Here is a 230686-nt window from a genome sequence, read left to right as displayed (position 1 = left end):
GTATAGAATTTACAAGCACTTTGCCTTCTGGAAAGATCATTAAACAAACCTATAGCCTCCCAAAAGAAGGATTTGAGTTAAACTATGCCATTGATGCTAAATCTTTAGGTACCGATTTAGGAGCTGAGTACCAAATTCATTGGAAAGAGAATATTCATCAAACGGAGAAAGATATTGCCGAGGAAAGAAAAGCAACCATCAACTATCTTTTACATGAAGATGAAGAATTTGATTATTTGTCTGAGAACCCATCGGCCAATGAAGCAGAAAATATCACCGCCAAGCTGGATTGGGTTACCTTTAAAAAGAAATATTTCATAGCTGGTTTAATCCCCCAAGGTTTTCAATTTCAAAAGGCCTATTTAAGTAGTACCCCTAACTTAAATGACTCTTTGAACATAAAAACCTTAGATGCGAATATCATAGGTTCATCACAAGATTTACTCGCAGGTAAATCTAGTTTTAAATTTTACTTTGGACCAAATGATTATTCCATCATTAAACACGTAGCACCATCTTTTGGGAAAAATGTCAAATTGAGTTATGACTTTTTACTTCCTATCACCCGCTATGTGTTTGTCCCTCTATTCGACTTTTTAGAAAGTATTGTTTCTAATTATGGTTTGCTAATCGTTTTATTGGTATTGATTATCAAAACTGCCTTATTGCCCTTAACATACAAGTCTTATGTATCTATGGCCAAAACTAGAATTTTGGCACCAGAAATAGCGGCAATCAAAGAAAAAATTGGGGATGATGCTGCTAGAGTTCAGCAAGAAACCATGAAGTTATATGGTGAAGTAGGTGTGAATCCCCTAAGTGGTTGTATCCCTGTATTAGCTACCATGCCTGTTCTAATGGCCGTGTTTATGTTATTTCCGAATTTAATTAACCTAAGACAGGAATCTTTTTGGTGGGCAAATGACTTATCTACTTTTGATTCTGTATTAGACCTGCCATTTAGTATACCATTTTATGGTTCTCATGTTAGTTTGTTTTGTTTGTTAATGACCTTGTCTCAATTAGCCTATGGTTATTATAACAACCAAATCACACCAGATCAACCAGGTCAACCGATCAATATGAAAATGATGGCTTATGTTACTCCTGTCATTTTTATGTTTGTAATGAACTCATTTCCTGCAGGATTAAGTTTCTATTACTTTGTTTCCAATTTAGTAACGATTGGCCAACAATTAGCCATTCGTAAATTTGTTGATGAGGATAAAATCAAGCGTCTCTTAGATGAAAACCGTAAGAAAATAGCTGCAGGTGGTGGTGCAAAAAAATCACGTTTTTCACAGTACCTTCAGACGCAAATGAAGGCGATTGAGGAACAACAAAAAGAACAAAAGAACACCAATACTAAGAAGAAGAAATAATATGGAGTCATTAAGTGCTTCCTATTTTGAACGGGCACAAGCTGTAATACCTGGTGGAGTTAATTCACCGGTACGAGCATTTAAATCGGTGGGTGGTTCGCCCCTATTCATTCAATCAGCTAAAGGAGCGTATTTGAAAGATGTGGATGGCAAAGAATACCTAGATCTAATTGGATCATGGGGACCCATGCTTTTTGGCCAAGCTCATCCTAGCATCGAAAATGCTGTAAGAGAAGCCTTAGCCAATGGATTTTCATTTGGTGCACCTTCTTATAATGAGGTCTTAATTGCAGAAAAAATTGTTTCCATGATTCCTTCCATCGAAAAAGTTCGATTGGTAAATTCAGGAACCGAAGCCACTATGGCTGCCATTCGATTGGCAAGAGCTTACACCAAAAGAGATAAAATCATCAAATTTGAAGGTTGTTATCATGGTCATGGAGATTCATTTTTAATTGCAGCCGGTTCTGGAGTAGCTACTCTAGGTACCCCTGATAGTCCCGGTGTAACAGTATCTACTGCTAAAGATACCTTGACAGCTATTTACAATGATTTAGACTCATTAAAGCACCTATTTGAAGCTAATCCCAATGCCATATCAGCAGTAATATTAGAACCAGTTGTTGGTAATATGGGACTAGTACTTCCAGAACCAGGGTTTATAGAAGGAATTAAACAACTCTGCGAGGCAAATGGTAGTCTATTAATGTTTGATGAGGTTATGACGGGCTTTAGGCTGTCAGCTTCTGGATACCAAGGACTAATTGATGTTCAACCTGATTTAACCACTTTAGGTAAAATCATTGGTGGTGGCTTGCCGGTAGGTGCATATGGAGGAAAGGCTGAAATTATGAATATGATTGCTCCCGCTGGACCTGTTTATCAAGCTGGTACTTTATCCGGAAATCCACTTGCCACGACGGCAGGATTAGCCATGTTAAATTTAATCACTGAACATCCTGAGGTTTATCAAGAATTAGATAAAAAAGGAAAAGCTTTGGCTGAAGGAATACGTCAACAAATAGCTGATCTTCAAATAGATGGATTTGTCAACCAAATAGGTTCTATGTTTACTTTGTTCTTTACTAAAACAGCAGTGAAGAATTTTAGCGATGCAAAGACCTCAGACACAAGCAAATTTGGTATATACTTTAGAGAAATGTTGAACCAAGGAGTTTATTTACCTCCATCACAATTTGAGTCTTGGTTTTTATCTGCTGCTTTAGACGAATCACATATTGAGCACATACTAAAAGCTAGTAAAATAGCCTTAGAGAAAACGAGGAAAGCATAATTGCCCTACTCAAAAATGCTTCAAATGAAGGAAATATCCACTTTCTTTAGTGTCATTATTCCTGTATACAATCGTCCACACGAGTTGGATGAACTACTGACATGTTTGGTTCAACAAAAATACCAGCCATTCGAAGTCCTCGTAATAGAAGATGGTTCCACCATTTCATCCAATGAAATCGTAAAAAGCTACGCCTCTAAATTAGATATCCAATATTTTTATAAAGAAAATGGCGGACAAGGTTTTGCTCGAAACTATGCTTTTGAAAGGGCAAAAGGTGATTTTTTTATCATCTTGGATTCCGATGCTTTAATTGAACCTACTTATTTAGAGGAAGTAGAAAAAGGAATTCGAGAAAAGAATCTTGATTTATTCGGTGGACCGGATAAAGATCATCCAAGCTTTACTCCTATTCAAAAAGCCATAAGTTTTAGTATGACCAGCCTATTTACCACAGGTGGAATTCGTGGGAAGGAAAAGAACGTAGGTGGAACATTTCATCCTAGAAGTTTTAATATGGGTATTTCCCGAAAAGTTTGGGAAGCTACTCAAGGATTTAAAATCACCCGGATGGGGGAAGATATAGAATTCAGTATCCGTTGTTTATCCTTAGGTTTCAAATCGGCCATTTTACCCAAGGCTTTCATATACCATAAAAGACGCACTGATTTTGCTCAATTTTATAAGCAATTGCATTTTTTTGGTAGAGCTAGAATCAATATCTCCCGCTTCTTTCCGAATGAGTTAAAATGGGTTCATTTTTTTCCAGCTTGCTATCTGATCGGATTACTCTTTGTAGGACTTAACTTATTAGTATTCCCAAGTTTTGGAAAATACTTAAGTGGATTTGTCTTGTTGTATTGGTTGGGGATCTTGATAGATTCACTCGTTCAAACAAAAAGCTTTAAAATAGCAATCCTTGGCCTTATCGCAGCTAACATTCAGTTAATTGCCTATGGCCAAGGATTTCTAGAAGAGGCTTGGAAAAAAATTACCAATAAGCCTTCTTAAGTAAGTAATTCTGCACGTAATCTTTTACACCATCCTCTAGTGTATGAAAAGGCTGCGTGAAACCAATTTGACGTAATTTATCCATATTCGCTTCAGTAAAATATTGGTATTTATCACGTATATCCAATGGCGTATCTATGTAGTTAATCACAGCTTCCTTACCCATGGCTGCAAAAGTAGCTTTCCCTAAATCATTAAATGAACGTGCAATGCCAGTACCTAAATTATAAATTCCCGAATTCTTACGATGTTCCATAAAGAATATACAAACATCGATTAAGTCTTTGACATAAATAAAATCACGCATCTGTTCTCCATCCCCATAATCAGGTCTATGGGATCTAAAAAGATTAAGGCTACCTTTTTCATTAATTTGACGAAACGCATGCCAAATGACAGAAGCCATTCTTCCTTTATGGTATTCATTGGGTCCATACACATTGAAAAACTTCAAACCAGCCCAAAAGAAAGGTTTCTTTTCTTGTTGTAATGCCCAAATGTCAAAATCATTTTTAGAATCTCCGTACGGGTTTAAAGGCTTTAAACCTGGAATTTTACTTTCATCATCATCATACCCCAATTCCCCTAAACCATAGGTAGCGGCTGAAGAAGCATAAACTAGGGGAATTTGATATTCCACACAACGATTCCAAATTTCTTTAGAATAATTCACATTTAAATCATCAAAAATAGATTTATCAAACTCCGTAGTATCAGTACGGGCACCAATGTGAAAAATAAATTCTACTTCTCGGAAATTCGAATCTAACCATGAAAAAAACTGAGTCCTTTCAACTTTTTCTTTGATTTTTTTACCGAATAAATTTTTGTTTTTCTCTTCAAAAGAAAAATCATCCACTGCGATAATGTAATTGAAATTTAACTCATTCAGTTTTTGAATTAAACAACTACCAATGAATCCAGCAGCTCCTGTAACAATGATCATAATTAAATAGATTATATAGATTTAGCCTTCAAATTTACGTAGAATCCCAATAGCATTCCATACCTTTGTAGAATTAATGGTGATTCTGCTAATGTTTTCCCAGTTCACCTTCACTTTAAACAACTGAAAACAATGGTTTACGTCATCCGTAAGGAACATTTTAATGCCGCTCATCGGCTATATAATCCCAACTGGTCTGAAGAAAAGAATGAGGAAGTTTTTGGTCCATGTGCCAATAAAAATTGGCATGGCCATAATTTTGAATTAATCGTGACGGTGAAAGGAAATCCTGATCCTGAAACAGGATTTGTATTTGATCTAAAAGAATTGGGTAAATTAATTAAGAAGGAGATTATAGACAAAGTAGATCACAAAAACTTAAATATGGACGTAGATTTTATGAGGGGTAAATTAGCCAGTTGTGAAAATCTAGTCATGGAATTTTGGAAAATTTTAGCTCCTAAAATCAAATCTGCATCTACCAGTGCTGAATTGCATAAAATCCATTTAGTGGAAACCAATAAAAACTCAGTAGAATACTACGGAGAAAATTAATGAAGTATTTCATATTAGCAGGAGAAAAATCAGGCGATTTACATGGTTCCAAATTAATCAAGGAGCTATTGGCATTAGACCCAACTGCTAGTATACAAGCCTGGGGCGGTGATGATATGCAAGAAGCAGGTGCTGAAGTACTTATTCACCATAAAGAATTGGCTATAATGGGCCTTCTAGGTGTATTACAAAATATTCAACGACTAAAAGGTTTATTTCAAAAATTCAAAAATCAGATTCAATCCTTTCAGCCGGATACAATCATCTTCATAGATTATGGTGGATTCAATCTAAAAGCAGCCAGAATAGCTAAATTACAAGGATTTCACACCCAATTTTATATAGCACCCAAAGTCTGGGCATGGAATAAAGGCCGTGTTGACGTTATTAAAAAATGGATTGACGAATTATATGTCATTTTCCCTTTTGAGAAAAAACTATTTGAAGAACAGGGCATATCGACACATTATGTGGGAAATCCCTTAAAAGATTCGATTGACAGTTTTCATCCTAATCCCTATTTTGAAGCTCAAAATAAGATACAGCATCCTTGTGTAGCTCTATTGGCAGGGAGTAGAAAGCAAGAAATTTTAGTGGCCTTGCCCATCTTTCATGAATTAAAATTGGCTTTCCCTCACGTACATTTTTATGTTGCAGGATTATCTGATTGGAAGTCCATTTATAACTCATATGATTTAGATGTCATTTATGATGACACATATAACTTACTGCAAGTTTCCAAAGCTGCAATTGTCACCTCCGGTACAGCTACTTTAGAAACAGCTTTATTGCAGGTTCCCCAAATTGTAGTTTATAAGACTGACTGGCTATTTTACTCTTTAGCCAAATTAGTGGTTAAAATAAAATTCATTTCTTTAGTAAACATTATCTTGGGAAAGGAGGCTGTACCCGAAATGATTCAATCAAAGTTTACGGCTTCTCATATAGCGCTAAAATTGAAGCAATTACTTGAAAGTGGCTCAAGTACGAGAAAAAAACAATTGGAATTATATCAAGAATTGGTACAAATCATCGGGCCATCTGGAGCTTCAAAAAAATCAGCTAAACTAATGTTTGAATCAGCATTGGCTTTTCAAGCTAAATAATTTTTAATCCAAGATTTTTGGGTACCAGGAATGGATTTATAATATTGAGCTATCACTTTTTTATCTACCTCAAAATCACCACTAGGGTAAAAAGGGTCATTAATTTGTACACATTTATTGACGTAATCAAAACCCACCATTATAATAGGAATATTTGCTTGAACAGCAATATGATAAAAGCCTGTTTTTAATTCCTGAACATCTTTTCGGGTTCCTTCAGGTGCTAATGCAGCATGGAAATATTTATTTGCTTGGTAAATATCCACGATGGCACTTACTAAATTTTGATTTTTTGACCTATCAACCGGATAGCCTCCCAACCAACGAAAAAGCCAACCAAAAGCTCCTTTAAACAATTCTTTCTTTCCCCAAAAATAGATTTTCATATCCAATAAAGACCTCACTCCCAAACCAATAGGAAAATCCACCCATGTGGCATGTGGGCATACAATAACTATACTTTTGGGAATATCTCTGGGTATATTTCCTTTCATCTTCCAACCCATTCCAGTAAAGAACCAATCGAACAAAGCAGATTTTATGAGCATAATTGCAATAAATAGGAGTCAATTTGTTTTAAAGAACACGAAGGATTAATGAGCACTCCATCAATGCCTACTCGTTTTGCTGATTCAATATTATGAAAATTATCATCAAAAAAAACTAGTTGATCTGGTTTTAAGGATAATTCATTCAGAACATGGTGATAAATATTTTCATCTGGCTTAATCATTCCTAAGTCAAAGGAAAAAAAGGTTTTTCTAAATAATGCAAACAGACTTTCACCTTCAGGCCCCAGGGGCACCTGAGTAAATTGCTGAGCATGAATAGAACTAGTATTACTTAATAAGTATATGGGGAATTTTTTACCTACATTTTCTAGCCAAGCATAAACAACTGGGTGAAAATCCAATAATAAAGCAGAAAAAGCTTGGTCAAATTGTTCATCTGAACAATCTAGAAATAAAGCATTTCGAAGTGAATCTCTAAATGCTGCGTCTGATTGCAAACCACTTTCATAATTTGCCCATAAGGCCTCATTATGGGTTATTTCTTTGATTTCTTCGGCCGTGTATCGAGAAGAAAAATTCGCAAAAGATTGATACGTTTTATCTAAATCTATGGGTAATAAAACATTCCCTAAATCAAATAGCAGAGATGGAACAGATGATGGCATATCATTTATTCAACAAAAACACCCATTTTACCGTACTTATCTATACGAGCATCAATACGTGCACGAGAATCCATGGCACAAAGCTTTTTCAACTCCTCCTTGATTACAGCTTTCATCTTCGCTGCTGCTGCATCGGGATCTAAATGAGCACCACCTAGCGGCTCTGGTATAATTCCATCGATTAAACCATTTTGCTCCATATCATTGGCAGTCAATTTTAATGCTTCAGCCGCTTGCTCCTTATAATTCCATGATCTCCATAAAATAGAAGAACAGGATTCAGGTGAAATAACTGAATACCAAGTATTTTCCATCATCAAAACGCGGTCACCAACAGCTATACCTAATGCACCGCCTGATGCTCCTTCACCAATGATGATACAAATAACAGGCACTTTTAACATAAACATATCGCGAATATTGCGCGCAATAGCTTCCCCCTGACCCCTTTCTTCGGCTTCTAGGCCTGGAAATGCCCCTGGAGTATCTATTAAGCAGACAATAGGCTTATTGAATTTCTCAGCCATTTTCATAAGACGCAAAGCCTTACGATATCCTTCTGGATTGGGCATACCAAAATTACGATACTGCCTTTGTTTGGTATTACGACCTTTTTGTTGGCCTATAAACATAACAGAAAATTCTCCATCTATATTTCCAAATCCACCAACCATGGCCTTATCATCGGCTACCGAGCGATCACCATGTATTTCAATGAATTCTTCACAAATTTTTTCAATATAATCGAATGTGTAAGGACGATCAGGATGTCTAGATAACTGAACCCTTTGCCAACGAGTTAAATTAGAAAATGTCTCTTTTTTCAATTCTAGAATTTTTTCTGTCAATGATTGAACCGTAGCAGTAACATCGACATTATTTTCAATTGCTAATTTGCGCATTTCTATCAACTTATCCTCTAATTCAGCAATTGGCTTTTCAAATTCTAATAATGTTCTCATAGTAGATGTTAATTTCAATTGTAAAATTATCAATTAAAGAATGAAAGTTTGATTCTTTTCAGGAAAAATAACTTCCTGATATCCCAAATTTGTTAACTCTTCTTTGAATTCTACCATACTTTCCTCTTCCCCATGTGATAAAAATACTTTTTTAAGCGTACTAGGGCTTTGAACTTTAACAAAATCCAACAAACCTAATTTATCAGCATGGCCTGAAAATACGTCGATTTTACGAATTTGAGCATGAACTTTATATTCGCGGTCACGTACTTGAATATGGTCTGTTCCTGCTAATAATTGCCTTCCTAAAGTCCCTTCTGCCGCATATCCTATTAATAAAATGGTACAATAGGTATTCGAAATATTATCGGCAATATGTGTTTCCACTCTACCACCAGAAATCATTCCAGAAGAAGAAATGATAATGCATGGTTCATAGTAATTTTTAATGGCCCTACTTTCCTTTTCAGTTTGAAGAAATTTCAAATTGTCAAAATCAAATAATTCATCATATTCAGCTTGAAATTCCCTGGCCTCTTGATTTAGATAAGAAGAATATTTGGTATAAATCCGAGTCGAACTTTTCCCCATGGGACTATCCGTAAATACCCGAATGGCAGGAAAATTATCCTCTTCAATCAAACGATTTAGCGTGTATAAAACAGCTTGGGTTCTTCCTACTGAAAATGCTGGAATAATTAACCTTCCAGGTTTGTCGATACAGGTGGCTTTAATGATATCACCTAATGCTTTTTTCGTACTTTCTTTGTCTTCGTGGATACGATTACCATAAGTAGTTTCACAAACCAAATAATCACAAGGAGGCATGGTTTGGGGATCTATGTGCAAAGGATAGTTTTTACGACCTACATCACCACTAAAACCAATGGTTTTTTTCTCTCCATTTTCTGTAATACCCAAATGTACGTGAGCCGCTCCTAAAAGGTGCCCAGCAGGAATAAACGTGATTTCTAGGTTTTCTGTAGCCCTGAATTTCTTACTAAATGGGATGGTAATAAAATGATTTACAGAATGTTCTACATCTTTTTGTAAATACAAATCACCTTTACGTAAAAGGCGATCCATTTGTTTGTGTTTTTTTCGACTTTCTCCCTGGGCCGCTTTCAATTTCCGCAAATGCAAATTTGCCGAGTCCATCAATAGCAATTCAGCCAATTCTGCAGTCGGTGGAGTACAAAGAACTTGCCCTTCATAACCCTCTCGATATAACATGGGAATATTACCAGAATGGTCTATATGAGCATGCGTAAGAATTACTAAATTAATCAGGGAGGCATCAAAAGGAAAAAAAGCTTTATTTTCATAAGGCTCATCAAAATCAATTTCCCTCTCCATATCCGTACCACAATCAATCAATATCTTAAAGCCATCTTCTAACTCTAACAAGAACATACTTCCTGTTACTTGTTTGGCCGCTCCTAAAAATTGTAGCTTCATAAAATTAAATAAATAGGGGCTCAAAGAGCCCCTGATACATGACAAAAATACAGCTTTTTCGTGAATTAGAAATGCCTATTTTACTTGCGTAGCAAATTCAGCCTGCATTTTATCTAAAACATCTTTACTTAATTGTTTATCTGCAATGACAGTTCTGTATCTAAATGTAACAGATTCTCCTTTTTTCAAAGTCAAATTACGCTCATCTTTACCATTACTAAAAACTTTAGCCCCTAAAGGATTCACAGCAAATAATCCGTAACCTCTGGCATGCCAATAGCTAGGATAACTAACATTTGCTGGGTGATCTAAAATGGCAATATTAATGGGATGATTATCTAAAACACCCTTTAAATTCATCCATTTGGCTCTTGTACTCCAAACTTTTTCTCCAGTGATACCCTCACTACTTTCATAATCTCCACTGACACCTGTATTATCAAGAACCGGCACTTTAGTCTCAACACCATGTGCATCCGTAAAAATATCAGGCTTATTGGAAGGGATTTCCAATTGACGAGCAACACGAATAGCAAACATGCCATCTTTCACATCTTTGAATAAGACTGTTTCAGCTAGGGCAGTCAAAGTAGTTATACGGTCAATCACACGGATATCGGAGGTTCCAGAAAATGCATAGGTAGTTTTTTCCGCTAAAACCTTTGCTCCTTTTCCATCGCTATCAATCCATGTAGCCGAAACTCCTAATTCTCCTTTGTCTTTTCCACCTTTCATGTTCAAAATTTGCTCATGAACTATGGTTCCAAATTTATGGCTCTTCATTCCCTCCGAAATGTTATTGGAATTATTCCAATAGTCAAAACCATTTACATCTTCATAGTTTAACCACATACCTACATGGTGAGGATGATCAGTTCGCTCGCCCGGACGAATAGCCACTGGATACCCACGGGTAATGGTACTACCTTTGGCACTTAAAATAGGGAAAAGCACCGCCTTTTTTAAAACAGATTCACCGGGAAAGAAATAAGAAGTGAAATATTTGCCTCCTACTAATACGTCAATCTTCTTTTCCGCATCGTTTTTCTTGAAGCTAACCGATTGATTTTGAGCATTTACCTGAAAAGCTAGGCAAGTAGATAAGATTAAAAATAGTTTTTTCATAAAAATAAGTTTAAAGTAAAATTCCGAGAATGACTCCTCGGAATTTTACAAAATAACAAAATCAATTTGATATTAATAGCCTGGATTTTGAGGAAAACCTGTAGAAGTACCTTCCGCTCTATCAATTTGTAATTGAGGAATAGGTCTTAACACATGGTGGGCTTTAATATACGGTGCTGCTTGTGGGTTATGAAGCTTTACACGCTCAATCAAATTACCCCAGCGTGCTAAATCAAACCAACGAGATTGTTCACCTAACAATTCACGCTCACGCTCATCCATAACGAAATTTACATTTAACTGATCAGCTGTAATTAACATAGCAGATTCCTTTCCTGGCCATGCTGCACGACGGCGTATCACATTATATGTATTAACGGCATCAGAAATAGCACCAGAGAAATATTGAGCTTCAGCGAGCATCAAATACGTATCAGCTAAGCGGAATGCGATGAAATCACGTCCACCTTCAAATTGAGTACGATCTACACGAGCGCCGTCAAAGTGCTTATTAATTGCAAGAAAAATACGCTCATCATAACGAGAAGGAACTAATACCTGATATTTCTTTTTAGCTCTTTCTGCCTCTGGCATTTCATAACCTGGTAAGAAAATAGCCGTATCCCCTAAGGCAAACGTAACCGTCTTCTTAGTTAAGTCAAAACTCGTGTTGTAGGTACCTGGTCTGTTGGACAGATAAGTATCTTTGAAAGTCTTTTTATAACGACTATCATTTTCTCTATCTTTAAAAACTACATCAAGAGTGTACTTTGTAGGTGCATAACGCTTAAATGGACGACCATTTTCAGTATCACGTTGCATGCCTGGCAATACATCGTATTCCATACCAAAAAATACGTGTGCATTATTTCCACCTGCATTGGTTAATGGATCACGGGTATATTGAATAGACCAAATAACCTCATTATTCATCTCATTTCCTTGTCTATGTACATCAGCAAAATTTGGCAATAATGAAATACCATAATTACTGATAACATTCTTCAAACTTGCAATAGCCTTTGCATAATCATCACTTGCTTTAGCAATTGAAGTAGCCTTAGTTAAATACACACGACCTAATAGGTGCTCTGCTCCTGCACGAGTGATACGTCCATAATCAGCAGATCTTGCTTTATTTTCTAAATCAGGTAAAGCTTCTGTTAGGTCTTTAATGATTTGTGCATATTGTTGAGCAACCGTACTACGCTTAACTACTTTAGTTGGAGCCAAAGTTTCAGTTAAACGTAAATCCACACCGCCAAATAGTTGAGTCAAAATAAAATAATGATGAGCTCTAATAAATTTAGCCTCTGCTACACGTTGTTTTTTTACTGCATCCGCTAAACCAGTCACCGCTGGAGCACGTTCTATGATGGCATTACAAGTATTGATACCTTGATAAAAATCAGTCCAAACTTCTGCAACTAAACCATTTCTGGTATCAAAATCAGTTGTATACGTATTCATGAATTTCCAGCTACCATCAGCCCCATTGGTATATGAATCCGTTCCAAAAATAGTAAGGTTCATTCCACGTTCTGTACCATACCAAGAGCGCATGGTAGAGTATGCGGCACTAGTAGCATCATTTAAACCTTTGGCTGTATTGATGTAATCATTACCAATACGTGATACTACATTTTCTGTAAGCAAATCATTACAAGATTGTAAACCTAAACCTAGTGTTCCAATCAATCCTAAATTTGCTAATAAACTTATTTTTTTAAATAATTTAAAGCTTTTCATATCTATTAATAGTTGAAATATTATTAAAATTTAAGATTTACACCAAAAGTAAGTATGCTTGTAGCAGGTGATACGTTGGTATTAACCTCACCACCACCAACACCTTGCTCACCATCTACGAATGTTTCTGGATCAATACCTTTATACTTTTGACGATACTCTGCCAAAATTAAAGGCTGCTGGATACTTGCATATACTCTAACACTTTCCATTTTCCATCTTTTAGCAACCTTATCAGGAATATTATAACCAATGTTAATATTTCTAATCTTAAAAAATGAACCTTCAAAGTAAGTTAAAGCACTTCCGTATTTAGGGAATTCTTGAGTTACTACAGGTTGAGGGAATTCATTGGTTGGATTGTTAGGCGTCCAATAGTTCAATGATAAGTTGTTGTAACGACCCGCTAATTGGTTTACGTTGTCATGAAAACGACTACGAATCATTTGACCAACACGAGCAAATACAAAGAATGATAAATCAAATCCCTTATAAGAGAAACGGTTAGTTAAACCAGCTGTAAAGGATGGAACAGCAGAACCCAAAATCTGACGATCATCTGCATTAATTTTACCGTCGTTGTTGAAGTCCTGAACCTTAATCTGACCCACTTTATCACCATATTTAGCAGCTTCGTCTTTTTCAGATGTTTGCCAAATACCAATCTTCTTGTAATCAAAGAAAACACTTAATGGTTGACCAATAAAACGACCAGCTCCCACATCATCTACTTTACCATTGGCTAACTCAATAATGGCTTCTCTATTTCTGTTGAAGATTAAATCCGAAGTCCATTGAAAATCACCTTTATCTACATTGACAGTTGATAAAGTTAACTCAAGACCTGTATTTTGAGTTTCTCCTACGTTAGTGGTAAAACCACCAAAACCAATGGAAGTAGGTAGTGGCTGTGGTGCCAACAAGTTAGTAGTATTTGTCACATAGTATTCAGCTGTACCAGAGATTCTTCCACGTAAGAAACTAAAATCTAAACCTACGTTTTTAGTAGTAGAAGTTTCCCAACGTAAATCTGGGTTACCAATGGTATTTGGACGATATCCGTAAGCAGCTGCATTATCCCAAGCATAAGCTGTTCTTCCTAATAAAGCTTGCGTTTGGTATGGAGTAATAGCTTGGTTACCAATAGCTCCCCAACTAGCACGAAGTTTCAACTGATCTATAGCAGTAATATCTTTGATAAATGGCTCTTCTGACATATTCCAACCAACAGCCACTGAAGGGAAAAGACCGAATTTTGTATTCGCTCCGAAACGAGATGAACCGTCAGCACGTAAAGTAGCAGTAATCAAATACTTTTCTTTGTAGTCATAGTTCAAACGACCCATGTATGAAAGTAAAGTCCATTCAATTAAGTCTGTATTAGCACCTGTAATCTGGCTTGCATCACCAAGACGGTGGTATGATTCAGATTCAGCTGGAACACCATTTACTGAAATGGATGTACGCTCATCACGATCACGTTGGATAGACTGTAAACCCGTAAAATTCAAGTTATGAACATCTTTGAATTTGCGGTTATACGTAATCACGTTTTCTAATGTCCAGTTAAACAAGAATTGTTCACTTATACTTGCCGTTGCATTACCACCACGGTTATTGTTAGTAAAAGCGCCAATAAAACGACCCGCACGACCGATGGTTAAGTCTGGTCCAAAGTTTACACGGTATTTTAAACCTTTCGCAATGTTCCATTCTCCATAAAGGCTGTTGAAAGTTCTGAAACGCTTATTTTCATCAATATTTGCTCCAGGAACAATCTCAGAAAATGGATTGGTTCTTAAACCGTCATTGGTAGGTAAGAATACTAAATTACCGTTAGCATCATAAGGCTCTCCTAGTGGATTCTCTTGCATCGCTCCACCAAGAATATTTAAGTTCTCTCCGTTACGAAGACTATTTACCACCAAAGTAGATAAACCAATTTTAATTTTATCATTGATTTGGTGATCTAAGTTCACTCGGAATGTATAACGAGTAAAATCTTGCATTTTAACTACACCAATATCATTGAAGTAGTTAGCAGAAATATTAAAGGTAGTTTTTTCTGATCCACCAGAAACAGATACTTGGTGGCTTTGGATAGCTCCAGCACGTAACATACCACCTACATAATCAGTACTTCTACCAGTAGCAATACTTGTTAACTCTCTAGGCTCAAATATTTTTGCATCATCAGCTGCAGTGGCAGCCCCTAAAGGATATTGACCTACGGCACGACGAGATTCACGCTTATATTCTGCAAATTCAGCACCATTCATAACTTGAATAGTTCCTAATTCTTGGTTTACACCATAATAAGAATCTACGGATACTACTGTTTTACCAGCTTTACCACGTTTAGTAGAGATAATAACGACACCATTGGCACCTCTAGAACCATAAATAGCCGTTGCAGAAGCATCCTTTAATACCTCCATAGATGTAATATCTGAAGGGTTAATATCATCAATACCTCCAGATAATGGAATACCATCTACTACGTATAATGGGTCATTGGATGCGTTAAAAGATCTACGTCCACGAATACGAATTTGTGGTCCAGCACCTGGTTTAGATCCAGGTTGCACTACGTCCACACCAGCTGCTCTACCTTGTAAAGCTTGTCTAGCATTCGTCACAGGAAGTTCAGAAATTTCCTTAGCCCCCACAGAAGAAATAGCTCCCGTCATTTGACTCTTTTTCTGAGTACCATAACCTACTACTACTACCTCACTTAAACTAGTGTTATCAGCAGCAAGTTTAACATCAATTTGGGTCTTAGAACCTACAGGAACCTCCTGTGGTAAATAACCCACCGATGAAATAACTAACACAGCCGAAGAAGATGCTGAAATTTTAAAATTTCCATTAGCATCAGAAGAAGTACCTGTTTTGGTTCCTTTAACTAAAACGGTAACTCCAGGAATTCCCATACCATCTTCAGCAGAAGTAATTTTTCCGCTAATAGATCGATCCTGAGCAAACAACTGAATTCCTAAAAAAACAAATACCATGCTTAATAGGAATTTTGAAAGTAATTTTTTTCTCATTTGTTCTAAAATAATAAGTTAATAAGAATGCAAAGTGTTTTGAATCCTACTCCATAATGCCTTGCTCTCATCAGGAGTTAGCTGGTCCTTAGGGTTTTGAGATTTTCTGTGTTGGTTCCAGTTTACAGCAGAAAATCTTAATAAAAATTTGTTAATGCGGGCTCGCATTAATCGCTTAAAGTAGTTTTTCTTTAATTCATTGTGGTGTAACATTTAAAGGTTTTTTTGTACAATTACTACATAAAGTAATTGTCTTAACCTTTTTACTCATTTTAATTTAAAATGCTACATTTTCGTAAACCATGAACTCTTTCATCTGACGAAGAGCTCCAAAGATTAAATTGTACACAGATTGTGGATTAATTTTCATGGATTGACTGATTTGTTCGGTATCCATGTTATGATAGAATTTCAAAGATATGGCTTCTCTTTGGCGCTTACTTAATTTTAGCATGCATTGCGACAATTGTTTATTAGTCGATAATTCATCTTCCATTCGAATCATCTGGTACTCTTGACTAAAATCACGATCGGCTGATTCTAAATAATAATTAGCGTGATGCTGGGCATTTTTTAATTGCCCATCTAAATGACGTACTAATTTACGTTTAATAGAAGCCATCAAATAAAATTTAACACTGGTTGTCGGACCAAGACTGGCATGATTACGCCATAGTTCAACAAATAAATCATGCAAACAATCCTTGATTAATTCTTTGTCGCTAGTAATACCCATGGAATAGGAATACAAGGGTTGTACAAAATGCTGATAAAGACAAGTAAAGGCTTGGTGGTCTCCATTTCTGAATTGATCCCATACTTCCACCTCATTAATGCTTTGTTTCATTGGTAGTCTGATTAATTGAACTATTACAAGTAGTAATTTAATTTTCACCTGAATATCACCATCAAGTGAAACTAATATAGACATAGGATTTATAATAATTCAATGAAAATCTTTAATTTTTTTCCGTAAACGTTTACGTAAACGTTTACAATTTTTGTCCATTAAAAAAAAGGGATAAAGCGGAGCAAAAAATGTACTAATTAATATTTCTCCCAAAAAAAATACCAAAAACTAAAAATTGACTATTTTTAAGTTTTCCAAATAAAATGAATCAACAAATTAAAAAATTAAACACCCTAGATGCCTCCATGCTGGTCATGGGTTCCATGATTGGATCGGGTATATTCTTAGTAAGTTCTGAGGTAGCAAGGCAAATTTCCAGCCCTTATATGTGGATAAGCACCTGGTTATTAACCAGTTTTCTCACCATCACTGGTGCCTATGCCTATGGAAAGTTATCTACCTTGTTTCCTCAAACCGGCGGCCAGTATATCTATTTGAAAGAAGCTTATTCTCCCATGACAGGATTTTTATTTGGATGGACCACATTCCTTGTCATACAGACCGGAACGATAGCAGCTGTAGCAGTGGCCTTTGCCAAATATACCGGGTTTCTGTTCCCAAGTATCATCAATGAAAATGCTCTTTTATTCAATTACATCAACAGTCAACAAATTTTAGCGGCAGCTTTAATTGCTCTTTTGACCTATTTTAATTTAAAAGGGATATCTTTTGCCTCCTTCATTCAAAATCTATTCACATTCACTAAAATTGGTGCCATCATTGTATTAATCCTAATAGGATTCTATGTTGGCATACAAAACGATTGGATTCATTTTACGGATTTTTTCAGAGAGGTCAAAACCTATGATGAACGCTCACAGCAATTTTTGTCGATTGAACCACTAACTCTAGCTAGCTTATTTGGAGTTGCCATGATTGGTCCATTATTTTCCTCTTCTGCCTGGAATAATGTTACTTTCGCCAGCCAAGATTTTGAAGATCCTAAAAAAACCATAGCCAAAGGATTGGTATATGGTTCTGCACTAGTCTGTTTACTGTACATACTGACCAATATTGCTTATTTAGGTATTTTACCTTTGGAAGGTAATCCATCTGGGGCAACAGCCTATGAGCGTGGTATTATGTTTGCAAGCCAGGACAGACTTGGTTCAGCAGCTTTACAAAGTGTTTTTGGTACCATTGGAGCTACCTTGATGGCCATATTTATTATGATATCAACCTTTGGATGCAACAATGGGATCATTTTAGCTGGAGGCAGGCTATTTGAGGCGATGGCTCTAGATAAATTATTCTTTTCAAAAGCCGCTCATTTAAATAAAAATGGTGCTCCATCCTATTCGCTAATCATTCAAGGAATTTGGGCCATTCTCCTGTGCTTTTCAGGTGGTTATGGCACTTTGTTGGACTTTACGGTATTTGCTATTTTGCTGTTCTATTTCCTTACTGTCATGTCGCTATACAAGGAAAAGATATCAAAAGGATTATTAAGCAATACCAACAAAATATTATTTGCGGTTTACCTAATAATCCTAGTAGCCATTGCAGCCAATTTATTATATGTCAAAACACTCTCTTCAACCATTGGATTAGGTCTTGTTGTATCTGGAGTGCCTTTTTATTATTTAATGAAAAGAAATCAAAGTAAGGATTGAGATTTAAACCATTTCATTAAGCTTTCGAACCAATCGTCGGTGGTGGTTTTGTTATTTAAACCAAAACCATGACCTCCTTTGGCATATACATGTAAATCAGCTGTGATATTAAGGTCGCTTAATTTCTCAACGTATATTAAGGAATTCTTAACAGGAACGGCTTTGTCATCCGCAGCATGAACTAAAAAAGCAGGAGGTGTTTGTGGGCTAACTTGTTCTTCGTTAGAAAACAAATGCAAATCTTCAGCTGTCATCTCTGGACCTATCAAATTTTTAGCAGAACCTTGGTGTCCAAAAGATCTAAAACTAATCACAGGGTACAATAAAATTTGAAAGTCTGGACGAAGATTGGCGCCATCGTTGATTCCTGTATAATCCTTGCTAAAATGAGTAGCCGCGCTAGAAGCTAAATGCCCTCCAGCAGAAAAACCCATGATTCCAATCTTTTTAGGATCAATTCCCCAGTCAGAAGCATGTTGCCGCGTTATACGAATAGCTTGTTGCGCATCCTGTAAAGGGGCAATTCTTTTATCAACCTGTCTTTTGGCATCAGGTAAACGATAAAACAATACAAGGGCATGAATCCCTCTTTCATTAAATTTCTTTGCAATGTCGGAACCCTCATGAGACGAAGCCAAAATGCCATAACCTCCACCTGGACAAACAATCACACAGGGTTTGTTCGCACCTGGACCTGCTGAATAAAATTGATAACTTGGAATAGTTACTTTGGCAATTCTTGAAATACCATTCGTAACAGCTACATTTTGCTCGTTTGGACCATCAATGTAATTGGGAATTACTCCCGAATATAATGCTTGGGGACTTTGAGCCATTAGACAAAAAGATAGATTTACGATGGAAAAAAGGCTTAATAAAAGTTTTTTCATGACTTAATAACAGGTTTAGTTTTATCTGTGGTAATTAAAACAACTGCCAATAGTATGAAAAAACTAGCAAATAATAAAATAGGATGTAACTCCTCCCCTAAGACTATATTACCTAAAATTAAGGCCACCACTGGATTTACATAAGTAAAAGTGGCTACCACAGCAGCATCACATTCTTTGGATAAATATCCAAATATGGAAAAACCAGCTAATGAGCCTATTAAGGTTAAATATAAAAAAACTGCCCAAGCCTTAAAGGGAACAACTGCTAGGTGCAACAAAGCTAAATCACCTTTTAGAGTACTGATAATCATCAATAATACACTACCGGTAATCATCTGTATGGCACAAACTTGAGTGAAATGATAACTATTTGCCTTGGTGGATTGAACACGAAAAACGGCTATATTCCAAGCAAATGCAGCGCCAATTAACAAGGCTATTCCTGTAAAAAACTGATCAGATTTGCCTGGTATGGACAAACCTTTTTGTGAACTCATGATGACTATTCCAATCAGTCCTAATAAAGTAGCCATGATTTTTTTTACACTCGGCTTTACCCCCTCCATCCAAAAGAATATCACTAATAGCAATGGACCTAGCGCCATAAATACAGCTGAAAATCCAGAAGGAACGATGGCACTAGCAATGGCTAAAGAAGCATTGTTGATGGTAATAAATAAAATACCAGCCATGATGTGTACTTTTAGGTGCTTTATGGGCATTTTAACCCAATGTTTACCTAAAATTGACCACAAAAACAGCAGAAACCCCGCGGTAAAATTCCTTCCATAGGAAATAAATAATGGAGGAAAATAATCAATCAAAATTCGAACACTAAGAAAGGTAGAGCCCCAAATAAGATAAAGTACACCTAATGCAATAATGCTAGGTAAACCCATGTCATTTTTTTTCTCCATGACTATTGTAATAAATCGGGTCTACGCTCTTGTGTTCGTTTAATCGATTGTTCATGACGCCAAGCTTCTATTTTTTTCTCATGCCCAGAAAGCAATACCTCTGGAACATCCATGCCTTTGAAACTTGCGGGACGTGTATAAACTGGCGGTGCCAATAAACCATCTTGAAATGAATCAGTTAATGCAGAACTTTCATCACCAATAGCCCCTGGAATTAGACGAATAATGGCATCAGCACAAACAGCTGCAGCTATTTCTCCTCCAGACAAAACATAATCTCCAATGGATATTTCACGGGTAACATATTTCTCACGAATCCTTTCATCTATTCCTTTATAATGCCCACAAATGAACAATATATTTTCCGACATGCTTAATTGATTCGCAATTCCTTGTTGAAATTTTTCGCCATCAGGAGTTAAAAAAATAATCTCTTGATAGGTTCTTTCTGCCATTAATTGATCTAAACAATTCGATAATGGTTCAACTGCGATAACCATACCTGCCCCTCCACCAAAAGGATAATCATCTACCTGCCTAAATTTTTTAGAAGAATAGTCGTGCAAATCGTGTAAATGAATGGATACTAATCCTGCTTGACTGGCTCTTTTACATATAGAATGTTCAAAGAAACTTTGCATCAAGGCCGGAACGACAGAAATAATATCAATTCGCATCATCTAAATAAACTTCTAAAAGGCCATCAGGTAAAATACTGTGAATCACCTTATTCTTTTTATCCACTTGGGGGATAATTTCGTCCATTAGCGGAATTAATACTTCTTTAGTCTGGTAATTCATAACCAAAACATCTTGCGCCCCAGTTGAATAAACTTCTTTGACTGTTCCTAAGGCACCATGATTTTTATCCACCACTTGATATCCTACAATTTCATGGTAATAAAATTGATTATCCTTGAGTTTGGGAAGCATGGAAACTGGTAAAAACAATTTGGTTCCTACTAATTCCTTGGCAGCATCTAAACTATCTATGCCCTCAAGTGTCATTAGATTAAGATTAGATCTTACCTGTAAATCAGTAATAAAATATGGTACCATTTCATTTCCTAGCTGTAAAAACACAGCATCTAAATCCTCGTATTCTTCTGGATCATCAACATCTAAATACACATGAAATGCACCTTTAATTCCATGAGGTTTAGATAAAGTTCCTAATTCAAAATATTCTGTTGCTGCCATAGGTACAAAAAAAAATCATACAAATCTGAATATCAAATTTGTATGATTTTAAATGAATTTAAAAATTATTCAGCTGCAGGAGCTTCTGCTTCTGGAGCAGCCTCTTCTGTTGCTGGTGTTTCTTCCGCAGCAGGAGCCTCTTCTGTGGCTGGTGCTTCTTCAGCAGCTACTTCAGCTACAACTGTTTCTTCTACTTCTTCAGAAGCATCATCATCTGTTTCATTGATTGCTTCAACTACACTTGCCACCAATGCCTCTTCTTCTACTTTGTTTTTAGCTGCAATAACTTCAGCACGAGCCGCAGAAACCTTAGCTTCAGCTGCTAAACGAGTAGCTTTTGACTTATCTTTAGAATCTTGGATGTTAGTTGACTTAGTTTGAATCTTAGTCTCTTTCTCAGCTTTCCAAGCTTCAAACTTAGCGTCTGCTTGCTCTTGAGTGATAGCACCTTTGATCACTCCTACCTGTAAGTGTTTTTTGTATAAAATACCACGGTAAGACAAAATCGCTTTCGCTGTATCCGTTGGTTGAGCTCCATTCATCACCCATTTAAGTGCTTTTGCATCGTTCAAGACGATAGTAGCAGGATTTGAATTTGGGTTATACGTACCAATTTTTTCAATAAAACGACCGTCGCGAGGTGCACGTGCATCTGCTACAACTAAGTCAAAAATTGCCAATTTCTTGCGTCCACGACGCGCTAGTCTGATTTTAACAGCCATTATGTGTTGGGTTATGAGGGATCTCGTCCCTCGAGTTTATAAAAATGTTTGCGAAATTAATGATTTTGGAGAGAAATTCCAAGCAAAAGAAAAAGAGAAAATAAATCTATAAGCCGAATTCTGTAAGCTGTAAAGCCTTCTTATCATTTATCTTGGATGAATATCACTATTCACCTCTAGCAATCTACCCGCTGACATCGGACGAGCAACCCTTTTGTCTTTCGACAGCCAGCCTATTTGATCTTGCAACTCGTGAGGTTTACCTATGCCTATTTTGTCACCAAAATAGCGGTGAGCTCTTACCTCGCCTTTTCACCCTTACCTCGAAAGGCGGTTATTTTCTGTGGCACTATCTGTAAGACTATTAAAATCTTCCTTCCTGTTAGGAAGCACGATGCTCTTTGTTGTTCGGACTTTCCTCTTTAAAAAAGCGATAAGACGATTTATTTTCTCTGTGACAAAGGTAGTACTTATTTCCTAATCAACCATTTACCTTGGATTTCCCCCATCACATTCAATACCGCTTGATTCCATTGTAAACTATCCAAACGAATTTGCATGGTAGCATTCTCCATTCCATTTTTCATCCATTGAGAACGATCAATAAATAACATTGGATCAATATTAAATTGATTTAAATTTCTTTCTAAACGCTTAAGAACTTGTTTTTTGAACATATTAGAAGGGAAACTCAAACCTTGTAAATCTTTGGAAACCAATCGAATACTCAATTTATTTCCTTCCACTAAAACAGGTATAAAATCGAAACTAAATGAACTAGCTTTACCTTTATAGCCTAAAATAGTACAATGAATCCATCGTGTATCGTTCGTTTGCAGGGTCAAGGTAAAATCTGTTTGCTTCATGCCTTTTCTCCATTGACTTTCAACCAATGCCCGTAAATATTCCCAGCTTAATTGTACAGAAAAAGGGGCCGCAGATTCTGGTACGCTTGGTACCTGAGAAATCAATTTAATTGAATTCTTTTGAAGTACCCGACTGTCAAATACATTCGTAAAAACCAAAGAAGAATTCACCCATGCTGACCCACGAATACTTTGATTACCCAATACCCATTTATCCAAAGCTATTTGACTAACAGAAGGATGCAAAACAAAATCAGCTACAGGCATACTATGAATGGCTGTATTTAACATTTTCTCTAAATTAGCCGTTTGTAGTGATTGGTTAATTTGTTTAGTTATTTGGTTAGTCAGTTGTTCTTGTTTACTAGCTAATAAACGATCAATGACAGATGCTACATTAACACCAAAACCTGCCACTCGTAAACTGGGTTTTTCCTTCCATTGATAGGAATATTGAATTTGCTGGAGAGCAAGTGAAGTCAAGGGTTTAGTAACTACATCAGCTTGTACTGACAAATCCATTTGACCATTTACTTTACCAGCTGAAAAACCTGCCAAACTTGGCTCAGCGATAAAGCCTATCGGCAACTTAAGGAAAAGGGTTCTATCATTATTTCCTTCAATTTTAGGAGTTCCTAATAAATTAATCTGTAGAGGAAATCCCACCAATGACGCATCAGTGCTTGATTGGAGTAAAGTTTTACCTGCTTGCCATTTCATCCATTTTTGCAATGTATCATAAGAAAATTCAAAATCAACCTGAGTAAATGCAGGTTTAATTGGATCAAATTTATCTTTATAAACAGCAGGCTTGGAGGGTAAAAGCACATCTCTACGACATGAAAAGCCTAAAAACAATAATCCTACAATTAAAAAATACCTCATATTTGATTTAATCTTTTCCGAATAATCCATTCGACACTAATAAGTACCACCATCAATAAACCAAAATAGGGCCATTCCCATAAATTAATTTCTTTTAAGCTAACTTCCCCAGCCAAAACTTTATTACCCAAGGTTAACTTTTTTATTTCAGATGATTCTATCAATTTAATTCCTTCCCTGTGAGATAACATTTGAAAATTGGCATTATTCCGACCAATTACAGACTCTCCATCTACCTTAATCACATTAAATTCACCAGAAAAATCTATTTCTTTACCCTGATACGTTATTTTGACCTGATATTGATACTTTCCTGGCTTATCGGGTGAATATGGAAACACTTGATGAATTTGAGATAAAGTTCGTTGAAACTGAACACTAGATTTCCCATTGGATAGCTTAAATTGAACAGGGTATTTTAAACCTTCATTTTGCTCAGGATTTAATTGGCGTATTTCAAATCCTAATTCTTCGCCTAAGGTAATTTGAGATTTGTCGAGGTCCAAGGAAACTAAATCATCTGCCTTACGCAAAAAACTCATTTTAAATAATTCCAATAAAGTAGAATCTAGTACAGCATAAGAACCCAAATTTTTAACCTCTGCCATCTGCTCTTTCCATAAATCCACAATAGCACTTGAAAAACTCGTTCTTATAGCTGAATGCTTTTGCCAAGAACTTGGAAAATATAAACCCATTTTGGTATAATCTTCCATAGGTGGCAAATTCTTGTTCAGCTCCTTAGGAATATTTAGGTACCAAACTGACTTATCTTGAGGAATTTCTTTGGGTAAAATACCATAAAATACATAATTGTCAGCCTTAGGTAAATTGGATATAGTTGAATTAAAATTCCAATGTAAATTAATTTTAGCCTCATGAGCTATTCGATTTATGACGCCCAAATTTGGATTCGGAGCTAGGGCAAAAGCTTCCACTTTAGCACGATAATCTTGTACAATCCAAGTAAAACTTTGGTCCAGAGAATCATCATTTTCTACTTTTATTCGAATCGTATGTTTACCAATTGTTGAATTAGATAAGACTAAATCAACTTCTTGAAATTCCTCCCAGCTCCCTCCGGTAGCTTTGATATTTTGATACAATTTTGAATCTACAAATACCTGAATGGCTGGTGATCTATCCCCCATTTTTAAATTAGACCAAACGGAGATAGGCACATGAATCTTCTCTCCCACCACGGAATAAAGCGTTTTATTAGGTACACTGAAACCTATTTTTTGTTGGGTAATAATTTGACCAAATGGAATTAGGTACATGGAAACCCCACGATGCAAAGATGTTTCTAAATCCCTCAATTGACCATCCGTGATAAAAAAAACATCTTTTACCTGGTATCCTTTAGATTCTTTTCTAATCAACTCCTGCACCTTAGCCCAAGAGGAGTTTTGACCATTAGGCTCAATTTGACTAGCACTAGATGACTGACTCAAGCTAATCAATTTCAATTCACTATCCTTTGGATTAATTGATTCAATATCCTCTTCAACTTGCTTGATAAAACTAGTAAAATTGGCTTGATCCATGGATTTAGAATCGTCTACAAGCAAAAGTGTTTTCTTGGGAAGCAAAGTAGATTCTTCTATGGTAAGCTTCCAAGGAATAAAACATAATATGATTCCAACCAGAAAAAGACCACGTAAAATGGATTGAAAAACGATTAAACCCGTTTTTTCATTTTTTCTATTTTGAAACCAATAATACCATATACCCAATAAAAAAGCTAAGCTCAATCCCACCCAAAGGGGAACTGAGCTTAGCCATAAATTCAATAGAATTGGATGCATTAGGTTAAAAGACCCCCATCAACTTGCAATACTTGACCCGTCACATAGGAAGATAGCTCCGAACCTAAGAATAAACATACATTGGCAACTTCCTCTGCTTGACCACCTCGTTTTAAAGGGATAAATTTAGTCCATTCTTCTACCGTTGCTTCATTTAATTCACCTGTCATTTCAGTTTCTATAAAACCAGGTGCGATGGCATTACAACGAATATTTCTAGAACCTAATTCCAAAGCTACTGACTTGGTAAAACCAATAATACCAGCTTTAGAGGCTGAATAATTTGCTTGACCGGCATTACCTTTTATACCAACAATAGATGTTAAATTAATAATAGATCCTGACTTAGCCTTCATCATGGGTTTAATGACGGCTTTTGTCAAATTGAAAACAGATTTAAGATTTACCCGAATTACCTCATCCCACTGTTCTTCACTCATGCGCATCAACAAACCATCACGCGTAATACCTGCATTGTTTATTAATACATCAATGGAACCAAAATCTTCTAATACAGAATTTACTAATTCCTCAGATTCAGCATACTGCGAAGCATCAGAACGATACCCTTTGGCACGAATTCCAAATGCGGCTAATTCTTTTTCAAGCGCCTCTCCTTTTTCTACTGAGGATAAATAAGTAAAGGCTACATTAGCACCAGATTTAGCAAATGAGGTAGCAATGGCACGACCAATACCTCTTGATGCTCCAGTAACTAGTACAACCTTGTTTTCAACTAATTTCATATAATAATTTATTCTAAATATTGGTTTTTCTTGTTAATACAATTTCCGTTGCCCCCTCTTCAAAATCAGCCTCTATGATCTCATTTTCTGCCAATGGGCCTTTTAAAATCTCTTCGGCAAGCGGATCCTCCAAGTATTTTTGAATTGCCCGGTTCAAAGGTCTAGCCCCGTATTGAGGATCATATCCTTTATCAGCAATGAAATCTTTGGCTTTGTCGGTCAAAGTTACCGTATATCCCAAATTGCTCAAACGAGTTTTCAATTTAATTAACATCAAATCAATAATTTGATGCAAATCGGCTCTTTCAAGAGAATTGAATACGATAATATCGTCTAGACGATTGATAAACTCAGGTGCAAAAGCTTTCTTTAGGGCATTTTGAATCGTTGATTTCGCATGTTCCTCAATGTTATCCATTCTAGATTTAGTTGAAAAACCAATTCCTGAGCCAAAATCTTTCAAATCGCGAGCACCAATATTGGATGTCATGATGATGATGGTATTTCTGAAATCAACTCTTCTACCCAAACCATCTGTTAAAATACCGTCGTCTAATACCTGCAATAACAAGTTGAAAACATCTGGATGTGCTTTTTCAATTTCATCCAATAGCACAACTGAATAAGGCTTTCTACGTATTTTTTCAGTCAATTGACCACCCTCTTCATATCCCACATAGCCCGGAGGCGCTCCCACTAAACGAGAAACACTAAATTTCTCCATGTATTCACTCATGTCAATACGCACTAAGGCATCTTCTTTGTCAAACAAATAAGAAGCCAAAACCTTCGCCATTTCCGTTTTTCCTACTCCCGTAGGCCCCAAGAAAATGAAGGATCCAATTGGTTTTTTAGGATCTTTTAAACCCACACGCGTACGTTGAATGGATTTCACCAATTTCTTAATGGCATCACTTTGTCCAATCACATGTTTAGACATTTCTTGCTCCATCAACAACAGCTTCTCACCCTCTTTAGCCGCCACACGATTCACAGGAATACCTGTCATCTGAGCAATAACCTCAGCTACATGTTCTTCAGTTACTGTGAACTTTTGTTTCTTAGATTCTTCCTCCCAAATGGTTTTGGCTTGCTCCAATTGATCGATTAATTTCTTTTCACGATCACGCAATTGAGCTGCTTCTTCATACTTTTGAGACTTAACCACCTGATTTTTCTCCTTCTTGACAATCTCAATCTGGGATTCTAAGGCTACAATATCGGCTGGTACATTAATGTTAGAAATATGTACTCGCGCACCTACCTCATCCATCACGTCAATTGCCTTATCTGGCAAGAAACGATCTGATACATATCGATCAGATAATTTAACAGCAGAAACAATGGATTCTGGCGTATAAATCACATGGTGATGTTCTTCATACTTATCCTTAATGTTATGTAAAATTTCAATGGTTTCATCTACTGTAGTAGCATCTACCATCACTGTTTGGAAACGACGAGCTAGTGCACCATCCTTTTCAATGTATTGACGGTATTCATCTAAGGTTGTGGCCCCAATAACTTGAATATCACCCCGAGCCAAAGCTGGCTTAAACATATTGGATGCATCCAATGACCCTGAGGCACCACCTGCACCCACAATCGTATGCAACTCGTCAATGAATAAAATGACGTCCGTAGACTTTTCCAACTCATTCATGACAGCTTTCATACGCTCTTCAAACTGCCCACGGTATTTGGTTCCTGCCACTAAAGAGGCTAAATCAAGCGTTACTACACGCTTACCAAATAATACCCGAGAAACTTTTTTCTGAATAATTCGCAAAGCTAATCCTTCCGCAATGGCAGTTTTACCTACCCCTGGTTCACCAATTAAGATGGGATTATTTTTCTTTCTACGAGATAAAATTTGAGCCACACGCTCAATTTCTTTTTCACGTCCGACAATAGGATCTAACTTTCCATTCTCAGCAATTTTGGTTAAATCCCGACCAAAATTATCTAAAACTGGTGTTTTGCTTTTTTCAGTACTTTTTGTACTTGATGATGCTGAACCAGAACCAGAGGAACCACTTGAACCAGAAGAATACAAACGACTATCATCATCATTGTCATCTGTATCTGAACTTGCTTTAGGTGAATTTTCTTGACCAGCTCCATTTTGAAACTCTACCATTTCTTTGATTAAATCATAGTAAACCTGGTACTTCTCCAAAATTTGTGTGGCTACATTATCTTCGTCGCGCAAAATTGCCATCAACAAATGATCCGTTCCTACTAAATTGGTTTTGAAATACTTCGCTTCTAAATACGTAAGACGTAATACCTTTTCCGCTTGCTTGGTTAAAGGTATATTCAACATATTTTGTTTATCGAAGGAAGAACGACTGGTCGAAGCCGTGGAATGTTCAATACTCTGCCTTAACTGATCTAAGGACACTCCTGACTTCAACAGTAAATCAATCCCTGGACCTTCCCCATCACGAATCATTCCTAGCATTAGGTGCTCTGTCCCAATGTAATCATGTCCTAAACGTAAGGCCTCTTCTCTTGCTAGAGAAATCACTTCTTTCACTTTATTTGAAAACTTAGCCTCCATATAATTTATTTTTATGCCGAGAACAAGAACACCGTTCTATTTGTTCATTTTTTGTTCAATTGATTTAAAATCAAATTAGCATCTCTGCCTTGGTTCATTAACAAATCCAACACGGATAAGTTTGGTTGAAATGTATTTCCAAAACACTGTGGATATGCTATTTCGTTGTAAAGCTTTCTTTCTCGCCAATCTTGTTTGGCTTTTATACAATTCCAAAATACATCTTTATCTTCTATTTCAAACGATTTTGTTAAAGAAAAATTCATTTTTTTCCCCAGAATCTTAGCGAACAATTCGATGTATTCGATATTTAAATCTACTAAAAAATTTAATTTCTTTTCAAAAATAGAACGGATATAGGGCTCAAAATATTCAAAATAAGGGGCTTTCCCATAAGCTGCTTGAATTGCCCCTTGATGAATTCTAACCCAATTTTGTCCATAATCAATCTTAACCTCCTTCATTAACATCTTACCAGCATGAAGGTGTTGTACGGGAACCGTTAATGTCTCAATTCCATTAGCACCTAAAATCAAGGCTCTATTGCGATACGTTTGTTTTTGAAAATGTTCGTGGACTTCGAATTGGACTTGCTCTTGGGAAAGAAGTAATGATAAGTATTCTATGCTGGGTAAATAGTGGATCTCAATACGCATTCCCAAAAATTAATCGGATATTTGCAAAATTAATAGAATATAGCCAATAAGTTCTGAAATCAAATGATGTTTTTCTTTAGGTTACTAGGGCAATTACCCTTATTTATACTTTACGGTTTAGCCGATGCATTAAAATGGGTCTTTTATGCACTAATTTCTTATCGAAAAAAGGTCATTATCGGAAATTTGAGTAAATCTTTTCCTGAAAAATCAGAAAAGGAAATTAAGAAAATTGCTTTCCAATTTTATGGCTATTTAAGCGATAACCTATTAGAATTTTTCAAAGGAGTTTCGCTATCCAAAAAGCAAGTTTTAGAACGTGTTGAATTAAATAATCATGATTTAGTTCAGAGCTATATCGATAAAGGAATACCCGTTATTTTAGTCGCAGGGCATCAAGGAAATTGGGAATGGGCCATTCACCGTTTGGCATTAACCAATGTAGTAAATGATGTTGTATACCAAAAGCTAAATAATCCAACTTTTAATGAATTTAGTAAGGAAGTTCGTCAAAGGTTTGGCAATATTGTTTTGATGGAGAAACGGGAGTCCGTAATTCTAACAAGAGATAGAAAAATGATTCCTCGTACTATTTGTTTAGCTGCTGACCAAGCACCCCAAAAGCCCGAATCAGCATACTGGACTACTTTTTTAAATCAAGACACCGCCTTTTTTACAGGGATGGAGCGCTTTGCAAGGGAATATCAATATCCTGTAGTTTTTGCTGAATTGATCCGTGAAAAAAGAGGTTATTATTCAATGACCTATGAATTATTGGCAGAGCCTGGTTTTGATAATTTGCCCTATGGTGAAATTTTAGAAAGATTTGCTAGAAGATTGGAGAAATCCATTGTAAAATACCCAGACCAATATCTTTGGTCACACCGCCGATGGAAACATCAAAAACCTGAGCATATATCCATCAAATGGAATTAATGGAAATCTGAGCAATCCCCTGCCCCTTCTCGAATCACTTCTATTTCATCTTCGTGGAGGTCTATCACACTTGAGGCAATTAATCCTCCAAAATCTCCATCTAAAACCAAATCGACCTTATTTTTATACGCATCAAAAATCAGACTTGGATCTGTATAATCTTCAATATCCAATCCATCTTGTGGTAGTGTGGTGGTCAATATGGGATGTCCTAAAGCCTTTACAATCTCCAAGATGGGTAAGTAATTAGGAATACGAATACCAACCGTTTTTTTACCCTGAACCAACACAGCAGGTACTTTAGCACTCGCTGGTAAAACAAAGGTATAAGGTCCAGGTAAAAACCTTTTCAATATTTTAAAGGCAAAATCACTTACTTTGGCAAAATTGGCTATGGAACTTAGATCAGCACAAATAAAGGAAAAACGATTTTTGTTGGGTTTAATTTGCTTGATTTCACAAATCCGAGCTATAGCTTGAGCTGATTGAATCGAACAACCTAAAGCATACATGGTATCGGTTGGGTAAATGATTACGCCATTTTTATTCAACACTTGCACGACTTGTTCAATCAATGCTTGTGAATTATTCTTCTCGTAAATTTTAATTAATTGAGCTTCCATTTTTTAGTCGAGAAGGTGGATAAAAGAAATCATTTGGCTCCTGCTCATTATCTTCAATTTTCACTTGATCAATACTGGCATTTATTTCAAATCCCACTAATAAAATCAAAGCGAAAAAATATAGCCATACCATCAAAGCAATCAAAGAACCAATAGACCCATAAACCTTATTATAACTGGCAAAATTGACTAAATAATAAGAGAAAATGTTGGTAATACTGATGGTTAAAATTGAAGCGGTAATAGACCCAGCATTGAAAAATTTCCATCTTTTATGAATGGCTGGAGCATAAAAATAAATGATGGAAATGGTGAGAAAAAAGACTGAAAATATGACAAAATAGGTCAAGATTTTAATGAAATAAAAAGTAAAGTCATAGTTGATTAAACCTTTATTTGCCAGACTATGGACAATTAAGTTACCCACAATAAACACTAAGAAGGCCGTTATTAATACAAAAGTTAACAGGAAGTTAAGTGCCACGGCAATGACTCTTTCCTTAATATAACCTCGATTTTCATTGGTTTTATAGGTTAAATTAAAGGATCTAATTAATGCCATAATTCCGCTTGTAGAGGCATATAATGCTAAAATAAAACCAAAAGACAGGACTCCTCCCCTTTTATTGCTGACTAATTCAACGATTAATTCAGACAAATCCTTTAACATGCTTTTGGGTATTGATCCTTTTAAAAAACCTATCATCTTGACATCTAAATGCTCAATAGGTAAATAGGCCAATAATGAAAAAAGAAAAATGATGGCTGGAAAAAAAGCCAATGTAAAATTATAAGCTACTGCCGCAGCACGCACATCGATATCAAATTGAAATATTTTCTGATAAAGAATACTTAGAATTCTGGCCAAGACATAATGCTCCTCCAATTCTTTCCAAATAATTTTAAGTTCACGGAGTATGCTCTTTTTCATATTAAAAATATGGCTTCAGCACATCTAATAAATAATCAGGTGCTTTTACCATTTTTTGTCGTACCATATCCATGAAAACCAGCGTTGTTTTGCCCTCATGAATTAATTCCTGTTTGGAATTTAAAATGCGATAAGAAAATTGAATCCTAACTTGGGGTAATGATATTAATGTGCATTCAATGGTCAATAACTCATCATAGTATGCTGGAGCTAAAAATTTAGAATAATTTTCATACACTGGTAAGCCAATTTGTTGGTCTTCTAAATCTTTATAACTCACACCTAAACTACGCAATGTCTCTACACGCGCTATTTCAAACAATCGAGCGTAGTTACCATAGTAAACATATCCCATTTGATCTGTATCGGCATAACAAACTCGATAAGTTACGGCGTGGCTATACATATTATTTTATTTTCAAGGCATCTAAGGCATTTTGATACCTTTTCGCATTTTGCATATGCTCTTCGTAAGTTGCTGCAAATGAATGATATCCAGAGAAATCTTCTTTGGCACAAAAATACAAATAGGAATGTTTTTCCAAGCTTAATACCTTATCAATCACTTGAGGTGAAGGAATAGAGATTGGGCCAGGAGGCAATCCTGTCAGGCGGTAAGTGTTATACGGAGAACTTATTGCCGTATACTTTCCCGTAACACGTTTGATGGAAAAATCTTTCCAAGCAAATACAATGGTTGGATCTGCTTGCAAAGGCATACCCGTTTTCAATCGATTCCAATAAACCCCTGCTATTCTGGACTGCTCATCTGATTTTTTGCTTTCACCTTCTACAATGGAAGCTAAAATTCCAGCCTCAATTGGGCTTAAAGCTAATTTTTGAGCTTTTGAAATTCGATCTGCTGTCCAAAACTTTATATATTCTTTATTCATTTTATTCATAAATGACTCAAATGAAGATGTCCAAAGAATTTCATAAGTATTGGGAATAAACATGCAAGGGATGGTTTCTTTATTGAAACCAAACTGACTCACATATTCATTAGAATCCAATTGCTTAAAAATGAAGGTAGAATCAAATGGTAATTGTTTAGCCAATTTACCAGCTAAATCTTCTTTTAGACGAAAAGTATTGATAACCAAACGAATGGCATCTTGTCGACCGTTTCGCAATTTCCTAATTATCTCAAAATTACCCGACTCAGAATAAATCAAATAACGACCTGGCTTTACTCTCTCAGGATATGATAAAACTTTAGCTAAAAAGCGAAAACTTAATTGATCACGCACTAACTGATGTTTATTTAAAGTATCCAAAACCGTTTGAAAATTGGCACCTTGGGGAATTAATAATACAAAAGGTTTTTCCGCTTTAACATCAAAATTAGGTGTTTTAAAAACTTGCCAAACGTAATAGGAAAACATGGCCGCTAACAGCGAAAACACCAAAATAAAAATCTTAAATTTCTTGTTATCTATCATCTTAGGCAATATTAAAAGCTACGTTAAATCGATTGGCAAGGGCTTGTAAATCAGCCACTACTGGTTCCAATAATGGTATACCATTGGCTTTTCTTTCAATTTCTAATTCTCTTTCAGGATCTCCTGGAATAATCACATTTTTCCCTTCTACAGCTTGAGCAGAACGAAAACGTTGAATCCATTTATCCATATCCAGCATAAACTCATTGGCAGGACGGAAGGCATCAATACGCATAGCTCCCAAAAAATGGCCAGTGCCTATTCCTACTGATTCCCCAGCAGACATAAAACCTGCCGTAGCAAAAGGTGGAACCCAAGGGCCAAAATTTGCTCCAGACAAAACACCAGATAAAATATCTACCATGGCACCTAAAGCATAACCTTTATGAGAGCCATGCTCCCTATCTCCACCTAAGGGAAGTAATGCCCCACCATTTTTAATGGCAAATGCGTCATTACTTGGATTGCCATCAGCGTCTTGCACCCAACCATCAGGAGTTTGTAATCCTTTTCTTTGTAATATTTCTAATTTTCCATAAGCCACCGCTGTAGAAGCAAAATCAGCCACAAAAGCTGGTTCAGTTAAGGCAGGAATAGCCATAGCTACGGGATTGGTGCCTAATAATTTTTCCCTAGAGAATGTGGGTGTCACCAAAGGAGCAGCATGGGTCATGGCCCAACCAATCATTTGATGATTTAATGCCTTCATAGCATGGTAACCAGCAATTCCAAAGTGATTTGAATTACGCACAGCTATCCAACCTGTACCTGCTTTTTCTGCTTTTTCACAAGCGATTTCCATGGCATGCGGTGCTACTACCAAACCAAGACCTTTATCTCCATCAATCACCGCGGTAGAAGGAGATTCATGCACAATTTTAATTTTTGGATTGGGGTTTAACCGTCCATGATCAAATAAACGCACATATCCTGCCAACCTAGCAACACCATGAGAATCAATTCCCCTAGCATCCGCAGCAACTAAAACCTCCGCGGCTAATTGGGCCTGAATTTCAGGGGTTCCGATGGATTCAAAAACCGAAGCCACAAAATTTTGTAAACGGTTAAAATCTGCTTGCATAGTCTAAAAACAAAACACAAAGATAAAAATATTATGTGGGAATAAAACTTTTGAGGGCAAGCCAACGTTCTTTGCTATATTCGTTTCACCGAATTATAATCATCAAATATGCAAACTAATTATCTCCTCGAATTGATTTCTTCATTTTGGTTTTGGCTCGTGATAATATTGGTGGCAGTAGTCATACGAGATGTATTTATTCAAAAAAGCCATACCATTACCCACAACTTCCCAGTCATTGGTCACATACGTTATTGGATTGAACAAATTGGACCTGAAATTAGGCAATACATAGTGGCTAACAACCGAGAAGAGCTTCCATTTAATCGTCAGGAACGTTCTTGGATCTATGCCTCTTCTAAGAATGAAAATAATCTACAAGGCTTTGGAAGCGATCAAGACTTCAATTCCCCTGGATATATTTTTATCAAAAATGCCATGATGGGTTTCAATCCTCCCAAAGATCATCCATTTAGAGCAAATCCAGGCGTATTACCTGCAGCCAAAATCATTGGGGCTTACCATGAAAGAAAAAGACCATTTAGACCATATTCGGTGGTTAATATTTCAGGAATGAGCTATGGATCTTTATCTGCCAAAGCGGTGGAATCTCTTAATAAAGGTGCCTATTTAGCTGGATGTTTTCATAATACAGGGGAAGGTTCATTGTCCCCTTACCATCAAATGGGGGCAGATATTGTCTTAAACATTGGTACAGCCTATTTTGGAGTGCGGGATTTAGATGGCAAATTTTCCATGGAGAAATTAATAAAAAAAGTCCAATCAAATCCACGATTAAGGGCAATTGAATTGAAACTTTCTCAAGGAGCAAAACCTGGAAAAGGTGGTATGCTACCTGCTGCCAAAGTAAATAAAGAGATTGCTGAAATCCGACACATACCTATTGGGAAGGATGCCTTCTCTCCTGCCTTTCATTCAGAATTCACGAATGTCCCTGAAATGGTGGATTTTATAGAAAGAATGGCAGAGGCTACCGGCTTACCCGTTGGCATAAAATCTGCCATTGGAAAATTGGAACAATGGGAGGAATTAGCCTTATACATGAAAAAAACGGGCAAAGGACCTGATTTCATCACCATAGATGGTGGTGAAGGAGGAACAGGAGCGGCACCCCACGCCTTTGCCGATCACGTGTCTATGCCCTTTACATTCGCATTTGCAAAGGTTTACCAAATTTTTCAACGACAAGGATTAACTGAACATATCTTTTTCATTGCTTCAGGAAAGCTGGGCTTCCCTGAAAAAGCGCTAATGGCTTTTGCTATGGGTGCAGATTCCATTAACATTGCCCGTGAAGCAATGATGTCCATTGGGTGCATTCAAGCCCAAAAATGCCATACTAATCATTGTCCTACGGGCATTGCCACATCAAACAAATGGCTGCAAGCAGGAATAGACGTAAGCCTAAAAAGTGAGCGCTATTATTTATATCATTATACATTAATCAAAGAAATAGCTGAAATTACCCATGCCTGTGGTTACGAACATCCTTGCCAAATCACCATGGATGACATCGAATTTTCTATGGGTGATAATAACCGTACCATCGCCCTTTCTAAGTCATTAGGGTATCATAAAGACCCCGTTAATTATGTAAGTTTACAAGATTTATTGGCTTGTTCACATTTAGGAGGTGAAGGTGCAAGAAAACGATTGACATTTGCCGCTCAGGTTTAGAAAGGTTTGGTTATCTTTGCACTATGTTATCCATATCCAATTTAAGTTTCTATTTCGGTAGTCGGGCATTATATGAGAATGCCAATTTACATATCAAACCTAAGACCAAGATTGGCCTCATCGGGGCTAATGGTACAGGTAAATCCACCCTTCTTCGCCTTATTTCCGGCGAATATTCACCTGACGGAGGTAATATTTCCAAATCGGGAGAATGTACAATCGGTTTTTTAAACCAAGATTTATTATCCTACCAAACGGATGATAGCATCTTGGAAGTAGCCATGCAGGCTTTTGAAAAGCAATTAGAACTTCAACATAAAATAGATGCTGTCTTGCACAAGATGGAAACTAATTATGAAGATAAGGATGTTGATGTTTTGGCCCATTTGCAAGAAGAATTTGAGCGTTTAGATGGGTACACCATTCAGGCAAAAACAGAGGAGATTCTAGAGGGTCTAGGATTTAGTACAGAGGATTTATCTAGACCTTTGCGATTATTTTCTGGAGGCTGGAGGATGCGTGTGATGTTGGCCAAATTGCTATTACAAAAACCTGCTCTATTATTACTCGATGAGCCAACCAACCACTTGGACTTACCTTCTATTGAATGGGTAGAAAAATACATACATGATTATGAAGGTTCTATTGTAGTCGTTTCTCACGATCGCTATTTTTTAGACCGAACCATTGATCATATAGCTGAGGTTTCAAATGCCAAAATCACACTTTATCCTGGAAATTATTCTTTCTATATGGAAGAAAAAGCCTTAAGGAATGAAGTACAGAAAGGTGCTTATGAAAACCAGCAAGCCCAAATTAGACAAACAGAGAGATTTATTGAACGCTTCAAAGCCAAGGCTTCTAAAGCTAGACAGGTACAGTCGCGAGTAAAAGCATTAGATAAAATTGACATCATTGACGATGTTATTGATGAAAAAGCCAAGGTAAATTTCAAATTTAATTTTGGTACTCAACCTGGTCGATTCATTCTCTTCTTGGAGCAAATCTCCAAAGCATATGGGGAGAAAATCATTTTGAAAAATACCTCTGCTACTATTAATAGAGGAGATAAAATTGCCTTGATTGGGGCCAATGGAAAGGGGAAATCTACCCTATTGAGGATAATCTCAGGAACTGAGAAAATTGAAGGTGAAAGAAGATTAGGACATAATGTCATTGAATCTTTCTTTGCCCAACATCAACTAGAAAGCTTACAGGTTGAGAATACTCTTTTAGAGGAATTAAAGTCAACTGGTACAGCCAAAACTGAAATGGAATTAAGAAGTATTTTAGGATGCTTTTTGTTCTCGGGTGAAGAAGTATTTAAGAAAATCAAGGTCTTGTCTGGAGGAGAGAAATCGCGTGTAGCCTTGGCCAAAGTTCTGATTTCGCAGGCTAATTTCTTGTTGTTGGATGAGCCTACCAACCACTTAGACATGCAGTCTGTGAATATTTTAATTCAAGCCTTGCAGCAATATGAAGGAAGCTATGTGGTAGTTTCACACGACCGTTTCTTTGTATCACAAATAGCCAATAAAATCTGGTATTTAGAGGATTACGAAATCAAAGAATACCCAGGGACTTTTGAAGAATACGAAACTTGGCAAGAAACAAGAAAATCAGAATTACCAAGTGGCAATAAAAAAGTAATTGAAAAACCGAAACCAGAAATTGAAAAAAACAGTATCCCCCTTGCTCCAGTGGTAAACAATGCCAAACAAATTGAAAAACTGGAAGCGAAAATCATGGATTTGGAAAACAAAAAGGGGGAAATAGAAACTAAGATGTCTGATTTAGCCCAAAGTAACCAATTCCAAGAAATGAAGACCTGGGAAGAAAAATTAAAATTAGTTTCAGAAGAATTAAGTCAAGTCATGAATGAATGGGAAACCCTAATCGCTTAATTCTATGAAACATTTAGGTTTGACCTTGTTTTTTTTTCTTATAAACTGGACCATATTTGGACAGATTAAGAATAAGAAATTCAAAAGCGAAATTCAAACCATTATTTTAAGTAGATCAGAGGAAAAAACCATCATTACGGATAATCCGGTGATGGACATTTCCAATCAAGGTAATTTTCAATTATCCTTTGATGATCTGGCTATGAAAAACTTAACTTATCATCTTCGTATAATCCATTGCCAAGCTGATTGGAAGCCTTCTTCCCTATCGGAAATTGAATATTTACAGGACTTCAATGATGTACCAATTCGATCACCAAGAAACTCCTTCGGAACGAAAATACCATATTTGCATTATCAGATACAATTACCCCAAGTAAGAATTAGTGGTAATTTCATCGCTATGGTATATGCGCAAAGAAATAAACGTGATACCGTTTTTACAAAAAGATTTTCGGTTTATGAAAATAATATGACCGTGGCGGCCAAAATATCCTTTGCTAGACCCAATAACTTACGAAATACACACCAAGCCATCGATTTAACATTGATTTACCCTAATCAATTAATGCTGAATTCCGATGAGGGATTAGGGATAATCCTTAGGAAAAATTACCAGTCAGAAAATTGGTTAAGTAAAATACCGAGAGCCCAAATCAATGGGCAAGAAAGAAAAATCACATTTCCATTCTACGATAATGAAAATGTAATTCCAGGAGGTAATGAATTCCGATTAATCAATTTGTCTAGTACCCAACAAAAAATGACTTTTGTGGAGAGTATTCGTCAATCTGATGCCTTTACCGAAATTAGCACCATGGTGGAAGTACCACAAGGAAATTATTCTTATGTTCAGCGGCCAGATTTTGATGGATCTTACGTAATAGACCATTATGAAAATGGCAATGCCAGTGTGGCTTCGGATTATATCTGGTGTCAATTCCAATTAAAAATGGAAGAATTGCCTAATGAAAAAATATATGTAGTAGGCGCATTTAACCAATTTGAAAAAAACTCTGAAAATCTAATGGAATACGATGCAGCCAAGCAAATGTATACCAAAAAAATCCGACTGAAACAGGGCATTTATAATTATCAGTTTGTAAGTAATCTACCAAATAATACGTTGGAAGGAAATTACTCACAAACTGAAAATACCTATGAGGTATTAGTATATTTTAGAAAACCTGGCGACCGCCATGATTCGTTATTGGGATATAATAAATTGATATACCCTTAAATTATACATTAAATCTAAAGTGCATGATATCACCATCTTGCACGATGTATTCTTTTCCTTCAACACTCATCTTACCCGCCTCTTTACAAGCCAACTCGGTCTTTAAAGCCTGATAATCAGCCAATTTAATAACTTCCGCGCGAATAAACCCTTTTTCAAAGTCCGTATGTATAACGCCGGCCGCTTGAGGGGCTTTCCAGCCTTTTTGAATGGTCCAAGCTCTCACTTCTTGAACACCCGCTGTAAAATAGGTAATCAAGTTTAATAAATAATAAGAGCTACGAATTAATTTACTTAAACCAGATTCTGTCAAACCATATTCACTCAAAAACATAGCTCTTTCCTCCATATCTTCAATTTCAGCAATTTGAGCTTCTAATGCCGCACAAACTACTATTACCTCTGCATTTTCAGCTTGAACATTAGCTCTTAATTGATCCACATATTCATTTCCTCCTTGGGCTAAAGCAGACTCATCAACATTGGCAACATAAATTACAGGTTTATCAGTTAATAGATAAAGATCCCCAATGGCTGCAGCTCGTAATTCAGGATCCATTTCCACCGTTCTTGCTGACTTTCCAGCTTCCAAAGTAGCTTTAAACTGCTGCAAAGCAGCTAATTCTTGCCTTGCCTTTGCATCACCGGCCTTAGCGGCCCGTTCTGTTTTTGATATTTTTTTATCGACAGATTCTAAATCTTTCAATTGCAACTCCATATCAATGATTTCTTTATCGCTGACTGGATTAACACGACCTTCTACGTGAACAATGTTTTCATCCATAAAACAACGAACTACGTGAATAATGGCATCTACTTCACGTATATTGGCTAAAAATTTATTTCCAAGTCCAGCACCCTGAGAAGCCCCTTTCACCAAACCTGCGATATCCGTGAATTCAATAACCGTTGGAAGCACGCGCTGTGGATTTACTAAAGATTCTAAAATAGAGAGACGCTCATCCGGTACAGTAACAATTCCCACATTAGGCTCAATAGTACAAAAAGGGTAATTGGCTGCTTCTGCTTTGTTAGAAGAAATAGCACTAAATAAAGTTGACTTACCTACATTAGGCAATCCTACAATTCCACACGTTAATCCCATAGTTTATTTAAAATAAAGCGCAAAAATACGCTTAAAAATTAAAAAAGCCCCTGTTTTCACAGAGGCTTTTTACAAAATATATCGTATTTATTTATTCCCACTTCAAATCAGTTCCACCAAACTCATCCTCATCGCGATTGAACTGAGTAAAATCAACATCAGGCATTAATTCAGTTTTTACATGGTCTACTGCCTCCTTTAATCCATCCATGAATTTATCAAAATCCTCTTTGTAAAGGAACATTTTGTGCTTTTCATACACAAATCCATCTTCTTTTTGGTGACGGCGACTTTCGGTAATTGTTATGTAATAATCTTGTGAACGAGTTGATTTAACATCAAAAAAATAAGTTCTTTTACCTGCACGAATTCTTTTGGAAAACAATTCTTCTCTATCTCTTTCTTCCACTTTAAATAAGTATTTAAGTTTTACAATGCGTAAATCTACTATTTATTCTCAATCACTCAAAAAATATGATAGAAATTTACTATCAAAAAATGCGCAATTATTGCACAAAAAGTAGAAAATCTTAAATTATAAGTATAAAAATTACGCAATAAGCAGGTAATTTGATAAGTTGCGTCATGACTTCGTTAAGGATCATACTATTTACCCTAATCTATCACTTCATTTTCCAAGTCCAGGCACAGAACCTGGGAGATGAGAGTTATGGGATTGCCTCCTATTATTCCAAGAGTTTTTACAACAAAAAAACAGCAAATCAAGAACTTTTAAATAAGAAAGATTTTACTGCAGCACATCGCATTTACCCTTTTAATACCTTAGTTGAAGTAACCAATTTACAGAATAAAAAATCGGTTATTGTAAGGATTAATGATAGAGGTCCTTATAAATCTGGACGAATAATTGATTTAACGGAGATTAGTGCTAAGCAACTTAATATTCGAAAAATAGGACTTACAAAAGTTCGTTTGAAGATTATAGGATTTGAAAATGAACAAATGCTCATCCCCTACCAGCATTTAGAAATGGAAACTAGTCCTAAGTTTAGCAGTAAATTTTATCAAAAAACTAGGTTAAAATACAAAAAGAAATACCGCCTAAAAAGACATATTCGTCATCGTTCATATTTAGCAAAAGGTAAGAAGAAGGGTACGGTGAATAAAAAACGAAAAAAGAAAATAAACCATGCTAAGAAAAGTAGCAGAAGAACAAGCAAGTAATACATTAGCTATCCTTGCGGAGGAGATTAGCCATGAATTATACCATGGGAAGCATAGAAGTGCATTTCATGGATATTCCTCTGAATTCAAAGAGTATAAGGCCTACCAAACAGGTGATAATTTAAAGCAGGTTGACTGGAAATTATATGGAAGAACGGATAAACTTTTTACCAAACACTTCCATGATGAATCCAACATCAGCGCTTATTTTTTTGTTGACCTATCTTCCTCTATGTTTTTCCCCAGGGAAAGTTTGGAGAAAATAAATAAGTCCATCCAAATCATAGCTGTTCTTGCTAAAATATTACAAAAGCAAAGAGACAAATTTGGCATTTTGGGAATATCCAATGAATTACTCTGGGAAAGTCCTCTAGGTAATTCTAAGGCACATTTATTTGAAATTTATCAACAGTTAGAAGAATTACTTAGCAGAGAATCAAGGGAAGAGATAAGTCAACTTCCTTCCATACTGTCCACTAAAGTACCAGCCATTGGCCAAAGAAAATTGGTTTTCATTCTGACGGATCTTTTATTTAATGACCCAGATTATAGCCTATTTTTAAAGAGTCTTTCAGAAATTAAGGCCAACAAAAACACCATCAAAATTCTTCACGTTTGGGATCAAAGTGAGAAAAAACAGGAAAGTAAATCAGGTAGTATTTTACAATATAAAGACATAGAAACTAATCAAGTTTTGTCCTTACCCATAGAAGAATGGAATCAATTGCAAGTGAAGCAAGAAAGTTATTTCATAGATCAACGCATTAATCCATTACTTAGTAAAGGATACCAATATCATTCACTTTGTGTTAATGATAGCCTATTTGAGCTAATTCGTCAAATTATTTAAGGCCTAACTCCTTTTGTCTATTTTCATAAAAAGAGATAAAATCTTGAATTTTATCTGTTGGAATTTTCTTACCAATAATCTTTTTATTTCTATCCAAAATATAAATGATAGGCGTAGAATATATATCAAAAGTGCGTAAAAAATCTGTGTAATACTCTTCTTTACCTGTTTTTGGATTTACATGTATATCTATACCATTGAAAACAGATTCCATTTTATACTCTTTAATAAAACTCGTCCATTGTGGCTTGTTTCTAGCAATGGAAGTAGCCAGAATTGCTATTTTCTTTGATTTAAAATAAGTGGATTGAGCCATTAATTTGGGGGTTTCCTCTTTGCAATGGCTACAGTCTGGATCATAAAAATATACGAGCGTATACTCTCCGGGTATAGCAGAAGTCATTAATCGCTTACCTGATGGATCGCTTAATATTAACTCAGGTAACTTTTTCCCAATTAAAAGAGGCTTTAACACGATAATGCGCTCTTTCATTTGTCGAACGGTTACAGTATCCCATAATGCAGGTTCACCTACATAGTACTTCTCCCCCATGTGAGCAAAAGCAGCATCTGTTCCCACTATATTACTGTTTTCATAGGTACTTGATATCTTATAAATTACATAACGTCTGACATCTCTATTTTTAATTTTAGCTAGCAAGCGATCTGCGTCTTTAATAATAGAATCAGGTTGTTGGACTACTAAATCTTCAAAATACTTTTCCAATTTTCTTTGTAAAAAAGGAGTACGAATAAATCGTTCATCATTTAAATCAAGGTTATCAAAAAAGTGTTTTTTATAGTAACCGAATTGGTATTGGTATAATTCCGTACTGTCCTTGGATGAAATTACTTTCTTTTTAAAGGGAGGTATTTCAGGATCAAAAGTTGCTCTAATTAATTTTGAGACAAATAGTGACTTATTTTTTTCAAACCAAGATTGTTGGTATTGCATGATTTCTTTACGAACATTGGCTATCTGTGCAGGATCTTTCTTTTCCATTTCCATTTTTCTTAATCCTACATAACGACTCCCCATTTCTTTTTGAAAACTAAAAAAAGCTTCATTTTCCGTAGAATTTTGAAATTTAATGTGATTGATTGGATCTAATGTATCCGTCTCAAAGGAAAAATTAGTGTTCCCAATAATCACATCTAGGTATTTATTCTTCAAAAAGCTAATCAAATACAAACCTTTAGGTAAATTTTCTTTGCCCTGAAAAACAAAATTACCTTGTCCATCTGCTTGAGCTGTATCCTTTATTACTTGTTGAGTTGAGCCAAAATAATGTGCCAAATAGACCTCCGTTTGACCAATTCCTTTAATCTTACCTTTAATTAAAAATCCGGAATCTGATGAGGAAGATTTAAGTGTCTTATCTACTTGGGCGATTGATCCTAATCCGCATAGCATGAGGCTAAATGCAAGAAGAAATACTTTCATATATTTAATTAAATTTACAGACTAACGAATTTAAAATTACAATGTTTTTCATACTATCTAAAATATTAGACATCTTACTTTCTCCAACTGTTTGGATAATTACACCCCTAATTTTGGCATTAAGGTTAAAAAAAGTAAAACAGATTAAAATTGCCGCATTTACTTCTTTGATTTTACTTTATATTTTAACGAATGGAGTCATTTGCAACTTTTTTCTACGTACTTGGGAAATCGACCCGCAAGATATCCCGGCTAACAAATCATATACTTGGGGAGTAGTTTTAACTGGAGGAATGATTACTCATAGCGATGCTCATCCAGAACGAATATCAGCGGGAGATGTGTCTGATAGAATGATTCAAACTTTTCAATTATACCAACAAAAGGCCATTAAAAAAATACTTATTACTGGCGGAGAAACCACCATAAGTAATTTGATAGTTGATAAATCCAACGAATCTGTCAATGTCAAAAGATTACTAATTAAAATGGGAGTTCCTTCACGCGATATTTTTATAGAAAACCAGGCCCAAAACACCTATCAAAATGCCTTATATTCAGCTCAAAAACTGAGAAACTATATACAAAAAGATACGGTAGTTTTGATAACCTCAGCTATGCATCTAAGACGCTCTATCCTTTGTTTCGAAAAACAAGGTTTTAAAGTAAGACCCTATGCGGCTGATATACTAAAAAAGGATACTCAATTAAGTATCCTTCCTTACCTTAAGCCCAGTGAAAAAAGCTTACAAATCTATTTTCAATTAACCCGAGAAGTTGTAGGTATAATCATGTACAAACTTCAAGGCTACATCTAGGTAGATAAAATTTCTACCATACGAATCAAATCTTCTGAAACTGGTTTCTTCTTAGTGATCGTATCATGAAATGGCGTATATACTAATTGGTTATTTACAACCCCAGCCATCACGTTCTTTTCTCCGCGCAACAATCCTTCTAGGGCTCCTAATCCTAATCGACTAGCCAAAATACGATCAGCAGCAGTAGGAACACCACCACGTTGAATATGACCTAACGTGGTCACACGAATATCCAATTCGATTTTCATTTGATCCTTAATCTTTTGAGCCACTTTTTGAGCATTTCCTTCCTCATCACCCTCAGCAACGATAACGATAGAAGAAGATTTAGCTTTAGAGAATCCTTTTTGCAAGGTTTCCATGACCTCACTCACAGGAGTAAGATTTTCTGGAATCATTACTGCTTCCGCACCACCAGCAATGGCACATTGAATAGCAATATATCCTGAATCCCGGCCCATTACTTCAATAAAAAATACACGATCATGGGAATCTGCTGTATCACGAATTTTGTCAATGGCATCCAAGGCTGTATTAACAGCGGTATCATAGCCAATGGTGTAATCTGTACCGTACAAATCGTTATCTATAGTTCCTGGTGCGCCTACACAAGGAATTTTAAATTCATTATAAAAAATTTCAGCACCTGTAAATGTTCCATTTCCTCCAATGGCCACTAAACCTTCAATTCCTTTAGCCTGTAACTGATCATAGGCTTTTTTACGGCCTTCCGTGGTTAAAAATTCTTTAGAACGTGCTGATTTTAAGATGGTTCCACCCCTTTGAATGATATTACTAACCGATTGAGAATTTAAAGGAATAATATCCCCATTAATCATCCCATTATAACCTCTTACAATTCCATAAACCTCTACTCCATGATAAGCGGCACCTCGTACGATGGCACGAATACAAGAATTCATTCCTGGGGCGTCTCCTCCTGATGTATAAACTGCTATTTTCTTCATCAAATGTTGTTTTACTAATAAAATGATAAAAACAATCCTTAGCCGGACAAATTTTCACTATTAGCTACAAATTTAAGCTTTAAAATGGCTCTCCAAAACTCTTAAATTTATTTTTTCGATAAAATTCAAATATAAATTAGCCTTAGTAAATTGCAGACTCAAAAAAACATGTCCATTATGTCTCAAAAATCAAACGACTTTCTTTACGAATATTTAAATAATGCTTCCCCAACTGGTTTCGAAATGTCTGGGCAGAAAATTTGGTTAGATTATTTAAAACCTTATTTGGATGAAAAAATTATTGACATTTACGGAACGGCCGTAGCTGTAATTAATCCGGGAAAGCCATATTCAGTTGTGATTGAAGCCCATGCAGATGAAATATCATGGTTTGTCAATTACATAGATGACAATGGTTATTTGTTTTTACGAAGAAATGGTGGTTCTGATGCATTAATTGCTCCCTCCATGAGAGCCAATATTCATACCAAAGAAAAGGTCATTAAAGGGATCTTCGGTTGGCCAGCCATTCACGTTCGCGACACCACAAAAGATAAAGCGCCAACAGTCAGTGATATTTTCATTGATTGCGGGGCTTCCAATAAAAAGGAAGTAGAAGAAATGGGCATTCACGTGGGTACCGTGGTCACTTTTGAAGATGGTCTCATGGAATTAAATGAAAAATACTTGGTTGGTCGTGCCTTAGATAATCGTATTGGAGGGTTCATGATTGCCCAGGTAGCAAGACGTCTAAAAGAAAACAAGGTAGAATTACCTTATACTTTATACATCGTTAATGCGGTCCAAGAAGAAATTGGATTACGTGGAGCTGAAATGATTGTTAAGAGGTTAAAACCTGATTTAGCCATCATTACAGATGTGACACATGATACGCAATCTCCTATGTACAACAAAAAGACTCAAGGAGATATGGCCTGCGGCAAAGGACCAGTCATTTGTTACGGACCAGCCGTTCAGAATAATTTAAGAGATTTCATTATCGATATTGCTCAAGAAAACAAAATCGAATTCCAAAGACAAGCCGTTTCTAGGTCAACTGGAACCGATACCGATTCATTTGCCTATGCAACGGAGGGAGTTGCATCAGCCCTGATTTCATTACCATTAAAGTACATGCATACCACCGTAGAAATGATTGCTAAATCCGACATGGAAGCCGTTATTGACTTAATTTATGCTTGCTTGTTGAAGGTAAAAGGAAATGAGGATTTCCGGTATTTTTCTTAATAAGGAGGAATGAAGAATGAAGAATGAAGAATGAAGAATGAAGAATGTAGAATGTAGAATGAAAAATTAATTACATATTTTATATAATGCCAAATTTTACATTCTACATTCTTCATTCTTAACTTATCTCATATATCGCTCAAAAAACTCATAGGTTCTCAGCATTTGATCTAATCGTTGGCGGTTATTACCCGTACGAGTAATTTCATGTGTCGCACCAGGATGACGTACATATTCCACCTCTCTACCCATTACTTTTAGACTTTTATACAGCATCTCAGATTGAATTACCCCAGTTCTTAAATCATTTTCCCCATGAAAAATAATGAGCGGCGTTTTGATATTCTGAACATAGGTCAATGGTGATTCTCTATCCAAAATAGCTCTTGTTTGTTTTTCCCATGGATACCCACCAAAATAGTTAGGTACTAACCTCCATGCGTTTCCTTCTCCAAAAAAAGTAGACAATTCATAAACTCCCCTTTGAGAACAAGCTACTTTGAAACGATTGGTATGTCCCAACATATAAGAAATTAAATACCCTGCATAGGAACCACCGGTAACAGCTAATTTAGTCGTATCGGTCCAACCTTCAGAAATACCTAAATCCAATGCTTGCATCACGTCCGACATGGGGCCTTGCCCCCAATCTTTTACATTCGCGGCCATAAATTCGGTGCCATAACCACCACTTCCTCTTGGATTGGAATATACTACCCCATAACCCTTGGCTGCAAAATATTGAAACTCATGCCACATACTTGCTTCTCCAGTTCCCCACATGGCAGTTGGACCTCCGTGTATTTCCAATAACAAGGGATATTTTTTTCCTATTTGAAAATTAATAGGTTTCATGACCCAATAATCCAAAACTAAGCCATTTTTATTTTTAAATGTTTTCTTCGTTGGGAAGCTAAGTATTTTGTCTTTTAACCAAACCGAATTCAATTGGGTTAAAGCAAGCTCATTCGAAGTGTTGCTGGAGAAAAAATACAATTCTGAAGGATTTGAAATCTTAGTTTTGGCATAAATAAATTGTCCATCTTGCTGATCAAAACCCAATACACCTTCATCAGTACTACTTAAGGTCTTTAATTTATTACTAGCAATATCGTATTCAAACAAAGGCACAGCACCATGATCTTGGGCACTGATATATAATTTACTTTCATTTTTGGACCAAGTCCATTGGGTAATAATTCGATCTAAAGGAATAACTTTTTGATAATATGCACCTGGGCTTAAGCCTATGATTTTAGCCACTGGACTAGGAATTCCCCCTACTTTAAGCTCAAAGAAAGCAAGGTATTTCCCATTAGGTGAAACAGAAATATTGGAATAGCGATATCCCGGTTTTTCAACTATTGTTTGGAAGCTACGCGATTCCAAATCATAAATAGCTAACATATTATCTAATACCTTATCTGGATGCTTTAGTGTATCTGAAGGAATGGTAACTATAAACGATTTCCCAGCATTTAACTCTTTCATTTCCTCTATTCTACGAAAAGGATTAACCAATAAAATGGGTTTTGCGTTTCCAGTAATGGCTACTTGAAAGAAAGCTGGAACATCTAACTCACTGCTTGTGGTGCTTTCCTCTTGAAAATCCAATTGATTTATAACCTTGGCCTTTTTATCCTTTTCGTTCTGTATTAAATAAGCCCGAATTTCATCAATATTTCCATCTGGATTCGCTTTAATGGCTTTCTTTTGAAAACTAGTCCAATCATAACCTGGTTTTTCATGAGTCCAGGAAGGAGTCCATTTTGATTTATTATATAGCGTATCAGATAAAAATTCTTTGACAGATAACGATGTATTAAAAAATATAATTGAACCATCTTTAGACCATTCTGGTGCCGTTGCGCCATAAGGAATAGAGGTGATAGGATATGCTTCACCACCTTTAAGAGGCAGTAAAAACACCTGAGGTTTATCACCAAATGTTCTGACAAAACTTATAAATTGACCATCAGGGCTCCATGAGGCAGATGAAACGGATAATTTTCCAGATGTTAAGGCCCTTGATTCTTTAGTAGCCAAATCACCTAGGTATAAATGCGTTTGATATACAAATTCTCCTTTTTTATCAGGATCATCCAAAATGGATTTAACTAAGTAAATGTATTTCTTCCCATCAGGAGAAAACTGTGGTTGTAAAACAGTTTTGATTTTTAGTAAATCGGTTAATTCAATTTTCTGCATGCTTTGCGCCGAGGCGTTAAAACATACCCAAAGAATCATTAATAGTGTAAAGAGTTTTTTCATTGTTTGTTGATATTAATAATATAATCCATTCTTTTTAATTTCATGAATGGCACGAGCCTCATGTACTTTTAATTGTTCTAATTCAGGAATAAATGATAAATGCTCTACCCCATCAAATTGTTTTGAATAGCTACTTAAAATTTCATCAAAAATTAATCGAACCCTTTCTACATGGTACTGGGAGGTAATAATCCGTAGTAAATGGACTGAAAATTCTTCCAATACTTTTTTGGATTGCACGGCATCATCCACGGTATTGGATGATATAGCAAGAGGCAAAAAAGAATCTTCGGGTACTCCTAACTTCATTAATTCCTGCTGTAATAAAAAAGCATGGGGCCAAGGACTTGTATTAAAATGCGACCCAAATCCGCCTGTGCAAAGAATAGGACGCTTCTCTTGCTGAAATAATTCATTGACATACTTAACACGATCCAAAGCAATGGGTCCTAGTTTCCCATCAGGTGAATTAGGTGATCCCAACAAAATAAGTACTTCCTGCAAGTTCATAAAAAAGGCCTCCAAAATGGAGGCCTAAATTTATTAAATATTGAGACAATTAAAGCAATTTCAATATTTCTTCACCAATTGCATCAGTGCCTAAAATCATGGATGGATCAGTTATTTTATCCGCAATATCCCTAGTTCGGAAACCTTTCTTTAATACTTGATCAATGGCCGAAATAATAGCTTCTGACTCTTCTTTCAAACCAAAAGAAATATCCAATAATAAAGCAGCAGATAAAACAGAAGCCATGGGATTAGCTAAGCCTTTTCCAGTAATATCATGGGCAGAACCGTGGATTGGCTCATATACCCCTGTACCGTCTCCAATGGACGCAGAAGCCAACATACCCATAGAACCGGCTATCTGCGAAGCTTCATCAGTTAAAATATCACCAAATAAATTCGCCGTAACCACTACGTCAAATCGAGTAGGTTCCTTAATTAAAATCATAGCCGTTGCATCCACAAACTGATATTCCACTTCGATATCAGGATATTCTAAGGCAAGTTTTTGAATTTCTTCTCTCCAAAGACGAGATGACTCCAATACATTGGCCTTGTCAACTGAAACTAATTTTTTACGTCGAGTTCTTGCTGCTTCAAAAGCTTTACGACCAATTCTTTGTACCTCATAACGGCTATACTCTGCCACGTCATAAGCCGTATCTCCATTATTTTTACGTCCTTTTTCACCGAAATAAATATCTCCAGTTAATTCACGGAAAAATAAAATATCAGCCCCTTTTAATATTTCAGGTTTAATGCTTGAAGCACCCAAAAGCTCATCAAACAATTTAATCGGACGTAAGTTGGCATATAAGCCTAATTCCTTACGCATTTTTAATAAACCTTGTTCCGGACGAACCTTAGCCGAAGGATCATTATCGTATTTAGGATGTCCAACAGCACCAAATAATACAGCATCTGAGTTTTTCATTTTTTCCAATGATTCAGCTGGAAGTGGATCTCCAGTAGCTTCAATAGCTACGTGACCAATTAAAGCTTCATCATAAGTAAACTCATGATTAAAACGGGCTGCGATTTTGTCTAAAACCTTTTTACCTACTGCGGTTACTTCTTGTCCAATTCCATCACCTGGAACAATTAAAATATGCTTCTTAGCCATTTGTCTTATTGTATATTACTAAATCAAATTCAACATTTTTTGAGTTGCCTTAATGGCAGAAACCGTCTGATCACAATCCAATCCTCGGGTTATTAATTCTTTTCCTTGATGAGACCAGGTAATAATGGTTTCACAAAGCGCATCAGAATCCCCTCCAGGAGGAATTCTTACTGCATAATCCTTCAATTGGGCTAGTTTTTTCCCATTCTTTTGGAATATAATTTCTAATGCATTAACAAACGCATCGTATTGACCATCTCCTTGTGCATGCTCCTCGTATATTTTACCATCGATGGAAATTTTTAAGGTAACAGATGGACGTAATTCTTTACTATGTGTCAATACATAATTTAATACCTGCACTCGCTCTTCTATCGTTGAGCTATCCAATACATCAGAAATGATATATGGTAAATCATTGGGGGTAACTACTTCCTTTCGATCACCTAATTCAATAATACGCTGGGTTACTTTCTTCAAATCTTCATCTGAAAGTTGAATCCCCATTTGTAATAAATTATTTTCAATATTCGCCTTGCCACTCGTTTTACCTAAGGCATATTTACGTTCACGACCAAAACGCTCAGGCATTAAATCATTGTGGTATAAGTTGTTTTTTTTGTCTCCATCGGCATGTATACCTGCTGTCTGAGTAAACACATTTTCCCCGACTACCGGCTTATTGGCTGGAATTCTAAATCCTGAGAATGTTTCTACTAATTTACTGACAGAGTATAAAGACTTTTCTTCAACCGAAACTTCCACATCTTTTTGATAATCATTGATCACCGCAATTACACTAGCTAAAGGAGCATTTCCTGCCCTTTCACCCATGCCATTTACAGTTAAATGTAAACCATGCACCCCATTACGTACTGCCTCCAATGCATTAGCAGTGCCTAAATCGTAATCATTGTGTGCATGAAAATCAAAATGGGTATTCGGATAGCGATTGACTAATTCCGAAATATAAGTGGCTACCTCCGAAGGTATTAAAATACCCAAAGTGTCAGGCAACAAAATACGGTCAACCGGCAATTGACTTAAAAAATCCAAATAAGACAACACATATTCTTTCGAATTACGCATGCCATTACTCCAATCTTCTAGGTAAACATTCACCTTCAACCCTTTGGAAATGGCTAAGCGAATAGTTGCCTCAACTTCACTAAAATGCTGTTCTGGCGTCTTTTTTAATTGAAAGGTCAAATGATTCAAAGAGCCTTTGGTCAATAAATTCATCACCTTCGCACCTGCATCCAGCATCCAATTCACGGAAGTTCCACCGTCAACAAAAGTCAAAACCTCTACCTGATCTAAATAACCATTTTTATCTGCCCATTCTGTAATTTTTTTCACAGCTTGAAACTCACCTTCAGACACACGTGCAGAGGCAATCTCAATGCGATCAACTTTCAATTCAGTTAACAGCAATTGAGCTATGGTCAATTTTTCACTCGCAGAAAAGGATACCCCGCTGGTTTGTTCACCATCGCGCAGGGTGGTATCCATGATTTCAATATGGCGTTTCAAGGAATTATCGATTGGAAGCAAAAGATACGATTTCGTCTTTCATAGCTTGTAAATAGTCTATGTCGTCGAAACCATTCAATAAATTATGTTTTTTGTACCCGTTAATATCAAAACTTTCAGAAGCCCCTGTTGCAACAATGCTTATACGTTGCTCAGGTAAATTAACCTCTAATTCAGTCTTAGGATCCTTTTCAATGGCTTCAAAAATTTGATGCAAAAATTCTGGACTAACCTGTACGGGTAAAATACCTACGTTGATGGCATTTCCACGGAAAATATCAGCAAAGAAGGAAGATACAACACATCTAAAACCATAATCATAAATAGCCCATGCAGCATGCTCGCGGCTACTACCTGAACCGAAATTTTTCCCTCCTACCAAAATCTTTCCTTGGTAAGTAGGATTATTCAATACGAAATCAGCCTTGGGTTGATCATTTTTATCGTATCTCCAATCTCTGAATAAATTATCACCAAAACCTTTACGCTCTGTTGCTTTTAAGAATCGAGCTGGGATGATTTGATCTGTGTCTACGTTCTCAATCGGTAAAGGAACAGCAGAACTTTTAAGTATACTAAAACTATCGTAAGCCATAATGGTCTAATTTAACAACTTATAAAAACTCTCTTGGATCGGTAACAACACCCGTTACAGCGGCGGCGGCAGCCACTAATGGGCTAGCTAACAAGGTACGAGAACCAGGACCTTGACGACCTTCAAAATTGCGGTTGGAAGTACTAACAGCATATTTTCCTGCCGGAATTTTATCATCATTCATCGCTAAACAAGCCGAACAACCTGGTTGACGTAATTCAAATCCAGCTTCAGTTAAGATATCGTAAATACCTTCATCCTTGATTTGTTTTTCTACGATATGAGAACCAGGTACTACCCATGCTGTCACATGATCTGCTTTTTTACGTCCTTTAACAATGGAAGCAAATGCTCTAAAATCTTCGATACGACCGTTGGTACAAGAACCAATGAATACGTAATCTACTTTTTTACCGATCATAGCCTCATCCTCAGCAAAACCCATATAATCCAAAGATTTTTCATAGGTAGCTACACCGCCCTCTACATCCTTGGCTTTAGGAATATGTTTGGAAATACCCATACCCATTCCAGGATTGGTACCATAGGTAATCATGGGCTCAATATCTGAAGCATTAAAATTGATTACTTGATCAAATGAAGCACCCTCGTCAGTTTTCAATGTCTTCCAATATGCCAATTGCTTATCCCAATCAGCACCCTTAGGAGCTAAATCACGACCTTCGATGTAATTAAAAGTGGTTTGGTCTGGAGCAATCATACCACCACGAGCACCCATTTCAATGGAAAGATTACAAACTGTCATTCTACCCTCCATTGACATATTTCTAAATACATCTCCCGCATACTCCACAAAATATCCTGTGGCACCTGAGGTACTCAATTTTGAAATGATGTACAATGCCACATCTTTTGGAGTAACTCCTTTTCCTAAGGTTCCATTGACATTAATAATCATTTTTTTAGGTTTTGGCTGCATGATGCACTGAGATGATAGCACCATCTCAACTTCAGAAGTTCCAATTCCAAAAGCGATAGCTCCAAATGCACCGTGAGTAGATGTATGTGAATCTCCACAAACAATGGTCATTCCTGGTAGGGTAATACCATTTTCTGGACCTACCACGTGAACAATACCATTCTTTGGATTACCTAAGCCCCAGTGAGAAATACCATATTTGCTCGTATTTTTCTCTAATTGCAATAATTGATTGGCTGATAGAGGATCCTCAACAGGTAAATGTTGGTTAATGGTTGGGGTATTATGATCCGCCGTAGCAAAAGTTCTCTCTGGAAATAATACACCGATACCACGTGTCTCTAAGCCTAAAAATGCAACAGGACTAGTTACTTCGTGAATGAAGTGACGATCTATAAAAAATACGTCTGGACCATCTTCGATTTTACGAACGACATGGGAGTCCCAAACTTTATCAAAAAGGGTACTGGGAGTATTGCTCATTATAATAGAATTAAATAATTACCTAAATCAAGCTACAAAAATGCTACTTTTTTCAGGAAATTCAAAGGTTTAATTGCTCAAAAACAGAGTTTAGCCATATAAAATTTGGCTAATTGGGTTTTATAAGGAAGCTCTCGAAATGAGACAGAATGGATTTTCAATATGAACTTTGGAATTTGTTTTAATCAATTCGGCAGCAGTCCTACCTAATTGAGCAAAATCCGTAGAGATGGTGCTGATACCTTTAAACAAGAGTCTTTTTAAAGGTGTTTCGTTGTATGAAATTAAACCTACATCCTCCCCTAATACCAATTCTTTTTCTAAAATCTTCTCTAATAAAAGGATCAAATCATCTTCCATAACATTGATATAGGCTTCACCTACAGCCGGAGTAATCGATCCAGCTGAGGATACGATTTCCATATCAAAGGCAAAATCCCGACAAAAATTAGTAAACCCCGTCACAATCTCTTGTGGATAATAAGAAGTATTCGGGAAAATCATCTTCAATACATGGTATTTACTTAAATCATCTTTTGCTTGAATCAATGCCGAGTATATGTCCTTTTCGAAATTTTCATACACCGCTCCAAAATTCCCTTGAATACCTGGCAAAAGTTTATCCAATAAAATTAATTTCTCCTTGGGCAATTGATTAATCAATTCCCTTGCACTTTGCTCCCCTTCCATGAAATGAGGAATGATTACGATATGTGAATAATCCCGATCTCTAGACTGAATAATCTTTTTAAATAGATTGAAGTCGTTATTATAAATATAGAAGTCAATGGTGGCGTTTTCACCCATAGCTTCTACAAAAGAATCATACACCAGCTTTTTATGACCACTTAATTTGTTGAATAACAAGAATATACGAAAATCAACTGGTAGCTTATCGATCTTGATGAAAAAACCCTTTCCTCGAACAGAATCTATTACTCCCTTGGATTTCAGGTAATTATATCCTTTCTCAACGGTAATTCGGGAAATATAATACTCAAAACTTACTTCATTAATGGATGGTAAACTTTCCCCTTTTTTAATACGTTTATTGCGAATACCCTCAATAATGGAGTTAGCCAATTGCTGGTACTTAGGTGTCGATGAAAATTCATCGATATGGATAACATCAAGAATATTAGAATGACTCATTTATAAAGAATTACCTATTCCTACTATGATAACAGATACCAAAATTACAACAATTCCAGCCATTACTGTCCTTAAGGTTTGTTTGGATACTCCTTTCCATTCTTTGAAATACAATCCCCAAAAATTAGAAGTTAAAATAATGGTGGCCATATGTAAGATCCAAGAGCTAGCCCCATTACCTAATTTACTTTCTCCCATACCGTAAAAAAAGAATTGCAAAAACCAAGTAGTACCCGCCACCGCAGCAAAAGTGTAATTTCTACGAAGCGGTGATTCCGCATTCGTATAATCACCAAATGATTTATTCGCAAAATTTAAATACATACACCAAATAAAATTGGTGGTAAAGCCACCCCAAAGGACCACTATAAAAATGACGTTATTTTGAAATAATGGGTCACAACCCTTAACAATAGCCTCATTGGCCATCAATTTTCCTGCCTCAATACCAAAATTAAAACAAGCACTTAGCAAACCAGAAATGGTAGCTACGATCAACCCTTTCACTAGATTAAACTCTTTTATACTTTCCTTTTTCTGGGCATCGGAAAGCTCATTCTCCTTCATCATACCTGCTTTTCCGCAGAGATATATACCTACTATACATACCACAATGCCTAATAATACCAATCTCCCCCCGGTACTACCTGCAATTTGAGAAAAAGTAATACCCTCCATACCAGAAAACTCACGGTAAATAGGTGGTACCAAAGCACCGAAAATACTACATAAACTTAGGGCGATGGACATACCCAAAGACATGCCCAAATAACGCATGGCTAAACCAAAGGTCAATCCTCCAATTCCCCATAAAACTCCAAAAGCATAAGTCCAAAATAAGGTACTCGAATTGGCTTCTTGGATAATCTGCATAAAGTCAGGTATGGTCAAATATGCTGCCACAAAAGGCACCAAAATCCAAGAAAAAACACCCCCAACTATCCAAGCGCTTTCCCAAGACCAAACCTCAATTTTTCGATATGGAATATAAAAACTACCCGAAGCAAATCCACCTAAACTATGAAACAACAATCCTAATAATGAACCCATTTGATCTTTATATTTATTTTTTTAAGTATTCCTACCAAAGTAAAAAATGAACTATTTCTAATCTTTTGAAAAAAAAAGCGCTTAGTTGACAACCATTTAATCAATCTTTATTGGATTAATTCATCTAAAATAGCTCGCTAATGTAACAGAAGAATTGATAAAAACAATTCAAGTCAGGCTAATGAAAGTACTATTTATTATTAAATTAAGCCTATGAAAAGTAAAATTCCCTTTCTTGCTGGACTTTCCCTCGTTATCATACTACTTGGTTCTTCCTTTTATTATCCTCAGTCTCAAGAAGACTGGCCATCCTACCTTGGCGGAAACGATAGAAATCATTATTCCACATTGACTCAAATAAATCTTGAAAATGTTAAGCACCTAAAAGTTGCTTGGACCTACGCGAGCGGAGATTCTGGACAAATACAAGCTAATCCCATCATCATCAAAGGAATTTTGTACAGTGTAAATGCATCTGTACAAGCATTTGCGCTAGATGCTGCAACAGGAAAAGAACTTTGGCGATTTGGAGATCCTTTAAAAAACTGGGCCAGTACAAGTCGAGGTGTCTCCTATTGGACTAATGGAAAAGAATCTAGAATTCTATTTACCGCAGGACCCAATTTATGGGCTTTAGATACCAAAACAGGTAAGCCCATTTCATCATTCGGTCAACAAGGTAAAATTGATTTACATTCGGGCTTGCCTGAAATAGCCAAAGATAAATTTTTAGTTTCCAATACACCTGGCACTATTTTTCAGGATTTAATCATCATGCCTCTTCGACTTTCAGAGGGTGAAGATGCTGCACCGGGCGATATTCGCGCATTTGATGTTAAATCAGGAAAATTAGTATGGACCTTTCATACCATACCTTATCCAGGCGAATATGGTTATTCAACTTTTCCAAAAGATGCCTATAAAAATACCTACGTAGGTGCAGCGAATAATTGGGCCGGAATGGCAGTTGATGAGGAAAAAGGAATACTTTTTGTACCCACTGGATCAGCTGGATATGATTTCTGGGGTGGAAATAGACCGGGTAAAAATTTATTTTCAAACTGTTTGATTGCACTAGATGCGAAAACTGGAAAAAGAATTTGGCATTTTCAAACCACACATCATGATTTATGGGATCGCGATTTACCGGCACCACCGAACTTAATTCGAGTAAAGCATCAAGGTAAATATATCGATGCGGTAGCCCAAATCTCAAAACAAGGTTTTGTTTTTCTATTTAACAGGAAAACAGGAAAACCGTTATTTCCCATCCTAGAGAAGAAAGTCGCTACCAAAGGTCTTCCGGGCGAAAAACCATGGCCCACTCAACCTATACCCAGTAAACCTGCACCCTATACTCGACAATCAAATGAAATCACCGAGTTAAACGTAAGTCCCTATGCCGAAAATAAAGATGAACTTATCCAACTTTTAAAACAATACAACAAAGGTTGGTATGCCCCTCCCAGTGAGGTTGGAACACTGATTTTTCCTGGATTTGATGGCGGAGGTGAATGGGGAGGAGCAGCAGCTGATCCCAAAAATGGAATTCTTTATGTCAATAGTAATGAAATGGCCTGGGTTCAAAAAATGGAAAATCAAGCGGAGAAAGCAAAACAAAAAATCAGTTTGGCCAAAAAACTCTACCAAAACTATTGCCAAAATTGTCATGGGGCAGACCTAAAAGGAAATAGTTTAAGTGGATATCCATCGTTAATGGATATTTTTAATCGAAGAGATAAGGGATTTGTGAAGCAAATTATCCAACAAGGGAAAGGCATGATGCCCGGATTTACCCAATTGAAAAATACAGAAATCGAAGCCATTTTATCCTTTCTGGGCAATGAAGATAAACAAGAAGTGGGAAGTCTATCTTCTAGTTTAAAGCCAAATATCCCATTTCGAATGGCAGGATACAATAAATTCTTGGATTCCAAAGGAAGAGCGGGAATAAGCCCACCCTGGGGAACATTGAATGCCATAGATTTAAATACAGGGAAATACCTTTGGAAAATTCCTTTGGGAGAAGATATCGAATTAGCGAAAAAAGGAATAAAAAATACGGGGATAGAAAATTATGGTGGCCCCTTAATTACAGCCAACGGCTTATTATTTATTGCAGCCACCAAAGATGGAAAATTTAGAGTCTTTGAATCCAAAACAGGTAAACTTGTCTGGGAAACAACCTTACCGGCCGCTGGATTTGCTACCCCATCTACCTTCATGGTTGGGAGGAAACAATATGTTGTGATTGCCTGTGGTGGAACTAAACTTGGCACACCGAAAAACAATCAATATGTGGCATTTTCATTGCCCTAAAACATGGGTATTATCCCCACAAATTCCTTCTCAAAAACTCATTAGCCCAATGTCCATTGGGATCCAAGCGTTTAGCTAAAGCTTGAAAATCCTTGAATTTTGAATAGCGGGAATGCAATTTTTGTGGACTCATCGTAAACAATTTTCCCCAATGAGGTTTAACTTCAAAAGGTTCTAAAGCCGCTTCAATTTTAGGCAAAACAGCCATCACATTAGGAGTATCCGGTTTCCAAGTAAAGTGAATGGCGATACTATCTTGCTGATAGGCTGGACTTAACCAAAGTTCATCGGCGGCTATGCTTCTAATTTCTGTGACAAATAAATAAGGAGAAAAAACTGAATGAATGGCTTCTACGGCCATGATAGCTTGGTAGGCATATTTTCTTGGTACAAAATATTCCGCCTGAAGTTCTTCCCCATTACTAGGTGTAAAGCCCATTTTAAAATGAGGAAGTCGCTCATACCAAGGACCTGCTATTCCCATTTGATCGGTACAATTGATAGGAGAATTAATTTTAATTGGATGCAAATGATTCGTAGCTGCTGTAGCACCAAAATAAGTTTTTACAGGATGAATATTTTTGGCATCGGTACGTTTTTTAATCCACAATTGGTTTATGGTTTTGTTTTCCCAATGTGTAAACATACTAACTGAATAACCTTCTTGATATATTTCATCAAAATGGTCTTTCAGTTGATTCATAGATAAGTTTTCAAAGACAAACTGACTAACTTCAAATTTGGGTTGAATGGCCAAAGCCATTTTTGTCACGATTCCTAAAGCACCCAAATTAACCACTACACCATTAAAATCAGGTTGACCAAACTCCCAACGTTGTAAAGTGCCGTCTGCTTTCATGATCTCTACTCCGCGAACAGCAGAAGATAAATTTCCATTACCATCACCCGAACCATGGGTAGCTGTGGCACAGGCTCCTCCAACAGATATATGAGGTAAAGAAGCTAAATTATGTAAGGCATATCCAGCCTTATCCAGTAATAATCCCAATGTGCCATATTTAATTCCTGCTTCTACCCATACCCACATCTTTTGGGAATCAATAGAAATCACCTGATTCATTTTAGAAGTAGAAATCAATGTTTCCGTCGTATTGGCAATGGTATTAAAAGAATGCTTGGAACCTAAAGCCTTTGCCTGTTTAGCAGCCAATATCTCATTCCTTAGTTCTTCTACATTGGAAGGATAAACTATTTTCTTAGCTGCATAGGTCAAATTTCCTGCCCAATTTGTCTCAGAAGTTGATGGAACATAAATTTGACTAGCCATAAATAGTAAACTTGATTTTCTTAAAAAGTCTTGACGGTTCATTGAGAATAATTTTTGTTCAATTATTTCCCATAATTATTACAAATATTCCAATAAACCATTGAAACTAAGAACAAAAAAAAACAATACCCTGCTACCAAGGTATTGTTTTTTATTTGGGGTGGACCAGCATGGGCTCGAACCATGGACCCCCTGATTATGAGTCAGATGCTCTAACCAACTGAGCTACAAGTCCGCATTGAATTGCTTCAACGAGCTGCAAAATTAAATAATCAAGAGCTTTTTAACTAATTTCCTTTATAAATTTATAATTTAAGGTTTAATACAGCTGGGGTTTATCCATCTATTCCCATGAAAACGAAAACATTCATTAGTGACCTTTCCAAGAAAATTTATCCCATTTCCGAAATGGTGAATGCGAATAATATTCAGGAAGGAATTTTACAATTGATTCAAAAAGATTATCCAAATTTTCAATCTGGGAGTAATTTAGCCATCACTGAATTAAATATTTTTAGGCAAATCTATTTATCTGATTTCCTTAAAAAAGAAACTGGCGATTTAACAGCTTTGGAACAAATAGTCCTAAAAAACGAAGCGGATCACCGACTCATTACCCAAGCGGTAGACATGGAGGATTTCGGAGATTTAACTTTAGGCCAACGAGTAGCAGATAAAGTGGCTTCTTTTGGAGGTAGTTGGCGTTTTATCATTTCCTTCTTTGTATTTTTAGCCATTTGGATACTGGTTAACGTCTACATGTTTTTAAATAAAGGTTTTGATCCTTATCCGTTCATTCTTTTGAATCTTATTTTATCTTGCATAGCCTCATTACAAGCCCCTGTCATTATGATGAGTCAAAATAGGCAAGAGGAAAGAGATCGTGAAAGATCCAAAAAAGATTACCTAATCAATTTAAAATCTGAATTAGAAATCAGATTACTAAATGAAAAAATTGATCATTTAATGACCCATCAGCAACAAGAATTATTGGAAATACAGAATATCCAAGTTGAAATGCTGAACGAAATAACCAATTTGGTAAAAGATAAGAAAGTCCGCTAAACTATGTACCCAACTAAAATTATCAATGACCCGATTTATGGATTCATTAAAATCAATAATCCATTCATTTTAAAGCTCATTGACCATCCTTATTTTCAGCGATTAAAACGAATTAAACAGTTGGGTTTAGCCGAATTTGTCTATCCAGGTGCACATCATACCCGTTTTCATCACGCTTTAGGTGCCATGCATTTAATGGATCAGGCACTCAACAATTTACAAGCAAAAGGATATACCATATCCGAAGAAGAAAGAGAAGCCGCTGAAATTGCCATATTGTTACATGACATTGGGCATGGTCCATTTTCACATGTTTTGGAGTATACTTTATTGGAAAATGTTCATCATGAAGATATATCTCAATTGTTGATGGCCACATTAAATAAACATTTTGAAGGTAGATTAGATTTAGCCATCCAGATGTTCGCTGATAAATACCATCGACCCTTTTTTCATCAATTAATTTCAAGTCAACTAGATGTAGATCGTCTGGATTATTTAAGTCGGGATTCATTTTATACCGGCGTGAGAGAAGGTTTCATTGGGTCAGAAAGGCTTTTATCCATGCTGGATTTAGTCAATGAAAAATTAGTATTGGAAGAAAAAGGAATTTATTCCATTGAGAATTTCTTGATGGCCCGAAGGTTGATGTATTGGCAGGTATATTTACACAAAACAGCTATTGCTGCAGAAAGTATGCTAATTCAGATTCTAAGAAGAGCTAAATATTTAATTAATTCTGGCGTACAATTGGAATGCTCTACCCCCCTATTTACCTTTTTAAGTAAAGTATATACCTGGGATGAATTTTCGAGTAGGGAATCGCTTTTGATTGCATTTACTGACTTAGACGATCATGACGTTTGGGCGGCCATAAAAAGCTGGAAATCAGCAGAGGATATAATATTGAAAAATTTATGTCAACAGTTCCTAACCCGAAAATTATTCACTTGTAAATTGGGTAGCCAACCTATACCAAGGACTAAAAAACTTGAAATTGAACAAATGATTCAAAAAAGTTTAGGTATTACGGCAGAAGAGGTAGGCTATTTTGTAGTGGATGGCTCTACGAGCAATGCTGCCTACATACAAGGAGACAATACCATCAAAATGGTCGATAAACAAGGTCAGGTTGTCGAGTTACTTGAAGCATCTGACTTACCGACCATCCAAGCATTAAGTAAGATTGTAAAAAAATACTATTTTTGTTGCCCAAAGAGCGTATATTTGCAAGGCGAATTACGTTGATTACATACCTAGTTCCATTATTACCTGAAAATCAATTCATCCCTGCATGAAATTTACTGTTGATCAAATTGCCGGACTAATTAATGGAACAGTAGATGGGAACGGAGCTGATATTATTTCAGATTTCAGTAAGATAGAAGAAGGTAAAGAAGGGACAATTTCCTTTTTAGCCAATCCCAAATACGAGGCTTTTTTGTATGAATCAAAAGCTACAGCCATCATTATTTCCCAGGATCAAGCATTAAAAAAGAAACCATTAGCCACCTTAATTCGAGTGGCAGACCCCTATTTGGCATTCACTGTATTGTTGCAAAAATATCAGGAAATGATGGCTTCCAATGAAACGGGGATTCAACAACCCTCTTTCATAGATCCAAGTGCCACTTTAGGAGAGAATATCTTCGTAGGAACATTCACAAGTATTAACCGAAATGCAAAGATAGGATCTGGCACTCGAGTAATGAATAATGTTAGCATTGGAGTAAATGTTCAAATCGGAGAAAATTGCATTATTTATCCAGGTGTCATTGTTTATGCAGACAGTAAAATAGGCAATCATTGTACCCTACATGCCAATGCAGTCATTGGATCCGATGGATTTGGCTTTGCTCCTCAACCCGATGGTACCTTTACAACTATTCCACAATTGGGTAATGTTGTAATTGAAGACAACGTGAGTATTGGAGCCAATACAACAATTGATCGAGCCACAATGGGTTCTACCAAAATTGGAAAAGGTTCTAAAATAGATAATTTAGTACAAATAGCTCACAATGTAGAAGTGGGTAAAAACACAGCAATAGCCGCACAAGTAGGCGTTTCTGGTTCCACCAAAATTGGAGATAATTGCTTAATTGGTGGACAAGTGGGTGTTGCAGGTCATATTAGCATTGCACCTAACACCATTGTTACAGCTCAATCAGGTGTAACTAAAACAGTTAAAATACCAGGACAAACACTAGGAGGAACACCAGCCTCCCCTAACGTAGATTATTTAAAAAGAAATGCACTTATTCGTCAATTACCTGACTTGTTTGAGAGAATTAATCAAACCATGAAAGTTGAGTAATTTGACATTAGATTCGTATGAACAATAAGCAACACACCATTAGTAAATCTGTCACTCTGAGTGGCGTGGGCCTCCATACTGGCGTTACAGCCAACATGACATTTTTACCGGCACCAGCTAATCATGGTATCAAGTTTCAACGTACTGATTTACCAGATCAACCTATTGCAGACGCAGATGTAGATTACGTAGTAGATACCTCTAGAGGTACCACCATCGAGCATAATGGAGCGCGAGTAAACACTGTTGAACACGTGCTTGCAGCCATGGTAGGTATGGAAATTGACAATATCCTGATACAATTAGATGGACCCGAACCTCCTATCATGGATGGTAGCTCCATCAAATTTGTGGAAGCCTTGGAGGAAGCTATTCCATTAGAACAAGAAGCTCATCGTAAATTCTTTGAATTACCTGAAGAAATACGTTTTAAAGATTTAGATAAAGGCATTGAATTAGCGGCACTTCCTTTAAATGATTACAGGATTGCTGTAATGGTGGATTATAATTCCAAATTTCTATCGAGTCAACATGCTAATTTAACCCACGTTTCTCAGTTCAAGGAACAATTTGCCATGTGTAGAACATTCTGTTTTGTACATGAATTAGAGGTTCTCTATAAAGCTGGATTAATACAAGGTGGCGATTTAAGTAATGCCATTGTTATTGCAGACCGTGATTATTCTGAAAAAGAACTATCTCATTTGTCTGAAGTTTTGGGTAAACCCAAAGTAAGCATCTCCAAAGAAATAGGTATCTTAAACAATACCAATTTACATTATAATAATGAAATGGCTCGCCATAAATTATTGGATGTCATGGGAGATTTAGCCTTAGTGGGAAGACCCATCAAAGCCCAAATTCTAGCTTCTAGACCAGGACATGCATCCAATGTGGAACTGGCTAAAAAGATCAAGAAATTGATGCTCGAAACGGAGAAAAATAAAGTACCTGTTTACGACCCGAAGCAACCACCTATCTGTTCTCACGAACGGATTTATGAATTATTGCCTCACCGTTATCCATTTCAGATGATTGACAAAATCACCTATTTGGATGAAAATAGTGTGGTGGGAATTAAAAATGTAACCATGAATGAAAGCTATTTCATGGGACACTTCCCTAATAACCCAGTGATGCCAGGCGTCATGCAAGTGGAGGCCATGGCTCAAACAGGCGGTATTTTAGTATTAAGTTCAGTACCAGATCCTGAAAACTATTGGCCGTATTTAGTAGGAATAGAAAATTGTCGATTCAGAAAAAGTGTAATTCCTGGAGATACTGTTATCTTCCGTTGTGAATTAATTTCCCCAATAAGAAGAGGAATTGCAAAAATGACAGGTAAAGCTTATGTAGCTGGACAAGTTGTTTGTGAAGCCGAAATGACCGCTAGTTTAGTAAGAAAATCATAATCAAACCCATGACATATCCGCTTACACATATAGATCCATCCGCTAAAATTGGCCAAAATGTGACTATTGATCCATTTACCATGATACACGGAGATGTAGAAATAGGTGATGGAACGTGGATAGGATCTAATGTCACTATTTTTCCTGGGGCTCGTATTGGCAAAAATGTACGTATTTTCCCTGGCGCAGTCATATCAGCTATTCCTCAAGATTTAAAATTTGGAGGAGAAAAAACAACAGCTGAAATTGGAGATAACACCACCATCAGGGAATGTGTCACTATAAATAGAGGTACCGTTGATAAAGACAGAACCGTAGTAGGTAAAAATTGCTTAATTATGGCCTATGTTCACATAGCACACGATTGCCAAATAGCTGATAATTGTATTTTAGCCAATTCTGTTCAAATGGCAGGACATGTGAACGTGGGTGAATATGCCATAATAGGCGGATCTACTGCCATCCATCAATTTGCCAGCATAGGTAAGCATGTGATGATTTCAGGTGGTTCTTTGGTTCGTAAGGACGTTCCTCCCTATACAAAATCAGGAAGAGAGCCATTAACCTATGCAGGTATAAATTCAGTGGGTTTAAGAAGACGCAACTTTAGTGATGCACAAATAGCTGATATTCAAGAAGTTTACCGATATATCTATCAAAAGGGTTTGAATATTCAAACTGCATTATCTGAAATTGAAGAGCAAATTAGCCCTTCTTTAGAAAGAGATGAAATACTTTCTTTTATCCGTAGTTCTGAACGCGGAATCATGAAAGGATAATCCTTTAATTCATGAAAATTCTTGCCGAACATGTTGAAAAAAAATTCCGTCAAGAATGGGTGGTGCGCTCCTTTACTTATCAATTTGAATCCGGAAAATCCTATGCCCTAACTGGTCCCAATGGATCTGGGAAATCTACCCTATTGCGTATTTTAGCTCAATATTCGCTTCCCACCAAAGGTCAAGTATCTTTTTTACAGGATAATGATTCTATCGTAGAATCAGATCAAATACATAGCCTAGTTTCTTATGCTGCTCCTTACGTTGAATTAATCGAAGAGTTCACCTTATCCGAACTATTAAATTTTCTGATTCAATTAAAAGCAATACCCCAACACATCACCTTAACGAGTTTCCAAGAATACATTGATTTGCGACCAGATGAATCAAAATTTATAAAAAATTATTCATCAGGAATGCGCCAAAAAATCAAATTAGGAATATCTCTTTTGGCTGAGAGACCATTTTTATTTTTAGATGAACCCACTACTAATTTAGACGAGAAGGCTAAAAATTGGTTCTATGAAAAAATGAAGGATCAAAAAAACAGAATAGTAATAATTGCTTCTAATGAAGTGGCTGAAATAGCATTATGTGAACAAAGAATATCTATTCTAGACTTTAAATAAATTACGTTTCAAGCGTAATAATAGCAAGCCTAAGACGACCAGATCAAATCCAATAAAGAAAGCTAAATCCGACATTCCCAATACCCCTTTGGAAATATTTCTATAGTGAAAATTTAAACTGTATAAATCAATATCCACCTGGGCAAAAAGGGGTATTAAAGCTAATTCTTGAGGTCCTTGCCAAAACAAAAAATTAAAAGCAACACCTAAGACAAAAGCTAGTGCCTGTTTATTGGTCAAAGAAGAGGCCAAAGCACTTAAACATATAAAAGCTAATCCCAATAAAATAATTGAAATATAGCCTCCTACAATTAAAGTAGAATCATAATTACCCTCTGGACTTCCTAAGCTAGATAAAGCATATACAAAAAAAAGGGTGGGTAGTAAGGATGTCAATACTACAGCAAAGGTTCCTAGGATTTTGCCCAATAAAATGTCCCAATCTGAAACAGGAAGTGACCTCAGTAAATCAAAGGTTTTAAGAGCATATTCCTCGGAAAAAAGACGCATGCTTAATGCCGGAATAAAGAACAAGAAAAACCAGGGAGCTAATTCAAAAAATACGCTCAACTCAGCAAATCCAAAGTCAAGTACATTACCTTCAAATACCCAGGTATATAGGCCTGTTAACAAGTAAAATGCCAACATTAGCCCTAAACCTATAAACGAACTGAAAAATGATTGATATTCTTTTTGAACAATAGCCCACATACCTCCTATTCAAAAAATGGTTTTTCTTTCTTTAAAATAGCTGATACTATTAGACCTAATAAAAATAAGAAAAGTGTTGACATCAACACGATCAACACAAATTGAACACCTGGCCCCATCATCATGGATGAAACTTTCATAGCTTCTGAAATTTGACTTTCACTTAGACCTTGTTCCTCCATTTTTTCACGAGCAATATCCAATTGCTTTTGTAGGACAGTGGTATCAATGAAATTCAAATAAATATAATTATAGGCACCTGAAGCTAGTCCCCAAATAGCACCCAATAAAGCAGAAACACCCAAACCTTGAGAATAACCCAAGTATCCTGCATTTTGCTCCCTAAATTCTTTTAAAGTCAAAAATAAAATAGACGTATCAATCAGCAATGTAGCCAAAAATGTAATCCAACCTAAAGACTCTGAAAACTGATCTTCTAAGCCTGTGTAATTGGTTAATAAGGTAAATAAGAAGCTAATTGTCCCTCCAATTAAACCCCATTTTAGGGCAATTAAAGAAGATGAAGGAGTAGAATCGGATTGATTTTCCATAAGATTAAGAACGTTTATAGTATAAAGAAATAAGTAGATTCGGTAAAAAAGATAAGGCTAATTTTTGAAAAAAATCATCTTTGGCAATGCTATACGCATTAATCTGAGATATATTATTTTTCAATTCCATAAAATAATTCTGACCCTCCTGCTGGACTATAACTTTCTGATATTGAGCTAATTCAATTAAACTAATTCGAATATATTCATTTAAAATCTGTAAACCTTCACTCGATTGGTAAAACCAATAAAAAAAACAAAAAGTTAATATACCGACAAGAATTACAAATACATATTGGTACACAAATAAATGTAAAAAATGCACCACTTGATTTCCCCTATTCTTAATTCCTGATTGAACTAAATACCATTGAAAAAACAATACAATGACATAACTAGGAGCCTTTTTACCACCGATAGGAATCGTTCCGTTTTGATATAACAGGAAACAATAAACCAAGATTAAACCCAACACCAATAAAGCGGTTACTAGCAAAGCTGGCAAGCGTTTGAGGTTCAAAAACATATTAGAATTGGATATATTGAGAAGCGTTAATAACTCCTACAATTTGATGATCAAAAGTATGATGTAAAAAGGCAGAATTCTTGGAGTTACTTTGAATCAAGGACTCTTGGTATTCCAGCTTTTTATTTTCTACTAATATTCCTTTAGCAAACTCCCCTAATTTAATTTGAGAAGACGCTAAACCCAAAAGTTTAGCTGGGCCATGATGAATCCAAGCGTCAACGGATGCAATATTTCTTTGTTGGGCTGCTTGCAATAAAGCTGGCAACATAGTTTCTAAACCAATCACGCCAAAACTCGCCTGATCAAATTCAATTTCCTTCAATTCAACTTCGACAGGGTGATGATCAGAAACAATGGCATCAATGCTTCCATCTAATAGACCTTCCCATAAGGCCTCTTGATCATCTTGAGTTCTAAATGGCGGATTTACCTTTTTATTTGTGTCAAAATCCGCTAAATCATCTTCTGTAAAAATTAATTGATGTATAGCCACATCAGATGAAACAGGTAAGCCTTCTTTTTTAGCTTGTCTAATTAATTGTACTGATTCACGGCTCGACAGACAGGAAAAATGAAGTTTAAAACCTGCACTTCCATGACCAAAATGATAGCCTTGAACATAACGTAAAAGATCTAAATCTCGCTTGATGGAAAGAGTTTCAGCTAAAACTGGAATACCTTTTAGCCCCATTAAGGTACTTTGAAGTCCTTCATGAATCTGACCATAAAGAGATAAACCATCTGTATTAGGTCGGCTTATCAAAGTCACAGGAAGAGTTTGCAGATACTGCAAACATTTAACCATTAAATCTGCATTTTGTAAAGAAGCCGCTCCATGACTAAACCACTGAGCTCCAGCTTGATGTAAATCATACAAATCCGTAAAGTTCTCTCCCTTATTATCTAAGGTAAGTGGAGCTATAGGGTAGAAATTCACTTCAGCAGATTGCTGGAAAATATATTGAATCGCTTCAGCTTGTTGAGGTACCGGATTTCCAGTTGGCAAGAGAGCCATATCCAGAACCCCTCCTCGCAAAGCGGCTTTTTTCAAAGAATTCCAATCTTCTTTAAACTCACCACCAGGCAGGGTATGATGCACACGCAAGTCAATAACAGAGGGATACCAACTTAGTTGATCACAATCTACGACACGATCGGCAGAGCTTGAGATAGCCTGTGCTATTTCTTTCCAAATTCCATTTTCTACCAATACATCAACTTTTTGCTGAAAATACGGCGAAGTACTATCTAAAATTAAAACGGATTTAAATAAAATGCGCATGGCGATGGGTATAAAAAAAACCCTGAAAATCAGGGTTTAACTATCAATGTGCAACAAAGGATTTATAGGTGGCTACATCCATTAATTCAGATAAATCGCCTACATTGTTTGCTTTTATTTTCACAATCCAGCCTTCACCATAAGGATCCGTGTTGATTAATTCTGGACTATTATTTAGTGCCGTGTTAAATTCAACTACCTCACCTGCAACAGGTAAAAACAAATCAGAAACGGTCTTTACGGCTTCCACTGTTCCGAAAACGGCATCTTTAGCAATGCTCTTTCCTACAGTTTCCACTTCGACAAAAACAATATCCCCTAATTCACTTTGTGCAAAATCAGTAATTCCTACTACGGCTACATCTCCTTCTAAACGAATCCACTCGTGCTCTTGGGTATATTTTAATTGTTCTGGAAAATTCATGTTGATTTGTTTAATTTGTTACGCAAAGGTCATTAAAGTTCTCATTTTTTGCAAATCGAATTTTAAACCTTTTCTTTATTCTGATAAACTATATCGTACCTGGAATCCACCAGCTACTGTGGATCGATAGAATGAATTAGATACCAATGGGTTATTCATCATTTTATCAAAATAAGCTGTTACTGATAACTTATTATTGATGGAATAGGTTATTTGAGGTCTAAATTGAAAATTGATAAATCCTTGAGTTACAATGGTCTCAGCATCTAATTTCCGTTGAAGTGTCCTAGTATCTCGGATGGTTAAATTCATGTTAAAACGTAAGTCGTTGGGTAATCGAACAAATGCCCCATTGATTTTAAATGGAATCAACATATTAGCACGAGTAAATCCGACCGATACCGTAAAATCTTTATTCGATAATTCTGCCACTTGAGAATTAGATAAATTTAAACCCACGTTTCTATCTTGATTATATTCCAATCGCAAGGAAACCCTACTTTTAGTAATGGCATTGAAACCTACTAAAGGTGAAAATCTTTCCGAGAATGAAATAGTACTCATCACATATACGGGAATCAAGGTATTAGTCTTAGCATCAAAACGAGATGAGAGCGGATATAAAAGACTATTCAAGGTTAAATTGACATAATCATTTTCAAATTGTCCATATTCCAAAGAAGAAATGAAATTACCCACATTATAGGTACTCGAATACATGTGCGTAATCGTAAACGAACTAAATTTCTTTTTCATCCAAGGCATTAAATTAATACCATTATAATCTACTTTCCAGTTAGGAAGTGGAATATCATAAAATGGCGAATATTTAACGCTTTGTGCAGAAACTCCAGAGTATGCGGCAAAAAAGGATGGAATTAATACATCTTGTGAGTTAATATTATAACTTCCATCAGCTGCTTTAGCTCTATTTAAGCGAGCTAAGAGAACCTCTCTATTTGACCTAAACTCATCAAAGACCAGTTGAGGATCTTTAAATGCTGTCAAAAAGGATAAAAAGGACATGGAGTAATTTCCTGATCGTAAAGGATTCTGACTGACGAATTTACCACCAACACTGGTAGGTCTGAAAAACTCTTGGTAGTTATCTCCCCTATTGTAATTTCCTTCCAACTGAATACGCAAATCTTTATTAGGCTCCAATTGGGTGATATAACTGAATTTGGTATTTCGCAATTGGGTAAATGGAACATTTTGAACCGTACTTTTAGTCAACCATCCTTCCTGAGCAGCTTTAAATCGAATACCATCATCTTGTCCACCTGTTACAAAATCTAAGCCTGGTGCAGATGTATTACCATTTAAACCGAATAAGCCAGGCTTTTGTAAGAATCCTGGTAAGGTTGTTGATTCATTAACTGAATAATTGACTTGAATACCCCGAAGTGTTAACAATAGGCGGGTAAAACTCTTTAATATTGATTTGCTTGGAATGGCAATTTCCTCTTCATCTCCTGGATTTCTTGCCACATTTTTACCAGTAGCTGCCGGAGTATTAGCCCAACGAAGCGCTCGAATACGATTATACAAAGAAACAAAATCCACTTTTCCACTTATGGCTCGTTCTCTCGTATTTTTAATAATATTTCCAAATGGCAAATTCAGGGAATCTCGAATGTTAAACGAATTTGCATAATAATTATAACCAATACGATGTGTATAATCTGCATTCATCCAATCAGTTAAGGGAAGCTTTTGCAAAGGTAAACGCCAAACAATTCCAGCTTGTTGATCAAAGTTCCTAGCCCTTCCAAAAGACTTGATATTATTCATCACAGAATCCTTCTTAGCTTGGGTGTCAATATCCCCAACAGGTTCGTCAATGATGGCATTAACCATCGTATTATAATTGAAAATAACGCTCTTAGTCAAATTCCAATTCAAAGCATACTGCCGATTAAAAAACCAGTATTTCTCAAATTGTGGAGCTACACCTATGATGTTTAAATCTTGGTTGCGTAACTGAGTCTTGATAAAGCTACGATCCATTTCTGCCCTAACAGTAAATGAACTAGGTTTCCAATTGAAATTAAAATCTTTGATTATATCCAACCAAGGTGAACTGGTATTCCATTTAGTAAATGGTTCCCAGAACGCAGAATTCGTGGTAAATGAATAAAGAATACTTCCTCTTTGACTGTATTGTTGGTATGCATGAATCATCGTGCTTGAACGAAGCATTTCTGAATAGGCATAAGAAAAGGTAAAATTAGAAAAATCCCACAGGTAGGCCCTCTTGGATAAATTACTCTTAATCTTTCGAACATTGGTAAAATTAAACCCTCGACGTTCCGTATTGTCCTCAACCAATTTAGCATAGCCCGCCCCTTTGGATTCCAATGAATTCGATAAAAAGATATCAGGATCTAACGGATCAAATTGTGGTGAAATATTTCTTTTATCGTAGGTAATAAAAAATGGAATACGGAAACCCCAATTAGCAGGTAAAAACTTTTCTAAATTAAGATTGGCTGTAATACCATATTCCACATAATTTTCCCGAGATCGGTCTGAGATTTTAGATTGGACACCCCCAAAACCATAATTCTTGAAACTACCATTCATCATCACCGTACCTAAATCAGCCAATTTTAAGCCCAATTTACCCACGGCCGCCTCTCCCGAAGTTTGATCAAAGTCAGATGCACGCAACTCATTTACCCAAATACAAAAACTCTTAGGTCCATCCGTACTAATATTTCGCATACCAATCATCATGGTCATACTGGCACTTTGATCTGGACGACCCATAATAGTTACCACATACTGTTTGCCAGATGAACTTGTCATTAGAATAGAGAATCGTTCATTCAAAGATTTACCTTGTTTATCTCTTTCTAATTTAGCCCGCTTAAGTAAGTCAAATTCAATGTCAAACTCATTTTCCATGGGCCAAATTTCCATGTCTAAACTTTGCCCTTTTTGAGTTTGTGTTAATCCTGCTGATTGCACCTCATAATAGTTGTCCGTTAAATCAGTACCTATTCGAATGAATGCAGCTACTTTTCCATTGATTTGATCTTGACTTTGCATGGAAACAAACATGCGAAGGCGTTTGTAGTTGATGAAATCAAAATTGGTATTTCTAAACACAGCTCGAGCATCGCCAGGACGCAGATTATCAACACATAAACTCATGGATTGCTCATTCAAAAGAGCATTGTTGATTGTCGTGATATCTTGGTCTCGCACAAAGCCCGGAGGAACAACATAAGGTATGGTGTTATTTCCTTTGGCTGCGGGACCATTTTCTTCAATATTCACCGAAGAAACTTTGAACTTGGCATCATAGGGCTCCGGAATATCAACCCCATTTTTCTTGTCTAAATCACCTAAAAACTTACGGTAAGAATATCCCGATAATTGCAATTGAGCAAAACGTAATACCACAGGCTCTTGGAATTGGGTCAACAACATCCGGAAAAAGCGAATCGACTTAAAACTATTCATTCCACCTACGGAGCTAGGCTTATCTTTGATAGGAATTCGGAATAAATACCAGTCTACGCCATTTTCAGTCACCTTATCTACGACATATCCTTTACCTACCTCCAGCTGACCAGGTTTTAAGTCTACTTCATATTTAAAATACGATTCAACTTCATTGACTGTATTATCGGTATTTAAATCTTCTCGGTCAGGAACCATGCTATTGGCCTCTGTGAAATTTGTATTACTCGGATTAGCCGTAGTTGGAGAATTATTCTCTAGACCCATGAAATTCTTGTAGCGCTCAATTAAACTTTCGGTTCCATTAAACTTTTCATTCAAATAGTAATCAAAATCATCTGCAGCAGGGTCTTTAATGATTTGGGTAAGGGCAGTTTGATCACTAACCTTAGTCCTAATTTGATTTAAATACTCTTTAAAATAGGTCTCTTCTGATACACTAGTCCCTTCTGAAATTTGGTTAGGTAATCCATCCAATCCAACATCTTGTGTGGACCTACCAGCTTGATTATCGAAAGCATTAATCACAAATTGCCTTTTTGGAGCTATACCCCAAGGAGTAACTTCCACATTTTGTGATGAACCAGAGGTGATTTTTTCTCCAGCAGGAATACCATTTTCAAAGTTGGAGAAGCCGTCAGGAATAAAGTCCTCCGATATATCTCCTAAATGAAAAACTAGTTTACCCCCCGTTTCATTATTTTTATTAAAAATACCATCCCTTATCTTACCTTGTTCACCAGCAACAAAAGGATTCATCAACCAAAATTCAATTTGCTCCACATTCGCATTATCAAAATCAGTATCCGAATTGATTGATCTGGTAATAGCACCAAAATTGTTCTTAGGGTCTCCAGCCAATAATCCTTTAGAGGTCAGATTAGTATTAAAATTGTACATACCTCTTTCCTGAGGAAAATAAGCTACATCCAACACGCCTAAGGGTAAATTGGTGATATTATTAGCAAAGTCCTTATTGGGAAATAATCCTTTTGGAGTAACCACTCGCTCATAAGCATAAGCATTAACCTTATTAGGGTCAATTCCCGGAACATCTAATCCAAATCCACCCTGGCCATAAATACTGGCATCTACATTGTATGCTGATATTTTAGCGCGCTTATAGTTTGAAGAAAGGTCTCTTGGATTACCAACAATGAATTCTTTCGGAGTAGAAGCAGGCTTCCAAAGGGTTGGTTGTGAAGAAAAATTATAGACGACCCTAGCCGCTTCAAAATCATCAATAAAGGCATTCCCTTGAACTCGATCGTTCACATTGGGTATTAATTTAGCTACTTCGCCTTGGAAGTCAATAACAGAAGCTTCCTTCGTAGATACAATGGGTAATGCATCTAAGGCTCTGGTTAAAGCATTGGATTTACGAAATAAACTCGCATCAAATCCAATCAAGGTATTATTAACTGGCTCATTACCTATGGCTACACGGCGGAAGAAAGCGGGTGGACTTTCACTCATATTTTGGAAAGTTGCTCCTAAATGAAAATCTGATCCTAAATTATAGTCTAATCGGGTACCCAACAAGGTTCTCACTTGATTGGAAAATAAATCAGGTTTTTCATAGCAAATTTTCAATTCTCTACCTGAGGAAAATATACTTTCATTGATAATTTTAACCCTTCCAGACATCCCCTCTACAATAAAATCCGTTCCAGAAGTAAGTAGTTGTCCACCTGCGGAAACGGTAACAGATTTAGCTTCTACCCCAAATGGCAGCATGATATCACTTCCCATTCCGGATTGAAATGAACCTTTCAGGAAAAATTTATTCTTTCCCGCTAACTGCAATGCGTCAGTTTGAGTCCTACGGTATAATTCATCAAAGACGTATTTGTTGACTAGATTGGACTCTGAAGGATTAAATTGAGCTTTTAAATTTCGACCAAATGGTTCTAATACGGGAAAGATGATACGACCATTTTTGGCATCAATGGTTAAGTCATCTACAAAGTCAAAATTACCATCCGGTTGAGGATCTCCAGCAAAGTTTAATTTATCAAGCCCCAATACTTTCACCAAAGGAATATCCTTTAATTTCTCTCCCTCAATCAAATTCGAATTATCAATTCCCGTTGCATCATCCTTATAAACTATCCTTAATTGAAAATTTTGCTTCGCTAAACCATTGGTATTCAATGAATAAATATTCTTCATCATTAAATCCCACATAGGATGATTCAAATTATTTCTGATGGTAGATGATTTAAGCATTTTTAAAACCAAAACCTCATCATCTCTCCTAGCTTGATAATCTTCTGTCAACTCCCCAACTTTGTACTTTCTACCATTCAGGGTATATTCATACGCAACCGCAATTACTTCATCATTTCTTACTGGGGAGACTAAAGATAAGTAACCAAGGGTAGGATGAAATTTAAATTCTCTTTCATTCAATCGTTTAGCCCCTTTTAACATATCAAAGTCGGTTCCTCTTTGTAAATTATAGGTCGATTCTAAACGATAAGAAGCCTGATCTGATTTTCTGATTTCTCCATCATTAACCAATTTATCAAACAGGCCATTATTTTTATTATCAACAGGCTGGTTGGGAATAATAGGGCTTAACACGGGATTATTGGCACTATAAGGTGCTGATTCTCCCAAATCGGCTAAAGAAATAAGGTTACGAAGTGTTTCCGTACTTTGAGTTCTATTGGTCACATACACCTCGACCCTAGTAATGGTAATTCCACTAGAAAGCATAGGAACATTTTTCAGCGCTTGTTCATATTGATTTCTAAAATAGCTTGACAAGAAAAAATGGCGGTTTTCATCATATTGGTCCGCCCTAATTTCAAATGATTTACCCTGTGCTCCTCCTTTTAAAGTTATGCAATCTTGCTTAGAACGCTGTTGGGCTGCTACCACAGTCACATCTAAATTTCCAAACCTCATCAAGGTCTTTAAACCAAATAAATTCTGAACACCAGGAATAAGTTGAGAATTTAATGTCCAGGAGGTGTTTCCCAATTCAATGTTCTGTAAGATGTCCTCCTCTTGTGTTTTCCAGTTTAGCTTAAGCTGATTTTGGAAATTAAAACTAGCTTTTGTATCAAAATTGGTATTCAAATTCAATTTTTCACCAATCTTACCTTGGAAGTTAATTTGGGCCTGCTCGTTAAAAAACAAATTTCCTACGTAACGCAACTGAACTGGGATAGCAGGATTATCAACAAATTGACCCATATAGCCGATATCGAGCAATAAACTACCATTGGGTTTAAAATAAACTTCATTACCACCAAATATTCGATCAATAGCAGGAGGCAATTCTATTTTTGGAAAAAGCCCCCTTGATTGCAGAGAACTACTCCCATCTAAACTTTTAGAATAGGCATTCCAAAAACTACGATTCACCTGGCGATCCTGTTCACGGGCATATTCCTGAAAAGAAAAGGGTCTATCAGGTTGTACGGCAATATTCCCTAATTGTTGAGATTGGACTAATTGGTTCTGATCTTGAAAAGTTAAAGCACTTTTAGCCCCTCTAATGGAATAAATAGAAAATGGAGACTTGGAACTTGGCTGCAGTATGCTGAATGGTGAGGGAGATTTAAGCGAATATCTAGGCCTTTTTCCACTTTTTTCTAAAGTCGTATCTTGCTTCAAGAACGTATTCTTATAAGTAGGCGCTCCATCCACTACCTCAATCAGTAGCAAAAAAGCCAGGCTTGTAATCAGAACACGGGATGCAAAATTTATATGCACAATGATACGGGAATCAATTTTAAACCATTTTAACGAAGAGCCAACTTAATTAATTGCTCAATCGAAGCGTCTGGATTGCTTTTAATCAAGCTATCCAAAGTTTTTTCAGCTACACCTCTAGCAATTCCTAAGGTTACAAGCGCAGCTAATGCTTCTTGTTTCACACCATAGGATTGATCATGAGAAGCCAGACCTGCCTCAACAAACAAGGCATCTTTCTTACATTTATCCTTTAATTCTAAAATAACACGTTGGGCTGTTTTTGAACCAATACCTTTTATGGACTGAATTAACCCAATATTTTCATTCATGATTGCCGCTCTAATTTCTCCTGAGGAAAAAGATGAAAGCATGACCAAGGCAGTACTTAAGCCTATACCAGAAACACTGATTAAATCTAAAAACAGTAATTTCTCATCCATACTATGAAAACCCACTAAAGTATGTGAATCTTCTTTAATTTGAAGATGAGTAAACAGCTTAATGGATTCATGCCCATTTGCCAAACTATCATAAGTTTGTAATGAAATCTTAACTTCATAACCGACACCATTCACATCAATGATGACGTGGGTGCGATCTTTATGAGCTAATTTACCTTGCAAATACGCGATCATCTTTAAGAAATTCTTAACCGCATTCCTGGTCGTAATACCAAAGAACGCAAGCGATTTAATTTTTTAATTTTGGCAACAGTTAATCCGTCATGCTTTTCAGCTATATCAGACAAAGTATCTCCTGAACGAACTAAATAATATTTAACCTTTTTCTTCTTAGAAACTAGCTGTTTGGAGGTCAATTTTACTACTGAAGAATCGGAAACTTTGGCAATCGATTTGGTTGAAAACCATTGCTTTTCCAAAACAAACAAATTTTGGCCTTTTTTCAAGCGATTTCTTCGTAAACGGTTGATTCTCTTGAGTTCAAATACAGAAATTTCAAATTTACGAGCTACCTCATAAATAGTTTCTCCTTTTTTTACCTTGTAGCGGACTTTAACCAGACGCATTTGCATGGTAGCCGTGGTATCTGTTGCCAAAATTGGCTGAAAAGAAATAGATGCTAATCCAGCAGAATCTAAGATTACCTTACGATTAAGTTGAAAATATTCCGTTCTATTTTTGGGAATCTTTAACACAAACGATTTAGAATCTTTCGGCAAATAATGTGTTAAAACATGAGGATTCAACTTTTTCAAAGTATCCATAGAAATCTTTGCTAAAGAAGCAAAGACGCTAAGATTCAAATAGCCATTTATTTGTAAGGTATCAGAAGGCACATGGCTTGCCCAGGTTTCTGGATGAATAGCATGATCCCAATGATAATTCATCATATAGGCCATAGCTATAAACTGAGGTACATAGGCCCTAGTTTGTTTAGGTAAGCAGGGATAAATTCCCCAAAAATCATCAGAACCTTTACAATTCCTGATAGCTCTTTTAACATTGCCTGGTCCCGTATTGTAGGCAGCTAAGGCTAAATGCCAATCGCCAAAAATACGGTACAATTGCCTTAAATATTTACTGGCTGCCTCAGTTGCCCGCTCTGGATCAAATCGCTCATCTATATATGAATCTACTCGTAAACCAAAATCACCACGAGCAGTATAAGGCATAAATTGCCATAATCCGCCTGCTCCTTTGTTGGATAATGCCTTCGGATCTAAACCAGATTCTATAAGTGATAAATACTTTAATTCGTCAGGAAGATTGTATTGCTTGAGGTATTTCTCGTAAATAGGAAAATACAAATCACGCTTCTCCAACATTCTTTGAGTAAAGTCTGATTTTCGAAAAGCAAAATATTCAACAAACTGATGAACATAAAAATTATAAGGCAAAGGAATTTGATTCTTCATTTGCTTCAATCTTCCCTCAATCAAGGCTGGATCAATCATCCAGGCCGTCGGGGAACCTTGCTCATATTGAGCTAAAGAATCTATGACACGCTCATCTAAAATAGGTTTGAAGGAATTCCATACCTGAGCCTTTCCTACTGAAGCAGTAATAAAGAATAAAACAAAAACAATATGTAAGCTCTTCTTTTTCAATGCATTAAACTAATTCCAAAGCTAAATCAAGCATGGACTCTTCTTGAAAGACATCTGCCATAATTTGAAAACCCATAGGTAAGGACTGTCCATCCTCTCCCATCGGAATAGAAATCGCTGGTAAACCAGTTACATTCGCCTGAACAGTAAATAAATCCCCTAAATACATCTGTAAGGGATCTAAGGTCTTCTCCCCCAAACGGTAAGCAGTGGAAGATGTTGTAGGAGAAACTATAAAATCATATTCTTGAAACAAACCTTGGGTATACTCTTTGATCAGACGACGAACTTTCTGGGCTTTGGTATAATATGCATCATAATAATCCGCACTTAATACAAAAGTTCCTAACATAATTCTTCGTTGCACTTCTTCTCCAAATGCCTCATCCCGAGTCTTTTTATACATATCCAAGAGATCTTTGGTAGCTATTTGGGTTCTATGACCAAACTTTACTCCATCAAAACGGGAGAGATTTGAACTTGCTTCCGCCGTCGTTAAAATATAATAGGTAGGTAATAAAGCTTCCACATAAGGAAAATCTACCCCAACTACTTCAAAACCTTTGGAATTCAAAAGCTCTAAACGATCAAAAAATGCTTGCTTGATATCTGGTTGCAAACTGGGATGTTCAGCCATCTCCTTCATGTAAGCAATTTTCTTTCCACTACTAGGCTTCTTTTCCCCGAATTCATTCACTGACACCACCGTACTATCTTGTCCATCAGAACCCGATATATAAGGTAAGACTAATGCCAAATCTTCAACATGGCGGGCCATAGGACCTATTGAATCAAAAGAAGAGGCATAGGCAATTAAACCCCAACGAGAAACTCGACCGTAGGTTGGTTTTAAACCTGAAACTCCACAAAATGCTGCTGGCATCCGTATGGAACCACCCGTATCCGTTCCCAAAGAAACATGACACATATTAGCCTGAACTGCCACAGCAGAACCGCCAGAACTTCCTCCTGCCACATGCTGTGTATTTTTAAAGTTCAAAACAGGCCCGTATGCAGAATTTTCATTGGTAGATCCCATGCCAAATTCATCGCAATTTTGACGACCTATAACAATGGCATCTTGATCCAATAACCTTTGAACGGCGGTGGCTGAAAATGTAGATTTAAATGAATCAAGGATTTTACTTCCTGCATAGGAGTGATGATCCTCATAACAGAGAAGATCCTTTATACCAATGACCAATCCAGCTAATTCTCCTGCTTGACCTACTTGTATTTTTTTATCTATCTCAATAGCTTTTTCTATTGCTTCATCCGCATAAATTTCCAAAAAAGCATTTAATCTCTCATTATGAGCCTCAATTTGAGCCAAATAATACTTCACTATGTCCACACAGGTCAATTGACCTTGGTCCAACAAATTTCTTAAATCACGGTATTTTAACTGGGATATATTCATCCAAATGGGGTATTCAATAAAACACAAAAGCATAGTTGGACAAGTCCAACTATGCAGATAAATAAGTCTAACAAAGAATTACTTCTTAGTCTCGTCTAGTTCTTTATTGATTTGATCTTTCACTTCATTCTTTGCATCCTGAAATTCACGGATACCTTTACCTAGTCCACGCATCAACTCAGGCAACTTCTTTCCACCAAAGAACAATAGTATGGCTAAACCGATTAATAAAAGTTCTCCACCACCTAAACCGTTCAAAAACAACAATATACTTGCTATGCTCATCATTTTCTGTATTTAAAAATTTTGTAAATATATTCAATACTAATTAAAATTCCTTCATTAAAGGCCAAAGATTACATTTGTTTTTCAAATTCATCTAGTTCTTGTTTGATTGATTTACCTACCCATAATACCAAAGCCAAATCATCTGTAAAACCAACGATCGGCAATAAGTCAGGTATAAAATCAAATGGTGAAATAAAGTAAATCAAAACTGCTGCAATTTTTGCTAGAGTTATCGCTGGTAGCTTGCGATAAGTTCCTTGTACATACGCCTTAATCAATTGACTAAATAATACAATGTAATGATTTAATAAACGCACCACAGATAAGTTACTCTGTGCCGCTGTTTCATTTACCTTCTGTAAAGCCCTTTTGACTAAATTCAATAAACCATATTTATTGTTGGCCATTAAGTCCTCCCCTTTATCCAAAGCTTCTTTGAAAAATTGAGAACTTAATATCCGATCAATAAAGGTGATTTTTCTAGTCATAAACATGGATTTATCCATAAATATACAAATTGAATACCAAAATCTAGCAGGTATTGTCCTTATTTATATAATCCCACTAGTTTTACAAATATTTAATGGTTTTGTCGTAATTTAGGGGAGTTTTTTGCTCATAAGAATCATTAAAATCACACAACAATGAAAATTACCGTAGTTGGAGCTGGTGCTGTAGGTGCTACATGTGCTGACAACATCGCTAGAAAAGAATTAGCAGATGAATTAGTTTTATTGGACATCAAAGAAGGTATTGCGGAAGGCAAAACTTTGGATATGTTCCAAACCGCCTCTCTTTTGGGTTTTGATACCAAATTAGTAGGTTCTACCAATGATTATTCAAAAACAGCTAATTCAGATGTAGTTGTCATTACTTCTGGTTTACCGAGAAAACCGGGTATGACTCGTGAAGAATTAATCGGAGTGAATGCAGGTATTGTGAAAAGTGTTGTAGAAAACATTTTAAAATTCTCTAAAAACCCGATCATTGTTATCATTTCTAACCCAATGGATACCATGACTTATTTAGCTAAGTCGGTGGCAGGTTTAGATAAGCACCGTATCATCGGTATGGGTGGTACTTTAGATTCAGCACGTTTCAAGTGCTATTTAGCAAAAGCCATGGATGTTTCAATCAATGATATCCACGGAACTGTAATTGGTGGTCATGGAGATACAACCATGATTCCATTAAAGCGTTTAGCTACTTACAATGGCGTTCCTGTAAGTCAATTCTTATCATCAGAAACCTTAGATAAAGTGGCAGCAGATACCATGGTAGGTGGCGCTACATTAACCGGTTTATTAGGAACCTCTGCTTGGTATGCTCCTGGTGCTGCTGGTGCCGCATTAGTTGAAGCCATTGTTCGCGATGAGAAAAAAATCATGGCTTGCTGTGTTTCTCTGGATGGAGAATATGGCCAGTCTGATATCTGTTTAGGTGTACCTGTTGTATTGGGTAAAAACGGATGGGAGAAAATCGTAGACTATCAATTAACAGAAGATGAGCAGGCTGCTTTCAATAAATCAGCTGATGCCGTTCGTAACATGAACTCGGTTTTAAGTACATTGAGTTTATAATTCTTCGGATTAATATCATAAAGAAAGGCCATCAAATGATGGCCTTTTTCTATTTAGAGCGGATAGCAATAACGGGATCCATCTTGGCTGCTACCCAGGCAGGAATGATACCGGATAGAATTCCAATAAAACTTGAAATCATTAATCCGCTAAGTACATTTTTAAAACTCAGACTTAATGGTAAGGCATCTTGTGGAATCAAGGTGATTAATACGACTAATCCTATCCCAACAATACCCCCAATTAAGCTTAAAAATACTGCTTCAAACAAAAATTGAAACATGATGAAATAATTTTTAGCTCCTAATGATTTTTGAATTCCAATAATATTGGTTCTTTCTTTCACAGATACGAACATAATATTTGCAATACCAAAGCCCCCAACTAATAAAGAAAAGCCTGCAATTAAAGCACCCGCAATATTCAGCACTGAAAATATACCATCAAAAAATTGATTCAAGCCATCCATACGATTGATGGAAAAAGAATCTTCTTGTTTGGGCTTAATTGAACGTAAACTTCGCATCATTCCAGAAATATCACCTTCCAACGTTTGTTGGTTTACATCGTCCTCAAATGCCTTCACCGAAATATCTGGCTGAGGTCTATCTTTTTGAAAAATAGAAGCATAGGTAATGTAAGGGATAATTACTTTTTCATCGGGTGTGCCACCAAAGCCTAGCATATCATTTCCTTTCTTTTCAATTACCCCGATAACGGCAAACTTGATTCCATTTACTTTAATCACCTTACCGATTATCGATTCGCCATTAGAAAGATTTTCCGCTACTTTAGAGCCTATAATGGCTACGTTTAAACCATTGTCTGATTCAATGGGTAAAAAATACCTTCCTTCGTTAATAGGACAACTTGTCACTTGGTTATAATCATAACTAGCCCCAGTAATATTTACATCCATACTGCTACTACCCCGATTAACAGAAGCTGTTCTACCGCCATCAATGATGGCTACTGCTTGAGCAGAAGTTAAATTTTCTTTTAAATATTTAAACTCCGAATATTTCATATCCGGACGATTCAAGTATTTCCACCATGGGTAATTATTTTGCATCAACCAAGGCCATTTCCCTACATACAAAACCCCTGAACCAGCAAAAGAATCAATCTCCGAACGAATCTTACCATTCAATGAATCCACTGCAGTAAATACAGCTACAATGGCAAAAATACCTACACTAACCCCTAGCAAGGACAAGGTAGTACGCATTAAATTTGATCGAAGTGCCTGATAGGCGAAAACTAAACTTTCAAATACTTGTCTTAGAAATTTCATAGCTATGAATTTGCGCAATAAGCCTAAAGTTACTAAGCTATTTCTATTTCTAAACTCCTAATTATATGAATAGATGGTATAAACTTTGAATGGCAATATGTAGGTAAGACTGGATTTTTGTAATTTTAGCTTCTTAATATATACCCATGGCTTGGAGTCAAAGAGAATATCACCAATTATCTGCTCATTTTGAGGGAAAACTTTTTTTTGATGCATCTCAATCGTCTCAAATAGCTAGGAAAATATACGCCACAGATGCATCGGTTTATCAAGTTCAACCACAAGCCGTAGCCATTCCTGCATCTCAAAAAGATATTAAGCGCTTAATTCAATTCGCTAAAAACAATAAACTCGGAATTATTCCTCGTGGTGCTGGAACTTCATTGGCTGGCCAAGTAGTTGGCGATGGAATTGTTATGGAAGTATCCTCTGCCATGAGTAAAATCATCTCTTTAAATAAAAAAGAAAAGATGGTTTGGGTGGAACCGGGAATTGTGCGTGATGATTTAAATACATCCATAAAAAAAACAGGGCTATTTTTTGGACCTGAAACCTCTACTGCTAACAGAGCTCTCATTGGTGGCATGGTTGGTAATAACTCCTGTGGACTACATTCAATCGTTTGGGGCAATGTTCGTGATCATTTATTGGAAACGAAATCTATATTAGCTGATGGAACTGATATTTATACACACCCATTGACCAATGAAGAGTTTTACAAAAAAACTAGCCTTCAGAATTTAGAGGGTAAAATATACCGAGAATTACATCGAATTTTGAATAATCCTGCTATCCAGGAGTTAATTCGAAATAAATTTCCTAAACCAAGTATCAAACGAAGAAATACGGGTTATGCCCTGGATGCATTAGTGGAAATGCAACCATTTAATCCTCAAGGTAAACCTTTTAATCTTTCTGCTCTACTTGCAGGTTCTGAAGGCACCCTAGCGGTGGTTCATGCTCTCAGATTGCAGTTATTGGATATCCCCTCCGCCGATGTCTGTTTAGTTTGTGTCCACTGCGATTCCATTCAAGAATCTTTGCAAGCCAATTTAGTAGCCCTAACCAATCATCCTACTGCATCTGAATTGGTCGATGATTTTATCCTTTCCTTTACCGAGGGGCATCCTCAGTTTCAAAAAGATCGGGATTTTATACAAGGCAAACCTGCAGCCATTTTAATGGTTGAATTTCGAGGAGATGAAGCTTCCAATAGTGAAAATAAGGCCAATCGTTTCATTGAACAATTAAATGCCCAAAGTTTAGGGTATGCAGCTCCCATTTTAAGTGGTGAGGAAATTGCCAAAGGATGGGATATCAGAAAAGCTGGGCTAGGTTTAATTCGGAACATTATAGGTAAAAAACAAGCTGTTAATCTGATTGAAGATTGTGCCGTAGATCCAGAAGATTTACCCAATTATGTGGCTGACATACAGGCTTTACTACAAAAACATGGAGTACAAGCTGCTTTTTATGCGCATGCAGGCGCAGGGGAATTGCACATTGAACCATTTCTAGATTTAAAATCAGAGGAAGGGAAAAAACTGTTTCGCCAATTATTGGCTGAGACGGTTCAAATTCTCAAGAAATACCAAGGTTCCTTAAGTGGTGAGCATGGTGATGGAAGACTAAGAGGAGAATTTATTCCAGAACTTATGGGCGCGGAGATTTATGATTTATTCAAAGAGATAAAACATATTTTTGATCCTCATAATACTTTAAACCCCGGGAAAATTGTACATACGCCTCCCATGGATGAAGCATTTAGAATTCAAGAAAAAAACCCTCAAAAACAAGCATATTTCTTTAATTACGGTGAATTAAAAGACCCATTGACTTTAGCTGAAAAATGCTCTGGTTCAGGAGATTGTAAAAAAACAGCCTTAACAGGTGGAACCATGTGCCCCAGCTACATGGCTACACAACAGGAAAAAGATAGTACTCGGGCTAGGGCTAATATGTTACGTCAAATTTTAAAATCCGATATTGAAAAGCCCTTCTCCGAACCACAATTAAAGGAAATATTAGATCTATGTCTATCCTGTAAAGGATGTCAAACGGAGTGTCCGTCAGGGGTAGATATCAGTAAATTAAAAGCTGAGACACTCCAACAAAGTTATCTGGATCAAGGTACGCCTTGGAGAATCCAATTGGTTGGCCATTTTCCAATCATTCAAAATTGGGTTAGAAAAATTGCACCCCTATATAATTTCGCCATTGAATTTCCCCTGACAAGCGTCATCATCAAAAGTATGATGGGCTTTTCGTGGGAAAGAAGCCTACCCAAAGTATCATTTACCAGCTTAGAAGAGTGGTTCAATCAATATAAAAAACGAGTAAAGCAAAGTGATTTACCCCTGGGAATGATTTATTTCTTTGCCGATGAATTTACCAATTATAATGATGTTGCTATCGGACAAAAAGCCATCCTCTTGTTGAATGAACTTGGCTATGGAGTTGAAATCCCCAAATCAATCGTTAGCGGTAGAAGTTATTTATCGAAAGGAATGCTCATTGAAGCTAAAAAATTAGCCAATCAAAATGTCATTTCTCTAAGGGAAAAAATCAGCCATGAAACACCATTTGTTGGCCTTGAACCCAGTGCCATACTTAGCTTTCGTGATGAAATACCTGATTTAGTAGATCCTGAACTTAGGAAAGATGCCCATTTATTAAAGGAAAATTGTTTTTTAATTGATGAATTTTTAGCCAGAGAAATGAAGGCCAATCGAATTAAAAAATCTTCTTTTATATCAAAAAACAAAAAAATTGCATTGCATGGTCATTGCCATCAAAAATCCATTGCCAGCCTAAGTTCTACTCGTCAAGTTTTATCTTTCCCTGAAGGTCACGAGGTTGAATTAATACCTTCTGGATGTTGTGGAATGGCTGGTTCTTTTGGTTATGAGAAAAAGCATTTTAAGCTTTCTAAGCAAATTGCCAATTTGGTCTTATTTCCTAGCATTTTATCTAAATCACATGCAACGATTATAGCTAGTAATGGTACTTCATGCCGCCATCAAATTAAAGATGGTATTGAGAAAAAGGCCTATCACACCGTAGAAATTCTATACCAATCCCTTGCTAATCCTCAGATAAAACTATGATTCAATATAACTTATCCGTTTTTGTCGAAAATTCGATAGAAGAAAAAGCCATCATCGCTCTGAAAAAAATCATTGTTCCTGAGATAGAAAAACAATCTTTTATTTCTCAGGTATACTTATTTGAAATTAGTTCGCACCAAGAACCAGATTCAAAAGGATTTAGTCTTCAATGTTGGATTGAACCAGAATTTGAAAAGCAAACCGCGATTATTGAAGGAATAGTTTCAGGTTTTTTATTGGAGGAATTTCCAAATCAACACGTGTATTTCCCAAGTCAACTTAAGAAATTATAACCACTGAATAGGCTCTACATGATGTGCCACTAGGTAATCATTCGTCTTAGAAAATGGCCTTTTTCCAAACCATCCTCCCCGATTAGCCGATAATGGCGAAGGATGAGATGACCGCAAAAGCAAATGCTTTTTCTCATCCACATGTTTAGCTAATTGCTGAGCATAATTTCCCCAAAGCAAAAAGACAACATGTTCTTTTTCTTGACTGATTTTTTCGATTGCCAAAGACGTTAAACGCTGCCAACCTAAATCAATATGTGAACCCGGTTGAGATTCGGAGACAGATAGAACGGAATTTAGCATGAGTACACCTTGTTTAGCCCAAGAACTTAAATCACCATCCTCATGGCTAAAAATAACATCTAAGTCGAGATCTAACTCTTTTTTTATATTCCGTAAGGAAGGTGGAAGCGGAATACCATGGGGAACAGAAAAGCATAAACCATGCGCTTGACCTTTACCATGATAAGGATCTTGACCGATTATGACAACCTTGGTATCTGCTAATGAACAGAGGTTAAAGGCATTGAAAATCAAATCTATGGGCGGATAAACCACCTCGGTTAGCATTTTTTCATTAAGCTTTGTTTGTATGGACTCAAAGTATGATTCCCCCAATTCGGATATGAAAATATTTTTCCAATCATTCACTAGTAAATCAGGCAAATTTCGAACTATTTTACTCTCCAATTGTTCCATACTTATGACAGAATCTATCACCAATGGTTTTTACATTTCGGTTGAAACCCAACACATGTCTGAATATGAAATCCAAAAACCATACCAGCATTTTTTCTCTTACCAAATTACAATCAAAAATCTCAGTAAGCAACCTGCTCAATTGGTCAGTCGATTTTGGAAAATCCAAGATGGTTCAGGTAAAACGGAACATGTTAATGGATTAGGTGTAGTAGGGCAGCAACCTATTATTGAACCTAATCAATCCTTTACGTATACCTCTGGATGCCCCATTATTGGAAATTTAGGTAAAATGAGCGGACATTATACTTTCTTAAACTTAGAAACTCAATCTACCTTTACCGTTAAAATACCACCATTTGAATTGGCTCCAGCTTATATTTTAAATTAATGCGCTTATTTTCTAAATTTTTTTTCCAATTACAAGCACAAACTAGTCACGGTTTACACTCCCCTTCTGTCTATAAATTATATACAGAGGTAATAGATCCTATTTTACATCGTAAAATACCAAGCAATTTAAAAAGAGAGGAACTAATTCAAGGAATTAGTCAATTTTATGCCCAGCAAATAGATTTAACTGAGGTAATTACATTGGTCATTCCTCATTTAAGTCCTGAAATTTATGAGCAAATAGATCAAGAATTATTCCCCAAAGCCCAGGAAAATTCCATTTTATTTATTTTAAATCCTTATGAATCAACGCTCAGCCAGGATATTTGGGATACAATAATTGAAGACCCTCGAGTCATTCATAGCATTGATTTATTTGATTTAGGAATATTACGATTTAACAAACTTGCTAGTAAACAGCATTTCATGTTAAAAAAATCATAGCATAAAAAAAGGCGACAAATAGTCGCCTTTTTCAATTCATCTCAAGGAAAATTAAACCGGTTTAGCTATTTCTACTAACACACGCTTTCCTTTTATTTGAGCACCAGCCATTTTTTCTAAAACAACATTGGCATATTCTTTAGGCACATCTACGTAAGTATGCTTATTTTCAATCTGAATTTGACCTAAAACATTGCCAGGAATACCGGATTCACCAGCAAAAGCACCTACAATGTTTGAAGGAGAAATTTTCTCATTGAAACCAATGTTAACAAACATGCGCACCATATTTTCATCTGAACGATAAGGTCTGCCTTCTTTGTCATTTCTTGGTCCACGAGGTCCACGATCTCTATCGCCACCACGGTCATCACGACCACCATAACGAGATTCTCTTTCAAAGCGACCAGCGCCACGACGACCATCACGATCTCCGCCACGATCACCACGGTAACCACCGCGGTCTCCACGATCACCACCACGATCATCGCGTCCATATTTACGAGATTGACGCTCAAATTCTCCTTCGAGATTCTCGTCCCCAAACTCATTCTTTTGAACACCCATACTGATTTTTACTAAAGCAGCAACAATTTGCTCTGTCGTAAATCCTGCATGATGAAGATTCGTTAAAGCATCATTGAAAACATCTAAATCGCCTTCTTGAATAGTAGCAGCCACACGTTCAATGAACATACCTTTCTTCACGCCAACTACATCAGTAAAGGTTGGAATAACTCCTTTTTCGATTTTCACTTTCGTGTAATTCATGATTTCACGTAAGCGATTTCTTTCAGAACCAACCACTAAAGTAAAGGCTTTACCGAATTTTCCAGCTCTACCGGTACGACCAATACGGTGTACATAATACTCTTCATCTAAAGGAATGTCATAATTGATAACAGCATCCACATTCTCTACGTCCAAACCACGTGCTGCCACGTCAGTAGCTACCAAGAAACCTACATTTCCATTACGGAAACGATTCATCACTTGAGTACGTTGAGATTGACGTAAATCACCATGAAGACCTTCTGCAGCATAACCACGCATCACCAATTCTTCTACTACCTCATCCACACGTTTCTTCTGATTACAGAAAATAAGTACCAATTTGAGGTTATAAAAATCAATTAAACGAGTCGTTACCTCCATTTTAGCACGTCCTTTGACATCAAAGTACAATTGCTCAATGTTGACATTGGTAATTTCGTTTTTAACCACCTTCACTAATTTAGGATTGGTCAAATAACGATTCGTTAAAGCCATAATAGGCTTTGACATGGTTGCAGAGAATAGAACGACTTGGCGTTCTTCTGGAATTTCTTGTAAGATACTTTCGATATCTTCTCTGAAACCCATATCTAGCATTTCATCAGCTTCATCCAAAACAATCATGGATGCCTGACCTAATTTCAAAGCACGACGTTCAATTAAGTCAATAACACGACCTGGAGTTCCGACAACAATGTTGGCTCCAGCCTTTAAAGATTTAATTTGACGTTCGATAGAATCTCCACCGTAAACCGTGGTTACCCAAACACCCTTAGTGAACTTGGATAATTTCTTCAATTCTTCCGTTACCTGAAGTGCTAATTCACGCGTAGGACATAATACGATGGCCTGCACATATTTCTCGAATGGAGCGACATGCTCAATCATTGGAATACCAAACGCAGCAGTTTTACCTGTACCCGTTTGTGCTTGGCCGATTACATCACGACCTTCTAAAATAAATGGAATAGCTTCTGATTGAATGGGAGAAGCGAATTCAAAGCCCATTTCATTAACAGCAGCCAGGATTCCTTCCGAAAACGGAAGCGAATCAAAGCGAATTTGATTACTCATTTGTTGTTTTTTAATTACGTTGCCCGAACACATCCGTAATTAACTCTTGCCGATAGCCCTTTACCAGGGAAAAGAATTTTACAATTAATGTAAAAAAGAGTTGTGAGGATGTATTTGTATTTCTAAAGCACAAAAGTACTTTAATAAAAAACGAGAAGCAAATAAATTGTATTATTTTAATACAGACTTCTTAGAAAGTATCAGTAAAATTTGTGAATTGATTGGAACAGATGCCTCTGGATTTACCGTATTTCCAGCAGCTTTCACATCAATACGAGTAGGAGAAATTCCTTCTCCGACTAAACGATTTTTGACAACAAATCCTCGTTTTAAGCCTGATTTAGCATCATTTTCAGAAAAAGCATAAATACGAATATGCACGTCTTTGTACTTATTCAAACCTTCCACCATTTTCTTAAAAAAAGCATCAAAGGGTGAAACTAGTTGATTGGTTTCTTCGTCAAAAGAAATTTCACTAACACGTAATTCACTCGATTCCGTATTGGTTGTATCCGTCAAATATTCAAACATCGGTACCAAGGCTGAGTTCTTAGGAACATCAAAAGCCTTGCCATCTGGCCAACTTAGGTGAGTTAATGAATCAGAAGCAATGCGAGCAGAATCAGCACTTAGTTTACTGAGGCTATCACGTAATTTCGCTAAACTATCGATGGGAATTATTTCTTCAGTTTCAGCATTCACCACCTCTTCCTCCTTGGTCATATTGACATAAACAAACCAAGCAATAACCGAGGCAATCATGATTGAACCAAGGATTAGTCCTATGATCTTCCAATTAGTTGATGAGGATCCATCATCAACAGCGCTCAGTTCAAATTCATCTGAATTACTTTGAAATGTGCTAGATTCGTTCCTGAAAAAATCATTGAGTAATAAAATTTCAGAAATCTGCCCTTGCAATTTAGCTGGGCATAAAGCGGCAAATTCATGCTTTTGAGTAAATAAATACTCCCCAAAAGCACTCCAATCTTTCAAATTGGCCGAATCAACATACTTTAGCCGATTTCCGTACAAGGCAAAACAAATACTTAGGCCTTTAACGACTAAGGAACTTTTACACTTTAATTCACGAGAGACCAAAAGAGCAATAGCACTTTTTTTGTCTGGCATTAATACCCCAAATAAACCTTCACCATATTGAATGATTTTCTCCCAATTCACCGAAGAAGTTGGAGATGTAAAAATGAATTCAATTTCTTTAGTGGGTACTGTTTTCTGCTGAATAAAATTATTTAAGGCATTATAACGTATTCTATTTCGAATAAGAATGAGCGAAGAGCCCAAAATGATAGATTCCCAAACAGGTAATAATTCCTGAATTTTTTCAACACTCTCGTTGGTATAATGTGCTACACGTTGAATAAAAATCTCTCTCTCGCCAGCTTCCAAAATTGTAAACATCTGCCTCTTTGGGTATAATTATCCCCTAAATTACATTAGTCCTATCACTTTTAACACATAATGAATCGTATTTTTTTCATATTTATTACTTCCATGAAAATGTATCATTAACTTTGCAAGATGAAGAAAGTATTATTCATTGACCGGGATGGAACCATCATCATTGAACCGATCACCGACCAGCAGGTAGACAGCTATGAAAAATTAGCCTTTTTGCCCAATGTCATTTCCAATCTAAAAAAAATCACGGAGATCACTGATTTTGAATTGGTGATGGTCACGAACCAAGATGGTTTAGGAACTGCTTCTTTTCCAGAGGAGACATTTTGGCCAGCTCAAAATAAAATGATTGAAATATTGGCCTCAGAAGGGATAAGATTTTCTAACATTCATATTGATAAAAGTTTTCCTCATGAAAATTTGCCAACTAGAAAACCTAGAATAGGCCTATTGGAGGAATATTTTTCACCCGCATATGATTTAGCTAATTCCTATGTCATCGGAGATCGTTTAACAGATATTCAATTAGCTAAAAATTTAGGCTGTCAAAGTATTTTGATTGGGGCATTGGACGTTCCTGAAGAATTACAGGCTTCTTTATCGCTTCAATGTGAGCATTGGAACGAAATTTTTCAATTTTTCCAACTACCCGCAAGAAAGGTTTCACATGACCGAAATACCCACGAAACTAAAATCCATATAGATTTAAATTTGGATGGAAGTGGTATAGCTTATAATCAAACCGGTTTAGGATTTTTTGATCACATGTTAGACCAAATTGCCAAACACGCTAACATGGATTTAGCGGTTAGTGTTCAAGGAGATTTACACATCGATGAACACCATACCATTGAAGATACAGGAATTGCCCTTGGTGAGGCTTTTGCTTTGGCCTTAGGTAATAAGCGGGGTATCAATCGGTACGGTTTCTTATTGCCCATGGATGATTGTTTAGCGCAAGTGGCTATCGACTTTTCCGGTAGAAATTGGCTAGTTTGGGAGGCAGATTTTAAGAGAGAAAAAATTGGAGAAATGCCAACAGAAATGTTTTCTCATTTCTTTAAATCTTTTTCAGATGCGTCCAAATCAAACCTAAATATCAAGGCGGAAGGAGAAAATGAGCACCACAAAATAGAAGCCATTTTTAAAGCATTTGCTAAATCAATTCGATTAGCCGTTCAAAGAGATGTAAATAATTTAAATTCTTTGCCAAGTACTAAAGGCCTGCTTTAATTTTTTTAGTATTTTTGCACGTCATTAAACATACAACTATGGGTTATTCAGGAGCAGCTTTTTTTATTATTTTGTTCGCCATTTCAATTGTGATTGGTTCAAAACTTCAAAAGATTTATAAAGAAAGAGGAAAATAGTCCTCTTTCTTTATAAATAGCCTTCATCGGCAAAACTGAAATAGCCTTGGGCAGTAATAATTAAATGATCCAATACTTGGATATCTAACATTTTACCTGCCTCTACAATTCGCTGCGTTAATTCCCGATCTGCTTTACTTGGTTTCAATTGTCCAGATGGATGGTTATGCGCTATGATCAGCGAGCTTGATATAGCATCTAATGCTGATTTAAACAGAAGCTTTAAATCAACAGAAGTACCAGCCACCCCTCCCATGCTTAATCGTTGCATTTTAATTAAACTTGATGCTCGGTTCAAATGCATGATCCAAAACTCTTCATGGTTCAAATCAAATAAATGAGGATGGAGTAATTGGTAGGCATCTTTGGAACTTTGAATTACTTGTATGGCCTGCGATGCTTCATAGGACATCCTTCTACGGCCTAATTCCATGGCAGCCACTAAAAGGGTAGCCTTGGCTTTCCCTAGGCCTTTAAACTTCATGAAATCATGTAAGGAAAAACGGCCAAGTGTACTTAAATTACCCCCAATGGAATTCAATAATTCATTCGCCATTTGGAGGGCAGATTTATTAGGAATTCCGGAATGGATTAAAATGGCTAATAATTCATCCACGCCCAACAAATCCTTGCCGATTAAATTCAACTTTTCCCTTGGTCTATCTTCTACCTTCAGGTCTTTAATAGTAAGATGGGAGCTTTCGTACTTCATTTGATTTTTTAAACGAATGTACTGGCCTGAAACGAAAAAACCCCGCCATAGGCAGGGTTTATCAAGTATATGATAATCGTGCTATTAAGCAGCGACTTTGTTAACCAACTTAGCTAATTTAGACTTCTGGTTGGCTGCTTTATTCTTGTGGATGATGTTCTTCTTCGCCAATTTATCCAAAGCTGAAGAAACTTGTTTGAACAAATCTACCACTACAGATGAGTCCGTAGTCAATCTCAATTTCTTGATCAATGTACGAGTAGATTTATGCTGATAACGATTGCGCAAACGCTTTGCTTCATTTGCCCGAATACGCTTTAGTGCTGATTTATGATTTGCCATTTTTAACTAAAAAATTTCTATTCTTTTGAAAATTGAAATGCAAAAGTAAACAATATGATTTATACTCACAAGGTTTTACCTAAAAAAAGCCAGATAATTTACTTGATTTTCAGCCTATTTTTATTCCAAAGTCCCAGTTTGAGTCTAAACCCATGGGGATTTTATGCTCATAAAAAAATCAACAAGCTGGCAGTCTTCACTTTACCTCCTACTTTAAGCAAATTTTACAAAAGGCATCTTTCCAAATTAGAAGAATGGGCTGTATTACCCGATCAAAGAAGGTATATACTTGATTTGGAAGCAGCCCGACATTACATTGACCTAGACCAATATCCACCTAACATTCAAAATAGCACTTGGAAAGAAGCGCTTCAACTGATTGCTGAGGACAGCCTACAAAAACATGGCATTGTACCATGGCATATACCTCAAGTACACCAACGCTTAATTCATGCTTTTAATCAACATGACACCTTACAAATCATTAAACTATCGGCTGAACTAGGCCATTATGTGGCTGATGCCCACGTTCCTTTACATACTACATCCAATTATGATGGTCAAAAAACGGGGCAACAAGGCCTCCATAGTTTCTGGGAATCAAGAATCCCTGAATTGCTGGGAGAAGGCATAGATGATTGGATTGGCCCTGCCGAATATGTAGATAATCCGCAGCAATCTGTCTGGAATTGGGTACTAAAGGCTCATCAATTAGTGCCCAGTTTATTGAAAAAGGAACAGGAATTAAATCAAATCACCCAAGAAAGTAAAAAATACAGTATGGAAAAAAAAGGAAAATCATTGATCAAGACATATAGTAAAATGTATAGTTTGGCTTACCACAAATCTTTAAATCAACAGATTGAAAATCAATATAAATCCGCCATTCAGCATCTAGGCGATTTACTATTAACTGCCTGGATATTGGGAGGACAAAGTGATTTCAAATAAATTTGTGCAATTTTGCAGTATGATAACAGCACAAAGCGTACATTTAAAACGAGGCAAAGATGCCCCAGTGAGAAGATTTCACCCATGGATATTTTCAGGAGCTATTTACCAGCAAAGCCCAAATTTACAAGATGGCGATTGGGTGAATGTATTAAGTGATAAAGGTGAATTCCTAGGCCTAGGTCATTATCATGCGGGTAGCATTGCAGTTAAAATTGTATCCTTTACACCTGTAGCGGATTTAGCAGAATTATGGGTACATAAAATAGCTCGTGCTTGGGAATTAAGGCAACAGTTAAATATGTCGGAAACCAATGCCTATCGCTTAATTCATGGAGAAGGCGATGGCTGCCCAGGCTTAATCATTGATGTCTACCATGATGTATTTGTTTTTCAGGCGCATACCATTGGTATGTACCGCAACAAAGAGGCGATTATTAAAGCCTTAAAAGTGGTTTTTGGTGATTTAGTAAAGGCCGTTTATGATAAAAGCAAGGAAACTTTGCCGCCCAATTTTGCCGCCCAATGCCAAAACGAGTACGTCCTTGGTTCAGCTGAGGTTCCGTATGAAATCCAAGAAAACGGAGTCAAATTTTCGGTGAATTGGGTAACTGGACAAAAAACGGGTTTCTTTTTAGATCAACGGGATAACCGTGCCTTGTTGGCCCATTATGCCAAGGATAAGCACATTTTAAATACATTTTGTTATTCAGGAGGTTTCTCACTTTATGCCTTAAAAGCTGGAGCTGCTTCCGTTCTTTCATTAGATGCTTCAGCTAAAGCGATTGATTTAGTTAATGCTAATATTAGCCTGAATAAGTTTGGTAAAAAGAAACACGAGGCCATTGTAGGTGAAACCCTACCCTACCTTAAAAATAACCAAGATGAATTTGATATCATTATTTTGGATCCACCAGCTTTTGCTAAATCCATAAGTACAAAACATAAGGCTCTTCAAGGATATCAAAAAATCAACCAAATAGCGATTCAACAAATTAAGAAAAATGGCTTAATTTTTACCTATTCTTGTTCACAGGTCATTACAAGGGAACTATTTTTAAACATGTTGGTAGCAGCAGGAATAGCAGCAGGAAGAGAAATACAGGTTATACATCAAATGACCCAAGCTCCAGACCATCCCATTAATTTATTCCATCCAGAAAGTAATTACCTAAAGGGATTTGTTCTTCGAGTTATATAAAAAAACGCCATTTCAGAAGATGAGATGGCGTTTTTCTTTTAAACTGAGATTCTGTACATTAATTAACAAATCTAAATATTCTATTCCAACGGATTTTTCCGGAGAATAAGCCTTTACCTGGGTCCAAAGACATCCAAACAAAAACAGCCTTACCAACGATATGGTCTGCTGGTACAAATCCCCAAAAACGCGAGTCGGCTGAATTATGGCGATTATCTCCCATCATAAAATAGTAATCCTGTTGAAAAGTATAGGAAGTCAATGCCTTACCGTCTTTCATCAATTTACCCCCTTCTAGCGTAATATCTTTATTACCCTCATAACTTCTTATGGCTTCTTGATACAAAGGAATAGTCTTAGCATCCAACTGGACAGTCCAACCTTTTTCAGGAATCTGTAAAGGTCCAAAAAAGTCTCTATTCCATTTAAACTGAGTTGTATCATGAGGGAAAATGTCTATGTAAGTTACCCCCTTAGGATCTTTAAATGAATTATAATCAATTTCCTTTTTGAAAGGTAATTTCATGATTTCATCCAAATGTTTTTTACTGGTATTTAACTTATAACCAACTAATTGATTCGTAGAATCTGCTAAAGGCAACCAATCTGAAGACTCAAAACTGGCATCTACCGAATTTCTGATACCGTATTGATCGAAAAAGCTCTCATCTAAATCCTCTTTTGTCTTTAAGAAAACAGGATGTTGCATTCTTTCAGGATTTTCTAAAGGTTTACCATTAATGAAAACTTGTTGGTCTCTGATCTCCAATACATCACCTGGCGTAGCTACACAACGCTTCACATAAAAGGTACGTAAATCAAGTGGAGCATCACCATCTTCCTCCCAATTGGGAGCATTAAATACAACAGCATCACCTTTTTTAACTTCTGTAAATCCGGGAAGTCTAAAAACAGGTAAATCCAACCAACGTAGATAAGATGGCAAATTGGTAAACCAAATCTTTTGGTGTGTCAATGGAAGTTGTAAAGGAGTCTTAGGCGTCCTTACACCATAGTGCATTTTACTGACAAAAAGAAAATCACCTACCATCAGGGAACTTTCCATGGATGGAGTGGGAATGGTATAGGCCTCAAATAGAAAGAACCTGATAAGGGTAGCTGCTATAACAGCAAAAGCCACAGAATCAAGCCATTCTCTAAAAGCTGATTTTTGTTTAGGATGTTTATTTTCCTCTTGTTTCATTTTATTTCTTTTTCAAAAATTTATCAATCAACTCTTGTGATGGCTTATGTATGTAAGGATGTGGAAATCCTCTTTCTATGAAATCTGGGTCGAGCATGTTGGTATAACGGAAATGACAAGACCAACGTATTTCATTATTGGAAATTACGCCTGATTCATGAACCAATAGTGTGGAAAAAACCGCAATATCCCCTGCTTTAAGCTCTGGCTGGAGTCTTGGAAAGGAGTTTCTATCAAAAGGTACTTCTGCAAAACCATTATCAATTTTATCTGTCAGGGGACCCAATTTATGGGATCCTGGGTAAAACACGACAGGCCCATGTTCCACTTGTACGTCCATCAAAGGTATCCAAACCACCACAGAATCAGCAGAGGATAACATAGAAACCCAATCCTGATGTAGTGGTGTTTTATAAAAATGCTCTGATTTTGCTAAAGAAGGATGATTGAAAAACAAAACTGGACGTGTACACATATTAGGTACTTTCATTCCAATGTCATGCATCAATTGCACCAAATCTGGATGAACTGCAATTTGGTATAACTCTACCAAACCCGTTTGAATCAATTTTCCGCAATTGATGAACTCATCAATATGGTTTTCAAATAATTGAACCATTTGGCTCAAGTAATCTCCTTTAATACCAAAGTGGTCAAACTGAATTTGAAAAATTTGCTTAGCGGCAGCCTGCAATTTGTGAATTAAAGCTGGGTCAAAAAAACCAGGTATCACCACCACCCCTTGTTCATCTAACTCCTTCTTTATGAATTCAATATTGTGCATATTAATCTAATTTTAACATATCATCCATCCCCAAAACACCTTTTTTATCTTTCACCCATTCCGCTGCAATAACGGCACCTAAAGCAAATCCTTCTCGGCTAAACGCTTCATGTGTCATCTCAATTTGATCTACTTTGGATATGTATTTAACGGTATGGGTACCAGGTTTGGTCGATTCTCTTTGAGACCAAATAGCCACTTGATTACTTTGTGGTATTTCATTATTCACCCAAGAATCTTTGTTGGGAAATGCCTCTATTATACCTTCAGCAATGGTGATGGCCGTTCCACTTGGAGAATCCTTTTTCTCCGTATGGTGAATTTCATTGGTATAAATTTCATACTGGCCATGCGGAGCCATCAACTTAGCTAAGTGCTTATTTAAAGCAAAAAACAAATTCACGCCAATGGAATAATTGGAAGCATAAAAGAAGGTTGAGTCGTATTTTTTAGTCAGCTCCTCTACTTCAGATTTTTTCTCTAACCAACCAGTAGTACCACAAACTATGGGTATTTGCTTTTCTAAGCAAATTAAAATATTGGCATAAGCCGACTGTGGATTAGAAAATTCAATAGCCACATCCACATCTTGTTTACTCAAGCCTAGTAAATCGTTCGGATTATCAATATCTATTTTAGCTACAATTTGATGTCCTCTATTCAGCGCAATACGCTCAATTTCCTTGCCCATCTTACCATAACCAATCAGCACTATTCTCATTCTTTTACTTTTTAAAATTAAATGACAAAGATACACCAGAAACTAAACCATTTGAAAAGGACTGGTATTCAAAAGTGGGTTTTATTTTCAGGGCTATATCATCCGATACATCAAAAGTCTTTAAATGCGCACTTACGTTAGCATCCACCACATTGAGCGCCCAGGCCAAAACCATCCCAATATAGGTATAATCTCGATTTCTACGAAAACCATCGTTTAATCGTTTTAATTGATTCACATCCAAATCCCGAACCAAACCATCTTCATAGGGTACCGCAACAGTAGCAGGGGGAACATAAGTTGGGTCGTCGGGATGCGGAGAGGCTATGTAATAATAAGCCCTATATTTCTCATAACGCACATTGTTGTAATTTGCAATAATACCCAAGGTAATAAATGCACCAGCCACAAGAGGCAATTTCCAATATTGACGGTTATATAGTTGACCCCACCCCGGTATCATCAATGATTTTATGGTGGCTTGACGAGGAATAATTTTATAAGGAAGTACTTGGGAAGTTTTGACACTATCAAGTTTCAAATCTTTTTCTTTCGCTACCGTATCCATAGGCGCATTCAAGGCCAAAGATGCCCATGAGCAAAGTAAAATAAATGATAAACAAAAAACGGCCCGACATGTAACGGGGCTAGTGGCATACCTCATGGCTCGACTATTGTACTGCTTTCAATAGTTTTAATAGCTCCTCTTTTGACTTAAAACTTACCTTCAATTCGCCTTTCCCCTCTTCATTCATTTTAAAAGAAACGGGAGATTGGAAAAAACTAGCAAAGGTTTGTTGGATTTTATGCAATTCAGCAACAGGTAGTGTTTTTGAGTCATCTGACTTCCCTAAGTTCGGATGTGCCGACTGCCTAACAGCATCTTCTAATTTACGAACAGACCATTCTTCAGAAATAGTCTTTTGAAAAAGAACATGTTGTAATTCTGGATTTTCAACAGAAACTAAACAACGAGCGTGGCCCATGGAAATTTTGGCATCACGAATAGCGGCTTGAATGGCTATAGGTAATTTCAACAAACGCATGTAGTTTGTTACATTAGAACGACTCTTCCCAACCCGATTTCCTAAATCTTCTTGTTTCAATTGACATTCATCCATCAAACGTTTGTAGGATAAAGCAATTTCAATGGCATTTAAATTTTCACGCTGAATATTTTCAATCAAGGCCATTTCAATCATCTGCTGATCATCGGCAGTCCTGACATAGGCAGGAATACTCTTTAATCCAGCTAATTTAGAAGCTTGAAGGCGGCGTTCACCTGAAATCAATTGAAACTTTTTGGGAGCTATCTTCCGAACAGTTATGGGCTGAATGATTCCTTGAATACGAATGGATTCAGCTAAGTCTGCTAAGGCTTCTTGCTCAAAATGCTCGCGAGGTTGATAGGGATTCGTCTCAATGTACTCCAATGGTATTTCATCCATCAAATTCACACCTTCTAAACTACCAGCAAATTCGGAGGAATGTTTCGCATTATGAGATACACTTTCAGAATCTTCCAGCAAAGCGCCTAGACCTCTACCCAAACCTATTCTTTTTTTTGAATTTGATTCCTGCTTTGCACTCATATGATTTAATCTGCTAAACAGCTTGTAACAAACCGTTTTTGGTGATAATTTCTTTTGCCAAATTTAAGTAGCTGATAGCACCTTTACTATCTGCATCATGCAAAATAGCTGGTATACCAAAACTTGGGGACTCTGATAAACGAATATTTCTAGGAATTATAGTCTCAAATACCATATTCTTAAAATGACTATTAACTTCATTCACCACTTGATTTGATAAACGAAGACGTAGGTCATACATGGTCAATAAAATACCCTCGATCATCAATCCAGGATTCAAACGAGATTGAATAATTTTTATCGTATTCAATAACTTGCCTAAACCTTCCAAGGCATAGTACTCACACTGAACAGGAATAATGACTGAATCGGCAGCGGTGAGGCAATTAATGGTGATTAAACCCAATGAAGGAGAACAATCCATGATGATGAAATCATATAAATCTTTGATTTCAGCTAAAGCATCTCGCATTCTAGCTTCACGATTATTTAAATTAATCATCTCAATCTCAGCTCCAACTAAATCAATATGAGAGGGAATGATATCTAGGAAATCTAATTCAGTCGATACAATACTCTCTTTAACTTTAGCCAAACCAACCATACACTCATAAATACTTTGAGTGATTTCTTTGGGATTTAACCCCAAACCTGAAGTGGAATTTGCTTGTGGATCTGCGTCTATAATCAAAGTCTTAAATTCCAAAGCTGCTAAGGAGGCTGCTAAATTAATAGCCGTGGTCGTTTTACCAACTCCACCTTTTTGATTAGCGATAGCAATGATTTTACCCATGGTTAAAAATCTGAAGAATTATAAGGACAAATGAAGGACAATATTACAAAATATGTTTCACATCTGAATTCATTTTTTTCGAATCAGCGACAAGATTAAATCAAGAACTTTGTATCAAATTTTGTAACATTCTTGTAACTTGGTATTTGTATTCATCAACCTTTATGTCCGAAAACACAAGCAGTCACCCAAAAGGCCTTTATGTTTTGTATTCCACCGAAATGTGGGAACGATTCAATTTTTATGGCATGAGAGCCCTGCTCTCTTTATTTTTAGTAAATGCCCTAGCTTTTAAACAAACTGATGCTTCCATCTTATACGGTGGATTTTTGGGTTTAAGTTACCTAACAACCATGGCAGGCGGATATATATCAGACCGTTACCTTGGAAATAGAAATTGTATTTTAATTGGGGGATTTGTCATGGCTATTGGCCAAATATTCATGTTCTCCTCAGCCAGCACCTTTAGCATGGATTTGGGATTGGCACAAAATCTCATGTGGGGTGGTTTGTTTTTTTTAATTATCGGAAACGGATTCTTCAAGCCAAATATTTCCTCCATGGTAGGGCAACTGTATCGAAAAGGAGACAATCGATTAGATGCGGCTTTCACTATTTTCTATATGGGCATCAACACAGGAGCCTTATTAGGGATGTTAATTTGCCCCTTTTTAGGTGATGTAAAAGTAGATGGCGTCCGAGTGCTGGAAGCCTTTAAATGGGGATTTTTTGCTGCAGGAACCGCGATGTTGATTGGAACCGTTTCTTTCTATTTTCTCAAAAATAAGTTTATAGTAGACCCAGATGGTTTAGCCGTTGGAGAAAAGCCATTTTCCAATAACGTTTCTAATTCCGTTGAAGGAGAAACTGAAAAAGCTGAATTTACAAGCAAATCCATAGCTAGTGCCGTCGTATTGTTTTTTATATTGGTATTCACATTTCATTATTTCTTCATCACAGAAGAACCCAATATTATCAAGGATTGGATTTACCCAGTTATTTATTCCTCTGGTATTAGTTTAGCATTTTTAATCATCACCGACAAAACCATTACGAGTATTGAGCGAAATAGAATATTGGTGATGTACATAATTTCATTCTTTGTTATATTCTTTTGGGCATCCTTTGAGCAAGCTGGTTCTTCCTTAACTTTCATTGCTGACCAACAGACTGATCTTCATCTTCTTGGAATTGAACTCCCTCCTAGCTCGGTCCAAAATGCTAATTCCTTTTTCATCATTTTGTTGGCATTTCCTTTTTCTTGGCTTTGGATTTGGCTGAATAAAAGAGGTCTAGAACCCAATTCTCCCGCTAAACAAGCCATAGGTTTATTGTTACTATCGATTGGTTATTTAATCATTGCCTCTCAAATCAAAGATTTAGGAAATAATAAATTAGGCGTTATCTGGCTGATTGTCATGTACTTATTTCATACCATGGGTGAATTATGCCTTTCACCAATTGGTTTATCATTGGTCTCTAAATTAGCACCTAAACGATTTTCTTCTCTGTTAATGGGTGTTTGGTTTTTAGCAAATGCAGCTGGTTATGCCTTAGCTGGAACTTTAGGTGCTTTATTACCACCAGCTGAGGCGGTGGTTGGACAGGTCAACTTCCCTAGTTTCTTAGGATTTGAAATTCACAACTTATATGAATTTTTTATGCTTTTTGTTACGTTAACAGGAATAGCTGCCATAATTCTATATATTTTAGCCATTGGACCTCTAAAAAGAATGATGCACGGCATCCGATAATATTATGCATGGACCAGATCACCACCTTCACGAAAAACATTTAAAAAGTTCGGATTTCCTAACCGATGTCGTAATTGGCATGTCGGATGGATTAACCGTTCCTTTTGCCCTTGCAGCAGGACTTTCAGGAGCTGTGTCTAGTAATGATATTGTTACCACGGCTGGAGTGGCTGAAATAGTAGCGGGTTCCATTGCCATGGGTTTAGGTGGCTATTTGGCTGGAATGACGGAAAAAGAACATTATGAAGCTGAATTGGCTCGTGAGTATGATGAAGTTGAACGAGTTCCTGATCGAGAAAAAGAAGAAATCCGAGAAGTTTTTGAAGATTATGGTTTAAGTCCTGAAGCCCAAGAAATGGTAGTCAACTGCATCGCTAGTGACAAAGATAAATGGGTAGATTTTATGATGCGATTTGAATTAGGCTTAGAAAAACCCAACCCAAATCGCGCTAGAAATTCTGCGCTAACAATAGGTATTTCATACGCTATCGGTGGTTTAATTCCCCTAGTACCCTATTTTTATTTAGATAAACCAGAAGATGGCTTGATTTACTCAGCCATCATAACGCTACTAGCTTTATTTATATTTGGCTATTTCAAGAGTAAAATGACTGGACAGCAGCCCATTATTGGAGCCCTTAAAGTCATGTCCATTGGAGCTGCTGCGGCTGGAGCTGCCTTCATGGTTGCTAAACTCTTTTAATAGGCAGAAACAGTATCATCTCCTCTTGAATCTGCTCCACCTTGGAGTTTTCCATTAGGCAATACAAAAATTCCTTCCACCAAACCTATTCCATTGCTAGGAACCATTTTATAATTTTTTCCATTTAATCGGTTTAATTGCTCGGAACTAAAACGATTTTTTTCAAATAAAACTTGATCTGGCATCCATTGGTGATGAAAGCGAGGATACTCAACAGCCTGTTGCATATTCATTCCCATTTCAAGGGTATTTAATATTACTTGAAACACGGAGGTAATAATAGTAGAACCACCTGGTGTTCCCACGACCATTTTCAATTTACCCTGCTCCTCCACTATGGTAGGAGTCATACTTGATAGCATTCTTTTACCCGGTTGAATCTCATTGGCCTTAGAACCAATCAAACCATACAAATTAGGAGAACCCGCTTTGGCACTGAAATCATCCATTTCATCATTCAATAGAAATCCTGCTCCTCCCACAAATACCTTACTTCCATAACTATTATTCAAAGTAGTTGTAATAGATACAGCATTTCCTTCTTCATCCACAATCGAATAATGAGTTGTTTCAGGACTTTCATAAGCAGGGAATTGTCCGGCAGCAACTGAAGAGCTTAAAGTAGCTTGTTCAAAACTAAAGTCTTTCATTCTTTCCTGGATATAAATTGGATTGGTCAATTCTGATTGTGGTACTTTAACAAAATCCGGATCCCCTAACCATTTAGCACGGTCGGCGTAAACCCTTCTTTCTGCTTCTACCATAACTTGAACCGTAGAATCTGACTGAGCACCCCAGCTGGAAAGTGGGTAAGGTTCAACCATTTTCATTAATTGATTTAAAGCAATACCTCCGCTAGAAGGCGGTGGCATACTAATAATTTTCTTACCCTTATATTCAAAACTCACCGTATTTCTCCAAGCAGCTTGATAAGCTTTTAAATCCTTTTTGGTCATGATTCCTCCCTGACGATTCATCTCACGAACCAAAAGTCGAGCCGTTTTACCACGATAAAAACCCTTTGATTTTCTTTTAGCAATACGTTCTAAGGATTGTGCTAAGTCCTCTTGGACCAACAAATCCCCTTTTTGCCATTTTTCATCATTGGATTTAATCAGGTAATTCTTTCCAAAATTAAATTTTTGGAAATCAGATTTCTGACCATTCAAGCCTCTAGCTTCTTTTTCCGTTAAAACAACCCCATTTCTCGCTAAATCAATGGCAGGCTGAACGAGCTCCTTCCAAGCTAGTCTACCAAACTTTTGATGCATGGCTTCCATCCCAGCCACAGCGCCTGGAACCCCAACTGAAAAAATGCCTGCTTGACTTTTACCGGGAATTATAGCCCCAGTTTCGTCTAAATACATGTCCCTAAAAGCTTTCGAAGGAGCTTTTTCTCTAAAATCTAAAGCAAAAGTTTGAGCTTGTTTATCCCGATAAACCAAAAAACCTCCTCCTCCAATATTTCCAGCGGCAGGATGGCAAACGGCTAATGCAAAATTGACAGCAACCGCAGCATCAATGGCATTTCCGCCTTTTTTTAGGATAGCAAGTCCAATATCACTAGATGCTGGATGCGTAGAAACAACCATTCCTTTACTTGATTCCACGACAGGTTTGAGCGTTTGTGAAAAAGAAGGAGTACCAATCAAGAAGGCTAACAGGAAGAAAAGCTTAGTTTGTTGCATGGTGAAGAATTAAAATTGAAAACATTCCAATATTGAAAGCTCAATTAGAGCATTGCCATAACAAAAATATAATTTAACTTTGTGAATATTTTAAGTTTTTTTAATTAAAACAGATACTTACAGTGGATATTTTCGAGAAAGTTGTCAAAAACATGGGGCCTATCGGTGCTCATGCGCATTACTCCCACCATTATTTTTCATTTCCAAAGTTAACAGGAGAACTTGGCCCAAGAATGACCTTTATGGGAAAGGAGATGCTCAACTGGTCTTTAAATAACTATTTAGGCCTGGCAAATCATCCAGAAGTAAGAAAAGCTGATGCTGATGCGGCAGCTAAATATGGTTTAGCATACCCAATGGGTGCACGTATGATGTCTGGAAATACCGATGAGCATGAAGAATTTGAAAGACAATTAGCTGAATTTGTAGGTAAAGAAGACAGTTTCTTATTAAACTATGGGTATCAAGGTGTCATGTCAATCATCGAATGTATGGTTGATCACCGTGATATCATCGTATATGATGCTGAATCTCATGCTTGTTTAATTGACGGTATCCGTTTACATAAAGCTAAAATGGGAGATTATTATAAATTCAATCACAATGACATGGATTCATTGCGTAAGAATTTAGAAAGAGCTACCAAAAAGACCCAAGAAACGGGAGGTGGAATTCTAGTCATTACCGAAGGTGTGTTTGGTATGTCTGGAAAAGTTGGATCCTTAGATAAGATTGTGGAGATGAAGAAGGACTTCAACTTCCGTTTATTGGTAGATGATGCACATGGATTTGGAACCATGGGTGCAAATGGAAGAGGTGTGGGTGAATATTTGAATTGTACTGAAGGGATTGATTTGTATTTCTCTACGTTTGCCAAATCCATGGCAGCCATTGGAGCCTTTGTAGCTGCACCAAAGGACATCATCATGTATTTAAAATACAATATGCGTTCTCAAACCTATGCCAAAGCATTACCTATGCCTTTTGTCATTGGTGGAATGAAGCGTTTAGAGTTAATTAAAAAACATCCCGAATTAAGAGAACGTTTATGGGAAAACGTACGCTCCTTACAAAAGGGTCTTAAAGAAAAAGGATTTGATATTGGAGAAACACAATCACCGGTAACACCTGTATTCTTGCATGGCGAATATGATATTGCTGCCGTTACCTCCTTAGTTAGAGATTTACGCGAAAACATGGGTATATTTTGTAGTATTGTTGTATATCCGGTAGTTCCTAAAGGACAGATTATGTTGAGAATTATCCCAACATCCTCTCATACTCAAGCGGATATTGAATATACCACCGAATGTTTCGCAGAGGTTCAAAAAAGATTAAAAGACGGTTATTATAAGGTTTTAAATGCCACTAAGTAATTTTTTTAAGCATTTTTTAACTTTTTTAACTTTTTTTTGGGTTTTTTCGTAGAAATAGTTTGTATGGATTAAGTTTTTTGTTAAATTTCGCCTTATAAGCGCTTCAAACAGCGAAATAAGACAATCTATTTTTACAACCTACAAAATCAAATTATTATGAGCAGATTTGCACAAGTTAAAGACCTAGTTATGTCATTAGAATCAGATTTCGAAAAATTCTACGATAAGGGTAATCAAGCAGCAGGAACACGCGTAAGAGGTGGCTTACAGCAATTAAAAACTTTAGCTCAAGAAATTCGTACTGAAGTTCAAAATCAGAAGAACGCAGGAAAATAATTAGTTTATTTCTTGATTAAAAAAAGCCCGTTACATCGTATCGGGCTTTTTTATATTAAAATTTCTCTGTGTTTAGGGCTTTACCTATTCCATCTACCATCAGTTTACCCCTCTCCTTATCAAAAACCTGAGTTTGAATTTCCGCTGTATGTTTGACAGGATCGATGGCAATGACCTTAAATTTAGCTTGATAAACAAGGTCAACGTACAAAGGTCTTTTAAATTCAGACAATTGGCTTAGATAGACACTTCCTTGTCCAGGAAATTCCATCCCCATAACACGCGAAAAAATACTGGCGATCAGCGCTCCATGAATTATGGGTTTCTTGAAAACCGTTTGAGCTGCGAATTCCTCATCCCAATGTAAAGGGTTAAAATCACCTGATATTTTACAAAAGTCGTTTACCTGCTCCTGTGTAAAGCTAAATTCAATTTCGTAACTATCTCCGACTGAATACATATTGAAAGTATATTAATTAATATTGAAAAATAGAGTCTAACTTTGTGATTGAAATTAAATAGCATGATTCACTTCATTTACAATCCCAATTCCGGAAGCAAAAGTAATGCAAGTAAAAAGCAAATGCTTCAAAAATTAGAAAAGATTGAAAATAGCCAATTACATTTAACGGAATATGCAGGCCATGCGCAAGAATTAGCCCTTTATGCCTTGAGAAATGGAGCGCAGAGAGTCGTTGCCATTGGAGGTGACGGAACAATACACGAAGTTGCTAGCGCATTAATAGGGTCAAATACAGCATTAGGAATCATTCCCATTGGTTCAGGGAATGGATTAGCTAGGCATTTGGGGATAGATTTAAATTTTTCAAAGGCCTTACAGCAAGCCATCCATGGATCAGAAATAAGTATAGACGTAGCTTACTGGAACCAAGATGCCTTCTTTTGTACGGCGGGAATAGGATTTGATGCCTTAGTTGCTAACCAGTTTGCCCAAGGTAAAAAGAGAGGATTAATAAATTACATTAAATGCACTTTACGGTCTATCATCCATTACCGACCTATTCAGATTCAAGAACTAAATCAGAAAGAAGAAGAAATATTTTCCATGACTTTTGCTAATGCAAATCAATTTGGAAATAATGCCTACATTTCTCCCTACTCTGATCTTCAAGATGGAAACTTTGAAGTTGTTAAGGTAAAACCGCTAACTATTTGGGAATCAGCCCAACTTGGAATTAGCCTATTTTCTAAAAGTTTACCTAAACATAAAAAAGTCAGTATACAATCGAGTCAAAGATTTGATTTCAGCGTCCCAATTGGCACTTTTTACCATATGGATGGTGAAAATTTAAGTACAAAAGTCCAAGAGCATAGCATTCAAATTCAAGCAAAAAATTTGCAGGTAATTGTATAGTGCCATAATTAAGCGAAAAGGCTGTTTTTTATTCAAAATAATTATAACTAATTGTATTTCAACAGATTAACAATTGTTCAAATTTTTTAAATGTAGACTTTGTTTAAATAACTACGTTTTTGATTCAAAATATTTTTATTTTTTTTTCTTATATTTTTTCAAGCCAAAATACACCAGAAGTACATAAAAATTGAACAATTTTTAGTTCCAAATTTTAAGGCACTTTTTTTAGTAAAAATAAGTTGAAAATATTTTTTTTTAGATTTGGAACGACCTTGAATTTTACTATTTTTGTCTCCCCGCTTAAGTAAAGCTTTGGCGCTTCACTAGGTACCCAAACCATTATTTGAAATTTTAAACATTTGAAGTATGTCTTTTATGGCTACTACTTCAACGAGGATTTTTTGACCCTAAACAAAAGGATTTTTTTATGCAAATGGAAGTAACTGAATTGTGGAATAAATGCTTGAATATCATCCGTGATGATATTTCTGAGCAAAGTTTCACGACTTGGTTTAGCCCAATTGTTCCTTTAAAATTTCAAAATAACACGTTAACGATTCAAGTACCTTCTCAATTCTTTTATGAATGGTTGGAAGAAAACTTTGTTTCATCTCTGAGAAAAGCAATTGATCATACGATTGGTCGTCAAGGTATGCTGGAATATTCCATCATTGTAGACAAGGGAGATCGCAAGAACCCACCTTTGTCTTTTAATTTACCAACGACGAATCAACAAAACACGCATAAAGATTTCACCAATAATCAGGCTGCAAAAAATCCATTTCAATTTAAAAACTTGGATTCATTGGAGCTGGATTCTTACCTGATACCAAAATACACTTTTGATAAATTCATTGAAGGTGATTGCAATCGATTAGGCAGAGCTGCTGGAATGGCCGTTGCAAACAAGCCTGGATTGACTTCTTTTAACCCTTTAATGATTTATGGAGGCGTGGGTTTAGGGAAAACACACTTAATTCAAGCCATCGGGAACGAAATAAAATTACAATTCCCTGAGAAGTTTGTATTGTACGTTTCTACCGAAAAATTCACAAATCAATTTGTCAATGCTATTCGAAATAATTCGATAGAAGCATTTACTAATTTTTATTTACAGGTGGATGTACTCATCATTGATGATGTACAATTCCTATCAGGAAAAGAAAAAACGCAAGAAACCTTCTTTAACATTTTCAATCACCTACATCAATCGGGTAAGCAAATCATTTTATCTTCTGACCGTGCTCCGCGTGATTTAGCTGGTATGGAGGATCGTTTGTTGAGTCGTTTTAAATGGGGCCTAACAGCAGATTTACAACAACCTGATTTTGAAACTCGAATTGCCATTATTCAGAAAAAATTACAAGATGATGGTATTCAGATCGATTTTGAGGTTTTAGAATACTTAGCTCATTCGATTCAAACCAACGTACGGGAATTAGAAGGTGTTATTATTTCTTTGATGGCTCAAGCTTCATTAACAAGAAAAGAGATCGATTTAGATTTGGCAAAGGCTACCTTGAAGAGCATTGTTAATGAGCAAGAAAAAGAATTAAGTGTAGAAAATATTCTAGAGGCCGTTACAAATCACTTTTCTGTTGAATTGAGTACCCTACAAGGTAAATGCCGGAAAAAAGAAAATGTTTTCCCTAGGCAAGTGGCCATGTATATGTTAAAGGAATTAACTAATCTACCTTTAAAGTCGATTGGTTACCATTTCGGAGGAAGAGACCACAGTACTGTCATCCATGCAGTACAGTCTATTTCTGAAGCTATGGAAACAGATAAATCAGTCGAAAAAACAGTCAAAAAACTATTTAATCGATTTAACCTGAATGCTAACTAAAAAAGTCTCCCGATTTCGAGAGACTTTTTTAATTTAAAAGGCATTTGATATTACTCTTCTACAAGCCCATCTTTATCTAGTAAGACAGAATCATCACCTTTTACCTTTTCTTTAATCTTGGCTTCTAATTCATCCATCAATTCTGGATTGTCTTTAATTAAATCTTTTACCGCATCACGACCTTGTCCTAAACGATTTCCATTATAAGAAAACCATGAACCAGATTTATCAATAACGCCTAGATCAACGCCTAAATCCAATATTTCTCCGGCTTTAGAAATTCCTTCTCCGTACATGATATCAAATTCAACCACTTTAAAAGGAGGCGCCAATTTATTTTTAACCACCTTAACTCGGGTACGGTTACCTGTGATAGAATCTGCACTTTCTTTAATTTGACCAGCACGACGAATATCTAAACGAACAGAAGCATAAAATTTCAATGCATTTCCACCGGTGGTGGTTTCTGGACTTCCAAACATGACTCCAATCTTATCTCTCAATTGATTAATAAAAATACAGCAACATCCTGTCTTATTGATAGTACCTGTTAGTTTACGTAAAGCCTGCGACATCAAACGCGCTTGTAAACCCATTTTAGAATCCCCCATCTCTCCTTCAATCTCAGCTTTAGGAACTAAAGCAGCTACTGAATCTATGACAATGATATCAATGGCTCCCGAGCTAATCAAGTGTTCTGCAATCTCCAAGGCTTGTTCTCCATTATCAGGTTGAGAAATCAATAGATTTTGAGTATCAATACCTAGTTTTTCGGCATAAGAACGATCAAAAGCATGTTCCGCATCAACAAAAGCAGCTATTCCACCAGCTTTTTGAGCTTCTGCTATGCAATGTAATGTCAAGGTAGTTTTTCCAGAAGACTCAGGACCATAAATTTCCACCACTCTACCTCTTGGTACTCCACCAATTCCCAAGGCCAAATCTAAACCTAAAGATCCTGTTGAAATCACAGGTACATCCATAACTTTACTATCGGAAAGCCGCATAACGGTACCCTTTCCATAAGCTTTATCTAATTTTTCTAAAGTGGTTTGTAAGGCTTTTAATTTCTCGGATGATAAGCCTTGAGCATCGCTCGCTTGTTTTGCCATGGTGGTATGTTGATTGATAAAATTGTCTAGGTAACTTTTACTTTGCTAGTTTTGCATTTAGCTAAACAAAAATAGGAAATAGCCACTAATTATTAATCAAAATACTTGATATTCTACACTCTTATTTCATTAATACTTATCTTGCCGAAAATTGAGCCTTCTACCCTTTTGAAAACAAAATATTTTACTTTTTTACTCCTGTTTGTTTGCCTATCCTTCCATGTAAAAGCGCAAGAAAAAGATGTTCTTTTAGGTGGAGAGCAATTAAAATATCGTATTCACCTGGGATTCATCAATGCGGCAGAAGCCCACATAAAAAGCAGTCCTAATCTGGGTTCCATTCGCCAAATTCCCACCAGAAAAATTGAAATCGAAGGCAAGACTGTAGGAATATTTAATGTATTCAGTCCCCTATTGGATGTTTGGGTATCTTATATGGACCCATCAACTCTTTTGCCCGTCAAAGCCGAAATGAATAAAAGGGAGGGTCGATACAAAAAACAAGAAGTGATAGATTTTTATCATGATAAAGGCTATGCCCAAATTTCTTCCCCACAAAATACTCCCAAAGAAAAGAATCTCTCCATTTCAAACTCCATGTTAGATTTGATTTCTGGCTATTATTTTCTTCGTAAAAAAAACCTTCAAGACTTAGAGATTGGTCAAAAAATGAGTGCTAAGATATTAGTGGATGGTCAGATTTATGAAATATGGTGTATCGTTAAAGGATTCGAAAAGGTAGAAAGTAAATTTGGAACCAAAAATTGCATTCGAACATCGCTGGTTTTACCAAAAAATAATTTATTTCAAGATAAGGATGCTATTCGCCTTTGGATAAGTCAAGATAACTACCAAATTCCTTTCAAAATGGAAGTCAATTTAAAGATTGGCTTTTTGAGCATTGATTTGGAAGATTATAAAATCGCAGGAAAAACCATTTATACTGCCTTACCCTAAAGCTTCCTTGTAGGCCGCTAGGACCCGCTTTCTTGCAAATTCATGATCAACAATTGGTTTAGGGTAATGAAACTCCTGAAATTCAGGAACCCATTTTCTAATGTAAGTCAAGTCCTTATCAAACTTTTGTGTTTGTAAATAAGGATTAAACACTCGGAAATAGGGCGCTGCATCACATCCCGAACCTGCTGCCCATTGCCATCCTCCATTGTTAGCTGAAAAATCAAAGTCTAATAAACGCTCGGCAAAATAGGCTTCGCCCCAGCGCCAATCAATTAGAAGATGTTTGACTAAAAAACTAGCCACAATCATACGGACGCGATTATGCATAAAACCCGTTTGATTTAATTCTCGCATTCCTGCATCTACAATGGGATAACCCGTTTGACCATTTTTCCAAGCCTCAAACTCCTGTTCATTATTTCGCCAATTCATTCGATCATATTCTTTTCTAAAGGCCAAACCTTGTCCAATATGTGGAAAATGAAAGGTGATATTAAAATAAAAATCCCGCCAAATTAGCTCATTTAACCAGGTTTCTGATTTACCAAGGGCCCGCTTAACTAATTCCCTGATTGAAACTGTTCCAAATCGCAAATGAACAGACATACGGGACGTTGCATCTAATCCAGGAAAATCACGGTTTATTTGGTACTGACGAATAATATCATCAGAAAAGTTTATGGCTGGAAAATGTAATCCAGATGGTTGAAATCCTATGTGCTCTAAGCTAGGAAACTCAAAATTAGCATTTAAATAATTAGTCAGGTTCTCCGAATCAAATGTACTCAATTCACTTGCTGCTAATTTTTCCTTCCATTTCCTTGAATAGGGCGTAAAAACAGTATAAGGTGTATTTTGACCCGTCAATACCTCGTTTTTCTCAAAAATTACTTGATCTTTTTTGCTTTGGAATATTATGCCCTGCGCTTCTGCCCATGATTTGACTTCAGCATCTCTTTGAATGGCATAATTTTCATAATCATGGTTGGTGAAGATCTTTTTTATGGAATATTGCTGGGACAAAGATTTGAAGGCTTCCAAAGGTTTGTCATGGCATATCAATAAATCTCCACCCCTATTTTGAATTTGAGCTTTTACATTTTTCAATGCTTGATGTATAAATTCTACTCGAGCATCTTTTTTATTTGATAATTTATCTAAAATGGAAGGATCAAAAATAAAAATTGGTAAAACGGGGTAATCATGACTAAGCGCTTCAAAAAGTGCGACATTATCCTTTAAACGCAAATCACGTCGAAACCAAAAAACTGAAATATCTTTCATTTGAATCAAATTACTAAGAGTTAACTGAGCTATCAAATGATTGTTTCAAAAAATTACCTTGACAAGCCCCCCTTGAAAAGTGTATATTTACAAATTGTTTTTTATTTCCAAAAATAAATGACTGTTTGAACTAATCATTGATTGTATTAATTCATCAGTTTTCATTTTCAAACCCCATACGAATGAAATTATCTGAATTCAGATTCGATTTACCTCAAAGTTTAATTGCTTTACATCCAACAGATAACCGCGAAGACGCACGCATGATGGTTGTAAATAGAAAAAACAAAACCATTGAACATAAAAAATTCACTGATATCGTTGATTACTTTGGAGAGGGAGATGTTTTAGTAACGAACAATACCAAGGTTTTTCCTGCTAGATTGTATGGAAACAAGGAAAAAACAGGTGCACAAATAGAAGTATTTTTATTAAGAGAATTGAATCGTGAACATCGCTTGTGGGATGTATTAGTGGACCCTGCTCGTAAAATACGTGTAGGTAATAAATTATATTTTGGTGATTCTGATTTGGTGGCAGAGGTGATTGACAATACCACTTCCCGTGGAAGAACCATTCGCTTTTTATACGATGGTGATCATGATGCATTAATGGCGGCTATTCACGAATTGGGTGAGACCCCACTTCCTGAAGAAATTCGTTCCAAAAGAGAAGCTACTCCAGAGGATGCTGAGCGTTTTCAAACCATTTATGCGGAGCATGTAGGTGCAGTAGCTGCTCCTACCGCAGGTTTACACTTTTCAAAGATCATCATGAAAAGAATGGAACTTAATGGTGCCCAGTTCACTCCTATTACCTTGCACGTAGGTTTAGGTACTTTTCGTCAAGTTGACGTAGAAGACTTAACCAAGCATAAAACAGACTCAGAGCATTTTATCATCAATCAAGATACTTGTGATTATGTGAATCAAGCGATTGATAATAAAAAACATGTATTATCGGTAGGAACCACAGTGATGAAAGCATTGGAATCTTCTGTATCAGCTAGCGGTCATTTAAAGCCTATCAATAGCTGGACGGACAAATTCATTTTTCCTCCATACGAATTCAAAATTCCTACAGCGCTATTGACTAATTTCCATTTACCTGAGTCTATTCTCTTGATGATGACTTCTGCATTTGGTGGATATGAGTTAATTCATGAAGCATATCAACAAGCCATCAAAGAGAAATATCGTTTCTTCAGTTATGGTGACGTTATGTTAATCATCTAAATAAAAATCGGGTTTGTTTTGAAGAAATATGCCATTATTGTAGCCGGAGGTACTGGACAGCGAATGAAAAGTGCCGTTCCTAAACAATTTTTGCTTCTTCAAGGCAAACCTATTTTATATCATACCCTTTTACAATTCACAAAAGCATTTTCTGACATTGAATTGATTTTAGTTTTACCTGAAAATCAGTTCAATTCTTGGCATAATTTATGCCAAGAACACCCTGAAATTCTTCAGAATTGTCCTCACCAATTAGTTCAAGGTGGTGAAACTCGATTTCATTCAAGCCAAAGAGGCATACAGGCCATAAGGGAAAACCAAAATACGCTTGTTGCCATACATGATGGGGTTCGTCCCTTGGTATCAATAGCAAGTATTCAGAACGCATTTAAACATGCACAAGAGCATGGAAATGCCGTCTTGGCGGTTTCTAGTAAGGATTCTATCCGACAATGGGATGCAAACGAACAAATCTACCTTCCTATTGATCGTAATCATATCCGCATTATACAAACACCACAGGTATTTGAAATCTCTATTTTAAAGAGAGCATTTCAACAAGATTATCAAGATTTCTTTACGGATGATGCTAGTGTGGTAGAGTTATTGGGGATTGATATTCAATTAGTGGAAGGAAATTATTCCAACATCAAAATTACAACGCCGGAGGATATGCTCATTGCTGAGGCATTAACTCAAAAAGTAAACATATGAAAAATGCCTGGGATTGGATTGGTGCCAATATTCTAAAACATAAAATTGTTATACTGATTGTATTAGCACTACTAACCGCAGGACTAATTTACAAATCGTCTCAAATACAATTAAGTTATGAGTTAGCCAAAATTTTACCCAAAACAGATGAACGTTTTCAACTGTATGAATCATTCAAGAAGAAATATGGTGAGGATGGAAATGTCATGGTTATTGGATTGGAAAACCCACAACTTTTCACGCCAAATGAATTTGATGCTTGGAAAAAGTTAAGTCTGGATATTAAAAATTTACCAGGAATTAAGAATATCCTATCCTTACCAAACCTACCAGAAGTATATATTGACAGTGTCGATAAAAAATTCAAAACTAGAACGATTTGGGATAATAAGGTAGCCACCACACAAGAACGGTTAGACAGTCTGAAAAGCAAGATTAGTCGACTACCTATATTCACCAATTTCCTATATACAGAGGACTGCAAGGTTCATTTATTATTGATCACATTAGATCAAAAAACGATAAATGATAAAGGTAGAATTACTTTAGTCAAGAAAATCAAGCAATTAGGCGAGGGGTATCGAGTAAAAACCAAACGAGAGATACATTATTCGGGGATGCCTTTTATCCGTACTGAATATACTTCTCAAGTCACAAAGGAATTAATCATATTTCTTGGTTTGGCTATATTAGTTACATCCCTGATTCTATTATTCTTTTTCAGATCCTTTAAAGTGGTCTTTTTTGCTTTGATTGTGATTATCATTGGAATACTAGCTTCGCTGGCTACTATAGTATTCCTTGGATTTAAAATCACCTTGTTATCTGGACTCATTCCTCCGCTCATCGTAGTCATCGGTATTCCCAATGTGATATTCTTACTGAACAAATATCACGAAACCTATATTGAGACAAATGATAAGTTATTTTCTCTTCAAGAAAGTGCCTCGAAAGTGGGTAGAACTTTATTTTTAGCGAATTTAACTACATCCATTGGCTTTGGAGTATTCAGTTTTACAGGATCAGGATTGCTCGTTGAATTCGGCATTGTGGCTTCGGTCAATGTGATGTTCACCTTTTTATTGTCATTATTATTGATCCCTATATTCTTTAGTTTCTTGGCTCCTCCACGACCTAAGGATTTAGCTCATTTTGAATCTAAACGAGTTAATTTATTCTTATTCAAGATTGAGAATTGGGTTTTAAATCATCGAAAATCCATTTACGGAACTGTAATTTTATTGCTAATGATATCCGTTTATGGATTATTACAAATTAAAGCGATTGGATTTATTGTGGATGATTTACCCCGTGAAAATGCTATATATACGGATTTGAAATTTATAGAAAAGCATTTTCATGGCATTATCCCTTTTGAAATTTCTGTGGACGCCAAATCGCCAGGAAAGGCTTTAAGTCCTGAGATTTTGTCCAAAATGAAAAGGACAGAAAAACTAATGGCTAAATATCCTGAATTCACTTCAGGGCTATCCATATTAACGGCTACTAAATATTTATATCAAGTTTATCGAGGAGGAGACCCGAAATACTTTACTTTACCGGGCATTGATGAACTAAATAAATTAAAAGAATTTCAATCCAGTCTATCTGGAAAAAGTAATTTGTTTTCAGGCTTTATTGATCCAGAGAAACAGCATACCCGAATATCCTATCAAATGGCAGATGCAGGGACTGTTAGGACAAAAGAGTTATATCAAATTTTACAACCTAAAATCGATAGTATTTTTAGGACAGATCCTGAAACAGGAGAAATATTAGCCAAGGACAACCCTAAGGCTTATCTAGCTAATGTGACTGGAAATTCGGTCATTAATTCCTTCAATACGGAATATTTACAAAAAAATCTGATTGAAAGCACCATCACAGCGATTGTCCTAATTTGCCTGTTGATGGCTTTCTTGTTTCGTTCATGGAAGATGGTTATCATTTCCACCTTGCCTAGTTTAATTCCTTTGATCATTACAGCAGGTTTGATGGGCTATTTTGACATAGCTTTAAAACCTAGTACCATTTTAATCTTTTCAATTGCCTTTGGTATATCCAGCGATGGAACAATCTATTTTTTAACTAGATATAAAGAAGAATGGTTGAAAAATCAGATGAATGTAAAAAGGGCTGTTCAAATTACGATTCAAAAGACGGGAGTGTCCATGTTCTATACCGCCATGATATTATTCTTTGGATTTTTCATCTTTACGGCCTCAACCTTTAAGGGTACTCAAGCATTAGGAATTTTGGTCTCCATAACTTTATTAATGGCCATGATTTGTAACCTTATTCTTTTGCCTGCCTTTTTGATGGGTTTAAATAAAAAAGAAATTGATACCATCATAGAGGAAGAAATTTAGGATGGAAATACAGGAAGAAAAAATCTATACCATTCCTTTTTGGTTACTCTGTACAAGTAATTTTTTATTTGCTGCTAGTTTTTCCATGATTATTCCGGAGCTCCCTGATTATTTGGCAGCCATGGGAGGTAGTGAATACATCGGTTACATCATTGCTCTTTTTACCTTAACAGCTGGCCTCAGCCGACCCTTTTCAGGAAAACTAACCGACCACATTGGTCGTGTTCCAGTGATGGCATTTGGTTCCATCGTTTGCTTTATTTGTGGTGGAATTTACCCAATGGTTCATACGGTGCAAGCCTTTTTGTTTTTACGATTCATTCATGGTATGTCGACCGGGACAAAACCTACTGCCACAGCTGCGTATGTAGCAGATATTATACCGGAGAGCCGTCGGGGGGAAGCACAAGGAACCTTAGGAATATTTACTGCGACGGGTATGTCCATTGGACCAAGTATCGGGTCGGGATTGGCTAATACTATTGGGCTTCAAGCCATGTTTTATGTGTCGTCCCTTTTTGCTTTAGCATCCATTCTAATTTTATTTAGGTTGGAAGAGACATTACCAAAAAGTATGAAAAGTAAGTTTTCTTGGAGCTTATTTAAAATTAATTGGGATGATGTTTTTGAACCCAAAATTGCACCAGTCTTTTTGATCATGCTACTGATGGCATTTTCATCGGGAGTGGTAGTGACCTTGCTTCCAGATACCACGAAATTAGTGGGCTGGCACAATAAGGGTTTATACTTTACCATTTATACCATAGCCTCCATTTTTGTTCGTTTCTTTTTTTCAAAAAGCTCAGATAAACACGGTAGAATACCCATTCTAATCATTTCATGTGGTTTTTTAATCGTGGCTATGTTTTTATTATCCTTTCCACCTACTGCCCTAAGCTTAATCGCTTCGGCCATTTTATTTGGGATATCTTGGGGATTTTCAACACCTACCTTAGCGGCATGGACAACGGATTTAGCACATAAAAATCATATGGGAAGAGCCATGGCCACCATGTATATAGCCCTAGAAATGGGAATTGGAATTGGTGCTTTTTTATCAGGTTTTCTCTATAAAGGCTTAAGTCAAATGATACCTCTCCCCTTTTTCATTTCCGGATTATTAGCTACTATTGCTTTAGTAGTTTTATTAACCTTCAGGAAAAACTGGACAAGAAATGGAATTTGACACCTATTTAATCAGTAAAAAAATAGATTCATTGGCTTTTAAAACCAATGACTTCGAACTCTTTTCTACATGGCTTTGTGAATTTAATCAATTACATGAGGCTAGCTTTACAGATCAAAAGCGATTTCAGATTAATCGAATCAGGAGAAAATACCCCTTGATGACAGAAATTAACCCATAGCTATTTTAGAATTTTTATAATATTTTCATAAAATAGTATTACTATTCAAATAATACATGCCATGAATTCTTTGAATAGTTCAAATAGCTGAAATTTGCGACCATAAAAATAAAACCTATGCAATCGAGTGAATTAGAAAAACTGTTTCCCAAAGAAGGAGAGATTCCAAAAGAATACGATTTGGTAAAACCAATCGAACAAAGAGAATATTTAGTGAATGGAGAGATGCGCCAATGGAAAGGCAAAACTCAAGATGTTTGGTCTCCTATTTATATTAAATCCGATAAAGGTTTTGAACCTAAAAGAATTGGTTCCTATCCCATCACCGATGCCACGGATGCCATGGAGGTTCTCTATGCAGGTGTAAAAGCCTATTCCAATGGTCGTGGTGAGTGGCCTTCCATGTCGGTTGACAAGCGCATTGAATGTGTGGAAAAATTCACTCAAAAGATGATTTTAAAACGAGACGAGGTCGTTAAATTATTGATGTGGGAAATTGGTAAATCCTTAACTGATTCACAAAAAGAGTTTGATAGAACGGTTCAATATATTTATGATACGATTGGGGCCTTAAAGGACATTGACAGAAATTCTTCGACATTTTTAATTGAAGAAGGCATTATCGGTCAAGTTCGTCGTTCCCCGCTAGGAGTAGTATTGTGTATGGGTCCATTTAATTATCCCTTAAATGAAACCTTTACTACGCTTATCCCAGCCTTGATTATGGGTAATACCGTTTTATTTAAACCTCCGAAACACGGAACTTTATTACACTACCCATTATTAGAAGCTTTTAGAGAATCTTTCCCAGCAGGTGTAATTAATACCCTATATGGCCGTGGAAATTCGATTATACCCCAGTTGATGGAATCAGGTAAAATTGATGTATTAACTTTAATTGGTTCATCTAAAGTTGCGGACAAATTAAAGAAAATGCACCCTAAAGTGAATCGTTTAAGAGCCATTTTAGGATTGGATGCCAAAAATGCAGCCATTGTTACCGAAAGTGCTCAATTGGATAATGCCATCAATGAATGCTTACTTGGTTCATTGTCATTTAATGGCCAACGTTGTACGGCTATCAAAATCATTTTTGTTCATAGTAGCCTAGCGGATGCATTTAACAAAGGATTAGCTGAAAAAATTGAAGCTATTAAAGTAGGTATGGTTTGGGATCCAGGGGTTCAAATTACCCCACTTCCAGAACCCAACAAACCAGCTTATTTGAAAGAATTAATTGAAGATGCCAAATTACATGGGGCTAAAGTATTAAATAAACATGGTGGTGAAAATGCCAAATCTTTATTCTTCCCAGCTTTATTGTATCCAGTGAATAAGAAAATGAAAGTTTGGTCAGAAGAGCAATTTGGACCTGTTGTTCCTGTCGTGCCTTTTGATGACATCAATGTTCCCATTGATTATATCCATGAATCATCACATGGTCAGCAAGTAGCCATATTTGGAACTGATCCAAACCAAATTTCAGCATTGATCGATGAAACGGTAAATCAAGTTTCTCGTGTAAATATTAATGCCCAGTGTCAGCGTGGACCAGACTCCTTCCCTTTCACAGGTCGTAAGGATTCTGCCGAAGGAACACTTTCTGTAACTGCTGCTCTACGTTCATTTTCAATCCGTACAGTAGTAGCCACTAAAGCTACCCAAGCTAACAAGGACATAGTGAATCAAATTGTTGAAAATCAACAATCGAATTTCTTATCAACTCGATTTATTTTATAAGAAGATTCAAGATTAATAAAAACCCTAATTTTTCCTTTGCAGGTTAGATTAGGGTTTTTTATTTCCAGATAATTTGTAATTTGGACAACACTAAAGCTACAAACCAATGGAAAAAAGTAGACGACAATTTATTCAATCACTTAGTGCGGGCACATCCATCTTATTAGGAGGAATTCCTTTATTGGGTGCTGATGAAAGATCTTTGCCGCAGATTTTAGATAAAATTAAAGTAAGTCCCAACGATACGATTCGTATTGGATTAATTGGATCAGGGATTATTGGTCATTATGATACAACCACTGCGTTAAAAGTTCCAGGAGTGGAATTAGTTGCAGTGGCTGATTTATATCAAGGACGACTAGATCGAGCAAAAGAGAAATGGGGTAAAGATATTTTTGTTACTCGAAATTATAAGGAGATTTTAGCTCGCAAAGATATAGATGCTGTCTTAGTGTGTACCAGCGACCACTGGCATGACCATATTACCATAGATGCGCTTAAAGCAGGTAAACACGTGTACTGTGAAAAACCAATGGTACATCATGTGGAGGAAGGTTTAGCTGTAGTAGCGGCACAAAAAGCAAGCGGAAAGGTTTTACAAGTAGGTTCTCAAAGAGCAAGTTCTGTGGTATTTCAAGAAGCCCGTAAATATTACCAACAAGGAACAATTGGTGAAATCACCTACGTGGAAGCCTATACAGATAGAAATTCAGCCAATGGTGCTTGGCAATATTCCATTCCAACGGATGCAAGTTTACAAACTGTATCTTGGGATATGTTCCTAGGAGATGCCCCTAAAGTTGCTTTTGACCCAGTACGTTTTTTCAGATGGAGAAATTATAAAGCATATGGTACCGGGGTGGCAGGTGATTTATTTGTACATAATGTAACTGGCTTACATACGGTGACTAATTCATTGGGACCAGAAAGAATTTATGCTCAGGGTGCATTAAATTATTGGAAGGATGGACGAGATGCATATGACTTATTAACGGGTTTTATGACTTATGGAAAAACAGATAATCATAATGCTTTTCAATTCATGACGCGCGTAAATTTAGCCGATGGTGCAGGTGGCGGTGAAGGAACTCGGTTAATTGGTACGGAGGGAGTCATAGAAGTAAAAAACAGAGGAATTAAAATTAAGCATTTCAAAAGAGCAAAAGTGGCTTCTATGGGTGGTTATGATTCATTAGAAAGTTTTCCAAAAGCCATGCAAGATGCGATGCTAGCAGAATATAATGCTAAATACAGCCCAGAAGATCGAAGAATGAAGGTGTTGGATGAGATTGAATTCAATGCTCCGCAGGGATACGATGATCGTTTAGATCATTTTATTAACTTTTTTGATTCCATCAGAACTGGCAAACCGGTTTTTGAAGACGCTTCTTTCGGATTAAGAGCCGCAGGTCCATCGGTTCTTTGTAATACTTCGGTAGAAATTGGGAAGCCAATTGAATGGGATGCCTTGAATATGAAAGTGAAAAAATTCAAGTAATAGATACTGATTATCAACAGGTTACATCCATTTAATTGATAATCTTTTTAATTTATCCCTAAATTTGAAATCAGAAAGGAATTGGGGTTTAGTTAATTACAAGGGTATTTAATTGTTAAGATGTGTCAACCTAGATTTGTCAACTTAGATTTGTCAACTTTTCAAAAGTTGACAAATCTTAAGGCCTTAAGGTAGAGCAATCTTAAGTTAGGGCAATCTTAAGCTAGAGCAATCTTAATGTATTGTCATCTTAATATTAGATAACCTCAACATAAGTCATACTTACAAATTTACCCTTTGAGATTTCACCGTGCTGTCGGTAATAAACTCATCGTAGGTCATTAATTTATCCAAACAAGATTTTGAACCTAATTCAATCACTCGGTTAGCTACTGTATTCGTTAATTGATGATCATGGCAAGTAAATAATATCGTACCAGGAAACTCGATCATCCCATTGTTTAAAGCTGTGATGGATTCGAGGTCCAAGTGGTTGGTAGGCTCATCAAATAAGAGCACGTTGGCTCCGGACAACATCATTCTAGAAAACATACAACGCTGCTTTTCACCTCCAGAAATTACCGTACATTTTTTCAAAGCCTCATCACCTGAAAACAACATTCTACCTAAAAATCCACGAATAAAACTTTCATCTTTCTCGGTAGAATATTGACGTAACCAATCTACCAAGTTCAATGAATCATCTTTGAAATAAGCGGCATTGTCATTGGGCAAATAGGTTTGAGTGGTTGTTACACCCCACTTAAATTCTCCCCCACTGGCCTTTCTTTCTCCCATGAGAATATCAAATAATGCTGTAATAGCCAAAGAATCTTTAGCAAGAAAGGCTACTTTATCTCCTTTATTGATAGTAAAAGATAAATTAGAGAATAGGGTAATGCCTTCTTCTGTTTGGTAAGACAAATTATCTACACTTAATAATTGATCTCCTGCTTCGCGCTCAGGTTTAAAATTGATGAATGGATATTTACGAGAAGAAGGCTTAATATCCTCCACTTGTAATTTATCTAACATTTTCTGACGGGCAGTAGCTTGTTTCGATTTGGCGACATTGGCAGAGAATCTACGAATGAACTCTTCCAATTCCTTACGCTTCTCATCCGTTTTCTTATTTTGATCTGTTCTTTGTCTCGCAGCTAATTGAGATGATTCATACCAAAAAGTATAGGTACCTCCATACAATTGAATCTTTCCAAAATCAAGGTCAGCAATGTGGGTACAAACATTATCTAAAAAGTGTCGGTCGTGAGAAACTACGATTACCGTATTTTTAAAATTCTGTAAATAACCTTCTAACCACATGATGGAATCAATATCCAAGTTGTTGGTCGGTTCATCCAATAATAAAATATCAGGATTTCCAAACAAGGCCTGTGCCAAAAGTACTTTTACCTTTTCTGATCCATTGATATCCTTCAACAATGAATAATGAATATCCTCCTTAATACCTAAACCACTCAATAAAGTAGCTGCCTCAGATTCCGCTTCCCAACCATTCAATTCTGCAAATTCAGCTTCTAAATCAGCGGCTTTATTTCCATCTTCCTCAGTGAAGTCTTCCTTCATATAGATGGCATCCTTTTCTAACATGATGTCATACAGGCGTTTATTACCCATAATGACCGTTTGTAAGACAGGGAACTCCTCATATTCGAAGTGATTTTGCTTTAAAATCGACATACGCTCGCCAGGATTCATGCTAACACTTCCTGTTTGAGAATCAATTTCACCCGAAAGAATCTTTAAAAAAGTAGATTTACCAGCACCGTTGGCACCAATTAAACCATAACAGTTTCCTTCTGTAAATTTGATATTTACTTCTTCGAATAATACTCTTTTCCCAAATCGAAGGGAAACATTGGACACCTGCAACATAGCGTATTTAATTAAATAAGGCGCAAAATTACTCATTTTGAACCTAGAAAAAAATGAATATTTTTATTCCTATCCCATATTTTTTTTGCAATTTCAAACTCGATACCTAATAATGACCTTGGAAAAATTAAATTCCTCCTCCGTTATGGACTCTTTACATTCGCTTCATCTATCACTACATGAGGGAGGATTAGAATACCAAGATGCCTCAGGATTGGTATTTGGACATATCGATTGGTCCAAGTCTGGGAAAATTCAAAAAGAATATTGGGAGAAAAAAGGCATAAACCCTACAAAAATTGAACAAGTGTATGTTCAAATATGTCATACACATTTTCTACTAATTCCACAAAAATACGATAGCCCCATCTATAGAATAGGATTCTTGGAAAAAGCATTAGGAGAAGACACCTTAATTGGACAAGAAATCCATGTTCAGCCTATCCCATCCGAACTTGCCAATTTACTCTTTCTTATACCTAGTGACTGGAAAGATTTAATCAGTTATTGGTTTCCTTTGTCAGAAATTACATACTCACATTACTTAGAAAAGCTTTTACCTCAATCACCAGAAAATGGTCTAAGCATATCAATTCAAAACCAAAAAGCCTGCATGGTGTTAAGGAAATCCGGAAAATTAGTGCTAGCCAATATTTATCCATATACCAAGGCAACTGAATTAGCCTTCTACATTCATTCTATTCGAGATAGCTACTTTATAAAGTGGAATTCAAATAGTATTCATTGGATAGGAGAAATAGATTCCCATTTAGCTGAAGAATTAAGTCAATTTAAGATTTATACCCCAACCATTTCTCATGAAGCATAGAACTGCTTTTTTCCCAGGTTCTTTTGACCCTTTTACAAAAGGCCATGAAGATATTGTATTAAGAGCCTTAGCACTATTTGATGAAATTGTGATTGGAATTGGTCATAATTCTAGTAAAGCACGCTATTTTTCACTCGAAAAAATGAAAGAAGCTATTGAGAAAACATTCGAAGGAAAACCCATTCGCGTGGTTACTTATCAAAATTTAACGGCTACGGTTGCTAAAGAAGTAGGGGCTCGATTTATTATTAGAGGTCTTAGAAATACGACAGACTTTGAATATGAAAACTCAATTTCTCAGGTAAATAGGCATATCAATGAAGAATTGGAAACGGTTTTTTTGATCACTTCCCCTCACCTCGCTCCTATCAGTTCTACCATTATCAGGGATTTGCATCGATATGGGAGCTCAATCAATCAATATTTACCTTATAATTTAGAAGAAGAACAAAGCAACTGATAACGATGAATGACATAACGTATCGAGCTATATGTATTAGTCATAGCTTTGTTCATCGCTGCTGTTCCTAGCCAATCAACTTTTTCAATATTTTCTTCTTTTTGTGGGACTAATTTAGGATCACCTAAGGCATTCATTAAATACCACTTCGTTTTCTTTAAAATTCGTTGATTTTTATGCGTATAGGTATGATAGGTCGTACAAAGCTTTTTATCTAACAAAGCTTTAACATTACATTCCTCTTCCACTTCTCGAACAGCAGCTTTTTTAAACTTCTCTCCCTTCTCCAACTTACCTTTTGGCAAATCCCATTTACCCAATCTCAGCATCCACAGTACTTTATCCTCAACATTTAAAACCACTCCACCTGCTGCCTCCAATAATTGGTACATGGCAAAAATACGCTGTTTAAAAGGTTTAATATCCTTGACTAATATGTAAAGCGAATCAAACTTAGCACCAGATTTTTGATGTAAACTGTGGATTAATTTTTCTATTTGGTCTAAAGTTAAATTTAGGATACAGGTATGTCCCTTAAAATCTGACAACCTAATTGGTTGAAGACGCGCATCAATAACCACCTCAAATTCATCCCCCATAGGTATGGCATGTTTCTTGGATTCCTTGTAAATGCGAATCGGACGGTCGTCTATAAACAATATCATGTGTAGAATTCAGAATTTAAGTAGGCAAAAATAGAATTAATTAATGAAAGATAACTTGAATAAACTATTTTTGCACATATAATCTTTGAAACAAATTCCTATGCCTGATTTTACTATTTCACAAGAAGTTGCCCAACACTTATTAAGCGTAAAAGCCATCCAATTAAGACCTGACCAACCATTTAAATGGGCATCTGGATGGAACTCCCCGATTTATTGTGATAATCGTATTTCTCTATCCTACCCGGAAGTTAGAACGTACATCAAAAATTGCTTATCTGCTGCTGTAAAGGCGTATTTCGCAGATGTTGAGATTATAGCAGGTGTGGCCACTGCTGGCATTGCCCAAGGGGCTTTAGTAGCTGATTATTTAGACCTTCCATTTTGTTATGTTAGACCTGAGCCAAAAAAACACGGCATGGGAAACCAAATAGAAGGGCATATTGAAAAAGGTCAAAAGGTAGTTTTAATAGAAGATTTAATTTCAACTGGAGGCAGTTCCTTAAAAGCTGCTACCGCCCTACAAGAAGCAGGAGCAGAAGTATTAGGTATGGTAGCCATTTTTACCTATGGCTTTCAAATTGCCGAAGATAATTTCAAAAATCATGGTATTCCTTGCGTCACCTTAAGTAACTATGATGTCTTAATAGATGAGGCCGTTAAATTAAATCACGTAACAGAAACTCAATTAATGACTTTACAAGACTGGAGAATTAATCCGAGTGAATGGAAAAAATAAGTTATTTTAAGCTATAACGATGACCTGGCAATGTTTTAATGAATCCCTGAAATTCCAAATTCAATAAAAGCATTGCCAGTTGATTTATTCCTTTTTGCAATTTCCAAGCTATTTCATCCAGGGCTAAATTTTTTTCTTGGTAAAGTAATGCCAAAATCTGGCTCTCGTCATCTGATAATTGACTCCATAACAAACTTTTATTTCTTTGAATTTTATTGGAACTAGATTGCCAATTCAAAAGCTCTTTACAAGCTGCCCAATCGGTGTAAATGGTAGCTTGATTTTTCTGAATCAACCGATTACAACCTTCTGAGAACACTTTTTGTAAATTTCCAGGAACAGCTAATACCTCTCGGTGATAATTATTCGCATATTCGGCCGTTATCAATGCACCCCCTTTCTCAGCTGCCTCAACCACAATCGTGGCATCTGCCATCCCAGCGATGATACGATTTCGTAGTGGGAAAAATCTCGGGTCGGGTTTTTGATGAAATGGATGTTCTGAAATGATTCCTCCCAATTCCATCATTTGATAGGCGTATTTACTATGTAAGGAAGGATATATTCGTTGAAATCCCCCAGCCAAAACCGCGATAGTTGGAATTTTTAATTCAATACAAGCTTGATGAAGGGCAATATCAATCCCATAAGCTAATCCACTAATAAAAAGGACATCGTCCTCCAAAGAATCCCTGACAATTTGATAAGTGATTTCTTTGCCATATTCGGTAGCTTTTCTTGTTCCTACCAATGCCATCACTTTTTCATATTGAAAATTCACATTTCCCTTAAAATACAATAATAGAGGAGCATCATATAACTGTTTTAATCGATGTGGATAATCCTCATCCAAGTAAAAAAATAATTGAATTCCCTCCTTAAGACAATCTGAATAAATTCGCTCTGCCTCATGTAAAACTTGATTCAATTTTAATTCTTGCGCAATCATCGGACCGATGTGCGGTACTTTTTTTAGTTGTGAAGTACTGGATTGAAATATCTGTTTGGCAGAACCCAAATAGGAAATCAATCGACGGGCATTAACATACCCAATTTGAGGTACTAAACTTAGGGCTATTTGATATACTTTTTCTTCCTCCATCGGGATATGATTCCATTTTTTCCCGAAAGAAAAAAATCATTCTCCCAAATCCTCGCGAAGCCCTTGTAAAAATTGACGAATTTCAGTTAACTGATTAATGAGAGGTGTATTCACGTTTTTTGCTTCCCCACGATGATTGATGGCTTGCTTGGCTCCTTCAATGGTTAAGCCTTTCTCTTCGATCAATTGGATCAAAACTTTAATTTTTTCTATATCCTCCGGCGTATATTTCCTAATTCCGCTAGATCTACGCTTGGGCATTAGATGAGGAAACTGGGTTTCCCAATACCTCAACTTAGAGGTTTTCACTTTGAAAATCTCCGCAACTTCAGAAATCGAATAATATTGTTTACTGTACTGTTCCATCTAATAAATTAAAACCTTGTTGGCCTGCAAAATCAAGAATTCGAATAAAAACACGTAATTTTGCACTTCCTTTGATTAGAAAAATCAGGAAGAAATAAAATTACCCATAATTTCGATATTAAACCAATGACTTCAACGGAGATCCGCCAGCATTTTTTAGCTTTTTTTCAATCGAAAGGACATTTAATTGTACCATCTGCGCCATTAGTCGCTAAAAATGACCCTACCCTACTATTTAATAATTCAGGTATGGCTCAATTCAAGGATTTTTTCTTGGGAAATGGTACTCCTCCGTCGAAAAGAATTGCTGATACTCAAAAATGCCTTCGTGTTTCTGGTAAGCATAATGATTTAGAGGATGTAGGATTTGATACCTATCACCATACCATGTTTGAAATGTTAGGCAACTGGTCTTTTGGTGATTATTTCAAGAAAGAAGCCTTAGCTTGGTCATGGGAACTATTAACTGAGGTATATAAACTTCCTAAGGAGCGTATATATGTTTCCGTCTTTGAGGGAGATGCCAAAGATGGTGTACCTTTTGACCAGGAAGCTTTTGATATTTGGAAGGCTATTGTGGGGGAAGAAAGAATCATTTTGGGAAATAAAAAAGATAATTTTTGGGAAATGGGTGAAACGGGACCATGTGGCCCTTGTTCAGAGATTCATATTGACCTAAGAAACCAAGATGAAGTAGATCGAATCCCAGGAAAATCACTAGTTAATGCCGATCATCCGCAAGTAGTGGAAATTTGGAACAATGTGTTTATGCAATTTGAACGCATGGCAGATGGATCATTGGTAGCACTTCCCTCCAAACACGTAGATACGGGTATGGGCTTTGAACGTTTATGCATGGCCATCCAAGGGAAGCAATCGAATTATGACACCGATGTATTCCAAGGCAGTATTCAGCACTTAGCCAAGAAAAGTGGAATATCCTATGGCCAAGATAAATGGACTGATATTGCTATGCGTGTCATTGCTGACCATATTCGTGCCATTGCATTCTCTATTTCAGATGGACAATTACCTTCCAATGCGAAAGCTGGCTATGTAATTCGACGAATCCTACGTCGTGCCGTGCGTTATGGATATACCTATTTAGGCTTTAAAGAGCCTTTTATGTATGAATTAATTCCATTATTAGCTCAACAATTTAAAGGCGTATTTGATGAACTAATTTCACAAGAAGCATTTGTAGCCAAAGTAATTTATGAAGAAGAAGTTTCTTTCTTAAGAACCTTGTCAACAGGATTAGTTCGTTTAGATAAATTAATGGAAGAAACCCAAGCCAAAGGAAACAAGGTCCTTACGGGTGAAGATGTTTTTGAATTAAATGACACCTATGGTTTTCCAGTCGATTTAACGGCTTTGATAGCCCGTGAAAAAGGAATGGAAATTGATGAGCCTGGATTCCAACAGGCATTAAATGCCCAAAAGAATCGCTCCAGAAAGGATGCAGGAGCCAGTGCAGAAGACTGGGTTAACCTGTTTGATAGTGATGAAGTGTCCTTTGTTGGATATGATCATTCAACCTGGACTACACGTGTGGTGAAATACCAAAAAGTTCAAAATAAAGCAGGAATTCAATACAAAATTGTGTTGGAAAGTACTCCTTTCTATGCTGAATCAGGTGGACAAGTGGGTGATTCTGGCTTTTTGTTATTCAAAAAATCGGGCACGAAAATCGCCATCATCGATACCAAAAAAGAAAATGATTTAATTGTTCATTGGACAACGGATGCTCGAATTGAAGAAGTGGCGCAGGAAGAGGAAGTCGTAGCTCAAATTGACGAAGAAAGAAGACAGGCCATCACTAGTCATCATAGTTCTACCCACTTAATGCAAGCGGCGCTTCAACAAATTCTAGGTAAGCATGTGGCTCAAAAAGGAAGTTTGGTGAATGAGCAGTTATTACGTTTCGATTTCTCGCATTTTCAAAAAGTGACAGATGAGGAATTGAAGCAAATTGAAGATATGGTGAATGCCAAAATCATGGCTAATATTCCCTTGTTAGAAGAAAGAAATGTTCCTATTGCGCAAGCTAAAGATAAAGGGGCTATGGCATTATTTGGTGAAAAATATGGTGATTTTGTCCGTGTTATCACCTTTGATCCGACCTATTCTGTGGAACTTTGTGGAGGAACTCACGTCAATTCAACGGGTGAAATTGCTTTATTCAAGATATTATCAGAAAGTTCAGTAGCCACTGGTGTACGCCGCATTGAGGCAGTTTGCTCACAGAAGGCATTTGAACTATTAAATCAGCAGGCAAGCCAGCTGGAGCAAATCAATGAATTATTAAAAGCTCCTAAAGACATCGTTAAAGCAGTGGCTAGTCTTATCGAACAAAATACTAGCCTTCAAAAAACCATTGCCCAATATCAGGCAAACGAGATTAAACAAGTAAAGTCAGCTTTAAATGAGCAAATTTCAGGAAAAGGAGATTTACTTTATTTAATCCAACAAGTTCATGTACCTCATGCAGATGCTTTGAAAAATCTAGCCTTTGATTTGAGCAATGAACACCAGCAATTATTCTGCTTATTAGCTGCTGAAATCGATGGAAAAGCAAGCTTAGCTTTAGCCATATCAAAAGAACTGGTGGCAGCAAAATCTTTGGATGCAGGTAAAATCATTCGAGAATTAGCTAAGGAAGTACAAGGTGGCGGAGGTGGCCAAGCCTTTTTAGCTACTGCAGGTGGACAAAAGCCGGAGGGTATCCCACAGGTAATTCAAGCAGCTCAACAATACATTTAATAAAGATTATGAAGGATATTCCTTTTACCTCACTTGATCAAGCTGTCTCGGGCATGGATCAATGGAGCATGGAAGGGCGTCCTTTTGTCTTTATATGTGATTATATAGGAGAAAAAGTATGGTGGGGAACTGAAGAAGAAGCTCTTCAATTGGGCATAAGATTGGAAATCAACCAAATCCCCTCAAGTACTTTCACAGGTGATGTATATTTTGAGAAATTTCCAATCAGTTATAAAGAGTATTTAGCTAAATTTTACCAGGTTCAAGCGGGTTTAAAACGAGGGGATTCATTTTTGGTCAATTTAACTTGTCCTACCCCCATTCAAACCAACCTGAGTTTAAAGGATATTTATTCATACGCACATGCTAAGTATAAATTACTGATCAGGGATCAATTAGTGGTCTTCTCTCCCGAACCATTTATTCAAATTCATCAGCATAAAATTCAATGTTTCCCCATGAAGGGAACTTTGGCAGTGAATGAAAATAACCAAGCCGAAGACCTGCGGGTAGATGCCAAGGAAAAAGCTGAACATGCCACCATTGTGGATTTAATTCGCAATGATATTAGCCGAGTAGCCCACCCAATTCAAGTGGAAAAATTTCAGTACATAGAACAAGTAAAGGCACATAGTGAAGATTTATGGCAAATGTCCTCCTTGATTTCTGGTGAATTGATGCCTGAATTTCAGCATAAAATTGGTAGTATTTTAAAAGCCATGTTACCTGCTGGCTCTATTACTGGCGCTCCCAAAATGGCCACCATGGAAATTATTGAAAAATCCGAAGGATACCCTCGAGGATTTTATACGGGAATTATGGGGAAATTTGATGGAAGTTCCTTAGATTCAGGAGTTTTAATCAGATTTATTGAACAAATTGATGAGAAGCTAATTTTTAAAAGTGGAGGAGGAATTACGATCTTCTCCGACCCTGAAAAGGAATATTTGGAATTAATCCAAAAAGTTTACCTACCCATTTAAACAATGCCTACATTTTTAGAGACCGTTCATGTATTGAACGGAGAAGCCCTACATCTAAATTATCATCAAAAAAGGATCAATGATGTCTTTCAGCATTACTATCCTAACTCACCCGTATTAAACATAGCAGAATATTTTACTCATTTAGAAATTCCCCAACTTGGTAGTTATAGAACTAGAATCGTTTATCGAACGGAATGGGAATTTCACGAATTCCTAAAATATCAGCCAAAGCATATCAAAAAACTGGCCATCGTGAACACTGGAGATTTCGAATACGATTTTAAATATGCCGATAGATCTCATATTCTAAAAAAAGTAGCTGAGCATCCTGAAGCTGATGACATCATTTTTTCTAAAAATGGGAAATTGCAAGACAGCAGCATCGCCAATTTAGCTTTTAAACAAGGAGATCAATGGTATACCCCTAAGGAACCTTTACACTGGGGAACCACCAGAAGGAGATTGATAGAAGAAAATATTCTAATAGAAAGAGATATTTGGGAAACCGATTTAAAGGATTACAGCCTAATATGCCTCATCAATGTTTTTAGGCCTCTTTCAGAAGAACATGCGCTTTTGCTTCCCGATTCAATTGTGTAAATTGTGTCTTCTTTAAGACATGAATCCTTCCAAAAGTCCTTCTTTTCTCTTACATCAAAAGTTCCCCTTTGAGCCAACGCCCTCTCAGACAGCTTTATTTCAGAAATTGAATGATTTTATAGTTAATAAAGATGAATGGGGAGCGCTTACTTTTATCATTAAAGGTTATGCTGGTACGGGTAAAACCACCGTCATATCGACCTTGATTAAGATTTTATCTAGCTTCGGATATAAAACTCAATTATTAGCTCCTACGGGCCGCGCAGCCAAGGTTATGGCCAATTATGCCAAGAAAAAAGCCTTTACGATCCATAAAAAAATTTACCGGCAAGTCAGCCATCCAAATTCTGGTGCATTGGTATTCCAACGTATGAATAACTACGCTACCAATACCGTATTCATCGTGGATGAAGCTTCCATGATTACGGATGAATCAGATTTTGGTACAAATAGTTTATTGACAGATTTAATTGAATACGTTTTTACGAATCCAGAAAATGGCCATACAGGGAATAAATTAATATTTGTAGGAGATACAGCCCAATTACCTCCCGTGGGTAAAAGTCTGTCACCTGCCCTATCGAAAGAATACATCAGCAGTGAATTTCACATGGAGGTCTTGGACCATGAGTTGACTGACGTCATGCGACAAGACATACATTCAGGAATATTATATAATGCCACCAACCTAAGAGAATTACTAAATCAGTCATCCCAAAAAATTCAATTTAATACCAAATCATTCAAAGACTTTTTCAAGATGTCAGGTGAAAAGGTGGAAGATGGAATGCAATATGCCTATCGAAAGTTTGGAAAAGAAGAAACCATTCTCCTCACCAGATCCAATAAAAGTGCTGTCCAATTCAATGAATTCGTTCGGAGAACTATACTTTATCAAGAAGATGAAATCAGTAGTGGTGATTTATTAATGATTGTTCGAAATAATTACCATTGGTTAGATGAAGATTCGCCAGCAGGATTTTTGGCCAATGGAGATTTCGTGGAAGTTATGAAAATTAAAAGGCAAGAAGATATGCATGGTTTTCGATTTCTCCAGGTTAGCCTTCGTTTGTGTGACTATGAGGATCACCCGGAAGTTGAAGCTAAAATTTTATTAGATACCCTTCACTCGGCTGAATCAGCTTTGGGAAAAGAGGCCAACAAAAAACTCTATGATTCTGTATGTGAAGATTATGCACATATCACAAAGAAAAAGGAAAGAATGGAGGCCATTCGAAAAGACCCTTTTTTAAATGCCTTACAAGTGAAGTTTGCTTATGCATTAACTTGCCATAAATCTCAAGGTGGACAATGGAAGGCCGTATTTGTGGATCAGGGATACTTGAAAGAAGAGCAAATAGACGCAGAATACATTCGCTGGCTATACACGGCTATTACTAGAGCCACCCACGAATTATTTTTAGTTAATTTTCACGATCGCTTCTTTCCATAAATTAGATTTTAGTGCCGGCTATTTTATCATTGATAGTATCCGTATTTTCCAATTCATCATAATGAGCCACAATCTCTGATAAGGCCAAATTTAATTGCTTCAACCGCTCTTCTCCAATAATAACAGCAAACTTTTGCTCAATATGAGCCCTAGATTTCATTAAATCTTCTAAAAAATGATTACCTTTCTCTGTACAAAATAAGAGAGTAGAACGTAAGTCTTGATGATTAGTTTTTGAAATGAGGTATCCTTCTTGAATCAATTCATTCACTAATTTACTCATCGCTTGCTTACTTACTTTCGCTTTTTTGGCCAAATCAGTAGTAGTAACTCCCTGTTCAGAAAGATTCATTAATACGATAATGTGCCCTATTTTGAAGTTTTCATAACCTAAACTTCGTAAGAAAGTGCCATTCATAGACTGAACTATACGGTAAGACTTAACCAAAAGTCTCGATAAAAACATGTGATTTGAATTTTCCATTGGTGTAAAATGATCTATACAGGATTTTATCTTTCGTGCAAAAATATACAAAATCAAGTATTTAGTCAACTAACTTGACTTTATTGCCAATACTACCTTTCTTTGCAACACTAATCAATGTACCATGTCTACTCAACAAAAACCTAAATCTCATCTCCCCAAAATCATATTAGCACTTGTTTTACTCATTGGGGGATTTTTTGGCTTCAAAAAATACCGCTATGCGACTACCCATGAAGATACCGACAATGCGCAGATTGAGGCATATTTTATTCCGGTATTACCTAGAATGGCGGGCTTTGTAAAAAAGGTTTATGTAAATGATTACGATCAGGTAAAAAAGGGGCAAATCATTTTGGAAATTGATTCAGATGAAGCCGCATTAGCCCTAGAAGAGATGAAAGTGGAAGTTGAGCAAGCCACATCCGACATTGAAAGTGCAAAAGCAAATTTAACTAATCTAAAGAAAAGTATTGAAGCTCAACAAAGTGTGGTCAAATCCGCTGAGTTGGCCTATAATAAATATAACCGAGATGTTGCTAGAAATACTTCACTTGAATCAGCAAAAGCTATTACGCGTCAACAATTAATTGACAGTCAAGATTTAGCAGAACAAGCTGGCGTTAAATTCCAAGGTGCGAAAGCTGAGTTAGTAAGTACACAATCTAGAATAGGAATTTTGCAAGCTACCTTGCACAAGGCTGAAATAGCCTTAAAACTGAAGAAAGTAAAGGTAGAACAACAGAAATTAAAGTTAAGTTATAATAAAGTCTATGCTCCGGCTGATGGAAAAATTGGAAAGAAATCCGTAGAGCCAGGTCAATTCATTCAAGTTTCACAACCTTTAATGACCATCATGGATGATAGCCGGTATTGGGTAGTTGCCAATTACAAAGAAACACAAGTGGAGCATTTACGTGTAGGTATGGAATCGGAAATTAAAATCGATGCATATCCCAATATTAAGTTAACGGGTAGAATTTTATCGATTTCAGAATCTACTGGTGCGAAAACAACTTTATTACCTCCCGATAATGCCTCTGGTAACTTTGTAAAGGTAACTCAACGAATTCCTGTTAAGATTGAGATACTAAATGCCGATAAATACAAAGATATTTTACGTGCTGGACTATCTCTAGGTGTATCAGTTCCCATAAACTAATACCATGCAAAGGCCCCAGGGATTCGCTAAAATAATCATTGTACTAACAACGATCACCGCAGCTGTGATGGAGTTGTTGGATACTACGATTGTGAACGTGGCTCTCAACCAAATTGCTGGAAACCTTGGAGCTACCATTGAAGATATTGCTTGGGTAATCACCAGTTATGCGATTGCCAATGTAATCATTATCCCAATGACAGGTTTTTTGGGAGAATACTTTGGTAGAAAAAATTACTACCTAGGCTCGATGATTCTCTTTGGGATAGCCTCATATTTCTGTGGAATGAGTGATAGCCTTTGGGAATTAGTCTTTTGGCGATTTTTACAAGGAATTGGTGGAGGAGCATTACTTTCTACTTCTCAAGCCATCTTATTTGATGCTTTTGAAGTAAAAGACCGACCAATTGCCTCTGGATTTTTTGGAATGGGTATCATCTTAGGTCCTTCCTTAGGACCCGTTTTAGGAGGATATTTGGTGGATAATTACGAGTGGAATGATATTTTTTATGTCAACATCCCTGTTTGTATTTTGGCTACCATTTTAACCATTGTTTTCATTGATAGAAAAGAGGGTGAAGGCCAACATCGAAAAACGATGGAAATTGATTACATCGGCATTTCTTTATTAACCCTGGGTATAGGGAACCTGCAATATATTTTAGAAAAAGGCGAATCGGAAAATTGGTTTGAATCCAGAACCATCAATACCATGGCTGGATTATCGGCCATAGGACTGATTGGATTTATTTGGCGAGAGTTAACGACAGAACATCCTGTAATTAATTTAAAAATCTTCAAAAACAAGGTCTTTGCCATGAGCACGGTATTTAACCTAGTTAGCGGATTTGGTTTATTTACATCTGTTTTCATTTATCCCATCATGGTGCAACGCATCAATGGCCTAAGTTCAACGGAAACTGGACTTTCCTTGATGTACCCAACTTTACTCGGTGTCATATTATTCCCCATGATAGCCAAATACCTGTCCTTGGGAGGAAAACCCATTCCAGTCATGGGGCTTGGAATTTGTATTTTTATCATTTTCGGATTTATTGGTGGATCGGCTACTCCTGAAATGGGTCGCTGGGATTTCTTTCCGATGCACCTATTACGTATGATGGGGGTGGCCATGTTACAAATGCCCTTAATTAATCAAGCTGTGGCGGGTTTACAACCATCTGAATATCCCGCAGGAATTGCCTTGAGCAACATGATTCGACAGTTAGGTGGAGCCTTTGGTATTGCCGTTGCGAACAATTATGCAACACATCGCGCTGCCCAACATAGGACAGATTTACTAGCTAATATTCAAGTAGAAAATCCTTTATTTCAACAAAGAATTCAAGGATTGACACAAAATATGATGCAAAAAACTGGGGATTTAGTTCGGAGTGGAGAAGCTGCCTATCGCCAATTAGATGCTATGGTCAATAAGCAAGCATACTATTTGGCTTACTTAGACACTTTCCGTTTAGTTTCCATTTTATTTATGTGTATACTCCCCTTCTTATGGTTATTGCGGACACCTAAGAAAACCAAAGCAGAAATAGAAAAAATCATGAAAGCCAGTGAAGAGGCTCATTAAACATATGAAAAAATACATCTTACTTTTATCCTTTAGTTTTTTGAGCAATGTTATTTTTGCTCAAACCAAGGGCCTTCCTGAATTAATTCAAGGTATTTTACAACATTCACCTGCCTTGAAAGGACAAAGAAACCTGATAAAAATGGGGCAAATAAAAACCCAAATTCAGGAGTCGTATGCTAAACCGGTGATTGGTGCAGAAATTGGACTTACGAGAATCGACCCGGTTGCCCAGGCTAGTTTTAACTTCGGGGGAGCGAATTCAACTTTACAATTTCAACCTAACATGAATTATAATTCGCAATTTGTGGCCAACCATGTATTATATGATTGGGGAAGGAATGCGATGGCCATTGAGAAAACAAGATTAGAAACTCAATTAAGTCAAGCACAGATAGAGCAACAAGAATTCCAAATGGGCTTTCAAATCGCTAATTTATATCAACAAATTATCTTAAATAAGAAAGCCATACAAGTGCAAAAGTCACAATTGAAGCGCTTAGAAAATAATTTACAGGTTATTCAAAAGCAACTAGCCCTAGGAGAAGCCATTGAATATGATAAAATCAGCCAACAGGTAAAAATAGCAAACCAAGAGAGTAAAATCCTTGAATCTGAAAATCAAGTAGCTCGCATGTTGGATTATTTAAGCACTCTATTAGGAGCTAATGCAGAGGCCTTTTTGGTTGAAAACCCTCAAAATTGGCAAGCCCAAACAGCCAAACCCATTGAGTCATTTTCCAATCCAGAGATTAATCAAATCAAAGCCCAAGAAGAAATTGTTAACAAAAGTATTGAGTTAGCTAAATCGGAAAACACCCCTACCTTAGCAGGATTGGCCACACTTGGACTGAAAAATGGTTATGTTCCTAGAATCAATGGCGAAACACCTGCCTTTGCAGATGATTTTAAAGTAAATAGTGTTTTGGGTATTAAATTAAGTATTCCTATTTATTCTGGAAAAAGAGGGGCTTATCAAACAGAATTAGCCACCATTCAAAAGGAACGTGTCGCATTTCAATTGGAGGATGCACAAGAAAAATTAGGTACCGAATGGAGGCAAGCTCAATTGAATCATCAAAATTACCTTAAAAAATCAGCGACACAGAAAGAGGTAGTGGCTCAAGCCCAATATGCCTTAGATTTAGCCAATACCCGCTTCAAACAAGGATTAATTCGTAGAATTGAATTAGATCAAGTAGAATCCATGTTAGAGGAATCCCAATTGATGCAAGCTCAATTTGATTATCAAGTGAACTTACAACAATTGGAATTATATAGAATACAAGGAATAAAAATCTGGTAATTATAAATCAAATAAAATAGCTAAGCCCGGGTTTTGTAATTTACCCTCGAAAATCGTCAGTCCATTGGCTAAGGCTTGGTTATTTGTACAGGCTAAATTCCAACCTTCTTTGGCCAATTGCTGGACATAAGGAAGTGTTGCTTGGGTCAAAGCCAATGTAGACGTTTGTGGAACTGCTCCTGGCATATTTGCCACACAATAATGAAGTATCCCGTCAATTTCATAAACCGGATTTTCGTGGGTGGTAGGTCGACAAGTTTCGATACAACCACCTTGATCGACAGCCACATCGACTAGAACCGTTCCGGGACTCATTCGCTTTAAATCTTCCTTCTTTATGAGATGAGGAGCTTTGGCGCCGTGTAATAGCACCGCTCCAACGATCAAATCAACTTGAGCTAAGCTCTCCTGAATAGCTAATGAAGTAGAAAACTGGGTGGACACATTGGCGGGTAAAATATCTTCCAAATATCGCAACCTACCTAGATTGGTATCCATGATGGTAACATTAGCGCCCAAACCTGCTGCCATTTTGGCCGCCTGGGTTCCTACAACTCCACCCCCTAAAATGAGCACATTTGCAGGTTTTACTCCTGGAACACCACCTAACATTTTACCTTTTCCACCTTGAGCTTTACCTAAAAAATAGGCCCCCACTTGAATAGCCATTCGACCAGCCACCTCAGACATCGGGGTTAATAAAGGTAAACTACGATCAGGTAATTCTACTGTTTCGTACGCTATACAAATAGCCTTACTAGCTATCATTGCTTGGGTCAACTCTTTAGACGCTGCAAAATGAAAATAAGTAAAGAGTATTTGACCCGCTTGAATCAAGGGATATTCTTGAGCCAAAGGTTCTTTCACCTTGACAATCATTTGAGAAATTTCATAAACCGACTTCGCATCAGGTAGTATTTTAGCTCCTGTTTGCATGTACAAGTCATCTGAAAATCCAGAACCTAAACCGGCCTGAGTTTGAACATAAACTTGGTGACCTTGAGACACCAACGATTGAACCCCAGCAGGCGTTAAGCCTACTCTAAATTCTTGATTTTTAATTTCCTTAGGGACGCCAATGATCATGATAGTAGATTTTAGCTTGTTTGAAAAAAAGAACGGCCAACGAAAAATTTCGCTGGCCGTTACCTTTGATGAAGTATAATACTCCACAAATATAAAAAAGACAAAAATTATTTAGGTATATCCCTTATAAATAAGGAAATATTACTGCAAAATTAGATTGAAAAGGAAATAATTCTATATATTAACATTCTGTTAACAAAAATCCGAAAAAATTATGGCTTCCAAACTCAACTTAGATGCGCTAGATTTAAAGATTTTGAAAATCATTCAAGGCAAAGGGCAAAAAAAACTCAAAGATGTAGCCGCCCAAGTCAATTTATCCCTCTCTCCTACGCATGATCGAATTCGGAAATTGGAGAAAGATGGATATATCATGTCCTACGTAGGATTACTTAACCGTAAAATGTTGGATTTAGGTTTATTGGTGCATTGCCAAGTTACGCTAGAAAAGCAAAACCGTAAAAATTTCAAAGAGTTTGAACAAGCAGTTCAAGCTTTTCCTGAGGTTTTATCATGCCATTTAGTTTCAGGGAACTTTGATTATTATTTGATGGTTGTTAGCTCGGATGTAGAAAGTTATAACCGTTTTTACCAAGAGAAATTGGCTGTACTCCCCACAGTAGCCCATATCAATAGTTTATTTGTGATGGATGAAATTAAACAAAGTACAGAATTACCAATTCCTTGACAAAGGCCTATTTAATGTTGTACCTTTGCATCTCAAATAATGGGGTCGACCGGTTTTGACAGCTTATGTCGGTCGGTGGTAAGCACGTCGGGAGTTGTAGGCATTTCCTGTTAAAAAAACCTTCGAATTATAACTGGCAATACACAGTATGCCATGGCTGCTTAATCTTAGAGATTAATCAATTTGCCATCGTTCAGCCTTCTCCAAACTCTGCCGAGGAGGGCATCTGAGCGTCGACATGCAGAGTCGATAAGTTCGAATTTCTCTACGGACTTGTTAGTATCCAGAGGATAAGTTGAAAGTTTGGGTCTGATGTGAACCCGCTTTTGATCGAAAAATAATCACAGCTAAACGTGTAGAAAGCTATTGTTCGCTAGGTTTGGACGAGGGTTCGAATCCCTCCGACTCCACCAGGGTTTTATTCTTCCCAACAATTCAAGTACTTGGCCCGGTTTTTAACCGGGCCTTTTTTAATCAAATATAAATGAAGGACTATTTATATATATTTGATAAAAAGTAATTTATATGACGAAAGTATGTGTAATTGGTGCTGGTCCTTCTGGAATAACTGCCTTGAAAAACATGATAGACCAAGGTCTAGATACGGTTTGTTATGAATTTAATACCCAAGTAGGAGGAAACTGGATTTATAATGAGCAATTGGGGCACTCGAGTGTCTTCGAAACTACCCATATAATTAGTTCCAAAACCCTTTCACAATATGAAGACTTTAGCTTCGATGATTTCGAAAAAGGGATGCCTGATTACCCTTCGCATAATCAATTAAGACGCTATTTTCAAGCTTATGCTGAACATTTTAATCTATACCCACACATTCAATTCCAAACTTTGGTAAAATCCTGCGAATTAGATGAAGCTAATAATTGGGTTATAAAAACAGAGAAGAACGGCATTGAAAAAACAGAACACTTTACCCATTTAGTTGTTTGCAATGGGCATCACTGGCTACCTAGAATGCCTCAATATCCAGGTGAGTTCACCGGTAAATTCATGCATTCACATGAATTCAAAAAGGCGGAACCATTCAGAGATCAACGTATACTTGTCATAGGTGGCGGAAATTCAGCCTGCGACGTGGCGGTAGAAACATCTCGGGTGAGCAAGAAAACGAGCATTAGCTGGAGAAGAGGCTACCGAATTGTACCCAAATTTTTGTTTGGCAAACCGAGTGATGTAGTAGCATCTAAGTTGACATTTTTGCCCACTAAGTTGAAATTTTTCTTATCAGAATTATCCGTCAAAATAATCTCTGGTTCAAATAAGCACTATGGCCTTCAAGAGCCAGAACATGCCATCACAGGAACGCATCCCACCATCAACGAGGAACTATTGTACAAAGTAAGGCATGGCAAAGTATTCCCCAAAGGAGATATTGATCACTTTGAAGGTCAGCTTGTCCATTTCAAGGATGGTACCGTAGAAGAGTTTGATACAATCATCGCTTGCACAGGCTATATTTTAGAACACCCATTTTTTCGAAAAGACTTCATAAATTATAGCGAGGGGGACGTCCCACTTTACTTAAAAATGCTGCATGAAAAATACGATAATCTATTTTTTGTAGGTATGTTTCAACCGCTTGGTTGCATTTGGCCAGGGGCTGAATTGCAAAGTAAGATAGCGGCAAGGGCCATTAAGGGACTTTGGCATAGACCCAAGAACATCGCCGAATTATGCCAAAGAGAAGTCACTCATCCTCATTTGCATCAAATAAAAACACCTCGGCATACGATTACGGTGGACTTCCATTTATTTGTCAATGAATTGAAGAAACACCTTCCCTCTAATTACATCAGTAAATCCCCCGTTTAATGAAAGAAACGATAGTTTTTGTTCATGGTATGTGTCACGGATCTTGGTGCTGGGAGGAGCAATTTATCCCATATTTTGAGAAACTGGGTTATAATTGCATTGGATTCAATCTTCCTGGGCATGAAACAGAAGGAAGTACCAGGCCTATTTCCTATTCGCTTAGCGATTATGTCCAAGCACTTCGCAAGCAAGTAGAAAACTTACAGGAACCTCCTATCATTGTTGGACATTCCATGGGTGGAATGATACTACAACATTTTCTAAAGACTGGATTATGTAAAAAGGCCGTTTTAATGTCATCGGTTCCTCCCTCGGGTGTGTTATTAGCCAGCCTTCGTGTGATTTTTCGCTACCCGGGTGTGATACCCCATTTACTACTTGGAAATCTGTTAGGTGCCTTTAAAAAATATCCCCATTTGATATTAAATAAGGCTACACTGACAGCGCGATATTCGCCTCGAATGTGTGCTGAATCATTTAGAGCATATGTAGATTTGTTAATACCTATATCACACAGATCTACTGTACCTATATTAGTTTTAGGTGGTTCAAAAGATGGACTTATCACCGTTCGTGAATTTGAAAGCACTGCAAATCACTACCATGCTAAACTTAGCATCATAGAAGGCGGGTCACATGACCTAATGCTAGATGAAGATTATGAAAAATCAGCAAGAGCCATAGAAGAGTGGATTTGATTATTTTTGAACCAATTAGTTCAAAGTCTCTTTTTCGTCAAAACCTTTAAAATTTTTACTAAGGAATGGTACATCGCATGATTAATCTACCCGTGAGCTATTGAAATATAATAAATCACAAGTTGGGAAACCTTATTAACAATTGTTGGTTTTAGTTATGGTTAAGCTTTAATTAACCCAAATAAATTCGCCCTAATTAAAATTTAATGGTATGAACATAATTCGTATACTCGTTTTTTTTCTTTGTCCAATCCTCATTTATGCGCAAACTGATACCACGGACACTTTCGACTATAATAATTTTGGAGATGCCGATGGGGTAAAAAGGTACTGTACGGTTAAAGTGTTAAATCAAACACCCCAACGAATCTTCCATATAGGCTTTGAGAACTATGGACATTTTCCCATGCCAGGAGTTAGATTTAATGCAGCAGATTTACCCAGTACCATACATGTTGACCAAGTTAATGCCATACGCGCTCAGGTGAATATTCCCGTATTGTCAACTAATAAAATTATTTGGCAAATGGGGTTCAACTATTGGGGAAGTAATTTTAAGGTAGCTAATCCAAACATTAATTCCTTTGCGAACTCATTAAACAACAACACTTTAGTTACTGCTGGAATAAATACAACGGTGTTTAAGCCATTGAATGAAAAGAATTTTATGATTTTTCAAGCAAGCTATGATGTAAATGGGCTTTTTAATGGAACCAAGGATATAAGTTCGCAGGCCTTTACTACCAGTCTAACACTCATCTATGGTTGGAAAACATCTGAAAAAAATATGATAGGAACTGGCTTGGCAAGAACCTACCGTGCTGGTCAGCCTATTTTTGCACCCGCATTATTTTGGAATAAAACCTTCAATGAAAAATGGGGAATGGAACTTTTATTGCCTGCACGAGCTCATGTGAGATATAACATTTCTGTCTCCAACATATTACAAGCGGGATTCGAAGTAGAAGGGAATCAATATTGGGCGAATGTTCCAGGAATAGAAAATGTCTACCTACAGCGAGGGGAAATTAAGCCTCGGATTAGTTGGGATAAAAAGCTATTTGGCTTTCTTTGGCTTAACCTACAAGCAGGATTGCGCTACAATTTCCGCTTTGATGTAGCCAATGCTTATAATGCTAAGGAAGAAAGCCAAAAATATTTTACAAGTAATTTAGGAAACCCATTATTCTTCAATGTATCATTGAATTTTGTATCTCCCTAATCACTGTTTAGCTTGTTGCCTTGTCCAATTATCTGTTCTACCAATCAAGGAAACTCCGATGTATCCTCTAACTTCCAGCGTATTGGCAGAAGTCAACTTGATGGTACAAGAATAGGTATTTCCATTTTTAGGATCATAAATATTCCCTCCCTCCCAGGTATTATTTTCCTTGAATTGAAATCCCCAAATATTGATTAAGCCCAAAATAGGTCTTTTTCTGGAAGCCTCTTCTGGATGATTTTTATCCACTTTGGGATTACCCGTTTCAGGATCTACGGGTTCTTTTAACCAAACTATTTTACCTTGGTACTTATCACCATTCTTATAAATACGGACCATAGCGGTTCCTTCACCCGTTTTCCATACCCCTACTATCGCATCAGGATTATCGAAAGCAGATACAAAACTTGAGCACAATGAAAAAATAATCGTTAATAACAGGGAATAAATAAATGCATGTTTCATGGTAAGTAGTTTTTTGTGTTTAAATAATATGGTATAATATCAAATTTTAACGATAACTATTGAACTGTCACTAATGTTATTTTATTGCAATAAAACTTTTAGGGGATAAAAAAATCAAGCTATTCAATGGCATAAACTTTTGAGATTTCTTTGATTTATGAAAATTAAATAAGGTCTTTAAATAAGATTCATACACAATTCCAATTACAGGATAAGACCCGCCTTATTTCAATTTTATTGTAATTCTGGATTAAAACAATGAAAAAATCGTAAATTCATTGTTCAAACAATACTCAATTTTACTATGAAACAAAGATTCATTCAAAGCATTAAAACGACTTTCATACTATCTATGCTAAGTTTGTCTTTTGGAACATTCGCACAAGTTCCTGCAGGACATTCAGTAGTTGAAGGCAGATGGGATATCACTATTACCAAGAGAAATGTAACTACTCCTGCCTGGTTAGAGGTAACACATTCAGGCTTAAAGACCTTAACTGGCCATTTCGTTGGTGATGGGGGAAGTTCAAGACCTATTTCAAAAGTAAATTTTGTTACTAATGTCCTTTCCTTCAGCATTCCTCCACAATGGGAAAATTCTGATAAGGATTTGTCCTTAGAAGCTGAATTAAAAGATGATAAATTAATGGGTACCTTAACTACTCCATTAGGAGAAAAATTTCGTATTCTAGGAGTTAGAGCCCCTAAATTATGGAGAGAAAAAGCACCTGTTTGGGGAACCCCGATTAGCCTTTTTAATGGCAAAAACATGGATGGATGGCAAACACTAGGACCAGACAATCAATGGGTAGCTGAAAACGGAATCATGAAAAGTCCAAGAACGGGAGCGAATATACGTACGGTTCAAACATTCCAAGACTTTAAACTACATGCAGAATTCCGCGTTCCAAAAGAAAGTAATAGCGGACTTTATTTACGTGGTCGTTATGAAATCCAAGTGGCGGACAGCAAAGGTTTAGAGCCTGCCAAAGACCAATTAGGCGCTGTTTATGGATTTATTGCTCCCCTAGAAAATGTGGCTAAAGAGGCTGGTGAATGGCAGACCTATGATATTGAATTAGTAGGACGTAATATCACCGTTACTTTAAATGGAAAAACCGTCATCTACAAAGCAGAAATTCCAGGAATCACTGGTGGTGCTTTAGATAGCAATGAAGGAGAAGCTGGTCCAATTATGATTCAAGGAGACCACGGTCCAGTTGAATATAGAAATTTGATTATTACTCCAGCGAAGTAATTGAATAATGTAGAATGAAGAATGTAGAATGAAGAATTGATAATGGTCATTAATTCCTAATTCTACATTCTTCATTCTACATTCCTAATTCTACATTCCTAATTCTACATTCTTCATTCTTCATTCTACAACATTAAGCCTTTCTTCTAGGTAAGTACCACCCTAACCATAATCCACATAAAGCCCAAGAGACGAGTAAATCAATCAGCTCAGCTCTAAGATCAAATACAGGGTACCAAATATGCTGCGTATAAGGTGAGTTAGTAAAAACTAATAGGCCTATCACTAAACAAAGGCCTAAAATATCTCGCATTTTAGCTGTTTTCAACTGTTTGATTAGGTAAATCACTAATAAAACTAAAAAAATATCTACGATCAAACCTCGAATCATATTATCCTGCATTGATATTTGATAATTGGTATAATATTGAACTCGAGCCCAAGGTTTACCCGTTACTTTCTTGGCAAATTCCTCTGCTTGAGCCATATCTTGCTCATTTTCCATTCGAGGTAAAATATAACCACCCTCTTTTTTAAGATGCTTATTCAAAGAAATCAAAATACTATCTTGATTGGCCGAATACATTTGAGAAGGTTCATGTAGGTTAAAAGCTACATGCGAGGCTGCTTGCCAAAAGAATAGAATTAATCCACCAACTATTGCCCCAATAATTGTCTTTTTCATGATTGATATAATTTAGTATTCGGTAAAATTATAAAAAAAATCAGAAAACATAGAATTAATTTGATTTTAACATTTCAGAGCCTGCCAGCAAAAAGCAGCCCAATCCAAAATCCTCAAAATTGGGAACAGAATTAAAAGTTACGGGTTGTGAATCTTTAGGTTCCTTTCCTGTACCTTGAACAAAACCAAGGAAACCATTCGGGTGCACGCATTTACTCATGGCTTGCCATGCTTTATCCGCTGCATTTTGATACTTTTTGTCTTTCAAAATACCATGCCGCAATGCCCACTTCATCCCATAAACAAACAAAGCCGTTCCGGTTAACTCAGGACCTCCAAAATTACTTTCGTCTTTTAAACTCACATTCCAAAAGCCATCCTTACGCTGTAATGGGATTAATGCCTCCGACATGGCTATAAAATCTTGAATGTATTCTTCGCGATGAGGAGCATTGGCTGGCATAACATCTAGGGTTCTAATTAAAGCAGCATACACCCAAGCATTTCCCCTTGACCAATAACAATTTTCTCCATTGGGTTCTTTATAAGGTGGAACAAAATCCTTATCTCGCCACCAAAGATGCTCTTGGGGATTATAAAGACCATTTCCCCCGTGTTTGTATTTGGTAAAAGCATACAAATCATACATTTTCTCATAATAGCGCATATCATGAAAGCGAGTTCCTAGGCGCGCAAAAACAGGCATACTCATTTGAAGGCAATCTACCCATGACCAATCGTCGGCTTTTTGTGTAGCCAGCATATTATCTATGTTCGCTTTAATGGGTTTGATTCGAGCAGAATCTCCCTGTAAATCAAACAAATCCAAGTACGCTTGACCACATGCCTGATTATCTGCATTTCTTGTTTTTAAGCCATCACGTAAACCCCATTGATGAAATGTGCCCCAATCTGTCATATAGGTTAAATCAGAAGGACGGGGATCCAGCTTATAGAGTTCCATTAGTCCTTCATAATAAACAGCTCTTGTCCAGATATTAGATGGACGTGTTCTATCAGGGCTAACAATCACTTGTCCTACGTTTGGCCATTTTTGTTTAAAATAGCTATTCGCCAAGTGCATTTGAGCTAAAATCTCCTTTTTATTGGGTTTTGCGTTAGCTGAAAAAAATACAAGAATAGCTAACATTAAGCTAGAAACAATCGATCTGATTTTCATGAGAGAAGATTAGGCTAAATAAAACACGGAAGGGATTTCAACGGCTTTGGGAGAATTATCTGGATTGCTCTCCATAATATCAGCCATATAGGCCCACCACTTCTGCATGATGGGCAATTGAGGAAGAGTATCTAATAAACTTAAATCCTCTGCTTCCAAATAAGCAAATAGAACCCTTGTTTCAGGATCCAGAAAAATAGAATAATTTTGAACGCCTACTGACTTCAATAATTCAGCTAATTCTGGCCAAATTTCATCGTGTCTTTTTTTGTATTCAGCCTCTTTTCCCGGGTGAAGAAACATTTTTAGGGCTTTTCTTTGCATAATTACCGCATTTTAAATTTTTAAAAAAAGCCCTAAACTTAAATATTCTACTCAAACAAGAGACCTTATTTAACTTAAGAAATAATCGATGATTTTATTCTTTGTTCAAAAAGATTCAAGTCATCATCATCGAAACCTAAATGGGTAACGAAGCGAATGTATTCAGCACCAAATGGTGCACATTTAATTCCTTTTTGGGCTAATAATGCCACTTGAGAGGAAGAATTTAAACCAGGCTGTATTTTCACAATCACGATATTGGTTACCACCGGCAATGTATTTTGTACCCAATCAAGTTTTTCGCAAATCTCCGCTATTGCTTTCGCTCGTTGATGATCTTCTTTTAATCTATCCACTTGATAATCAAGCGCATAAATCCCAGCAACTGCCAGCATACCCGCTTGTCGCCATCCTCCACCTAGTCTTTTTCTTACTCTTTTAGCTTTTTTGATAAAGCTAGTATCTCCCACCAAAACTGAACCCACGGGAGCACCTAAACCTTTGGACAAACAAATGGAGATAGAATCAAACCAGCCACCAAAATCGGCCGGACTTTGTCCTGTTACTGCCATAGCATTGAAGATGCGAGCTCCATCTAAGTGAAGTGGAATGGCATTAGCTCGACAAAACCTTGAGATTTCGTCCAAACTTTCACTACTATACACACTTCCTCCACCTTTATTCACCGTATTTTCCAAACTCACCATGGCACTCTCACAAGCATGTATATCATCAGGAGAAATAGCTGCTTCAATTTGTATTTTTGTCAAACGGCCTAAATCACCTTTCAATAATTTCACCGAAGCTCCGGCATTCGCCATAATACCCCCTCCTTCATACAAATAAATATGTGACAGTTCATCGCAAATCACTTCTTGTCCTTTAGAAACGGTGGCTGAAATGGCCATTTGGTTACTCATGGTACCAGAAGGGCAAAACAGTGCCGCCTCCTTTTGAAACATTTTCGCTAATTTTTCTTCAAGCGCTAAAACACTTGGATCCTCCCCAAAAACATCGTCGCCCAAAGGAGCAGCCAACATGGCGTCTCGCATTCCAGCTGTGGGCAATGTAAAAGTATCACTTCTTAATTCAATGAATTTCATGGTGCTTATTTGGTAGAAAAACGAGATAGAAAAAATAAACGAACCAAGATAGGCAAGGCAATGATGAACAAGCCATAAAAGAGATACGCCGAAACTAAACTGGCTATTAAACCTAATATGAAAGCTATTCTTACATAGTTTAGCCAAAAACCAGTGCTTTGATTTTTGGCAAACCAAAATACCAAAGGAAAATGTAAGGGCCATAAAACCAAACAGCTCAAATTGTATGACATAACTTCATGGTCTGTGGCTGTTGCTAAAAAGAAAATCAATATGCCGAAAAGTCCATAAACCAAGAAAAGAGCAATATCAATTCCATATAATAGTTTATGCTTATGTGCTAATCGCCAGGATACCAAGCATAAAATTAAAGATAAAGCTAATAATACAGGAATGGGTCCAAAAGGATCAAAGCCTTCCATTGGGTTTGCTTGAGCATCAAATAAGGTCAAGGAAGCTTCAACCAATTTAGTTTGATTCATACTTGCTTGAGCCGTAGCAATCTCTAGATTATCCGGTAAATAACAAGATTGAGAAGCACTTGCAGTGACATCTGAAGGTAAACCCAAGGCCAGGTTCATACCAAAAGTTACCCAAGCAGTGGCAGGTAAATAGCGATTCATCCAATCTCGGTAGGAAAGCCCTTCCAATCGCTTCATTTTACTCCAAGGATAGGCGCCTGGTGCTGCCTTTTCAAATATATCGCGAATACGCGTAGCGCAATTATCGTAGAAAAATTTATATTGATAATAACGATTCTCCGGTAAATAATTTGTTTCCAAAGCCTGAAAAATCTGATTGCGCTGGGCATTACTTAATGCCAATACTTGCTCCCTCAAAGTTCTGTTCTCATATTGAGAATAATAATTGAGCACGTCTGACATATTATTATATGACAAGGAATAGGGCAAGGTTCCTTTCAAAAATTTCCAATAAAAGTTTTCCGTTTGAAAGTCGAACGTTCCATAACTATAGGCTCTATCTAAACCTGTTTGGGGATCATACACACGAATTAGGGTATGACCAAAAAAGGAGTACAATTCTTTCCCTGGGGCAATGGTCACTAAAGACACACGGGATTGAGGACTTAGGCTACTTTGAGCAAGAGCTGACCAAAACAAGCCACTGAAAATCAAAACAAACAAATACTTCATAAAACCTTATTTACCTGCTATTATTAAGACCATTTCACCTCGTACTTTGTCAGGATGTTGATTTAAAAACTGTATAACTTCAGCTACTGAACCACGAATCATTTGCTCGTGCATTTTGGATAATTCTCTAGCCAGCATCACCTGCCTGGTTTCTCCCAAAAACTCCAGCGCTTGCTCCATGGTTTTTACAATTCGGTGCGGGGATTCATATAAAACAACCGTTTTATCTTCTTCAGCTATGGCTTTCCAACGGGTTTGACGACCTTTTTTATGGGGCAAAAATCCTTCAAAGATAAATCGATCACAAGGGAAACCCGAATTGACCAAGGCGGGCACAAAGGCTGTTGCTCCAGGTAAAGTTTCAACTTCAATACCTTGTTCTACACAAGATTTAACCAATAAAAAACCTGGATCTGAAATACCTGGGGTACCTGCATCTGACACCAATGCCAAAGTCATACCAGCCAATAACATCTTGATGACACCCGCTACTCCCGCATGTTCATTGTGGGCATGATGGGCAAATAAAGGTTTATTGATTTGTAAATGCTTCAATAACTGCCCCGTATTACGCGTGTCTTCCGCCAAAATACCGTCTACTTCCCCTAAAATTCGAATTGCTCGTAAGGTAATATCCTCTAAGTTTCCAATGGGCGTTGGTACAATGTATAATTTCATGCAATGAAAATACTACATAAATATGAATTTGTTGGGTGTGTACGTGATTATGAAAAATAATTTAACTACTCCTTAACCCTGCTCCATCATGATGATACATGAAATTTCAGTAGAATGGACTATAGCTGGTTATTGAGAAAATTAACGCTTGATAAAACAAAAAAAGCGCAAATTTCTTTGCGCTTTTGGTAGAGGGTGAGGGATTCGAACCCCCGGGCCTGTAACAGCCAACAGTTTTCAAGACTGCCTCGATCGACCACTCTGACAACCCTCTGTCTCAAATTGAGAATGCAAATTAAGGCCTTTTTTCGATTTTAAGCAAGTCCTTTGTCAAAAAATCCTTAAAAATTAATTGAGAAATCATCCAATCGACTGCTTCTGACCGCATTAAATTTTCAGGAATCCACAGGATTTTAATACCTGACCTTTCCATTTTCCGGAAAAAGGTCATCTGCCTTTTAGCAAATTGATGAATCGCTACTTCCAAACCTTTTTCTAATTCTTCCCGAGTGATTTTATTCTCCACAAAATCGGTTAACCACTTGTATTCCAATCCCAACCATCTCAAATCAGCTGGTTTTAAGCCTTTTGCAAGTAAATTTTCAACTTCTTCTACCATACCCTCATTCAATCGTTGAAATAAGCGATTGGAACAATTCCTTCTTCTGTCATCCCAAGAAGGTTGCAAACCAAAGACGATCGTCGGACGATCCAATTCCAAAGGTGATTCCAAAAAGGGAGGTAATTTAGAAAATTGATAACTTGATAAAACAGCATCGATATACAAGCCTGTACCTCCACATAAAATGGGAAATTTATGATGAAGGTCTATTTTTTTCATCGCCTCAAAAGCATCTTTCTGAAAATGGGCCACCGAATAGCTTTCTCCTACCTCCAAGATATCGATCAAATGATAAGGAACTGCATGCTCTCCTTGTCCATATTCCCCTATATCCTTTCCTGTTCCAATATCCAAACTTCTGTACAATTGCCTAGAATCGGCGGAAATGATTTCTCCTCCAATTTTCCTTGCTAATTCTACTGCCAAAGCCGTTTTTCCACTGGCTGTAGGTCCAAGAATGGTAATAAACGGTAGTGACATGAAAAATATGATTAAATAAACCGAGCTACAAAAATGCGTCAATTTTTCGAATAATATAAACGCAGTTTCTTATTTCCAACAGTACAAACTTGGGCCTCTTCCCAGGTTTTACAAATTTTCCTTTTACCTGCTTCATTCAGCGTATATAAAATGGGAGGTGTTATTTGAATTTCTTGAAAGCCAATGGACTGATACCCTTCCCCCCTATTCCATTCCATATCAATGTAAGTCATGATATTGTCAACCTTTTCCTCTAGTTGATAGTAGTGAAGTACCTTACTTAAGCCTCCGACAATCTGAGTGCCTAAGGTGGAACAAAAACGAATTAATTCGCCTGAAATATGTCCTTCAAATTCCTTTTCTTTCATGCGCATGGGTTTAGCCAATGTAGCCACTCCCACTAATTTTTGATCTCCCATCCAATATGGACTGCTAATGTTCCGAAATTGCCTGTGTGGTGGAACCACTAATCCCCAATAGCTCTTTGCTTGTGCTGAACCTAAGAGATGTTCATTTTCTAAAAAAGAATCAGCTATTTCTTTAGAAATATGCACAACACGTAAATCTCGAGCAAAAATGGAACTATTACCCAATTTACGAAACTGAAAATACCGCTTAATCCAAGTGGACTGTTTTAACCAAATATCTTCCCAAATTCTAATCCAAGGTGTAGAAGTACTAATCTGTTCCAAATACTGCTTTTGCCAAGCAGCAGGATCAGAAAAATCCTTCTGGCTTTGAAAATCTTTTATTGAAATACATTGTACATATAATGAAAGCTCAGGCAAAAAAATAGTAGAAAAAGCATGATTGGGACATAATTCTACCTTTATTTCCATTTCCTTTAAAAAAGAAATTACTTCATCAAAGAAATTAATAGGATATACGGACATGCCATGAGAAATTGCATTCAAAGATACGTGTATATTGAGTAGAATATCTCCTAATCTAACTTTGTAAACTAAAAATTAATCACATGAACTATCGATTTGAGGCGAGTAGAAAAGAAGTATCCACCTTTACGAATCAAGAATTAAGGGATCAGTTTTTGATTGAAAATATATTTGAACCCAATCAAATTCACTTAACCTATACCATATACGATCGGATGATCATAGGCGGTGCTATGCCCGTTTTAGGTGAAATAAAATTACCCAATCCAGAAAAATTAAAAGCTGATTATTTTTTAGAGCGAAGAGAGCTGGGTATCATCAATGTGGGTGGACCGGGAATAATTAAGGCCGATGGACAGAGCTTTGAAATTTCGAAATTGAGTGCTGTTTACTTAGGAAAAGGAACACAAGACGTTAGTTTTCAATCAGTTTCAGCTAATGAACCCGCCCAATTCTATTTACTCTCTTCACCCGCTCATGCTACCTATCCGAATGAGAAACTAGATAGAGAAAATGTAATTACTGTCAACGTGGGTTCATTGGAAAATTCCAATCACCGAACTATCTATAAATACATTCATAAGGAAGGAATACAGTCATGTCAGTTGGTCATGGGACTAACTATATTAGAACCAGGATCTATTTGGAATACCATGCCAGCTCACGTGCATGATCGAAGAATGGAAGCCTATCTGTATTTCGATGTAAAACCAGGTCAAGCGGTTTTACACTTAATTGGCGAAGCTCAAGAGACCAAACACATTTGGGTACATAATCATCAAGCTGTAATTTCTCCACCTTGGTCCATTCACAGTGGTGCAGGAACTCAAAACTATTCTTTTATTTGGGGAATGGCGGGTGAAAACAAAGACTACACCGACATGGATTTTTCTGAAATTTCTGAACTACGTTAATTATGAAAAAAGCGCTTTTAGGTTTACTTAGCTATTGTTTATTAGCTCCAGTTTTGGGCCAAAATACCCCCTATTCTATCCAAATGGCTCAATCTTTGATGCATACGCATCCAGATTCCATTCAAGTTAAAATTGGGAAGCCTGCTACTTGGGATTATGAACAAGGCTTATTCTTAAAAGCCCTTGAACATGTTCATCAAAGAACCGGAGACGCTACTTATTTTCAATACATTCAGAAAAACATCAACAGTTTCATTTCTGAAAAAGGGGATATTCGAACCTATAAGTTTTCAGAATTTAACTCGGACAATATCACCACAGGTCGCCTTTTGCTTTCTCTTTATCAAGAAATAGGCGATGACAAATACAGATTAGCTGCCGAACAATTACGCTTACAAATCAAAAAACAACCTAGAACAAAAGAAGGTGGATTTTGGCATAAAGACCGATATCCCGATCAAATGTGGTTAGACGGTTTATACATGCTAGAACCCTTTTATGCTGAATACAGTCAGGTATATCATGAAAATAATTGGGATGACATTGCGCTACAGTTTCAATTGATGTATAAAAATGCCCGAGATCCTAAAACAGGATTGTTGTACCATGCTTATGATCATGAACGCAAGCAAGCTTGGGCTAGTAAACAAACTGGACTTTCACCTAATTTTTGGGGAAGAGCTATGGGTTGGTATGCTATGGCCTTAGTGGATGTTTTGGACTATTTTCCTCAGCAGCATCCCAAAAGAAGTATGTTGATTAAGCAATTAAATGAATTAAGCACTGCTTTAGTTAAAGTACAAGATACATCCACTGGACTTTGGTACCAATTACCCACTTTAGGTACTCAAAAAGGGAATTACTTAGAGGCTTCATGTGCCAATATGTATGTATATGCTTTTGCGAAAGGGGTTCGTAAGGGCTATCTGCCTGCCAATTTCTTGACAGCGGCACAAAAAGCCTATGTATCCATTTTAGAAAAATTCATCACCAAAGACGCACAAGGCTATATTCATTTAGAAAAAACGGTAAGCGTAGGTGGATTAGGTGGAACGCCTTATCGAGATGGAAGTTTCGCCTATTATATGTCAGAACCTCTCAAAACAGATGATTTAAAAGGTGCTGGTCCCTTTATCTTGGCTTCTTTAGAAATGGAAATAGCTAAGGAATTGGGTATAGGAAAAGGTAAAAAAGTGGTATTGGATTATTATTTTAACCATGAGTTCCGTAAAAATAAGCAAGGAAACATGGAGCGTTTCCATTATACTTGGGAAGATAGAAAGGATTCAGGATTTCAGTTATTAGGAGTACAAATCGAGCAGTTAGGAGCTACATTGGACAGCTTAGCTCAAGCCCCTACAAGCAAAAATTTGGCAGGAGCTTCCGTGTACATTATAGTAGATCCAGATAGTCAAAAAGAAACCGCCAAACCTAATTACATGCGTGTGCAGGATGCGGATGAAATCGAAAAATGGGTAAAGGCTGGTGGAACTTTAATTTTATTGGCCAATGATACAACCAATTGCGAAATACCCAAATTTAATACTTTGGCAAAAAGGTTTGGAATGGAATTCATGGGGCCTAATTTAAATATGGTTCAAGGAAAGAATTGGCATCAAGGAACATTGAACATTTCATCCAATAATCCCATTTTCAAAGGATTGAAAAAAATCTATATCAAAGAAATTTCAACCATTAAACTTTCAGGAACGGCTAAATCCTTAGAGGATTTAAATGGCCATTGTGTGATGGCCATGGCCCAGGTGGGTAAAGGGCGAGTGTTCGCTTTGGGAGATCCATGGATTTACAATGAATACACCAATAACCGCCGAATTCCTTTGGAATATGAAAACTTCCCAGCTGCCAAGAAATTGATAGAATGGGCGTTAAAACCTTAAGGAAAGCGTAAACCCGTCATTTTTTCTAAGGTATTTTTCGTCACAGCAAATGTTTGCCAGTTAGGATGCAAATCATGCTGGTTTGGGAAAAGTAAATACCAAGATTTTTCGGGACCAATCACCACCTTCCAACAATATTTTGGAATGATCACCTCATTTCCAATTTTATCCAAAACCCCAAAACCGCCGGCATAAATCGTTAATTTTTGTCCCCTTTTGGCCAATTTTCTACAATAAGATTCTAGGCGTTCCCAAGGTCCTCGATTCAGTTCAGGAGTCTGTGGAATCATGTTGGACATGTAGAAAGTTTCCGCATTTAAAAAGAAATTGGAAGATCGATCTTCTGAATTACAAAGATGCCCCCGATCGTATCCGCTGTATTTATAATCATCAGAATCTATTTTCTTAAAACTTCTAGGTAAATCATCATCTTCTCTAAACCGATTCGAACGAGGCGTATCTCCCAAATCGGAAGCTGATAGCGTCCAAGCCACCCAATTAGCTTTTCCTTGAACTCCATCATAGGACATTACATATCCCCTTTTTATTTCTAAGTAATTAGAAGTAGAGGCCGTAGAAGCCCCTGATATATTAAAAATACCTCCAGGTAATAATGCCACCTGGAGGTATAATAGGATGCTTAATAGCATAGGTTACTGTTTATTTTTTGTGTGAAAACATCCAAGAGAATAATTCAGGTTCTTTAAATACATTATCCCATGAGTTGTGGTTGACACCTGGGTATTCGGTATATTTTGGATTGGCCCCAACTTCCTTTAAAGCAGCTACAGCCTCTCTAGAATGTTTTACAGGCACCACGGCATCTGCATCACCATGAAATATCCATAGCGGAAGTTTTTTAGCATACTTTTTAACAAAATGTAAGTCGGCACCACCGCAAATAGGTGCAGCTGCTACAAACATTTTAGGGTTTCTGGAAATGGCTTCAAAAGTCCCCATTCCACCCATAGAAAGTCCCATGATATATAAACGCTTTTTATCAGCAGCTTTTTCCTTCACTAAATCTTTGACAATACTAAGCGCCGCAGCTAAAGGCCAATTGGGTTCTTTGGGATATTCAAAAACAAAAGTTGTTGGCTTAGTAGTTCGATCAATTTTCACCGTGGACCAATAGGAATTGGAAGGGCATTGAGGAAAAATAACTATGGCAGGAAATTTAGATTGATTACTAGGATCCAAAAACAACTTGGAACCATGGGTCAACTGTTTTTCATTGTCGCTTCCTCGCTCACCCGCCCCATGCAAAAATAGAATTACCGGGTATTTCTTTCCCTTGACATAATTTTCAGGATAAAGAATTTGGTAAGGTAGGTTTTGATCGGGACCAAAAGCTAATTCCCTTTTTTCGAATTTAGCTTGAGAAAATGCAGAGAGGCTTACACATAAAGCTAGCCATAAAAAAAGAAGTTTTTTCATCATTTTATTTCTTTAAACGTTTTTTCAAATCTTCAATAGAAACCGTCATCATTCGACCCACCTTTTCTTTACCCCTGTAGGAAATCATGCGCATCACTAAGGCATCTTTAGGGACTATAATTTTACCAGAAGCAGCAGGATAGAAATTATCAGGATAAGAAAAATCAAAACTGTAATGAATAGATAGAGGGTTAACTTCCGTGCTTAATTCAACCCATAATTGACCTTGCTCATTTTTACCTACCTGAATGATAGCATCATACATACTCGGCGCATATTTGCGTTCAGCCTGATCAAAACGACCAAAGTGATGCTCCACACGGCTTACGAAATTATCCCAATTTCTGTTTTCTTGAGGAGACCATAAAGCCTCTGAAACAGCCCAAGCACGCGGGAATAACATGTATTGCAAATGACGGTAGGTAAACAATTGTTCTGACCATAAGTTGGCCTGCCCACCTTTCACTAATTTGGCATCCACTCCATCAGGAACAGGATTGAATGCATAAGAATCTTTTAGTCGAACCGTTTCATATACTGGAGGCTCTATGGCAGCGTCACCCTGCATTAAATCCACGTACACGTGATTATTAGGAGTCATTACCACTTCATGACCATCTTTAGCTGCCTGTACTCCTCCAGCAATACCCCTCCAAGACATCACAGCTGTATTTTTAGGTAAACCACCACCTTCTAAAATCTCATCCCATCCCATCATTTTCTTACCTTTGGAAGTAATGATATTTTCTAATCGACGGGTAAAAAAGGCTTGTACTTCTTGTGGGGTTTTCAAATTTTCTTTCTGCATCATGGCTAAAATCTGAGGATTTTTTTCCCAATAATTTTTAGGGCACTCATCTCCTCCCATATGAATGTATTCGAATGGAAACATTTCAGCCACTTCCGTAAATACTTTGTCCAGAAAGGTGTATACTTTTTCATTGGCTGGACAAAGCGTATTGTCTTGCAGAGCTACTGCATGACCATGAGACCAATCAATAAAAGGTTCACCTGAGATCACTTGATAATTTACAGCCTCAGGTGTACAAGATAATTCAGGATAAGAAGCAATAGCTGCCATGGAATGACCAGGAACATCAATTTCAGGCATGACATTCACAAAGCGTCCTTTGGCATAAGCTACGATTTCTTGGATATCCTCTTTGGTAAAAAATCCACCTTGAGTTCTAGGCTCATTAGGTTCTGGCTTAGAAAATTCTGTAAAACGGCCTACTTTAGGTACATTCCATGCCCCTTTTTTGGTCAAATTAGGGAATGATTTAATTTCCACGCGCCAACCTTCATCATCTGTTAAGTGAAAATGTAAGATGTTATACTTATAGGCCACCATTTCATCAATAAACTGCTTTACTTGATCTTTATTGAAGAAGTGACGAGCTACATCAAGCATTAAACCCCTCCAAGCAAAACGCGGATAATCAGTGATTTGAGCAAAAGGGATTTTCCAAGATGACTTAATTACCGTTTGTTTGGATTCAATTTCCTTTGGCATCAATTGAATTAAACTTTGAATACCATAAAAAATACCGGCAGGTTTATTTGCTGTAATCAATACCCCTTTGGCATTCACAACTAAGGTATAACCCTCATTTCCCAAATTAGCTATGGGTTGATTGGATAATACCAAACGAATTTGGGCTAAATCAGCTTGAGAACTAGCATCCCAAAGCATCTGCACCTTACGCATGGCCGTTTTTTCTAAGCGTTCTGTTAAATTTTTAACTGCCACTTGTAGGCTTTCGTCTTTAGGAGCGGCTATAATTACCCGACTAGGCAGACTATAAAATCCTTGTGGGTAATTGGCTTTTACAGGAATAGGAATTAAAGGAGCTTGTTGGGCTGCAAGAGAAAAGTGAATGCTCAGTAATAAAAAAAATACTTTTGCAATGAATTTAGATTTCAACATGAGTTTTAAATAGATTTTTAGTAAAAAATGATAAATTTTCGTTTTAAAGGTTTTAAAAATAAGGTCATTTTCGAAATTTTAGTATAATTTCGAGGAATCAAGTAAAAAAACAGAAACAAAATCATGAATAACACCATTTCCCTTGCGGCTCAGCAAGTCGAACTTACACATGCTATTGATACTGTCTGGGTGGCCCTTTGCGGAGCGCTCATTTTTCAAATGGAGGGAGGCTTTGCTTTATTAGAAGCCGGCTTTGTCCGTTCAAAAAACGCCGTCAGTATCATTGCCAAAGTCATGATTGACATCATGTTTGGCGGAATAGCCTTTTATGTAGTAGGATTTGGTATAGCCTACGGAACAGGATTATTCGATTTCGGAATCAATTTAGGAGATTTAGGTTTAGGTCTCACCATTTCTAATAAATTATTTTGGTTTATTCAGATGGGATTTGCCATTGCAGCTATCTCCATTGTTTCTGGTGGTGTGGCAGAAAGAATGAAAATGTGGGCCTATGCTATTTATGTCACGATTTTCTGTGCCTTTTTATATCCATTGGTGGCTCAATGGGTCTGGAATCCACATGGCTGGTTTGCCTTACAAGGATTCAATGATTTTGCTGGTTCGGCGGCAGTTCATGCCATGGGTGGTTTTGCTGCATTAGCGGGTGCTATTGTATTGGGACCTCGCATTGGGAAATACAATGAAGATGGTAGTATCAATGCTATCCCTGGTCATAATTTAACTTTATCTGCCGTAGGGGCATTTATATTGTGGTTTGGATGGTTTGGTTTTAACCCAGGATCTACCTTAGCAGCTGTAGGGAAATGGGATTTAATTGGTTCTGTAGCCACCAATACCTTTTTAGCATCAGCTATGGGAGGAGTTTCTACTATGCTGTATACTTTTATACGTTATAAAAAGGTTGATATTACCATGGTCATTAATGGAGTATTGGCAGGATTGGTAGCAGTAACGGCGGGTTGTAATGTCGTTAGTCCTAATAGTGCTTTAATCATTGGATTTGTAGCAGGTATATTGGTAGATGTAGCCGTTGTACTAATCGATAAAATGCAAATTGATGATCCAGTCGGTGCTATTGCGGTTCATGGAGTAAATGGTTTTTTCGGTACTGTGGCCGTGGGTTTATTCTCAGAAAAGAATGGTTTATTTACTACGGGACAAACAGATCAATTGCTGATTCAGGTAATGGCAGTCAGTATCATCAGTATCTTTTCTTTTAGCGCTACATTCGCGATATTTAAGTTATTGAAGAGTACCATTGGTATTCGCCTAAGCTACAAGGCTGAATCGGCTGGTATCGATGCAGTTGAATTTGGAGTTGAATCATATACCACATTTGAATAAGCTGAAAGGGAAAAACCTATGAAAAAAGTAGAAGCTATTGTTAAGCCATCCAAATTAAAAGCCATTCAAAAAGGCTTAATTGATGCCAATATCCCCTGTATGACCGTCGTGCCTGTTCGTGGCGCGGGATTACAACAAGGTTATTCAGAAATATATCGAGGTACCGAGAAGTCCTTAATCTTATTGCCCAAAGTCATGATCATTTGTGTGGTCAGTGATGAAAACCTGGAAAAATGCATTGATGTAATTCTAGACAATGCCTCCGAAGGAAATACGGGTGATGGTAAAATATTCATCTATGATGTCCAAGATGCCATACGTATTCGTACCAGAACCAGAGGTGTAGAAGCGATTAGGTAAAAGGTGGGGATTGATTTTGGATATTAAAATATCCAAATCATAACCTACATGTTACCTTATAATTTTCTGGCTTTCATCCTCACAAACATCTCCTCGGAGTACCATTGGTATTGCCTGGTTTTTTTAATCATGGGAGCATGAGCACGGGAGCGATAAGCAAAGGCATCCAAGGCTTGCGCATTTTCCCATATACTAAATGTGGCTTGTTCGAATAAAGGCACCTCACCAACACCCTTGGCAAAAAGTAAACCGGCTTGATTTTCAATACCCCGACTGGAAGAAGGAACATTCATCCAAAATCGTATTGCCTTTCTTTTATCGATGCTGGCTCGAGTGATGACAGCTACTGGACCATCCCAAGGTTCATTAGAATCATCAAATTCAAAAGGTTGCTTATGATTCCAAGTTCCATGTCCTTTCCATGGAGTAGCATCCCAACCTGAAATAGATTCAGCCTGACTAGCTAATTCTTTCCATCGATCATCGGTCGAAAAAAATGTTTGAGCAGCATCTTCGTTTTTCCAAAGACCAAGAAAGGCATAAGTTCCCCAGTCTGGGAATATGGAAAATCCATTGCCTGCCCCGGTACCTAAATGCTTAGCAAATAGTAATCCCTCAGCTTGCCAAGGATTTGTTCTCAATTTACCCATCCAAGTAAACGCATTCCATTTGGCTGTAAAACCTTGAAAATGAAGAAAGCGAATGGTGATGAATTGCATAATTCTATATAATAGGATTCTTAGGGAATATTATTTACAACCTAAACTAAAAATTTCATTTCATGTTCAAAGTAACTGGTTTCTTATCTTTAAAGAAGCTTTTATTTCTTTAAAGGCATGTTTGCCTGAACTTTTTTTCTCCAATCGATCAAAAGGCGATGTAATTCATCGCGTTTGGCAGGAAATTGCTTTGCCACATCGTGGCGCTCGCCAACATCTTCTTTTAAATTATACAGCTCTAATTGCGCTAATTCGAAATTATCCACGAGTTTCCAATCGCCTAAGCGAACTGCACCGGCCGGCCGGCCCATTTGGTTTGAAAAATGTGGATAATGCCAAAATAGGGGCCTATTTTGATCTTTTATCGAAGGTTTATTAATCATTGGCCAAATACTGATTCCATCAGTGAGGTCTGGGGCTTTTTGTCCTAATAAATCTAAAATGGTCGCTGTATAATCCGTATTCATGAAATAGGTATCATTTACCTGTTTAGGCAAAATTTTACCTTCCCAAAACATAAGTGTAGGAATTCGAATACCTCCCTCATACACGTGCCCTTTCCATTTTCGAAGGCTATCATTTTGGGTGGGTGTTGGGCCTAATTCTGGCAAACCCACGCCACCATTGTCTGAAGCAAAAATCACCAAAGTGTTTTTCAATAGCCCTTGTTTTTTCAATAATTCCATAATGCGACCTACCCCCTCATCCATACTTTCGACCATTGTGGCGTAATAGGGATTATATTGACCTTTAAATTTCTCGTATTTCATAAAATACTTGTTCAATTTGGTAGCTTGGGGAACGATAAACACATGAGGAGCCGAATAGCACATATACAAGAAAAAGGGATTAGCATCTGTCTGTTTACTTATGAAGTCAACGGCATAATCGCTTAATTTATCGGTCAAGTAGCGTTCTCCTTTATCTTCAAAAACCTGTTGGAAACTATCTTGGAAGATTCCATAGTTATAATAATCAAGGCCATTTTTTCCAATCATTCGTGCATAATCAAAGCCGCGATTCCAAGGCGCGAGGCTATCTCCTGAACCTAAATGCCATTTTCCAATCATTCCAGTTTGATAACCTAAAGCCTTTAGTCGTTGGGCTAAAGTAATTTCCATGGATGGCAAATAAGTTTTCCAATTCGCGGGCAATAGAGGGGAATCCTCTTCTGTTCGATTACCCACCAAGAAATTTGTTAATTTTAATCGAGCCGGATGAAGGCCAGTCATGATGGCTGCACGTGAGGGTGAACAAACGGTACTTGCCGCATACGCCTGCGTAAATCGAATACCATTCTGGGCTAATGAGTTTAAATGTGGGGTTTCATTGTAAGGATTTCCATAACAAGCTAAATCCATATAACCTAAATCATCCGCAAGAATGAAAATGATATTGGGTTTTTTAGGGGTATCTAAGGCGTAAATTTGTAAACTCAAGAGGCTTAAAAGCAAAATAGAAAAGACCTTTTTCATAGGTATAAAGATTTATTTTCCAATACAAAACTTCCCAAAGATATTTTTCAATAAATCGTCATTGGAAATGGCTCCTGTGATTTCACCTAAATGATGTAAGGCATAACGAAGGTCCTGAGCGATTAAATCTCCTGTTAAATTCGATTTCAATGCATGTAAAACCTCCTCCAATGTCTCTTGGGTTTGTTTCAACTTTTCATAATGCCGCAAATTGGTCACTAAGGTTCCTGAGTTAGACACCTGATTCAATCCCACAACATCCAATAATTTTTGTTCAAAATCCGCTAATCCCTGACCAAATTTAGCTGAGATAGCGACCGTAGGAAAGCCCAAAGATTCCCATTTGGAGATGTCTGGTTGAGCTTCATCTACTTTATTTAAAATCAATATCAAAGGGATTTCCAAATTGGCCATCTCCTCAACCGTATCCTGAATATCTTTTTTGGTATCCTTGGTCACATCCACTACATACAAAATCACTTGGGCCTTTTTAACCCAAGCCTGGGTTCTTTGTACCCCTTGTGCCTCAATGACATCTGCGGTATCTCGTAGTCCGGCTGTATCCACCAAACGAAATCGAATACCTCCTAAAACCCATTCATCTTCTAAACTATCACGGGTGGTACCAGCAATATCCGAAACAATAGCCCTCTCTTCTTTCAATAAGGCATTGAGTAGCGTAGATTTACCCGCATTGGGCTTACCCACAATAACCGTTGCAACTCCATTCTTAATGGCGTTTCCGGCTTTAAAACTTGCCACTAAGGGCCTGACTTTTTCCAATAACTTATTGACCAAATCCTCCAAATCTTGTCGGTCAGCAAACTCAACATCTTCTTCACCAAAATCCAATTCTAATTCTATCAATGAGGCAAAATGAATCAATTCCTCACGTAAGGCCGCCAATTCCTGAGAAAATCCACCCCGTAATTGATGTAAAGCCGCCGAGGTAGCTGCTGCAGAATCCGCTGCGATAACATCAGCCACCGCCTCTGCTTGGGCTAAGTCAAAGGCACCATTTAAAAATGCTCTTTGTGTAAATTCACCAGCCCGAGCCAATCGAGCCCCCTTTTCAACGAATAATTGAATGATACTTTCTTGAATATATGGCGAACCATGGCAAGATATTTCAATCACATCTTCTTTGGTATAAGATTTGGGGCCTTTGTACAAACTAATCACCACTTCATCAAATACCCTTCCACCCGACTCAATACGCCCATAATGTAAAGTATGAGGCGCTTGCTTACTTAAATCTTTGTTGGGAAACACGTCATTAACCCATTCAATTGCCTGATCTCCCGACAATCGAATGACACCAATTGCGCCCACACCCAAAGGCGTGGCTAGGGCAATGATCGTATCCTTAAAATCCATTATAACAAGTTTTGTAATTTCATGGCCACGGACATATCGCCTGAAATCTTGATTTTTCCAGTCATTACTGCCATCATCGGATTTAAATCACCCGACATTACCTTACTGAAATTTTCTACTGTTGCCGAAATAGTACAATCCGCTTCCTCATTTTCATTAGTAACCGTTCCATCATTTTTTACCACGATGATTCCTTCTGGGAAAGCAAATTTAAATGAAACTCCTAAGCCGCCTTTCTGTGCAGCCATGGTAGCAATACGATCATTGATGTCTTGAAATGTCATGTTATTTTTATAAATGTGTCAATAAAAAGCAAATTTAAGGCATTTAATTCCTTAATAAAATACACTAAACCTCACGCCGACAAATACCCTTGAAGTCGCAATACTGGCAATCCTCCAAATTACTTGTTTTCTCAAATGCTTGGGTAGGATCTAGTAAACGTTGAACCCAATGCTCCACCAATTGTTCTGATTCTTTTAAAAATGATAACAAAGGTTGACGTTCTTGAAATTCAATATTCTCAGTTAATACTTTTGAACCCAAATTCCTGAATGATATGATGCCAGGCTGTATTTGAATATGGTCAGCTTGGAATTGTTTCAAATATCCTACTCGATCTTCTTTGGATTTAGTTAACTCAGTTCCTAATAAAAACTTATATAACCACAATTGAAACAGTTTTTCCTTTATTTCATCGGATGTTAATTCCGATATCAAATCCTCTGCTATCTTTAAATCCTTGGCTTCTACTTTACCTGTTTTGTAATCTAAAATCCTAATGGTATTCTCCCCCAAAAGATCCATGCGATCTATCCTACCTTTCAACTTAACTGGCCAAATATCTCCATCTACTGGAACATTTACCATGGTTTCTAAACTTCCTTCTACCACCAAAAGTTCAATGTTTTCCTTTTCCCATTGTGGAGAAGATTCTAAATAATTTTGTAAAATGGTTTTGGCAACTTCTTTTAACACATAATTAAAGCCCTTTTCTAGTTCAAATACCCCTTTTTCTTTCTCTATTTCTCGTATGGCCTCATGTAAATAATCATCCAAATGGTTGATTTTATCGTTCCAATCCACTAGCTCTAATTTACCCGAATACTTTTCAATGATCTCGGCATCTATTATTTCTAATACCTTATGAATCCAGGTACCAAAAACATCCGCTCCCATCTCGTCATCACTCTGCTTATCATCTCGCAAACCCACTATTTGAGAGAAATAATATTTCATGGAGCAGGTAACCAACATGGATACAGAAGATGCAGACAGCCCCCTTTTTTGCAACACATCCTTTATCTTTTGTCGCATCTCACCCGTTTTTTCAATTCGAGTAATGTGTTCTTCCTGTTGTTGTTGAGTTTGTCCCAAATGCAAAATGGGTTCTTCCAAAATCAGGTTAGGATTCTTCTTTTGCCAATCAAATTGTATCTGTTTAATGAATCGACTCATTTCTTTGATACTTGATTTTTCAGAAGGTTGAACATAACAGAGTATGACCTCTTGTGCACGTTGCATCAAGCGATAAAAGTGATAAGCTGTTACCGCATCTGCTTGGGTAAAAGTAGGTAATGAAAAATACGACATATTGGCGATGTCGGTAGGAATTAGACTTTCTCGCTTTCTTGTCCCTGGTAATGAACCTTCATTCAAAGACAATACAATCACACGATCAAAGTCTAGGGTTCTAGTTTCCAATAAACCCATGACATGCAAGGTTCTAGAACTATGATCAGGTCCCTCAAATGTCAGCTTTTGCTGCTGCAATAATTGCATCAACAATATTTTTCCACTTTTATAGGAAATTGGGAAACGACCTTTTATAGCGGATTCTAAGGTTTCACAAACATCAAATGCCTGTTGAATGGCTTGCGCTTCTTCATCCCATTCATTTTTAGGGTAGGCCCTTAAAATTTGTTCGACAAAACCCTTAATTTGACTTAGAATAATAGAAAATTCATCGTCTAATTGAACTACAATATGCTGAAGTAAAGGAATTTGAAGTTCCTTTATTTGTTCAAATGAAAGATATAAACTTTCCTCACCTAGCTTGGAAAGTATATTTTGGGCAGGAACTTGTCTTTTTTTAGACTCCGAGTCAGCATAAATTTGAACCAATGGGTGATTCCAAAGTTTCAAGAAATGCGACATAGGATAGCGTTCATCTACACCTCTTTTGGTTAATTCCCACCATAAATTCAGTAAGGAATAAATCTGTGTTTTTTTGATGGAAAAACCCATCGTGATATTCAATCGATCCTTGAATTCACCAATATATTGTGTCAAAGAGTCCAATAGGGATTCATCCCCTAATACCAATGCCACCTGTTCATGATCTCCATGATTTTTTGCCCAATTCCTAATGGCCTCCATGGCCACATAAACTTGAGCAGAGGGATTGGCCACACCTAAAATTTGGACTTTTTTGGGTGATTCCATTAGGTTTTTACCCATCCAAAGGAAAGGTCCACGAGATAAATATTCTTGAGAAGCAGGATGAGAATAATTTCTTAACCAATTGCCTGCTCGATGAAATTTATTTTTCACATAATATTCATCCGCATCCCAAAGCGTGTTAGCCAATCCTTGTTTCAAAAGTAGGCTAATGATATCTTCTTCAGCTTTGGACAAAGCATTAAAGCCAACAAAATAAATCTTTTTGAAGGCTTTAGGAAGAGCGATACCTTTTTCTAAATTCTCCACCAAGCGCCGATAGGCCATTCCCCGATAAACCAATCCCAAAGAATCTAAACGATTTTTGAGTCGAATATAAACCTCTAATAAATGATCATAAAGCTGAAAATATGCCTTGGTATGTTCGGTAATGAATTTTTCTGGATGTTCTTCACCATAATCTTTTCCCCACCGCTCCAAAGATTTAGCCTCAGAAAGAAAAGAAAATAATTGAACGGGATCTACCATATAAAGGTCGAGCACATCAAAATCCTTTAACATCAATTGTCCCCAGGAAACAAATCGATCAAAATCTACCTGAGGATCAACCTCTTTAAAGCAAGTAAATGCTTCTGACAATAAAGAAATGGGGTCAATGAGCTCGGAATTTGTCATTTGCAGAGCAAATTCCTCAATGGTCATAATTTTAGGAGAAAGAAATGGTCTTTCTCCCAATTGAGCTAATTGTGTTTTAAGGTAAAGCGCACCACGTTGGGATGGCATGACGATAGCCACCTCCCTTATTTCATCAAAGCCATGTTGAGCAATGAGGTGTTCCGCTGTTTGCCTTAAAAATGATTTCATCCGCGCTTATAAATTCCCCTTTTTCATCTCCTTAACAGCATAATCTACGGCTCTAGCCGTAAATGCCATATAGGTTAAAGAAGGATTTTGTGTGGATGTAGAAGTCATACATGCTCCATCTGTGACGAAAACGTTTTTCACATGGTGCATTTGATTCCACTTATTCAACAAGGAAGTTTTAGGATCTGCTCCCATGCGAACCCCTCCCATTTCGTGAATATCCAATCCTGGAGCTTGTTTAGTATCCCGATGGCGTATATTTTTAAAGCCTGCTTTGGTGTACATTTCGGTAAATTGGTCAATAAAATCCTGAACCATTTTATCGTCATTGTCATCATAAGCCACATTGACATGCAAGATAGGCATACCATTTTCATCCTTTTTTAGCTTATCCAAAGTAACTTTATTGGATTCTTTTGGAATGGTTTCACCCATCATATGTGATCCAGCATACCACATTTGATTCATTTTGGGATTAAGCAAGGAATTCTTCAAGCTTTCTCCTAAACCTTCGCGGTCAGTACTTGAACCCCTTCCTGCGTTCATACCGGCGGCATAACCTCTCAAGAAATTGGTTTCTTGCTTGTACAAATTACGGAAGCGAGGAATGTATCCCGAATTTGGACGGCCTCCTTCCGTTTTATAATCTAAATATCCTTCATAATCTGCTGAAATGGATGCTCGATAATTATGAAATGCAATGTGTGTACCTAAAAGCCCTGAGTCATTTCCTAATCCATTGGGGAATCGATGTGAAGTCGAATTCAATAAAATCAGATTGGTATTTAATGCTGCGGCAGTAACAAAAATCACTTTAGCGTAATATTCCACCATTTCTTTGGTATGTGCATCAACCACCCGAACACCTACGGCCTTTTGTTTTTTCTCATCATAAATAATGGAATGAACCACAGAATCTGGCCGTAAAGTCATATTTCCAGTTTTAGCTGCCCAAGGTAAAGTAGAGGCATTTGCGGAAAAATATCCCCCGTAAGGGCAACCCCGTTGACATAAATTACGACCTAAACATTGAGCTCTACCTTGTTGGTAATGAATTTCCTTAGGCTCGGTTAGATGAGCACATCGACCGATAATCACATGTCGATCATTGTATAATCTTTTAATTTCTTTTTGAAAGTGCTTTTCTACACAAGTCAATTCATGAGGCGGTAAAAATTCACCATCAGGCAATACATCCAAGCCATCTTTATTACCCGAAATACCAGCAAATTTTTCTACATGAGAATACCAAGGGTCTAATTCTTTATAAGTAATGGGCCAAGGTGTGGCAAAGCCATCTCGAGCAGGACCATCAAAATCCAATTGAGACCAACGTTGGGTTTGTCTGGCCCATAAAAGGGATTTTCCTCCTACTTGATATCCTCGAATCCAATCAAAAGGCTTGTCTTGTTCATAAGGATGTTCTTTATCCTTTACAAAGAAATGTTTTGCATCCTCTCTAAATGCGTAGCACTTGGATATAATGGGATTTTCAGCTAATTCTTCCTCCGACAAACGACCACGGTGAGGAAACTCCCAAGGAGACATTAAAGTAGTTGGATAATCTTCATTGTGAGTTACTTTTCTACCTCTTTCTAAAACCAATGTTTTAATTCCTTTCTCACAAAACTCTTTGGCAGCCCATCCTCCTGCCATTCCCGACCCGATTACGATAGCACCATAAGTGCGTTTTTCAGCGTTTGTTAAATAGTTCATTGAGTTTACCTTATGATTTTTTGACAGGAGCACAGCCATTAAAAAAACCTGGCGCCATGACGTAATTGTAATATTTGACCATAATTTCTTCCGAAGTAGTATAACCTTGTATCGTTAAACCTTTCAAGGTTGACATGGCTTTTTGAGCACCAGAACCTACATTACCTTTGGCCATAGCAAAAAGAAATTCCTCTTTTTCGGCTTGATTAGCTTGTGACCAAGCTTTTTTAACATAGGATTCAAAAGAACTAGGGAAAGCATCTAAAACTTGACGGAAAGTTTCTTGAGCAGAAAGCTCATAACAATCATCTAACATGGTTTTTACAAATTTAGGAACTCCTAAACTTACTGCCCCAGGAATGGATGACTCTGGAATTATAACTCCTATCCATTCATTCAGTATTTGTTCTTGTTTGGCTGTCCAGGCTGGTGCTTTTTTAGAAACAGGAAAATTAGGTTTGGCTTGGGCGGAAAGGTCATAAAAAGCGACAGTACCCAATGTGGCTAATGTCATTCCTTTTACCCACTCACGACGAGAAATTGTTGTCATTAGTAATAGATTTAAAACATGGTAAATCTAATGAAAAATTGGGAGCTTATTGTGCTGAAATTTGGGTAAAAGTAAATGGCTATCTTTTATTTTAAACCATTTTACAATGGAGATTTCTTCTTTCCCCAATTTTTGGGATTATTGAGCGTATAGCGCTGCATGTTATCAAATGACCTTTTATTTAAAACTACATAATCATGATAATTGGAATGCCAGCCAAAATCTGGAGTAATCTTATGAGCAAATTTAGATACAGCAGATTTATAGGAACGAACTATGGATGATATGGAACCATTTTTGGGTGAAATAGAAGACATATAAGCATTTGGTATACCTTTTTTGGTCCTTTTAAATGAATTAGAATCTCGAACGGAATCTGCATTCATTTCATTGGAAGTATTTAAAATTTCCTTACCTAAGATTGATTGAATTGTGAAGTTGAAACGGGGTAATTTTTGATTATCAACATACCATGCAAATGATCAGGCATGATGACAAAATTGGCTAATTCTACAAAAGGGAAATGTGAAGGTATTTCTCTCCAAAACTTTTCAGCCAATTTTCCTAATTCACTTAATTGCATTTTTGAGTCAGAAGCATCTTGACTTTTTACTATGGACCCAAAGAATGGAATTCTATTTTTGGTTACAATGGTAATATAATAGGCTGCTGGTCTTCGATAATCCCAGTCTCGTTTTCTTGTTGTATCTACCCTATATTTATCGTGGAATTTTCTTGGTTTCATTGGTGGCATAGGTATATTTTTTTGATGCTAATCCGAGTTAATCGGAAATCAACTACAAAAAAAATACCCTAAATGCTCAAAAAAAATCCTAATCCCAAAATATCAAAAAGCTGATACAGTGCATCGGATCTGTAAACCCTCCAACCAAAAAAGCTGATGCACCGCATCAGCTCTGTATACCCTCCAACCAAAAAAGCAGATGCAGTGCATCGGCTCTGTAAACCCTCCAACCAAAAAAGCTGATGCACTGCATCGGATCTTGTTAATCAAACAAAAGCCATTTCACACCATAGCCAAAAACGCGTGACATAGCGGGATGTAAATATGCGGTGTAAAAATTATTGTTCAACAAGCCAAAGTTGGCATGGGACATTTTAAAAAATAATCGCACGCGATTAATACGCAGAGATACATAAGGATCTACTTGTACAAAAGCAGGTACTTGATACTTATTTTGAATATGATATTGCTGTAAAGCAGGCTGATAGGCATCCGCAAAATAGGCCGATTGATGATGAACATCAATTCCAAATTGAACATAAAGCAACTTCTTATATTGAACATCTAGAGCTAAATTAGCGTCTATCAATAAATTAGGCATCCTAATAACATCGGGGCCAGTTTGCGTATTGGCATATACTTTAGTAAACCAAGAGAATTTCCGCCATTGTCCTCCAATGTCTACATTAGTTCTAAAAACACCAATATCCGCTTTTACTTGAGTTGGCGTGGCTAGCGTATCAAAATAAATCCAATCTGAAATTCGCTGGATGGTTAAACCTGGTTTAAAATAAATCGATTTAGATTTTAAGCTAATGCCTCCATAAATTTCATCAATGGAAATATTGGCAAAATCATTTTTCCATCGATATGAGGTATTATACACCCAGTTATGGGCAATACTCGGACTATACGAAATTCGTTGAGCAGTGACTTGAAAGAATGGGGATTGAAAATTAGCTTTCAATCGATAATCTGAACCTAATAAATATTCCCCTTCGGCTGTAAAATCAATATTTTTATTGAATGATTGATTTAACCATATACCAACATAATTTTCAAATCGATCTAGACTACTATTATTCATGGGATTATACACAGACCAATACCTTTGTTTCAGGTAGGTTCGGTATACAAATTGCTTATAAATACCCTTAAAACCTGTTTGATGGCTATAGGAAGACCATTGATTTTCATTGTAAAGAGAATCTTCACTCGGAGCCTGAATGTATTGAATATAAGTTCTAGGATAAAAACCATCGGCTAATGATTGTTGAAATGCTTTATCTCGAAACTTAACGGTCCTATTTTCAACATCTAAGGTTTGAAACAATTGTAAACCTTTCCAGCCAATATATTCATGGTATAAATGGAATTTGATGAATTTATCATTGGATTGGGAAAGTGAATTGGATAAAATAGCTGTATTATCTACATATTTTAGAGCTTCATCTGCCGTTAAGGTTTTTGATAATTTAACCCCACCTTGGTCATTTGTACCTTGATCAAAATAATTAATATGCCCAAGTAAACGGTATTTACCATTTTTTGATTGATAATTAGTATGTAATAAAAGGCCCCATTGACCTAATAAACTTTGTTCTCCAGATTTAAATGCCGCATCCGTTAATACTTTGTCGGCCACCATTCGTTGAAGTGAAATACCAATATTCCACAAGGAATCTACGTTTCTAGCGAAATTAAAATTCAAACGCGTTTGTCCTCCTCCGCCCAAATTATATTCCACTTCCGAATAAGGAGATTTAGAATTGAAATACCGCACTTGATCCGATTGGAAAGCATAAGGAGCATAAACTGAGTAACCTAGTTGCGTCCCTAGGCTAGCTGGAGATTGATAAAACACATTTCTAACGGCCGTTCCATCGTTACCTAAATTAGCCGTCAAAAAACCGCTTTTTTCTTGAAATAAATAGCGCTGAAAAAGAGTTAGTGTCGTGTCAATTCTTCGTTTAATGTCCTTAGAATTAACCATATCTGATTCGTACAGATAATACATGGTATTAGGACCATAAATCAATTTAGTGGAATCATCCAGAGCAGCTCTACCACTTTTTTGTGGACCTTTACTTTTAGAAGGAGTCGTAGGATTGGCAGGATTGGGGAAACTATTTCGATCATTGGGATTTTGTGTTCCTGGAAAACCCGAAGATGTACCAGGTGTTAACACTTGTGCCCAAATAGAAATCGGCAACAAAAATAAAAGTAAAAAAAGTACGGCTAAGCGATGTTTCATCCCCACAAAGGTAGCTTAATTTAAGGAAATTATATTGCTAAGCTCTGTTTCAATACATTCCAAAACTCAGCTTCTTGCTCTAAAAAATACATCTCCATGGGCAAATAGAGCAGTTTTTGTTTCAAGAAAGGATAGTCGTTAGCGACAGATTGTAAACGAACAAAATCCTTGTGCGTAGTAATAAATGCTTCATGTGATGCCATATTCTTGGCTAGGTTGTTCATTTCTTCAAGCTCTGCCGACTTAAAACGGTGGTGATCAGGGAAAGATTGTGTCCTTTTTAACTCACCTAAGGTGGCAACTTGTTGAAAAAACAATGTCGGGTCAGCAATACCGGCTATGGCAAACCAGGTGGTAATGGATTCCGAATTCAGACCTAAGGGTTTAGCATAGCGAATAGATGCAAAATATACGGGTTTAGGAATTTGGGATTGAAACCATTGCATTTCTTGTCTGCTGAGGTGAGAAGGACAGCGTGTAAGCACAACCACATCCGCCCTATGAATACCTTCTCTCCATTCCCGGAGCCGGCCCATGGGCATTAAATGGTCTTTAAAATAGGGCTGATCAAAAGTTGTACAAACGATATTAAAATCTGCTTTCAAGGCACGGTGCTGAAAAGCGTCATCTAGAATTACTGTGCTTATTTCTGGGTACTCGGCATACATTTGATGAATTCCTTGAACCCGATTTTCACAAACAGCTACATGGATATTGGGAAATGAGGTTTTATAGCTAAGGGGCTCATCTCCTACCTCACTGGCTGTCGAACTAGTCTGAACCCATTTGAAGCCATGGCTAAGTCGTCCATATCCCCTGCTCAAAATACCTAAAGCTGATTGCCAAGGAGCGTGTTGAATCAAATAGGCCACTAAAGGACTTTTGCCCGTACCGCCCACTGCTAGATTTCCTACTACAATGGTTTTGGGCTTTTCAAAATGATGTGATTTAAACCAAGCCCAATCATAACATGTATTTCGCAAGAATATGATTATTCCATAAAGTAATGCTGGAAGCCAAGTCAATAATTTTTTCATATCAAGTTTAAAGCTAAAAAGAATCGTCGAGGCGGCAAAACAGCCAAGAAAATAATAACTTGCATACATGTTTGATATATCTGTTTCTTACCAAAAACATGCTTTAAAATTTCATTTTGAAGCCGGCACTTCTCGGGGTGTGCTGACTGAAAAAAATTCATATTTCATTCAGATAAAGAATAAAAAAAATCCTCTTCAAGTGGGTTTAGGTGAAGCTGGACCGTTACGAGGATTAAGCCCCGAATTTGAAGAAGAGGGATTGGCGGGCTTTGAAAAATATATTAAAAGCGCCAATTGGGAGTTATTTCCGGAAAGCATGGATGAAATTCCCGTATTTGTCAAGGAGCTACCTCTTGGTTACCCTTCCTATAAATTTGCCATTGAAATGGCAGTCTTCGACTACATCATGGGCAAAAATGGACAATATTTTGATAATGATTTTAGCCAAGGAAATCAGTCAATTCCCATCAATGGACTCATTTGGATGGGAAAACCAGATTTCATGGAAGATCAAATCGAAGAAAAAATAGCTCAAGGATATACCTGTTTAAAATTAAAAATTGGGGCTATCGATTTTGAACAGGAATTAGCCATTTTAAAGAACATCAGAAGTCAGTTTTCCAAAGAACAATTGACTATTCGTGTAGATGCTAACGGAGCTTTTAAAACACAGGAGGCCGCTCATAAATTGGAAAAATTAGCCAAACTTGATATTCATAGCATAGAACAACCCATCGCGGCAGGTTTATGGAATGCGATGGCCGATTTATGTAAAGAAAATATTTTACCCATAGCGCTCGATGAAGAGCTGATAGGCTTAGAGTCTGAGTATCAACAAAATCAATTACTAGATAAAATTCCCGCCCAATACCTTATTTTAAAACCGAGTTTATTAGGTGGATTTTCAGCAAGTCATGATTGGATTCAAGCTGCGGAATCTAGGGAAATGGATTGGTGGATTACTTCGGCTTTGGAATCAAATATTGGTCTTCAAGCCATTGCGCAATTCACAGCAGATTATTCCCCTAATCTACCTCAAGGTTTAGGGACAGGAAGTTTGTATACCAATAATTTTGCCTCAGGCTTATCCATACAAAAAGGAAATTTACATTTCAACCCAAATTTTAATCGGATCAATCCATTTCATGAAAATCATGTTTAGGAAATACATTTTAAGGCCTATCTTTACAAAAAATTAGAAAAATACTTCATGAATACGATTGACGCGGCAATGATTGCCATCCTTGAAAAACGTTTAGAACTCTCTAAATTGAACTATTCAGATGAAAGCTATGATGATGTAGAAGAAATCTTACACGATTTAGAAGATGATTTTAATGAGAAATATGGTGATCAATTAGAAGAAATTCTCGAAAAGGTTCATATCAAACATTGTCCAGAATCTGATGTGCTCCTACCTACCGCTTACCTAGCCAAAAAATTTGTTGAAACAGAAGATGGAGAAATTGAAATAGGTAAAAAAGAGGGTGTAGAGGTTGAATGGATTGAAAATCCAGCGGTGGGTGCAAGATTAGTACTTTTGCCTTCACCTACGCGAATTTTATTAATGACTCCCAAAGGTATCTCTGTAGTTTGGGAAAAAGAAAGCTAATCATTCCAACGAGTATCGTTAACATAACATAAAAAAGCCACTAGATTTATTTCTAGTGGCTTTTCTTTTAATCACATGGGAATAAAATTAATATACCCAATCAATACCTTTGACTAATAATTTCTGCGTTTCAATTCCCAAAGGGTAATCAGAATAATCGTGCATATAGTCCCAGCTAGCTAATGGAGGCAAACTCATCAATATTGATTCTGTTCTACCATTCGTTTCTAAACCGAATTTTGTACCCCTGTCATGTACCAAATTAAACTCTACATACCTTCCACGACGCAAAAGCTGAAACGCTTTTTCTTTCTCTCCAAAGGGCCTGATAGCATTTTCTTCCATCAAATGACTGTAAATTGGCACAAAAGCTTCTCCTACCGCTTTAACAAAGTCAAAATGGGCTAATTTTTCTTCAAGATTCTTTGATTTGACATAATCAAAAAATATCCCTCCTATTCCTCGTGTTTCTTCTCGGTGAGTATTAAAAAAATAATCATCTGCCCAAGTTTTATAGCTAGGATAATAGGATTTATCAAAGCGGTCACAAACTGATTTTATTTGTTCATGAAACCATTTGGCCTGTTCAGGTATGATGATATGAGGCGTTAAATCTATACCTCCACCAAACCAGTTTTCGCCATTGCTTAATTCAAAATACCGAACATTCATATGAATAATCGGTACCCAAGGATTGATTGGGTGCATAACAATAGAAACTCCAGAGGCAAAAAAATCTACCTCTTCCTTTAAATCTAGACTTTTCACCATTTTAGGGTGCAATGGTCCAAATACAGCTGAAAAATTCACGCCAGCCTTTTCTAAGATATTCCCGTTCACAATCACTCGAGAGCGACCACCTCCGCCTTCCTTCCGCTTCCAATTATCTTCCTTAAATCTACTACCCCCATCTACGGCTTCTATGCCCTTACAGATAGAATCTTGCAAACCTTTAAAATATTCGGCTATAACTTCCTTACGCATATTTATTGAGGGGAATGTTGATTGGTATCAGGCGATTCAGTAGGACTTCCTAATAAAGAATTGAGTGAATCCAATTCCGAATCACTGACTTGAAGTGAATCTGGTAGGGTACTGTATGAACTTTGACAGTTAAAATCCTTTTTAACCACTCGTTTATCTAATTTGTCAAAAGGCACGGGCTTATAATTAGCCAAAAGAGGGTCATTGACAACTTTTATCATAAAGCGCTTGTAAATCGGCAAGGCTGTTTTAGAACCTTCACCCAAAGCACCCGTTCGGAAGTGAATGGAACGGTCATCCCCACCAACCCAAACACCGGATATTAAATTATGTGTCATACCTATAAACCAACCATCTGAATGATTGGATGTTGTACCGGTTTTAGCTGCAAATGCAGGTGCATATCGATTATTGGCCGGTAATAAAACTTCTCCCTCGTTCCATAATAATGAACTACCTGTTCCACCTTCATAAACCACCCCTTCTAACATGGAGCGAACTAATTGAGCTGATTCTTTTTTGATGACACGGTAAGAAACAGGGTCAAAACGTTGTAAAACCTTGCCATTTTGATCCTTAATTTCTTGAACTATCATTGGCTCCACATGGATACCTTCATTGACAAAAGCGGAATAGGCACCAATCATTTCGTACAAGGAAACATCAAAAGAACCCAATCCTATGGAAGGAACCGCTTTTAATGGACTCTTGATTCCCATTTTCTGTGCATAATACATAACAGTGTCCGCTCCTACCTCATTGGTTAAACGGGCAGTAATTGAGTTAATGGATTTAGCCAATGCCCTACGTATGGGCATAGCCGAATAGGAAAAAGTCCCATCAGCATTGGATGGCCTCCAAATTTTCTTTTCGCCCTTTTCTTCTACTTCCAGTTCAAATGGCTCATCGGTCATCATGTAACATGGCGACAAATCTTTAGGTCCATCAATCGCGGCCGTATAAACGAAGGGTTTAAATGTAGATCCGGGTTGACGCTTCGATTGCTTTACGTGATCGTACTTAAAATACTTAAAATCCAATCCACCTACCCAAGCTTTAATATGCCCTGTGTATGGATCCAAGGTCATCATACCTGACTGTAAGAATCGCTTATAATATTGGATCGAGTCATAGGCACTCATGGTCATTTGTTCTTCACCCATGGTAGACCTGGAATACACCCACATTTTCCGCTTGACATTCTTCATGTAATGCATGACAGAATCGGGATTATTGGGGTATTTATGTACTAATGCCTTATAGTATTCCGTACGTTTAGCCACTGTATCAATGAAACCAGGAATTTCTTTACCATGTTCATCTACCCAAGGATTTTGCCCAGTCCAGTGATTATCAAATGTTTTTTGAATGGAACGCATACCTGACTCCACGGCTTGTTCAGCATGAATCTGCATTCTAGAATCAATGGTCGTGTAGATTTTCAAACCATCACGATATAAATCAATTTCCATATCGTTGGCTTTAGCCCATTCATTCAAATATTTAGCAATGGCCACTTTGAAATAATTGCCAGTACCGTCATAGGGTGATTCTTCATTAGAATGTAATTCAATAGGCATTTTAGCTAATGAATCGAAGGCGTTTTTCTTGAGATAACCAGCCTTTACCATTTGGGCTAAGACTACATTACGACGTTTCCAAGCTTTATTTTGTTCCAATGGTTTACCTTCATAACGCTTAGGATTATAGGTCGTAGTAGCTTTCTGAAGTCCCACTAAAATAGCAGCCTCTTGGATATTTAAAGAATCTGGGGAAGTATTGAAATAGGTTTTAGATGCTACTTTAATACCGTAGGCATTATTTCCATAGTCAACCGTATTTAAGTACCAAAGGATGATTTCATCTTTGGTATAAAAACGTTCTAGTTTAATGGCGGTCACCCACTCTTTGGATTTATATATCAACTTACTTAAACCTGGAATATAGCCAAATAAACCTGTTTTGGTAAATCCTTTTTTAGTCCTTGTTTTAAATAAATTCTTAGCCAATTGCTGAGAAATGGTACTTCCTCCCCCACGATCACCGCCTTTTACTAATCCCAGAGCCACTCCTGCCCAAGCTTGAAAGTCTATACCGGTATGTTCGTAAAAACGGGCATCTTCGGTGGCCACTAGGGCTTGAACAAGGTAAGGCGAAAGCAATTTATAATCGCGTATTGGAGTTCTATTTTCTGCAAAGTATTTTCCTAATAAAACACCATCAGCAGAATAAATTTCAGAAGCTTGAGATAATTTAGGATTTTGCAATTCATCTACTCCTGGCATTTCACCCGTCAACCAAAAGATATTGGTCTCAATCACAAACAGGTAGATTAGCACATACATGACTACTTTACCCGCTACTTTCCACATGGTGACAATGGGACGATAATAAGGAGAATTTCGGTCTACTCGGGCTTCATAATAAGCCTCGATTAATCTCCATTTTGTCCGTAGAAAAAAACTGGTCATTGCCACTTGGCCTACCAGCCAAGAATACTTCTTTTCTCCTAGGACACGAGCTAATAAGGACAAGAACAAAACCGTTAAACGCTCCAATCCTGTCCAGAAAAGGCTTTTAAGCTGTTGAACGATTGCGCGAATTCGTTGTAGCATAAATGGATTGAATTATTCCGTTTCTAATTTTTCTAAGATACTCATTAAATCCGTAAAATCCCTAAATCCTGGTCTATCCTCATGCCCAGCCATAAGTCCTATTCCTTGAATTGAACTTTGTTCCACCCATTCCTCTAAATCTTCCTCTGGAAGTTCTAAGCCCAAGATGACAGGATACTGAGCTGCCCAGGTTTCTATCTGAGCTTCCATACCCACCAAAGAATCCGGAGAATCTGCCACTAATAAAAAATAAGCCACATAAGGTGCAGCTGTAGCAAATAAGGCAGGTAAATTATCTGAATCAATATTGACCCGCATCATTTTTGGAATATCTAATTCTAATAAACGCGGTAATTGCACCCGGGAATCCACTTCAATCCAATCAGGTGCATAGTTTTGAACGATTTCATTTATTTGATCTGCTGAAAGTCCTGAAAGTTCTGCTACAATTTCTACTCCACTTAACCAATTTCTAATTTCCTTAAACTTATCTAAAGGCATTTCATGCAAGGCAAACCCCAACCAATCAACCCCCATGCCGGCACAATATCGAGCATCCGAAAGGTTATCAATGGAGGAAACCTTCACCCGTGTTTTTAACATCATATTTTATTCTAAAACAATTGGCAAAACTACTGCATAGGACGTGAATTACAAATAAAAATGACTTATTGGAGAAATAAATCATTAAATTGCAGAAAATTTCTGCAGGCTTTGAACCTGAATTGAATATGGAAACAAAAGGACGCGTTCTCGTCGCTATGAGCGGCGGCATTGACAGCTCGGTCGCAGCTGTATTATTACACGAACAAGGTTACGAAGTGATAGGCATGACCATGAAAACATGGGACTATGCTAGCTCAGGTGGAACGAAGAAAGAAACAGGCTGCTGTTCTCTAGATTCCATCAATGATGCTCGGCATATAGCCGTTTCCTTGGGATTCCCGCATTACATTTTAGACATTCGGGAAGAATTCGGTGATTCAGTTATCGATTATTTTACTAATGAATACGTAGAAGGTAGAACTCCTAACCCTTGTGTCATGTGTAATACCCACATCAAATGGGATGCCTTATTACGTAGAGCAGACCAGTTGGGATGTGATTTTATCGCAACAGGACATTATGCCCAAATCCGACAAGAAAATAATCGATATATTATTTCAAAGGGGGTAGATGCCTTAAAAGATCAAAGCTATGTGCTTTGGGGAGTATCTCAGGAGAGTCTTGCTAGGACCATTTTGCCTTTGGGACATTTAACCAAACAACGCATCCGTGAAATGGCCACTGAAAGAGGCTTTGTGGATTTAGTGAATAAATCAGAAAGCTATGAAATTTGTTTCGTGCCAGACAACGACTACCGAGGCTTTTTAAAAAGACGTTTACCTGATTTAGAAGAAGCAGTGCAAGGAGGAAATTTCGTGGATCAGTCGGGAAAAATCATTGGGAAACATGAGGGCTACCCATTTTATACCATTGGTCAAAGAAAAGGACTAGGAAAAGCCTTTGGTTTTCCTGCTTTTGTCACGGAAATTCGGAAAGAAACGAATGAGGTGGTAATTGGAAAATTAGAGGATTTGAATCGTACAGGTATGTATGTGGGACAATTAAATCTTCAGAAATATGCTCAAATACCAGCCGGAGGCCTAGAAACCATTACCAAAGTTCGATACAAGGATCCGGGAACGGAAGGGTTAATTGAACAAATAGCTGATAAAATCAAAGTGACTTTTCATGATGAAGTTTCAGGTATAGCACCGGGGCAAGCAGCTGTATTTTATGAAGGGGATGACGTGATTGGCGGAGGATGGATTTTAAAATCATTCCAAAAAGGTAGTGTATTTGAAAATATTCAATCATTTGCTGTATGAAATCAACCTTCTTGATAGCCTTCATGATGTGGGTAGGCCTTCATCAAAACTGTGCCCAACAAGCTAAAAGTTACCCCAAATCAGACATCAGCTTTTTGCTTATGGGTGATTTTGGTCGTCATGGCGAATACCACCAAAAAGACGTAGCCAAACAAATGGCTTTGACTGCCGCCGAGGCAGATATAGACTTTATCATTACTACAGGAGATAATATTTATCCCAAAGGAGTAGCAAGTGCCCAAGATCCGGCATGGAAAAGTAGTTTTGAAGATATTTATACGGCACATAGTCTGCATGTCAACTGGTACCCCGTTTTAGGAAACCACGATTATGCAGGTAATCCTCAGGCTGAAATAGACTATTCAAAAGTGAGTCGGAGATGGAATTTACCTGCCAGATACTATTCTAAAACCTACAAATTAGGCGATGGGGCCACCTTATTAATGGCATTTTTGGATACTTCTCCCTTTGAACTAGGATATTATAGCGATGCAGAGGAACCTTTTAGATCGAATGTTGCTGCTCAGGATACTAGTGCTCAAAAAAAATGGTTTACCGAATTAATGAGTCAATCCAAAGCCACTTGGAAAATCGTAATAGGACATCATCCCCTATTTACTTCTGGCCCACGTATGGGGAGAATAAATCATGTAGCGAATTCCTGGCAAAAACTATTTGAAAAAATGGGAGTAGACTTTTATTTAGCAGGCCATGAACACCATTTGGAATACAACCATTTAAATAAAAAACTACATCATGTGATTTCTGGAGCGGGCAGTAAAATTACTCCGTTACAAACAAAAGATAAATCCATTTTCGCCCAATCGGTCAATGGATTTGCTGCCTTTTTTATACAATCCAAAGCCTTAGAATTTCAATTTATAGATGAATCTGGAAACACCATCTTTAGCCAAAAAATTAAGAAATAAGAAGATTGGGTATTCTAAACTTGCCCAAGCGCAAAATATAAAATTGATATATGTCAATTTTTGCAAAGAATTTTTTGTTATTTGAAAATTTACATACATTTAGAAGATTGAACCAGTTCAGGTTCAATAATTACCATAAACAATTGGTAATTAACAATGAACATGTTTTACCATTTACTGTGTACTACCATTGAAATTTATACCCAAAGTATCGTTTAAAGAAGACCTAAAATCAGAGGGTTTTGAATGCGTTGATTTACAAGAATTTTGTAATCGAGATTGGTCAAAATACGAACCGCATACCCCCTATTTCCCACATCGAGTAGATTTTTATGTACTCTTAATTATCACCAAAGGTTCGGTCAAACATAAGGTGGACTTTCAAGAATTTTTAGTCAATGAAAATGAGTGTTTAATCATTTCACCCAACCAAATACATGAGTTAAATGCTGAGTCTGACTACCATGGCTATTTCATTTTCTTTACCAAGGAATACCTATTAAACTACTTTACCCCCAATACATATTTTCATATTTCTCAATTATTCAATTACCACATATTTAAGCCTATTTACCAATTAGATGAGTGCATGATGGATTATGCGAAAAGAGTGGCAACTGAATATAGTAATAGCCGCTATGTCCTGAAATATCAAATCATAGCTTCCTTATTTTCTATCATACTTTATAAACTCAACAATAGAAACCTTTTGTATTCAGAAGGAATTACCAAGCAAGGATTTGAAGTGTTTGAAAAATTTAGAAATTTAATTGAAAGCAAATATTCCCAAAGCAGGAATGTCAATGATTATTCGGATATGATGAATATCTCTTACAAGCATTTAAATGAAATCTGCAAGCGATTTACGCATCGAACGGCTAAGGAGTTTTTAGATGATTACATCATTTTGGAAATCAAAAGAAAATTAAGTTCTACAACACTTTCCATTAAGGAAATTTGCTTTGATACAGGTTTTGATGAGCCTACTAATTTCAATAAATATTTCAAAAAATTAACTGGAATTACTCCACTAGAATTTAGAACTGAACTAAATTGAGGTAACATATTTACCATCATCAGGCATAAATTAACCTTTTGCCACTAAGTAAATTTGTTGAATTTTGTCATACATAAAGTAAAACAGACATCAACTCAAATTATAACAGATTTGTTTTTATAAAAATATTTAATTCCGCCTTTTTAATTACCAAATCCTGTGTTCATATAATAAGGTGTAAACAATAAAATGTTTACACCTTTCTTTTTTTAGGGCTTGAATAGCTATTTATCTTACATTCCTTCCTCTAGCATTTCTTTAGGAACCTTTCTATTCCGCTCCATTTGAATGATTTCTACATCATAAATGCGCGTACCATCAATCTTCAATTGAATAGCTGTTTGAATGGGATGAAATCCATGCTGCCCTGCAGCGCCCGGATTAATAAATAGCATATTATTTCGTTTAATATCCCTCTTAACTTGAAGAATATGCGAATGCCCACAAACAAAAATCTGAGGTATTCCCTTTGAAAAAGCCTCATAAGCATCTGGCTTGTAAGAAGAGGGTGCTCCTGCAATATGCGTCATGGCTATATTAACTTCTTCACATCGAAAGCGCATGATTTTAGGGTACATATTACGAATGGTCCTATCGTCAATATTGCCATAAACCCCAGCTATCGGTTTTTTATAAGTCAAAAGTTGGTCTGCCAATTGAACTGACCCCCAGTCTCCCGCATGCCAAATTTGGTCGCAAGCTTGTAAATGAGGCTCCAACCTTGGATCTAAAAAGGAATGGGTATCTGAAATAATTAAAATTTTCTTCACCTTACTCGGCCTTTTTATTCTTTACAGAGATTAATAATTTATCGCTAATCAACGTATTCGCTAACCAGGCTTTTTTCTCAGCCTGAAAGGCGCCCTTTAATTCCTGAGAAATTTTAGCATCATGATTCACCCAAGCAGGAGAACCAGCATCTTTATAAGCTGAATACCAAAAGGAGGCTACGCGGTGGGCTGATACCAACATACGGTCTTGCACCTTTGCGCCCAGCTTATTTCCATAAGCTTGAATAAACTCCTTGGTATAATAATTTAAAGTTCTTCCGTTTCGAACTACTTGCATGTGCTTTTTATCTGCACCCATAGCTAGCGTAACCTCTTTTTCCACTTGAAATAAATCAGGTAACATGGCATGTGATTCTAGCAAAATTTCAAAAATAAAATCTTGGGGTTTGGAGATATAAACCAAAGGTTTTGCCTGATAAGTAGCTAAATTATATTGAGATAGTTGTTCCTCCGGAACTAAGCTCTCCCACAAAGCATGCAATCCCTTTTGACCCGTTAACTGACCATCATGGTTTTTGGTGGTATGTAAGGGTACGTGAGCATCAGCCACATAATGACCTAAATCTGCTGCATAAAATAATACAGAATCTTTCATTTCCCTTTTAAATGCATTCACCAGTCGGCCATAAACCCGAACAACCTCCCATGGCACTAAACCTTCCTTACGCAGTGAATCTAATCCATATTTAGCTACAGCTGCTGAGAATTCATGAGGGATGTCTTTGGTATAATTTGGTCCAAAAATGGCCGCATCCATATCCAAATAATGTTTCACATCTTCCGTTTTATCTTCGTTTCTGCGAACATCTGGACGAATGGATTGATTAACCAAATAATCCTGATTTGCATAGAAATATGCTCCCAATGGTTCAGGCAATGCATAAATAGAAACTTGTTGCAAGGTTTTATGCGCCAAAAACCCCCAGGATGAAATCATAAGAGTTAATGGTACAATAATTAAGAAAACATACTTAGGATTTTTCATCTTGAATTTGTTGAATGAATGATTTCGGGGATTTCCCATATTGTTTTTTAAAGGCACGCGTAAAATAGGCAGGATCATTGAAGCCAACCTGATAGGCAATTTCGGAGATATTAAATTCAGAATTTTCTAAAAGCAATTTGGCTTGTTGCAAACGGATGGAACGAATAAACTCGTTTCCAGCCAATGATGTCAGGTTCTTAAGTTTTCGATACAATTGCATTTTGCTCATATCCAAGCCTTTTTCCAAGTCATCCACATCAAATTCTGCTTCAGCAAGATGGTCGATCACCAATTGAGTGGCTTTTTGCAAGAAGGGATCTTCATACACAGGTAATTTTCCTTCTGTTAAACCTTGCTGAATCATTTGTTTTTGCCAGTTTTTCCGCATCCTCTCCTTCGTTTCAAGCAATTTATTGACCCTGATTTCCAATATATCGGCGTTAAAAGGCTTGGAAACAAAATCATCAGCACCGGCTTGCATTCCTTCAATCTGACTTTCGTGCGAACTTTTTGAGGTTAAAATCAATAATGGAATATGGTTAGTCTTAGGATTTTGGCGTAAGGCTCGGCAAAGATTTACTCCACTCATGCCAGGCATCATCCAGTCGGTAATTAAGACATCAGGGATAAATTTCAAGGCCATTTCTAGGGCTTCTTCACCCCTTTCTGCTTGGATAATCTGAAACCTATTTTTAAAAATATCCGAAATAAATTGACGCATTTCTGAATGATCGTCAACCACCATTAAAATTTGCTTCTCTTGTTCTATTTCCAATTCATCCGCTTTCTTTAAAACAGAGCTTGGCTCGATTGCACTAAATACCGGTTTATTGAGTATCCAGGAAGGATCATAATCCTTTTGGGTTACCGGAAATTCGATACAAAAATCGCTGCCTTTACCTAATTCGCTACTAACCTCAATCTGCCCTAAATGAAGCTCCATCAATTCCTTGCAAAGAGATAAACCTACTCCAGTACCTACTCGACCAATGGAATCAGGTACTTGATAAAATCGATTGAAAATATGAGGTAAATGAGTCGAATCAATCCCCTTACCCGTATCCATCACATGAATTTTAGCCACTTGAACTTCCTCAGATCCCGCTTTAAACTGCTTAATTAAATCCATTTTGACGGCTATGGTTCCATCTTCTGGAGTATGCTTAAATGCGTTGGAAAGTAAATTAGAAATACATTTTTCAATGATGTCGGCATCGTAATATACAAATAGGGATTCCATGGGTGGAACCCATTTTAATTTAATTTGCTTTTGAACGGCATAGGCTTCAAATCCTTGCATGATACCATTCAATTGTAAAATTAAATCATGTTGCGCTATGACAGGTTGTTGCTTCCCTGCTTCAATTTTAGATAAATCAAGCAATTGATTGATTAGGTGTAATAGTTTTTGTGCATTTTGGTAGATGGCCAATATCCTAGATTTTTGTTCTTTATTGGCCTGTGTATTATTTAAAAAATATTTCTCTAATGGACTGATTATCAATGTCAATGGCGTTCTTAACTCATGAGAGATATTTGTAAAGAAATGAGTTTTCACTTGCTCCAACTCTCGAATTCTCTCCTTCTCAATTTCCTTCATCCTAAGGTCCGTTTTAAATGCCTCGCGAATTCTTACTTCACGCATAAAACCATAGATCAAACCAAATAAAATGAGAGAATAGAGTCCATATGCCCACCAGGTTCTATACCAAGGAGGCAAAACGGTAATTTTTAATTCGAATGGTTTTTCACCCCATACACCATCGGAATTAGTAGCTTTCACTTTAAAGGTATAATCCCCGGGATTAAGGTTGGTATAAGTGGCCGTGCGTTGTGTTCCTACCTCATTCCATTCTTTATCAAAACCCTCTAAATAATATGCGTAGCGATTGTTCTTTGGCCTTTGATATTCCAAAGCCACGAAATCTAAGCTAAAAACTGTCTGATTCGGCTGAAGTATTAAATGCTTAGTTTGAAGGATATCTCGCTCTAAAGGTGAATTTTCGTCCCCTACTTTAACGGGTTTATTGAAAATCTTTAAACCAGTTAAATAAATTGGCGGAATATCCATTTTCATCCTAAGGCTATCTGCCTTAATAAAATTAAGTCCATTTGCGCCGCCAAAAAACAACCAGTCTTTGTTATTCTGACTATAAGCATTGGCCAAAAACTCCTTCCCTTGAAGTCCATCCAATTCATCAAAATTGACAAATTTGAGTGTTTTAGGGTTCATTTTAGATATTCCTCCGTTGGTACTAATCCAGAGGTTTCCCTGTTTATCCTCCATCATACTTCTTAAAGTATTAGATGCTAAACCATCTGCCACGGTAAGGTTCCTAAAACCTTTACCCGGTCCAAGAAATAAATGTAAACCTCCCCCATTCGTCAACACCCAAATTCGCTTATTCCGATCTTGAAATATTTTAGTAATATTATTGTATCGGATTCCGTTGGGAGCTCCGTTTTTCTCAAAATGTGTCAATTGTTGACTAGCTATGTCGTACAGATATAATCCAAAGCCAGTAGTTCCTATCCATATTTGCTTATTTTCAAGGACCATAAGACTGGAAATATTCTTACCCGCAAAATTCTTAGATCCTAAGGCTGGGTAAGGAATACGGTATTTCTTAGTGGGAATATCAAATTCTAAAAGGCCTAAACCAACGGTCCCAAGCCAAAGTTTATTTCCCATTAAGCTCATGGCCGTCAAATTTGCAGCCCGGTTACCTAATTGATATGGATAGGCAATTTGCTTCTTTTGGGAAGTCAAATTTATCAAGCCATTACCCCAAACGCCAATCCATAAATTACCATCTTTATCCGATTGTAATAAACTGACGTCAAAATCTGAAACCTGATTTAATTTGTTAACTCCAGCATTATTAACGATATGCTCAATTTTCCCTGTTTTATAATTAAAGTAGGACAAACCCACATTCAAACCAATCCATACGCCATTGGGATCCGTTTTACTAGCACTTATGGCCGTAACTTTATTACTTAAAAGCCCTTGCAAGGTGTTAGGTTTGTAACGTAGAATGGAAAAGCGAGGTTTTTGGTAAAAGGCAATATTTAAGCCTGCTTCCCAAGTTCCTACCCAGGTATTTAGATTGGCATCAGTAAATAAACTGGTGACAGAAAAAGAACTAATTCCAAGGTCTGGATCAGGATTCGATGAAATTTGATAATAAGAGGAAAAATCTTCCTTATTTAGTACATATACTCCATTATCTGTTCCTATCCATAAATTCTTATAGGCATCTTTTGTTAGGCTGGTAACGATATTTTGCCGACTTAAAGGACTTTGGGCATTGTAAAATACCCGAGTAAAATGTTGGTTTTGCGGATTAAATCGAAATAACCCTCTTCCCTCCGTCCCCACAAGTATGTCACCATTAGCCGCCTCATTAATAACCCGAATACGGTAATCCGGTGTTAAATTTTTTTCTGACAATTTGAATGGCATATAGGATCTAGGTCCAAGCCTGGATATCAATAAACCCGTGCGCGTACCAAACCAGATAGCCCCTTTAGAATGGCGATAAATACGCACCACATCTGCCATCATGGGGTTTTTTACGTCCGATTCTTTGGCTATTAATTTGTTTTCTCGTGTGTCATAAATTAAAATACCCAAGCCTGTGGCAGAAACCATGACCCGATGATTTCCCAAATTCAAAATGGAAGAAACGGTCATGGAAGAAAAATCCTCACCATTAGGGCCCTTAGAAAAACGATAAACCTTACCCGTAGATAGGTCAATTTTATTCAAACCAGCATTCCTGGTGCCCGCCCACATATTGCCTTCATCATCTTCACACATGGTAAAAATATCACTTCCACTAAGGGTGGTTGAATCCGATGGGTTACTTCTAAAAACCACAAAATTATTCCCATCATAGCGGTTAAGTCCGTCTGAAGTGGCAAACCAAAGAAAGCCTTTTTTATCCTGAATAATTTTTGAAATGGTACTTTGAGATAATCCGGATGCCGTAGTCAAGCGTTCATAACGCTGACTCTTTTGGGCAGAAAGTGGCCAACTTACACCCAAAAACAAAAGCAAGAAAAGTCCAAATAATCGTTTCAAAAGGTTTCTTTTATTAGGCTAATAAAAACTAAAATTAGAAAAATATTCCTGAATCCTGAGATGATTTATCCTACATAGAAATATTTAGCCAATGTCCTATTTCCCTAGAAAAGGTGATTAAAGGGTAAAAAATACCTTCAAATTCTTTCAAATGGGTGATTTTGCAAGATATATCCTTAAATATGAAAGATTTGTCCTAAAGTATCCAAGCTCTTGAACTTAATTTTGAACACGTTTTGAGACATAATAATTTAGTTTTTAACTCAAAGCTTTCTCCATTAGTAAATCTTTCAGAACCAAATTATGAATAAATCATTTGTTTCGTTTTCTGGCAAAAATTTTGATAATAAGTTGCCAAAATACCAGCAATTAATTAATTCACTTCTTCAAGATATTGAGATGGGAGAATTGAAGCCGGGGGAACGTCTGCCTTCCATCAATGAAGCCTCGGAAGAATGTTATTTATCGAGAGATACGGTAGAAAGAGCCTATACTGAGTTGCATAAGATGGGAGCCATCACCTCCATTTTTAGAAAAGGGTATTTCATCTCCAACTCGTCGCTGAAGCTAAAAACCAAGGTGATGTTTTTAGTAGGCAAAATTACTGACACCAATAAAGCCATCTTTAATTCTTTTAATGAAGCTGTAGGCAAAAATGTATTGGTGGACATTTTTACTTATCAATACAAGACGCGTCAATTTCAAGAAATATTAGGTCAACAATTGGGCAATTACCATTACTATGTAATTATGCCTCATTTGATTGAAGAGGAAGAGGAAAATATTAAATGCTTAAAAAAGATTGCTGGTGACCGATTAATCTTGTTAGACCAGCAATTTGAAAGTATGCAAAATACTCATGCGAGTATAGTTTGCCATCCAAAATCTCAAATCATTCAAGAATTTACCAACCATACAAACCTGTTTCAAAAATACCGTTGTTTAAATCTCGTATTAACCGAAGAAGAATACTTCGATGCGGAATTTATCAATGGCTGTGGAGATTTCTGTGAGTCCATTAACATGGATTTTAAAGTATTAGATGGTCTGGAGGGAGAAGAATTAAACCAAGGCGAATTGTATTTCACCCTGGATGATTCAGACTTAATTCAGGCCATCAAATACGCAGATCAGCAAAAATGGAAATTAGGGAAAGACATCGGTATCATATCCTACAATGATCAAGGATACAAAGAAATATTATCAGGGGGTATTACTGTCCTTTCAAACCAACCTGAAAAAATTGGTCGACGTGCTGCAGCACTAATTGGCGAAAGCATTAAGACCACAGAAGAAATTGATCTACAATTGATCGTAAGACTATCACTTTAGGGTTTAATTTTGTGGAAACGGGTCATGAATTTCATGACTCGTTTTTTTTGTTTACGTATTGAATATTTCTTTGTAAGCCAGTTATTTTCGTGCGTTTAATAGCCGAATAGTGGAATAATTCTTTGAATACTTGTTCAGATAATGATTCCCAATCTCCCTTCTTCATTTCTAAAAAGGCAGGACTAGTTTCAAACCTAGGTTCTTGATGCGGCTTCGAAAAGCGGTTCCAAGGGCAAACATCTTGGCAAATATCACATCCAAAAATCCAATCCTGAAAATCAGATTTCATAGAAGCCGGAATGCCGTTTTTCAATTCAATCGTGAAATAGGAAATACATTTAGAACCATCCACCCAATAGGGGCTTAAAGCTTCCGTAGGACAGGCATCAATACACCTAGTGCATGTACCACAAAAATCCTTGATAGGACCATCTGGCTCGGCAGGAAGATCAATGAGCAGTTCGGCAATAAAGTAAAAGCTCCCCTGTTTGGGAATAATCAAATTTCCGTTTTTACCCAACCAGCCCAATCCTGATTTCTTTGCCCAGGCTTTTTCTAATACCGGAGCAGAGTCCACAAACATCCGTCCTGATATCTCCCCTATTTCATCTTGAAGAGCATCCCACAACACTTGCATCTTATCTTTCACTACCCGGTGGTAATCTTCTCCAAAAGCATATTTAGAGACCTTAAAATGATGATTTAAAGGGCTTAAGCTAGGACTTGGAAAATAATTAAAAACCAATGAAACGACCGTTTGACACCCCTCCACCAATTTTCTAGGATCCAAACGTTTATCAAAATGGTTGGCCATATAAGCCATCTCACCATGCAAACCTTGGTTTAACCAAGCTTCCAAACGCGGAGCCTCTTCCTCCAAAAAATCTGCCTTAGATATTCCACAAAAAGAAAATCCAGCATCTAGGGCCTTTATTTTGATGATTGCCGAAACTTGATGTGGAGTTAGTGTCATATGCCTAAAATTACGAATATGGCTTATCTCTGCCAAACTGTCATAAAATACTTTTTGGCTTATGATTTGTGTGGCTATAAAAGCGTATTAATTTTGCCTTATGAAAAAGAAAGAAAACGAGAATAATTTAGAGGAAGAGAAAATCCAATCCGAAAATCAGGAAAATTTGACAGAAAACGAAGAGAGCGAGCAGCAGGAAACTCCTACGGATGAGTTAGCAGAAATGAAGGAAAAATACCTTCGCTTGTATTCAGACTTTGAAAATTTCAGAAAGCGTACCGCCAAAGAAAAAGTAGAATTAATCCAAACAGCATCTGCTGGTTTGATTGTTGATTTGCTACCCGTTATCGATGATTATGAGCGTGCCCTAGCGAATGCACCTGAAGGTGAAATTTCCGAAGGTATTCAATTGATTTTTGCGAAAATTAATTCAGTCCTACAATCTAAAGGCTTAAAAGAACTTCCTGCTAAAGGGGAAACATTTGATGCAGAAATACATGATTGCATAACTCAGTTTGCTGCGCCAACGGAAGCCGATAAAGGTAAAGTACTTGAGGTGATTGAAAAAGGATATACACTACATGAAAAGGTCATCCGCTTTGCGAAAGTGGTGGTTGGTAATTAATAAATACAATGGCTCAAAAAAGAGATTATTACGAGGTATTAGGGGTAGCTAAAACGGCTTCAGAAGAGGAGATTAAGAAGGCATATCGTAAGATGGCCATTAAATACCATCCAGATAAAAACCCTGATAACAAGGAAGCAGAAGAGAAGTTCAAAGAAGCGGCAGAGGCTTATGAAGTTTTAAGCAATGCGCAGAAAAAAGCCCAATACGACCGATTCGGACATGCGGGCATGGGTGGAGCAGCAGGTGGTGGCTTTAATGGCGGCAACATGAACATGGAAGATATCTTCTCTCAATTTGGAGATATCTTTGGGGATGAAAGCCCATTTGGAAGCTTTTTCTCAGGTGGCCGAGGCGGTGGTGGAAGACGCCAACGTAAAGGTTCGGATCTACGCATTAAGCTAAAACTTAATTTAGAGGAGATTGCCAATGGCGTTGAGAAAAAAATTAAAGTTAAACGCCATGTAGCTTGTAAAACTTGTTCTGGAAATGGATCTAAAAATGGTACTGACCTAAAAACATGTCAAACATGCCAAGGTTCTGGTCAAATACGTCGAGTACAGCAAACCATGCTAGGACAAATGGTAACGTCCTCTACTTGCCCTACATGTAGTGGAGAGGGAAAGAGTGTTGGAGCTAAATGTGATGTTTGTTTCGGTGAAGGACGTGTACTTGAAGAGGAAATAATCCCAATCAAAATCCCAGCTGGTGTGTCAAACGACATGCAGCTATCCATGAATGGCAAGGGAAATGTCCCTCCCCGTGGTGGTGTGGCAGGAGATTTATTAATCGTGATAGAGGAAGAAGCACATGAGGTATTGCACCGTGATGGAAACAATATCATCTATGATTTATATGTGAGCTTTGCTGATGCTGCATTAGGTACCTCAGTAGAGGTTCCAACGATTGGAGGGAAAGCAAAAATCAATTTAGAGGCAGGAACCCAAAGCGGTAAAATTCTTCGCTTAAAAGGCAAAGGAATCAAAGAACTAAACGGTTACCATGTAGGCGATCAATTGGTACATGTCAATATTTGGACTCCGAAACAATTAACCAAAGAAGAAACAGAAATCTTAGAGAAATTAAGAAGCTCGGAAAACTTTGTTCCTCAACCGGGAAAATCCGACAAAGGATTCTTTCATAAGGTTCGAGATATGTTTAGTTAGAAAAACACCATACACTAAAACGACAAAAGGCTTGAAAATTCAAGCCTTTTGTCGTTTACATGAAAAGGGATACTTTATCCGTTAATTCTTTGTATTTGCTTATTGAAAATTTCTTCCAACTCTTTGTATTTAGCTGGATTCACTTTCGATTCTTTAAAGGCAGAAACAATCAAATTCATTTCATAGAAGGCTATCTGAATGTCGCGATCATGTGAACGAACATTGTCTTCAGAGAAATAAAAATCAATTGCCTTGGAGTTACGTCGGATAATGGTATTGGCCATACTTAAAGCCTTTGCCTCATCCCCAATTTCCAAATACAAACCAACAGAGCTGGCAGAGAATTGGTCATAAGGTATTACTTTGTTTGGCATGACCTTATCTAAATGATCTAGCACCTGTTTAGCTTTAGGCAAATTACCTTCGCGTATCAACTGATCTGCTAAACGATAAACTCCTAAACGAGCAGTAACACTTGGTATACCCAAGTAAAAATCACCATGATAATATACCTTTTCATCATTTAAACCCCTCCAATACATTTTATTCAAGAAGTTATCTGCCATAATTTTAGTATTCACAAAACCATCTTTGGCTCCTGGAATCTTAAATGGCATCAAACGATAGGCATAACCTTCTAATTGCATACTTTCCTTTAAACCTAAATATTGATCATTAGGCAAGGTAGAAGCAAAATAAATAGGACGTTTCCAGCCAGTTTTCGCATTGTTTGAAATCACCTCCAATTGAATCAATTCACCTTTAAAGATATTTTTACCCGGAAGTTTCCAACCAATACTTGTACTCAAAAATGGAGTAAACTCTTTAGGGAACCAATTACTAGCTGCAATTTCAGTCGGATTAACCGGAATGACCAAAGAATCAGATGGGAAGGTATTAATCATATCTCCCGACTGAGTTTGGGCTTGAATTCTCGGATCATTTTTATGAAGTAAATCCAAATAATCTGGCAAAGACATCCCCGTTATGTTGGGATTACCGTTATACATCACTTGGTCATTTACTCCTTCTAGAAATTGATCTTTAGTCAATTCAATCGGTAATGGAGCCGATTGGTAAGTTTGACGCTTCATTTGATCAATGTACCAGTCAGTACCTAAAAGAGACAAATTACATACACGAACGTCAGTTCGGAAACCCTCTACCTCTTGTACATACCAAAGAGGGAAGGTATCATTATCTCCGCCCGTAAATAAGATGGCATTAGGCGCACAACTATTCAAAAGGTTTTTAGCAAAATCGATTTGGTGGTACCTACCGCTGCGATCATGATCATCCCAGTTTTGCTGGGCCATAATCAATGGGGCAGGAAGTCCAAACACCGCTAAAAGTGACCATTTCAATTGAGGGCTTCGAACAATCTTGCTCAACCATTCCCCAATTTGCATCACACCTAAACCAGCCCAAATAGCCATAAAATAGAAAGAACCTACATAGATATAATCTCGTTCACGAGGCTCTACGGGAGGTGAATTCAAATAAACGACCAAAGCTACCCCGCTCAAAACAAACATGAGGATTGTGATGAGAAAATCCTTTTCATTTTTACTGTAAAGCAAATAGAAGCCTAAGAAAACCAAGATTAATGGTAAGAAGAAATAATTATTTCTCGCTTTATTATTAGCTAAACTCTCCGGTAAATTAGAAGAATCTTGGAAGGGATTAATGGCCCAAGCATCTTGGTAATCACTTTCTCGCCCTAAGAAATTCCATAGCAAATAACGCATGTACATGTGGCCAATTTGATGGGTAAACATGAAGCGAAGATTATCACCAAAACTAGGCTTTTGTCCTGCAGGGATACCCAACATCTCTTGATATAAGGCGACATGCTGAGGTGAATTACTGTAAACACGTGGTAACAACATTTGTTGATCCTTTTGGTATACATATTCAGGCTTGTAGGTATAAACCTCATATTTACCATCCTTCAACTTATAAACAGGCTCTCCTTGTTTAAATTCTTCAATTTCTGCCGTATACACTGGACCATAAAGCAATGAACGCTCTCCATATTGCTCTCTTTTTAAATACTTCAAGAAATTCAAGATATTGCTTGGATCGTTTTCATTGATGGGAGGATTATAACCCGAACGAACTAAAGCCACGGTATAAGTGGAATAGCCGATCATCAAGAATACAAAAGAAAACAAGGCGACATTTAATACTTCTTTGCCTTTGGCATAGGAATAACGAATACCTAACACCACTCCCAAAATGATTAAAAACAAGAAAAATAAAGCTCCACTGCCGTTACTTAAACCCAAAGAATTCACAAAGAATAATTCAAATTTAAAGGCGATGGATGGTAGCCCTGGAATAATTCCAGAATTAATAATGGCCAAAATTACCAAGCCAATAAACATGGCTATAAAACCACCTTTGTAAGTTGGTTTGGCCTCACGTTTAAAATAATATAAAATAGCAAGAGCAGGTAAAGTCACTAAGTTCAATAAGTGGACCCCAATGGATAATCCAACCAAATAAGCGATAAATAGCAACCAACGATTTGCTTCTGCTCGATCCTCAACCAATTCCCAGCGGAAAGCAGCCCATACTACTATGGCCGTAAAGAAAGATGACATGGCATAAACCTCTGCTTCCACAGCAGAGAACCAGAAAGAATCAGAGAAGGTATAAATCAATGATCCTACCACTCCTGAAAATAACAAAGTAAAGGTTTCTGTCTTATTTAATGCTTCAAAAGGCTTGTTAATTACTTTGCGACCAATCATAACAATGGTCCAATGCATAAACAAAATGGTTAATGCACTACTAATTACCGATAGCATATTTACCCAAAAAGCCACTCGACTTACATCGCCTAGGGCTAATAAGGAAAACATACGACCTAGCAATAAGAACAAAGGTGCTCCTGGAGGGTGAGGGACCTGTAATTTATAGGAACAAGCGATGAATTCGCCACAATCCCAGAAAGAAGCGGTCGGTTCAACAGTTAAAGTATACGTAACTAATGCGATGGCAAAAACGACCCAGCCAGTGACATTATTTAAGCGTTTAAAATTCATCATATTTTACAAATTAAAATCAAATGTACAGGGATTCAAGCTGGCTAAAAAAAGCTTGATGTTAAGAGTTGTTAATTGAATTGCTTTAAAAAACGTACGTCATTTTCCGTAAATAAGCGTAAATCTTTGATTTGGTATTTTAACATGGTAATACGCTCAATACCCATTCCAAAGGCAAAACCATTGTATTTTTTGGAGTCAATGCCCACATTTTCCAACACATTAGGATCTACCATACCAGCGCCAGCAATTTCAACCCAGCCCGCTTGCTTACAAACATTACAGCCTTCTCCTTTACATAGCAAACAAGTAATATCCATTTCAGCGCTAGGCTCAGTAAATGGAAAATAGGAAGGACGGAAACGTACTTTAGTATCTTTCCCAAACATCTCCTTAGCGAAGTGATAAAGTGTATCTTTCAAATCTTTGAAACTTACTTTTTCATCCACATAGAGTCCTTCTACTTGATGAAACAAACAGTGAGCCCGGGCAGAGATAGCCTCATTGCGGTATACTCGTCCTGGCATAACCGAACGAATAGGTGGCTTCTGGTGCTGCATCAAACGAATTTGAACATTTGAGGTATGGGTACGTAATAGGACATCGTCTTGAATTTCACCTGCACCTTTTTCAATAAAAAAAGTGTCTTGCATTTCTCTAGCCGGGTGATTGGCTGGAAAATTAAGGGCAGTGAAATTATAAAAATCGGTTTCTATTTCTGGTCCATCTGAAACAGAAAAACCCATACGATTAAATATCTCTAGTATGCGGCTACGAACCAGGGTTAAAGGATGCAATGTACCTTGTTGAACCGGACTAGACAATGTCAAGTCGGAAGGAACTTCAAAGCTTGTCTTCGAATCCGCAAATGATTCCTGGGCTTGGTTAAACTTATTTTCCGCTAGGTTTTTTAATTGATTTAAGGCTTGACCAACTTCCCTCCTATTTTCTGCAGGCACATCCTTCAAACCATCAAATAAACTTGCTAACCGACTTTTGCGACCTACAAACTGAATTCGAAATTGCTCGACATCTGATTCATTTGAAATGACAAAAGCCTCAATTTCAGCCTGAATCACCTTGATTTGTTCATTCATTCAAAAAAAATTTATTATAATATTTTAATACCTAAGGTTACATGCCAAACACTGGCCTTTTGAGAAATATTAACTTCACTTGGTATAGGTACAGTTTTCGATAAATCCGTTAAATTTCCTTCATACCGAAGGTCCAAAGTCATTCCCAATAAATCCAAACCTCCTCCTACGGAATACGAGAAATAGGCCTTAGAAACCGCATCACGCACCGAAACAGATGAAGCCACGGAAGTAATAGCCTGAGCTATGGTATTGTCTGAATTTAAATTATAAGAAGCAACTGGACCTGCCAATACATGCAAGGGACCAAGTTTATATCCTAAAAGTAGAGGTACATCTAAACTAGTATAAGCTACATCCACCATTCTATTACCATTGCTAAAATTAATGGTGGCGTTTTTGGCCGTTAATAAGACTTCGGGCTCGATGAACAATTTCCGTCCAACACGGGCATAAACTCCCCCTACATAACCTGTTTTTAAAGCCAAATTTTGATTGAGGATATCATTAATGGGAACAGCCGTCCCTTTATACGTCATACTTTCTACATTAATTGAAGACAAAGTGATTCCTCCTTTTATTCCTACACGGAAGAAACTACCAGTAGCTTTTCTTGCTCCAAATTGAGCATTTGCGTGAAAAATCATTCCCAACAGGAATAAAATTAAAAGACTAAATTTCATTGACTTTTTCATGAGAGGGCGGTTTAATTCAATTAGCTTGTAAAATTATCCTTTTTACTCCGAAAAAAAAGGAAAAACCAAATCAAAGCGTAATTTTGAGTTCTTAATCTATAGATGTGGCCAAAGCCAAAACTTCTTTTATTTGTCAATCCTGTGGACAGTCATCACCCAAATGGCTAGGTAAATGTCCAGCATGTGGTGAATGGAACACTTTTGTGGAAGAACTCCTTGAAACAACCATCCATCCTGCTGAGGTTTGGAAAAATAAAAGCACCTTTAAAACGGCCCCAATACCGAAATTATTGCAAGAAATAAGCTTCGAGAGTAGTCCAAAGCTTCAGTGCTCCGATGAAGAGTTCAATCGAGTTTTAGGTGGGGGAATTGTACCGGGTAGTCTTGTCCTCATAGGAGGTGAACCTGGAATTGGAAAATCTACCCTACTTCTTCAAGTGGCACTTTCACTTCAAGGACCGAAGATATTATATGTGACAGGAGAAGAGTCTGAACAGCAGATAAAATTAAGGGCAGATCGATTAGGTCCTATCTCTCAAGATTTATATATCCTTACGGAAACCAATACTCAGCAAATATTTAAGCACCTGATTGACTTAGATCCTGATTTAATTATCATTGATTCCATACAAACCTTGTATTCGGATCAAATTGAATCTGGACCGGGTTCCGTATCTCAAATTAGGGAATGTGCCTTGGAGTTAATGAGGTTCGCAAAAGAAAGTGGCACACCCATCTTTTTGGTAGGACATATCACCAAGGAAGGATCAATTGCTGGACCCAAAGTATTAGAGCATTTGGTGGATACAGTACTTCAATTTGAGGGGGATCGAAACATGATCTACCGCACATTGCGTACCACGAAAAATCGATTTGGCAGTACATCGGAGTTGGGAATTTACGAAATGCTAGGAAATGGTTTAAGACCCGTGAGTAATCCTTCAGAAATCCTACTTTCTTCCCGGGACGAGCCTGCCTCTGGCATCGCCATTGGTACCATTTTAGAAGGAAATAGACCACTGTTGATTGAAATTCAATCATTAGTTACGCAAACCTCCTATGCCACAGCTCAAAGAACGGCTACTGGCTATGATGCCAAACGCTTAAATATGTTATTGGCGGTTTTAGAAAAAAGAGGTGGATTTAGGCTAGGGACCCAAGATGTGTTTCTTAATATTACTGGAGGCATCCGAGTAGATGACCCAGCATTGGACTTGGCGGCTTGTATGTCTCTACTTTCTTCCCATGAAGATAAAGTGATCGATTCCCATATATGTTTTGCTTCTGAAGTAGGTCTTGGAGGCGAATTAAGGGCAGTAACGCGCATCGATCAGCGCATTGCTGAAGCTGAAAAATTAGGCTTTAAAGAGATTTGGATTAGTAAATACAACCAAAAAAGTATCAATTACAAGGCCAAAAGTATTAAAGTACAGTTAGCTAGTACTTGGATGGAAGTCATGATGAACATTTGGAAACGAATGTAAGTGCTGGATATGCTACTTGAATTAAGTGTAATCCATGCGCTGGAACTGCCCTTCCTGCCTGTTTTCGATCTTTAGCTGCTAAAATACGGAGCAAATCTTGTTGATTCCATTTACCCAAGCCAATTTCAATCAAAGTACCTACTACGGCTCGCACCATCCCTCTTAAAAAACGATTTCCCTGAATGGTAAAGATCAATTGATGCCCTTCTCTTCGCCAAACAGCAAGGCTAATGTGGCAGTCGAAGGTTGTTACATCCGTTTTCACTTTGGAGAAACTTTGAAAATCACGGTGATGCAATAAAATTTGAGCTGCTTCATTCATCGCCTCCACATTCAATGGAGTCTCAAACCAATAAGCATATTCCTTGGAAAATGGGTCCTTGGATTGAGATATGCGATATTCATACGTTCTAGCCGTAGCATCAAATCGAGCATGAAAATCGTCTGGAACCTGATAAATCGCCTGAATAGCTAAACTTGCAGGTAATATTCGATTTAAACGATACACCCAGTCTTCCTTGGGTTGATAGGCCTCCTCCTGAATATCAAAATGGGCAAATTGTTCAAGGGCATGAACGCCTGTATCTGTCCGACTACTACCCACTAAATCCACTGGTATTCCAGCTAGAGTGCCTAAAGCATTTTCTAGTTCCGATTGAACCGAAACGGCATTTTGCTGGATTTGAAATCCATGAAAAAAGCCGCCATCGTACGAAAATTGTAGTAGATAACGGCTCATTTTCTTTGATTTTAAAATCTAATTCAACGCTTTTTCTAAAGCTGTATGGAATGATTCTGAAGCCTTAGCTTGAGATGAAATGATTTGACCATCTACGATGAAATCATGACCCGTCACCACACCTAATGAACTAAATGGAATCGTTTGAGATTTCAAATGGGCTTCAAAAGCCGCTTGTTTATCAGGTGAAACAGATACCAATACCCGGCTTTGAGCTTCTCCAAATAAGAAAGCATCTAGACGAACACTAGTATCAGTATTTATGGCAAATCCTTTTTGACGTGGGAAAGAAGATTCTGCTAAGGCCACTAATAATCCTCCATCCGATAAATCATGAGCTGATTGAATCAAAGATTGTTGAATCAACGAGGCTATTCCCCCTTGAATTTTTTGCTCGGTCTCCAAATTAAAATGTGGAGATGGACTAGCCTTAACGCCTTGGTAAGAATATAAATATTCAGATGAAGCGATATCATTTACGCTCTCACCCACTAAATAGATTAAATCACCCTCTTCTTTGAAATCCAAGGTCATCTTTTGACTTGCCTCCTCTAAGATACCTAACATTCCGATGGTAGGCGTAGGGAAAACAGGGCCTTCATCAGAAGATTGGTTATAAAAACTCACATTACCACCGGTTACAGGAGTTTCAAAGGCCAAACAAGCTTTTCTCATACCTTTAATGGCCCCAACAAACTGCCAATATACTTCTGGCACGTAAGGATTTCCAAAATTCAAGCAATTGGTAATGGCTACGGGTACCCCTCCAGAACAAACAATATTACGCGCAGCCTCCGCTACCGCAATGGCACATCCTTCTTCTGGATCCGCATTCACGTAGCGTGAGTTACAGTCGACCGTAATAACAATCGATTTCTTAGAACCATGTACTTTTACGACCGCCGCATCAGATGGTGCATTGGTATTGCGGTTAGCACGACCAATGGATGAATCATACTGTTCAGCTACCCATTTTTTGGAAGCAATATTGGGGTGATTCATTAAAAAATCAAAAGCTTTACTGATTTCACCAGCTTCTAAATCTTTAACTGAATCTATCTTAAATTTCTTAAACTCTTGGTAATAAGCAGGCTCACGGTATTCACGGTGGTAGATAGGAGCGCCTCCGCCAAGTACTAAATCATCTGCAGGAACATCCGCTACTAATTGTCCATCTTGGAAGAATTGAAGACGTTTGGTGTCGGTTACTTCACCTATTTGCTCACAATTTAAATCCCACTTATCAAATATTTTCTTCGCTTCATGTTCTCTACCCTTTTCAACCACGATTAACATACGCTCTTGAGATTCTGATAATAGAATTTCAAAAGGTTTCATGTTTGGTTGACGTGTAGGAACTTTAGACAAATCTATGATCATTCCATGCTCACCTTTGGCAGACATTTCAGACGTAGAGCAAATAATACCTGCTGCCCCCATGTCTTGGATACCAATCACACAACCAGCTTCTATGATTTCTAAAGAAGCTTCTAACAATAATTTCTCTTGGAATGGATCCCCTACTTGTACTGCAGGTAATTTTTCTGATGACTTAGCCGTGATATCTTCAGAAGCAAAGCTTGCCCCTCCAATACCATCTTTACCTGTAGCTGATCCTACAATGAATACAGGATTACCTACTCCATATGAAATAGCTGAAGCTTGTTTTCCTACTTTTAAAATTCCTGCCGAGAATGCATTAACCAATGGGTTAGTGGAATAACAATCGTCAAAGAAAACCTCACCTCCCACTGTTGGTATACCAAACGCATTACCATAATCACCAATACCTTTAACCACACCTTTTACCAACCATTTAGTCTTAGCCAATTCAATATTTCCAAAACGTAAGGAGTTTAATTGAGCAATGGGGCGAGCCCCCATGGTAAAAATATCGCGATTGATACCTCCAACACCTGTAGCCGCACCTTGGTAAGGCTCTAGGGCAGATGGGTGATTGTGCGATTCAATTTTAAAGGCACATCCTAATCCATCTCCTAAATCTACCAAACCCGCATTTTCCTCACCAGCCTTAGCCAACATACGAGGAGAATCTTTAGGTAAAGTTTTTAACCAAACAATGGAGTTTTTATAACTACAATGCTCAGACCACATAACAGAAAAAATAGATAATTCAGTGAAGTTAGGTTTGCGACCTAAAATCTCTTGAATGCGATCATATTCTTCTGGAAGTAAACCTAATTTTTTGGCAGTTTCGAGGGTGGGTAAGCTTTCGTTGGATTCCACAATGTAAATTTTAATGTAAGAAATGGCTTTAAAGCAAGCAATTGAGCACAAAGGTAATAATTTTTGCTTGGAGGGAAACGATTAAATCAGGAATATTCCAATTAATCCTTTCTATTTCTCCCAATTTTCTTGCCAATACTTTTTATCCTCTACTGTATCCAAATCTCGGTATTCTTCTTCAAAGGAAATCCAAGTGCAAATCTCAGGATGAGATTTCCAAAATGGACCAAAACCTTTATCTCCCTTCCAATCATATAATTTGGCTTGATGCGCATAGGGAATCAATACAGGAGGAGAAGATTGACCTTGAAATGAGGAAATGATTACTTGATTAGGATACTCAAGGTGAGCCTTTAAAATGGCTTGAATATGTTTTTCCTGAACAAAGGGTGTATCTACCAACATGACGAGAACTGACTCTTTTCGAGGAGCTAATGCGCGCATACACTCTGACAAGGTATTACCTTGACCCAAAGCCCAATCCTGACTTTCTAAAATCTCGATGGGTTCTTGAGAAATAATGCTGCGAATAGCATCTTTCTGGGCACCTAAAACCACAAGAACCTTATCCAATAAAGGAGCTTGCAAAACCTGCAAGCTTCTTTCAATTAAAGTTTTTTGCCCTAAAGTAATTAAAGCCTTAGGCTCCCCTAGTCGGGAAGAAGCCCCTGCCGCTAAAAGAACTCCCAACATTAGACGTTTGAGATATCAAATGGTAAAGTTCTTACTCGCTTACCTGTGGCTAAAAACACCGCATTACATAATGCTGGAGCTACCGGTGGAAGTCCAGGCTCACCAACACCTCCTGGAGCTTCTGTGCTTGGCATAACGAAAACCTCTATTTCAGGTATTTCACCTTGTCGTAGTACCGCATAGTCATGAAAATTACTTTGCTGGGTTTGTCCGTTCACTACCGTAATTTCATTTTTAATGGCAGCAGTAAGTCCCATGGTAATATTACTTTGCACCTGTGCCTTGATATTTCTAGGGTTAATGGGCACTCCGCAATCAATGACTGAATAAACTTTTTTAATGCTGATTCCATTCCCTTGCTTTTCCACTACAATGGCATGCGCGCAGATAGAAGAAAAAGATCGAGCAATGGCTATACCAACTGCCTTTCCTTGTGCCTTCAATTGTTGATAATTAGACAATTCAGCCAATTTCTTTAAAACATCTACAAAGCGAGGAGAGCCTGACAGCAATTCTAAACGAAAAGCCAAAGGATCTTTCTTTGCCTGGTGAGCCAATTCATCGATGAAAGATTCTTGGCCAAATAAATTATTGGAAGCATATACCGAACGCCACCAAAGTATTGGTATTTTGGTTTTAACTAGACTAAATGAATTTCTTCTGTTCGGAAAAGCATAGGGACTATCTGGCAAGTTAATTCCTTCCTCTGCCCATGGATCCGGGGCATTATCTAAAGGAACTTGGAATACTTGATTCAAAATAGAAGCACCATTCATTTTATGTTCAAATGCTTGCACCTTTCCTTGTGCATCAAGAGCGCCTTTCATGACAGATAGCATACCCGGACGGAAAGGTCCTTGTTGGGTATCATCCTCTCTAGTCCAAATCACCTTTACAGGGGCATTGATTTGCTTGGATAAATGGGCTGCTTCTAAGACATAATCATAATAGGCTTTTCTACCGAAAGCCCCACCCAAGAAGGTGACATTAATTTTAACATTTTCTTTTTTGATGCCTAAGTAAGCAGCTAATTCAGTGACTAATGAATCAGGGCCTTGAACTGGAGCCCAAACCTCTACTTTACCCTCTTGCACATAGACCGTGGCATTCTCAGGCTCCATAGGAGCATGAGCTAAAAAGGGAGTTTGATAGGCTGCTTCAATGACCTGAGTGGCTTGAGCAAATGCCTTATTGACATCACCGGTCAGAGATTCCTTGTATTCATATCCTGGGTTTTTCCCTGCTTCTTTCAATTGATTGAAATACTTATCCGTATTCATGGAATCAGCTTCGGTACTTTCCCATTCGATATTTAGTAATCGTTTTCCCTTTAAAGCAGCCCAGTAGGAATCTGCTAAAACAGCTACTGCTTCCGTACTAGCATGAGGCATTTTACGCTCAGTTTTGAGTACAAATTTTACGCCTGGACTAGCAATGGATTTTTCTCCTTGATAGCTTTTTACTTTGGCATGTATACTAGGTGCATGAGCAATACTGGCATAAAGCATCCCTGGAATAACTACATCCATACCAAACTTAGCCGTTCCATTTACTTTAGATGGAATCTCTGGCCTAGGAATGGATTTACCTATTTGCGTAAAATCAGCTGGATTTTTAAGTGTAGGATTACTAGGTACCGGTAATTTAGCTGCCGAAGCTACTAGTTCACCATATCCTAAACTGATGTTCTTATTTTTTTGATAGACACGTCCTTCCTTAGCATAACATGCGCTAACTGGTACATGCCATTGCTGAGCAGCCGCTTGAATCAACATTTCTTTTACTGCTGCACCGACAGTACGCATGGGTATATATCGAGTACTAACAGATGAGGATCCCCCTGATAATTGAGAGCCGAATTTAGCTGATCCGTCTGATGTTACTATTTCTACTTGGTCTAAACGCACTTCCAATTCCTCAGCAATCAACATGGGAATCGATTGAGATGTACCCTGACCCATATCAGGTCTGGCATTAAACAAAGTCACTTTACCCGATTCATTGATGAGTACATAGGGATTTATTTCCACACCTATGTGAGGTTCATGGGCCATCTTTTTAACCTTTACGCCCGTTCCATTAGCTAAATTTTCAAAACCAATGGCAAGAAAAGCGGCCGTTTGAGCGCCTATCTTGATAAAATCTCTTCTTGTTGTCTTTGAGCTCATTTGGATTTCGATTTAGAAGTGGTTTTCATCATCTTAGCTGCTTCATGTATTGCCTTACGCATGTCTTGGTAGGTACCACATCGACAAATATTACCGGATAAAGCTGTATCTATATCCTGATCCGTTGGATTAGGATTTGAATCTAATAAAGAGGCCACAGCTAATATTTGACCTGATTGACAATATCCACATTGGGGAACTTGTTCTTTTATCCAGGCTAATTGAACTGGATGATTGGTATTGGCAGATAAACCTTCGATGCTAATAAGTTTATCCTCTGGTTTGATACTTGAAATCGGGGTAGAGCAAGAGCGAATCGGATTACCATTTAAAAGTACCGTGCAAGCCCCACAAAGACCCATTCCACATCCAAACTTGGTACCGGTCATCCCTATTTCATCTCGAATTACCCATAAAAGGGGTGTATCAGAATCCACATCTACAAGATGCTTCTTCCCGTTCAATTTGATGCTGTACTTACTCATGGCTTTATTGATAGATTAGAACATAAATTTACAATAAAATCAAATTCCATTCGTCTTTCAGAGAAAATATTAAACCAGCATTCTTAATTTGCATGATGCTATCAAAAGAAGAAATAAAGTTCATACAAGATCATGCCCAGGATGACCCCTATCAGTTGAGTTTATCAAAGGGACTGAACCCTGAGCTTCATTTGCCTAGCTTGATAGCACAAATACAGGCTAGACAAAAATTGATCCATAAATTACCCAGCTGGTTGGCGAATCCAGAAATTTATTTTCCCCCACAATTAAATCTAGAACAAGCCTCATCAGAGGATACGGCGCTGTTTAAAGCAGGATTGATTCAAGGTAAATTGATCGATGTAACAGGTGGCATGGGAGTAGATAGCTGGGCATTTGCCCAAAAGGGAAATAAGGTCACCTACGTTGAAAGAGATGAAAATTTGGCAAACATTACCCAAAGGAACCATCTCCTATTGTTAGGCGACCGGATTCAACATGTGCATGGTGACGGAATTGACTACATGAAGCATCATCCCACTGATTGGGATTATATCTATATAGATCCTGCCAGAAGAGGTGCCAAAGGCGAAAAGGTAATTCTGCTGGAAAATTGTGAGCCCAATGTACAAGATATATTACCCTACATTAATAAAAAAACTAGCTTATTGATCAAAACAAGTCCTTTATTGGATATTAGCAGAGCCATACAAAGCCTGCAAGGAGTCAATCAAGTATGGGTGATTGCAGTCAAAAATGAAGTAAAAGAATTACTATTTTTAAAATCAGCCGAAGCCACGATGGATCCGCAAATAGAGGTTCATGAATTAAGCTTGACTAAAAGTCTGAAATTCCAAGGAAAGCTTAGTGAAGAAAAAGATGCTATATCCCCGATTGGTGATTTGGCTGAATACCTCTATGAACCCCATGCCGGCATATTGAAGGCAGGGTTTTTCAAATTAGCAGCGGGTAAACATTTGCATAAACTAGGAATCAATACGCATTTATACACTTCAAAAGAAAGGGTACTTGATTTTCCGGGAAGGCAATTCAAGGTAAAAGCTTATGGAAGCCTAGATAAAAAATGGATAGAGAGCCACCTAACTGAAGGAAAAGCCAATATTAGCACTAGAAATTTCCCTATGAGTCCTGAAGAGATCCGTAAGAAGTACAAGCTAAAGGAAGGGGGGCCGTGGACACTATTTGCCTTCCAAGATGTGCATCAAAAAAATGTCTTGGCATTATGTGAAAAATGTCCTGCCAATTGATTTCGTATTTTCACTAAAAAATTTACCTTTGTTCTTTACATTCAACAAATTAAGGCCATGTCTAAGTATCTTCTCCTAGCGTTGTTTGTTTTCAGCACTTGCTGCAGTCAAGCTCAAATATTTTCTGGAATGACAGAAATAGAGCGTGCAAAAAAAGAAGGCTTTTATACCTATTTGGGATCGGAAGAAAAGTATGCCATAGAAAGCTGGAAAAACTATTTAAAGAAATTTGGTCGAGTAGAAAATGGTAAAGGTGGTGCCATCATCAGTTATGACACTCGAATTTCTGCTATTTCTAAGAATTCATTTACTCTATTATCTAAAATCTCAGAGGAAAATAATAAAACTAAACTCTTTGTTTCCATAGGTTTAGGGCCTGATGATTACATTCAAACGGGTCATGCTCAATTCAGAGATGCCTCTTCCTGGTTAGAGGATTTTATTGAAATCTTAAACTCAGAAGAGGGGGTACGGAAAGAGGAACAAAAATTGGCGAATCTAACTAATCAGAAAGTCAAGAATATCAAATCAGCCGAACGACTGGTTCGAGAATTAGAGGCGAACAAGAAACAAACGGAATTATTGACTAAAAAATTAGAGGAAGCGAAATTAGAAAAAGAGAAATTACTAGCTAACCAAGAACAAAATAAATTAGATCAAAAAGCTACGGAGGAAGCTTTAATTCTTCAAAATCAAGCACTTGAATCAGCAAAAAAGAAAATTAAAAACTAAACCCATGAAAAAAGCCATACACTTTTTGGGAATATTCATGATGTATATCATGATTAGTAGTTTTGGATTGGTAGAATATTCTGCCATGAGACCGCATACGTATTTTGTGGGCATAGATAGTACTAAACAATTGAAGCAAACTTCATTATTGGCGGCTAAAAAAGAGATTAATTCCTTACCTAAAAAGCAAGAAGATAATCAACAGGATTCTCAAATAAATGAGGAGGCTAAACATTGGTCCAAATACATTGTTCTAGGAGTTAAGGCTGTATTTTCAACATTACTTAGTCTGCTTAGTTATATGATTAAGTAAATCACACCCTATGCCATCATTCAGAGTAGAAACACGCATTACATCACCGATTGACTCTGTTTGGGCTCTTTTTGATCAGAACTTATTAAGCAAATTATCGCCTCCATTCCCTCCTGTTTCCATAAATCGTTTTGATGGTTGTCAGAAGGGTGATTTAGTCCAATTGGAAATCAAATTGGGCTTATTTAGTTTATTTTGGGATTCGGAAATTACTGAGGATTATCAGTGTGCAGATAAAATCTATTTTATTGATGAAGGTAGAAGGATTCCATTGGGAATAAAGCAGTGGAAACATGAGCATATTTTAGAAAAAATCAATGCCGAAGAAACCATGGTCATTGACCAGATTACTTACTCTACTTCCACTAAATTTTTAGATATTCTACTTTATCCCTTACTTTGGGGAATGATTATCTACCGTAAACCTCTGTATAAATCTTTACTTACACTTCGCTAAACATATGAAATTAAGCCTTACTCAAAAAATCATCCTAGGTTTTATCCTTGGACTTGCCCTAGGTGAATACTTTTACCTTTCCTTTTCTCCCGAAGAAAGTCATGAGTGGGCCCAACGATTTCAAGTAATTTCGAAGATATTCCTACGCCTGATCAAGATGATAGTGGGACCTTTGGTATTCTGTACCTTAGTGGTGGGTATCGCTAAACTTGGTGATTTTAAGGCAGTTGGTCGAATTGGATTAAAAACCATCGGATATTTTTATTTCGCTACCCTCCTATCTTTAGTAACTGGATTGGTTGTAGTTAATATCACCCAACCAGGAAGCCTCCAGTCATGGCCAAAACCAGCTGCGGGTACCTCCACAGGAATCGATGCTTCTAAAGTAAAAACCTTAGAGGATTTTATATTGCATATCTTCCCAGATAGCTTCTTCAGAGCTTTAGCAGAAAATGAGATTTTACAAATTGTCATTTTTTCCTTGTTCTTTGGAGTGGCTTTAGGTTCGATTGGTGAAACTGGTAAAAAGCTGATTCATGTCTTTGAAAACTTAGCGGAGGTGGTTTTCAAAATGGTGAATTACGTCATGGAAGTGGCACCTTATGCGGTTTTTGCAGCCATGACTACTGTGGTAGCGAATAAGGGATTAAGTATTCTGATAAGTTATGGCTATTTAATGGTATGCTTTTTAGGTGGTCTTTTATTCTTTACCGTGGTCATTTTGTGGCTTATTTGCCTTTTCAATAAAATACCCTATTGGGCTTTGTTAAAAGAGCTCAAAGAGGCTTTATTGATATCTTTCTCCACAGCAAGTTCGGAGGCTTCCTTCCCTCAAACCATTGCGGCATTAGAGCGATTTGGTTGCAGCAGACGCATAGTAGGTTTTGTATTGCCTTTGGGATATAGCTTTAATTTAGATGGCTCCATGTTGTACATGACATTTGCTACAGGTTTCATCGCGCAAGCCTATGGAGTACATTTAACGCTGGAGCAACAAATCACCATGTTATTAACGCTGATGATTACCTCAAAAGGCATAGCGGGTGTACCAAGAGCCTCCTTGGTCATTATTGCGGGAACACTAACCATGTTTAACTTACCTGCGGAAGGAATAGCCCTTCTCTTAGGGGTTGATCCCTTCTTGGATATGGGTAGAACTGTAACCTCAGTAGCCGGAAACGGAGTTGCAACCTGTGTGGTATCTAAATGGGAAGGAGAATTTAATCCTCCTACAAACGCTTAAAGGTCATTTCTACTGCTTTTTTAGCTGGAAAAATGGAAGCTAAAAAGGTAATGATAATGACTACCAAAGCCGTTTGAACAAAATCAGCCAGTCGCATTTCGATGGGATAGGCATCGATGAGTGAATTAGGAATGCCTAAAGATATAATCCCATATTCTTGTTGGATATAGCCCAAACCATAGCCTAACAGCATACCAATGATGGCGCCGGAAAAGCTAATTAAAACACCCACCAACAAAAATGTTTGGAACATCTGTTTTTTGGTAAAACCCATGGCCAATAAGGTGGAAAGGTCTTTCTTTTTCTCTATAACCAATAAGGAAAGAGCATAAAACAAGGTAAAAGAAGCAATACCCATTACAAAGGCCATGATCAAGAAAACAAAGAATTTTTCAATCTTGATGGCTTTTAACAGGGCCACATGCTGTTCATCTCTCGTTTGAATTTGATAGGTATTCCCTAAAATAGCGGCAAGTTTATTTTTTACCACACTTTCGTCCGAATTCTCATCAATCATAATTTCCAAGGCAGAAATTTGATTTTCTACCCCCATCAATTCCTCCATCCAGGTAAGCGGCACTAATATCATTTGGTTATCAAAGGATTGCTCCACTTCCATCACACCTGCAGGAAAAAAGTTATTACTGCGAATAGACTGCTCATTAACAGTGAAGCGTTTCAGAGCTTGATGATTAGGATACCAGGCTTCAATCGGAGTAAATACATCCTCAAAACTCATGCCCATATTTAAAAACACCCCAATACCGACGATGGCAAAGGCATGCTCGCCACTCTGAACAAAATAATCTCCCTCCACGACCTGTTTTTTCAGACGTTCAGCCTTAATAAACTCATCATCGACTCCTTTAAAGCGAACAACCAATTGTTTACTCTTGTAACGAATAAGTGCTTGGTCCTCTAATATTGGATTGACGAATCGAATACCCTCTAAGGATTTTACGGCTTGTAATTGTTGGGCCGACAAGGTAAATCGGGCATCTTTAAGAGAAATAACTTTTAAATCGGGGTCATAGGTTTTGAATAAACCTTTTTGAAATTCTTCTAAACCGTTAAATACCGATAAGATTAAGATGAGCGCCATGACCTCCACTCCCACCCCCAGCATGGATATACGGGAGATGAAGGTGATAAAACTCGCCTTAGACTTGGTGAAAAAATACCTTTTTGCAACAAATAAGGGTAGATTCAAGGGACTAACATTTATTTATCTTCCTCGTCAGTAGCAGGAGGAATAACCAAACCTTCAAATAAAGCTTCAATTTTAGCTGCATAGGCAGCCGTATCATCTAGGTAAAACGATAAATGTGGTATAATTCGTACTTGATGGCGAATTCGATTCGCTAAAGCATTGCGAATAGCCTTGGTTTTTTCTTCCAAAATATCCACCACTGCTTGAGGATTATCCACGAGAAGAAAGCTCAAATAACAACGAGCCGCAGACAAATCGGGACTCATTTTTACGTCAGTGATGGTGACCATTCCTTTACCAAAAATCTCTTTAAATTCCTTTTGAAAGATATCACTTAAATCTTTTTGTATCTGACGACCAAACTTTTGTTGACGCTTGCTTTCCATATTTCTCCTTTCTTTACCTAAAAATCCCACAAATTTCAGAATAATAATTGGATTAAACGTAATTTAGGGGCAGTGTTCCAAAAATATGTTCCAAATTTTTAAGTCTGATTCCATTTTGCCTACCCTTTTATTGGTTGCAATTTGGCTTATTAGTTTATTCTATATCCAGCAATGGGGATTAGCTCCCTTTCCTTGGGAGATTAAAAACTATTTATTGGGTCAAAAACTAAATCAAGGTTTCTTGATTTATGAGGACATTAGTGATAATACCGCTCCATTAGCGGCATTGTTTTATCAACTAGTTCAATGGTTCTCCATTCCAGTTCATTGGAACATCTATATATCATCGATCATTGTTATTTATCAAAGTTATATATTCCAACAAACCATACAGCGTTTTGAACTAATGCCTCAAATTGGGTACCTACCCTTTTTGATGTATGCCATCATTTTCCACTTATCCTTGGAGTTTTTAGCTCCTGGGCCAGCCTTGGTTGGACTAACTTTTTTATTGCTGGCATGGAGGGAAATCATCTATCAACAAAGGACCTTACAGGTCAATGACCGGGTTATACTTATTGGAATCTACATGGCGATTGCCAGTCTATTCTATTTGAGTTATTCTTTATTCTTTGTTTGGGCTTTGTTGAGCTTGCTGTTTTATTCGGGTATTACGCTTCGACAAATCGTCTTAATGTTTGTTGGATTCCTGATGGTCTTTTCCTTGAACATCTTATTCTTTTCCATCAATGGAAACTTGCCCTTCATGATTCAAGTTTTCAAAAGGTCGGCCTTTCAGTTTCAAGTGCCCGAACAATTAGAGGTTATACAAATTGCGGGCGTTTTTGCACCAGCCTTGTTCATCGGAATTTGGGGATTTTGGTTGGTCTTACGCAGCAGAAGAATTCGTTCCAATGCGCAAAAAGGCCAGCAAACCAATCTTATTTGGCTCATTACAGCCATTTTTGCCACCTTGACGGTTCCTTCTTTGATTCGCATCAACTTGTTATTTTTCTTACCTGCTTTAGCCTATTTTGGACTTAATATTTTTCATGTAAGCTCCAATTCCATTTTGAAAGAAATAGCGCTATGGTTACTGATTGGAGGTACTTGGTATAACGTACAGCTAGAACTAAAAAATAAGGACCGGGAGCGTATTCCTGCCCCAACTTTGACCTTAAAAAACCAGCGATTGATGGTACTAGGGCCACAAATAGAAGAATATTTGGGTAATCAAATGGTGGGACCTTTTGTCAATTGGGATTTAGCCAAACCCTTATTTTCTAATTTGGACCAATACAAAAACGTGGTTTTACTGCATGAATACTTTGAAAAAGACGCCCCCGACTACATTTATGATGCAGAAAATAACATCAAAAAACTGAGTATCTATTTACCAAGCTTGAAAAAGTCTTACCGACAAATTTCCCCTAATTTATACCAGAAAAATCCTTAGCTGCAGGATATTTTACCCACACGACCTTGATGGCGACCACCTTCAAAAGGAGTTTCAATGAACGCTGCTAAGCAGGCTTTTGCTTCCTCTAGGGAAATAAATCGTACTGGCAAACAGATGACATTGGCATCGTTATGTTGACGAACCAATTTAGCTACTTCGACATTCCAGGCTAAACCCGCACGAATACCTTGGTGCTTGTTGGCTGTGATAGCTACCCCATTGGCACTACCACATAATAATAAACCGAAACGCTGCTCTCCACTTTCTACGGCTGAAGCTACGGGATGAGCAAAATCTGGATAATCTACTGAATCAGCAGAAAAAGTACCATAATCTTTCACTGTGATTCCTCTTTCAGTTAAGAAATCAATCAAATCATTTTTATAATCAAATCCGGCGTGATCACCGCCAACAGCAAAAGTTAAGCCCATGGTATTGTATTTTAGTTCTAAATTCTTGACAAAGGTAAGCGGATATATCCTACATTTGCGATGAATCAAAAGAATAAATTTATGTTGGAGAATGATCGGCAGCACGAAGAAGAAAAAATAAAAAAAGCATTTGGAGACAAAACCTGGGCACAAATAAAATCAGAAGAATCTTGGAGAATTTTCAAGATCATGAGTGAGTTTGTAGAGGGCATCGATAAACTTTCTAAGATTGGCCCTTGTGTATCTATATTTGGTTCAGCCCGAACAAAACCAGACAATCCCTATTATCAAGTGGCCGAAGAAATAGCGGCTAAATTAGTCAGACATGGCTATGGAGTCATTACTGGTGGTGGTCCAGGTATCATGGAGGCAGGTAATAAAGGAGCAAAAACCGAAGGAGGTAGATCAGTGGGATTAAACATTGAATTACCATTTGAGCAATTTGCGAATCCTTATATTGACCATGACAAGAACATCAATTTTGATTTCTTCTTTGTTCGAAAAGTCATGTTTGTGAAATACTCCCAAGGCTTTATCATCATGCCTGGTGGCTTTGGCACCTTGGATGAGATGTTTGAATCCTTAACCTTGATTCAAACCCATAAAATAGGTCGTTTCCCGGTGGTATTGGTCGGGACCGATTATTGGAAAGGATTAATCGATTGGATAAAAAACACCATGATTTTGCATGGAAACATAAATGAGGAAGATTTAGATTTATTTTCCTTGGTTGATACCCCTACCGAAGCCGTACGCGTGATTGATGAGTTCTATGCCAAATACCTATTGAAACCAAACTTCTAAGCTTTGCTAAAAAAGGCTTTCAAGTCTTGTATATTCAATGCATTTAAGGTCAAGGAGCGCAATAAACCTCCTTTACGTCCTACTTTGACCCCATATTCCATATCTCGAATGCCCTCAATTTGGTGGGCATCGGGATTGATGGACACGTAAATCCCCTTGTCCATGGCATCGTAAATGTAGCGCCAATCTAAATCGAGACGATAGGGACTAGCATTTAATTCGATGCTCACACCATTAGCCTTGCAAGCATCTAAAATCTTTTCCATGTGAAGGGGAAAGCCAGCACGAGTTAGAAGCAGCCGACCTGTGGGATGTCCCAAAATAGAAGTATATGGATTCTCAACAGCCTTAATCACTCGGGGCATGGATCGTTCTATATCCATGGCCAATTGGGCATGCACGGAAGCAACCACGTAGTCGAAACGAGCTAGAACCGATGCATCATAATCCAAAGATCCATCGGGCAAAATATCAGCTTCTATCCCTTTCAAAATGGTAAAATCATTCCAACGGGCATTAAATTCATCAATTTCTTCTTGCTGAGCAATCACGCGATCCTCTTTTAATCCGTTAGCATAAGCGGCATATTGCGAGTGATCAGCTATACCAAAATAGCTTAAACCTAGGGCCCGACAAGCCTCAGCCATTTCCAATAAGGTATTTTTACCATCCGAATAAGTGGAGTGATTATGCAAACATCCTTTTAAGTCGGAATACTGAATTAATTCCTCTGCTTGATGCTTTTGGGACCATTCAAACTCCTTGAATCCTTCGCGCATCTCAGGAATGATGTAGGGCAAATTTAAGGTTTCATAGACCTCTTGATCTGATGCAATGCTTTTCCCTTGAAAATGTTTGTAAAAATGTATGCTGGTTAAGTGCTCGGGGTGAGCTATATGCTGAAAAAGGGCATGTTGCCATTGTTCCGGAGCAATAATATGAATGTGTATAGGCAAAAGATGGCCATGAAATAAACCTCTCCAAGTAAATGGAGAAGATTCTTGGATATCTTCTTGCATCCCATCAATGGCATTGATGAGCGCACCTGATCCAAATATGTCACTAGATTCAACCAAGAAAATTAGTTCGGAAATAACTTCACAGTTTCTAGATAACTCCCCGGCCTTGGCAGCTTGAGGGAATTGTAATTTCAATTTTTCTAAAATCAATTGAGATAGATGGCTGGCCTTATCTAATCGTAGCTTTTTGGAGTTTTGCTTAAGAAATTGAATGTACAACTGCACGTTTTCTTGTACCGCTTTACCAAAACCCTTTAATTGCTCCAAACGGTTCTCCTCACAGGCACTTAGTAAATCATCTAAGTCAGTAATGCCTAATTCCTTCCAAATCAGCCCGACTTTCTTAGGCCCTAGTCCTTTGATTTTCAATAAGTTCAATATCCCAGAAGGAGTCTGTTCCAGGATTCCTTCCAAGTCCGAACTACTTCCTACTTGAATGAGGTCTAAAATGATTTTGACGATGGACTTCCCTACGCCTGGGATTTGTAATAATTCAGCTTCAGTGAGTGATGAAATTTTGCCTGGGTATTTATCTAAACCACGCGCGGCAAAAGCCAAATTCTTACTTTTAAATTCATTGACCCCATGGACATCCCATAGTTTGACCAATAATTCCAATGCATCAACAATTTCATCATTTCCCATGCTCAAAGATAAGCCTAAAAAAGATTCAATTGAAGACTTAATCCTGGATATCCTTCATGTTTTAATAACCACTCCTTGCGCCACAATTCTCCTCGGTAACCTACCAAGGAACCGTCAGAGCCAATCACTCGATGGCAGGGAACCAGCAATAGCACAGGGTTTTGGGCATTGGCATTGCCAACAGCTTGGGCCGCCTTGGGTTGTTCGATAATCTCGGCAATTTGTTGGTAAGACATCACCTCTCCCACCGGAATTTCCAATAAAGCTGACCAAACCTTCCTTTGAAAGGAAGTAGCATTTGAAAAATCTATGGGACAAGTCCATTTCCATTGAGGATTCTCAAAATAGGCATCTAAGTTCCGTATTACCTCCTCTTGCATCGCCTTGAATTCATCGGCTATGGTATCATTTCCACCTTGCTCGACAAACTGTAGCGAAGTTAATCCTTTGTCAGAAAGCTCAATTTGTAAATAACCGAGAGGAGAATGGCAGAAAAACATGTGATACATTGTCAATAGTGAAGAGTAATTAGGGAATCCTTTTGGGATCCAATCATATTAGCCTTGAAGGTACTCAAAACGAATTTATGCTAATAATAAATTGGGAATTTAGTCATTGAAAATAGTAAGCCAAGGTCAACGATTGTTATACTCAAAAAGCCAATTTATCATTTACCATTAGCTCACTTGCAGCCAAAAGTTCTTTTTTTTCCAGAAATAAAATCCTAAATTATTAGCTAATCAAGCATTGCATAAATAATAAGGCCTATGAATTTCACATTTAAAGATTACCAAACAGAGGGATTTTACGACGAAATGTTCAGTCCAGAAGGACTTGTTCGCGAGGGATATGGACCATTTAAAGAGCGCGTAGAACAATTAAGCCAAGAGGAATTTCTTCGCAGACATCAATCTGCCGAAAGAGCCTTAATGGCCATGGGAATTACCTTCAATGTGTATTCCGAAAATGAAGGCACGGAGCGTATTATGCCTGTCGATATTATCCCCAGAATAGTGAATGGCACGGATTGGGATAATGTAGAAAAAGGGCTAGTACAACGCATTACGGCATTAAATTTATTTTTATCTGATATTTATTCCGATCAAAAAATCATCAAAGACGGAATTATTCCCAAGGAGGTTATCTATTCTTCCAAAAACTTTTTAGCACCCTGCATGGGGATTAAACCACCCAAAAACATTTGGATACATATCACAGGTACGGATTTGATCCGTGGCGACAATGGGGAATTCATGGTCTTGGAAGACAATTTACGTTGTCCATCGGGGGTTTCTTACATGTTGGAAAACAGGGAATTGTTCAAGCAAACCTTTCCTGAGGTCGTGGCCAAAACGCAGATACGAACCATTTCGGATTACCCACATAAATTATTGGAAATGTTGCGCTTCATCAGCGACCGACCTGAGCCAACCGTGGTGGTGTTAACCCCTGGGATTTATAATTCAGCCTATTTTGAGCATTCGTATTTGGCCCAACAAATGGGCGTAGAATTAGTAGATGCCCGTGATTTGGTGGTGCATGAAGGCTATGTGAAAATGCGTACCACCAAAGGCTTCAAAATCGTGGATGTGATTTATCGTCGCATCGATGATACCTTTTTAGACCCAGATACCTTCAACCCTGATTCCATGATTGGTATACCGGGAATATTTGAAGTGTACAAAAAAGGAAGAGTAGCACTAGCCAATGCCCCAGGAACTGGTGTGGCCGATGATAAGGTAATTTATGCCTATGTGCCAAAAATCATTAAATATTATTTAGGAGAAGATGCCATTTTACCCAATGTAGAAACCTATATCTGTGGCGAAGAGGCAGACAGGAAGTATGTCTTAGAAAACATTGAAAAATTGGTAGTCAAAGAAGCCAATGAAGCAGGAGGTTATGGCATGTTGATAGGCCCCAAATCCACCAAAGAAGAGCAAGAAAAGTTCAAACAATACATTTTAGCCAATCCAAGAAACTACATCGCCCAACCAACCATATCCCTATCTCGTGTCCCATGCTTGATAGAAGATCATCCAGAAGGAAGGCATGTGGACCTAAGACCTTATATTTTATACGGTAATGAAGTCAAAGTAATCCCTGGCGGCCTAACCCGAGTAGCCTTACGCAAAGGCTCCTTGGTAGTTAATTCCTCCCAAGGAGGTGGGTCGAAGGATACGTGGGTGTTGTATTAGTTGTTAGGGATTAGGGCTTAGTTATTAGAAAATGTAGAGTGTAGAATGTAGAATGTAGAATGTAGAATGTAGAATGTAGAATGTAGAGTGTAGAATTATTTGTGAAATGCGGTGACTAGTCGCTCCAAATCAACTTTTACAACATGGATTTTCATGTACCGAAGGGCCAAATCGAACAGTAGATTTGTCAAAGAGATTTGTCACAGAGATTTGTCAAATTTTGAAAATTTGACAAATCTGAAGCATTAAAAATCCTAGGTTATTTTTCTGGCATGCATAAAGTGGAAAATAGCGTATTAAACTGGCACACCAACTAAAAGAATAAGCCTGATTTTTTGGCTATTATTGCTTACTTTCCTTCTAACGAAAAACTTTTTCAATCCCTTTGACCACCTAAAAACATGATTTCAGATAAAAATTTAGCCAGATTGGCAGGGTTTTGCTATTTGCTGGTGATTGGAACAGGATTGTTTTCAGAAGTTTTTGTCAGGCAAGCATTACGTGTGCCAAATAATGCCATAGCCACGGCCCACAATATTCAAACACATGAAATGCTTTATCGTTGGGGTTTTGCTGCTGACTTGATCAATTTTGTGCTTGGAATACCCACCATTTTGATCATTTACCACTTTTTCAAAAAATCAAACAAGCTGATCGTACAAATGGCTGTAGCCATGGCTATCATTCAAACGGCCATTATTGCCGTCAATCTGTTGAATCAAATTACTCCTTTGTTATTGTTGAGCCATGACAGCTACTTAAGTACTTTTCAAGCCAGCCAAAAGGCAACAATGGCCCTTTTGTCTTTGAATATTCAAGCACAAGGTTATGGAATTGGTTTGGTATTCTTTGGATGTTATTGCATCCTCATAGGATATGTCATTTTCAAAACCAATGCCATTCCTAGATTTATTGGTGTATTATATGTGATCGCTGGACTCTGCTATTTGATCAATAGTTTTACCATGTTTCTCTCCCAAGGATTCGCCAATCCCTTGTTCATTTACCTAGCCATTCCAATATTTATAGGGGAACTATCTCTTTGTTTGTACTTACTCATCAAAGGAATTGATACATCGAAGTGCTAAGTCAGAATTGTCAAATTTGCGAAATTTGACAATTCTCTCACCCAAATACTCCCAAACCCCTTATCACTAATCCCTAAACACTAATCACTAAACACTAATCCCTAAACACTAATCCCTAAACACTAATCACTAGTATATCTGATTTCACTATAAGTCCTCAAACGTATCTACAGTTCGTAGAAAATATAAAGAATTTTATATTAATGGGAAAATACTTGATAAATTCACATCATTGTTATTACCTTTCAGAATCTAGGAATAATTTAGATACTACACATTTTGTTTATGAAAACAGAATCCATCATACAAAGCAAGAAGTTAGAATTAATTCAGTGGCTATCTACTATTGATGATATAACTGTACTCAACAAAATCTTTGAGTTAAAAAAGCAAGAAAATATAGATTGGTGGAACAGTATTTCTGAATTAGAAAAACAATCTATAGAACAAGGATTGCAAGAGGCAGAAAACGGGAAATTAAATAATCATTCAAAAGCCAAACAGCTTTATGAAAAGTGGTTATAGAATTTTTTGGACGGATCATGCTTTAAATGAATTACACAATACAATCCAATATCTTCAAGAAAATTGGACAACAAAAGAATTACAAAATCTAGCAACAAAAATTGAAGAAGTCATTTCTTTAATTTCTCATAATCCATACCTATTCCAAGTTTCGGGTTTCAAAAAAAATGTTCGCAGAGTTGTCATTGCGAGACATAATTCTTTATACTATCAAATAAAAGAGAATCAAATTGAAATACTTTCGTTCTTTTCTCATCGTCAAAGTTTAAAGAAAAGAAAAGTATAAAATTCCCGCTTTTATCGCATTTCTCCATGTTCACATCCCTACGGTTCAGTGTAAACCGCTGGGCCATGTTGAATGGCGATTCTTAAGCACTAATCACTAAAAAATAAACACTAATCCCTAATGACTAGTATATCTGATTTCTCACCAAATCCTCTAAAGTATCTCTTTTGCGGATTAATTTGGCTTCGGATTGGTCTACCAATACTTCTGCTGGTAAAAAGCGAGAATTATAATGCGATGCCATGGTGAATCCATAAGCTCCTGCGTTGGCAAAGGCTAAGATATCGCCTTCCTTTACTTCATTCAATATGCGCTCGTTTTGATTTCCTTCAAAATCAAAGGAGAAGGTATCTGTCTCGCAGATATTTCCTACCACGCGGTAAGCCTCCTGCTGCAAATCTTCTTCATTGGAAGCATTAAATATATAATGGTAAGAACCATACATCATAGGACGTATCAAATGGTTCAAACCGGAGTTGATGCCCACAAAGGTCTTAATCGGGTCACGTTTAACGACCGTCGCTTTGGTCAAAAGAGTACCTGCCTCAGACACCAAAAACTTGCCTGGCTCCACCCAAAGCTTCAATTCTTTTCCATAATGGGCACAAAACTTCAAGAAGGCATTGCCCATGATTTGACCGATCTCCTGCATATTAACACCCGGATCCTCAGGTGAATAAGGCACTTTAAATCCGCCTCCCAAATCCATTAATTCTAAATCAGGAAAATCCTTAGCAAACTCAAACAAAGCGGAAGCCGCTTGTTCAAAGGTTTTTCCATCCTTAATATCCGAACCCGTATGCTGATGTAAACCAATGACTTTGATTTGGTATTTCTCTATCAAAGTCAAAATTTCAGCCTTTTGATGAATGGAAATTCCAAATTTAGATTCTGGATGTGCCGTCATGATTTTGGCATTTCCTCCTCCAAAAACATGGGGTTTAATGCGCAACAAACATGGAACAGATGAACCATAGGTTTGGCCAAACTTTTCCAATACTGATAGGTTATCTAAATTAACTATTGCCCCTTTAGAAACCGCAAATTCTATTTCCTCAAATTCTACTCCGCTGGGGGTAAATGTAATCTGATCTCCTCGGTAACCTGCCAATAAACCTAATTCCAATTCTTGCGGTGAAACCACATCTAAATCTACTCCTTCGGCTAGCATCAACTTTAAAATGGACACATTGGTATTGGCCTTGCATGCGTACTTAATCGACAAAGATATATCATCAAATGCGTTTCTTAGAACCGAGATTTTTTCCCTAATTTTGTCAGCATTATATACGTATAGAGGTGTACCAAATTGATTGGCAAGGGTTGTCAAAGGAATACCTTGAATGGAATAATAGGCCATTGTAAATAAATTAAGGCACAAAGATAGTGCTAATCTTCTTATCTATGCAGTCAACCAACAAAATAAGACTCTTCCAGCTAGGTCTAATCTTAGGAATACTTAGTTTTTTTCCCACTTTTTCTCAGGTAAAAAGTGGCCCCATGCTGGGTTATTCTGAGATGAAAGAAGTGCTCATTTGGGTACAAACAGAGAAGCCTGCCCAAGTTCAAATCAAATATTGGGAAAAAGGTAAGGAGTCCAATAAATCAGCACACCTCACTCCTGCCATCCTTACCCAAAAATCCCAAGCACATATTGCGCGCATGATTGCGGATGAAGTCAGCATGGGTAAAAAATACACCTATGAAGTTTGGGTCGACAGTAAAAAAGTCAACTTTGATTATCCTTTGGAATTTCAAACGCAAACGCTTTGGCAATACCGAACCGACCCACCTAATTTCAACTTTGTGGTTGGCTCATGCAATTACATCAATGAAGAAGCCACCGACCGACCGGGCAGACCCTATGGAGGGGCCGATGAAATTTATAAGGCCATTTATGACAAAAAGCCCGATTTCATGATTTGGGGTGGTGATAATTTTTATTACCGAGAGGCCGATTGGAATACACGAACCGGCATGATTCATCGGAATGACCATACGCGTGGACAAAAATCGGTTCAACCCTTATTAGCAAGCACGCACCATTATGCCATTTGGGATGACCATGATTATGGCCCCAATGATGCCGATCGTTCTTTTGCCTTAAAGCATACTTCCTTGGAATTATTTAAACTCTATTGGGGAAATCCCAATTTCGTTTATCCCCATGAGGCTATTACGGGAACATTTCAATGGGCTGATGTGGAGTTTTTCATGATGGATGACCGCTGGTTTAAAGCTCCCAATGATGAAAAAAATCCAGCCAAAGATTATTTTGGACAAAAACAATTGCAATGGCTGTTGGACGCTTTGACGAGCAGTCGGGCTAGCTTTAAAATCATTGTCAATGGTGGACAAGTCATAAATCCGGCCAAAGTATTTGAAAACATGGCCAATTACGAACAGGAGCACACTCAATTATTGAAAGAAATTAAAAACCGAAATATCCCCGGCGTTTTATTCATTTCGGGAGACCGCCATTGGTCCAGTTTTTGGAAAATGGATCGTCCTGGCACTTATCCCTTATACGACTTGACCGTGTCACCCTTGACAGCCGGAACTGCCAGTCCTACGCCACAAGACTTAAATTCGGCATTAGTACCGGGCACGGCAAGTAATCAACGTGCATTTGCCCATATTTCTGTCAGCGGTCCGCTAAAAGATCGTATCTTAGAGATTAATTTAGTGAATTCCGAAGGAAAGGAATTGTGGAAACAACGTATCACATCAAGTCAATTGAAATAATATGGAAGTTGTATTAAATCGTATAGATCAAGATTTTCATTTCGAAGCGCGAGGCAGTTCTCCTGTTCCCGTACATATCGATGCCGCAGAAGGAATTGGCGGTCACAATGCTGGTGCTAGACCTATGGAATTACTCCTGATGGGTTTAGGTGGTTGTACGGCCATTGATGTTATCTTGATTTTGAAAAAACAAAGACAAGTGGTGGATGATTTTCAAATCCGTATTTCAGGTACTCGGGAAAAGATTGAAGGAACGGAGAAAACTCCTTTTAGAAGCATCAATATTCAATTTGAATTACAAGGAGCCATTGATGGAGGAAAAGCCCTAAAAGCGATTCAGATGTCCATGGATAAGTATTGCTCTGCCACAGCCCAATTAGAACCTAGTTCAGTGATTACTCATACCCTTTTGTTGAACGGAGAAGCCTTTGAAAATTAATCCATGAAAGCATATTTAGACCTATTACGTCATATCAAAAATAACGGTACTTTTAAATCAGACCGTACAGGAACAGGCACTTTAAGTGTATTTGGGTACCAAATGAGGTTTAACTTGGAAGAAGGTTTTCCCATTTTGACCACCAAAAAAGTACATACCAAATCCATTATTTATGAATTATTATGGTTCTTAAAAGGTGAAACCAATATCAAATATTTAAAGGATCATGAAGTTTCTATTTGGGACGAGTGGGCCAATGAACATGGGGATTTAGGACCTGTGTATGGCAAGCAATGGCGTTCATGGGAAGGACCTAATGGTCAGGTCATAGACCAAATCAAGGAAGTTATTCATACCCTAAAGACCAATCCAGATTCACGCAGAATCATCGTTTCTGCTTGGAATGTAGCTGATTTACCTAAAATGGCCTTGATGCCCTGCCATGCTCTTTTCCAATTTTATGTGGCCGATGGTAAACTATCTTGTCAGTTATACCAACGTTCGGCAGATGTTTTTTTAGGAGTACCTTTCAACATCGCTAGTTATGCCTTATTAACCATGATGATCGCTCAAGTGTGTGATTTAGGCCTAGGAGATTTTGTTTGGACTGGTGGTGATACACACTTATACTCCAATCACATGGAGCAAGTGGAAAAACAATTAACTCGTGAACCGAGAGCATTGCCGCAAATGAAATTAAACCCTAGGGTTAAAGATATCTTTGAATTTACTTACGAGGATTTCACCTTAGAAAACTACGACCCACATCCGGGGATTAAGGCGCCGGTGGCGGTGTAAATTTTAAATGAAGAATGTAGAATGTAGGATTAATAAACCCAACTGTCAACTTATATCAGGACAAGACTTCCTACATTCTTCACTCTACATTCTTCATTCTACATTCTTCATTCTACATTCTTCACTCTACATTCTTCACTCTACATTCTTCATTCTACATTCTTCACTCTACATTCTTCATTCTACATTCTTCATTCTTCATTCTTCATTCTTCATTCTTCAATAATTCTCCTTACCACTTCCGCGGCCGTCAAGCCTTGTGACTCAGCTTTATAGTTTAGTATGATGCGATGCTGAAGAACAGGAACCGCTACTGCCCGAACGTCCTCTACATTAGGAGAAAATCTACCTTGCAATAAAGCACGGCATTTAGCAGCTAAAATTAAGTTTTGTGAGGCTCTCGGGCCTGCACCCCAAGAAATGTATGAATTGCTTACTTCAGTCGCTAAGGCAGAATTAGGTCGTGTTTGATGAACCCATTTCACGGCTGTTTCCACAACATGATCCGGAACAGGCACGCGTTTTACTAATTTTTGGTATTCCAACAAGGTATGGGCATTCAAAATAGAAGCTGGCAAGGTTTCAGCATTGGATTTCTCTGACATTCTTACCACGGCCACTTCTTCTTCATAGGATGGATAATCCAAGACCAACATGAATAAGAAACGGTCCAACTGCGCCTCAGGAAGTGGATAAGTCCCCTCCTGTTCAATCGGGTTTTGAGTCGCTAATACAAAGAAAGGTTTTGGCAAAGGATAACTCTCTCCTGCTACAGAAACTGTCTCCTCCTGCATGGCTTCCAATAAAGCTGATTGGGTTTTGGGAGGAGTACGGTTGATCTCATCTGCTAAAACAATATTGGAAAAAATTGGACCGCGATTGAACACAAAATTTCGTTGGGAATCCATCACCTCAGCCCCAATTATATCTGAAGGCATTAAATCTGGTGTGAATTGAATCCTCCGAAATTCTAAATCGGTCAGTGCTGCCACCGTATGTACCAAACGGGTTTTAGCCAAACCCGGAACGCCCACCAATAAACAGTGACCTTCACAAAATAAAGAAATCAATAATAAGTCAATGATTTCATCTTGACCCACAATGCGATCAGCAACCGCCGCTTTGATTCGCTGAAAATCCCTAACAAATGATTCGGCTAATTGTACGTCGTTCATTATTCTCCAGTTACACTGCCTGCCAATAAATTACAATCTTTATACTCGTCGTCAATGAAAATGAACACATCATCTTTGGCTTTCATAAACCATTTTTCAACTGCTTGATTCTTCTTACGTGATAAAGCAATCGAAGCAATTTTTTGATAATCATCCTTTAGATTAGCAAAATGAGGCGGGTGCTTGGCTTTGAAATATAAGACACGTACCGCACTTCTTCCATCTTCTGTACGGTAAGGAATCGGAGTAGAAATAGTACCAACTTTCATGGAATCTAAGGAAAAATACAAGCCGGGCTCCATACCGCTATCAAAAGGCATACGGGTAGTGCGCGTACCTGGATCAATCAACATTCCTCCAGCATCTTGCGTAGGTTTATCTTCTGAAAACTCTCTAGCTGCCCGATCAAACTTGATGGAATCTCGTTGAATCAACACACGAATACTATCTAAAAACTTAGTAGGCTCAGTTAAATCTAATTTTTGATAATCAGGACGCAACAAAATATGTCTAGCATGGTACTCCTGACCACGAATCTCTAGCAATTGAATCAAGTGGAAACCAAATTCAGATTCTACCACATCTGACATTGTACCGGGCTTTAATTTTAAAGCGGCAGCTTCAAAGGGAGCCACCATCTGTCCACGTTTAGAAAAACCTAAATCTCCACCGCGCTTACCACTTCCTAAATCCTCCGAATACAATTTCGCTAATTCCTCGAAACTCTCTCCTTTATCTACACGTTTGCGATAATCCAATAGTTTTGCCACAAGCTCATCTTTCTGATTTTTATTTGGCTTAGCCAAACGAACAATATGACCTACTTCCACCTCTGAGGGCAAATAAGGCAAGGAATCGGCCGGGATAGCGGCAAAAAATGCAGCTACCTCTTTCGGTGTAATCTTTACATCGCCTGTTATTTTATCCTGCATTTTACGCCCAGTTAATTGCTCCTTTAGCGAGGTCCGGAGATCTTCCTTTAAATTAACGATGGACTTGCCAAAGGCTTCCACAATGTTTTTTGATGAACCATATTGCGTTTCCATTTGATCCATGCGGGAATTTAATTCCATTTCCACACGTTTATCCTCCACAATCACAGAGTCAATCTCTGCTTTGGCTAACATCAATTTGTTGATGACTAAACCTTCCAATAATTGACAGCGTGTAGGTGTGTTGGCCTGACCGCTCGACAAATACTGCTGGTATTGCTGTTCAACCTCTGATTTTAAAATATAATGATTGTCTACTTTGACAATTATCTTGTCTAATAAAGTCCCTTTACTTGCCTCTTGTGCGACAGCTGCCCAAGACAGCATCAACATCACTCCTCCAAAAATCCAACGATTCAATTTCATAAATTTATTATTGCATTATTTTTTGTAATTCCTCCTGCTGAATAACAATAGGATACTTATTCTTCAATTTCTGAAGCCACTCTTTATCTAGTTGTGCTTGTAAATCACGAATGATACTACTTCTACATTCATCAAAAGTCTTTACACGCTGTTCTTCTACTTTTTTAATCTCAAGATAAACATATCGACCTTCAAATTCCAAATTCTTTTTACCTAGTTGCCAGCTTTGAGCATCTAAAACAGGAATTTCACCTTTTTTGAAAATCCCCTCCGTAGCTTCTAAACTTTTAGGTTTAATCGCATTAAATCGCTTTACCACATCATCCATCGACTGGGAAAAGAGCTTAAAACTTACCCGAGCATTTTTAGCCTTATCCGTTTTAGAGGCAGAAACCAATTTTCCTTCATCCTTTTCAATGAAGCGGACGCCACTTATTCCTTTACTCGCCAAAAACTTGACCACTTGATTTACACGAGCTTCTGACAAACTGTCTTGCTCAGAACCATCTATATGCCCTGTCACTTCCACCACATAGTCCCGATTTTTACTCATCAATAAACCCAATTCTTGCAAAACTTTTTTGGCATTAGCAGTTAATTCAGATTGTCCCAATTTAAATAAAATATCGGGGTAACGCTTATTCATTGGGTAAGGAGCGGACTTGAGCAATTCCATGGCATCTGCCAAAGTTTTGGCATTATCGGAAGAAATCAATTTCACTTCAGCCCTTATAGGCATGGTAAAAAGAGCCATATTCTGCTGATAATAAGCATGTTGACGCAAAGAATCCAAGGATTTCTCAAAGATTTCGCGATCCGTAATTTTACTCAATAAACTACCTTCCAAGAACTCCGCCATTTGCTCCTTAAAAGCAGGATATTTGGTTTCTAAATGCTGCTCCTCTGCTTGCAATGTATGAGAATCAATGAATTCCTCTAGCCAGGTTGCTTCTGAAATGGCAGGCAAATAACCTAGTTCTTTGACCTTTCTGCGCTGCTGAGCCACAATAAACTGGTAGAACTCTTGAATAGTAAAGGACTTATCCAATACTTTAAAAAGCGGAAATTGTAACCATGGCTCATCACCAACCCGGTCACGAGCAAAACGTTCCAAAGCCATTTTCTTTGACTCTTCTAAAACAGCAACTCGATTTTCCACGCGTACACGCTTCATAAATGACTGACGGATTAAAGCACTTCGCTCAGGGTCAGTATTTACTTTTTGACGCAAATACTCGGCCATCTCTTCATAAGAAAGAAGCGGTTTTTTATCCAACAACTTAAATATCTGCCAACCTAAATTAGTACGGATAGGCTCCGAAATATCGCCCAAACGCTGTAAACCAAATAATTTATCTTGAAGCTCCTCACTTAAATCCGATGAATAATACCAACGACGTAATTCTCCACCACGACCTTTGGAATAAGGATCCTCGGAATAATTCCGACACACATCTTCATAGCTTTCACCTTTCTTCAAATAGGCTTCTACCTGCTCAATTTTCTTTTTAGCTTCAACTTGAAAAGGAGTAGCTGCATCTACAGGCACGGAAATGAGTATATGAGCCAATCGAATTTTACCCTGGTTAGGACGTTGTTTCAATATTTTAATCAAATGGTACCCACTTGAAGTTCTTACAGGGGCCGAATATTCCCCCAATGCTAATTCATACACCTTATTCTCAAAGGCATATTGCGTCTGTAAACTGGTGATATAACCTAGATTTCCACCTTTTTTAGCTGTTAAATCATCATCTGAAAAACGCTGTGCTAAGGAAGCAAAATCCTCTCCCGCTTTCAACTTTTTATACAAATTATCGATTTTCTGATAAGCAATTAGGGTGTCACCCGGACTTGGATTAGCAGGTAATTTAACTAGAATATGGGCTACTTGCTTTTCATCCTTCAAACGCTGATATGCCTCCTTTACTAAGGAATTTACTTTTTCATTATCCACTAAGTAGGGACTAGCTAATTCCTTACGGAAACTGGCATATTCCTCTTGAAATCCCGGTGTTTCAGCCAATTTTTCATCCTCAGCCGCAACTAATTTTAGAGATAAATCTAAATAATCTGATAAAAATTTATTCTTATTGTCAGGTTTGATACTGTCACTTTCAATCAAACGACGGTATATCGATGAAAACTGCGCAGAACTGATTTTTTTAGGTCCAATCTGAATAGGAAATCCCTCTTGAGCCAAAGAGCTCGGAAGGGCAAAAAGAAGATATATAGATACTACTAAGTAAAAACGAAAGCGCATAGTTTAGCAATTTTGCTTGTCCAATGGGTTATAAACGTCAACAAGCTTATAAAATTACGAATATTCCCTAAATAAACCCTTTAATTCATCAATCCCTTACGCTTATTTCATAAGAGAAATCATAGTGATAGTCATTGAGCATCTTAGGTCCACTTTTCCATGTTCCTTTTTTGTTCAAACTCGCCACTTGATCCCAAGTAATTTGCATTTCTGAAATCCCCAAGCGATCATTCCCATCCCATTTACTCCATAATTCCATACCTAAACCACTCGCTTTTAATCCCCACATGAACCAGCCAAATGGATGAGTCACGGAAGATAATTCCAATAGAGATACAGGAACTTGCAAAACCCCTCCCCACTGGTTTACTTGTCGCAATACTCGCTTAATTTGTTGATAATCATCTATTTCCCACAAAGTCACTTGAATACCTAAACGTTGACCAGGCTTTAATGAAAGGGACAAGGAAGGAATAGCTTTTAATGAAAGCGCTATACCTTGTTTTACTTTTCCTAGGTAATGCGAGGACTGTTGAATCTGTACCACCTGCTGATTTTCAATGGCCACAATGGAATAAACCAGTAATAATTCATCTGCTTGTGTGATATTCTCTTGAATATTGGTAGCCAAAATTTGATTCAATCGAAACTGTACTTGTTTATTGGGAATAAATTGCTTTTCAGCCTGGGCTGTTTTAACAGGAATGGCCTCTTTTCTACAAGAGAACAAAGTTATAAGTAGAAAATATAGGAGGATTTTTCTCATAAAGCGGCCTTAGGCTCTTGCTGAGTTAAACAATGAAAACTTCCTTGGCCCCAAATAATTTCTCTTGCGGAAAGTCCAATCACAGGTCTATCTGTAAATAATTGAGATAAGATATCCAAAGCCACTGCATCTTGTGGACAATGAAAAATGGGTACTATGACCGCAGCATTACAAATATAGAAATTCGCATAGGAGCCCGGCGCTCTAAATTCATCGATTACCACGGGATCAGGCATAGGGATTTCAACAATTCGCAGGGGACGACCATCCAAAAGCTTCATTTCCTTCAGCTCTTGTAAATTTTGAGCCAACACCGCATGATTATCATCATCCAATTTGGGTTCTATCATGGTGATAACAGTATCTTCATTGACAAAACGTACCGTATCGTCAATATGGCCATCTGTATCGTCACCCACAATGCCATCACTCACCCATAAAACTTGCTCCACACCATAAAAGTCTTTCAGATATTTTTCAATCTGTTCT

At 37.2% G+C, this 230686-nt stretch carries 204 protein-coding genes, 2 tRNA genes and 2 other RNA genes (1 of these 208 cut by a window edge); 86 read left to right on the top strand and 122 right to left on the bottom strand.

Features of this window, described 5'->3' with window-relative positions; all coding sequences use genetic code 11:
* The 3 genes in view from yidC to ACST15_RS01030 are tightly spaced (at most 24 nt apart) and all read left to right on the top strand, a layout consistent with a single transcriptional unit that may run on beyond the window.
* Positions 1-1382, top strand: partial view of a membrane protein insertase YidC gene (gene yidC, locus ACST15_RS01040; protein ID WP_459452801.1) — the 3' portion only. 439 nt of this gene lie to the left of the window's left edge; the window shows 1382 of its 1821 coding nt (coding positions 440-1821); its start codon lies beyond the left edge, outside the window; the stop codon is at positions 1380-1382.
* Between the two features lies 1 nt (position 1383).
* Positions 1384-2676, top strand: a complete 1293-nt coding sequence (gene hemL / locus ACST15_RS01035; RefSeq protein ID WP_459452800.1) for a glutamate-1-semialdehyde 2,1-aminomutase — start codon at positions 1384-1386, stop codon at positions 2674-2676.
* 24 nt (positions 2677-2700) lie between these two features.
* Positions 2701-3687, top strand: a complete 987-nt coding sequence (locus ACST15_RS01030; protein WP_459452799.1) for a glycosyltransferase family 2 protein — start codon at positions 2701-2703, stop codon at positions 3685-3687.
* Here ACST15_RS01030 and rfaD read toward each other — a convergent pair.
* Positions 3668-4633: an ADP-glyceromanno-heptose 6-epimerase gene (gene rfaD / locus ACST15_RS01025; RefSeq protein WP_459452798.1), complete on the bottom strand. Its 966-nt coding sequence runs from the start codon at positions 4631-4633 to the stop codon at positions 3668-3670. The two genes, ACST15_RS01030 and rfaD, sit on opposite strands and share 20 nt — an antisense overlap.
* Positions 4634-4765: 132 nt before the next feature.
* Between rfaD and ACST15_RS01020 the strand changes: the two genes are divergently transcribed.
* Both ACST15_RS01020 and lpxB read left to right on the top strand, forming a co-directional pair.
* A complete protein-coding gene (locus ACST15_RS01020) occupies positions 4766-5188 on the top strand; it encodes a 6-pyruvoyl trahydropterin synthase family protein (RefSeq protein ID WP_459452797.1) in 423 nt (140 codons plus the stop codon).
* On the top strand, positions 5188-6294 hold the full coding sequence (gene lpxB, locus ACST15_RS01015) for a lipid-A-disaccharide synthase (protein WP_459452796.1): 1107 nt from the start codon (positions 5188-5190) through the stop codon (positions 6292-6294). The genes ACST15_RS01020 and lpxB overlap by 1 nt, the downstream gene beginning before the upstream one ends.
* On the opposite strand, the gene ACST15_RS01010 is transcribed toward lpxB, so the two are convergent.
* The 8 genes from ACST15_RS01010 to ACST15_RS00975 all read right to left on the bottom strand — a co-directional run bounded on the left by ACST15_RS01010 (position 6282) and on the right by ACST15_RS00975 (position 16662).
* Positions 6282-6842: a 1-acyl-sn-glycerol-3-phosphate acyltransferase gene (locus ACST15_RS01010; RefSeq protein ID WP_459452795.1), complete on the bottom strand. Its 561-nt coding sequence runs from the start codon at positions 6840-6842 to the stop codon at positions 6282-6284. The genes lpxB and ACST15_RS01010 overlap by 13 nt on opposite strands.
* Positions 6833-7471 carry an HAD family hydrolase gene (locus tag ACST15_RS01005; RefSeq protein ID WP_459452794.1) on the bottom strand — a complete coding sequence of 213 codons (639 nt, stop codon included), beginning with the start codon at positions 7469-7471 and terminating at the stop codon, positions 6833-6835. The genes ACST15_RS01010 and ACST15_RS01005 overlap by 10 nt, the downstream gene beginning before the upstream one ends.
* 5 nt (positions 7472-7476) lie before the next feature.
* Entirely contained in the window at positions 7477-8433 is a 957-nt protein-coding gene (locus ACST15_RS01000) for an acetyl-CoA carboxylase carboxyltransferase subunit alpha (protein WP_459452793.1), read from the bottom strand.
* A gap of 33 nt (positions 8434-8466) precedes the next feature.
* Positions 8467-9891: an MBL fold metallo-hydrolase RNA specificity domain-containing protein gene (locus ACST15_RS00995; RefSeq protein WP_459452792.1), complete on the bottom strand. Its 1425-nt coding sequence runs from the start codon at positions 9889-9891 to the stop codon at positions 8467-8469.
* A 75-nt stretch (positions 9892-9966) separates the two neighbouring features.
* Positions 9967-11016, bottom strand: coding sequence for a DUF6807 domain-containing protein (locus ACST15_RS00990; protein ID WP_459452791.1), 1050 nt, complete (start codon positions 11014-11016; stop codon positions 9967-9969).
* A 72-nt stretch (positions 11017-11088) separates the two neighbouring features.
* On the bottom strand, positions 11089-12765 hold the full coding sequence (locus ACST15_RS00985; RefSeq protein WP_459452790.1) for a RagB/SusD family nutrient uptake outer membrane protein: 1677 nt from the start codon (positions 12763-12765) through the stop codon (positions 11089-11091).
* 23 nt (positions 12766-12788) lie between these two features.
* On the bottom strand, positions 12789-15779 hold the full coding sequence (locus ACST15_RS00980; RefSeq protein ID WP_459452789.1) for a SusC/RagA family TonB-linked outer membrane protein: 2991 nt from the start codon (positions 15777-15779) through the stop codon (positions 12789-12791).
* Positions 15780-16092: 313 nt separating this feature from the next.
* The gene (locus tag ACST15_RS00975) at positions 16093-16662 is read right to left on the bottom strand and encodes an RNA polymerase sigma factor (protein WP_459452788.1); all 570 of its coding nucleotides are present in this window, start codon (positions 16660-16662) and stop codon (positions 16093-16095) included.
* A gap of 266 nt (positions 16663-16928) precedes the next feature.
* Here ACST15_RS00975 and ACST15_RS00970 point away from each other — a divergent pair, with 266 nt between their 5' ends.
* Positions 16929-18338 carry an APC family permease gene (locus ACST15_RS00970; RefSeq protein WP_459452787.1) on the top strand — a complete coding sequence of 470 codons (1410 nt, stop codon included), beginning with the start codon at positions 16929-16931 and terminating at the stop codon, positions 18336-18338.
* Here the strand turns inward: ACST15_RS00970 and ACST15_RS00965 are convergent.
* The 11 genes from ACST15_RS00965 to ACST15_RS00915 all read right to left on the bottom strand — a co-directional run bounded on the left by ACST15_RS00965 (position 18323) and on the right by ACST15_RS00915 (position 29594).
* A complete protein-coding gene (locus ACST15_RS00965; RefSeq protein WP_459452786.1) occupies positions 18323-19228 on the bottom strand; it encodes an alpha/beta hydrolase in 906 nt (301 codons plus the stop codon). The two genes, ACST15_RS00970 and ACST15_RS00965, sit on opposite strands and share 16 nt — an antisense overlap.
* Complete coding sequence (locus ACST15_RS00960) at positions 19225-20148, bottom strand: EamA family transporter (RefSeq protein WP_459452785.1); 924 nt, start codon at positions 20146-20148, stop codon at positions 19225-19227. The genes ACST15_RS00965 and ACST15_RS00960 overlap by 4 nt, the downstream gene beginning before the upstream one ends.
* A gap of 2 nt (positions 20149-20150) precedes the next feature.
* Positions 20151-20825, bottom strand: coding sequence for a tRNA (guanosine(37)-N1)-methyltransferase TrmD (gene trmD / locus ACST15_RS00955; protein ID WP_459453230.1), 675 nt, complete (start codon positions 20823-20825; stop codon positions 20151-20153).
* Entirely contained in the window at positions 20815-21348 is a 534-nt protein-coding gene (gene rimM, locus ACST15_RS00950; protein ID WP_459452784.1) for a ribosome maturation factor RimM, read from the bottom strand. The genes trmD and rimM overlap by 11 nt, the downstream gene beginning before the upstream one ends.
* 65 nt (positions 21349-21413) lie before the next feature.
* Positions 21414-22070 (bottom strand): 30S ribosomal protein S16, encoded by a 657-nt coding sequence (locus ACST15_RS00945; RefSeq protein ID WP_459452783.1) that lies wholly within the window; start codon positions 22068-22070, stop codon positions 21414-21416.
* Between the two features lie 93 nt (positions 22071-22163).
* Positions 22164-22520: RNase P RNA component class A (rnpB, locus tag ACST15_RS00940), an RNA gene on the bottom strand.
* Between the two features lie 20 nt (positions 22521-22540).
* Entirely contained in the window at positions 22541-23821 is a 1281-nt protein-coding gene (locus tag ACST15_RS00935) for a DUF4403 family protein (protein WP_459452782.1), read from the bottom strand.
* Positions 23818-25629 carry a hypothetical protein gene (locus ACST15_RS00930; protein ID WP_459452781.1) on the bottom strand — a complete coding sequence of 604 codons (1812 nt, stop codon included), beginning with the start codon at positions 25627-25629 and terminating at the stop codon, positions 23818-23820. Before ACST15_RS00930 ends, ACST15_RS00935 begins: the two co-directional genes overlap by 4 nt.
* Positions 25629-26375 carry a 3-oxoacyl-[acyl-carrier-protein] reductase gene (fabG, locus tag ACST15_RS00925; RefSeq protein WP_459452780.1) on the bottom strand — a complete coding sequence of 249 codons (747 nt, stop codon included), beginning with the start codon at positions 26373-26375 and terminating at the stop codon, positions 25629-25631. The genes ACST15_RS00930 and fabG overlap by 1 nt, the downstream gene beginning before the upstream one ends.
* 13 nt (positions 26376-26388) lie before the next feature.
* On the bottom strand, positions 26389-28938 hold the full coding sequence (locus tag ACST15_RS00920; RefSeq protein ID WP_459452779.1) for an ATP-dependent Clp protease ATP-binding subunit: 2550 nt from the start codon (positions 28936-28938) through the stop codon (positions 26389-26391).
* A 44-nt stretch (positions 28939-28982) separates the two neighbouring features.
* Positions 28983-29594, bottom strand: coding sequence for a WbqC family protein (locus tag ACST15_RS00915; RefSeq protein WP_459452778.1), 612 nt, complete (start codon positions 29592-29594; stop codon positions 28983-28985).
* A gap of 63 nt (positions 29595-29657) precedes the next feature.
* Here ACST15_RS00915 and ACST15_RS00910 point away from each other — a divergent pair, with 63 nt between their 5' ends.
* Positions 29658-30530 carry a lysophospholipid acyltransferase family protein gene (locus ACST15_RS00910; RefSeq protein WP_459452777.1) on the top strand — a complete coding sequence of 291 codons (873 nt, stop codon included), beginning with the start codon at positions 29658-29660 and terminating at the stop codon, positions 30528-30530.
* Here ACST15_RS00910 and ACST15_RS00905 read toward each other — a convergent pair.
* From ACST15_RS00905 to ACST15_RS00885, 5 genes are read right to left on the bottom strand one after another with little or no spacing between them, the layout of a single operon-like run.
* Positions 30527-31153, bottom strand: a complete 627-nt coding sequence (locus ACST15_RS00905; protein ID WP_459452776.1) for an L-threonylcarbamoyladenylate synthase — start codon at positions 31151-31153, stop codon at positions 30527-30529. The two genes, ACST15_RS00910 and ACST15_RS00905, sit on opposite strands and share 4 nt — an antisense overlap.
* Positions 31134-32084, bottom strand: coding sequence for a YihY/virulence factor BrkB family protein (locus ACST15_RS00900; protein WP_459452775.1), 951 nt, complete (start codon positions 32082-32084; stop codon positions 31134-31136). Before ACST15_RS00900 ends, ACST15_RS00905 begins: the two co-directional genes overlap by 20 nt.
* Before the next feature lies 1 nt (position 32085).
* Positions 32086-32490 (bottom strand): acyl-CoA thioesterase, encoded by a 405-nt coding sequence (locus ACST15_RS00895; RefSeq protein ID WP_459452774.1) that lies wholly within the window; start codon positions 32488-32490, stop codon positions 32086-32088.
* Between the two features lies 1 nt (position 32491).
* Positions 32492-33526 carry an endolytic transglycosylase MltG gene (gene mltG / locus ACST15_RS00890; RefSeq protein WP_459452773.1) on the bottom strand — a complete coding sequence of 345 codons (1035 nt, stop codon included), beginning with the start codon at positions 33524-33526 and terminating at the stop codon, positions 32492-32494.
* 1 nt (position 33527) lies between these two features.
* Positions 33528-34607 (bottom strand): Ldh family oxidoreductase, encoded by a 1080-nt coding sequence (locus ACST15_RS00885; RefSeq protein WP_459452772.1) that lies wholly within the window; start codon positions 34605-34607, stop codon positions 33528-33530.
* 108 nt (positions 34608-34715) lie between these two features.
* Here ACST15_RS00885 and ACST15_RS00880 point away from each other — a divergent pair, with 108 nt between their 5' ends.
* Genes ACST15_RS00880 through ACST15_RS00870 form a run of 3 tightly spaced genes read left to right on the top strand, consistent with a single transcriptional unit; the run spans position 34716 to position 39449 of the window.
* Complete coding sequence (locus ACST15_RS00880) at positions 34716-36305, top strand: FMN-binding glutamate synthase family protein (protein WP_459452771.1); 1590 nt, start codon at positions 34716-34718, stop codon at positions 36303-36305.
* 23 nt (positions 36306-36328) lie between these two features.
* The gene (locus tag ACST15_RS00875; protein ID WP_459452770.1) at positions 36329-38209 is read left to right on the top strand and encodes an ABC-F family ATP-binding cassette domain-containing protein; all 1881 of its coding nucleotides are present in this window, start codon (positions 36329-36331) and stop codon (positions 38207-38209) included.
* Between the two features lie 4 nt (positions 38210-38213).
* Positions 38214-39449 carry a type IX secretion system plug protein gene (locus ACST15_RS00870; protein WP_459452769.1) on the top strand — a complete coding sequence of 412 codons (1236 nt, stop codon included), beginning with the start codon at positions 38214-38216 and terminating at the stop codon, positions 39447-39449.
* A gap of 1 nt (position 39450) precedes the next feature.
* On the opposite strand, the gene ychF is transcribed toward ACST15_RS00870, so the two are convergent.
* Together ychF and ACST15_RS00860 are read right to left on the bottom strand one after the other, a co-directional pair.
* Positions 39451-40554, bottom strand: a complete 1104-nt coding sequence (ychF, locus tag ACST15_RS00865) for a redox-regulated ATPase YchF (RefSeq protein WP_459452768.1) — start codon at positions 40552-40554, stop codon at positions 39451-39453.
* A gap of 91 nt (positions 40555-40645) precedes the next feature.
* A complete protein-coding gene (locus ACST15_RS00860) occupies positions 40646-40963 on the bottom strand; it encodes a DUF3276 family protein (protein ID WP_166227941.1) in 318 nt (105 codons plus the stop codon).
* A gap of 176 nt (positions 40964-41139) precedes the next feature.
* On the opposite strand from ACST15_RS00860, the gene ACST15_RS00855 reads away from it, so the two are divergent.
* Both ACST15_RS00855 and ACST15_RS00850 read left to right on the top strand, forming a co-directional pair.
* Positions 41140-41739 carry a septal ring lytic transglycosylase RlpA family protein gene (locus ACST15_RS00855; protein WP_459452767.1) on the top strand — a complete coding sequence of 200 codons (600 nt, stop codon included), beginning with the start codon at positions 41140-41142 and terminating at the stop codon, positions 41737-41739.
* Positions 41705-42589, top strand: a complete 885-nt coding sequence (locus ACST15_RS00850; protein WP_459452766.1) for a DUF58 domain-containing protein — start codon at positions 41705-41707, stop codon at positions 42587-42589. The genes ACST15_RS00855 and ACST15_RS00850 overlap by 35 nt, the downstream gene beginning before the upstream one ends.
* Here ACST15_RS00850 and ACST15_RS00845 read toward each other — a convergent pair.
* Positions 42582-44003 carry a DUF4369 domain-containing protein gene (locus tag ACST15_RS00845; RefSeq protein WP_459453229.1) on the bottom strand — a complete coding sequence of 474 codons (1422 nt, stop codon included), beginning with the start codon at positions 44001-44003 and terminating at the stop codon, positions 42582-42584. The two genes, ACST15_RS00850 and ACST15_RS00845, sit on opposite strands and share 8 nt — an antisense overlap.
* 71 nt (positions 44004-44074) lie before the next feature.
* Here ACST15_RS00845 and ACST15_RS00840 point away from each other — a divergent pair, with 71 nt between their 5' ends.
* Positions 44075-44851 carry a YdcF family protein gene (locus ACST15_RS00840; RefSeq protein WP_459452765.1) on the top strand — a complete coding sequence of 259 codons (777 nt, stop codon included), beginning with the start codon at positions 44075-44077 and terminating at the stop codon, positions 44849-44851.
* Here ACST15_RS00840 and pfkA read toward each other — a convergent pair.
* Complete coding sequence (gene pfkA / locus ACST15_RS00835) at positions 44848-45822, bottom strand: 6-phosphofructokinase (protein WP_166374160.1); 975 nt, start codon at positions 45820-45822, stop codon at positions 44848-44850. The two genes, ACST15_RS00840 and pfkA, sit on opposite strands and share 4 nt — an antisense overlap.
* Positions 45823-45999: 177 nt before the next feature.
* On the opposite strand from pfkA, the gene ACST15_RS00830 reads away from it, so the two are divergent.
* Complete coding sequence (locus tag ACST15_RS00830) at positions 46000-47070, top strand: M42 family metallopeptidase (protein ID WP_459452764.1); 1071 nt, start codon at positions 46000-46002, stop codon at positions 47068-47070.
* A 123-nt stretch (positions 47071-47193) separates the two neighbouring features.
* On the opposite strand, the gene ACST15_RS00825 is transcribed toward ACST15_RS00830, so the two are convergent.
* From ACST15_RS00825 to rhaT, 8 genes are all read right to left on the bottom strand, one after another.
* A complete protein-coding gene (locus tag ACST15_RS00825; RefSeq protein ID WP_459452763.1) occupies positions 47194-49341 on the bottom strand; it encodes a S9 family peptidase in 2148 nt (715 codons plus the stop codon).
* A 12-nt stretch (positions 49342-49353) separates the two neighbouring features.
* On the bottom strand, positions 49354-49851 hold the full coding sequence (locus ACST15_RS00820; protein WP_459452762.1) for a YdcF family protein: 498 nt from the start codon (positions 49849-49851) through the stop codon (positions 49354-49356).
* 49 nt (positions 49852-49900) lie between these two features.
* On the bottom strand, positions 49901-50974 hold the full coding sequence (leuB, locus tag ACST15_RS00815) for a 3-isopropylmalate dehydrogenase (protein ID WP_459452761.1): 1074 nt from the start codon (positions 50972-50974) through the stop codon (positions 49901-49903).
* A gap of 18 nt (positions 50975-50992) precedes the next feature.
* The gene (locus ACST15_RS00810) at positions 50993-52486 is read right to left on the bottom strand and encodes an alpha-isopropylmalate synthase regulatory domain-containing protein (RefSeq protein WP_459453228.1); all 1494 of its coding nucleotides are present in this window, start codon (positions 52484-52486) and stop codon (positions 50993-50995) included.
* A gap of 25 nt (positions 52487-52511) precedes the next feature.
* Positions 52512-53102, bottom strand: coding sequence for a 3-isopropylmalate dehydratase small subunit (leuD, locus tag ACST15_RS00805; protein WP_459452760.1), 591 nt, complete (start codon positions 53100-53102; stop codon positions 52512-52514).
* A 19-nt stretch (positions 53103-53121) separates the two neighbouring features.
* Positions 53122-54525 (bottom strand): 3-isopropylmalate dehydratase large subunit, encoded by a 1404-nt coding sequence (leuC, locus tag ACST15_RS00800; protein WP_459452759.1) that lies wholly within the window; start codon positions 54523-54525, stop codon positions 53122-53124.
* A gap of 120 nt (positions 54526-54645) precedes the next feature.
* Positions 54646-55677 carry a GntR family transcriptional regulator gene (locus ACST15_RS00795; RefSeq protein WP_459452758.1) on the bottom strand — a complete coding sequence of 344 codons (1032 nt, stop codon included), beginning with the start codon at positions 55675-55677 and terminating at the stop codon, positions 54646-54648.
* On the bottom strand, positions 55678-56727 hold the full coding sequence (rhaT, locus tag ACST15_RS00790; protein ID WP_459452757.1) for an L-rhamnose/proton symporter RhaT: 1050 nt from the start codon (positions 56725-56727) through the stop codon (positions 55678-55680).
* Between the two features lie 213 nt (positions 56728-56940).
* On the opposite strand from rhaT, the gene ACST15_RS00785 reads away from it, so the two are divergent.
* On the top strand, positions 56941-59046 hold the full coding sequence (locus ACST15_RS00785) for an outer membrane protein assembly factor BamB family protein (RefSeq protein ID WP_459452756.1): 2106 nt from the start codon (positions 56941-56943) through the stop codon (positions 59044-59046).
* Between the two features lie 10 nt (positions 59047-59056).
* Here ACST15_RS00785 and ACST15_RS00780 read toward each other — a convergent pair whose 3' ends face one another.
* The gene (locus ACST15_RS00780; RefSeq protein ID WP_459452755.1) at positions 59057-60376 is read right to left on the bottom strand and encodes an FAD-binding protein; all 1320 of its coding nucleotides are present in this window, start codon (positions 60374-60376) and stop codon (positions 59057-59059) included.
* Between the two features lie 119 nt (positions 60377-60495).
* A tRNA-Ile gene (locus tag ACST15_RS00775) sits at positions 60496-60569 on the bottom strand.
* A gap of 116 nt (positions 60570-60685) precedes the next feature.
* Between ACST15_RS00775 and ACST15_RS00770 the strand changes: the two genes are divergently transcribed.
* The 6 genes from ACST15_RS00770 to ACST15_RS00745 are packed head-to-tail and all read left to right on the top strand — an operon-like array spanning position 60686 to position 66536.
* Positions 60686-61399, top strand: a complete 714-nt coding sequence (locus tag ACST15_RS00770) for a DUF1003 domain-containing protein (protein ID WP_459452754.1) — start codon at positions 60686-60688, stop codon at positions 61397-61399.
* A 3-nt stretch (positions 61400-61402) separates the two neighbouring features.
* A complete protein-coding gene (locus ACST15_RS00765; protein WP_459452753.1) occupies positions 61403-62647 on the top strand; it encodes an HD domain-containing protein in 1245 nt (414 codons plus the stop codon).
* A 46-nt stretch (positions 62648-62693) separates the two neighbouring features.
* On the top strand, positions 62694-63716 hold the full coding sequence (lpxD, locus tag ACST15_RS00760; RefSeq protein ID WP_459452752.1) for a UDP-3-O-(3-hydroxymyristoyl)glucosamine N-acyltransferase: 1023 nt from the start codon (positions 62694-62696) through the stop codon (positions 63714-63716).
* 17 nt (positions 63717-63733) lie between these two features.
* Positions 63734-65128, top strand: coding sequence for a bifunctional UDP-3-O-[3-hydroxymyristoyl] N-acetylglucosamine deacetylase/3-hydroxyacyl-ACP dehydratase (locus ACST15_RS00755; protein ID WP_459452751.1), 1395 nt, complete (start codon positions 63734-63736; stop codon positions 65126-65128).
* A gap of 8 nt (positions 65129-65136) precedes the next feature.
* Positions 65137-65907, top strand: a complete 771-nt coding sequence (gene lpxA / locus ACST15_RS00750; RefSeq protein ID WP_459452750.1) for an acyl-ACP--UDP-N-acetylglucosamine O-acyltransferase — start codon at positions 65137-65139, stop codon at positions 65905-65907.
* An 11-nt stretch (positions 65908-65918) separates the two neighbouring features.
* On the top strand, positions 65919-66536 hold the full coding sequence (locus tag ACST15_RS00745; RefSeq protein WP_459452749.1) for an ABC transporter ATP-binding protein: 618 nt from the start codon (positions 65919-65921) through the stop codon (positions 66534-66536).
* Here the strand turns inward: ACST15_RS00745 and ACST15_RS00740 are convergent.
* From ACST15_RS00740 to ACST15_RS00690, 11 genes are all read right to left on the bottom strand, one after another.
* Positions 66522-67247, bottom strand: coding sequence for an ABC transporter permease subunit (locus ACST15_RS00740; RefSeq protein WP_459452748.1), 726 nt, complete (start codon positions 67245-67247; stop codon positions 66522-66524). The genes ACST15_RS00745 and ACST15_RS00740 overlap by 15 nt on opposite strands.
* A gap of 5 nt (positions 67248-67252) precedes the next feature.
* Complete coding sequence (locus ACST15_RS00735) at positions 67253-67798, bottom strand: DUF4199 domain-containing protein (protein ID WP_459452747.1); 546 nt, start codon at positions 67796-67798, stop codon at positions 67253-67255.
* A gap of 4 nt (positions 67799-67802) precedes the next feature.
* On the bottom strand, positions 67803-68324 hold the full coding sequence (locus tag ACST15_RS00730; RefSeq protein ID WP_459452746.1) for a hypothetical protein: 522 nt from the start codon (positions 68322-68324) through the stop codon (positions 67803-67805).
* A gap of 1 nt (position 68325) precedes the next feature.
* Complete coding sequence (locus tag ACST15_RS00725; RefSeq protein ID WP_459452745.1) at positions 68326-69609, bottom strand: dihydroorotase; 1284 nt, start codon at positions 69607-69609, stop codon at positions 68326-68328.
* Positions 69610-69652: 43 nt separating this feature from the next.
* Entirely contained in the window at positions 69653-70033 is a 381-nt protein-coding gene (gcvH, locus tag ACST15_RS00720) for a glycine cleavage system protein GcvH (protein WP_459452744.1), read from the bottom strand.
* Between the two features lie 75 nt (positions 70034-70108).
* On the bottom strand, positions 70109-77182 hold the full coding sequence (gene sov, locus ACST15_RS00715; RefSeq protein ID WP_459452743.1) for a T9SS outer membrane translocon Sov/SprA: 7074 nt from the start codon (positions 77180-77182) through the stop codon (positions 70109-70111).
* A gap of 77 nt (positions 77183-77259) precedes the next feature.
* Positions 77260-77847 carry a Holliday junction branch migration protein RuvA gene (gene ruvA, locus ACST15_RS00710; RefSeq protein ID WP_459452742.1) on the bottom strand — a complete coding sequence of 196 codons (588 nt, stop codon included), beginning with the start codon at positions 77845-77847 and terminating at the stop codon, positions 77260-77262.
* Positions 77848-77849: 2 nt separating this feature from the next.
* Positions 77850-79280 carry a lytic transglycosylase domain-containing protein gene (locus ACST15_RS00705; RefSeq protein WP_459452741.1) on the bottom strand — a complete coding sequence of 477 codons (1431 nt, stop codon included), beginning with the start codon at positions 79278-79280 and terminating at the stop codon, positions 77850-77852.
* Between the two features lie 4 nt (positions 79281-79284).
* Positions 79285-80700, bottom strand: coding sequence for an Asp-tRNA(Asn)/Glu-tRNA(Gln) amidotransferase subunit GatA (gatA, locus tag ACST15_RS00700; RefSeq protein WP_459452740.1), 1416 nt, complete (start codon positions 80698-80700; stop codon positions 79285-79287).
* A 78-nt stretch (positions 80701-80778) separates the two neighbouring features.
* Entirely contained in the window at positions 80779-80985 is a 207-nt protein-coding gene (tatA, locus tag ACST15_RS00695) for a twin-arginine translocase TatA/TatE family subunit (protein ID WP_109322843.1), read from the bottom strand.
* 71 nt (positions 80986-81056) lie between these two features.
* Positions 81057-81476: a YkvA family protein gene (locus ACST15_RS00690; protein WP_459452739.1), complete on the bottom strand. Its 420-nt coding sequence runs from the start codon at positions 81474-81476 to the stop codon at positions 81057-81059.
* A gap of 156 nt (positions 81477-81632) precedes the next feature.
* Here ACST15_RS00690 and mdh point away from each other — a divergent pair, with 156 nt between their 5' ends.
* Positions 81633-82568 carry a malate dehydrogenase gene (gene mdh / locus ACST15_RS00685; RefSeq protein ID WP_459452738.1) on the top strand — a complete coding sequence of 312 codons (936 nt, stop codon included), beginning with the start codon at positions 81633-81635 and terminating at the stop codon, positions 82566-82568.
* Between the two features lie 49 nt (positions 82569-82617).
* On the opposite strand, the gene ACST15_RS00680 is transcribed toward mdh, so the two are convergent.
* Positions 82618-83862: an ABC transporter permease gene (locus ACST15_RS00680; RefSeq protein WP_459452737.1), complete on the bottom strand. Its 1245-nt coding sequence runs from the start codon at positions 83860-83862 to the stop codon at positions 82618-82620.
* 146 nt (positions 83863-84008) lie between these two features.
* On the opposite strand from ACST15_RS00680, the gene ACST15_RS00675 reads away from it, so the two are divergent.
* Together ACST15_RS00675 and ACST15_RS00670 are read left to right on the top strand one after the other, a co-directional pair.
* Positions 84009-86969, top strand: a complete 2961-nt coding sequence (locus ACST15_RS00675; RefSeq protein ID WP_459452736.1) for an FAD-binding and (Fe-S)-binding domain-containing protein — start codon at positions 84009-84011, stop codon at positions 86967-86969.
* The gene (locus tag ACST15_RS00670) at positions 86966-87262 is read left to right on the top strand and encodes a DUF4286 family protein (protein ID WP_459452735.1); all 297 of its coding nucleotides are present in this window, start codon (positions 86966-86968) and stop codon (positions 87260-87262) included. Before ACST15_RS00675 ends, ACST15_RS00670 begins: the two co-directional genes overlap by 4 nt.
* Here ACST15_RS00670 and ACST15_RS00665 read toward each other — a convergent pair.
* Complete coding sequence (locus ACST15_RS00665) at positions 87257-87961, bottom strand: uracil-DNA glycosylase (RefSeq protein ID WP_459452734.1); 705 nt, start codon at positions 87959-87961, stop codon at positions 87257-87259. The two genes, ACST15_RS00670 and ACST15_RS00665, sit on opposite strands and share 6 nt — an antisense overlap.
* A 4-nt stretch (positions 87962-87965) precedes the next feature.
* Here ACST15_RS00665 and apaG point away from each other — a divergent pair, with 4 nt between their 5' ends.
* Positions 87966-88352, top strand: coding sequence for a Co2+/Mg2+ efflux protein ApaG (gene apaG / locus ACST15_RS00660; protein WP_459452733.1), 387 nt, complete (start codon positions 87966-87968; stop codon positions 88350-88352).
* Positions 88352-88798 carry a hypothetical protein gene (locus tag ACST15_RS00655; RefSeq protein ID WP_459452732.1) on the top strand — a complete coding sequence of 149 codons (447 nt, stop codon included), beginning with the start codon at positions 88352-88354 and terminating at the stop codon, positions 88796-88798. Before apaG ends, ACST15_RS00655 begins: the two co-directional genes overlap by 1 nt.
* A gap of 51 nt (positions 88799-88849) precedes the next feature.
* Here the strand turns inward: ACST15_RS00655 and ACST15_RS00650 are convergent, their stop codons facing one another.
* The gene (locus ACST15_RS00650; RefSeq protein WP_459452731.1) at positions 88850-90646 is read right to left on the bottom strand and encodes a DEAD/DEAH box helicase; all 1797 of its coding nucleotides are present in this window, start codon (positions 90644-90646) and stop codon (positions 88850-88852) included.
* A gap of 171 nt (positions 90647-90817) precedes the next feature.
* The gene (locus ACST15_RS00645; protein WP_459452730.1) at positions 90818-92068 is read right to left on the bottom strand and encodes a hypothetical protein; all 1251 of its coding nucleotides are present in this window, start codon (positions 92066-92068) and stop codon (positions 90818-90820) included.
* A gap of 120 nt (positions 92069-92188) precedes the next feature.
* Here ACST15_RS00645 and hisB point away from each other — a divergent pair, with 120 nt between their 5' ends.
* On the top strand, positions 92189-93301 hold the full coding sequence (gene hisB / locus ACST15_RS00640) for a bifunctional histidinol-phosphatase/imidazoleglycerol-phosphate dehydratase HisB (RefSeq protein ID WP_459452729.1): 1113 nt from the start codon (positions 92189-92191) through the stop codon (positions 93299-93301).
* A gap of 147 nt (positions 93302-93448) precedes the next feature.
* On the opposite strand, the gene radC is transcribed toward hisB, so the two are convergent.
* Positions 93449-94150 (bottom strand): RadC family protein, encoded by a 702-nt coding sequence (radC, locus tag ACST15_RS00635; RefSeq protein ID WP_459452728.1) that lies wholly within the window; start codon positions 94148-94150, stop codon positions 93449-93451.
* Positions 94151-94234: 84 nt separating this feature from the next.
* Positions 94235-94492, bottom strand: coding sequence for a 30S ribosomal protein S20 (gene rpsT / locus ACST15_RS00630; protein WP_109322831.1), 258 nt, complete (start codon positions 94490-94492; stop codon positions 94235-94237).
* Between the two features lie 54 nt (positions 94493-94546).
* On the opposite strand from rpsT, the gene ACST15_RS00625 reads away from it, so the two are divergent.
* Together ACST15_RS00625 and ACST15_RS00620 are read left to right on the top strand one after the other, a co-directional pair.
* The gene (locus ACST15_RS00625; protein WP_459452727.1) at positions 94547-95443 is read left to right on the top strand and encodes a zinc dependent phospholipase C family protein; all 897 of its coding nucleotides are present in this window, start codon (positions 94547-94549) and stop codon (positions 95441-95443) included.
* A gap of 19 nt (positions 95444-95462) precedes the next feature.
* Positions 95463-96644 (top strand): class I SAM-dependent rRNA methyltransferase, encoded by a 1182-nt coding sequence (locus ACST15_RS00620; RefSeq protein ID WP_459452726.1) that lies wholly within the window; start codon positions 95463-95465, stop codon positions 96642-96644.
* 58 nt (positions 96645-96702) lie between these two features.
* On the opposite strand, the gene lepB is transcribed toward ACST15_RS00620, so the two are convergent.
* Genes lepB through ACST15_RS00590 form a run of 6 tightly spaced genes read right to left on the bottom strand, consistent with a single transcriptional unit; the run spans position 96703 to position 101738 of the window.
* Complete coding sequence (gene lepB, locus ACST15_RS00615; RefSeq protein WP_459452725.1) at positions 96703-97848, bottom strand: signal peptidase I; 1146 nt, start codon at positions 97846-97848, stop codon at positions 96703-96705.
* A gap of 1 nt (position 97849) precedes the next feature.
* On the bottom strand, positions 97850-98632 hold the full coding sequence (locus ACST15_RS00610) for a phytanoyl-CoA dioxygenase family protein (protein ID WP_459452724.1): 783 nt from the start codon (positions 98630-98632) through the stop codon (positions 97850-97852).
* A gap of 1 nt (position 98633) precedes the next feature.
* The gene (gene dapB / locus ACST15_RS00605; RefSeq protein WP_459452723.1) at positions 98634-99353 is read right to left on the bottom strand and encodes a 4-hydroxy-tetrahydrodipicolinate reductase; all 720 of its coding nucleotides are present in this window, start codon (positions 99351-99353) and stop codon (positions 98634-98636) included.
* Positions 99354-99357: 4 nt separating this feature from the next.
* Complete coding sequence (locus ACST15_RS00600; RefSeq protein ID WP_459452722.1) at positions 99358-100017, bottom strand: DUF5683 domain-containing protein; 660 nt, start codon at positions 100015-100017, stop codon at positions 99358-99360.
* Between the two features lie 7 nt (positions 100018-100024).
* Positions 100025-100945 (bottom strand): ParB/RepB/Spo0J family partition protein, encoded by a 921-nt coding sequence (locus ACST15_RS00595; RefSeq protein WP_459452721.1) that lies wholly within the window; start codon positions 100943-100945, stop codon positions 100025-100027.
* A 13-nt stretch (positions 100946-100958) separates the two neighbouring features.
* A complete protein-coding gene (locus ACST15_RS00590) occupies positions 100959-101738 on the bottom strand; it encodes a ParA family protein (protein ID WP_459452720.1) in 780 nt (259 codons plus the stop codon).
* A gap of 164 nt (positions 101739-101902) precedes the next feature.
* Here ACST15_RS00590 and ACST15_RS00585 point away from each other — a divergent pair, with 164 nt between their 5' ends.
* Together ACST15_RS00585 and ACST15_RS00580 are read left to right on the top strand one after the other, a co-directional pair.
* Positions 101903-103492: a peptide MFS transporter gene (locus ACST15_RS00585; protein WP_459452719.1), complete on the top strand. Its 1590-nt coding sequence runs from the start codon at positions 101903-101905 to the stop codon at positions 103490-103492.
* A 4-nt stretch (positions 103493-103496) separates the two neighbouring features.
* Positions 103497-104195, top strand: coding sequence for a VIT1/CCC1 transporter family protein (locus ACST15_RS00580; RefSeq protein ID WP_459452718.1), 699 nt, complete (start codon positions 103497-103499; stop codon positions 104193-104195).
* Here ACST15_RS00580 and ggt read toward each other — a convergent pair.
* Positions 104192-105883: a gamma-glutamyltransferase gene (ggt, locus tag ACST15_RS00575; RefSeq protein ID WP_459452717.1), complete on the bottom strand. Its 1692-nt coding sequence runs from the start codon at positions 105881-105883 to the stop codon at positions 104192-104194. The genes ACST15_RS00580 and ggt overlap by 4 nt on opposite strands.
* Before the next feature lie 122 nt (positions 105884-106005).
* On the opposite strand from ggt, the gene ACST15_RS00570 reads away from it, so the two are divergent.
* Both ACST15_RS00570 and ACST15_RS00565 read left to right on the top strand, forming a co-directional pair.
* The gene (locus ACST15_RS00570) at positions 106006-107259 is read left to right on the top strand and encodes an aminotransferase class I/II-fold pyridoxal phosphate-dependent enzyme (RefSeq protein ID WP_459452716.1); all 1254 of its coding nucleotides are present in this window, start codon (positions 106006-106008) and stop codon (positions 107257-107259) included.
* A gap of 156 nt (positions 107260-107415) precedes the next feature.
* Positions 107416-107595 carry a histone H1 gene (locus ACST15_RS00565; RefSeq protein ID WP_459452715.1) on the top strand — a complete coding sequence of 60 codons (180 nt, stop codon included), beginning with the start codon at positions 107416-107418 and terminating at the stop codon, positions 107593-107595.
* Between the two features lie 55 nt (positions 107596-107650).
* Here ACST15_RS00565 and ACST15_RS00560 read toward each other — a convergent pair whose 3' ends face one another.
* Positions 107651-108055, bottom strand: coding sequence for a MaoC family dehydratase (locus ACST15_RS00560; RefSeq protein WP_459452714.1), 405 nt, complete (start codon positions 108053-108055; stop codon positions 107651-107653).
* Positions 108056-108118: 63 nt separating this feature from the next.
* Here ACST15_RS00560 and ACST15_RS00555 point away from each other — a divergent pair, with 63 nt between their 5' ends.
* Positions 108119-108970: a diacylglycerol/lipid kinase family protein gene (locus ACST15_RS00555; protein WP_459452713.1), complete on the top strand. Its 852-nt coding sequence runs from the start codon at positions 108119-108121 to the stop codon at positions 108968-108970.
* 430 nt (positions 108971-109400) lie between these two features.
* Complete coding sequence (dnaA, locus tag ACST15_RS00550; protein WP_459452712.1) at positions 109401-110819, top strand: chromosomal replication initiator protein DnaA; 1419 nt, start codon at positions 109401-109403, stop codon at positions 110817-110819.
* A 50-nt stretch (positions 110820-110869) separates the two neighbouring features.
* On the opposite strand, the gene recA is transcribed toward dnaA, so the two are convergent.
* On the bottom strand, positions 110870-111931 hold the full coding sequence (gene recA / locus ACST15_RS00545; protein WP_459452711.1) for a recombinase RecA: 1062 nt from the start codon (positions 111929-111931) through the stop codon (positions 110870-110872).
* A gap of 168 nt (positions 111932-112099) precedes the next feature.
* On the opposite strand from recA, the gene ACST15_RS00540 reads away from it, so the two are divergent.
* On the top strand, positions 112100-112888 hold the full coding sequence (locus ACST15_RS00540; protein ID WP_459452710.1) for a DUF3108 domain-containing protein: 789 nt from the start codon (positions 112100-112102) through the stop codon (positions 112886-112888).
* On the opposite strand, the gene ACST15_RS00535 is transcribed toward ACST15_RS00540, so the two are convergent.
* Positions 112880-114175: a cryptochrome/photolyase family protein gene (locus tag ACST15_RS00535; RefSeq protein WP_459452709.1), complete on the bottom strand. Its 1296-nt coding sequence runs from the start codon at positions 114173-114175 to the stop codon at positions 112880-112882. The two genes, ACST15_RS00540 and ACST15_RS00535, sit on opposite strands and share 9 nt — an antisense overlap.
* A gap of 182 nt (positions 114176-114357) precedes the next feature.
* On the opposite strand from ACST15_RS00535, the gene queA reads away from it, so the two are divergent.
* From queA to ACST15_RS00500, 7 genes are all read left to right on the top strand, one after another.
* Entirely contained in the window at positions 114358-115410 is a 1053-nt protein-coding gene (gene queA, locus ACST15_RS00530; protein WP_459452708.1) for a tRNA preQ1(34) S-adenosylmethionine ribosyltransferase-isomerase QueA, read from the top strand.
* Positions 115411-115428: 18 nt separating this feature from the next.
* Positions 115429-116124 carry a 2-C-methyl-D-erythritol 4-phosphate cytidylyltransferase gene (locus tag ACST15_RS00525; protein WP_459452707.1) on the top strand — a complete coding sequence of 232 codons (696 nt, stop codon included), beginning with the start codon at positions 115429-115431 and terminating at the stop codon, positions 116122-116124.
* Positions 116121-118493, top strand: a complete 2373-nt coding sequence (locus tag ACST15_RS00520) for an efflux RND transporter permease subunit (protein WP_459452706.1) — start codon at positions 116121-116123, stop codon at positions 118491-118493. The genes ACST15_RS00525 and ACST15_RS00520 overlap by 4 nt, the downstream gene beginning before the upstream one ends.
* Before the next feature lies 1 nt (position 118494).
* The gene (locus ACST15_RS00515; RefSeq protein WP_459452705.1) at positions 118495-119679 is read left to right on the top strand and encodes an MFS transporter; all 1185 of its coding nucleotides are present in this window, start codon (positions 118495-118497) and stop codon (positions 119677-119679) included.
* Positions 119669-119860: a hypothetical protein gene (locus ACST15_RS00510; protein ID WP_459452704.1), complete on the top strand. Its 192-nt coding sequence runs from the start codon at positions 119669-119671 to the stop codon at positions 119858-119860. Before ACST15_RS00515 ends, ACST15_RS00510 begins: the two co-directional genes overlap by 11 nt.
* A 117-nt stretch (positions 119861-119977) precedes the next feature.
* Complete coding sequence (locus ACST15_RS00505; protein WP_459452703.1) at positions 119978-121600, top strand: NADP-dependent glyceraldehyde-3-phosphate dehydrogenase; 1623 nt, start codon at positions 119978-119980, stop codon at positions 121598-121600.
* Between the two features lie 106 nt (positions 121601-121706).
* A complete protein-coding gene (locus tag ACST15_RS00500; RefSeq protein ID WP_459452702.1) occupies positions 121707-123098 on the top strand; it encodes a Gfo/Idh/MocA family protein in 1392 nt (463 codons plus the stop codon).
* Between the two features lie 282 nt (positions 123099-123380).
* Here the strand turns inward: ACST15_RS00500 and ACST15_RS00495 are convergent, their stop codons facing one another.
* Complete coding sequence (locus ACST15_RS00495; protein WP_459452701.1) at positions 123381-124994, bottom strand: ABC-F family ATP-binding cassette domain-containing protein; 1614 nt, start codon at positions 124992-124994, stop codon at positions 123381-123383.
* Positions 124995-125139: 145 nt separating this feature from the next.
* On the opposite strand from ACST15_RS00495, the gene ACST15_RS00490 reads away from it, so the two are divergent.
* Complete coding sequence (locus tag ACST15_RS00490) at positions 125140-125823, top strand: DUF3822 family protein (protein WP_459452699.1); 684 nt, start codon at positions 125140-125142, stop codon at positions 125821-125823.
* Positions 125813-126283 carry a pantetheine-phosphate adenylyltransferase gene (gene coaD, locus ACST15_RS00485; protein WP_406751925.1) on the top strand — a complete coding sequence of 157 codons (471 nt, stop codon included), beginning with the start codon at positions 125813-125815 and terminating at the stop codon, positions 126281-126283. Before ACST15_RS00490 ends, coaD begins: the two co-directional genes overlap by 11 nt.
* Here coaD and ACST15_RS00480 read toward each other — a convergent pair.
* Positions 126253-126948, bottom strand: a complete 696-nt coding sequence (locus tag ACST15_RS00480) for an NUDIX hydrolase (protein WP_459452697.1) — start codon at positions 126946-126948, stop codon at positions 126253-126255. The two genes, coaD and ACST15_RS00480, sit on opposite strands and share 31 nt — an antisense overlap.
* A gap of 100 nt (positions 126949-127048) precedes the next feature.
* Here ACST15_RS00480 and pyrE point away from each other — a divergent pair, with 100 nt between their 5' ends.
* A complete protein-coding gene (gene pyrE, locus ACST15_RS00475) occupies positions 127049-127687 on the top strand; it encodes an orotate phosphoribosyltransferase (protein ID WP_459452695.1) in 639 nt (212 codons plus the stop codon).
* A 1-nt stretch (position 127688) separates the two neighbouring features.
* Here the strand turns inward: pyrE and dprA are convergent, their stop codons facing one another.
* Positions 127689-128789 (bottom strand): DNA-processing protein DprA, encoded by a 1101-nt coding sequence (gene dprA, locus ACST15_RS00470; RefSeq protein WP_459452693.1) that lies wholly within the window; start codon positions 128787-128789, stop codon positions 127689-127691.
* A gap of 36 nt (positions 128790-128825) precedes the next feature.
* Positions 128826-129155 carry a MerR family transcriptional regulator gene (locus ACST15_RS00465; protein ID WP_459452691.1) on the bottom strand — a complete coding sequence of 110 codons (330 nt, stop codon included), beginning with the start codon at positions 129153-129155 and terminating at the stop codon, positions 128826-128828.
* Positions 129156-129281: 126 nt separating this feature from the next.
* Between ACST15_RS00465 and alaS the strand changes: the two genes are divergently transcribed.
* From alaS to ACST15_RS00445, 4 genes are read left to right on the top strand one after another with little or no spacing between them, the layout of a single operon-like run.
* The gene (gene alaS / locus ACST15_RS00460; protein ID WP_459452689.1) at positions 129282-131918 is read left to right on the top strand and encodes an alanine--tRNA ligase; all 2637 of its coding nucleotides are present in this window, start codon (positions 129282-129284) and stop codon (positions 131916-131918) included.
* 8 nt (positions 131919-131926) lie between these two features.
* Complete coding sequence (locus tag ACST15_RS00455) at positions 131927-132901, top strand: aminodeoxychorismate synthase component I (RefSeq protein WP_459452687.1); 975 nt, start codon at positions 131927-131929, stop codon at positions 132899-132901.
* Between the two features lie 3 nt (positions 132902-132904).
* Positions 132905-133504 carry an aminotransferase class IV gene (locus tag ACST15_RS00450; protein WP_459452684.1) on the top strand — a complete coding sequence of 200 codons (600 nt, stop codon included), beginning with the start codon at positions 132905-132907 and terminating at the stop codon, positions 133502-133504.
* 19 nt (positions 133505-133523) lie between these two features.
* Positions 133524-134957 (top strand): ATP-dependent DNA helicase, encoded by a 1434-nt coding sequence (locus ACST15_RS00445; RefSeq protein WP_459452682.1) that lies wholly within the window; start codon positions 133524-133526, stop codon positions 134955-134957.
* A gap of 1 nt (position 134958) precedes the next feature.
* Here the strand turns inward: ACST15_RS00445 and ACST15_RS00440 are convergent, their stop codons facing one another.
* Positions 134959-135423 (bottom strand): MarR family winged helix-turn-helix transcriptional regulator, encoded by a 465-nt coding sequence (locus ACST15_RS00440; protein ID WP_459452680.1) that lies wholly within the window; start codon positions 135421-135423, stop codon positions 134959-134961.
* Between the two features lie 142 nt (positions 135424-135565).
* On the opposite strand from ACST15_RS00440, the gene ACST15_RS00435 reads away from it, so the two are divergent.
* From ACST15_RS00435 to ACST15_RS00425, 3 genes are read left to right on the top strand one after another with little or no spacing between them, the layout of a single operon-like run.
* The gene (locus tag ACST15_RS00435) at positions 135566-136603 is read left to right on the top strand and encodes an HlyD family secretion protein (protein ID WP_459452678.1); all 1038 of its coding nucleotides are present in this window, start codon (positions 135566-135568) and stop codon (positions 136601-136603) included.
* A gap of 4 nt (positions 136604-136607) precedes the next feature.
* The gene (locus ACST15_RS00430; protein WP_459452676.1) at positions 136608-138191 is read left to right on the top strand and encodes a DHA2 family efflux MFS transporter permease subunit; all 1584 of its coding nucleotides are present in this window, start codon (positions 136608-136610) and stop codon (positions 138189-138191) included.
* 4 nt (positions 138192-138195) lie between these two features.
* Positions 138196-139497, top strand: a complete 1302-nt coding sequence (locus tag ACST15_RS00425; protein WP_459452674.1) for a TolC family protein — start codon at positions 138196-138198, stop codon at positions 139495-139497.
* Here ACST15_RS00425 and ald read toward each other — a convergent pair whose 3' ends face one another.
* The gene (gene ald / locus ACST15_RS00420) at positions 139498-140583 is read right to left on the bottom strand and encodes an alanine dehydrogenase (protein ID WP_459452672.1); all 1086 of its coding nucleotides are present in this window, start codon (positions 140581-140583) and stop codon (positions 139498-139500) included. It lies immediately after the preceding gene.
* A 214-nt stretch (positions 140584-140797) separates the two neighbouring features.
* Here ald and ACST15_RS00415 point away from each other — a divergent pair, with 214 nt between their 5' ends.
* The 5 genes from ACST15_RS00415 to ACST15_RS00395 all read left to right on the top strand — a co-directional run bounded on the left by ACST15_RS00415 (position 140798) and on the right by ACST15_RS00395 (position 145024).
* On the top strand, positions 140798-141271 hold the full coding sequence (locus ACST15_RS00415; RefSeq protein WP_459452670.1) for an Lrp/AsnC family transcriptional regulator: 474 nt from the start codon (positions 140798-140800) through the stop codon (positions 141269-141271).
* 41 nt (positions 141272-141312) lie between these two features.
* Positions 141313-141684: a transfer-messenger RNA gene (ssrA, locus tag ACST15_RS00410) on the top strand.
* Positions 141685-141796: 112 nt separating this feature from the next.
* Positions 141797-143104, top strand: a complete 1308-nt coding sequence (locus ACST15_RS00405) for a flavin-containing monooxygenase (RefSeq protein ID WP_459452668.1) — start codon at positions 141797-141799, stop codon at positions 143102-143104.
* Entirely contained in the window at positions 143104-143802 is a 699-nt protein-coding gene (locus ACST15_RS00400) for an alpha/beta hydrolase (protein WP_459452666.1), read from the top strand. The genes ACST15_RS00405 and ACST15_RS00400 overlap by 1 nt, the downstream gene beginning before the upstream one ends.
* A 211-nt stretch (positions 143803-144013) precedes the next feature.
* Positions 144014-145024: a DUF6268 family outer membrane beta-barrel protein gene (locus ACST15_RS00395; RefSeq protein ID WP_459452664.1), complete on the top strand. Its 1011-nt coding sequence runs from the start codon at positions 144014-144016 to the stop codon at positions 145022-145024.
* On the opposite strand, the gene ACST15_RS00390 is transcribed toward ACST15_RS00395, so the two are convergent.
* A complete protein-coding gene (locus tag ACST15_RS00390) occupies positions 145025-145489 on the bottom strand; it encodes a DUF2147 domain-containing protein (RefSeq protein ID WP_459452662.1) in 465 nt (154 codons plus the stop codon). It abuts the gene before it with no gap.
* 304 nt (positions 145490-145793) lie between these two features.
* Between ACST15_RS00390 and ACST15_RS00385 the strand changes: the two genes are divergently transcribed.
* Positions 145794-146747, top strand: coding sequence for a 3-keto-disaccharide hydrolase (locus tag ACST15_RS00385; protein WP_459452660.1), 954 nt, complete (start codon positions 145794-145796; stop codon positions 146745-146747).
* 133 nt (positions 146748-146880) lie between these two features.
* On the opposite strand, the gene ACST15_RS00380 is transcribed toward ACST15_RS00385, so the two are convergent.
* From ACST15_RS00380 to ACST15_RS00340, 9 genes are all read right to left on the bottom strand, one after another.
* Positions 146881-147432 carry a hypothetical protein gene (locus ACST15_RS00380; protein WP_459452658.1) on the bottom strand — a complete coding sequence of 184 codons (552 nt, stop codon included), beginning with the start codon at positions 147430-147432 and terminating at the stop codon, positions 146881-146883.
* Positions 147433-147487: 55 nt separating this feature from the next.
* Positions 147488-148612: a glycoside hydrolase family 88/105 protein gene (locus tag ACST15_RS00375; protein ID WP_459452656.1), complete on the bottom strand. Its 1125-nt coding sequence runs from the start codon at positions 148610-148612 to the stop codon at positions 147488-147490.
* 9 nt (positions 148613-148621) lie between these two features.
* Entirely contained in the window at positions 148622-148936 is a 315-nt protein-coding gene (gene rhaM, locus ACST15_RS00370) for an L-rhamnose mutarotase (RefSeq protein ID WP_459452654.1), read from the bottom strand.
* A gap of 74 nt (positions 148937-149010) precedes the next feature.
* Positions 149011-150039 carry a threonine aldolase family protein gene (locus ACST15_RS00365; RefSeq protein ID WP_459452652.1) on the bottom strand — a complete coding sequence of 343 codons (1029 nt, stop codon included), beginning with the start codon at positions 150037-150039 and terminating at the stop codon, positions 149011-149013.
* A gap of 5 nt (positions 150040-150044) precedes the next feature.
* Complete coding sequence (locus ACST15_RS00360; protein ID WP_459452650.1) at positions 150045-151193, bottom strand: Lnb N-terminal periplasmic domain-containing protein; 1149 nt, start codon at positions 151191-151193, stop codon at positions 150045-150047.
* A gap of 6 nt (positions 151194-151199) precedes the next feature.
* Positions 151200-151871, bottom strand: coding sequence for a 16S rRNA (cytidine(1402)-2'-O)-methyltransferase (gene rsmI, locus ACST15_RS00355; RefSeq protein WP_459452648.1), 672 nt, complete (start codon positions 151869-151871; stop codon positions 151200-151202).
* Between the two features lie 186 nt (positions 151872-152057).
* A tRNA-Ser gene (locus ACST15_RS00350) sits at positions 152058-152145 on the bottom strand.
* Between the two features lie 21 nt (positions 152146-152166).
* Positions 152167-152973: a tRNA (adenosine(37)-N6)-dimethylallyltransferase gene (locus tag ACST15_RS00345; protein WP_459452646.1), complete on the bottom strand. Its 807-nt coding sequence runs from the start codon at positions 152971-152973 to the stop codon at positions 152167-152169.
* A gap of 38 nt (positions 152974-153011) precedes the next feature.
* The gene (locus tag ACST15_RS00340; protein ID WP_459452644.1) at positions 153012-153866 is read right to left on the bottom strand and encodes a hypothetical protein; all 855 of its coding nucleotides are present in this window, start codon (positions 153864-153866) and stop codon (positions 153012-153014) included.
* 83 nt (positions 153867-153949) lie between these two features.
* Here ACST15_RS00340 and kduI point away from each other — a divergent pair, with 83 nt between their 5' ends.
* Both kduI and ACST15_RS00330 read left to right on the top strand, forming a co-directional pair.
* A complete protein-coding gene (gene kduI, locus ACST15_RS00335; RefSeq protein WP_459452642.1) occupies positions 153950-154780 on the top strand; it encodes a 5-dehydro-4-deoxy-D-glucuronate isomerase in 831 nt (276 codons plus the stop codon).
* Between the two features lie 2 nt (positions 154781-154782).
* Positions 154783-156678 (top strand): glycoside hydrolase family 88/105 protein, encoded by a 1896-nt coding sequence (locus ACST15_RS00330; protein ID WP_459452640.1) that lies wholly within the window; start codon positions 154783-154785, stop codon positions 156676-156678.
* Here ACST15_RS00330 and ACST15_RS00325 read toward each other — a convergent pair.
* The 3 genes from ACST15_RS00325 to ACST15_RS00315 are packed head-to-tail and all read right to left on the bottom strand — an operon-like array spanning position 156675 to position 160042.
* On the bottom strand, positions 156675-157328 hold the full coding sequence (locus ACST15_RS00325) for a DNA/RNA non-specific endonuclease (RefSeq protein WP_459452639.1): 654 nt from the start codon (positions 157326-157328) through the stop codon (positions 156675-156677). The two genes, ACST15_RS00330 and ACST15_RS00325, sit on opposite strands and share 4 nt — an antisense overlap.
* Before the next feature lie 10 nt (positions 157329-157338).
* A complete protein-coding gene (locus tag ACST15_RS00320) occupies positions 157339-158118 on the bottom strand; it encodes a carboxylesterase family protein (protein WP_459452637.1) in 780 nt (259 codons plus the stop codon).
* A gap of 1 nt (position 158119) precedes the next feature.
* A complete protein-coding gene (locus tag ACST15_RS00315; protein ID WP_459452636.1) occupies positions 158120-160042 on the bottom strand; it encodes a beta-N-acetylhexosaminidase in 1923 nt (640 codons plus the stop codon).
* Positions 160043-160165: 123 nt separating this feature from the next.
* Here ACST15_RS00315 and ACST15_RS00310 point away from each other — a divergent pair, with 123 nt between their 5' ends.
* Both ACST15_RS00310 and ACST15_RS00305 read left to right on the top strand, forming a co-directional pair.
* A complete protein-coding gene (locus tag ACST15_RS00310; protein WP_459452634.1) occupies positions 160166-161407 on the top strand; it encodes an ammonium transporter in 1242 nt (413 codons plus the stop codon).
* A gap of 18 nt (positions 161408-161425) precedes the next feature.
* Positions 161426-161767 carry a P-II family nitrogen regulator gene (locus tag ACST15_RS00305; RefSeq protein WP_130925100.1) on the top strand — a complete coding sequence of 114 codons (342 nt, stop codon included), beginning with the start codon at positions 161426-161428 and terminating at the stop codon, positions 161765-161767.
* A gap of 56 nt (positions 161768-161823) precedes the next feature.
* Here the strand turns inward: ACST15_RS00305 and ACST15_RS00300 are convergent, their stop codons facing one another.
* The 11 genes from ACST15_RS00300 to lpxK all read right to left on the bottom strand — a co-directional run bounded on the left by ACST15_RS00300 (position 161824) and on the right by lpxK (position 174904).
* A complete protein-coding gene (locus ACST15_RS00300; RefSeq protein WP_459452632.1) occupies positions 161824-162486 on the bottom strand; it encodes a spheroidene monooxygenase in 663 nt (220 codons plus the stop codon).
* Positions 162487-162587: 101 nt separating this feature from the next.
* A complete protein-coding gene (locus ACST15_RS00295; protein ID WP_459452630.1) occupies positions 162588-163961 on the bottom strand; it encodes a sulfatase in 1374 nt (457 codons plus the stop codon).
* Positions 163962-163973: 12 nt separating this feature from the next.
* A complete protein-coding gene (gene mnmE / locus ACST15_RS00290; protein ID WP_459452628.1) occupies positions 163974-165338 on the bottom strand; it encodes a tRNA uridine-5-carboxymethylaminomethyl(34) synthesis GTPase MnmE in 1365 nt (454 codons plus the stop codon).
* Entirely contained in the window at positions 165338-165622 is a 285-nt protein-coding gene (locus ACST15_RS00285; RefSeq protein WP_109322748.1) for an SCP2 sterol-binding domain-containing protein, read from the bottom strand. Before ACST15_RS00285 ends, mnmE begins: the two co-directional genes overlap by 1 nt.
* Positions 165623-165686: 64 nt before the next feature.
* Entirely contained in the window at positions 165687-168602 is a 2916-nt protein-coding gene (locus ACST15_RS00280; protein WP_459452626.1) for a PD-(D/E)XK nuclease family protein, read from the bottom strand.
* Between the two features lie 6 nt (positions 168603-168608).
* Positions 168609-170318 carry a GMC oxidoreductase gene (locus tag ACST15_RS00275; protein WP_459452624.1) on the bottom strand — a complete coding sequence of 570 codons (1710 nt, stop codon included), beginning with the start codon at positions 170316-170318 and terminating at the stop codon, positions 168609-168611.
* 10 nt (positions 170319-170328) lie between these two features.
* Positions 170329-170868 carry a gluconate 2-dehydrogenase subunit 3 family protein gene (locus tag ACST15_RS00270; RefSeq protein WP_459452622.1) on the bottom strand — a complete coding sequence of 180 codons (540 nt, stop codon included), beginning with the start codon at positions 170866-170868 and terminating at the stop codon, positions 170329-170331.
* 101 nt (positions 170869-170969) lie between these two features.
* Positions 170970-171254 carry a transposase gene (locus ACST15_RS00265; RefSeq protein WP_459452621.1) on the bottom strand — a complete coding sequence of 95 codons (285 nt, stop codon included), beginning with the start codon at positions 171252-171254 and terminating at the stop codon, positions 170970-170972.
* 29 nt (positions 171255-171283) lie between these two features.
* Positions 171284-171622, bottom strand: coding sequence for a transposase (locus ACST15_RS00260; protein ID WP_459452619.1), 339 nt, complete (start codon positions 171620-171622; stop codon positions 171284-171286).
* Between the two features lie 253 nt (positions 171623-171875).
* The gene (locus tag ACST15_RS00255; RefSeq protein ID WP_459452617.1) at positions 171876-173867 is read right to left on the bottom strand and encodes a putative porin; all 1992 of its coding nucleotides are present in this window, start codon (positions 173865-173867) and stop codon (positions 171876-171878) included.
* 29 nt (positions 173868-173896) lie between these two features.
* A complete protein-coding gene (lpxK, locus tag ACST15_RS00250; RefSeq protein WP_459452616.1) occupies positions 173897-174904 on the bottom strand; it encodes a tetraacyldisaccharide 4'-kinase in 1008 nt (335 codons plus the stop codon).
* 67 nt (positions 174905-174971) lie between these two features.
* Here lpxK and ACST15_RS00245 point away from each other — a divergent pair, with 67 nt between their 5' ends.
* Both ACST15_RS00245 and ACST15_RS00240 read left to right on the top strand, forming a co-directional pair.
* On the top strand, positions 174972-176066 hold the full coding sequence (locus tag ACST15_RS00245) for an o-succinylbenzoate synthase (RefSeq protein ID WP_459452614.1): 1095 nt from the start codon (positions 174972-174974) through the stop codon (positions 176064-176066).
* 48 nt (positions 176067-176114) lie between these two features.
* Positions 176115-176516 carry a hypothetical protein gene (locus tag ACST15_RS00240; RefSeq protein WP_262899901.1) on the top strand — a complete coding sequence of 134 codons (402 nt, stop codon included), beginning with the start codon at positions 176115-176117 and terminating at the stop codon, positions 176514-176516.
* Positions 176517-176603: 87 nt separating this feature from the next.
* Here ACST15_RS00240 and hemF read toward each other — a convergent pair whose 3' ends face one another.
* Genes hemF through ACST15_RS00225 form a run of 3 tightly spaced genes read right to left on the bottom strand, consistent with a single transcriptional unit; the run spans position 176604 to position 180721 of the window.
* On the bottom strand, positions 176604-177500 hold the full coding sequence (gene hemF, locus ACST15_RS00235) for an oxygen-dependent coproporphyrinogen oxidase (protein WP_459452612.1): 897 nt from the start codon (positions 177498-177500) through the stop codon (positions 176604-176606).
* A gap of 2 nt (positions 177501-177502) precedes the next feature.
* A complete protein-coding gene (locus tag ACST15_RS00230; RefSeq protein WP_459452610.1) occupies positions 177503-180115 on the bottom strand; it encodes a transglycosylase domain-containing protein in 2613 nt (870 codons plus the stop codon).
* 12 nt (positions 180116-180127) lie between these two features.
* Positions 180128-180721, bottom strand: coding sequence for an N-(5'-phosphoribosyl)anthranilate isomerase (locus ACST15_RS00225; protein ID WP_459452608.1), 594 nt, complete (start codon positions 180719-180721; stop codon positions 180128-180130).
* Positions 180722-180846: 125 nt separating this feature from the next.
* Between ACST15_RS00225 and mnmA the strand changes: the two genes are divergently transcribed.
* The 3 genes from mnmA to ACST15_RS00210 all read left to right on the top strand — a co-directional run bounded on the left by mnmA (position 180847) and on the right by ACST15_RS00210 (position 183972).
* A complete protein-coding gene (gene mnmA / locus ACST15_RS00220) occupies positions 180847-181986 on the top strand; it encodes a tRNA 2-thiouridine(34) synthase MnmA (protein WP_459452606.1) in 1140 nt (379 codons plus the stop codon).
* Positions 181983-182915 (top strand): metallophosphoesterase, encoded by a 933-nt coding sequence (locus tag ACST15_RS00215; protein ID WP_459452604.1) that lies wholly within the window; start codon positions 181983-181985, stop codon positions 182913-182915. The genes mnmA and ACST15_RS00215 overlap by 4 nt, the downstream gene beginning before the upstream one ends.
* A gap of 190 nt (positions 182916-183105) precedes the next feature.
* Positions 183106-183972, top strand: coding sequence for an AraC family transcriptional regulator (locus ACST15_RS00210; RefSeq protein WP_459452602.1), 867 nt, complete (start codon positions 183106-183108; stop codon positions 183970-183972).
* Between the two features lie 233 nt (positions 183973-184205).
* Here the strand turns inward: ACST15_RS00210 and ACST15_RS00205 are convergent, their stop codons facing one another.
* The 3 genes from ACST15_RS00205 to ACST15_RS00195 are packed head-to-tail and all read right to left on the bottom strand — an operon-like array spanning position 184206 to position 189835.
* Entirely contained in the window at positions 184206-184742 is a 537-nt protein-coding gene (locus tag ACST15_RS00205) for a metallophosphoesterase family protein (RefSeq protein WP_459452600.1), read from the bottom strand.
* Between the two features lies 1 nt (position 184743).
* The gene (locus ACST15_RS00200) at positions 184744-185700 is read right to left on the bottom strand and encodes a zinc dependent phospholipase C family protein (RefSeq protein ID WP_459452598.1); all 957 of its coding nucleotides are present in this window, start codon (positions 185698-185700) and stop codon (positions 184744-184746) included.
* A 34-nt stretch (positions 185701-185734) separates the two neighbouring features.
* Complete coding sequence (locus ACST15_RS00195; protein ID WP_459452596.1) at positions 185735-189835, bottom strand: hybrid sensor histidine kinase/response regulator transcription factor; 4101 nt, start codon at positions 189833-189835, stop codon at positions 185735-185737.
* A 303-nt stretch (positions 189836-190138) separates the two neighbouring features.
* On the opposite strand from ACST15_RS00195, the gene ACST15_RS00190 reads away from it, so the two are divergent.
* Entirely contained in the window at positions 190139-191167 is a 1029-nt protein-coding gene (locus ACST15_RS00190) for a GntR family transcriptional regulator (RefSeq protein WP_459452594.1), read from the top strand.
* A 31-nt stretch (positions 191168-191198) separates the two neighbouring features.
* Here the strand turns inward: ACST15_RS00190 and queG are convergent, their stop codons facing one another.
* The gene (gene queG, locus ACST15_RS00185) at positions 191199-192140 is read right to left on the bottom strand and encodes a tRNA epoxyqueuosine(34) reductase QueG (RefSeq protein WP_459452592.1); all 942 of its coding nucleotides are present in this window, start codon (positions 192138-192140) and stop codon (positions 191199-191201) included.
* A 100-nt stretch (positions 192141-192240) separates the two neighbouring features.
* On the opposite strand from queG, the gene ACST15_RS00180 reads away from it, so the two are divergent.
* Entirely contained in the window at positions 192241-192765 is a 525-nt protein-coding gene (locus ACST15_RS00180; protein WP_459452591.1) for a nucleotide exchange factor GrpE, read from the top strand.
* Positions 192766-192773: 8 nt separating this feature from the next.
* On the top strand, positions 192774-193931 hold the full coding sequence (gene dnaJ / locus ACST15_RS00175) for a molecular chaperone DnaJ (RefSeq protein WP_459452589.1): 1158 nt from the start codon (positions 192774-192776) through the stop codon (positions 193929-193931).
* A 74-nt stretch (positions 193932-194005) separates the two neighbouring features.
* On the opposite strand, the gene ACST15_RS00170 is transcribed toward dnaJ, so the two are convergent.
* The 3 genes from ACST15_RS00170 to ACST15_RS00160 form a co-directional block, all read right to left on the bottom strand.
* Positions 194006-196984, bottom strand: coding sequence for a glycosyltransferase family 117 protein (locus ACST15_RS00170; protein ID WP_459452588.1), 2979 nt, complete (start codon positions 196982-196984; stop codon positions 194006-194008).
* 68 nt (positions 196985-197052) lie between these two features.
* Complete coding sequence (gene pheS, locus ACST15_RS00165) at positions 197053-198078, bottom strand: phenylalanine--tRNA ligase subunit alpha (RefSeq protein WP_459452586.1); 1026 nt, start codon at positions 198076-198078, stop codon at positions 197053-197055.
* Between the two features lie 14 nt (positions 198079-198092).
* Positions 198093-198773: a porin family protein gene (locus tag ACST15_RS00160; RefSeq protein WP_459452584.1), complete on the bottom strand. Its 681-nt coding sequence runs from the start codon at positions 198771-198773 to the stop codon at positions 198093-198095.
* Positions 198774-198877: 104 nt separating this feature from the next.
* Here ACST15_RS00160 and radA point away from each other — a divergent pair, with 104 nt between their 5' ends.
* Positions 198878-200257 (top strand): DNA repair protein RadA, encoded by a 1380-nt coding sequence (gene radA / locus ACST15_RS00155; protein WP_459452582.1) that lies wholly within the window; start codon positions 198878-198880, stop codon positions 200255-200257.
* Here radA and truA read toward each other — a convergent pair.
* The 5 genes from truA to ACST15_RS00130 all read right to left on the bottom strand — a co-directional run bounded on the left by truA (position 200229) and on the right by ACST15_RS00130 (position 206589).
* Positions 200229-200996 carry a tRNA pseudouridine(38-40) synthase TruA gene (gene truA, locus ACST15_RS00150; RefSeq protein ID WP_459452580.1) on the bottom strand — a complete coding sequence of 256 codons (768 nt, stop codon included), beginning with the start codon at positions 200994-200996 and terminating at the stop codon, positions 200229-200231. The genes radA and truA overlap by 29 nt on opposite strands.
* An 18-nt stretch (positions 200997-201014) precedes the next feature.
* Positions 201015-203243, bottom strand: a complete 2229-nt coding sequence (purL, locus tag ACST15_RS00145; RefSeq protein ID WP_459452578.1) for a phosphoribosylformylglycinamidine synthase subunit PurL — start codon at positions 203241-203243, stop codon at positions 201015-201017.
* A gap of 111 nt (positions 203244-203354) precedes the next feature.
* Positions 203355-203936, bottom strand: coding sequence for a nucleotidyltransferase family protein (locus tag ACST15_RS00140; protein WP_459452576.1), 582 nt, complete (start codon positions 203934-203936; stop codon positions 203355-203357).
* A complete protein-coding gene (locus ACST15_RS00135; RefSeq protein ID WP_459452574.1) occupies positions 203936-206104 on the bottom strand; it encodes a xanthine dehydrogenase family protein molybdopterin-binding subunit in 2169 nt (722 codons plus the stop codon). Before ACST15_RS00135 ends, ACST15_RS00140 begins: the two co-directional genes overlap by 1 nt.
* Positions 206101-206589: a (2Fe-2S)-binding protein gene (locus ACST15_RS00130; RefSeq protein WP_459452573.1), complete on the bottom strand. Its 489-nt coding sequence runs from the start codon at positions 206587-206589 to the stop codon at positions 206101-206103. The genes ACST15_RS00135 and ACST15_RS00130 overlap by 4 nt, the downstream gene beginning before the upstream one ends.
* Before the next feature lie 92 nt (positions 206590-206681).
* On the opposite strand from ACST15_RS00130, the gene ACST15_RS00125 reads away from it, so the two are divergent.
* Genes ACST15_RS00125 through ACST15_RS00105 form a run of 5 tightly spaced genes read left to right on the top strand, consistent with a single transcriptional unit; the run spans position 206682 to position 210602 of the window.
* Positions 206682-207857 carry a class I SAM-dependent methyltransferase gene (locus ACST15_RS00125; protein WP_459452572.1) on the top strand — a complete coding sequence of 392 codons (1176 nt, stop codon included), beginning with the start codon at positions 206682-206684 and terminating at the stop codon, positions 207855-207857.
* A 57-nt stretch (positions 207858-207914) separates the two neighbouring features.
* Positions 207915-208589 (top strand): hypothetical protein, encoded by a 675-nt coding sequence (locus ACST15_RS00120; protein ID WP_459452570.1) that lies wholly within the window; start codon positions 207915-207917, stop codon positions 208587-208589.
* Between the two features lie 4 nt (positions 208590-208593).
* A complete protein-coding gene (locus tag ACST15_RS00115) occupies positions 208594-208902 on the top strand; it encodes a hypothetical protein (RefSeq protein WP_459452568.1) in 309 nt (102 codons plus the stop codon).
* A 10-nt stretch (positions 208903-208912) separates the two neighbouring features.
* Positions 208913-209359 carry an SRPBCC family protein gene (locus ACST15_RS00110; RefSeq protein WP_459452566.1) on the top strand — a complete coding sequence of 149 codons (447 nt, stop codon included), beginning with the start codon at positions 208913-208915 and terminating at the stop codon, positions 209357-209359.
* A gap of 4 nt (positions 209360-209363) precedes the next feature.
* A complete protein-coding gene (locus tag ACST15_RS00105) occupies positions 209364-210602 on the top strand; it encodes a dicarboxylate/amino acid:cation symporter (protein ID WP_459452565.1) in 1239 nt (412 codons plus the stop codon).
* Here the strand turns inward: ACST15_RS00105 and ACST15_RS00100 are convergent.
* Positions 210589-211812, bottom strand: coding sequence for an ABC transporter permease (locus tag ACST15_RS00100; RefSeq protein WP_459452563.1), 1224 nt, complete (start codon positions 211810-211812; stop codon positions 210589-210591). The two genes, ACST15_RS00105 and ACST15_RS00100, sit on opposite strands and share 14 nt — an antisense overlap.
* 11 nt (positions 211813-211823) lie before the next feature.
* Entirely contained in the window at positions 211824-212198 is a 375-nt protein-coding gene (rbfA, locus tag ACST15_RS00095; RefSeq protein WP_459452561.1) for a 30S ribosome-binding factor RbfA, read from the bottom strand.
* A gap of 85 nt (positions 212199-212283) precedes the next feature.
* Between rbfA and ACST15_RS00090 the strand changes: the two genes are divergently transcribed.
* Entirely contained in the window at positions 212284-213654 is a 1371-nt protein-coding gene (locus ACST15_RS00090) for a hypothetical protein (RefSeq protein ID WP_459452560.1), read from the top strand.
* Here ACST15_RS00090 and rpiB read toward each other — a convergent pair.
* On the bottom strand, positions 213651-214088 hold the full coding sequence (gene rpiB / locus ACST15_RS00085) for a ribose 5-phosphate isomerase B (RefSeq protein ID WP_459452558.1): 438 nt from the start codon (positions 214086-214088) through the stop codon (positions 213651-213653). The genes ACST15_RS00090 and rpiB overlap by 4 nt on opposite strands.
* Before the next feature lie 81 nt (positions 214089-214169).
* On the opposite strand from rpiB, the gene ACST15_RS00080 reads away from it, so the two are divergent.
* Positions 214170-214892, top strand: coding sequence for an LOG family protein (locus ACST15_RS00080; protein WP_459452556.1), 723 nt, complete (start codon positions 214170-214172; stop codon positions 214890-214892).
* Here the strand turns inward: ACST15_RS00080 and ACST15_RS00075 are convergent.
* Positions 214889-216556 carry a helix-hairpin-helix domain-containing protein gene (locus tag ACST15_RS00075; protein WP_459452554.1) on the bottom strand — a complete coding sequence of 556 codons (1668 nt, stop codon included), beginning with the start codon at positions 216554-216556 and terminating at the stop codon, positions 214889-214891. The genes ACST15_RS00080 and ACST15_RS00075 overlap by 4 nt on opposite strands.
* A 14-nt stretch (positions 216557-216570) precedes the next feature.
* Complete coding sequence (locus ACST15_RS00070; protein WP_459452553.1) at positions 216571-217056, bottom strand: methylated-DNA--[protein]-cysteine S-methyltransferase; 486 nt, start codon at positions 217054-217056, stop codon at positions 216571-216573.
* Between the two features lie 267 nt (positions 217057-217323).
* On the opposite strand from ACST15_RS00070, the gene ACST15_RS00065 reads away from it, so the two are divergent.
* The 4 genes from ACST15_RS00065 to ACST15_RS00050 all read left to right on the top strand — a co-directional run bounded on the left by ACST15_RS00065 (position 217324) and on the right by ACST15_RS00050 (position 220653).
* Positions 217324-218754, top strand: a complete 1431-nt coding sequence (locus ACST15_RS00065; RefSeq protein WP_459452551.1) for a circularly permuted type 2 ATP-grasp protein — start codon at positions 217324-217326, stop codon at positions 218752-218754.
* 401 nt (positions 218755-219155) lie between these two features.
* Entirely contained in the window at positions 219156-219842 is a 687-nt protein-coding gene (locus ACST15_RS00060) for a DUF4386 domain-containing protein (RefSeq protein WP_459452549.1), read from the top strand.
* Between the two features lie 285 nt (positions 219843-220127).
* Positions 220128-220367: a hypothetical protein gene (locus ACST15_RS00055; RefSeq protein ID WP_459452547.1), complete on the top strand. Its 240-nt coding sequence runs from the start codon at positions 220128-220130 to the stop codon at positions 220365-220367.
* Positions 220351-220653 carry a type II toxin-antitoxin system RelE/ParE family toxin gene (locus tag ACST15_RS00050; protein ID WP_459452545.1) on the top strand — a complete coding sequence of 101 codons (303 nt, stop codon included), beginning with the start codon at positions 220351-220353 and terminating at the stop codon, positions 220651-220653. Before ACST15_RS00055 ends, ACST15_RS00050 begins: the two co-directional genes overlap by 17 nt.
* A 124-nt stretch (positions 220654-220777) precedes the next feature.
* Here ACST15_RS00050 and lysA read toward each other — a convergent pair whose 3' ends face one another.
* Positions 220778-222013 (bottom strand): diaminopimelate decarboxylase, encoded by a 1236-nt coding sequence (gene lysA, locus ACST15_RS00045; protein WP_459452543.1) that lies wholly within the window; start codon positions 222011-222013, stop codon positions 220778-220780.
* A gap of 44 nt (positions 222014-222057) precedes the next feature.
* Between lysA and ACST15_RS00040 the strand changes: the two genes are divergently transcribed.
* Genes ACST15_RS00040 through ACST15_RS00030 form a run of 3 tightly spaced genes read left to right on the top strand, consistent with a single transcriptional unit; the run spans position 222058 to position 224635 of the window.
* Positions 222058-223398 carry an alkaline phosphatase D family protein gene (locus ACST15_RS00040; protein WP_459452541.1) on the top strand — a complete coding sequence of 447 codons (1341 nt, stop codon included), beginning with the start codon at positions 222058-222060 and terminating at the stop codon, positions 223396-223398.
* 1 nt (position 223399) lies between these two features.
* Entirely contained in the window at positions 223400-223837 is a 438-nt protein-coding gene (locus tag ACST15_RS00035) for an OsmC family protein (RefSeq protein WP_459452540.1), read from the top strand.
* Between the two features lie 3 nt (positions 223838-223840).
* Positions 223841-224635 carry a thymidylate synthase gene (locus ACST15_RS00030; protein ID WP_459452538.1) on the top strand — a complete coding sequence of 265 codons (795 nt, stop codon included), beginning with the start codon at positions 223841-223843 and terminating at the stop codon, positions 224633-224635.
* Positions 224636-224847: 212 nt separating this feature from the next.
* Here ACST15_RS00030 and ACST15_RS00025 read toward each other — a convergent pair whose 3' ends face one another.
* The 5 genes from ACST15_RS00025 to ACST15_RS00005 all read right to left on the bottom strand — a co-directional run.
* Positions 224848-225810 (bottom strand): AAA family ATPase, encoded by a 963-nt coding sequence (locus tag ACST15_RS00025; protein WP_459452536.1) that lies wholly within the window; start codon positions 225808-225810, stop codon positions 224848-224850.
* Entirely contained in the window at positions 225810-227168 is a 1359-nt protein-coding gene (locus ACST15_RS00020) for a peptidylprolyl isomerase (RefSeq protein ID WP_459452534.1), read from the bottom strand. The genes ACST15_RS00025 and ACST15_RS00020 overlap by 1 nt, the downstream gene beginning before the upstream one ends.
* A gap of 7 nt (positions 227169-227175) precedes the next feature.
* Complete coding sequence (locus ACST15_RS00015; RefSeq protein ID WP_459452533.1) at positions 227176-229431, bottom strand: peptidylprolyl isomerase; 2256 nt, start codon at positions 229429-229431, stop codon at positions 227176-227178.
* An 88-nt stretch (positions 229432-229519) separates the two neighbouring features.
* Complete coding sequence (locus ACST15_RS00010; protein WP_459452531.1) at positions 229520-230197, bottom strand: hypothetical protein; 678 nt, start codon at positions 230195-230197, stop codon at positions 229520-229522.
* The coding region (locus ACST15_RS00005) for an agmatine deiminase family protein (protein ID WP_459452529.1) at positions 230194-230686 on the bottom strand (493 nt) is incomplete at its 5' end. The genes ACST15_RS00010 and ACST15_RS00005, both read right to left, overlap by 4 nt.

The sequence above is a fragment of the Aquirufa sp. Wall-65K1 genome (assembly GCF_054558475.1).
This window is presented reverse-complemented; position numbering and strand designations above follow the sequence as displayed.

Coding starts and splice junctions, on each gene's coding strand:
- hemL (WP_459452800.1), top strand. CDS start 1,384: ATGGAGTCATTAAGTGCTTCCTATTTTGAACGGGCACAAGCTGTAATA.
- ACST15_RS01030 (WP_459452799.1), top strand. CDS start 2,701: ATGAAGGAAATATCCACTTTCTTTAGTGTCATTATTCCTGTATACAAT.
- rfaD (WP_459452798.1), bottom strand. CDS start 4,633: ATGATCATTGTTACAGGAGCTGCTGGATTCATTGGTAGTTGTTTAATT.
- ACST15_RS01020 (WP_459452797.1), top strand. CDS start 4,766: ATGGTTTACGTCATCCGTAAGGAACATTTTAATGCCGCTCATCGGCTA.
- lpxB (WP_459452796.1), top strand. CDS start 5,188: ATGAAGTATTTCATATTAGCAGGAGAAAAATCAGGCGATTTACATGGT.
- ACST15_RS01010 (WP_459452795.1), bottom strand. CDS start 6,842: ATGCTCATAAAATCTGCTTTGTTCGATTGGTTCTTTACTGGAATGGGT.
- ACST15_RS01005 (WP_459452794.1), bottom strand. CDS start 7,471: ATGCCATCATCTGTTCCATCTCTGCTATTTGATTTAGGGAATGTTTTA.
- ACST15_RS01000 (WP_459452793.1), bottom strand. CDS start 8,433: ATGAGAACATTATTAGAATTTGAAAAGCCAATTGCTGAATTAGAGGAT.
- ACST15_RS00995 (WP_459452792.1), bottom strand. CDS start 9,891: ATGAAGCTACAATTTTTAGGAGCGGCCAAACAAGTAACAGGAAGTATG.
- ACST15_RS00990 (WP_459452791.1), bottom strand. CDS start 11,016: ATGAAAAAACTATTTTTAATCTTATCTACTTGCCTAGCTTTTCAGGTA.
- ACST15_RS00985 (WP_459452790.1), bottom strand. CDS start 12,765: ATGAAAAGCTTTAAATTATTTAAAAAAATAAGTTTATTAGCAAATTTA.
- ACST15_RS00980 (WP_459452789.1), bottom strand. CDS start 15,779: ATGGTATTTGTTTTTTTAGGAATTCAGTTGTTTGCTCAGGATCGATCT.
- ACST15_RS00975 (WP_459452788.1), bottom strand. CDS start 16,662: ATGAAACAAAGCATTAATGAGGTGGAAGTATGGGATCAATTCAGAAAT.
- ACST15_RS00970 (WP_459452787.1), top strand. CDS start 16,929: ATGAATCAACAAATTAAAAAATTAAACACCCTAGATGCCTCCATGCTG.
- ACST15_RS00965 (WP_459452786.1), bottom strand. CDS start 19,228: ATGAAAAAACTTTTATTAAGCCTTTTTTCCATCGTAAATCTATCTTTT.
- ACST15_RS00960 (WP_459452785.1), bottom strand. CDS start 20,148: ATGGAGAAAAAAAATGACATGGGTTTACCTAGCATTATTGCATTAGGT.
- trmD (WP_459453230.1), bottom strand. CDS start 20,825: ATGCGAATTGATATTATTTCTGTCGTTCCGGCCTTGATGCAAAGTTTC.
- rimM (WP_459452784.1), bottom strand. CDS start 21,348: ATGGCAGCAACAGAATATTTTGAATTAGGAACTTTATCTAAACCTCAT.
- ACST15_RS00945 (WP_459452783.1), bottom strand. CDS start 22,070: ATGGCTGTTAAAATCAGACTAGCGCGTCGTGGACGCAAGAAATTGGCA.
- ACST15_RS00935 (WP_459452782.1), bottom strand. CDS start 23,821: ATGAGGTATTTTTTAATTGTAGGATTATTGTTTTTAGGCTTTTCATGT.
- ACST15_RS00930 (WP_459452781.1), bottom strand. CDS start 25,629: ATGCATCCAATTCTATTGAATTTATGGCTAAGCTCAGTTCCCCTTTGG.
- fabG (WP_459452780.1), bottom strand. CDS start 26,375: ATGAAATTAGTTGAAAACAAGGTTGTACTAGTTACTGGAGCATCAAGA.
- ACST15_RS00920 (WP_459452779.1), bottom strand. CDS start 28,938: ATGGAGGCTAAGTTTTCAAATAAAGTGAAAGAAGTGATTTCTCTAGCA.
- ACST15_RS00915 (WP_459452778.1), bottom strand. CDS start 29,594: ATGCGTATTGAGATCCACTATTTACCCAGCATAGAATACTTATCATTA.
- ACST15_RS00910 (WP_459452777.1), top strand. CDS start 29,658: ATGATGTTTTTCTTTAGGTTACTAGGGCAATTACCCTTATTTATACTT.
- ACST15_RS00905 (WP_459452776.1), bottom strand. CDS start 31,153: ATGGAAGCTCAATTAATTAAAATTTACGAGAAGAATAATTCACAAGCA.
- ACST15_RS00900 (WP_459452775.1), bottom strand. CDS start 32,084: ATGAAAAAGAGCATACTCCGTGAACTTAAAATTATTTGGAAAGAATTG.
- ACST15_RS00895 (WP_459452774.1), bottom strand. CDS start 32,490: ATGTATAGCCACGCCGTAACTTATCGAGTTTGTTATGCCGATACAGAT.
- mltG (WP_459452773.1), bottom strand. CDS start 33,526: ATGATAGATAACAAGAAATTTAAGATTTTTATTTTGGTGTTTTCGCTG.
- ACST15_RS00885 (WP_459452772.1), bottom strand. CDS start 34,607: ATGCAAGCAGATTTTAACCGTTTACAAAATTTTGTGGCTTCGGTTTTT.
- ACST15_RS00880 (WP_459452771.1), top strand. CDS start 34,716: ATGCAAACTAATTATCTCCTCGAATTGATTTCTTCATTTTGGTTTTGG.
- ACST15_RS00875 (WP_459452770.1), top strand. CDS start 36,329: ATGTTATCCATATCCAATTTAAGTTTCTATTTCGGTAGTCGGGCATTA.
- ACST15_RS00870 (WP_459452769.1), top strand. CDS start 38,214: ATGAAACATTTAGGTTTGACCTTGTTTTTTTTTCTTATAAACTGGACC.
- ychF (WP_459452768.1), bottom strand. CDS start 40,554: ATGGGATTAACGTGTGGAATTGTAGGATTGCCTAATGTAGGTAAGTCA.
- ACST15_RS00855 (WP_459452767.1), top strand. CDS start 41,140: ATGACTTCGTTAAGGATCATACTATTTACCCTAATCTATCACTTCATT.
- ACST15_RS00850 (WP_459452766.1), top strand. CDS start 41,705: ATGCTAAGAAAAGTAGCAGAAGAACAAGCAAGTAATACATTAGCTATC.
- ACST15_RS00845 (WP_459453229.1), bottom strand. CDS start 44,003: ATGCTATGCGGATTAGGATCAATCGCCCAAGTAGATAAGACACTTAAA.
- ACST15_RS00840 (WP_459452765.1), top strand. CDS start 44,075: ATGTTTTTCATACTATCTAAAATATTAGACATCTTACTTTCTCCAACT.
- pfkA (WP_166374160.1), bottom strand. CDS start 45,822: ATGAAGAAAATAGCAGTTTATACATCAGGAGGAGACGCCCCAGGAATG.
- ACST15_RS00830 (WP_459452764.1), top strand. CDS start 46,000: ATGTCTCAAAAATCAAACGACTTTCTTTACGAATATTTAAATAATGCT.
- ACST15_RS00825 (WP_459452763.1), bottom strand. CDS start 49,341: ATGAAAAAACTCTTTACACTATTAATGATTCTTTGGGTATGTTTTAAC.
- ACST15_RS00820 (WP_459452762.1), bottom strand. CDS start 49,851: ATGAACTTGCAGGAAGTACTTATTTTGTTGGGATCACCTAATTCACCT.
- leuB (WP_459452761.1), bottom strand. CDS start 50,974: ATGGCTAAGAAGCATATTTTAATTGTTCCAGGTGATGGAATTGGACAA.
- ACST15_RS00810 (WP_459453228.1), bottom strand. CDS start 52,486: ATGGATACCACCCTGCGCGATGGTGAACAAACCAGCGGGGTATCCTTT.
- leuD (WP_459452760.1), bottom strand. CDS start 53,102: ATGGCTTACGATAGTTTTAGTATACTTAAAAGTTCTGCTGTTCCTTTA.
- leuC (WP_459452759.1), bottom strand. CDS start 54,525: ATGAGCAATACTCCCAGTACCCTTTTTGATAAAGTTTGGGACTCCCAT.
- ACST15_RS00795 (WP_459452758.1), bottom strand. CDS start 55,677: ATGAGTCATTCTAATATTCTTGATGTTATCCATATCGATGAATTTTCA.
- rhaT (WP_459452757.1), bottom strand. CDS start 56,727: ATGGGTTCATTATTAGGATTGTTGTTTCATAGTTTAGGTGGATTTGCT.
- ACST15_RS00785 (WP_459452756.1), top strand. CDS start 56,941: ATGAAAAGTAAAATTCCCTTTCTTGCTGGACTTTCCCTCGTTATCATA.
- ACST15_RS00780 (WP_459452755.1), bottom strand. CDS start 60,376: ATGAACCGTCAAGACTTTTTAAGAAAATCAAGTTTACTATTTATGGCT.
- ACST15_RS00770 (WP_459452754.1), top strand. CDS start 60,686: ATGAAAACGAAAACATTCATTAGTGACCTTTCCAAGAAAATTTATCCC.
- ACST15_RS00765 (WP_459452753.1), top strand. CDS start 61,403: ATGTACCCAACTAAAATTATCAATGACCCGATTTATGGATTCATTAAA.
- lpxD (WP_459452752.1), top strand. CDS start 62,694: ATGAAATTTACTGTTGATCAAATTGCCGGACTAATTAATGGAACAGTA.
- ACST15_RS00755 (WP_459452751.1), top strand. CDS start 63,734: ATGAACAATAAGCAACACACCATTAGTAAATCTGTCACTCTGAGTGGC.
- lpxA (WP_459452750.1), top strand. CDS start 65,137: ATGACATATCCGCTTACACATATAGATCCATCCGCTAAAATTGGCCAA.
- ACST15_RS00745 (WP_459452749.1), top strand. CDS start 65,919: ATGAAAATTCTTGCCGAACATGTTGAAAAAAAATTCCGTCAAGAATGG.
- ACST15_RS00740 (WP_459452748.1), bottom strand. CDS start 67,247: ATGTGGGCTATTGTTCAAAAAGAATATCAATCATTTTTCAGTTCGTTT.
- ACST15_RS00735 (WP_459452747.1), bottom strand. CDS start 67,798: ATGGAAAATCAATCCGATTCTACTCCTTCATCTTCTTTAATTGCCCTA.
- ACST15_RS00730 (WP_459452746.1), bottom strand. CDS start 68,324: ATGTTTTTGAACCTCAAACGCTTGCCAGCTTTGCTAGTAACCGCTTTA.
- ACST15_RS00725 (WP_459452745.1), bottom strand. CDS start 69,609: ATGCGCATTTTATTTAAATCCGTTTTAATTTTAGATAGTACTTCGCCG.
- gcvH (WP_459452744.1), bottom strand. CDS start 70,033: ATGAATTTTCCAGAACAATTAAAATATACCCAAGAGCACGAGTGGATT.
- ruvA (WP_459452742.1), bottom strand. CDS start 77,847: ATGATCGCGTATTTGCAAGGTAAATTAGCTCATAAAGATCGCACCCAC.
- gatA (WP_459452740.1), bottom strand. CDS start 80,700: ATGAATATATCCCAGTTAAAATACCGTGATTTAAGAAATTTGTTGGAC.
- tatA (WP_109322843.1), bottom strand. CDS start 80,985: ATGAGCATAGCAAGTATATTGTTGTTTTTGAACGGTTTAGGTGGTGGA.
- ACST15_RS00690 (WP_459452739.1), bottom strand. CDS start 81,476: ATGACTAGAAAAATCACCTTTATTGATCGGATATTAAGTTCTCAATTT.
- mdh (WP_459452738.1), top strand. CDS start 81,633: ATGAAAATTACCGTAGTTGGAGCTGGTGCTGTAGGTGCTACATGTGCT.
- ACST15_RS00680 (WP_459452737.1), bottom strand. CDS start 83,862: ATGAAATTTCTAAGACAAGTATTTGAAAGTTTAGTTTTCGCCTATCAG.
- ACST15_RS00675 (WP_459452736.1), top strand. CDS start 84,009: ATGGCTTGGAGTCAAAGAGAATATCACCAATTATCTGCTCATTTTGAG.
- ACST15_RS00670 (WP_459452735.1), top strand. CDS start 86,966: ATGATTCAATATAACTTATCCGTTTTTGTCGAAAATTCGATAGAAGAA.
- ACST15_RS00665 (WP_459452734.1), bottom strand. CDS start 87,961: ATGGAACAATTGGAGAGTAAAATAGTTCGAAATTTGCCTGATTTACTA.
- apaG (WP_459452733.1), top strand. CDS start 87,966: ATGACAGAATCTATCACCAATGGTTTTTACATTTCGGTTGAAACCCAA.
- ACST15_RS00655 (WP_459452732.1), top strand. CDS start 88,352: ATGCGCTTATTTTCTAAATTTTTTTTCCAATTACAAGCACAAACTAGT.
- ACST15_RS00650 (WP_459452731.1), bottom strand. CDS start 90,646: ATGAGTAATCAAATTCGCTTTGATTCGCTTCCGTTTTCGGAAGGAATC.
- ACST15_RS00645 (WP_459452730.1), bottom strand. CDS start 92,068: ATGTTTACAATTTTGGAAGCTGGCGAGAGAGAGATTTTTATTCAACGT.
- hisB (WP_459452729.1), top strand. CDS start 92,189: ATGAAGAAAGTATTATTCATTGACCGGGATGGAACCATCATCATTGAA.
- radC (WP_459452728.1), bottom strand. CDS start 94,150: ATGAAGTACGAAAGCTCCCATCTTACTATTAAAGACCTGAAGGTAGAA.
- rpsT (WP_109322831.1), bottom strand. CDS start 94,492: ATGGCAAATCATAAATCAGCACTAAAGCGTATTCGGGCAAATGAAGCA.
- ACST15_RS00625 (WP_459452727.1), top strand. CDS start 94,547: ATGATTTATACTCACAAGGTTTTACCTAAAAAAAGCCAGATAATTTAC.
- ACST15_RS00620 (WP_459452726.1), top strand. CDS start 95,463: ATGATAACAGCACAAAGCGTACATTTAAAACGAGGCAAAGATGCCCCA.
- lepB (WP_459452725.1), bottom strand. CDS start 97,848: ATGAAACAAGAGGAAAATAAACATCCTAAACAAAAATCAGCTTTTAGA.
- ACST15_RS00610 (WP_459452724.1), bottom strand. CDS start 98,632: ATGCACAATATTGAATTCATAAAGAAGGAGTTAGATGAACAAGGGGTG.
- dapB (WP_459452723.1), bottom strand. CDS start 99,353: ATGAGAATAGTGCTGATTGGTTATGGTAAGATGGGCAAGGAAATTGAG.
- ACST15_RS00600 (WP_459452722.1), bottom strand. CDS start 100,017: ATGAGGTATGCCACTAGCCCCGTTACATGTCGGGCCGTTTTTTGTTTA.
- ACST15_RS00595 (WP_459452721.1), bottom strand. CDS start 100,945: ATGAGTGCAAAGCAGGAATCAAATTCAAAAAAAAGAATAGGTTTGGGT.
- ACST15_RS00590 (WP_459452720.1), bottom strand. CDS start 101,738: ATGGGTAAAATCATTGCTATCGCTAATCAAAAAGGTGGAGTTGGTAAA.
- ACST15_RS00585 (WP_459452719.1), top strand. CDS start 101,903: ATGTCCGAAAACACAAGCAGTCACCCAAAAGGCCTTTATGTTTTGTAT.
- ACST15_RS00580 (WP_459452718.1), top strand. CDS start 103,497: ATGCATGGACCAGATCACCACCTTCACGAAAAACATTTAAAAAGTTCG.
- ggt (WP_459452717.1), bottom strand. CDS start 105,883: ATGCAACAAACTAAGCTTTTCTTCCTGTTAGCCTTCTTGATTGGTACT.
- ACST15_RS00565 (WP_459452715.1), top strand. CDS start 107,416: ATGAGCAGATTTGCACAAGTTAAAGACCTAGTTATGTCATTAGAATCA.
- ACST15_RS00560 (WP_459452714.1), bottom strand. CDS start 108,055: ATGTATTCAGTCGGAGATAGTTACGAAATTGAATTTAGCTTTACACAG.
- ACST15_RS00555 (WP_459452713.1), top strand. CDS start 108,119: ATGATTCACTTCATTTACAATCCCAATTCCGGAAGCAAAAGTAATGCA.
- dnaA (WP_459452712.1), top strand. CDS start 109,401: ATGCAAATGGAAGTAACTGAATTGTGGAATAAATGCTTGAATATCATC.
- recA (WP_459452711.1), bottom strand. CDS start 111,931: ATGGCAAAACAAGCGAGCGATGCTCAAGGCTTATCATCCGAGAAATTA.
- ACST15_RS00535 (WP_459452709.1), bottom strand. CDS start 114,175: ATGAAAGATATTTCAGTTTTTTGGTTTCGACGTGATTTGCGTTTAAAG.
- queA (WP_459452708.1), top strand. CDS start 114,358: ATGAAATTATCTGAATTCAGATTCGATTTACCTCAAAGTTTAATTGCT.
- ACST15_RS00520 (WP_459452706.1), top strand. CDS start 116,121: ATGAAAAATGCCTGGGATTGGATTGGTGCCAATATTCTAAAACATAAA.
- ACST15_RS00515 (WP_459452705.1), top strand. CDS start 118,495: ATGGAAATACAGGAAGAAAAAATCTATACCATTCCTTTTTGGTTACTC.
- ACST15_RS00510 (WP_459452704.1), top strand. CDS start 119,669: ATGGAATTTGACACCTATTTAATCAGTAAAAAAATAGATTCATTGGCT.
- ACST15_RS00505 (WP_459452703.1), top strand. CDS start 119,978: ATGCAATCGAGTGAATTAGAAAAACTGTTTCCCAAAGAAGGAGAGATT.
- ACST15_RS00500 (WP_459452702.1), top strand. CDS start 121,707: ATGGAAAAAAGTAGACGACAATTTATTCAATCACTTAGTGCGGGCACA.
- ACST15_RS00495 (WP_459452701.1), bottom strand. CDS start 124,994: ATGTTGCAGGTGTCCAATGTTTCCCTTCGATTTGGGAAAAGAGTATTA.
- ACST15_RS00490 (WP_459452699.1), top strand. CDS start 125,140: ATGGACTCTTTACATTCGCTTCATCTATCACTACATGAGGGAGGATTA.
- coaD (WP_406751925.1), top strand. CDS start 125,813: ATGAAGCATAGAACTGCTTTTTTCCCAGGTTCTTTTGACCCTTTTACA.
- ACST15_RS00480 (WP_459452697.1), bottom strand. CDS start 126,948: ATGATATTGTTTATAGACGACCGTCCGATTCGCATTTACAAGGAATCC.
- pyrE (WP_459452695.1), top strand. CDS start 127,049: ATGCCTGATTTTACTATTTCACAAGAAGTTGCCCAACACTTATTAAGC.
- dprA (WP_459452693.1), bottom strand. CDS start 128,789: ATGGAGGAAGAAAAAGTATATCAAATAGCCCTAAGTTTAGTACCTCAA.
- ACST15_RS00465 (WP_459452691.1), bottom strand. CDS start 129,155: ATGGAACAGTACAGTAAACAATATTATTCGATTTCTGAAGTTGCGGAG.
- alaS (WP_459452689.1), top strand. CDS start 129,282: ATGACTTCAACGGAGATCCGCCAGCATTTTTTAGCTTTTTTTCAATCG.
- ACST15_RS00455 (WP_459452687.1), top strand. CDS start 131,927: ATGAAGGATATTCCTTTTACCTCACTTGATCAAGCTGTCTCGGGCATG.
- ACST15_RS00450 (WP_459452684.1), top strand. CDS start 132,905: ATGCCTACATTTTTAGAGACCGTTCATGTATTGAACGGAGAAGCCCTA.
- ACST15_RS00445 (WP_459452682.1), top strand. CDS start 133,524: ATGAATCCTTCCAAAAGTCCTTCTTTTCTCTTACATCAAAAGTTCCCC.
- ACST15_RS00440 (WP_459452680.1), bottom strand. CDS start 135,423: ATGTTTTTATCGAGACTTTTGGTTAAGTCTTACCGTATAGTTCAGTCT.
- ACST15_RS00435 (WP_459452678.1), top strand. CDS start 135,566: ATGTCTACTCAACAAAAACCTAAATCTCATCTCCCCAAAATCATATTA.
- ACST15_RS00430 (WP_459452676.1), top strand. CDS start 136,608: ATGCAAAGGCCCCAGGGATTCGCTAAAATAATCATTGTACTAACAACG.
- ACST15_RS00425 (WP_459452674.1), top strand. CDS start 138,196: ATGAAAAAATACATCTTACTTTTATCCTTTAGTTTTTTGAGCAATGTT.
- ald (WP_459452672.1), bottom strand. CDS start 140,583: ATGATCATTGGCGTCCCTAAGGAAATTAAAAATCAAGAATTTAGAGTA.
- ACST15_RS00415 (WP_459452670.1), top strand. CDS start 140,798: ATGGCTTCCAAACTCAACTTAGATGCGCTAGATTTAAAGATTTTGAAA.
- ACST15_RS00405 (WP_459452668.1), top strand. CDS start 141,797: ATGACGAAAGTATGTGTAATTGGTGCTGGTCCTTCTGGAATAACTGCC.
- ACST15_RS00400 (WP_459452666.1), top strand. CDS start 143,104: ATGAAAGAAACGATAGTTTTTGTTCATGGTATGTGTCACGGATCTTGG.
- ACST15_RS00395 (WP_459452664.1), top strand. CDS start 144,014: ATGAACATAATTCGTATACTCGTTTTTTTTCTTTGTCCAATCCTCATT.
- ACST15_RS00390 (WP_459452662.1), bottom strand. CDS start 145,489: ATGAAACATGCATTTATTTATTCCCTGTTATTAACGATTATTTTTTCA.
- ACST15_RS00385 (WP_459452660.1), top strand. CDS start 145,794: ATGAAACAAAGATTCATTCAAAGCATTAAAACGACTTTCATACTATCT.
- ACST15_RS00380 (WP_459452658.1), bottom strand. CDS start 147,432: ATGAAAAAGACAATTATTGGGGCAATAGTTGGTGGATTAATTCTATTC.
- ACST15_RS00375 (WP_459452656.1), bottom strand. CDS start 148,612: ATGAAAATCAGATCGATTGTTTCTAGCTTAATGTTAGCTATTCTTGTA.
- rhaM (WP_459452654.1), bottom strand. CDS start 148,936: ATGCAAAGAAAAGCCCTAAAAATGTTTCTTCACCCGGGAAAAGAGGCT.
- ACST15_RS00365 (WP_459452652.1), bottom strand. CDS start 150,039: ATGAAATTCATTGAATTAAGAAGTGATACTTTTACATTGCCCACAGCT.
- ACST15_RS00360 (WP_459452650.1), bottom strand. CDS start 151,193: ATGAAGTATTTGTTTGTTTTGATTTTCAGTGGCTTGTTTTGGTCAGCT.
- rsmI (WP_459452648.1), bottom strand. CDS start 151,871: ATGAAATTATACATTGTACCAACGCCCATTGGAAACTTAGAGGATATT.
- ACST15_RS00345 (WP_459452646.1), bottom strand. CDS start 152,973: ATGTCACTACCGTTTATTACCATTCTTGGACCTACAGCCAGTGGAAAA.
- ACST15_RS00340 (WP_459452644.1), bottom strand. CDS start 153,866: ATGTCCGTATATCCTATTAATTTCTTTGATGAAGTAATTTCTTTTTTA.
- kduI (WP_459452642.1), top strand. CDS start 153,950: ATGAACTATCGATTTGAGGCGAGTAGAAAAGAAGTATCCACCTTTACG.
- ACST15_RS00330 (WP_459452640.1), top strand. CDS start 154,783: ATGAAAAAAGCGCTTTTAGGTTTACTTAGCTATTGTTTATTAGCTCCA.
- ACST15_RS00325 (WP_459452639.1), bottom strand. CDS start 157,328: ATGCTATTAAGCATCCTATTATACCTCCAGGTGGCATTATTACCTGGA.
- ACST15_RS00320 (WP_459452637.1), bottom strand. CDS start 158,118: ATGATGAAAAAACTTCTTTTTTTATGGCTAGCTTTATGTGTAAGCCTC.
- ACST15_RS00315 (WP_459452636.1), bottom strand. CDS start 160,042: ATGTTGAAATCTAAATTCATTGCAAAAGTATTTTTTTTATTACTGAGC.
- ACST15_RS00310 (WP_459452634.1), top strand. CDS start 160,166: ATGAATAACACCATTTCCCTTGCGGCTCAGCAAGTCGAACTTACACAT.
- ACST15_RS00305 (WP_130925100.1), top strand. CDS start 161,426: ATGAAAAAAGTAGAAGCTATTGTTAAGCCATCCAAATTAAAAGCCATT.
- ACST15_RS00300 (WP_459452632.1), bottom strand. CDS start 162,486: ATGCAATTCATCACCATTCGCTTTCTTCATTTTCAAGGTTTTACAGCC.
- ACST15_RS00295 (WP_459452630.1), bottom strand. CDS start 163,961: ATGAAAAAGGTCTTTTCTATTTTGCTTTTAAGCCTCTTGAGTTTACAA.
- mnmE (WP_459452628.1), bottom strand. CDS start 165,338: ATGGATTTTAAGGATACGATCATTGCCCTAGCCACGCCTTTGGGTGTG.
- ACST15_RS00285 (WP_109322748.1), bottom strand. CDS start 165,622: ATGACATTTCAAGACATCAATGATCGTATTGCTACCATGGCTGCACAG.
- ACST15_RS00280 (WP_459452626.1), bottom strand. CDS start 168,602: ATGAAATCATTTTTAAGGCAAACAGCGGAACACCTCATTGCTCAACAT.
- ACST15_RS00275 (WP_459452624.1), bottom strand. CDS start 170,318: ATGAACTATTTAACAAACGCTGAAAAACGCACTTATGGTGCTATCGTA.
- ACST15_RS00270 (WP_459452622.1), bottom strand. CDS start 170,868: ATGACAACAATTTCTCGTCGTGAGTGGGTAAAAGGAATGACATTAGCC.
- ACST15_RS00265 (WP_459452621.1), bottom strand. CDS start 171,254: ATGAATGCAGATTCCGTTCGAGATTCTAATTCATTTAAAAGGACCAAA.
- ACST15_RS00260 (WP_459452619.1), bottom strand. CDS start 171,622: ATGCCACCAATGAAACCAAGAAAATTCCACGATAAATATAGGGTAGAT.
- ACST15_RS00255 (WP_459452617.1), bottom strand. CDS start 173,867: ATGAAACATCGCTTAGCCGTACTTTTTTTACTTTTATTTTTGTTGCCG.
- lpxK (WP_459452616.1), bottom strand. CDS start 174,904: ATGAAAAAATTATTGACTTGGCTTCCAGCATTACTTTATGGAATAATC.
- ACST15_RS00245 (WP_459452614.1), top strand. CDS start 174,972: ATGTTTGATATATCTGTTTCTTACCAAAAACATGCTTTAAAATTTCAT.
- ACST15_RS00240 (WP_262899901.1), top strand. CDS start 176,115: ATGAATACGATTGACGCGGCAATGATTGCCATCCTTGAAAAACGTTTA.
- hemF (WP_459452612.1), bottom strand. CDS start 177,500: ATGCGTAAGGAAGTTATAGCCGAATATTTTAAAGGTTTGCAAGATTCT.
- ACST15_RS00230 (WP_459452610.1), bottom strand. CDS start 180,115: ATGCTACAACGAATTCGCGCAATCGTTCAACAGCTTAAAAGCCTTTTC.
- ACST15_RS00225 (WP_459452608.1), bottom strand. CDS start 180,721: ATGATGTTAAAAACACGGGTGAAGGTTTCCTCCATTGATAACCTTTCG.
- mnmA (WP_459452606.1), top strand. CDS start 180,847: ATGGAAACAAAAGGACGCGTTCTCGTCGCTATGAGCGGCGGCATTGAC.
- ACST15_RS00215 (WP_459452604.1), top strand. CDS start 181,983: ATGAAATCAACCTTCTTGATAGCCTTCATGATGTGGGTAGGCCTTCAT.
- ACST15_RS00200 (WP_459452598.1), bottom strand. CDS start 185,700: ATGATTTCATCCTGGGGGTTTTTGGCGCATAAAACCTTGCAACAAGTT.
- ACST15_RS00190 (WP_459452594.1), top strand. CDS start 190,139: ATGAATAAATCATTTGTTTCGTTTTCTGGCAAAAATTTTGATAATAAG.
- queG (WP_459452592.1), bottom strand. CDS start 192,140: ATGACACTAACTCCACATCAAGTTTCGGCAATCATCAAAATAAAGGCC.
- ACST15_RS00180 (WP_459452591.1), top strand. CDS start 192,241: ATGAAAAAGAAAGAAAACGAGAATAATTTAGAGGAAGAGAAAATCCAA.
- dnaJ (WP_459452589.1), top strand. CDS start 192,774: ATGGCTCAAAAAAGAGATTATTACGAGGTATTAGGGGTAGCTAAAACG.
- ACST15_RS00170 (WP_459452588.1), bottom strand. CDS start 196,984: ATGATGAATTTTAAACGCTTAAATAATGTCACTGGCTGGGTCGTTTTT.
- pheS (WP_459452586.1), bottom strand. CDS start 198,078: ATGAATGAACAAATCAAGGTGATTCAGGCTGAAATTGAGGCTTTTGTC.
- ACST15_RS00160 (WP_459452584.1), bottom strand. CDS start 198,773: ATGAAAAAGTCAATGAAATTTAGTCTTTTAATTTTATTCCTGTTGGGA.
- truA (WP_459452580.1), bottom strand. CDS start 200,996: ATGAGCCGTTATCTACTACAATTTTCGTACGATGGCGGCTTTTTTCAT.
- ACST15_RS00140 (WP_459452576.1), bottom strand. CDS start 203,936: ATGTTGGGAGTTCTTTTAGCGGCAGGGGCTTCTTCCCGACTAGGGGAG.
- ACST15_RS00135 (WP_459452574.1), bottom strand. CDS start 206,104: ATGAGCTCAAAGACAACAAGAAGAGATTTTATCAAGATAGGCGCTCAA.
- ACST15_RS00130 (WP_459452573.1), bottom strand. CDS start 206,589: ATGAGTAAGTACAGCATCAAATTGAACGGGAAGAAGCATCTTGTAGAT.
- ACST15_RS00125 (WP_459452572.1), top strand. CDS start 206,682: ATGATGCTATCAAAAGAAGAAATAAAGTTCATACAAGATCATGCCCAG.
- ACST15_RS00120 (WP_459452570.1), top strand. CDS start 207,915: ATGTCTAAGTATCTTCTCCTAGCGTTGTTTGTTTTCAGCACTTGCTGC.
- ACST15_RS00115 (WP_459452568.1), top strand. CDS start 208,594: ATGAAAAAAGCCATACACTTTTTGGGAATATTCATGATGTATATCATG.
- ACST15_RS00110 (WP_459452566.1), top strand. CDS start 208,913: ATGCCATCATTCAGAGTAGAAACACGCATTACATCACCGATTGACTCT.
- ACST15_RS00105 (WP_459452565.1), top strand. CDS start 209,364: ATGAAATTAAGCCTTACTCAAAAAATCATCCTAGGTTTTATCCTTGGA.
- rbfA (WP_459452561.1), bottom strand. CDS start 212,198: ATGGAAAGCAAGCGTCAACAAAAGTTTGGTCGTCAGATACAAAAAGAT.
- ACST15_RS00090 (WP_459452560.1), top strand. CDS start 212,284: ATGTTCCAAATTTTTAAGTCTGATTCCATTTTGCCTACCCTTTTATTG.
- rpiB (WP_459452558.1), bottom strand. CDS start 214,088: ATGGGCTTAACTTTTGCTGTTGGCGGTGATCACGCCGGATTTGATTAT.
- ACST15_RS00080 (WP_459452556.1), top strand. CDS start 214,170: ATGTTGGAGAATGATCGGCAGCACGAAGAAGAAAAAATAAAAAAAGCA.
- ACST15_RS00075 (WP_459452554.1), bottom strand. CDS start 216,556: ATGGGAAATGATGAAATTGTTGATGCATTGGAATTATTGGTCAAACTA.
- ACST15_RS00070 (WP_459452553.1), bottom strand. CDS start 217,056: ATGTTTTTCTGCCATTCTCCTCTCGGTTATTTACAAATTGAGCTTTCT.
- ACST15_RS00065 (WP_459452551.1), top strand. CDS start 217,324: ATGAATTTCACATTTAAAGATTACCAAACAGAGGGATTTTACGACGAA.
- ACST15_RS00060 (WP_459452549.1), top strand. CDS start 219,156: ATGATTTCAGATAAAAATTTAGCCAGATTGGCAGGGTTTTGCTATTTG.
- ACST15_RS00055 (WP_459452547.1), top strand. CDS start 220,128: ATGAAAACAGAATCCATCATACAAAGCAAGAAGTTAGAATTAATTCAG.
- ACST15_RS00050 (WP_459452545.1), top strand. CDS start 220,351: ATGAAAAGTGGTTATAGAATTTTTTGGACGGATCATGCTTTAAATGAA.
- lysA (WP_459452543.1), bottom strand. CDS start 222,013: ATGGCCTATTATTCCATTCAAGGTATTCCTTTGACAACCCTTGCCAAT.
- ACST15_RS00040 (WP_459452541.1), top strand. CDS start 222,058: ATGCAGTCAACCAACAAAATAAGACTCTTCCAGCTAGGTCTAATCTTA.
- ACST15_RS00035 (WP_459452540.1), top strand. CDS start 223,400: ATGGAAGTTGTATTAAATCGTATAGATCAAGATTTTCATTTCGAAGCG.
- ACST15_RS00030 (WP_459452538.1), top strand. CDS start 223,841: ATGAAAGCATATTTAGACCTATTACGTCATATCAAAAATAACGGTACT.
- ACST15_RS00025 (WP_459452536.1), bottom strand. CDS start 225,810: ATGAACGACGTACAATTAGCCGAATCATTTGTTAGGGATTTTCAGCGA.
- ACST15_RS00020 (WP_459452534.1), bottom strand. CDS start 227,168: ATGAAATTGAATCGTTGGATTTTTGGAGGAGTGATGTTGATGCTGTCT.
- ACST15_RS00015 (WP_459452533.1), bottom strand. CDS start 229,431: ATGCGCTTTCGTTTTTACTTAGTAGTATCTATATATCTTCTTTTTGCC.
- ACST15_RS00010 (WP_459452531.1), bottom strand. CDS start 230,197: ATGAGAAAAATCCTCCTATATTTTCTACTTATAACTTTGTTCTCTTGT.